Raw genomic sequence first — 211,299 nt, 5'->3', positions numbered from 1 at the left:
GGTAGAGCATCGCCTTGCCAAGGCGAGGGTCGCGGGTTCGATTCCCGTCTTCCGCTCCAATATTTGCGCCCTTAGCTCAGCTGGATAGAGCGTTTGACTACGAATCAAAAGGCCGGGAGTTCGAATCTCTCAGGGCGCGCCATTATTTTTTTAGTATCGGGATGTAGCTCAGCTTGGTAGAGCACCTGGTTTGGGACCAGGGGGTCGCATGTTCAAATCGTGTCATCCCGATTTTATGCTTATGCGGGTGTAGTTCAATGGTAGAACTTTAGCCTTCCAAGCTAATAGCGTGGGTTCGATTCCCATCACCCGCTTACATTATTTAATAAGAAACTCTCCGCACATGTGGGGAGTTTTTTATTTGTTTTTCTATGCGCGAAGTAGCAGTTATATTATGTAGCTTTACAGGATTAAAAAAGAGCCAAGACGACCCTCTGTATGCTAAATGAGGGGCTTGGCTCTTTTGTTTACTATTTGGGAAGAAGATGCTTTTAGAGGCATCAGTTAAAGTAATGTGATTTGGCCCAATTAGCGCTCGTTGTGATCGGTCACTCTTCTACGCATGCCCGCTAAACCAAGGAGTCCTAGCAGACCGAGCCAGCCCCAATCCATGCCATTATCCCGATCGGTTGTTGCGGCGTTAGCACGAACACTGTTGGTACGATAGTCACCGTTGTTGCGGTAGTTCCCATCCATGTTCATGTTGGTATTTGTACGATTCATGTAGTTGCTGTCCTGATAAGACTGGACACGTGAACCGTTAGTGTCCATTCCTTTAGTCATATGATTATCAGCAGCAGCAGGACCAGCTATAGAAGCGACGAGAAGCACAGAAGCAATAATCGTTGTAGCTTTTTTCATTAGATTTGAGTCCTCCTTTTTTTTAGAGCTATAAATTAATCTGCCCAAGAGGCTAAGAAAATTATGTAGGAATAGTCTGTAAAGTTATGCCTTGATTACATTATGTTAGGAATCATACATAAGAAACTTTTCTAAAAAGCAGACTGTAATGTGAAGAAAATTATATTTACATCTTTAATTTATTGCGTCACTGTGGTAAAGTATACAAAAGCTTGCTTTGCCGGTCATGTTTCTTTGTATGACATCTGGCTTCAAATAGTGAAATTATGCGGTTTTACCTAATAATCATGTACGGTTACTCATGTCTAAATTAACTGTATATTTATGAGTTTTTAAGTATAGGTATGAGACATTAGATTTATCAAAAGTATGTGAAAAAGGTATCATGCGACAGCATATGACCATTAATTGAAGCAGAACAAGAAAATGAATAAAAAAGCGTGTTTTTGTGCTGTAAATCGGGGATAATCCCCATTTTTTCTAGTAGAAAAATAAAGATTTTCGTACCATTTTATTGTATGATGTTATGAAGGTGTCAAATTTGCGTGTACGAATGGAACGATCAGATGGGAGGATAAGCATGACTGAAACTATGGTAACCGCCAGCAAAAGCCAATCCAACAACCTGCTTCGGCGAGACGTGCGGTTCCTGGGCAATATACTCGGAGAAGTTCTTGTCCATCAAGGCGGCACGGAGCTTCTAGATATCGTTGAGAAGATTCGGGAAACGAGCAAATCGTTGCGTGCAGAATTTCTGCCAGAACTCTATGCAGAGTTCAAAACGATGATCCAGGAATTAGACTCGGACAATCGTCATCAGGTTATTCGGGCATTCGCTATTTATTTTCAATTAGTTAATATTGCTGAACAAAACCATCGGATCCGGCGTAAACGGGATTATGAACGTTCTGCAGGGGACGCTGTGCAGCCAGGATCGATTGAGAAAGCAGTACAGGATCTTAAGGAACGTGGATTGTCTCATACAGAGGTGGAAGAGATTCTCGACGATTTGTCGCTTGAACTCGTTATGACAGCTCACCCAACCGAAGCCATGCGCCGGGTTATTCTGGACATCCACAAACGGATATCCGAAGATGTCATGTTACTTGATAATCCTACGCTGACGTTACGTGAACGTGAACAGTTGCGTGAGAAACTGCTGAATGAGGTTATTACTCTCTGGCAGACAGATGAACTTCGCGACCGCAAACCGACTGTACTCGATGAAGTGCGGAACGGGATGTACTACTTTCATGAAACGTTGTTCCACGTACTTCCGGATGTATATCAGGAGCTGGAACGCTGCCTGAACAAATTTTATCCTGACCATGACTGGCATGTACCGACGTATTTGCGGTTCGGTTCCTGGATCGGTGGAGACCGGGATGGAAATCCTTCGGTAACTTCAGATGTAACATGGCAGACGTTGTTGATGCAACGCAAGCTCGCTTTGCGTGAATACCAACGGATTATGATTGAACTTATGGGCCATCTCAGCTTCAGCACGAACATCATCCATGTATCGGATGAGCTGGTGCAGTCGATTGAGCAGGACCGCAATTCTGTTACATTGAAAAAAGTGGATATCTGGCGGAATGAAAAAGAGCCATATCGCATCAAATTGGCTTATATGATTGCCAAGCTGAACAATGTACTGGATGAGAATAAATTAGGTCAGGCTGACCGTTATCATAGCGCTCAGGATTTGATTGATGATCTGATGATTATTGATCGAAGTCTGCGCCATCATTTTGCCGATTACGTAGCGGATACAACTATTCGCAAAATGATTCGTCAAGTCGAGTTGTTTGGTTTCCATACCGCAGCATTGGATGTGCGTCAGCACAGTCAGGAACATGAAAATGCGATGTCGGAGATTTTGGCAAAAATGAATATTGTAGAAGATTATGCGCGTCTGACTGAAGACGGTAAAATCGATCTGCTTGCTCGTTTGCTGGATGATCCGCGTCCGCTTACTTCTCCTTATCACCAATACACGGAGGGAACCAAAGAGTGTCTGGATGTCTTCCGTACCATTAAGCGTGCCCAGAACGAATTTGGGACCGGCTGTATCACAAGTTACCTGATCAGTATGACGCAGGGCGCAAGTGACTTGCTGGAGGTTATGGTATTTGCCAAGGAAGTCGGTTTATTCACCAAAGGAAACAATGGTGAGGTTGTATCTACACTTCAAGCGGTACCGCTGTTTGAAACCATTGATGACCTTCATGCGGCTTCGGACATTATGCAGAAGCTATTTAACCTTCCTGTATACCGCGCAAGCGTAAAAGGACGGAACGAACTACATGAAATCATGCTAGGTTATTCCGACAGTAACAAGGATGGCGGAGTGGTTACAGCCAACTGGGAACTGCGTGTAGCAATGAATGCGATCACGGCTGTAGGTAATGAACACGGCGTTAAGCTGAAGTTCTTCCATGGACGTGGCGGAGCTCTTGGACGTGGCGGCATGCCACTCAATCGCAGTATTCTTGCTCAACCACCGCATACCATTGGTGGAGGCATCAAGATTACAGAGCAGGGAGAGGTTATTTCTTCTCGTTACTCCCTTCAGGGAATTGCATACCGTAGTCTGGAGCAGGCAACTTCTGCACTGATTACAGCAGCACTGAATGGTCTTGAGCCGCAAGAATCAGAATCCGAGCGTCATTGGGACAGCATCATCAAAGAGATTTCACAAGTTTCTTTGACGAAATATCAGGATTTGATTTTCCGTGATCCGGACTTCTTTACCTTCTTCAAGGAATCCACACCGCTTCCAGAGGTGGGTGAACTGAATATTGGTTCACGTCCGTCCAAGCGGAAAGGTAGCGACAAGTTCGAAGATCTGAGAGCAATTCCTTGGGTATTTGCATGGACGCAAAGTCGTTATCTGCTTCCGGCATGGTATGCGGCAGGAACAGGGCTGCAAAGTTTCTATCAGGATAAAGAGGAAAATCTAGTTGTCCTGAAAGGAATGTATGCAAGCTTCCCATTCTTCCGCACGCTGATTGATACGGTTCAGATGGCTGTAGCCAAGGCAGATCTGGTGATTGCCAAAGAGTACTCAGCCATGACTTCCAACAAGGAAGCACGGGATCGCATATACGGTCAAATTGAATCTGAATTCAAGCTTACAAAAGAGCTAATCCTGAAAATTACCGGAGAAGCTGAAATTCTGGATGATGTACCGGTTATTCAAGAATCTATCCGTCTTCGTAACCCTTATGTTGATCCGTTATCCTACATGCAGGTCCAGCTTCTGAGTGAGCTCAGAGATATGCGTGAACGTGGTGAGGACGATACGGAACTACTCAGAGAAGTGTTGCTGACCATCAATGGCATCGCTGCAGGGCTGCGTAATACGGGTTGATTATTGAACGGCTGCATCTGAATAACTGTATGTAACAAAGTACTCATTACTTTGTTGAATAAAAGCTCTATTCTCTGCTCTACGGAGTGAGAGATGAAACGGGACTCCTGCGGGAGTTCCCGTTTTTACTGTTTTTGGCGGATATTTGTCATACAGTCTTGATTTTTGACCAAAGTTGATTTACGATTTGATTGGTGAATTACAAGTGTGGACGGGTATCAGAAGACGGAAGACCCATCAGCATGTCTGGGGGAATAAGGGTGGACAATTTGGAGAATAGGCTTGTGAAACTGGTGCTCAAGGGCGACCAGAGAGCCTTCGCAGAAATCGTTGAACTATATAAGGACAAGCTATTTCATTTGGCATATCGGATGCTGAACAATCGTCATGAAGCTGAAGACGTTGTGCAGGAGACGTTTTTACGTGTGTTTCGTAATATGGAGAAGTATGATCCGAACCAGAAGTTTTCAACCTGGATTTACCGGATCGCGACCAATCTGTGTATTGACCGACTGCGCAGAAAGAAACCTTCATACTCTTTGGATGCTGAACTGAATGATCAGGAAGGATCTGATGGTTATGCGATGCTCCCGAGTGATGATCGTACACCGGAGAGTGAAGCACTCCTGTCAGAGACGCAGACGCTCATTCGTGAAGCCATTGACAGTTTGCCAGCCAAGTATAAGTCCGTTATGATTCTGAGATATTTACAAGACTTGTCGCTACAGGAAATCAGTGACGTGACAGGTATGCCCGTAACAACGATCAAGACACGCGTTCATCGGGGCCGTGATTTTCTACGTAAAAAATTGGAGTATAAGTTATAAATGTTAAAACGCCTTGAAATATGGGCGAAATTATTTGAAACATATCCGAAACGGATGCGTATGTAATGTATGCAAGTCTTATGCGTGCTTTTTAATGGCTCATGGACTAAGTGATTTAAGAAAGGATTGGCTCTCATATGGATTGCAACTCGGCCGTCTCTTTAATGCATGAATGTTTGGATGAGTCGTTGTCCCCGGCCCAGAAGGTTGAATTAAAAAGTCACCTTGTGATCTGTCCGGATTGTCGCATGCGCTTTAAAGAGTTGGAACAGACGGAAATGCTACTCTTTGCCATGAAACACTATTCACCGTCTGCCTCTGATGAGCTGACCAATCGAATTATGAATGCTCTGCCCCAGCCCAAGAGACAGCAAGTATGGCTCAAATGGGTCAAAGGACATCCCGCGCTGACGGCGGCAGCCTTCTTTTTGGTCGTGATGCTCTTTAGCGCCTTGAATTTCTGGAATCAGAATAACGAAATGGTCGTTAAAGGAAATAATCTGGACCAGATCGTGATTCAGGGTAACACGGTTATTGTTCCTGAAGGTAAGTCAATTGCTGGCGATCTTACGATAGAAAATGGAACCGCGCAAGTATATGGTGATGTGAACGGCAATCTGACGGTTATCGACGGACAACTGTTTCAGGCTTCAACAGCGCATATTTCAGGTCAAGTGAAAAGTATTGATCAGGCGCTGGATTGGTTCTGGTACAAAATAACCAATATGGTAAATGAAGTGGCTTATCGCTAGAACAGGGTAAATTCTTCAATGGTATATACCAAGCAGGGTACCTCCAGATTGCATGGGGTACTCTTTTTTTATACGTAAACTTTGTAATTCATGGTAAATGTAATGTTTATGTGGAGTTTGAGACTGCCGTAACTTGCAACCTGAACGTTAACGTTATAACCTAGATACTAAAGAGAACATACTACTACATATAGATACGCATTTTGCACAAATCGAATGATGCAAAAATGCGGAGACAAAGGATTATATAAAATCCTAATGGGTTAATATGAGATCAGGGTTTACTCATCAATGGGGATAGCGGGGGCTGGCTTATGAATTATTTTGCTGACTTAACGTGGACAGAGTCCATTAAGGACGTTATCGATATATTGATCGTTACCTATATTATGTACAAACTGATTTTGCTTGTGCGGGGTACACGTGCTGTTCAGCTCCTGAAAGGAATTCTGTTCCTTGTGCTGATCTGGGCATTAAGTACGTGGCTAAACCTGTATACGCTCAAATGGTTAATGAACCAGATGTTTACGTTTGGTGTCGTTGCGGTGTTCATTATCTTTCAGCCGGAACTGCGTCGTGGTCTGGAGCAATTGGGACGCGGTAAGCTGTTTGGACGTTCAGCGGCAGCGAGTGATGAAGAATTAACGGTGTTAATTGGTGAGATTATTAAGTCTGTTAATTACCTGTCACGGCGTAAAATCGGCGCATTGGTCGTATTTGAACGTGAAACGGGTCTGAACGATTACACAGAATCGGGCATTAAGATGCACTCTCTGGTCAGCTCGGAGCTGATGATTAACATCTTTATTCCAAATACACCGCTCCATGATGGAGCCGTCATTATACAAGGAAAACAGATTTCGGCGGCAGCTTGTTATTTGCCATTATCAGAAAATCCGTTTATCAGTAAGGAATTGGGAACACGTCATCGTGCAGCAATCGGGATTACCGAAGTTGCAGATGCGATCTGTTTGGTTGTCTCCGAGGAGACAGGACAAGTGTCACTTGCAATGAATGGACAGGTCGTTCGTGATATTAAGGAAGAATCGCTGATTGCCAAACTGTATGAGGAGTTGCGCCCTACATCCAATCTGAAAAAGAATGGTTGGACAACCTTCTGGAAACGGAAGGGAGGACGTAACAATGGATAAGTGGTTTAACAATAATAACTTTGCCAAAATACTTGCGCTTGCGGTAAGCCTACTGCTCTGGTTCATGATTCATCTGGATGAAGTACCAACCACCCCTACGATTACAACAGGGACAACCAATAAGGTTGTGGAACGTACAGTGCCTGTTCAACCTTATGGATTGGACAGCAACAGCTATGTGCTTACTTCATTAAGTACGGATGAGGTCCGGCTGGAGATCAAAGGGCAGCGCTCGATGCTAACATCGATTTTTACCAATGATGATTACAAGGTACTGGTCGATCTGAGTCAGGTGAAAGATGGGTCGAATACACTGCCGCTGGTGCCAGATTTGCCTTCTGGGGTAGAAGTGGTCAGTATGGAGCCCTCTATGGTTACCGTGAATGTAGAAAAATTGGGCACCAAATCCTTCAATGTGAATATTGTACCCGAAGGGGAACCATCCGCCGGATACAGCGCTGGAACGCCCGTAATGGAACCTTCGACGCCGGTTAAGGTAACTCTGCCCGAAGGGCAACTCGAAGCTGTAGCGAAGGTCCAGGGCAGTGTGAGCGTGAAAGATGCCAAGGAAGACGTCATACAGAAAAAAGTGAAACTTCAAGCATACGATGCTGAAGGTAAGGTCCTTGAAAACGCGATTATAACGCCTCAAACGGTTGAAGTCCGGGTTCCGGTCAATCAGCCCTATACATCTATACCCTTAAGAATCAAATATTCGGGACAGCTACCAGAAGGCCTGGTTCTCTCCACAGTAGAGCCTAGCGTGAAAGAAGTCTCGGTTTATGGATCTGAGGATGCGCTTGCGGGTATACAGTCCTACGACCAAGTAACCCTTGATCTTACACAGTTTGATCAGTCGGGTACATCGACAGTTAACGTGGACTTGACGGCGCCTTCCGGTTTTGAGAAAATCGAGCCTAGTTCGATTCAGATCAAGGTAACCATATCACCATTTGACGAGGCAGAGGAGACAACCAAAGTCTTTCCGAACGTCCCCATCACACTTACCGGTGCGGGGAATGGACTGGAAGGGACGCTTGTTACGCCTCGAAGCGGCGGTCTGAACCTTACACTCACAGGCTCACCAAGTATGCTTGAGGGTCTGAGTAGTGAGGATATCAAGTTGACAGGTGATCTTGCTGGACTTGCGGTTGGAACGCATGAAATCAAGCTTGAAGCCGACCTGCCCCGTTTTGCCAAGCTGGATGAATCATCCAATGCTCTGAGTGCAACGGTCAAAATTAGCGAAAAGGCCGAAGACACAACGACTACTCCTAGCGAAGATCCGACTGACGAGGGAACGGTAGCACCTGACCCTACACCAGCCGAGGTCGAAAATGGGGGAACTGAGCCTGTTCCAGATGAAGAAGAAACGGAATCGAATACGGATACTCAGGATCAGGGCCAACAGGGGAGCACAAGCAGTCGAGGTAATTTAAATAATAATAACAGCGGTACTGGCAGTAAAAGTGGCGCGAATCCGTAAACGTTCTAATTTTAAAATTCTCAAAAATAATAATAGTGCTCGTATATGATGCGAATAGAAGGAGTTAAATCATGGGGAAATATTTTGGTACAGACGGTGTAAGAGGGGTTGCCAATAAAGAGTTAACGGCAGAGCTGGCTTACAGCATTGGACGTTGTGGTGGTTACGTGCTTGCAGGTGGTGTGGAAAGACCAAAAGTGGTTATCGGCATGGATACTCGTATCTCGGGATTGATGTTGGAATCCGCACTGGTTGCAGGTCTGTTGTCCATTGGCGCTGATGTGATTCGTCTGGGCGTTGTATCCACTCCGGGAGTGGCGTATATTGCACGTTTGTTGAAAGCTGACGCGGGCGTGATGATCTCGGCTTCCCACAATCCGGTCGAGGATAACGGAATTAAGTTTTTTGGCGGAGATGGCTTCAAGCTGTCTGATGAGACAGAGAACCGGATTGAAGAGCTGATGGATGCGGAGACAGATCAATTGCCACGACCAGTTGGTGGCGGTCTAGGTACAGTAACGACGGATGAGGAATCTCGTTATCGTTACCTCGACTTCCTGAAAACGACTGTTAATGAGTCATTCTCTGGTCTTAAAATTGTTTTGGACTGTGCAAACGGAGCAGCTTATGAGCTGGCACCGAAATTGTTCAGTGAACTTGGTGCAGAAGTCATTGCCATTGGTGCTGAGCCTAATGGCCTGAATATTAATGAGCAATGTGGATCAACTCATCCAGAGAACCTGAAACAAGAAGTGCTCAAACATAAAGCGGATCTGGGTCTTGCATTTGACGGGGATGCGGATCGACTGATTGCTATTGATGAGACAGGCGCTGAGGTGGATGGAGACTTTATTCTGTGTATCTGTGGTGATGCCATGAATCGTGCAGGCAAGTTGAAGGACAGCACCGTTGTATCAACGGTTATGAGTAACATCGGATTCTACAAAGCAACAGAGAAACTTGCACTGAAAACAGCTAAAACTGCCGTAGGTGATCGTTATGTAATGGAGGAAATGCGTCGCGGCGGTTACAACCTAGGCGGAGAGCAATCTGGCCATGTTATTTTCCTAGATTACAATACAACGGGAGATGGCATGCTGACCGCGATTCAACTCGTGGATACGCTCAAGGCTTCCGGTAAAAAACTGAGTGAGCTCAAAGCGCTAATGACTCAGTACCCACAAGTATTGGTGAATGTGCGTGTTGAAGATAAGAGCAAATACGAGGGGAATTCTGCAATCGAGCAAGCTATTGCTACAGTAGAACAACAACTTGGCGATAATGGACGTGTACTCGTTCGTGCTTCTGGTACAGAATCCCTGATCCGTGTTATGGCGGAAGGACCAGATAAAGACGAACTTGAACAATTTGTGTCTCAAATCGCAGATGTGGTGCAAAAAGAACTGGTGTAGGACTGGAAAATGTAAGAAATACCTTCTGCATGCGGTTTTTTAAGGGAATTGTTGTGTAGAACGAGGCTTAATATAACATGATTTAGGACTTATGCATGGATATTCCTGCGTCCCGGCCTGATGAGACCATAGGTCCGTTTATCCGGTCGGGATTGTGGGTAAATATGCTGAAATTGTCACAGGTACTTTGCTCCATTGCAAAATGGACCTGACGTGCATATAATGAGTGGAGTCGTCATTCAGACACAGAAAGTGAGGAACGTAAGGTTACAGTTACACAAGCGCCAGAGCTTGGAGTTGCGCGGGAAGATGTTGAACTCAGGATTTCTTCGATGCTGAAGGAAGACTGATTAACATCAACGGCAATCAAGCTGACGAGGTGGAGGTGTTCGGATTGTTCGGCGGGGACCTCCCGGTGAAGCACCAGAGCCGTAAACCGGATTGCGGAAAATGGATAGGTGACTGTCCACACAACGCGCCGGTGCAGGTGCAAGAGTTAAACTAAAATTCAAATGAATGTGCGTGAAGAGCGTAAACAGTACGCGGACGGGAAAATGATGTACATTCATGATTGCATTCATAACAGCTTATGATGACTGCGGGGCGACAAGAGGTCGCTCTGATCATTGATAATTGAATAAGTAACAAGTATTCATGAAACGTTAGGCAATCACTCATTTTTCCGATATGCCGCCTCTGCCTGTTTCTCTTCGTGACACAGTATTCATATACAAACGGAGGAAATAAACTATGTGCGGTATTGTTGGATATATTGGTAATAAGAACACTCAATCGGTATTGGTCGAAGGATTGAAGAAACTCGAGTATCGTGGTTATGATTCTGCAGGTATCGCTGTATTCACACCGGAAGGTCTGCAAATCACGAAAGCTCTGGGTCGTCTTGCGAACCTTGAAGCCAAACTGGATGGTGCACCATTGGTAGGTAATGCCGGAATTGGACACACACGTTGGGCAACTCATGGTAAACCATCGGATGAGAACTCTCATCCACACACGGATGGAAGCCAGAAGTTCTCCGTTGTGCATAACGGTATTATTGAGAACTACCTGGATCTGAAAGACGAATTGATGGCTCAAGGTCACACATTCACTTCCGAGACAGATACTGAGGTTATCTCTCACCTGATCGCACGTGAATACAATGGTGATATCGTTAAAACAGTGCAAAAAGTGATCACGTTGTTGCGTGGTGCATTCGCACTGGGCGTATTGACAGAGCATGAGCCTGAGAAACTCGTAGCTGTGCGTCAAGCAAGCCCATTGATTATTGGTATTGGTGAAGGCGAGAACTTCATTGGTTCCGACATCCCGGCAATTCTGGAACATACACGTAACGTGTACATTCTGAATGATGGTGAGATGGCTGTATTGACACATGGTGCTGTCGAATTGATGACGATTGAAGGCAACTTTATTTCTCGGGAAATGATTCGTGTCGATTGGGATGCTGTAACTGCAGAAAAAGGCGGATTCGAGCACTTCATGCTGAAAGAAATTCATGAGCAACCAAAAGCATATCGTGATACAATGCTGGGTCGCATCGATAATGAAGGCAAAAAAGTTCAACTTCCTGAGTTGAAAATGACTGAAGAACAAATTAAAAATATCCGTAACGTTCAAATCATTGCATGTGGTACAGCGTACCATGCAGGTCTGGTTGGACGTACAGTGATTGAGCAATTGGTTCGTATTCCGGTTGAAACAGATGTGGCTTCCGAGTACCGTTACCGTTCCCCAATCGTGCACAAAGATACACTCGTAATCGTAGTGAGCCAATCTGGTGAAACTGCCGATACGCTTGCTGCATTGCGTGAAGCACAATCCAATGGCGCACATGTACTTGCAATCACAAACGTAGTGGGCAGCTCCATTGCACGTGATGCAGATGATGTTATCGCAACATTGGCAGGTCCTGAAATTGCTGTAGCTTCTACCAAAGCGTATACTTCACAGTTGATCGCGTTCAACCTGCTTGGTCTGTACCTTGCACAAGTTCGTGGTACACAATCTGCAGAAGAAATTGCACACACGCTGGCAGCGATGCAAGCATTGCCTGAGCAAGTGGAATCCATGTTGGAACAAGCGGATGCAATCAAAGGATATGCAGAGCAAATCTCCAAACATGAACATCTCTTCTTCATCGGCCGTGGTCTTGACTATGCAGTAGCTCAAGAAGGATCGTTGAAACTGAAAGAGATCTCTTACATTCACTCCGAAGCTTATGCTGCAGGTGAGTTGAAACACGGTACGCTTGCATTGATCGAAGACGGTATCCCTGTTATTGCCCTGGCAACGCAGGAGAACGTACTTGAGAAAACAGTGAGCAATATCAAAGAAGTGAAAGCACGTGGCGCGGATGTACTGGCGATTACGTACGAAGAGCACGTAGCACCATTGCTGAAATCCGTAGACCAAGCGTTTGCCATTCCTAAGACGCTGCCACTCTTGAGCCCGGCTCTGTCTGTAGTTGCGTTGCAATTGCTGGCATACTACGCTTCCCTGGCACTGGGTCACGATGTGGATAAACCACGTAACTTGGCGAAAAGCGTAACGGTTGAGTAAGGTTAAAGCCTTTCATTTTCAACGCTTCGATTCGATAAGAATCTGGATTTAATAATCTTTTAACAAGTAAATAGTTATTCGAAAAGATGATATGACCTAGTCATATCATCTTTTTTAGTTATCCAGTATACTGATCATAGGAATTTTCACATCAATAGATTCTAAGTTGAATGAACATATCGCAAACGAAGAGAGAGAGGTGAAAATGATGGAGACTTGTACGGATGTATTGATCGTGGTCGATCTACAAAATGGCGTTTGTTATGATGGAAATCATTTGTATGATTTGAATAATCTACTGAATAAAGTGAATAGAAGAATTGCTTTGTATAGAGAACTACATAAACCGATCATTTTTGTTCAACATTGTGATGAAGCATTAGTGCCAGGAGAAGAACCATGGGCGATACATGCAGACCTTGATGTTCAAGAGCAAGATTTTTTTGTGCGTAAAACACATGCGAATTCGTTTTACGAAACAAATCTGAAAAGTCTTTTGGACCAATTAGCTGTAAGTCGTATCGAGTTTTGTGGTGCGCAAACAGAATACTGTATGGATGCTACAATAAAATATGCTCACGGATTGGGATACGAGAACTATATGATACAGAATGGAACTTCCACTTTAGATAATCCATGGATGTCGGCAAAAGAGACGATTTCTTTTTATGAAAACATATGGAACCATAGATTCTTGAAATGGATAGATGGTGAATCGTAGAAAAACGGATCGTACAAACCCACCACATGAGAATTTTTAAATAAAACAAAACATCTGTATGGCATTAACATAAAATTGAAGGCATATAGAAAGGGTCCTAATGACATAAAATATTGTCATAGGACCTCTTTTTTTATTTAAATACAAGTACGCGTTTTCTATATTAACAGTGGTTTAGATAAGAAGGAATGTGTAAAGCTATTGGTTACGCCCAACTCGTAATCGTTTCAACCGGGAGGCGATAGGAAGGATAGCCATCTTTGGCTGCTTTACCTATGGAGATCAACATCACGGGCTGGAAACGCTCTTTATCCAGACCGAAGGCTTCAGCGATCTGGTCTTTATCATAGCCGGCCATAGGGTTGGTATCATAGCCATGAGCACGGGCAACGAGCATGAGCTGCATAGATATGAGGCCTGAGTCAATGAGGTTCATATCACGCAATTCGGATGGGGTTATGTTCGCATAATAAGGTTGTACCTGCTGCATCTGCATATCCATGATGTCCTGTGGCATATATCCAAGTTCCACCGATTTGCTGAAAATCTCCTCCATGTATTCAACATTGTTAGCGTCGTAAAATACGGCAATGACAGCGGAAGACGTTAGTGCCTGTGTTTGGTTAAAAGATGCCAGTGGTGCAAGCTTTTCTTTGCCTTCAGCACTGTCGATGACAAGAAAACGCCACGGCTGCATGTTAATCGCCGAAGGGGCACGTGAAGCTTTTGCCAGTATTTCGGTCATCTCCTCGCGGCTGATTTTCACTTCAGGGTCGTAGGCTTTAACGGAATGGCGCTCCAAGACGATAGTATCAAAATCATTGGTTTTGTTGAATTGGCCGGTAATTGTATTCATATGCATATCTCTCCTCATATCTAATATTAGTGAGATTGGGGTATGGGTTATACCTCCATCCGTCTCACTATGAGGATTGTAAACTATGAAGTATACTTTATAGCAAGAAGAAGAAACGGGGCGATTCAGATGAAGATTAGTGAAGTAGCGAACAGTGTAAACCTTCCAATATCCACGATTCGGTACTATGAAAAAATAGGTATTATCACGGATGAACATGTGCTGAGAGATCAAAATAACTATCGGATCTATGCGCAGAGCATTATTCAGCATCTGGAAGTGGTCAAACAATGTGTAGCTGTAGGCTTTACGATTCATGAGATCCAGTCTATGGTCTCTAAACAGGGATATTCAAGTAATGAACAAGCAAGCATTATCCAAGCGAAAATATTAGATATTGAAGAGGCGCAAAAAAAATTAGAGAATTCCAAACAAAATCTGTACGAAATTCTTAAAGCGGATATCACGTGTGAGGATGGTTTTGGTAAGTATTGAGTTGGACGTTCCTCTTGAGTTTTCAGTCAGCATGTTCTTACTTCAAATTGAAACAATAGAGTAGAGACCGTCCTGTAAATGTAGACTACCGGGCTTGCCAGTTTCCACCTTAACCTCCGCGGCAAATACACCAGGCATACGGCCATCAGGGAACCAAGGCATTTTTTTATCAATGACAATAAACATGCCTTCTGCGTCACCCGTAGGGGAGAATTGTTTTCCGTCTCCGGCAAAGGGTTCAAGTTGAAAATGCCCATTCAATGTGCTCATCGTCTCAGGAACATCATCCACAGGCAAGCCGATTTCACTAATACATAACAGATGCTTCGCTTCAAAAGCTTCATCTACTGCATTATCGAGTGAATGGTGAGCGATGAATTCCATCAAGTTGCCGCTTGAATCATAGAAATAGAAGGCTGTTGCATCCCAGTAGGGGAAATAAAATTCATCCTGTCCATCTTTGGAGAGCAATGGAATGTTACGGTCTTGGGCCCACCTTTTCGCATCAGCGAGTTTATTCGTTGGAATCGTAAACGCTACATGATAGTAGGGATTCTCTTGTTCTGGCGCCTTTTTGAAAGATAGGACCGAGTTCCCCGCAGTGAATGAAACGAATGTTGTATTATCCTCCGTAAGATCCAATTCCAGTAGTGTACCGTAAAACTCTCTCATGGCCTCGATCTGATGTGTCAACAAACCAACTTCTCTTATTATCATTACAATCTCTCCTTTTAAACTCACCTTTGATTGAAATACTCGATCGTCTTCTCAATAAATGCCTTGGCGGATTGCGTCAGGTAACGGTCGGAGCGATGGATGATCTCAAAGTGTCGGTATGGCGGATCGTCTGTAATTCGAATGCATCGTAACGAGGGTTCATTCATGGCTTGGATCAGAGGATAAGGCAGCAGTGTTCCTCCAACGTTGGCTTTGACCAGACTAATGATCGAGGTTGCCGAACTGGTCTCCATGATGGTATTGAGGGTGAATCCGTATTTACGGCAATAACCGTCAACCAATTCTCTACCCGTAAATCCTTCGGGGAACATCACCGTTTGAATATCACGCAGTTCCTGGATTCCAATCGTACCTCGTTCTGCCCAATCATGATTCTCGGAAACGACCAGTACATATTCTTCACTGCACAAAGGAATGCGTACAAGCCGATCATCAGGGGCAGATGTGATCTCAATGCCGATGTCGACTTCATTTTCCAACACTTGATTCACGACATAGATCGAAGAAATAACCTTCAATTGCACTTTGGGGAATCGGGCATGAAAATCAACGAGCAATGGAGTGATGCGGTAATCCAAATCGGATGGAAGAACACCAATGACTAACCGACCTCGCTGATCATTGCGGAATTCTGCTAGCGCATCTTGAGTATTCTTTAAATGCCGGATCATCTGTACACAGTGCTCCAGAAACAGAGTGCCTGCCTGGGTCATTACAATCTTTTTGCCGACACGGTCAAACAAAGGAACACCAAGTTCATCCTCCAACCCACGTATTTGTTGACTCAACGTAGGTTGAGATATGCCAAGTTTCTCAGCAGCCCGAGTAAAATGAAGCTCCTCACACACGGTAATAAAGTTTTCCATCTGACGAATCTCCATGAATTCACCTTCAATCATTGGTTTTAGTAATCATTTTAATAGAAATAATAGTATTGTTCAATCATTCTAATGAATCTATACTTAGTCATGTGCCAGCCAAGAGCCTTTCTCTGATTAATAAGATCTTGGTACATGCAACTACTATTACTACCATGAGGTGATTCATAATGAAACTTTTTATATTGTATTGGCGTTGATTCTGGCTTCACTAAACTTAAGACCACCCATTACCTCCATATCTCCTCTGATGAGCACCATACAGAATGATCTGGGGTTGAGTGGCATGATGGCCAGTTTGTTAACTACACTGCCGGTATTATGTATGGGCATATTCGCTCCGTTCTCCGTAAGATTAAGTCGAAGGTGGGGGAACGAAGGTGCCATTGTACTGGCTATAATCCTTATTGGGATAGGTACAGGATTACGATTGTTCGTGGGTACAACTCCGTTGATGATGTTTACTTCTTTTTTGTCAGGTGTAGGGATTGCTTTGGCAGGGCCTCTGTTATCCAGCTTCATTAAGCAGTATTTCCCTAACCGAGTGGCAGCCATGGTAGGCATCTACTCTACAGCGATGGTGATGGGGGCCAGCATTAGTGTGGGGTTATCGGTTCCACTCCAGCATACGCTGGGTGGGTCTTGGAAAGGGTCTTTGGCCACATGGGCATTACTCGCAGCCATTGCATTGCCGATCTGGTTAAAGTTAGCCTGGTCTGCGCGTACAGATCGACAATCCGGACAAACTTCGTCTGTCATTCATGCACCACTTCCGGTGAAGAACAGGCGTGCATGGGTGCTGACATTGTTCTTCGGACTGATGGCAGCGATCTTCTATTCATTAACCGCTTGGCTTGCACCAGCCATTCAAAGTCAGGGATATAGCCAAGAGACTGCTGGCAACATTCAAACGTTATTCACATTGATATCGCTGCCCTCAACGTTATTCATTCCCATGCTTGTACATCGGTACCAAAGACGTGTATTCTGGCTTGTTGGATGTGCGCTGTTGGAATTGATAGGTGTTCTGATGCTCAATCTCTCTGTCAGCCCATGGCTCGCGGCGATTCCGCTTGGTATTGGTGCAGGTGGACTATTCCCGATCGCACTGATGTTGCCGATTGATGAGACAAGCAATGCTCAGGAAGCCAGCAGCTGGTCAGCCATGACTCAATCTGGTGGCTATATTCTTGGAGCCCTTGGGCCGCTGGCGATAGGTTGGCTCCACGATCTGACAGACAGCTTTGTGCAAGCATTCTACGGTTTGGCTATCATCATCGTGTTCCAGATTATTGTTCAATTAGCTATTGGCAATAAAAAAAGTTCAAAAGTTGTTGTCCAGGAGCGGAGCTATTAGTCATGTAAAGTTAAATGGGTGTAGAAATATAATCTTTATACGTGATCTAACAAGTCCATATAATACTGTCGCAATGATTCCTTTAACGTGTCGGGTTCCATAATTCGAATGGATTTACCGAATCCTGCGAGGTACCGAACAATGAAATCAAGTTCATGAGTCTCATACGAACCCACAAGAAGCATGTGTGCCGATTCATTATCCGATTCTTTGACGTGTAAGATCTGCATGGATGGAAAATGTTCTTGCTGGAAAAGTTCAACCCCGGCTTCGTCAATCCGACATTGAAATGGAATAGCATCTGGTGATGGTTCCCATAACGAATGGGTATCCTGTGGATGAAGTTCAATAACGTGAGCCAAAGGTTCAATGTCGGACACTTCGGCTGAAATGATCCGGTCGCAACGGAATACTCGGTACGCTTGTTTATGCAGATCATAGGCCTGGCAATACCAGTAGCCTTTCCTCGCATAGAGTGCGATGGGTTGAATGGTGCGAAGAGATGGCCTTTGATCATGGGATCTACGTTGATGAGCATACGTAATCTGGATCACTATATTCTGCACAGCGGCCATCAACAGAAACTCCAAATGTGCACTATCTCGGATCTGCTCCGTATGTTGGAAGGAAACCCGGTGTTGGATGTTCTCAATATCCTGTCGCTGCTTGTCGGATAATGCGCTCATAAATTTCTCATGAATGGTACGGAAAGAGACTTCAAAGGGTAAGCTGGAGAAGCTGCGGAGGGCCTGCATCGCAAAATAAAGGGCATGAAGCTCACCCGTATTAAATGAAATGGGAGGCAGCTGCATCTGTTGCAGCAGTCTATATCCGCCGTAGCGTCCATATTCGACATAGATGGGTGCACCCATCTCTTCCAATGAAGCGATATCTCTTATCGCGGTTCGTTTGGAGATCTGGAACTCCTGCATAAGATCTTGCAGGGTGAACTGTTGTTTTTGATTAATAAAGCGCAGCATCTGATTTATACGTTCTGATTTTTTCATATCAAACCCTCTTAATGGTGCCATAGTCTGGCACCTTTTGTTGTTATAGTGATAAGTGTAATCCAATAGGAACAAGGAGGCAATAAAATGAATTTTGAAGTGATACCATTTTTGTCGATGAACGGGGATGCGGCAGCAGCCATTGCTTTTTATGAGGAGTTTCTGGGCGCTAAAGTCATATTCAAGAAAAGTTATAAAGAGATGAAGGAGATGAATCCGGGCTTCGAGTACCCTGCCGGTCAAGATGAGTATATTACACATTCGGTACTTGAGATTGGGGTTAACAAAGTCATGATTGCGGAAGAAGCAATGGACACAGAGAGAGCATGGCAGCTGGGGAACAGCACGTCACTATGTATTCAATCCAAGGATAAACATACCATCGATCAACTGTATCATTCTCTGATGCAACATGAGGGCGTGAAGGTACTGGTACCTTACGAGCAAAATGAATTTAGTCCAGGTTATGGCATTGTGCGGGACCCGTTTGGCATTGCGATTCAGCTATGTGTGACGGTGCATGATTTTTAAATTAAAAACATTAAAAAGAAGAGCCATGGATATCATGCGCTCTTCTTTGTTCGTTTCTATACAAGGTCGTTTGAGCAGCCAGAAGGTCCCGCAAGTCCAAACGTTACTTCATATCAAGTATCAGGCACTACCGTTCATTTATTTGCTGAGCGTTAACGCTTGAGCTAGTCATTTTTTCGCATCTGGAAATGTCGCCCTTGCTGGCGCATGTAGGGGAATGGGTAATGGTTGTAGCGACACTTTTCGTGTAAATCATATAGGTATGGATTTTGCAAAGTACAAGTAAGTTCAGTGGATAAAGGAAAGAAGGGATAACATGATTACGAGAGGTATCGACCATATTGGAATAACTGTACCGGACATGGAGCAGGCGACTCTATTTCTACAAGAGGCTTTTGGAGCTCAACTTGCCTATGACCATATAACGCCGGATGATCCGCCACAGGAAGGGCCTGAGGCAGAGCGTAAATTAGGACTGCGTTCAGGAGCAAAGGTTATTCATATTCGGATGTTATCGCTCGGAGAGAGCGCCAGTATGGAGTTATTTCAGTACGCGAATACAGCGCAATCAGAGCCAGTCAGGGCATCGGATTACGGATTGCAGCATATGGCGTTGTATGTGGACGATATGCAAGAAGCTGCACAACGCTTCAAGGAAGCAGGCGGGGTATTGCTGACAGAGCCTGGAGCACTGTCCGGTCATATTGAAGGCGGGGAAGGTAATCAGTTTGTGTATGGAAGGGCGCCGTGGGGGATGCTGATCGAGCTGATCTCCTACCCTGCGGGCATACAGTATCCGAATCACAGTGAAGCGAAGCGCTGGACACCACGAAAAAAGGAATAAAGATGAGAATGGATAAGAAACAGGTCGATGCGTGACGAATCGTCCTGTTTTTCTTGTATATAGGGGATAAACGGTTACTAAAAAACAGAAAAATTGTTAGAAATACAGAAGTGTATGCTTCTTTGCTTTATGTTACGATACGTAAAAGTAGATACAGAGACATTTTACGGATGGGATAAGCCATTGCCAGCGGATAAAGTGCAGCAGATTCTCTTTTAAAAATAAATGACAACAGGTGATCCAAAATGCTGCAAATTGGGTATCAATAATAGAGTCATTAGAACCTGATGGATACATATGTTGTTGTGATCGTTGTTTTGCTAGTTAAAAGGCTGTCTATTATGGAATGAACTGTGGGGGTTATCAAGTGCCTGTATTAGCTATGGAAAAGAAAGATGTTGTCACCGATGCACTGGTCATCAAGGCGATGGAGAAAAGTCTGGCTATTATTCGATTCGATCTGGATCGACGGGTAACTTATGTGAATGAAGTTTTTGCCCAGACCATGGGCTATACGGTAGAAGAGATGTATGGCATGAAGCATCAACAATTATGCCTTGGCAATTTTGCGAATACCCCTGAATATGATGATTTTTGGAATAGTATATTAAATGGTGTCAGCTTTCAAGATAAGGTTGAACGCAAGGATGCAAAGGGGAATTCCGTATGGCTTGAGGCGACGTATATGCCGGTGTACGATGAGATGAATCAGAAGATACTGGGTGTCTCCAAAATTGCCACCAACATCACCAACCGTCAGAACAACATTTCGGTCGTAGTGAATGAGCTGAAAACGATGTCACATGAGCTGAATGGGCAGGCAGATGTAGGCATTGAACGGAGCCAGGAATTAATGTCCAGTATCTCCTATATCTCAGAGGTGTCGGCTACTAATCGTGCAACACTGACTCATCTTCAGGAACAAGCGGGATCGATTCAGGGCGTGGTACGAACCATACGCGAGATTTCATCACAGACACAGTTGCTTGCATTAAATGCCGCCATTGAGGCTGCACATGCAGGGGAATACGGTCGAGGATTCGATATCGTGGCTAAGGAAGTCAAGAAATTATCCGCAATGGTGGAGAGTTCGATCAATGAGATTCGTGATAGCGTGACTGGAATAACCAAGGAAATTGGTAATATTACAGGTGGCACGCAAAAAGTAGAGGAATACGTCGAGCGGAGCCAGAAGCAGATTGAGATCGCATTGAATGACTTTATGGCAATTGCTGCATCGGCTCACTTGCTGGATGCCAAGGCGGAGCATGTAACCAGAATCGTATAAGAATATATAGTGATAGCGGTTCCTTACACAGGAACCGCTTTTTTTGTCGTTCAGCACACAAAAAAGCGGGAATTATTGTGATCAAACGGGGACACAATACTTGGGAATACCTGCAGCTTCACATGCAGAGAAATGTAGGGGTGGGAACATGTGGTCAACAATTCTATCCTACGTGCCAAAAGGGCCCATATGGATTCAGGCATTCTTGGTTTTCATTATTCCGATTGGGATTACCATGACTACGCGCTGGATCAATGCCGCCATTAAGCGTGGAAGCTTCTCTCGTTCGAAGCAACCTACTATATCCTCGAAGGATATCTCGCCAGCAGCCAAAGGACAGGGCCAAGGAACCGAGACAGGTCATTATGCCAATATTAAATTAACGGAGAACTATAATACAAATTTGATTAGCGTAAAAGAAAGCTTTGGCAAAAATGCAGATGTGCATATTCGGGAATTTACGATTAGGGGAACGAATACACGGGCTGCGGTCATCTACACCGAAGGCCTGGTAGATCAGGACTTAGTAGATGATCATTTAATTACACCGTTAATGTTAGAAGGTGTTCCCCTACTTAAGCAGGAGGGGTTCCTTCATCCAGACAACGCACACCTACTGTCGGCATATCTGAAGGATCAATTACTTCCTGTCAGCCTGGTTGAGGAGACTAAGTCTCTCCAAGAGCTCTCCGTTGGCGTGCTTTTCGGAAAAAATGCACTGTTGGTTGATGGTTTACCAGGTGCTTTATTAATTGGAGGCCACAAGATCAAATCACGAGGCGTGAATGAACCTGTGTCCGAAGGATTGATCCGTGGGCCTCGGATTGGTTTTACAGAGCAATTAAGCGATAATACAGGCATTTTACGTCGTTACGGAAGTGATCAGAGCCTGTTTATTCAGAAGTATGAAGTGGGTTCACGAATCAAAAAAGATTTGGCGATAGCCTATATTCAGGATATTGCAGATCCCAAACTCGTAACGGAGGTCTGCAAGCGAATCGAAGAGATGGATATGGATTCGATGCTGGAATCTGGTTATGTGGAGCAGCTCATTGAAGACAGTACCCTAAGTCCTTTTCAGCAGGTACTAAATACGGAAAGGCCTGACCGGGTAATCGGTGCTTTGCTGGAAGGTCGGGTGGCTATTCTGTTGGATGGGACGCCATTTGTGCTCGTTGTACCCGTGACCTTTAGCATGTTGCTCCAATCTCCCGAAGATTATTATGAACGCTGGATTCCAGGAACCTTTTTGCGCATGCTGCGTTTTGTAGCTGCGATGCTGGCATTGCTCGCTCCTGCACTCTATATTTCGTTTATTTCGTTCCACCCTGGTCTTATCCCGACCAAGCTGGTTCTGACGATTATTGAAACGCGGACAGGAGTACCGTTTCCTTCGATCATTGAAGTACTGATCATGGAAATTTCCATTGAAATTCTGAGAGAGGCAGGGATACGGCTGCCTAAACCGATTGCGCCTGCGATGGGTATCGTTGGAGGTCTGATTATTGGGCAAGCAGCAGTACAAGCAGGAATCATAAGCCAATTCCTGGTTATTGTCGTTGCGGTTACAGCGATCTCTTCCTTTACGATTCCTGTCTATAGTGCAGGGTTAACGCTGCGAATTCTACGATTTGCCGCGATGTTTAGTGCAGCTATTCTTGGTCTTTATGGTGTGGTTATGTTTTTTCTGCTTGTATGCACGCATCTGGCACGACTCTCCAGTTTCGGCGTACCTTATGTTGCACCAGCGGTTCCTTATCATATGAATGACTGGAAGGATTTCGTTATACGTGCTCCGTTAAACATGATGAGAATGCGTCCCGATATGAATAAACCAATCGACAAGGATCGAAAAGAATAATTTGAATTCTTATGGACAAGAGGTCTGGAGGTGAAATGAAGTGAATGGCTCCCCACAAAAGATAACCACGACACAGGCCGTTGTCATTATTGTCAATTACATGCTTGGTGCCGGGATCTTGACGTTACCTCGAACGACCAGTAAGGCTGTCGGAACACCGGATGTCTGGATATCCATTATTCTGTCGGGACTGATTATTGCAGGTGTCGGAATTGTACTGGTAACCTTATGTCGCAGATTTCCAGGGAAAACGGTATTCCAGTTCACCCGTGAAATTACGGGGAGCTGGATTGCTTACATATTGGGATTTGCCATGATTATGTACTTTATGGTGATTGCCGCATTCGAAATTAGAGTCATGGCTGAAGTAACAGGGATGTATCTGCTTGAACGCACCCCCACATGGGCGATTATTATGGTCTTCATGTGGATCGGTATATATATGATCTCAGGTGGGCTTGGTGTCATTGTACGTGTGTTCGAGATTATTCTGCCGATTACAATCATTATCTTTGTGATTGAAATTCTGCTGAGTAATCAGCTATTTGAGATTGGGAATCTAAGACCGGTGCTCGGGGAGGGGCTTATGCCCGTTTTCAAAGGACTGAAGCCTTCTCTATTGTCATATACGGGGTATGAGGTGATGCTAATCATGACTGCTTATATGAAAAATCCAAAGAAGAGCAATATGGCAATGAGTTGGGGGATATTCATAACGACCGCAATCTATTTGATTACTGTTGTTATGGTTGTAGGTAGCCTATCCCTTGATGGAATCAAAACACGGACTTGGCCAACGCTGGATTTGGTAAGAAGCTTCGAGATACAAGGTTTGATATTTGAACGGTTCGAATCCTTATTGTTGGTCATCTGGATTATGCAAATCTTTTCGACTACAGCGATTACACATTATTGCGCGTCGGTGGGCATTCGTGATTTGTTCCGTTCCAAAAAAATCAAGGGCATTATGTATGGTCTGCTTCCGTTCATTTATGTGACAGCAATGATGCCTAAAACGGTGGATGATACCTTTAAACTTGGGGATATGCTCGGCAATGTATCCGTGATTCTATTCGCCATTTTACCTCTGGTCCTACTGTTGTTAAGTCTGATTCGCAAAAAAGGAGGCAAGCATGCATGACACCATTTCGTATGCTCTTACGTGTAGCTTCTGCCTTGTGCATTCTGTTATTGATATCCGGATGCTGGAGCAGTCGGGAAATAGAGGATCTAAGTCTCTATGTCGGTCTTGGAATTGATGTCGGTAAAGAGACAGCATTTGAAAAAGACATCGCTGAACAGGGAGGAACATATCCTAAGAAGAACTATGTGACCGCTACGGTGCAGATTGCTCCAGGCATCACCAATAGTCAATCGAGCCAACAATCCGGTTCGCCTTCTTCCGGTAAAACATCCTACTCCAATGAACAGCTCAGTGGAGATTCCATGTTGCAAATCTTCCGTCAGTTTGCGTTAAGGCGGGATCGGCCCCTCATTGGACATCATCTGAAAGTTATCGTCGTCTCCAAGGATATTGCCAAAAAATATGGTTTGAATCAATTACTTGATTTTGTACTACGGGATAATGATATTCGACCGAACTGCCTGGTGCTGATCAGTCATCATCGTGCATTAGATGTGTTGACTTCACAGGACCCGTCTCGGATTCCGGCATTTTATCTCACAGGAATTACGAACAATTCGTATTTGTCCAACAAAATTTTGGATCCTGTATTACTGTCTAAATTAGACGCTCAAATGCAGTCCGGTACCAGCTTTCTGCTTCAGAATGTGTTGTATTCCCATGGAGAGGACAAGTTCTCTGGGGGCAGCATCTTTGATGGAAAAACAACCAAATTCATTGGAGAACTTAGTCAAACAGATCTAGAAGGTCTGTCATGGCTCAATTCCAAAAAAAAAGGAGGTGTCTTAAAAACACATAACAAGCAAGGATTCACCGTCGTATATGAAATCAAGAAGAAAAAAGTGAAAATTATTCCGAAGGTGGTTGGCAATGATATTTCATTTCATGTGAAGACTGAATCGGAAGGCTGGCTGATGGAGGATTGGCGCGCTCCCGAGGAAGAGGAGAAAGGTGAATATCTCAGAGAATTGGAAAAGGATTTTGCTGAGCTGGCCGAACAACAGATTCGTCAGGTATTGTCCAAACTTCAGCATACCTATAAAGTCGATGTAGGGGAATTTCGGGATAGCTTGCGTATTAAACATCCAAAAACATGGAAGAAAGTCAAAGATGATTGGGATAAAATTTTTAGCACCGTGCCGATCACGTATGAGGTTAAGACCACCATCACCAATCCAGGGTCTTCTACAGAATAGCGAGATGTGCCATTTATGATTTAAATGTTGACACATTCATGATAGATCGCTATATTTATAAAAAATCATTTTCTTATCCAGAGAGGTGGAGGGACTGGCCCTTAGAAACCTCAGCAACAGATCTGAAGGATACTGTGCTAATTCCAGCGGGTGAACAGCCTGATAGATAGGAGCGTTTGTTTTTATTTGTCAGTAACGGCGCACTCTTTAGGAAGAGTGGGTCTTTTTTGTTTTTTCTGGATGAAGAAGTAGGGAGCAGCAGGTATGGAGAACAACAACGACAAAGGGCATTTTCAGCGGAAAATGCAGGCACGGCATGTGGTCATGCTCTCTCTGGGTGGAGTCATTGGAACGGGATTATTCCTGAGCTCGGGTTACACGATTCAGCAGGCGGGACCACTGGGAACTATTCTTTCCTACCTGATTGGAGCCATCGTAGTATATTTGGTCATGCTCTGTCTTGGTGAACTGTCTGTTCATATGCCGGAGACGGGAGCATTTCATAGTTATGCAGCTAAATATATCGGACCAGCAACAGGTTACACGGTGGCTTGGTTGTACTGGTTAACCTGGACTGTTGCGCTTGGCTCCGAATTCACAGCCGCCGGTCTGTTGATGCAGCGCTGGTTCCCATCGGTAAACGTATGGATATGGAGCGCGCTTTTTGCACTGATGATCTTTTTGTTCAATGCTTTAACGGTAAAATTATTCGCAGAATCTGAGTTCTGGTTCTCATCTGTGAAAGTAGTTACCATCGTAGTCTTCATTATTATCGGTGGTGCAGCTATGTTTGGGTTCATCCCCATGGCGGATTCTGAACCGACTCCATTCCTTTCCAATATTACAGCATCCGGGTGGTTCCCTCATGGGGCTACAGCGATATTGATGACCATGCTTGCTGTTAACTTTGCATTCTCAGGCACCGAGTTAATCGGTATTGCCGCTGGAGAAACGGAGAATCCGGAAAAGACGATTCCCAAAGCTATTCATACCACGCTGTGGCGGTTGGTTATTTTTTTCATCGGAACGATTATTATCTTGTCGGCTTTGCTGCCCATGTCGGATGCCAGTGTACTGGAAAGTCCGTTTGTAGCGGTAATGGAGCGGGTGGGTGTACCCTATGCAGCAGACATTATGAACTTTGTTATTCTGACGGCGATTCTCTCTGCTGCGAATTCAGGTCTGTATGCTTCGTCACGAATGCTCTGGTCTCTGGCAGATAAAAAGACGATCTCCCCTTGGTTTGCCAAACTGACCAAGCGCGGGGTACCGCTGAATGCACTTCTGATCAGTATGGTGGGGGGTGCACTGGCTTTGCTGTCCAGCATCATTGCCCCAGGTACAGTATATATTACTCTGGTCTCCATCTCAGGTCTGGCTGTCGTTGCCGTATGGATGAGCATCAGTGCTTCCCAGTTCATGTTCCGCAGACAGTATATCCGGGAAGGACACGCGGTCAAAAATCTGGTCTACCGCACACCACTGTATCCGGTGGTACCGATTGTTTCATTTATATTATGCCTGGCTTCATGCATAGGTATTGCCTTCGACCCAACACAGCGAATTGCGCTGTATTGTGGGGTTCCGTTTATCGCAGTATGTTACGCAGCTTATTACCTGACAGAACGTGTGAATAAGAAAAGAGGACAAGTATATGACGCAAACACAACAGACTAACCCCATAGAACAGATCCTGCGTGAACATCCGGTCATGATTCTGGATGGAGCGCTGGCAACAGAACTCGAACAGCATGGATGTGATCTGGATGATCCATTATGGTCGGCTCGTGTGTTGCTTGAGAATCCGGATGTTATTGTTCAGGTCCATGCGGATTATTTCCGGGCAGGAGCCGACTGTGCGATTACATCCAGTTATCAAGCCACGGTGGATGGCTTCCGCAAGAGAGGAATCGGTGAGCAAGAAGCGTTGGACCTGATTCGCAAGACGGTGGAGCTGGCTGCACAGGCGAGAGATAACGTATGGGCAGAAGTGCAGGGAGGCGGAGTAGAAAACACGGAAGTCAAACTGGAGGGCAATCTGGTCATCGGAACGGCACAACAAACGTCTGATGTCCTAGAGACAGGGGGCTTGGCCCGGCCACGACCGATGGTTGCTGCATCCGTTGGACCCTACGGCGCTTATCTAGCTGATGGATCGGAATACATCGGTCACTACGGTGTGTCAGATGAGACATTGGCTGCATTCCATCGTCCGCGGATGGCCGCGTTGCTTGAAGCGGGTGCTGATATTCTGGCTTTTGAGACCATTCCATCCTTGCAGGAAGCACAGGTGCTGGTTGATTTGCTGAAGGAGTTTCCTCATGCGTATGCCTGGCTATCTTTCTCCTTGAAAGATGGGACGGCAATCAGTGAGGGCACGCCGATTGAGACATGTGCACAATTGTTTGGTTCCGAGCCGCAGATTGCTGCGATTGGCCTGAACTGTGCTCCCATGGAAGTGGTGACGGAAGCAGTGAGTATTTTGAATCGTACCAGCGATAAACCTGTTATTGTGTATCCGAACTCGGGAGAAGTATACGATGCAGCAACGAAGACGTGGAGTGGACAGGGTACATGTGGCAGTATGAGTGATGCTTCGGAACAGTGGGTTGCTGCGGGGGCAAAAATTATTGGCGGCTGTTGCCGAACTACGCCACATCAGATTGGCGAGCTTGCGAAGAAGTGGCGGAAATAAAAGACTTGATGTAGGGTTGTACCCCAAAAAGCTAGAGATACAACCAAATATAAAAAAGCCCTCACGATCCATTACTGGATTGGTGAGGGCTTTTTCAGTGTGATTTAGCTTATAACAACATGAGGACAATCCTCTTCTGATGCCCCTGATTATGCTATTTAATTAACCGAGTGCTAACTAAGGTACGACCTTCGTCGCTTAGGATGTACAGACCCGTTGTGTTATTTAAAAATAGACGATCCTCACTAAGATCAAATTCGCCATTTTTGTAAGTGTACAAAACGTTCAGGTTGCTTGTGTCCATAATAATTAGTTCGGTATTTCCATTCTTTTTAGCTGTAAACATAAAACTTGTACCATCAACTGCCATATGAAGAGGCATCCAATAGCTGTTATAGGTGGTTGGTATGGGCAGATATGCCTTCTCAGCGATTAACTTACCCGCAGATGAATATAACTTAATTCGTTTATTTTTAGCATCTACAAACAAAAAACGATCCTTCAATGCAACAATTTCAGTTGAGTAATCAATATAAGGAAGTTCTTTTGTCCATCTGATTTTCCCTGAACTGTTGTATGCTTTTAGCGTCATAATTTTTTTGTGAATACTATAATGCAACAATGTATCATCGGATAGACCCATAATCTGGTTATACCCTTTTCCGCCAGTAATCGTTTTAATTTTTTTTCCTGTGGTCAGGCTGCTTATGTAGAAATCGGGATGATCACTGAATTTTTTACTAATAATAATATTTCCTGTGATTTTTTCAATAAAATACGGAACCTTGAAATTTCGGCTTAAATTTCCGTTGATATCGTAATAGTAGAGTGTACTGCTTTTTAAATCACCAGAGTCCGCAACCACATACAAACTTCCATTCTCTCTTGGATAGGATGACTCAGGCCCGTAGTATCTCAAAAAATCTTCTGGCGGCCCGGGCAGAGGTGCTGTCCAATGGATTTCACCTGTGGCTATATGCTTGGCACTTACTTGATTATCGTGGAAAATAAACATATATCCATCATCGGATAGCGTGTACTCGTTGTCCGTTGGAATCGACCAAAGTAGCTCCCCTGTTTTGGCATCTACACTGTCGATATAATAATCATTATTCTTGCCTGCTTTAGTTACGAGCAGACTTTCATTCCCCATGGCGTCCGTAACACTCTTCATAGAATATGAGCTTGTTGCACTCTGTCCGCCGTTGGTAATATCATACCCCCATTGGAATTGCAGCAGATCTTTAGCCAGAGCTGGCTCAGATGGGATCGCAAGGAAGATGCACAGGCTGGCTATAAGCCAATAGTTGATTCGTTTTAAACTCATGATTGGTAGACTCCTTATGTAATGTTCTCTGGATTATGGAAGTAACTGATACTTTCTTATTGTCTGCCCGTCGGAAGGTATGAAAAATAGTTCATTTTGCTTGTTGAGGAACAGTTCATCTCGATTAAACCTTACATCGGTCCAATCGTTCTGCGACACCCGATAGAGCTCTCTCAGATTATTCGAATCTCTAATCACGAGTTCTATTCCCTGTTCCGTGTATTGGATGTACATAAAACTCTGTAAATCGATTGCCATTTTCAGAGGGCTATTTGGCTCACCTTGCATGTAAAACGGATTTTCATTTACTCCTGTAATGAATTTTCCATCGGAATTCATAAGCATGATATTGCCTGCGGTTTGTTCCAGATACAGCACACGATCATGGATGATAAATATCTCGGGAGGCCCTTTTTAAAAGAGAAATCATACTTCCATTTCAAAGCTCCCGTAGGCGAGTACGCTCTCAACTCAAGTTCACGGTTATTGATAAACTTCCGGGTTACTAGGGTTCCATCATCCGTAACTCTATTCCCGTAGGGCAAGGTTGTTTCATTGGTCAGCACCGTTAGCTTCTTCCCTGTAGAAAGATCAAAAACGTGAGTATACGGACTTTTGTTGCCCGGTTGACCTAAAATAAAATTGCCTTCTATTGTGTAGTGTTGCATATAGGGGAGAATAAGCTTTTTGCTTCGATGTCCCAGTTCATCATAATAATAAAGAGTTACATATTTGTTTTTGTGATAAGTGAAAGAATAAGCTGTTCCGTTTTTGGTGAAATCTGAGGACTGACCTTCACGAAAGTAAGGGTTTAATGAGGACCATATCGGTTTACCGGTTGTCAGATCCGAGACCGTAATAATATCATCAAATCTTCTTTCATAGTCATCAGTTTCAGCAGGTTTGAAAGTATACATGTAACCATCACTGGTTGAACCATAATCAGATTCTGGCTTGGACCATCGGATGTCCCCGGTTTCACCACTAATGTTCTCCACATATATGAGGTCCTCATTCACAACCTTTCTCACCAGAATGTTTAGGTTACCGGACGAATCCAGTCTGAAGTAATGCGGAGTGAATCCATCCCCCCATTTGCCAGAATCGATTTGTTTGGTCCATTCAAGCTGCGGCACAGCCTTAGCGGAGGCCAAAGGTATGCCAAGTGACAACACTCCTACACTCAGGATACTGATCAACAAACAAAATCGAATACAAAACCATTTCAAAATAAACAGCTCCTTAATAAAGATCGAGGTCAAACAGCTTAATCTGGACCTACCGTTTCATTTTTAATATCCTGCACCAACCTTATGATCTCCGCAACACCTAGTAACAATAGTCCTGCTACAATGCCGTTCATCAAAACTGGAAGAGCCAAAGACCATTGAAAGCCATTGAACTCATTTTGTCCAACGAGAATACCGGCAATAATGGATAGAATGATGCTAATCCAAGCTACCCACTTCAACAATTTACTCGTTTTATTTTTGTTGTACAAAGAAATTAACTCCTTTACCATAGTATACCATTAAGTCTATCATACCTATCGTTGCTAGGTATATAGGACTATTTATATGTCGGATTTAGATTTTTTTTTGAAATATATTGTCATGTATTTTAATAACTGTTTTCTACATGTTATTCGACGACAAGAATACGCGGCGATGCCTGACGAATCACCTTGGACGATACCCACGATCCTAGAGCTGCGGCAAGAATACTCAGACAAGCAAAGAGTATAATGCCTCCCCAGTTCAAAATAAGAGGAATCTGGACGATACCGTATCCCGATAGGACTTTTTCAAGTAACAGGGGGAGAAGGTATACGCCTACAATGACTCCAAGCATTGAACCAATCAGAGCTAATGCAACTACTCCGGTAGCAATGGAGAAACGGATTTTTCCAGATGTCATTCCAATCGACTTATATATGCCATACGTCTTGCTCTCTTTGCGAATGCTGATCCGGCAGGTACTGAAAATAATAATGAATGTAACCAAAATGAACAGCAGACCCATTAGAGCCATGGGGTACACAAGAATGCTTGCAGCTTCTGCATAAACAGAATCCAGCAGCGTTTTTTGCGTGACGATGGAAGCAGAGTCTTTGAACCGCTCATTCAATTGGTTAGCAATGGCTCCTGCCTGTGAAGGATCGTTGACATTAATAAACGCGACATCTACATCTCCGTAATTCGGATTCACGCTTCGAACCGCTTGAGCTGTGATTCTTCCGGATACCGACATGTCGGAGATGGCCTGATAGATGCCCGAAATCATGAACGTGCGCTTTTCTCCTTCAATGTAGAGATCAATGAGATCTCCCATATTCTTGTTTAACATCTTGGCAACACTAACCCCGATTGAAATTTCATTTTCGCGTTCCGGATTGTTTCCTCTCAACGTCTCAAACCCAAGATCTTGATAGCTTCCATCCAGTACTCTTAGATAAAGACTGGTAGACTGGCTGGCCACGTCGGTTGAATCATCTGGAAGGATAACTCCGGTGATGTTCCCTTGCCAGCCCACATTTTTGATGCGAGGGTCTTCTTCCAATACGTTCTGCAGCTCTGCTCTCGGAAACGTAGCTTTGTTTACAACGACTGCGGCAATGTTAGCATTGTCATAACCCCATTTGGCCGCCGTCTGATAGATTCCGGTAATGCTGGTCAGTACAACATAGCCGAGGACAAGGACGGAAGCAGCCATCGTTGTTAGCAATAACATCAGAACCGAGCTTTTGCTGTTTTTGATCAGATTGCGTATGCCGATGACAAAAGAGACAGGCAATCGTCCAAACAAGGCCCGGTTTGTGAGCGGTGAATTCATTCGTCGCGCCATGCGTACATTGTCGCTCTCCGACATACCGTACCGAATGGCCTGAACAGGCTCGATCGTGCGAGCTTTTCTGGCGTATAACACGACGAATGCAATAACCAAGACGAGTAACAGTAGCCCTACAACAATAGCAGCTCCAGTGCCCTCAATTGGAAGATCACCCTGGCCAGTCCGCAGGGATGATACGGAGATGTTGATGATGAATTTGGAGACGAATACGCTAAGTACCAGCCCGGGAAGAACGGCGATGATGGACAGCAGGGCATATTGAATGACGTAGGTACCAATGGTGCCCCGGGAAGTGAGTCCCAGCGATTTAAGGATACCTATCGTTTTGTAGTTGGCCAGAATGGCATCGGATATGGTGAAGCCAATCGTAATGAGGGCAATAATCATCATGACGCCCCCTAAGAATATCATAATGAACCCGACGATCTGATTGATGATCAGATAAAAGGATGAGATACTTTCAAATTCCATTTTGGTTTCCAGAAAGGGGGCACCCGTCTCGCTTGTATAACGATCCCAGTAGCTGGAGTTCGTACTGTAATCATCAAAATGGATGCCCATCATGTGAATATCTTTTCCTGCAAGCGTACTTAAATCATTTTGGTAATCCGTACTGTTCATCCAAATTCTTGCCGTATTGGTGAACGGTGCTCCATAAGGAACATCCACAACAATAGCTGAGACTGCGAGGTCAAGTGTGGTTGATCCGGTTTTGAATTGAATGGTATCACCGACAGCGATGTTATAACCATTCGCCATGGAGGTTGGGATCCATACACTTCCTTGTTCAGGAGCCGAATGCTGTGTACCACTTGCAAATACAAGTTCATCTACACTCCACGGAGGAGGCGGGGTATTCATCATGTATAGATAAAGGTTAGGGATGTCAGTGCCACCAAAAGTGATGCCCGACAAGGTGCGGTAAGTAAGCAAAGGTGAGACTTGAACACCGTTCTGGGCGGCCCACCAGTCATGCACAGTTTGGGGATCATTCAGTCCTTTGTCGAACGTCAAGATCTGATGGGACCCGTTGGTCCGACTATGCATCTCCTCGAACTGGTTACCCGTATTGGCCAGAATGATGACAGATGTGGACACCAGTAGTGTAGACAGCAAAATAAGCAGGGTGATGAACAGGTTTTGAATTTTATTTTTACTCAGATAAGAAAAACTCAGCTTTAGAATGGCGGCCATAGGTTACTCCTTCCCCGACACGAAGGCGAAGACCATGGATTCCCGATTCTGAATCTGGGTTTCGTCATATTTATCGAACTCGAGAATACCTCCGACTTTACCATCTCGGACAAAGATCAGGCGGTCGGCGCGGCAAGCGGCCTTGATGTCATGTGTCACCATGACCACCGATTGTCCTTTCCGGTTAATATCTGTGAGGATGTCCAGCACCGCTTTCCCGTGATCATAGTTCAAACTTCCGGTAGGTTCGTCGGCAAATATAATATCCGGTGAATTGATGAGTGCGCGTGCAATAGCTGCCCGCTGCTGCTGTCCCCCGGAAGTTTGGGAGGGCAGGCGATTGTTCTGACTGTCGATGTCCATGGCCTTCATAAGATGGGCCGCCCGAGCTTTTACTTCATTTTTTTTGTTCCCAGCAATATATCCTGGAAGAGCAATGTTATCCTGAATGGAAAGGTCCGGAACAAGGTTGATGCTTTGATAGATGTAGCCAATTCGGCGGGTGCGGAAATCAGACATTTCCCGCTCACCGTAGGCATCAATGCGTTGATCCTGAAAATAAACCTCTCCAGCTGTCACGTGATCGAGTCCGCTAAGCAAATATAAAAGTGTGGATTTGCCTGAACCGGAATTACCCATGATCACTGTGAAGTCTCCTTCATAGATATCAAGATCGACATTACGAATAGCGTGATACTGTTCACTTCCGGTATTGTATGTTTTGCATAAGTTTTGAGCACGAATGATAGATGTTCTGGTCAAGTGGATCACTCCCCGTTGCAGTATATCATTCATAATAAAGGGAGGATGTTGAGGAAGAATTATCAAATTATGAATAAAGTATTACACCATTCCGGATATATCCGAAAACAGGAAGGTGCCCATAAAATGACGTGAGAGAGTGCGACTTAACAGATGGGCAGGCTGAACTGAAAGATGGTGCCCTGACCTACCTTGCTGGAAAAACTGATCTGCCCTCCATGTGCTTCAATGATGCTTTTGCAGATGGAGAGGCCAAGCCCCGTTCCTTCATGTATACCGGAAGAAGTCAAGGATGAGCTTCCCCGGAAATATCGTTCAAACACAAAAGGCATATCCTGAGCACGCATGCCTTGACCGGAATCGGCGATCGTAAGCTTGAATTGTCCATTATCCAGTTCTGCACAAACTCGAATGTAATCCCCGGGAGCGGTGTGTTTGAGTGCGTTGGATACGAGATTGGAGACAACCTGTTCGATGCGAACAGGGTCCATTCGTATGAGCACATTTGGAATAGCTGCGGATTCCTCGTATATCAGTCCATTAACTCTTACGATATGCCCAATGGGTCTGAGCATGTTTTCAAATACGGCACGACTGTATACCTCTCGGGGCTCAACCGAAATCTGCCCAAGCTCCTGAAGCGCATGAACCAGCAAATCTTCAACGAGCCGTGCCGTTTTATCTGTATGAGTTCGCATAATTTCCATGTATTCCATCAGTGTTTCCTCATCCGCGCAAAGCCCTTCCGATATGGCTTCTATGTATGCTTTTACCGTTGTGATTGGCGTTTTGAGTTCATGAGATATGTTAGTGATGAGTTCTTTTTGGGCTTTCTCCTGCCGTATGCGCTGTTCACTCAAATGCATGATCTCCGTCCGCATCAAGTCAAGCATAGCGTAAAGTCCGCCCATCTCGTCGTTACGGTTATATTGAATCTGTTCCTCATATTGTCCTTTGAGTATCGATTCGGCATGCTGTTTCAATTGGTTAACAGGAGTAAGCATACGTTCTCTGACCCTGCGAGCCATGATGATCAGAAGAAGCATCAGCATGAGGGATATGATGATCAGGCTGCCCAGGATGAATAACGGAAAAGTGACAGGCTGCTGAGCAAAAACAAGTGATTTGGGTACGGTAAAAATGGCGTTTCCGATCTGGCTGCCCCCCGGGCCATCCATTATGGGAAATGCAATGCCCAGTGAATCATCTCCATCTGCGAGCTGCAATGCATCTTTCAGATTATAATGAAGGGCAGATCTAAGGTTCACTTGGGTGCCTTCGGACGAAGAAGCGGAGGACAGCAAAATCACCCCATCCAGTCCGACATAGGAAAATTGAATGTTCTTATCAATGGCTGCAGAACGCAGTTTGTTCTGAATCACCGGATCACGCAGTCTATGGCGGTTTTGTTCCAGTTCAAGCAGAAGCGGGTTAACCTTGAGACGAACCTGATTGATGGTTGGGTTGGATTCACCTGCAGTTCGGCCGGTAAGCAGATCGAGAAACAAAACAACGCTGCAGATCATGACCATCAACAGGAGCGTCAAGGATGTCTTCAGCCAACGTGTGGACCAGGTGTGAAGTGACATGAAGTAGTCTCCATTCTAGCTTTATTCATGATTGAATTTATATCCGACCCCCCAGACTGTTTTTAGTAACGTGGGATGTGAGGGGTCTTCCTCGATTTTTTCCCGCAGTCTGCGTATGTACACGGTTACGGTGTTTTCATCCCCATAGGTTGCATATCCCCAGATGGCGTCAAGCAACTGGACTTTGGAGAATACCTGATTTTTATGGCTTGCCAGATAATGAAGTAACTCGAATTCCTTGGCAGACAGAGACACTTCCAATCCATTCAATGTAACTTTGTAGGCTTTTTTATCGATCACAAGATTTCCAAGACGCAGTAGATCTGTTCTGTCCCGGTCTGATGTCATGCTGTCGTAACGTCTAAAGTGAGCATTAATCCGTGCTAACAGTTCACTCAGCGAGAAGGGCTTGGTCATATAGTCATCTGCTCCAAAGCCAAGTCCAAGTACCTTGTCGGTATCACTGCCTCTGGCACTTAGAATGAGGATGGGGATATTATTGCGCCTTCGGATCTCTCTACAGACCTCGATCCCGTCCATGTCCGGAAGCATAATATCCAGAATGATGTAGTCTGGTTGAATAAGCTCCATAATCTGAAGTCCATCTTGTCCAGTGACTGCCACGGCGGCTTCATATTGATTTTTGGTTAAATAATCTCGCAAAATACGTGAGATATCCGGTTCATCCTCGATAATGAGGACTTTGCGCGGGTGGGTTAGCATATGTATCGCTCCAGTATGATAGATGTGAAATGAATGGATATGTATAAATTTGTGAAATAAATGTCCTATATAATTGTACAGTCTTGTTCTGTAGGAGTCACATAAATATTGAAGTGAACATCATTCTTATTAATCAAGGCACTACAAGTAGCCGTCTACAAGTTTCGTCTTATCAAAATAACCCATGAACCTGCTTGAAGGTCATGGGTTTCTGATACTAATACGTCATATTCGTTCTAGATCGATAGGCTCGTGCTGTCTGGATTTGAGATACTCCGCCGGAGACACACCGAAGTGCGCCCGGAATACCCGGTGGAAATAGGAGTAGCTCGCAAAACCGCAGGATTCGGCAATATGCTCCAGGGTCATTTCGCTGTATTTCATGCGTTCCAGCGCCGCATTCAGACGGATCTCAATCGCGTATTGAATCATGGTCTGATTGTAGTGCTCCTTGAATAAACGGACTGCACGCGACAGGCTGAGTCCGGCATAACGTGCCGCTTCCTCAAGCTTGAACGTAACCGTGGCATGCTCCTCAATATAACGTTTTAACTTCAGCGCAGAGGAAACTGCCCGATCGGTCTGAATATTCTCTTTAATTGCCCGGTCAATATATAGACATAACCCGCGCAGTAACGCATCCTTTAGCTCCGCATTTTCCTCAAGAGGTCCCCGACGTTTCTCAAGCAACATATTTCTCCATAGGCTGATGAGCTTATCATCAAGTCCAATCCGGCTCACGGTAGATCGTTGCTGCCTTTTCCACCAGTTCTCGATCCAACTGCCCTCGCAGAACAGATAATAATCTCCGCTGGACAAGCGTCCTTCCTTATGTGGTTCATCCACCACGAGATGATAGTCGTCGCCAGGTTTGAGCAGCAGCAGATCCCCGCTAGTCATCCTGAATTCTTCATCCTGTACATACACTTTGCACGAACCTTCTGTCTGTAGACGGAACAGATAGGTTTGCAGCTCGCCCTTCATATTATGAGTGAACGCTTTATAGTGGTATGAGTAGTCACAGATCAGTACAGATGTCTCTAACGTATCCAAAGATAAAATCCCCCAATATGTACATCCTGCATGCAATCAAATGGGTACATTCAATAGATGCAAAATGATGGAAATAAAATTTGACCAGATAGTTCATGTTCTGACTATATTGTATATGTTCATTCTAGCCTGTTTTGCGTTAGGATGATACCAGATAGAGCAATGAAAGCAAATTTGAGAACAGAGGTGTATCCTACATGAAAAAACTTAATATTGGTTTGCAATTGTTTACACTCCGTGATGAAACTGCAGCAGATTTTCGTGGTACGTTGCGTAAGGTAGCGGCCCTTGGATATGAAGGTGTGGAGTTTGCCGGATATGGTGATATTCCAGCTGAGGAAATGAAAGCGCTACTAGATGAACTTGGACTGAAAGGATTCAGCAGTCACGTTTCACTACATGCGATGCGCGAGGACTTGCAAAAACAAATCGATTACCTGAAAACAATTGGTGCACAATATATCATTTGCCCTTACCTGATGCCAGAAGATCGTCCAGCGGACGCAGAGGGCTGGAACAAGCTGTTCGCCGAATTGCAACAATATGGAGCTGAAGCGGCGAAGCAAGGGTTGATCTTCGGATACCATAACCATGACTTTGAATTCCACGGCCAGGTTGGGGATGCCAATGCCTTTGATGCCATGTTCGCTCAAACATCGCCGGAAGCGGTAAAAGTGGAAATGGACGTATGTTGGGTGCAATTTGCGGGACAAAATCCGATCGAGTATATTAATAAATATGCGGGTCGCTTGCCGCTGCTTCATCTGAAGGACTTCAGCAAAGACGAACAGGGCCAGATGAAAACACTGGAACTGGGACAAGGTTCGGTTGACCTGCCAGCTGTTATTGAAGGCGCTACGAATGCAGGCGTGGAATGGCTGATCGTGGAACAAGACGTATGTCAGAACCCACCGCTTGAGAGCGTATCCAATAGCTACAACTGGCTGAAACAGAACTATTTGAACCAATTTTAATCTAAGCTTTTTGCATAATCTAAGAACGAATTGAATCGAATTATGAAAAATGCTGAATCTTATTTGTCAAAGGAGACTTATATACATGAGTAAAATTAAAGTTGCTGTATTCGGCTGTGGAGCCATTGCCCAGCGCAGACATATTCCGGAGTACGCTGCCAATGAGAACGTGGAACTTGTCGCTTTTGCTGATCCGATCGTGGAGCGGGCGGAAGAAATGGCCGAAACTTACGGAGGTAAAGCTTACTCCAGTTACGAAGAATTGCTAGCAAACGAAACGGTGGATGCCGTTAGTGTGTGTACACCAAACTATCTGCATGCGCCAATGGCGATTGCTGCTGCCAATGCAGGCAAGCATGTATTGGTTGAGAAACCAATGGCAGTATCCACCGAAGAAGGCGAGCAAATGATTGAAGCTGCCAAGAAAAATGGCGTGTATCTGATGGTTGGACACAACCAGCGTCTGATGCCTCCTCACGTAAAAGCAAAAGAAATTCTCGACTCCGGCAAACTCGGTAAAGTCCTGAATTTCCGTACATCGTTTGGTCACCCGGGTCCGGAAGGATGGAGTGTGGACGGTGCTGAAAGCTGGTTCTTCCGTAAAGAAGAAGCTATTATGGGCGCGATGGGTGACCTTGGCGTGCACAAATCAGACTTCATCCGTTACTTGCTGAATGATGAAGTGTCTGAAGTGGCTGGTTTCATCAGCACACTGCACAAGGAAGGAACTCAAGTTGACGATAACGCAACTTGTTTGCTGCGTATGAAGAGCGGAGCGATCGGAACGCTGGTAGCAAGCTGGACACAATACAGAGCTGGAGATAACAGTACAGTGTTGTGGTGCGAGAATGGCGTTATGAAGATCGGAACAGTGGAAGGCGATGAAGTTATCGTTGAGCTGACCAATGGTACAGTTGAGACGTACAAAGTTGGTGCCATGGCTACCAACGAGAAACAAGTGCCGAGTGGTGTAATTGACGCATTTGTAGAGTCAATTGTAACGCAAACACCTCCAGCGATTTCCGGGGAAGAGGGCTTACGTTCCCTGCAAGTGATCCTGGCAGCATTCGAATCCGAGAAAACAGGTCAGATCGTTAAACTGTAATCCATACGAATGACAGTGCAATTACTAACATTCTATGCGTCTTAATCCATGATATAAGGGACTTACCTTCAGAAATGTATTCTGGGGTAAGTCCTTCTATATTTCTCCCCAACCGAGTAGGGGAAAGAGAACAGTAACAGGAATACGGTAATTGTGCAGCAGGGTTTACATATTGGATCGCTTTTACACAACAGAAAAGGCTGATATTCCGCGCTATCGCGGAATATCAGCCCCTTATACTCATTAAAGCTAATGATAGAATGATTAATATTCTTTAGATGCCAGCAGGTACATCACTGCCCAGATCCAGCCATGCGATTTCAGCAGGAGTCAACGTGATGCGAGATCCTTCGTCACAGGAGAGCAGTTCCGCTTGATTCTGGGCACCGATCAGGGCACAGGTTGGGAACGCCTGATTCAATACATAAGCGAGTGCAATCTGAATGGGTGATGTTTTCTTCGAATTAGCCAATTGTTCAGCCCGGCGTAACCGTTCCCAGTTGCCATCACTGTAGAATACACGCACCAGATCTTCGTTATCCCGAACTTCAGGTGTGAATCTTCCCGTGAAGAAACCACGCGCTTGGGAGGACCAGGACAGCAATGGCAGCTTGGTTTGTTCATGCCATGCCAGCGTCTCTGCATCAGCTGACACACAGCCTTCCCAGAAAGGTTCGTTTGCTTTGGCGAGACTGAGGTTCGGACTGCTGAATGTGAAGCCCTTCAAGCCGTTTGCCGCAGCGTAAGCATTGGCTTCCTCGAGCCGCTGCCAGGTCCAGTTGGAGGCGCCAATTGCGCCTATTTTGCCGGATTCAATATGTTCGTTTAATGCTTCAAGAATAACACTGACAGGGATATTTGGATCATCCCGGTGCAAGGCATACATCTCTACATGATCTGTCTGAAGACGCTCCAGACTTTCCATCAAGTCACTGCGGATGGCATCAGCGTTCACGCGTGGCCCATTCTGGTCGTGATGCGCGCCTTTGGTGAGAATGACGATCTGGTCACGGTTACCGCGTTCCTTCATGTAACGACCAAGGACTTCTTCACTCTGTCCACCACAATAAATATGTGCTGTATCGACGGTGTTACCGCCAATCGATAGAAAAGCATCCATGTTCGTAGCTGCTTTATCGTAAGCATTATGCACGAAATAATCCGTTCCTTTAATCAATCTGGAGACGCGTTTACCTGCACCAGCAATTTCGATATATTCCATAAGTCAGTTCATCCTCTCAATTATAGTGTAATTCGTGTGCGTTCTTCCGCTGAACGAAGGCAAGCTTCCAGCACTTTCATATTAGCTACCGCATCGGAAGGGGCGAAGCGCAGATCCTTGCCCTGAAGTACGGCACGTGCCATGTCATCTCCCTGTAGAGAGTAGTGGTTCACTTGCGGAACTTCAATCTCTTTGCGTTCACCGCCAGCCGTTACATAGAAGTTGGAACTGCGATCCTGACGACCGATAAAGGCCGATGGTACCTCAATGATGCCATCAGAACCTAGAACTTCGAGCGTGTTTCGGAAGGCCGCCCACATGCTGCTGTCAAACGTCACACCAACGTGATTATCGAATTCCAGCAGTCCGGAAGCCATCATATCGACCTGATCATGCTGTGGGGAGAACATGCCAATAACGGTAACTGCACTCGGTTCCTGACCAAGTAGCAGACGTGCTACGCTGATGGAATAACATCCGATATCATACAGTGCACCTCCACCCCACTCCTTCCGAAAGCGGACATTGCCGGATGCATTGGAGTTATTAAATGAAAATGTGCTGTGAATACCACGGATCTCACCAATCTCACCACTGGCAATGATATCCCTGATCTGCTCATAACGTGGATGATGACGGTACATGAATGCTTCCGCGAGATGCACACCTGCATCTGCACAAGCTTGAACCATCTCCTGAGCTTCCTGCTCTGTCAGAGCCAGTGGTTTTTCGCACAAAATATGTTTGCCTGCTTCAGCAGCCCGGATCGTCCATTCCCGATGCAGATGATTCGGAAGCGGGATATATACGGCATCAATGGAATCATCGGCGAGCAAAGCTTCATAACTGCCATAAGCCTTGTCGATCCCAAGTTGTTCGGCCGTCTGTTTGGCTTTATCTTCGTCTCGACTGGCAATCGCGGTTACTTCGTTCAACTCGGATTGCTGCAAGCCAGGAATGACGGATTCCACAGCAATGCTAGCGCTACCAAGAATGCCCCAACGTAATTTTTGAACTGAATTCATGTGTTGTATCCTCCTGTGTATAAATGTATATTGTGATTATAATGAATAGACCAACGAATTAAAATGATAATATATTGAAGTTAGTTAACACAATATTGTTGATCAAGGAGGACCGGCTATGATGAGACAAACCGTATTGCTTACCCTGCAGGATATTCCATATTTTTGTTATCCCGAATCCGTTGGACATTATATGGATCACGTCCAGCATTCCGTGTTGCGGGAGGTAGGTGTACTGAACAACTTTAATATTCACTACGTCGCTTCGGGCAAGGGATATGTGGAAGTGGACGGGGTGGAGCATGAACTTCGTGCAGGTCAGGCGGTACTCTATTTCCCGCAGCAGCGACAGCATTATTATAGTAGTGAAGATGATCCATGGGATGTACGATGGGTTCATTTTTACGGTGAACGTCTGCATGATTATATGATTGAGCGGGGGTTACATCGTAACCTGTTATGGACACTGCGGCAACGCAGCTCTTGGGAAGAGGCTCATCTGGCCTTGCTGACTGAAGCGGAACAGAACACCATGCTGCGTCCGGCTCAGCTATCCACATTGACCTATGCCGTACTCGCCGAGTTCGTGCAGCATGCAGTACCTTTGAAGAACACACGTACCACAAGTAAGGCGGAGAGCCGGGTACTTGCACTTCTTCCACAGATGCAGCAAGAGGCCTGTCAACCTTTCCTGTTACAGGACTGGGCGGATCTTGCAGGTGTGAGTTCATATTACTTTTGCAAAATGTTCAAGAGTGCTGTAGAGATGACACCTATGGAGTTTATCACTCGTTCACGACTACAGATGGCGAAGCAATGGTTACTGGAGCGGCCTACGGCCAACATTGGACAGATTGCAGAGGAAGCGGGATATCCCAATGCCAGTTATTTTAACCGCCAGTTTATGGCTCATGAGGGGATGACACCTACGGATTATCGCGGATTGTATCACAATTAACCCGTATCCTGTCGATGTTGCCAGCGCTTGGAGTGTAGTGGTTTGACAGAGAGCTCAATCAAGTCTATTATGGATAAATTAAATCCGTGTATAATGAGGTGCCCTCATGAAATATTCAAAAGCAACAAATTATGCTTTGCATACCATGCTTCATCTTGTAAGTACTGCCCCCGAACAGCTGGTTAGTGTCCACCAACTTGCAGAATTGCAGAAGGTATCACCAACCTATCTATCCAAAATATTGACCAAATTGGTTAAGGCGGGCATGATCGAATCCACATCCGGTGCCAATGGTGGTTATCGGCTTAGTCGTAAAAATCCCGACCCTTCTTTCCTGGAGATCATTCATGCGATTGAAGGTCAGGCATCCTTGTTCGAATGTTCCCAGAATCATAACGCAGGCTGTTTGATCCAGCAGGTGATGGTTCAGGCGGAAGAAGAGATGGAGAGTTTCCTGAACAATAAGAAAATGTCAGAACTCGCTTCCCAGATGAAGAGTTGGAGTGCACAGCAGTAGCTTGGGGCTAGAAGTGAGGCTTGAATTGATGGGATTAACTCGTCTACCATAGGTATATCCAGATCTTTCCCCAACCTCGCGAGAGGTAAGGAAAGATTTTTTGTATCGTTGTGCCTAATAGAAGTGGAATGGTACAATAAGGAAGGTATAGGTGCATACATACTTGATCCAATCTTACATCACATTTTACATCTCTGGAGGGACAACACATGAGCCAATCAACGATCACAGGACTGGAACAATTGCTTGCGCTGGAAAACATTCGGAACACCAAGGCGCGTTATTGCCGTTATATTGATACGAAACAATGGGACACCTTGGGTGATGTGTTTGCTCCCGATGCAGTGGCTGATTTCAGCACAGAAGGCAATCCAATTCCGGTATTAACCGGTCGCGACACCATCGTACAAGTATTCCGTGATCTGGTGGATGTTGCCGTAACCGTACATCATGTTCATAGCGCCGAAGTTGAATTTGTATCCGAGAATGAAGCGAAGGTCATCTCTCCAATGGAAGATTGGGTAACGTTCCCGGAGGGCAATGAGAACAAATCTTTCCACGGATTTGGGCACTACCACGAAACTTTTGTCAAAATCGACGGTCAATGGTACATCAAACATACAAGTCTGAAACGTCTTCGTCTGGACCTGTTTGAATAGTATAATCAGTGTAGAAGAATAGAGAAGTCGATCAACCCAAAAACAGCCCCGAGTAGCGCAATGAATGCGCCCTTGGGGCTGTTTTTTTGGTTAGTGGAGTAGAGTAGCTGACTTTAGATCCGACTAGTTGATTCTGTGACTTTCCGTGACTGCATTCTCAGATACACCTGAGAGAAAATAACGGATGCCAGTGCGACCACGGTCATACCCCAGAAAATATTGGTGTACGCCGAGGAGAGTGGCAAGTTCTGCATCGCCGTTAATGCTACACCAGTAACAGCAACGCTGAAAGCACCGCTGAAGAACTGACTGAGTTGGAACAGTCCCATACCTGCGCCCACCTGATCCATGGTCAGGTTACCAGACAATTCATTGGACACGCTGGTGGTCAGCGATGAGAAACCGACGCTGAGCAGGACATACACAGCCATAATGGCGTAGATGTTATTGTCTGCAAATAAGGCGAACAATCCGGCAGCGGCCAGTAGCAACCATGGTGCAAACTTCAGCAGCAACGTATTGCCGTGTCGGTCAATCATTCGACCGATCCGGTTGGACAGCAGCATGGACACGACTGCACCCGGGAAGATGACAAGTCCAGATTGAGCAGGGGTCAGTCCATATAGATGCGCCAAAATTTGCGGCAGCAGGAACAGCGTTGAGAAGTTATTGATGTACGATACAATACCCAACGAGCTGAGCATCATATATTTTTTGTTTTTGAACAAAGCAGGTTGAACAAATGGATCTGCTGCGCGCCGAATTCGGAGCCAGAACAGAAGCAGTGCCGCTGCACCGATAACAAGCGTGAACCACTGACGGGAAGTCAGGAATAACAGCACACCGGTAGTACCAATGGCAAGAAGCACGGCACCCAGAAGGTCAAATGAACCTTTTTGCGGTGTTTCCCGAGGAAGCAGTTTAAAGAATACAGGAATCAAGAATAACGTTAGTCCCGTAACGATAAATAGATCATGCCATCCCAGAAATTGAGTAATACTTCCGCCGATGACGGGACCAAGTCCAAGCCCAAGTGAACTGGCGGACATGATGACAGCCATCGATTTACCTCGGCGATCATTTGGAATGTATCGTGTAATCAGCACAATGGCGAGCCCGGGAACAGAAGCAGCACCCGCAGCCTGAATCAGACGTGCAATAAGCAAAATGATGAAGTGGTTACTAAAGAACCCGAGAACGGAAGCGGCGCCAAGTAACGTAAGCCCGGTCGTGAATAATGTACGAATGGGTATGAAATCCGATAGACGTGAGAACGTAATCGAGGAAATGGCAAATACGATGGAATACCCGGTAACAATCCATGAGGAAGCAACGGATGTAAGCATGTATTCGGCTGCAATTTTGGGCAGCGCCAGATTAAACATCATTGTATTCATAACAACGAGTACAACGGTGAAGCCAAGTAAGCTTACAATTAATCCTTCTTGTATTCCGGTCCGTTCCCCTGAAGATGCAGTTGCGGTGTTGTTCATAAAAAACCTCCTAAAGTGATGTGTATTTCGCAACATTTCAGAAACGGTGTGTAACATTTGCAAAATGTAGTATGATGTCAATCCCGTGCCTAACAGCAGGGGTTTCATAACGAAATCATTAAAGTTCGATTGGTGTCGAACATTAGAAATATATCATGGATATGTGGTAGAATACAATGCATAGTCTGAAAAAAGGAGACTACCGCATGAAAATTTTACATCATCCACAGGTGTCAGATATTGAACTTTCCTCTGTACTGTATGCGCTGAGTGACCCGACCCGTCTTGGGATTGTTGCAGAAGCAGCAAGAAGTGGGGAGCAGCCGTGCAGTCATTTTCATGCACCTGTTGTGAAGTCAACGATGTCACACCACATTCGAACCCTGCGGGAAGCCGGAGTTATTCGGGTCAGAGTGCAAGGTACCCAGCATTTTCTCACCCTGCGGTCTGAAGATTTGGAAACGCGCTTTCCAGGACTCTTGCAACCATTATTGCAGGCCGCAGCTCAGTCGAGCACAGATCTTTCCTAAATGTTGTCCTTTCTTCAGGTCGAAGAGGGGACATTTTTTATTTTCTAATACGGCATGTTCAAAAAGTTAACGATTCAGCACCGAGAAGGTTGCGAGAACCTGAAGGAGGAGGAGCGGAGTGTAGGCAAACCTACATGAGCACCGGACTCCGAAGGTGAACGCAAGATTCGATGTCGAGTTCGCTTCTTGGGCTACTTCGTGATCATTGGGGACTTTTTGAACAACCTTTAAAACTGATGCGACATTCTGTGTCGTACCATGCCATATATAATAACGGTGAACACACAAACCATATCGAAAAGAGGTTCACTACCATTGGCAAAAACCAAAAGAGGACGCATTTTGTGGAGTCTTCCTTCCAGGGGCCGGGGAACATGCCCGGTATGCAACAGTACCCGAATTAAATTGTTGTATACGCGAACGAAAACAGACGGTACAAGTTTGAAGGTATGCAAGAAATGCTTCAAAGCTATGCAATCCAGAGTGGATATGGCACACGTCTGACATATCAGGCCTGTTCTTCGGAACAGGCCATGTCTTTTGATATAATAAGTGAATTAGGATCGGAAGAGATCGGGGGGCGGAAAGATGAGTAATATGCATCGGATTCACTGGTTTGACGAACAGATTCGGGGAGGACGTTTTCCTAACAGCAGTTGGCTTGCCCGTGAATTTGAGATTTCTCGTCGTCAGGCTCAGCGTGATATTGAATATATGGCAAACTCCCTGCGCGCCCCCCTGGTATATATGGCAAAATATCGGGGCTATTGTTACGAGGATCAGACCTTTCGATTGCCCCATTTATATATGACAGAAGAAGAGCAGCGTGTGCTGAAATATTTGGCACATCGTTACCGGCATTATGATTATGATCAATCGGACGCGGTGAAACGTGTAGCACATTTACTGGAGCGTTTTACGTTGGAGGAACAACAGATGGGAAGTGGTGAGCTTCCGGTGTTTTCGGCGCAACCGAAGCAGCTGCAATTCTTTGAATTGATATCCCATGCTATAAGCGACTTGCGTAGAGTACATATTCATTACAGGGATCACGAGGGGGAACGACAATTTTCCATGTGTCCATTAAAGATGATATCCCAGTTCAACGCCGATTACGTGGTGGGCTATGAAGCAGACCCTGTGCAGCAAGTGGCAATTCGATTGGAAGGCATTGTTCATGTATCAATATCGGATGAGAGATTTGAGTACAGATCAGATGCTCTCCTAGGTGGATGGGAAGAACCGCTGCCTGTGCGTAAACCGTTTGTAGCTGAGATTCGCTTTAAGGAATTGCAGCAAATGGACCTATGGCAAGGGTATCGTATTCGGGATAGGCAAAATCAGATTTATTCGATTGAATTTTATGACACGGACGCTTTCTTGCAGCATTTGTTTATTAGCGAATGGGAAGAACTTTTGTCTCCAGGATGGCTTAGACGCAAGCTTCAGCAAAGCGCAGAAGGGTTGATCCACAGGCTTGGAACATAGAGTGAGTCTGTAAACAGGCAACAAACGAGCAGATGCAGAGCAAACTGCTGTTTCTCGTAAATACATCAGGAAAACCACCATGGAGAGGAGCTTTTCCCTTGGCTGAAGTCGTGTTAAATAACCTCATCATGAAGCGGGAGTCCAAATCATACGTGGATAGTCTGCATGCGATACTAACCCATACGGGTCAGTTTCAAGGTTCCAAGGTTTTACTTGCCGGATATACGGGCATGGCTTTCAAGCTATCGGTGCATCGCCGACTACTTCCCATGTCAGTTACAGCGTATGGACAATGGGGGGAAGCACATCGTCCGGGAGTCGATAACCTGGGAATATTCACGATTTGGGATGGGGGACGTACACGTCATTCCACGTTTGGTTATTACCAGCAGGATGCAGTGAATTGGGTGAGACGTAGTATTGATGAAGGCACTGGTGTGATTTACTGGATTCCTGAGTTCGGTGTTATTCATGGATATGATGACCGTGACCGCATCTTTTATGTGCAAGACGGATGGAGCAAGGAACCGCAGATTTTGTTGTATGACAATTTCGGCTTAAACTCTACCGGATTTTGGTATTGTCAGGTATTTGGTGATCAGATCCGCATCCCTGAACAACAGATGCTGCTGGAATCCCTGCGACTGGCGATTGAGGATTGGGATATTCCCTATCGTCTGTTACCTGATCAGAATATTGCTTCAGGTAGAAAGGCATATGATGTGTGGGTAATGGCCCTGCGGAGTGGGGATTTTGATGAGTCGGGTGCGGGTTATATTTTGGAATCCTTCTGCCATTCGCGAACCGAAATAAGAATGTATTTGCAGGATGTTCGAGGGATATGGAACGAACTGGACCAGGCTTGTACATGTTATGAACAGCTTGGGACGTTAATTGACCAAATGAAAGGATATATGGTACAGCACGAGAATAGACGTGTCTTGAGACCAGATACCACAGAAGATCTAGCACAGGTACTAGTGAAGGCGAAAGCGTTAGAAGAGCAGGCTATTGATTATTTTCGATTGATATCCAGGAAGTATCCTGACCGTAAAAGGTCCACTATACCACGGTGGGGAGCACATTCAGCACGATAGGATGAGAGAGGAAGGGAGTGAAGGATGATGGCGACAAAAGTAGTATTGCAGGACTGGATTCGCTTCCCGCAAGCCCCAACCTCTGCTGATGCACACCTATCATGGAACGGTGTGGGTTCGTATACAGATGCGATGTACCGCATTTTATTGCACACACAGTGGATGGATTTCCCGCGCCACATGATTGCAGGTATGACGGCAAGTGCATTCCGATTAGTGGTGGATCGGCGTCTGACCGCAGAATCAATCTCGGCATACAACTGGATGGCAGAGAACTTTGTGGCGGCTGATTTTCTTGGCGTAACAACGGGACAACATGGTGGATTTTCATTTGAACCGACTTTTCCGCTCTATCAGAAGCAGGCCGTGCTGGACATCAAGGCGTCCATTGACCGAGGCATAGGTGCAATTCTCTGGCACGATCAATTTGTCATTGTTACTGGATATGATGATGTGGGACGGGTGCTATTCATCTGTGAAAGTAAGGGGAATGAAGTCATTCGTCTGCCCTATGATTCGTTGGGGAGAAACAGTACACCCTACTGGTACTATCAGGTGCTGGAAGCTTGTGCACCGATAGATCAATGGGAAGTCTGCAAGGAATCGTTAATCCAGGCCGTGTACAAATGGGAAACCCATGACTACATGCTGCCGTCCCAGGATTATGCCTGTGGAGCTGCTGCGTATGCCGCTATTGCTGTTGTTTTGCAGACAGAAACCTATGACGCAGAACAAGCGGCAGCTGTACTTCGCTATTATGCCAAATCAAGACTGGATATTGCCTCTTATGTTGCAGGACTTAAGCATCTGTCTATTCAAATGGATCAGGTTATATACGAGTATGAGCTACTCGCAAACCTGTATACAATGATCGTTGAGGTGATAGATGACTCCATCGCTTGGGATTCGAGAGAACCAGACTGTGTGCAAAACGTGATTAAGCTTATCCGAAAGGCAGGGGCGGCGGAACAACGTGCCATTGATGCCATTAAACGTGCCTTTCCAGAGACGATAGGCAATCGCTTTGACGACATAGGTTTAAGATGAGTGGAGCTGGCGGTTCCTCTGATATGACACCCCGGCCCGGAAGCAACGCTACTTTGCTTGAAACAAAGTTCGAGACCCTACCCTGAACATGGTGGACTAATCATCTTAATCGCACTTTCAAATTCCACCTGCCAGTCGCCCTGAATGATGCTGCCGATGTAACCATCGGGTCGAATCAGTATCAGCGTGTCGCTGTTAATGCCGTAGATCTCGGTCAGTTTTTGGGTGGTATCGTTGATAACATTCTGTTCGGCTTCATTGCCGAGACTAACGATGTATCTGTGTAATTTAGCACCGCTGTTTGGCCAGATCAGCTCTGGGAGAATATTAGAGGCATTGGCTCCAAAGGCAAGCAATGTGAATTGCGGTCCACGAAGGATCTCAAATAGTCGTCTTACACCGCCTGGGCCGATGCATGGAGCATCGGGAGCTCGATCTCCGACCTGAAGTGACTTGGTCGTTGATGCATTCTGAGAGCTAAGTGGTCCACCATGATACGATAGTGAGAGCTGTCGTTCTTCGTCACCACGTTTGAGACTGGCGAGACGTTTATTATCTAGCTTGGCGTACAACTCGCTGGATTTTCCAAGAACGCGTGCGGCTATGGGTTGACGTTCCGCTTCGTAACTGTCAAGCAGGCGATCAGGTGCGCCGGCAATAACCTGACCTATTTTCCAGCCGAGGTTGTAAGCGTCTTGTACACCGGTATTGAGTCCTTGTGCACCGGCTGGGGTATGGACGTGGGCCGCATCGCCTGCAAGGAAGACACGATCTGACCGATAGTGCTCAGCCAGTCGCACGTTGGGACGGAATACGGAACTCCAAGTAATGTCGTAGAGTCGTAAACCAGTAAGCTTGTGGAACTGAGCGGCCAGTACAGCCTCATTCAAGTCTGGATTCTCGTCTGCTCCCAACCTGATCATGACCTGGAACTGGTCGGAGTGTGGCAAAGGACATGCTCCTACAAATTTACCTTTTGTGCGGGGCCACATATGCCAACGACTGCGAGACAAGCCATCGATTGTACCGTCAATAATAAGCATACGATCCGATTCGTGGGTCTCTCCGACAAATTGAATCCCAACACCTTTACGAACGGTGCTGGAACCACCGTCTGCCCCCACCAGATATCTGCTGCGAATCTTCTCCCCTGAAGAGAGCGTTACTGTCACCCCATCGGCATCCTGTTCAAAAGAATCCACCGCGTTGTTAAATTCAATATTTAGCCCCTGACGTTTGAGCAGGCGGTGCAGGATGGCATCCGTGCGGTGTTGAGCCAGCAGAAGAATATTCGGATAGGGCACATCTTGTGTAGGTTTATTTCGCTGCTGCATGCGCCACGGCACAGTGATCGGACCTAGATGGATACCTGCAAGCGGATAAGAACTTCCCTCTGTATGAGCATCACTCAGCACGCCGAGATCTTCCAAGACCTCCTGGGTTCGCGGCTGTAATCCCTTGGCACGAGAACCCTTAAAGGCATGTGGAGCCTTGTCGATCAGCCGGACACGAAGGCCGCGGCGCAAAAGATCTGCTGCTAATGTAGATCCGGTCGGGCCAGCACCTGCAACCAATACGTCGATATCGTAATCTTCCCTTGATGGACTCACACCCGGTTGTTCCTTCTCTTGCGATGGCTTGAATCGTATATCTGTCATGTTTATGTTCCTCTCTTAATTGGGTCTAAAATAATTTTTGATTCTCATCACTAACGGACTATGACGCTCACAAACTTATTGTTTCTGAGAAACAATAAGTTTCCTTGCAACAATATTAGTTTAAATTCTGTTCTTTTGTCAACATTGTTTCCTTGGAAACTTTAATTGCGGACTTTTCCTTGATATACTGGGATGAAGTTCATTAGTGTTGGGGGAAAAAGAATGATCAAGCCATCAAACAATCACAATAAAGAGCACTTAATCAATGAAGTGCTGGAAGCTGTGAGAGACATACAGATTAAATTCCAAGCGGAAGATGACGAAGAGAAGGAATGGCTGCTTAAGAACAGCCCTAATTCGGAAGTTCAAGAGTTAGTACAAGAAATGACGGTTACCATGCTGCATGTGCTGGATGCGATCGGAACACTTGAACCTGTAAATGGCATAACCATCTCAAAGCAATTCGGTTTTTCCAAAGGCACAGTTTCAAAAATCACCAAAAGGCTGGTGCAGAAAAATATCATTCTGCCTGAATACCTACCAGATAATAAGAAAGAAGTATTATTTCGCATGACAGAACTGGGTCAAGACATCTATCGTTTGCATCAAGCCATGCATCAACAAATTGATCTTGGCGCGAATCGTTTTTTGCAGCGATATACCGAAGATGAATTGCAGTTCTTAGTGAACGCTCTCCGAGATACCGTGAAGGCCTCCTGGTTCCATTCGGAAAAAGACAGTCCATCCATGGTTACTAGTGAAGGGGGACCATATCCCGATGAAGCTTCAAACGATAATGATAATGAGAATGCGGAAGCAGTGACCATTAACGAGGAAATGAATGATATTATGGGGATGCTTCATACGCTGAATTCCCGTGATCTGAAGAAGGCCAAGGCCGTTCTTGAGGATGTTTTCTTTACGAAATATGAGGATTAGCGTAGGTAAGCTGCGAGCCTGCTCATATTCATCTTGGCATGTGAAGTTGTTCTGGAAAAAATAACATAAATAAAACCGGACAGGCGACAGCCGATCCGGTTTATTTGCATTGAACATATGTGTACATCAGTTCATATGATCCACGCTAATAATAAATTTACAAGAAAAAATAACCAAAATTTTAATTTTGGGGTAATCCAAACCCCCTATTGTTCCGAATATTATATTAGATGGTCTTTTTTGGATGATGATATTCAAGGATAACAGGGGGCGGGAGTATGGTACATAATCCGGAAACCATTCAGGAATGTATCGAACATGCACGGCAAAGGCTCTACCAGATTGCTGATCAATATGCGGAACTGTGGCATCCGGAGGTTATTCGCCAATCCATGGTGCTGGATGAATTAATTAATGAATATAACAACGCTATTCGCAGCAGAAAATCTCAAAACAACTGAAATCATGAGCTATAGAATGCACTTATAGAACGAAGAAGAATCCCATGACGGGATTCCATGTGTTTGCCTTACTCTTTTACCGCCCCGAGCACAATTCCCTTTACGAAGAAACGCTGCAAGAACGGATACACGAGCAGAATCGGCAGAGCGCCAATAAAGATCTGAGCCGCGTTCACCGTACGTTGAGACATGTTCTGGAGCTGCGTTGCATCCACGTTCATGTTGGAGAAATCCTGCTGCACGATTATGGTCTGCATTAACGTGGCGAGTGGGTATTTGGAAGCATCATTCATATAGATCAGCCCGTCGAACCAGGAATTCCACTGACCTACCATCGTGAATAAAGAGATCGTCGCAATCGCTGGCATGGATACAGGCAGATAAATTTTGAACAGGGTCGTGATATGATTGGCCCCATCAATGAATGCAGCTTCTTCCAGCTCTTTCGGTACGTTGCGGAAAAAGTTCATCATCAAAATCAGGTTCCAAACAGCGACCGCTCCTGGCAAAATCAGTGCCCACATCGTATTAATCAGTCCAAGCTTCTGAATCAAAATATAGGACGGAATCAATCCCCCGCTGAACAGCATCGTGAAGATGAAAAACCATGCATATAACGAGCGTCCCTTGAAGTGCAGACTTTCCTTGGATAACGGATAAGCCGTCAGGAAGACAAGTGTCATACTGAGCAGTGTGCCCAGAACCGTACGCTGGACTGAAATCCAGAGTGCACTGAGAAAGTTACTGTTACCAAATGTTTTGGTGTACGCGTCCACCGTAAAATCAATCGGCCAAAGTGTCACCAGATTGGCGGATGCTGCCGCCTTACCACTGAAGGAAACCGCCAGAATATGGACCAGCGGCAGGATGCACAGGATGGAGACGGCCGCGATGAATATCAGGTTGAAACCATTGAATATACGGTACCCGGTTGTTTTGTGATACACCTTGATTCCTCCTTAATGCATTATGCTAACCCTTTTAGAAAATACGATAATTGGCGATTTTGTACGCCATCCGGTACGCAGAGATGACCAGGAACATCGCGACAAATGATTTGAATAGTCCAACAGCGGTCGCAAAGCTCATTTTGCCATTCAGAATTCCCATCCGGTAGACAAAGGTATCGATGATATCGCCTTTCTCATATACCAGCGGATTGTACAGGTTAAAGATCTGGTCAAAGCCTGCATTCAGGATATTGCCCAGCGATAACGTACCTACCACGATAATCATCGGCACAAGTGCAGGCAGGGTAATATGTAATGTCTGTCTGAGCCGCGTTGCCCCGTCTACCTCAGAAGCCTCATACAATGCGGGGTTAATGCCCGCAAGTGCTGCCAGAAATACAATCGTGCCGAATCCAAATTCCTTCCATACATCACTGACAACCACCGTTACACGGAACCAGTCGCCATCCCCCAGAAAGAAGATCGGTTCAACACCGGCCGCCGCCAACACCTGGTTTACCAGTCCACCTTCCGGTGATAACATATCGAGCAGAATGCCGCCCAGGACAACCCAGGACAGGAAATGGGGCAGATACACCAAGGTCTGTGAGAAACGTTTGAACGTGGAGTTTCGAACCTCATTCAGTAAAATGGCAAATACAACAGGGGCGATAAGTCCGGCCACAATTTTCATTGAAGCGATCAGTACCGTGTTCCAGATGACCTGAACGCTGTCGGGATATTCGAACATGAACCGGAAGTTGTCCCAGCCCACCCATTTGGAGCCAGTGAACCCCAGCCACGGTTTGAAATCCTGAAAAGCAATAATAATGCCGCCCATGGGCACATAGGCGAACAGTAAAGTGAGCAGTACAGCAGGTAGCAGCATCAGATGCAGCGGCCACGTGCGTTTGAAATTCCAGCGGGTACGTTTGCGTGGATGGGGTGTCATTTTTCGCACCGGCGTATGGGTTGTTAACGGTTGTTCGATAGCCATCAGGGTCCCTCCTTTATCTCGTCCAACCCTGACAACATGAGGCGAGAAAGCCTCAGCACAGAGTGGAGCAACTGAATTATAGCAATGGAAAAGGGCGGACTATAGAACAACATTTCAATGCGGATGTTGAAATATTAACTTGTTGATGGAAAAGGGGATTACAAGTTGCAGGAAAGCGTGCGAATATAAAATCAACTAGAAATGTAAGGGTTTTCAATATAAAATAGGACTTCGGTATAGAACGACTTCAAATTCAGGGACAGGGTGAAACGATGAAATTCACAGTATTTGCGAAGACGGTCATTCTCTTAATCTGCCTGCTCGTACCCATTCTGCTGCTCTATACGTACGCGAACCAGGCAAATGTGGATATGGTCGTCGAAGAGAAACAGCAATCGAGTCTGAACCAGTTCAATTATTTCAGTTCTCAGGTGGATAAAAATATTGAGCAGCTTTCGCTGTATGGCCTGACGTTGCTGCGAGATCCGAGTATTCTGCATTACCGCTACATGACGGAATCAACCAGCCAATATGAGAAAAACAGCATCTATCTGGATATTCTCGACAAATTATCGTTGTACCAGTCCACCAGCCGTTGGAAGAACGATATTACCATTGTGCTGCCGCAAGCGGAACTTGTGTTGTCCACCATGTCCAGCCGGACGGTCTACGATGAGAAGATGTTGACGTTTCCGCAACCAGGCCAATGGCAGTTGGAGAAGGGGAGTTTCACCTACTTTTTCACGGATAACTACGAGTGGAATGAAAAACCGGTGAACACAGGCGTGCGAACGGTGATGGAGATTAATTTCGACCCGATGAACATCGTTGCCATGCTGGATGATTTTAAAGAAACGCAGGGCGGAGATCCTTTCTTGCTCGTACCAGGTAACGATCCGTTGCTGAACCGTACGGCGGACCCTGAACTGGTCGAAGCGATCATGCGAGATATCCCCTTTAACGGACCGGAGAGGGAAGGCAATCATCAGCTGGAAGTGGGCGACAAACAGTATCTGGTCAGTTACGTGCATTCCAAACAACTGCAAGCAGTATACGTGAACCCAGTGGTATTGGATGATCTGCTGAACCCGATGGATAAGAGCCGAAATATGTTTATTACCTCCATTCTGTTACTGCTCGTGCTGAGTATAGGGGCTGCACTGCTTTTGTATCGAAAAGTTCAGGTGCCCATCCATCGCTTGATGAGAGGGCTGCAACAGATTCGCAAAGGCCAGTTGTCCACGCGGATTCCAGTCGATCACTCCCGTGACGAATTCGCGTACCTGACCCAAAGCTTCAACCATATGGCGGAGCAGATTCAGGAATTAATCGAGAAGGTATACGAGGAACGTATCCGCTCACGGGAAGCAACACTGAAACATCTGCAATCACAGATCAATCCACATTTTCTGTACAACTGCCTGTTTTATATCAAAAATATGACCCAGCTCGGCAACCGTGAAGCGGTTATTGCCATGTCGCTAAGTCTGGGAGACTACTATCGCTACATTACGCGGGGCGAGAATGACATGACGACAGTGGAAGAAGAGATCCGGCTGCTGGACCATTATCTGTCCATTCAACAGATGCGGACCAACCGGCTGACCTACGAGATTGCTGTACCGCAGCAACTGATGCAACTCCATATTCCGCGACTGCTCATTCAGCCTATTGTAGAAAATGCGGTAATCCACGGCATTGAGCCGATGGAAGGCAGTGGGCATGTCGTCGTAACGGGGATGGCGGTACCCGAACATATTGAGGGGCGGAAATATACAAGATATAGCCTGTTTGTAGACAATGACGGTGTCACGCTGACAGCGGAAGAGATTGCGGAATTGGAACGGGAGATCAATGAACCGATGGGTGAGGAGATTGGAACAGGCACGTGGAATGTGCACCAGCGTCTCGTTACGCGTTATGGGCTGTCGTCTGGTCTTCATTTTGGAGCGATTCCCTACGGTGGACTTAGTGTAGAAATTCGATGGTTTGAGGAGGAACAACCGCATGATGAATCTGATGGTCGTGGATGATGAACATTCCGCAGTAGAGTCAATCGCTGTCTCCATACCGTGGAGAGAACACGGGATTGGTCAGGTATTCAAAGCTTATTCAGTCAAAGAGGCACTGGAACATATGGCAACACATCAGGTTCATATTATTATCACGGATATCCGCATGCCGGGTATGTCCGGTCTGGATCTGGTCAGTCACATTCGGCAAAAGTGGGAACAGACCAAATGTATTATTTTATCGGGGCATGCTTCCTTCGATTATGCGAAGCAGGCGCTCAAACATGGGACAGTCAGTTATCTGCTCAAACCGGTCCGGGATGAGGAACTGATCGAATCCGTGCAGCAGGCCGCCGTGCAGATTCGCCTGGAGGGTGAGAAACAAATGCTGCATCAGCGGGCCATGTATTCAGTGAGGGAACATCTGCCCGAGAAGCGGGCGGAGCTGATGAAGGATGTACTGTTAGGGCATAAATTTGCGAATGACGAACTTGTAGGCAAGCTGGAGCAACTGGAGATCGGGTTCCGTCCACAGGATAAAATGCAACTGCTGCTCATCCGGTATGATGACCATCAACCTACACATAAAGCGTTTCGACTGATGAAATACGCCATCTCCAATGTGGTGGAAGAGATCTACGGCAGTACCTATCATCTCTGCCATACGGATGACGCCTACGATGATCTGGTCTTTATGGCGAGTCCCAAACAAACCCAATCCGAACCGGAAATGTTAATGGGCCGACTTGGAGAGCGGTTGATCCACAGTGTAAGGCAGTATCTGAACGCGACCATTTCCCTGTCCGTTAGTCGTATGGGACGTTTTCCTGATCAGGTGCCCCAGCTCTATCATCAAGCCGTGAGTGCACTTCGCAAGCAGGCAGAGGCCGGCAAAGGCTTGCATCTGAATGCGGCGGCAGGAACCAGTGGGGCTACATTGAAGTCACTTGCGGCACTGTATGAACCTCCGGGTCTAACGACATTAATGGAAGCGGGGCGCATGGAGGATGCACACCGCAAGATTGATCAGATCTTTGCCGAACTGTCGAATAGTGTGTTCCCGGAGCATGTGTATGTGGCTTTTCATTATCTGGCGGCAGCATTCTCAACGATGGCTCATCGGGAAGGAAGACAGTTAACTGAAGTGCTTGGCGAGCAGTATCAGCAATTGCTCAAGGACGGCTATGGTATCTCGCTGCGCAGTCTGGAAACATGGACTCGGTCTGTGATGCAGCAGTGGGCCGAGAGCACCAGCGATGCGGGACAGGATGCCGGATCCACGCTGATCAGGCAGGTGCAGCAATGGATTGACCATCATCTAGGGGAGGATTTATCGTTGCAGGTCATTGCCGGAGAGGTGCACCTGCACCCGGTATATCTGTCCAAAATGTATAAACAATCCACAGGGGAAGGCATTAGTGATTATATTATCCGTTCCAGAATGGAACGTGCGGTTCATTTGCTCAAGCATACAGCGATGAAAATCTATGAAGTCGGTCAGGAAGTGGGGTACAACAACACCCCTTATTTCATTCAGGTGTTCCGCAAACATTATGGACTAACCCCGCAAGATTTTCGGAACGGTTAACAAATCGATATGAACATTGAAATTGTGATATATGTTTGCCTCCCCGGCTGCACTATCCTTTTCATGTAAGGTGCATTTGGCACATAAGGGTATCCAAGTTACCTGAGGAGGGGTTAGTTCATGTATAGAAAAATGATGACGGCATTACTCGCAATAACGATGGTTGCTGTAACGGCATGCAGTTCGGGGGCCAAGGAAGAACCGACCAAGGAAGCTGCTGCACCACTTGCTCTGCAAGATGGGAAGTATGAACCTGCGGTACAGATGAGTTATCTGCGAGCCTGGAATGATGATACGAAATTCAAGAATGGGGAAACGGCACAGAACAATGTGCATACCAAATGGGCCAAGGAACGACTCGGCATCGATCTGACCACACCGTGGGCTGTATCGGTAACGAATGATGCATTTTACACGAAATTGCGCCTGTCCCTGTCGGCTAACGAAGAACTGCCGGATATTGTATCCATTCGGGGGGACTACAATCTGGTGCGGGAATTAATTGAATCCGGCAAGTTTGCCAATGCAGGCGAGTTGTTTGACAAGTATGCTTCCGACACATGGAAACAGGCATCCGAATCGGCACCGGAAGAATGGTATCCGTACATGTATGAGGGCGAGCGTTACGGCATTCCAATCTTCGATTATGCCTACAATGGCGATTCGGTCATGTTTATTCGGGAAGACTGGCTGAAGAAGCTGGGACTGGAAGAACCGAAAACGATCGATGAGCTGGTTACGGTCATGGATGCTTTTACGAATCAGGACCCGGACGGGAACGGCAAGAAAGATACGTATGGTCTGACCGTCGGTATGAAGAATGCACTTAATACCTGGATGACGGAATCCGGCTGGATCTTCGGCATGTACAACACGATGCCTGGACAGTGGAATGATGCCGGAGACGGAACACTGCAATATGGTTCCATTCAGCCAGGTGTGAAGGAAGGCCTTGCGACGATGAAGGATTGGTTGTCCAAAGGTTACCTGCCCAAAGAAGCTGGCGTTTATGACGAGATCAAGGCAGCAGAACTGTTTACCGCAGGTAAAGCAGGCATTATCGTGGGACCACACTGGATGCCGAACTGGCCGATTGATGATGTGAAGAAAAATGTGGATGGTGCCACGTACAAAGCCATTGCATTACCTACAGGGCCAACAGGTGAGAGCCACCAACATGGATCTGGTGCAAGTAACGGCGTTGTGCTGATTAACAAAGACATGGCGAACCCGGAGATTTTCTTCACATATCAGAATTATCTGTTCGACAACTTTGCTAATCCTGAAGTCGGCAGCGAGTTTGAACATGGCTTCGCCCAAGGATACGACTATGACATCGTGGACGGCAAAGTGATTGGTGAAGCCGAAGTGAAGGACGGCGTATCACCACTCAAATATACGATTACGTATGATGGTGCCCGAATTCCGAATCTGATGATGGATACGCTGGCGGAACTTGCGAAGGGTAAAGAACCAGAGACGCCTTTTGAGAAAAATACGAAGATTGCCAACAAACCTGAAGTATTTGCGGCCGCTGAAGTGGTCGTTGCGAATAAAGATAATGCGATCAAGAACAAGTTCACGGGAGCTCCAACCGAAACGATGAAAATGAAGAAGGACGCGATCGACAAGCTGGAGAAGGATACGTTCAGCAAGATCATCTATGGTCAGGTGGGCATTGAGGAATTTGATGCGTTTGTGACGAAATGGAAATCCATGGGCGGGGATGATATTACCGCCGAAGTGAACGAGTGGTATAAGACAGTTAATTAATATTCAAAGCAGGTTAGAACTGATGAATTCATCAGTCTAACCTGCTTTTTTGTGTCTCAGATATATTATGACTCGCAGCGGACAAAGGTAACGTTTTTGCCTAGAATCACATTATCCACCTTCCATCCGGCATTTAACCAGGATAGCGCCTGTGTATGATTCATGGCATTATTGACCCACCATTGCTCGCGATTATACGCTGTAGGGGGTAACGTAAATCCGAGAATTTCCTCAAGCTCTGCATATGTAAGGGTGATTGCAACCTGATTCAAATAGTTTTCCAAAGGGAAGTATTTGCTGTAGCTCATTTCGTCTGACCTCCTGAAAAGGAATACAATGATTATACAACGTGGGGATGATGATAGCGAGGGCATACCGAGAGCCTACATAGATGTGAAAGGCATCTGTAGATCTCTTTGACTAGGGCGTGTCTTAAATACCACTTATGGGCATCTTTCACCACCTTTTCTCCCCCCTGCTGCCTTATTGTTCCCGGTGTACTTGAGAGAGTAAAATAATAGGTAGTATACGAACATCAATACGTATTTATAACAGAGATGCCCCGGATTGATCGGGGATTCATAGAGGTTCAAGTTTGGTTGATGAACATCATTAGATGCATGGGAAGGCAGGAGATCAGATGAGTACACTTTATGACCAGGCAATGGAAGAGATGATGACGACAATTCATGAATGGTTTGATGAACAGGAAAAGCGGGATGACTTGGAAAATGTTACGAAGCGAACTACGCTGCAAATAGGCATCTTCAATGATATTTTGCTGGATTATAGACCTGGACGGACTACAGTAGACAGTGTGGATCTGGGTTTGGATGATGGTCTGAAATCGAAGCAGGCAGGAGCCTTTACCGAGGAACAGGTTCGTAACGAGATTGGACCTAGGCTAGTAGAGGTTGTTCAGGAAAGACTGGACAAGCTGGCCGATTCCCCGTTGATTGACTATCGATTTACCTTCCGTGGTAAATTCCCTACAACAGAAGGAAAGCTGCAACTGACTTTGCTGGAATATGTCAATGAAGAGAAAAGGCAGCAGTTGCTTGAGCGTATTCATACATACATTGATCAGAAGCTGGAGAACGGTGCATATCCAACAAAGCCGTTGGAATCCTTCTTTTTAACGCGTCATCTGCTTGACCCTAAACTGTTTCCTGAACTGGATGTGGCATGGATTCTCAGGCAGTATGACCGGATTCAAGAGTTGAATCAGGGTCGCCCGGAGGCGCTTGCCGAACATCGTGGTGATATTACTCGTGCGTTGAAGGCATGGGCGGAGAGTCAGTTCTTGCCACAGTATTATGATGTGCAGTCTTCTGCATATCGTACCAATGAATATTCGCTTAAGCCAGGAGCGACGTTGGAATGGGATGTTGAATCACAGACAGACCAATCGTCGGATAAGAAGCAGAAGGCGCAAGTAGCCGGGACTCAACCGATAGATCTGCTGTTATACGCGGCGGTGATGATTCTACGATTTGAGCCGAATTATAGCAAAGCCGAAGGTCAGACTTTCCTGGAACTCGCGAAGCAACTCGGCAGCAGACGTGCGGCACTGATGATGACGGAAGGCAGCGGGACGTATGCGAAAGAGGATATTCATGTGAAAACGGAAGAAGTGGAATGCAAAGCAAATGATGTATTCGCTCTGATGACCATTCACATTCGGAAGGAAGCGCCCGGTGCCTATCAGCAGGCACTTACCTTTATCACTCATTTGTTGAAGCAGGGCTTTCCAAAAAGTTATAAGATCAAGCTCAAGTCCAGTGTAAAACAATATTTGCCGATCAAAGGACTCGCCAAGTCGGATACGCACCGATTCTTTGCCAATGCATTGGAGTACCCGGAGCTATATCCACTCCTGGAAGAGTATGCGCGTGAGGCTATCCAGGAGTTTGAGTTTTACGAGGATACCGAGGGAGAGAAAAATGGTATGCCAGGCAGTTATGCAACCTTTGGACTGGGTCTTGTGGATGAGCGGTATTTCCCGCTGATTGAATATTACATGGGCGAAGTGGATGATGAGCATCAGTTAATTCAGGATAAGTTCATTGCGGCATTTGTGGAACAACAGGGTGTAACGGCTCAGTCCATACCTGCGTTAGTCGCCAGCTTGCGTCGTTCAACGGATAGTCTGAAGCTGAAGATTCAGCCTGAGCTGGAGAATGATGAAATACTCGAACGGTTGGTTAGGCAGATTCAAGGACTTGAGCATTACGAAGTGGAACGTGTACTTTACCCAATCTTCGGCAAGGTGGAGAAGCTCACAACGCTCGCTCGCAAAGCGGAAGGAAGACGGAAGGAATTATTACTGAAACTGTTGCAGGCCGCAGGCAAATAAAAATGAAAAAAGGGCAAGGAAGATTGTACTGGGCCAGACAGTGGAGCATTTTAGCGAATTGAAAGTGCATTAGGAGAGGCGGGGGAAGTTGTGGAAGCTTTGAGTCGAGACATGTGGCTGGAGTTGAATGCCCAGGACAAAGAGGCTTGGATGCGTAAGCTTGTTCGTCAATTACCGGAAGGTATGGTATATGAGGGTCTCGAGACATTTGAACGATTCGGTCAGCGAATCGAGACAGGTGTGTTTACGCATGAGGAGGAGAGGTTTGTATTTGTACCTGGGGACCGCATAACTCTCGGTTGGGATCGTTGGCAGCATGGTATGAACGAAGAAACCTCAGCCGACCTGCATGAAACGGTCAGTGAGTATGGTGTAGAGGACGTGGATTCGTTTCTAGCGAGTCAGATGTCACCTGTGAGAGAAGTTACTATTGCGCCGATGCTTGTGGAATGTGAACTGATCTCGCTTGGCTGGATTGAAGTATCAGAGGAGGAAGCATTCGCACAGGAAGACCCAGATTTCCCTGCGGCACTGGAGCAGTTTAAGCAATCGGATATACGTGAATATGAATTGCATCAACAATTCCGTCTGATTCGCCAAAGTGAAGATGAAGTGCGAATCCTGTGGTTTAACGAAGGAATAGAGCTGGAAGACGTTGTGAGAGAGGAAGCAGCGGCGGGCTTTGGTTTGCTGACTGAAGATGAATGGGAGTATATCTATGGTGGCGGTTGTCGCACGTTATTTCCCTGGGGGGACAGCTTCGATTATACGATGAGATTGAAGCACTTTGGAATTCCGGAAGGCGTAGATGAGATTGTGGATGCTTCGCTAGAACCGGACTCTTCACGGGTTAAAGAAAAGGATGATCATTCTTATGATTTGGAAATGCCGAATTTCTTTGGCATAAATTTTGCTGGCGATCCCTACAAATATGAGCTTACGCTCGATTCGGATGGAGACGTGATGCCCAAAGGCGGAGACGGCGGGAGTCTGATATGTGGTGGTACAGGGCCGCTGGTTGGTTTCTTGCCTGCTGCTGCGGTGTATTATCGAGACGTTAATGCCAGTGAACTCGACTGGGAGGATTTGATGGATGCGATGTACTATCGCAGGGTTGTTCGTTTAACGGAAGTGGCATTGTAATTATGACGAAACCTATCTATCAAGGAAGAGCTATTATGGCGAACAATAAACGTTCAAAACCGTATGAAGGTTCACCTTATGTTATCTATGCAGTAGATGGTATTCGGCTGAGTGCAGGTATACTTGTCCTGTTTTTTCTTAACGTATTTCTGCTTATTCCCCTGTTCAGTGTCCCGTTCCAATCGCTGTATGCGTATATTCTCGTGCCACCGCTAGCCTTTATGAATATATGGGCGATTGCCCTGATTGTTGCCCCACGCAGACTCCAACTGAATTATGTACTGTTCCGAGGCGTATTTGGCATCGTTTGTTCTGTGGGATTTATGGTAACTATACAGAAGTATGCCTACGTGACACTTGGTCTGACAACACCTTGGTACGCTATTGGATCATTTGCGGTGTATGGTTTTGCCCTGTTCCAATACGTGAAGTTTCGTTTGCGTAAGCTGCAGCAGCCTCCTCAGCGTAAAAAAAGGGATAAAAGCACGGGTGTACCTGTTGCCACATTAACGATGATTACGGGCGGAGCATACCTTCTGGCCAATATTTCTTTGGCTTTTGTTACACAACAGACTGTGTCTGTTGTGCTGATGTGTGTATACACTATGATAGCCTTTGTCGTGTTTCACTTCATTATGGACTTGCATCGGTATTACTGGCTTCGCAAGGTCATGAATAAGGCAGAGGTCTTTGAAGCAGAGCTTGAGCATACGTAACACACACCAAATCAGCCCCAACTCATAGAGCGGGACCGAAATGATGTGTGTTTTTATTTTCTATTCCGATGATAAGAATCGTGCATCGATTATTTCACTTTTTGTACAGATACCGCCATTTGCTCCAGTTGAGTGTGAGTCAATTGGTTATTCGGTGAACTGATGGTTACATAACGATCATCCAGCTTGAACGTGAGCATATCCGTTTGGTCTGGTGTATACCATTTGGCGGATACGCCATTAGGCAGTTTTACCGTTTTGCCATCATAGCTGAACGAGTAGTCTTTAGGAGATACCGTTACATTCATACGATTAAAAACAAAGTTTACACCATCACCGCCTGCACCTACGCTTTTGAACGTATCTCCAGCAACCATATGTTGTGGGGCATAGGCTGTTGTGAACCCGTCAAACTTTGCAAATGCTTTGCGAATGTTATCCAATTGTTGCTTGCTGTAGTTCACATCTGCGAATGAAGTGATTCCTTGATCGTTGTTGCCAGTTGCCTTTTGAACAGAGACCGCGACTTGTTGCAATTGAGCTTGACTCAACTTATGATCCGGCGAGCTAAGGGTAACGTAGCGATCATCCAGTTGGAACGTGAGCATGCCCGTTTGATCGGGTGTGTACCATTTGGCGATAACGCCATTGGACAGTTTCACGTCTTTGCTCGTATAGCCGTCCGAATAATCTCTTGGAGATACATCCACTTTCATATGGTTGAAAACAAAGCTTACGCCGTCGCCACCCGCACCTACACTTTTGAAAGTATCACCTGCAATCATCTGCTGAGGAGCATAAGCTGTCTCGAACCCATCGAATTGTGCAAAAGCCTTTTGAATTGCCTCTTTTTGTGCTGCGCTATACGTTACATTCGTCAAGGCCGAAGGATTGCTCGTGGCTTGGCCGATAATGACCTGACCTTTTTTGCCATCATAGGATACAGGCACATGCAGCGCATCGGCAAGGGCACGTACAGGCAGATAAGTAGAGTTGTTATAGGTAATTGGAGCGAGTTTGTTGCCATTGCCATCGGTTGGTGAGTAAGCCGCTCCATCGACATTGAAGCTGATTCCATGGTTAAGGTATGCGGAGATTTTCTCTAGCTGCGTTCCGGCAAATACACCCGTCGCTCCTGTTAATGTCATGCCCAGTACCATCATCGTTGCTACGGATTTCTTCATGTTTTTTTTCATCATATATCTCTCCTTCAAGTTGGGGTTGGTTTAGTTTAATGGGCTCGCTGTCCCTTATGGCTTTATATTAAACCCCGAACATATCCAGAATAATTCTGAATTATCTCCAACTTGTAAACATGTGTATATAGACAGGAGGATGTAGAACGAAAACGGAAGCTGCTAGGCATGTTTGAACGTATTCTTTGCCGAATCGAAACATTTTAGTTGAAAAGATAGAGGATTAGTCCGCCAAAACCAAGTACAACCGCACCAACGTATACATAGGAAAGTTTACTGAGGTTTTGCTTTGTGCGTCGATCATATTCGGGGTTGCTGGTCTGATTGGCTTTGGAATTTCCGATAATTAGGGTAGCAATACCTCCAAATAAGGCGATACCCACAATTAAAACATAAGGCAACCAGGTCATAAATGAACCTCCTTCGCGAATAAGTTGATATGTCTTTATTGTACTTCAAGATAACTTTTGATGTAAGCTATAGTTGAGAAATAAAGGGAAATGAAGTAACTGTCTTACAGTATGTAGGTAGTCATTAATCAGACAGATCACTATAATATTATATTTTTTTAATTCAAAAAAACCTTGATACAACAGGCATTCGCAGCTTTCTTCACGGAAAGCTGCGAATTTTTTTTGCCCACAGAGTGATCCAGATTACTGAACCCTGCGTTACACCCTATGAAGACGACGACGAGGAAAGAAATTATACACAAAACATAATCGAGGAGTGAACATGTAATGAAAATGAAAATGAAGAAGTTTATCGCACCTGTACTTAGCTTGACACTGTTGATGCCGGGAATCGCTGGAGCAGCTTCCGCCCCACAGACACCGATGACAATGATGAAAGCATCCGTAAACACACCTGCGGCTGACTTGAGAGCAAACCTGGACCACCTGCTGTCCGAGCACTTTGCACTCGCAGTAACGGCAATGGCAAAAGCATATGACGGAGCAAAAGATGCAGATGCAGCCTACAAAGCACTCGACCAGAATGCACTGGATATGCAACCAGCGATTGCTTCCCTATATGGTGAGGCAGGTGCCAAAGAATTCGAACGCATCTTCCGCGCTCATAACAAATACACAGATGATCTGGTGAAAGCAACCAAAATGGGCAACCAGGCTGGGATCAAACAAGCACAGGCAAACATCAACGGTTTCGTGGATGAGTTCTCCACGTTCCTCAGCACAGCTACCGAAGGCAAATTGCCAAAAGCAGCAGCCAAACAGGCGCTGAAAGTACATGAAGATCTCGTGCAAAAAGTATTTGATGAGTATGTAGCTGGAGATTACGCTGATGCATACAAGGCTTACCGTGAAGGTTTCAAAGAAATGTTTGACGTAAGTAAGGCACTTTCCACAGCAATTACTACACAAATGCCTGAGAAATTCCAAAATACCAAAGCGGATACCAAAGCAGCTGATCTGAGATCTGCACTCAACCACTTGGCTTCCGAACACTTTGCGCTTTCGGCTCTGCAAATGCAAGAGGAATTTGATGGACGTACAGCCGCTTCCAACGCACTGATTACAGCTGAAGCTGGAAACACAGCTGACTTCAAAGCAGCGATTGCTTCCGTTTACGGTAACGATGGTGCCAATGCTTTCGAGAAAATTTGGGTAACCAATCACGTTAATGCGCAAAGCGACTATGTAAAAGCCGTGAAAAACAACGATGCTGCGGCTCGTGCAGCAGTAGAGAAACGTATTGACGGATTTACAACAGAATTCGCTACATTCCTGGATTCGGCAACAGCTGGCAATCTGCCAAAAGCAGCAGGACAACAAGCACTGACAACACATGAAAATCAAGTGCAAAACGTATTGAATCAATATGCAGCAGGCAACTATGATGCTTCTTACACAACCAATCGTGAAGGCTTCAAAGTGATGTTCGGTGTAGGTCAAGCCTTGGGTAACGCCATTGTGACTCAATTTAACGACAAATTCCAAGAGCCAGCAACACCTGCACCAGCGCCAGAAATGACAACGGTGTGGATGCAACTGAACAGCAAAATGCTGAAAATTAACGACAAAACAACCAACATGGACACCACACCAGTGCTCTGGAAAAACACAACTTACATTCCACTGCGTTTCTTGAGTGAAGGTATTGGCGCAACAGTGAAATGGGACAAAAAAGCACAACAAGTAACGGTAATGGCTGGCGATGATACGCTTGAATTCTGGGTGAACAACAACGTTATGGAAGTGAATGGCGTGAAGAAAAACGTGGGTGCTACGGTATTTGTAAACAAAGATGGACGTACGCAAGTGCCTCTGCGCTTCATTGCTGAACTTCTAAACTGGGACGTGAAATGGGCTCAAAAAGATGGCTCCATTACGCTGACTAAATCGATGTAATATAAAGTTTTCATATGAATCAAACAAAAGAGCTGCCCATACGGCAGCTTTTTGTATTCACCCAAAAGTTCAAATATTTGGTATAATCATCGAATAATGACCTACATAACAGCTTGAATAGCCGATGGAGTCTAGAATGAGGTATGATAATTTGGTATAAGCAAAATGAAGAGGGGGACAGAGGAATGAGTAGATCATCAAAATCGGAGCGCCCAGCGAGAAATGTGGATACCCGGTTATTTATTGCTTGGGCCGTTTCCGTTATTGCAACAGGAGGGAGTCTCTATTTCAGTGAGATCAAGGGCTTTCTGCCATGTGATCTATGCTGGTACCAGCGCATATTCATGTATCCACTAACGATTTTGCTGGGCATTGCCTACTTTAAGGATGACGTGGGCATCACGAAATACGTACTCCCACTTAGTTTTGTCGGTGGCGGCATTTCGTTATATCACGTAACGATCCAGCGTATTTTCTCGGCTACAGGCAACGCCGTTGCATGCGGCAAGGTTCCATGTTATACCGACTATCTGAACTGGTTTGGTTTCATCACCATTCCACTACTCGCACTGATTGCCTTTATTATCATCATCGTGATGCTGTGGGGCATCGGCAAAACACCAAAATCTTCTTAATAAGAAAGGATAGATGGTGATGAGCGGACAAGCTCGTTGGTTCATGCCCTTCCTGGTGCTAATCCTTTTGGTCGCTGGCTGCTCCTATGAGGAGCAATCTGCTTCTGGGGAGATGCCCGAGATGGTCCGGGTGAAACTTGACGTTCCGGAGAAGGCTACTCTTCATAAACCAACACGGTTGCAGGTGAAACTTACACAGGGAGATGCTCCGTTAAGTGATGCTGACCATGTGCAATTCCAGATCTGGAATGAGCTTGATGATCCGCCTTCTGTATCTCCGGAGCAAGGTATGATGACAGCTGAAGAACTGGAGAATCAGGGGGCTATTACTGCCAATGAGTCAGAGGAAGGGCTGTATGAAATCCAGCATACCTTTGAAGAACCAGGTACGTATGTGGTACAGGTCCATGTTACGCACGGAGCTATGCATAGCATGCCGAGAGCAAGAATTGTAGCGGAATGAAGCAGCAGGCGGGTACCAAGGGTTTGGTTCAAGTTTAGCAATAGGTTTATAATATTAACAGTATGAAGAATGTTGTAGGAAAAGAGGCTGTTATGGCAACTATTCATGATGTTGCACTCAGGGCAGGAGTTTCTGTAACTACCGTCTCGCGTGTATTAAACAACCGGGGATATATCAGTCAGAAGACTCGGGACAAAGTGTATCAAACCATGGACGAGCTGAACTATCGACCCAACGAAATTGCCCGTTCTCTTCTGCGTAAGCAATCCAATGTCATAGGCTTGATTATTCCCGATGTTTCCCATCCATTTTTTGGAGAACTGGCTAGCTATGTTGAGTATCATGCATACCAAAATGGATTTAAAATTATGTTATGCAATTCCCACATGGACCCTTCCAAAGAGCGTGAATATGTGGAAATGCTCAAGGGTAATCGTGTGGATGGCATTATTATGGGAAGCCATACATTGGAAGTCGATGAGTATATGAACCTGCATTCCCCAATCGTGACCTTTGATCGTAAAATCGGTGAAGACATCCCGTTTATCTCATCTGATAACTATCAGGGAGGGGTTATGGCTGCTGAATTGCTGCTATCGAAGAATAGACGGCATTTGGCACATATCTGCGGTAATTTGGAATTGCAAATGCTGTCCAATCGCCGGACGACAGGTTTTGTTGATACATTGCAGGCTCATGGAGTCAAACCGGTCATGATTCATGAAACCGACCTGAATGTGTTTGATCAGCATCAGTATACGGAATTGGTGGATAAGCTGCTTGCACAACACCCCGAGGTGGATGGGCTGTTTGTAACGAGTGATCTGATGGCAGTGCATGCGCTGAAGCAAATCGTGTTAGCTGGGCGCAAGGTACCTGATGAGATCGCTATTGTAGGTTATGATGACAGTCGTGCGGCAGGGTATACGATGCCTGGCATAACAACGATTAGGCAGCCGGTCGAGGACATGGCTAAGCTGGCGATTGATCTGATTCGGCGTCAGATCGCGGAAGAGAAGATCGGAATGGAGCATATTTTGCCAGTTACCATCGTGGAGAGAGAGACGACCTGATACAGGTCGTTTTCCCTGTTCGTGCTTTTCCAGGAAGAAATCAAGCCGAAATAATTTTTTTTGAATGGTATGTCAAACGATTGACATGTCAAACCTTTGACATTATAATTCGATTTGTAAGCGTTTCCTTTTAAACTATCGATCGGGGGCCATAAAAGATGAAAAGAGAACAGAGATGGATGATGAAATTATCGGTATTGTCTTTGATTATGATGCTTGTATTGTCGGCATGTGGAAGTAAAGCAGCGACGGAGTCCAACTCCTCCTCAGAGGGGAGCAGCAGTGAGAGTGTCAAAATCACCTTGCTCAATTCCAAGTCGGAAATTAACAGTCAGCTGGAGCAAGCGGCTAAAGACTTCCATGCCGAAAATCCAAATGTCACACTTGAAATTGTACCTGTAGGCAGTGGACAGTCTCCGTTTGAAAAAGCGTCTGCTTTGTATGCCTCTGGCAGCCCTACAACGATGATGATGCTGGATACAGGGGATGTCGAGAAATTCAAGGATCGTGTTCTGGATCTCACATCCGAGTCTTGGATGAAGGACGCTGTGGAGAATAGCACAGCGGCTACAACGTTTGATGGCAAAAATTATGCCTTCCCGTTCTCTATTGAAGGATATGGATTCATCTATAACCAGAATGTTTTGGATCAGGCGGTAGGTGGGACATTCGATCCAAAGTCTGTACAGACCACTGCACAGCTTGATGAGCTGTTCCAAAAGATCGCTGCTACTGGAAAATCACCTTTGATTGTATCTCCGATGGATTGGTCGCTTGGTGCGCATTATCTGGGGCTTGCATATGGTGGGCAGTCGCCGGACCGTGCGAAGGTGGATCAATTCATTACCGATCTGAAGGCAGGTCAAGTGGACCTTGCATCTAATGCCGTGTTTAATGGCTTGATGGATACATTTGATCTGATGAAAACCTACAATATTGACAAGGCTTCTCCTCTGTCCGGAACCTATGAGCGTGGACCGGAGGTGCTTGGCAAGGGTGAGGTTGGCATATGGTTCCAGGGCAACTGGGCATGGCCACAAATTTCAAGCTTTGATACAGCAGATGGAAAATATGGCTTCCTCCCGGTACCTGTGAGCAATAATGCGGATGATTTCGGTAATACGCAAATCTCTGCTGCCGTATCCAAACGAATATTGCTGGATAAGGAAAAGAGCACACCAGCGCAGCAGGAAGCGGCGAAGAAATTTTTGGAGTGGATTGTTTATAACGAAAAAGGTCAGGATTTCCTGGTGAATCAAGCCAGTATTATTCCGGCATTCAGCAACATCACACTGGAGCCAACGAATCCGCTTGGCAAGTCCATTAGTGAATACATCAAGGCAGGCAAAATCGAGGAATCAATGAGTACACTTCCTGCGGATCACTGGTCCAAACTGGGTGCATCCATGCAGAAATACTTGGCTGACGTCATTGACCGTGCCGGACTTGCCAGCGAAATTCAGGCATACTGGAGCAACGTGAAATAAAGGAATTAATCTTAGCCCTGAGCAGCACATAGAGAGAGACTTGCGGTACGCCGGAGATGATGAATGTACAGCTTCCACACGAAGTCTGTTCGGCTTGTTTCCGGCACAACCGTTAGGCTAATTATTTGGATAGAGTGGAGGTTGACAATGCTGACCGAAAAAGGATTATGGACACGTCTGCGAACCCGTCTGATCTTTACTGGCCCGACATTATTTGCGTTTGCTACAGTGATGATTATTCCATTTCTGTATGGTATTTATTTGACGTTTACGAACTGGGATGGCATTGCCATCGATCAAAACTTTGTTGGCTGGGATAATTATATTGGTGTGTTCAAGGACACCGTGTTCTGGAAATCATTCGGGATGACGCTGGAGTACGTATTTATTACCGTTGTGCTCACCAATGCAGTTGCTTTCCTGCTCGCTTACGCTGTAACCCGGGGAATGAAGGCGCAGGGCTGGTTTCGGGCCGGATTTTTCCTGCCGAATCTGGTGGGTGGAATCGTGCTTGGTTTCATCTGGCAGTTTATTTTTAATCAGGTACTCGTCTTTGCGGGACAAAAAATGAACCTCACTCTGTTTTCCACCTCCTGGCTGGCTGACCCGGACAAAGCGTTCTGGGCACTCATTGTGGTGACCGTTTGGCAGTATGCCGGCTATATGATGGTTATCTACATTGCAGGACTGATGAATGTGCCGAAGGATGTTATGGAAGCAGCCAGCATAGATGGGGCAAGTAATCGCAAAATGCTGGCGCGCATTGTATTGCCGCTGATGGTTCCTTCGTTTATTGTGTGCATCTTTTTGTCACTGCAACGGGGTTTCATGGTGTATGATCTGAACGTCTCCCTGACCAGTGGCGGGCCCTTCAAGAGCACCGAGATGGTATCCATGCATGTGTATGAGCAGGCCTTTCTTGCTCGTGACTACGGATTGGGGCAGGCAGAAGCCTTTGTGCTGTTTATCCTTGTAGCCGCCATCACACTGCTCCAGGTTTATTTCAGCAAAAAACTGGAGGTCGAGGCATGATGGCTGGACAATCGCGCATTCTCAACTGGATAAAGTTTAGTGCATTAATCGTTGTGATGATTTTGTTTGTATTTCCGTTTGTACTTCTCATCGTCAATTCGTTCAAGGCTAACCAGGCAATTACTTCCGATCCGCTAGGGTTACCAAGCTCCTTTCAATTCGATAATTATGTCAATGCGTTTGACAAAATGGGATATGTATCCGCCTTCAGCAATTCGTTGCTCATAACCATTGCAGGTGTATTACTGATTGCTCTTTTTGCGGCGATGACAGCCCATTACTTTGTTCGTCACAATAGCAAGGTGAATCAGTATCTCTTTTTCCTGATGGTAGCTGCGATGATTATTCCGTTTCAGGCTATTATGATTCCGCTGGTTAAAATATACGGCTCGCTCAGCCTGCTGGATAACAAGTGGTCGCTGATCTACATGTATATTGGCTTTGGCAGTCCACTCGCCGTATTTATCTATCATGGCTTTATCAAAAGTATTCCCCTGGAGCTTGAAGAAGCGGCTCTAATGGATGGCTGCGGCAGAGTGCAAACCTTTTTTCGAATCGTACTGCCTGTGTTACTGCCAACAACCGTAACGATTAGCGTGCTGAATGTATTGTGGATATGGAATGATTTTCTGCTACCTTCCCTGGTGCTGACTTCATCCGAGCAGCGTACGCTGCCACTGTCCACGTTTTATTTTTATGGGACATACACAGTCGATTACGGTCCATTGATGGCTGGTCTGGTCTTGACCCTGCTGCCCGTACTGATCGTGTATCTGTTTGCGCAGAAGTACATTATTCAGGGGGTCATGCAAGGGGCTATCAAGTAAGTTCAGTTGGGTGATATAGAGAGAGACAGGAGTGAAGGACATATGAACCAGGAACGATACGAGAAACAGGAAATAGACACAAGGCAAGAGACAGACCTTGGACTGACGAGTTCGTCGGCTCACACGAAGGAGAGTTATACACTCGCCCGGGCCAACGCATATATCAAGGAACATCGACATCAGGTTGATCCAACCTATCGAATGGCCTATCATTTGATGCCAGAGGTGGGCTGGATGAATGATCCCAACGGCTTCATATACTTCGGTGGGATGTATCATATGTTCTATCAGCATTATCCCTACGAACCGGTATGGGGGCCGATGCACTGGGGCCATGCGGTGAGCCGTGATTTGGTTACGTGGTCTTATCTGCCTGTTGCACTGGCACCCGATCAGAGCTACGACAGTGGAGGCTGTTTCTCTGGAAGTGCAATCGTGCAGGATGGCAAGTTGGTGCTGATGTACACGGGGCATGTGGTGACTGGACCCGACAAGGATAACGATTACTTGCAGACACAGAATATCGCTGTCTCGGACAATGGAATTGATTTTGTCAAAAGCGAGATGAATCCGGTCATTCGACTGGATCAAATCCCAGAGTATACCAGTCCCAAGGACTTCCGTGATCCGAAAGTGTTTGAACGAAACGGTGTGTACTATTGCGTCCTCGGATCGAATGATGCTGCGGGCAAAGGCGTCATTCTGTTGTATCGTTCAGCGGACTTGCTGGATTGGAGTTATGTTAACATTATGGCCCAGAGTGACGGGACGCTTGGCGACAATTGGGAATGTCCTGATCTGTTCACACTGGATGGCCGAGATGTGCTGATCATGTCTCCGCAGCGTATGCCTGCTCAGGGAGATAACTATCGCAATTTGCATTCGACCGTTTATATGATGGGAACGCTGGATGAAGACCAAGGTGTACTGCAGTACGAGCAGTACGTTCCGCTGGACTGTGGCTTCGACTTTTACGCACCTCAGACGATGGAGGATGCACAGGGACGACGAATCATGGTGGCCTGGATGGATACGTGGGAAACGGAAATTCCGACACAACAGTCTCATGCCTGGGCTGGAGCGATGACTTTGCCGAGACAACTAATTCGTAGGGGAGACCGATTGATATTCCAGCCGCTTCCCGAACTTATACAGTACAGGTCGGAAGGCAACGAACAGTATGGTATACATTTAAATGGTGATGAACATGATCTTGATCTTGGAATCAGCGGAGACCGTTACGAAATGTATGCTGTATTCGAAGCGGAACAGGCACGACAATTCGGGTTGAAGCTGCGCACGGGTGAGGACGAAGAAACAGTGATTTCCTATGATGTACAGCAGCGTCGTCTATGCTTAAATCGCGAGCGGGCCGGACAAGGGCCGGGGGGAGAACGTGCTGTGACAGTGGAACTGCTTGACGGGAAACTGGAACTTCATATTTTTATGGATGTCAGCTCCATTGAGGTGTTCATCCAGCAGGGAGAGCAGGTAATGACAGGGCGGATATATCCTGGGCCGAACTCAACAGGTATTAAGGCTTTCGCGTCCGGAACGTGTACATTGACCGAACTTCGCAAATGGGATATACGAATTCCTCAATAAATTGTTTCTGAAATTCAGCCTTGACCTTGAAGTATACTTCAAGGTTTATTCTGGTTTCATCAACAACGTTTGGAGGATGAATGATGAAACTAATGGAATGGATACTGGTACTTGTAACGATTGGCGCAGCGTTGTGTATACCTATGTACTCAAAGCGTCGGAAACTTGCGGCAGGGATGTCGGCTGCCTTGATATTAGCATTGCTGCTTCACGGCATATTAGATTCGTTTCGCGTGATGCTGCTGCCAACGTATCTTGTTGCAGGCATAATCTTCATCGTATTAATCATTAAGTTAGTGAAAGAGTATCGTAACAGAGTCACTGGGTATTTTGCAGAGAAGCAGAAACCGAAATGGCGTTCTTGGCTTCAACTCACGCTGGTTGCGATGCTGGCGCTGGTCTCTGGCGCTGGCTCAGGACTGCTCACTTGGTATTTTCCAGCATTTACGATACCTGATCCTACGGGGCAGTTTGCAATCGGTACATTTTCGCAACAATTGGTGGATAAAACCCGTGAAGAGACGTTTACACCGGAAAGCGGGGACAAACGGGAACTGATGATTAACGTGTGGTATCCAGTGAACACGGAGGATGCCAAGGGGATAACTCCTGAGTCTTACCCGTCTGAACTTGGAGAAGCCATTAGTCTGGTATTTGGTATCCCGCCCAAGGTGTTCAGCTACCTTGATACCATTCCGACACATGTGGTTAGAGGCGCAGCCATATCAGACGCAAGCCCTTCTTATCCGGTGGTGCTGTTCTCTCCCGGTGTTCGTTCTGCCCGTTTCCAGAGCATGACTGCTGTCGAGGAACTGGTTAGCCATGGCTATATTGTTGTAGGTATGGATCATCCGTATACCTCAGCTCGCGTTACCTTCCCCGATGGGCATAAAGTGTCTTATGAAGCCGGGCCTGAATTTGCAACGTCAGAAGAACTGTATCAATATAATGTGGAGGGGGTAGGCATTCGTGCAGCAGATGCACGTTTTGTACTCGACACGCTTGAACAGTGGAATCAGAATGATCCCAATCAGGTGCTGGAGGGCAGGCTTGACCTGAATCATACAGGCATTATGGGGCACTCTTATGGCGGGGCTACAACAGCCGAAGCACTCGCACAGGATGAACGTTTACATGCAGGACTCAGTTTGGAAGGCGGCTTCTGGGGCAGCGTCTCCAAGACGTCATTAAAACAACCTTTTATGTACATCATGTCTGGTGAAACGGCTAAAAGCTTCGATCCGAATGCTACATCCAAAGATAATGTGTTCTACCTTGAGTTTGAGCCGGATCTGGACCATGTGATGACGAGCAGTCTGAATGATACCTATTATCTGACGGTGGAGAATTTCTTCCATCAAAGCTTTACGGATATTTCATTAATTTCACCGAAACTATTTGCCAGAGGCATGACGCCAGAACATAATGTGGATATAACAAGATCCTATGCGCTCGCATTCTTTGACCGTTATCTCAAAGGGGAGGAGCAGCCGTTATTGCAAGGCCCTGCATCTCAATTTCCTGAGGTCACTTATGATGCCAAGTATACCAAGATACGCAACGAACAAGCACAATAAGTCTGCAGAAGGGTGGAGGGGTAGGCATGGAAACCATGACAAGAGGAATGTTGGCCAAGTGTACCGGTGTGAGTATGGCAACCCTCCGTTACTACGAGGATAGTGGAATTCTGCCTGCTCCCCGTCGTTCCTCCAATGGATATCGGGTGTATACCGAGGATTATCTGGTCAAAATTAAGTTCATTAAGGATGCCCAGTTGCTGGGTTATTCCTTAAAGGAGATACAAGAGACCCTGCAACTGCTCAGTCAGGAAGACATGGAAAAGGATACGTTAAAAACACTCGTCCGTGACCAAATCGCTGACATTCAGAAGCATATTGACCATCTGGAACAGATGCAGATTCATCTGGCACGACTGTTGCATACACCGGAGGACGATATCGACAATTATATTCAATCGTTCAGGGTGCAAAAGAAAGAGTTATAAACTGTAAAACCTCGAACAAAGAGCGCCTTAAGATGTACTTCGGGCGCTCTCTGTCCGAGGTTTCTTTTAGTTCTATTGTAATGTTCTTCATCACGACATGCCCGCCTCACGCAGAAAATGGTGAACAATCTCCGTCTGATACTTGATACGGGTCGCGCGCTTCAGACTCCAACAGGTCTCCACCGTGACGGAACGGGCTTGTAATAGTCTTGAAGCCGCTGTACGGGCAGATCCCGGCAATTCATGCTGCTTGAGGTTAAAATGACGATCACGAATGGCAATCGATCGATTCATCCGTTCGATAACTCTTCTGCAAGCTGGAATGGTGCGACTGCCGGAATTGGTGATCAACGTCTGTCCAAGCACTCGCGAACTCAGTTGAGACAGGCCGTTGGCTTCATGCAGATCGATCCACCAGTCGGCTTGATGTTCACGCGCCAAACGAAAAACTGCTGCAGCGAGCGGATGTTTGGCCTTGCCTGACATACGGCGTGGAAACGTTCGATTCAGATCTGGCTTGCCTCTGATTTTCTTAACGTAGGCTTGCTGGTTCACGCGTGGCACGATAATTAACAGCCCCCGCTGAATGGCGTGACGACCTGTCGCACAATCATCTGCGAGTTTTTGCGCAGCAGCCATGCTCGCCGTTTCGTTCCCGTGAACCCCGGACGTAATAAACATTACGGGGCCCGGCATCATGCCCCGTACGATGAAATAGGGAGTGGGGTGTACACTGGATGCTGCAAGGACATGTTTGGTCACAAGCATGACGTTTCACCTCCATTAGTACAGTACGCCATGTCCCTCTTTCATGTAACGGCGTAAGAACAGGTCTTCATCCTATTTCCTCACAAAATGGGCCAACTAATACACCCGATGGATGATATCTTCGAAGTCGGGTTCCTTCATCTCCACATCTTCAATCTCACCCCATTGTTCAAGCTGCTTCAGAATGTCCATCGTGCTCCATTCCTTCCGGTTAACTTCGACAGTGACAATCTGCCCTTCCACTCCTGTGATCTGAATGGCGGACGGTATGGTATCAGGCATAAGAAATGAACCCCGATACGTCACTCGGATAAGTGTCGGCAGACCGATAGTGTCGCGCAGAGAAGGGATCGAGCCGTCATATGTAAGTTGACCGTGATTGATCACCATCACCCGACTGCATAGCTGCTCAATGTCGTCCATGTCATGGGTGGTCAGCAAAATCGTTTTGCCAAACTCCTCATTTAATGTACGTAGAAATTGGCGTATGTTCCGTTTTGCATTCACATCCAGTCCGATCGTTGGTTCATCGAGAAAAAGCAGTTCGGGATCATGCAGCATGGAAGCTGCGAGATCCGCTCGCATGCGTTGTCCAAGCGAGAGCTTGCGGACAGGCGTGGCCCAGAACGATTCAAGGTCCAGCAGCTCGGCGAATTGGGACAGCCGTTTCTTTTTGTCCTCGGTACGGACGCCGTACATCTCGGCCAGAATATCATATGAATCTTTCACAGGCAGATCCCACCAGAGCTGGCTGCGCTGGCCAAACACGACGCCGAGTCGACCAACGGTTCTGCGCCTGTCCTGATGAGGGTTCATACCGTCAAGCCGTACCTCGCCCGAGGTGGGGTGCAGGATACCTGTCAGCATTTTGATCGTGGTAGATTTGCCAGCCCCGTTCGGACCGATGTAGCCCACAAACTCACCTGGGCCGATATCAAAACTGATATCGCGTACCGCTTCCTTGGACACAGTCTCACGTGAAAATAACGTACGTAACCCAGAGAAACGTCCTTCGCGAATAACCGGAGTTTTGAATTCCTTTTGCAGATGCCGTGCTGTGATCATGTTCATGATTCGTTTCGCCTCCTTAGCTACCTGTACTTTGATATTTGGTCAAGCCGAATTGCCAGAAACGCAGACTTGCAGCCAAGCTCAGTACGGCGACCGCCGCAACAGCAACAAGGACCCATGCTCCTCCTTCACCCCGCAGTAGATAGAGTGACGGAATATAGTTGACGAACCCTACGGGAATCACCGTTAGTAGAATGCCAGACATCCATTTGGGATATAACGTTAGCGGATATTGGGCAGCCGTTCGTGCTGCATCTTCAGTAATCGTCTGTAATTCCTCGATGCGTGTGGTCCAGAATCCGAGTGTGGCAGTTGCGAGTCCAATGGAAAAGAGAATGACTGCGCCCGTCAGAATAATGAGCAGGGAGAAGGGAATGGCGATCCAGCCGATCTGTCCGCTGTACATCATGCCTGCCAAAGACCAGCAGAGAATGAATCCGCCTTGCAGGACTTCTCCAGCCATGATGCGGAAGTTTTGCGGCAGCAGTGCCAGCAATACGGGCATGGGACGTGTTAACAGTTGATCAAGCTCACCATTAACCAGATATTTTTCCAGATGATGAACTTCATTGCCGAATGTGCGATACAGTGTTTTGGATAACGTCATGATGGCAAAGAGATAACCGATCTCATGGAGGGACCAGCCTTTAATTGCTCCGAATCTGTGCAGCACAAGAGCAACCATCAGGAACTCGGAGATCTGAATTAAAGCGGCCAGTACGGACGCCATGATGAAATTGAACTTGTATTGCATCCGGCTGCGGATGCTTGTTCGAATGAGCATTTTATATAAATGGAACCAGGAAGTTCGCTTCATCCGCCCTGCACCTCCACTTTACGACGTAACACTTGGGTGATCACGAGACAGATCAACGTCATAAAGACGCACCAAAGCAAGGTTCCCCATAACAAGGAGCCATCTTCGAAACCAAGATAGATTCGGGTAGGTACATAGAGCAGGAATGGGTAGGGTGATATCCAGGCAAGTTGTTCAAGCCAGTTCGGTAGCCATTCCAGCGGAATGAAAAAACCAGCCAGCAGATTCATCATCGCGTGATTGCCCCAGTGAAGCCAGGAGGACTCCGTGGTCCACATCGACGTGGCACCAATAATGTAGTTCATGCAGATGGACAAGTATGCGGCGCCGGCAAGACCAAGTGCGGCATAGAATAGTGTTGAAACGTCTGAGGGCCAATGTAGGGAAAAGACAATGGAGAAGAGCAGGTAGATCGGAATACTTTTGTACACGAACTGGTAGGCAATCTGCCCCCATTCGCGTGCCATTAGGTGGGTGAACAGATGAACAGGCCTCATCAGATCCAGTGCGATCTGCCCTGTCCTGACGGATAGGGGAATACCCAATCCATTCGTGAGAAAACCCGAGATCCAGAGAGAGGATTGCGTGAACGCAATGTAACTGATCATCCCCTGTGTCCCGTATTCCCCGAGCGTATGGTCGGCCCCGATGCCGATCCAGAGGCAGGCATACATGTAACCAAACATGGCGCTTGCCAAGTTATGTACCATGTGTGCCCCGCGGTATTGCAGATTCCGGGAGTAGGCTTTGGAAGCCAGAGTGAAATAAAGCATGTGACACCTCCGATAAGTGGATTGAACGGCGTTTCCGTTCACTTCAGTCAAGGCGAAAAAGAGAGAAGGACAACAGCATACCAATTTATTCCTTCACAGGCAAGACATTTTTTTAGCTAATAATGGTATTAATAGGGGTGTTCATGATTGCGCCACAAGACAACGGTCTGTCCATTCATTTATAATTGAGAGGTAGTATCGCAAACGTTTACAATGTGAAATATTCAAATTTTAAATAAACCGCCGGGCTTGTGCCTGACGATTGAGGATACAGAACGAACAATCCGGCAAGAGAGAAGGATGTCATGAAGAAAATTGCATGGGTCACCGATAGTACCAGTACACTGGATCCCGTTTTTGCGGAGCAAAATCATATCTATATCGTACCGCTGCGCATCGTATTTGGAGAGGAATGTTACCGGGAAACCGATGACATAACATCTGAAATGTTCTATGAGAAACTTGCGGAGGCTTCACGTGCGAGCAGTTCGCAGCCCCCCATTGGCGAGTTCATTGAACTGTATGAATCGCTCAAAGACAAGTACGATGAGATTATTACGATTCATTGCTCTACAGAGCTTAGCGGAACGCTGCATACGTCTATGCAGGCTGCAGAGATTGCAGGTGTGACGGTGACCGCAATTGATTCAAAGGCAGGTGCCTATCCTCTTCGTGAGATGGTTATGCAAGGACTGGAATGGCAGAAGCAGGGATGTTCGGCTTCCGAGATCAAAGTAAATATTGAACAGATGATTGATAACATGTCCTTTTACCTCATACCAGCGAGCCTTCAGAATCTTCATCGCAGTGGCAGGGTGTCCGGCACACAGCTGATCATCAGTCAACTGCTCAAGATCCATCTGCTGCTCCGATTTGAAGAGGGCAAAGTGGTTGTGAATGAGAAGATCCGCACGTTCAAGCGAACGAAAGATCGCATGTTGGATATGCTTAAGCTGGATATGGAGAAAGTAAAACATGTATGCATTATGCATGCGAACAATCAGGATGAAGCCGTCACGATCAAGAAGCAGATTGCCAATCTGCTCCCCAAACTAAAGACCGAAATCATGCCGTTCATCCCTGTGGTAAGCATACACGCAGGTGCAGGAACCATTGGATTATGCTGGATACACAGCGAGAACGGATATAGAAATTAGACGAACAAGCACTCATCTGTAAACGCTCATAGACCTGGCAGGAAACACACTTTATACCCAAGTGTACTTCCTGTCAGGTTTTTTCGTATGTCATTGCCAATTCAAACAAACTGTGAGGTAATAAAGGAAAAATGTTCATGCTGGAGGGGAAATCGTGTCAAGTTACCGCTTGTTGCTTGTTGAAGATGATCGTTCAATTAGTGAAATGGTCGGACCTTATCTGGAAAAAGAGGGCTACGACGTCACGTATGCATATGACGGCTTAGAGGCAGAACGTCAGTTCAGCCAGTCACAACCTGGGTATGATCTGGTTATTCTGGACCTGATGCTCCCTCGCAAGAGTGGGATGGATGTACTGCAAACCATTCGGGCAGTGAGTTTGGTGCCTGTGCTCATTCTGTCTGCGAAGGATGGGGAGGTGGATAAAGCGCTTGGTCTGGGCTTTGGCGCTGACGATTATTTGAGCAAACCGTTCTCGTTAATTGAATTGACTGCCCGGATTAAAGCTGCAATTCGCCGCGCCAATTATACTGCTCAGCCTGTGGCTGAAGTGGTTAAAGCTCAGCGTATTCACCTAAGAGGACTTGTGGTCGACATGGAGACGTACGAGGTGGAGCGTGAAGGTACACCCGTCAAGCTAACCTCCAAGGAGTTTGGCATTCTGAAGCTATTGGTTACCCATCCCGGCAAAGTATTCACCAAGGCCCAAATCTACGCTTCGGTCTGGAATGATCATTATTATGGGGACGAAAATATCATTAACGTGCATATGCGTCGTCTGCGTGAGAAACTGGAGGCTGATCCTTCAGATCCCCAGTATATCAAGACACTCTGGGGCATCGGATATAAGCTGGAGGCGGAGCAGGCATGACACTGATTTTTGCTATTACAACAGGTATTCTAGCCATTATGGTCATTGGATTGTGGATGAGATTGCGGAAACGGAGCCAACACCTGTCGTATATTCATGAGAAAATATCCGATATTTTGGATCAAGGCACCTTTGAGCGCTTGCTCGTATTCAACAGTGATGAGCAGGTTAGCCAGCTTCTGAAAGACATGAACCAGCTGCTGGACCATGCGCATCGCGCTAAGGCCGGTTATGCGAACCAGGAGAAGGAAATGCGCAATATGCTCTCCAACATTTCACATGATCTGAAAACGCCGCTCACAGTTGTGCTGGGTTATAGTGAGAGCTTGCTGCACAGTCCATCACTGACCGATCAGGAACGGAAGATTATGACAGAGAAAATCCAAGATAAGGCGCAGGAAGTTTTGCGTTTGATCCATTCCTTTTTTGACTTGGCGAAGCTGGAATCCGGAGACACCGAGCTGGTGCTTAGTCGAGTGAATATAAGCGAATTAAGCCGCGTGAAGATGCTCTCCTTTTATGAAATGTTGACGAATCTCGGGTTGCATGTTCAGTTGGAGATACCGGAGGGGGATATCTTTGTGCAAGCGAATGAAGAAGCTCTGGACCGAGTGTTGGATAATCTTATTACCAATGGGATGAAATATGGAGCAGAGGGTAAGGTGCTGGGGCTATCAATCGAACGTTCGACAGGTGGACATGTGACGCTACAAATCTGGGATCAAGGGAAGGGGATTCCGGAAAGTGAGCATAATCGTGTGTTCGAACGCATGTATACGCTGGAGGATTCCCGTAATCGACTCTATCAGGGCAGCGGTCTTGGTCTGACGATCACAAAGCGGCTAGTTGAGCGGATGGGTGGAAGCATTCATTTACATAGTGTGCCACATCAACGGACTGTATTTTCAGTTACCTTCAAGGCTTGGTAGAGCCGTTTTGGTGTTACCGAGCAAGCTTAAGGTTTTTGTAAGATTTGATTAATAAAAAAGCAGACTTTTCTCTTTACAATACAGATATAGGAACCCGGACAGGGGACGTAAAGGAGAACAAGACGATGAATTATATCGCACGAACGATAGATGTGACCAAAGTATATGAAGGGGCAGAGGTTGTATCCAACGTCAATATGAGCATTAAGCAAGGTGAGATCTATGGGTTTCTCGGTCCGAATGGTGCAGGCAAAACAACCATCATGAAGATGCTGACCAATCTCGTCAAACCAACAACAGGGGAGATTGAATTGTTTGGGGAGAAGCTTACGCCGACCTCCTATGAAGTGCTGAAACGAATGGGCAGTATTATTGAATATCCTTTTTTCTACGATAGACTGTCTGCTCGCGAGAATCTGGAGCTTCACTGTGAATACATGGGATTCTACAACAAAAAGATCATCGACAACACGATGGAGATGGTAGGGTTGAAGGATACGGGCAAGAAATCGGTCAAGGACTTCTCCCTGGGCATGAAGCAGAGGCTCGGACTGGCTCGTGCACTCATAACCACACCTGAACTGCTCATTCTGGATGAACCGATCAACGGTTTGGACCCTGTAGGGATTCGGGAAATGCGAGATTTGTTCAAACGCCTTTGCAACGAGTATCGCATCACCTTGTTGGTCTCAAGTCACATCCTAGGCGAGATAGAGCAGATTGCCGACACGGTTGGTGTCATTCGCGGTGGTCGCTTGGTCGAAGAAGTATCGATGGAGAGCATTCGGGGAAGTCAAAATGAGTACATTGAGCTACAGGCGGTAGACATCCGCAAAGCGACCTATGTCATTGAACATCAACTTGGTTTGAGTAATTATAAACTGGTCGATGACCACACGGTACGCATCTATGATCCGGGAATCATTCCTTCGGAACTAAACACCAAGCTGATCCAGTATGGCATTGAGATCGAATCCATATCCAAACGGGCTCATTCCCTTGAGGAACACTTCATGAAGCTTGTGAAAGGGGATGAAGACGTTGCTTAAACTGATCAGGCTTGAGATGCGGAAGCACCGCTTTTCGCGGAATTTTGCAGCTGCAGGTATTGCCAATGTGGGCATTCTCCTTTTTCTGATTATGATTGGATTTGTGGATATTGGAGCAGACGATTATGCCTATGCCGATTACCAGATGGCCTTTATGATTATCGATACGTTTGTGAGGGCAACCTTTATCGTATTCGCAGGAGTTTTATTATCCAAGCTGGTGATTAGTGAATATAGAAATAAAACGATGAACGTCATGTTCACCTATCCTATCCAGCGTCATAAAATCATTGCTGCCAAATTGATAATCGTGTTTGGTTTTACATTTGTGATGATTATGGTTACCGACCTGTTAATGGGTTCGCTGCTGTTGATTGTTAATCATTTCTACTCCTTTATTCCTGGCTCATTGACGAATCAGGATATATTGGGACTTCTGGTGAAGTACAGTATGAGTTCTTTATCGGCTGCGTGTATGGCACTCATTCCCCTATTCTTCGGTATGCGGAAGCTATCGGTTACAACTACAATGGTCTCGTCCATTTTGCTGGTTTTGATTGTCTGCTCCGGATTCAACGGGTCGGAAGTTTCCATTCATTCACTTATTATTATCCCTCTGGCCCTTGGAGCTATTGGGATATGGATTGCTTCCATGTCCATGATTCGTCTGGAGACCAAAGATGTGAATTGAATCATCGTGAAAACCATGCTCCGTATGGCTTCAGATGCCATTGACATCCGCTCGTACAAGGGATAGGATAATGTCAACTGAGACACGAAGGAGAATATAACTACCATGACGATTCCAAAAACATTAACAATAGCTGGTTCGGACACGAGCGGCGGTGCAGGGATTCAAGCTGATTTGAAAACTTTCCAGGAGCTGGGTGTGTATGGCATGACCGTACTGACTACAGTTGTGGCGATGGAGCCTGATACATGGGATCACCAGGTCTTTCCTGTGGAATTAAATGTGGTGGAGGCCCAGCTTCGCACTGTTCTGGACGGTATCGGTTTTGATGCCATGAAAACAGGCATGCTCGGTTCTGTAGATATTATTGAATTGGTGGCAAAACATATTCGCCGCAGTGGCCTGCCACAGATCGTTATCGATCCGGTGATGGTCTGCAAAGGTACAGATGAAGTGTTGCAACCGGAAAATACGGAAGCAATGATCGAGTTCCTGTTGCCAGGTGCGGATCTGGTTACACCTAATCTGTTCGAAGCATCTCAACTGGCGAAAAGTGGACCGATTCGTTCCAAGGAACAGATGGAAGCAGCGGCAGCAGCAATTCATGCCCATGGCTCGAAACATGTTCTGATCAAGGACAGAGGTGTAATTAACCCGGGTAAAGCAATGGATCTACTCTATGATGGAACCAACTACGAATGGTTTGAAGCCGATGTTGTCGGCTCCGGATATACGCATGGTGCGGGCTGCACAACGTCTGCGGCGATTACCGCAGGATTGGCTCGTGGTCTTTCAGTGAAAGAGGCTGTTCGTGAAGGTAAAGCCTTCGTGACCAAAGCGATTGCCGGCGGATTCCCGCTGAATCGTTTTGTTGGTCCTACGCTGCATGTGGCACACCGTCTGGAGCAGCAACGCTAAGTGTTACCTGTGAGCGCGCAGTAGCGCATCAATTCTGGATAACACAACTCGATTTCATTCAAGTAGCTGTCAATGAGCAGGAGGTTGCTCGTTGACGGCTTCTTTTTTGTGCGATTTTTGATAAAAATTAGTAACTTTTGGCTTATATTAATCGTATATATCATGGAGTTCATTCCAAAACATGTCTGGACACATGAACGACACATGGAATAGGTATGTTATGATCAGAAACTTAAAAGGAGAGTCGGCCATGATCAGAACAGTGCTTCTGGTGGAAGATGAAAGCCGCATTCGTGAGATTGTGGCCGATTATTTCATAAAAGAACAATGGAACGTTATAGAAGCAGAACATGGAATACAGGCATTGGAACTTCTGGCTCTGCATGAGGTGGATCTGGTCATTTTAGATGTTTTGATGCCTGAAATGGATGGATGGACGTTATGTGGGCATATTCGATCTCAATCCACCGTACCTATTATCATGCTGACTGCACGGTCCGAGGATGACGATAAAATTCATGGATTTCAGCTGGGCGTAGACGATTACGTCACCAAGCCGTTTAGTCCACGTGTGCTGGTTGCACGTGCAGAGACATTAATGAAGCGTGTTGAAGGCGCAGTTGGACGAGAGCAAGGTGCCATTCGCTTCGGACAGGTAACCCTTGATCCATGGGCTCGGCGTCTGGAGAAGGACGGAATTGAAGTGGAACTTGCGCCAAAGGAATATGAGCTGTTGCTTTATTTGGTACGAAATGCAGGTATTGTGATGTCCCGGGATGCCATTTTGAATCGGATCTGGGGATTTGATTTTGAAGGGGACTCACGTGTTGTGGATACTCACATCAAGAAACTGCGCAGCAAATTGGGTGATGAAGCCAAGTGTATCCGAACGGTGATTGGTACCGGATATCGTTTTGAGGCAGAAGCATGAGAAGAAATGGCGTAACGATGAAGCTTTTCCTGGTCATGGCAGGATGTCTGGTTCTTCTATATGGGACGACGGTTTTTGCCCAGTTGGTCTGGTTTCCCGACTTTTATCAGCATCAGAAGGTCAGCAGTATGAAGAAAAAGCTGTCCAAATTCGAACAGCAATACTCCAATGGACATTGGAGTGATTTGCAGCTAGCCAAGGAGACCGGTAAGTTCATGCGTCAGAATCAGTCACATCTGGTCATTCTGACGAATACCGGAAGATTGGTTAATGACCCGTTCCATATTACGTTGTTACAGCAAGATGGGAGTCACGTGAAGGTGTCCTTGTCCTTGTTCATCAATAGTGAGAATGCTGGCTGGATTACATCTCATCTGAAATATGGTCAAGAACTGACGGTGAAAGGCCCGGCCAGCGGGTCCATGGTCTATCCATTCAAAATCCAGGATGCCACTTCTGCTGCATGGGGAACAGAAAGCTTTCAGGAATCCATTGAACCGGTAAAGGAATGGTCAGGCGTACTGACCGAGGTAGTTCTTCCCAATCTGGCAACATGGAGTCAGAGGCAGGGGCTGCTGGTGCAAGCACTGGATAGTCGGTTCCCTTTGTCCACAGAAGACCAACTTGCGTTGGCGAATGGCAAAATGCTCAATGAAGAATGGATGGATAGCTGGAGTGGTGTTCGCAATGTCATCACTATTGCTCCAGTGCATCGTTCCGGACCTGAGCAGCAACTGATTTTCTCTCTCACCTCTCTACAGGAGATGAGGGAAGCGAATGAGGCAACGCGTTTGTTCTATGCATATTTTGGCATTGGGGCATTTATATTGATTCTGTTGCTGGCGTTGCTCCTGTCCCGAATTGTAACGAAGCCGCTCTTGGCCTTGAACCATGTCGCCAAGAAGATGTCTACGCTGGATTTCACGGTGAAATCACCCATCCGGCGTAATGATGAAATCGGCAGTCTGTCGAACAGCCTGAATGCCTTATCGGGAACCTTGGGTCAGACACTGGAAGAGCTGAGGCAGGCCAACACACAGATGCGTACGGATATGGAAATGAAGCAGCAGATTGAACAGCGTCAGCGCAAGTTTTTTGCCGATGCATCACATGAACTTAAGACACCCATCAGCATCATCAAGGGATATTCCGAAGGGTTGAAGGATGGCGTGAGTGAGAGCAAACGGGAGCGCTACATTGAGATTATTGCCGATGAGGCGATCAAAATGGAAACGATGGTTGAAGAGATGTTGGATCTGGTGCGACTGGAATCCTCAGCGATTCAATTGAATACCGATGCTGTGGCGCTGGCTGACATGATTGAAGATATCGCCGGCCGTCTGGGTCCGCAACTGAAGGACAAAGGATTGGATGTGGTGCTTGTATCCACAACAGAGCAGACGGTTGAGGGTGACCGCAGCAAGCTGGAGCAAGTTATTTTCAATATCATGATGAATGCTATACGTCACGCGATACCACATACCGATATAACTATTGAGATTAGCAGGCGTGAAGGTTTTGTCCATATTTCCATTGAGAACAAGGGCGAGCAGATCGCTGAAGCTGAGCGTCAGTATATATGGGAGAGGTTCTATCGGGTAGAGCGCTCACGTAATCGCAAAATGGGGGGAACCGGGCTCGGTCTGGCCATTGCGAAGCAGATTCTCGATCTGCACGGGTGCAATTATGGAGTGGAGAATACACCGGATGGAGTCCGTTTTTATATTATTTTTCCTAAAGCCTAGTACGAAAGGGAGTCAACTCTTATGAAGTCTTTACCATCGATTTTAACCTTGGGGAATCTGAGTTCAGGCATGCTGGCAGTCATTATGGCTATTCATGGTGAATTTGCCCTGGCTGTGATGATGATATGGGTAGCGATGTTCTTTGATCTGTTTGATGGTTATGCGGCCCGCAAATTGCATTGTGAGGGTGAGTTCGGTAAAGCCCTGGATTCGCTTGCAGATGTAGTTTCATTCGGAACAGCCCCTGTGCTGATTTTGTATCTGAACTCCATGAATGAAGTGAGTGTGCTGGGGATGGCACTGACCGCATTATTTCCGGTTTGCGGTGCATTGCGCCTGGCCCGTTATAACTGTCAGAAGACAACAAGCAGCGGTTTTGTTGGAATGCCGATTACGTTTGCCGGGGGTCTGATGTCCTTTTTCGCGCTCTGGAGTCCTTATTTCACACATGGTGTAGCTTATCTTGTCATTATTGTATTATCCGGTCTCATGGTGAGCCAAATCCGATTCCCGTCTCTAAAACAAGTGCTAGCCTCACATGAGAAGGATATTGTGGAACCGAAATAAGGAGCGAGTCAGTATGGAATTTGCAAAAGAAATTATTGGTCAATATGGTTATTTCGCAATATACGGACTACTGGCTCTTGGCGTTATTGGTATGCCGATTCCGGATGAGGTGATGATGACGTTTGTCGGTTATCTCGCCTCCATCTCGGTATTGAATTACTCCGTATCCATCGCCGTCAGTTTCGGTGGCGCATTTACCGGAGGGCTGCTCAGCTACATGATTGGCAAGAAGGCAGGCAGGCCGCTGTTTGATAAGTATGGCAAATGGATTGGCGTGAATGCCAAACGATTTAGCAGGGTGGAGTCGTGGTTTCTGAAATATGGATACTGGTCAATCATCCTCGGTTACTTCATTCCGGGCATTCGTCATCTGATGTGTTGTTTCTCAGGGATGAGCCGCATGGCAATTGGCAGATACGTAGTTGTATCGGGCATTGGTGCATTCGTCTGGTGTGTTGTCTTTATCTCGATTGGTTTTTATGTTGGTGTGTTAACTTAAAATGGGACAGCCTGTTGTAACAACGGGCAAAGATGGAAGACCTCTTGAGTGTAAGGTGGTCTTTTTTTGTTTTCTACGATATGCGAACTTGAATGAGTAACGAATACGTATGACTTGTAAAAATACGAAAAAAGCCGCTCTGACCATCTCTAACCTTCATGTTGAAGGGGAAGAATGGATCAAAGCGGCGTGAGCTTCACGACGGTATTGAACTTCTAAAGAAGATATAGCTAATATCTTCCAAACTAAAAATATTTCACAAAGCCATCAGGTAAGCTAAACGTAGATATTCTTTTACAGTTACCCGCTTAAATGTGATTCCTCAATTCCTCTTTCGACTCGTTTTTCACCCTTTTTGCGTGCAAAGGTAATTTTGAGCAGAGGTGGCGTAACCAATGTGGTTACGATGACCATGATTACGACGCTGGTAAAGTACTCCGAATCAAGCAATCCGGAAGCAAGTCCGGTTGACGCGATAATGAGAGCAACCTCACCTCTTGAAATCATTCCTGAGCCAATGGCCAATGAAGATGACATATTAAATCCAGTCAGTCGTGCACCAGCTCCGCCACCAATCAGCTTGGTTACAATAGCAATAAGGCTTATAACGACAATAAACCAAATTTGTGAACCCACACCATCAAAGGTGACGTTCAAACCAATACTGACAAAGAACACCGGAACAAAAATTCCGTAGGCGATCGGTTCCAGTTTGGTTTCAACTTCATGTTTGAAGTTGGTTTGGGAGATGGCGATCCCAGCGGCAAATGCACCAATGATTCCGGCAACACCCATCCACTCCGCAAAGTAGGAGAATCCAAAACAAATAATCAGCCCCGCAGTAATCACGGTTTCGGTTACTTTCAATGGTGCCATCCATTTCATGATGCGTGGTACAAGGAACCAGCTGGCAGCGATAATAATAACAAAGAATAACAGCTTCTTGCCAATTAACAGAGAGATTGAAGTGTCTCCTCCGCCTGTACCCAGCAAGCTCATCATAACAGCAAGAATGACCACGACCAGGACATCATCGACAACAGCTGCACCAAGGATTGTTGTACCCTCACGGGAGCTGAGTTGATCCATGTCTTTTAGTGTCTGAACGGAAATGCTGACGGACGTGGCACAGAATAAAAGTCCAAAGAACAATGCGTGTGTCTGTGACATACCGAACGCCATGGCCGAACCGTATCCTCCGATGAATGGTAAAATAATACCACCCACAGCAACGGCAAAGGCTGCTTTCCAGTTTTTCTTCAATTGTTCCAGATCGGTCTCCAGTCCAGCGATGAACATCAACAATAGTACCCCGATTTCAGCCATATAATGGACGAAATCACTTTGCTGAACCCAACCGAGAATTGCAGGCCCGAGGATGACACCCACAATCAGTTTCCCCAGTACCGACGGCTGACCCAATCTGACGGATAGATCACCAGCAAGTTTGGTAAAGATTAAAATAAGTGCAAGAACCAAAATAAATTCCATAGGTGTACTCCTCTCCAGCAGTAGCGTTTATAGGTTTACCTGCCCAAGGGGGGATCATTCCAAGCCTTTAGAACAAAAAAAGGCATAAAACAGCGCTTGTTAAGAGTGCCGCTTTTATGCCTAAAAAAGACAAAGAGGGGCCCTTGGTGACAGGCTCCTCCAGTTTCAACGCGTATGTGATTAATTGCATTAATTATACCACAAATAAAGACTTGGGTAAATGGGAGCTGGTGTGGATTTGATTGAAAATAGCCGCAAAGGGGCATTTTATAGGGGAGTGCAACGGTTTTTGTTCAGAGTGTTGTCACTTAACAGCCCGGAATTGCCGAGATATAATGATATAGAACATAGAAGTTAGGATATGAGGAGGATTTTGCATTGGGCAAAAATAACAAAGGGGAACCAAACATTCCATCCCCGACGAGCAATAAAAATTTCGCAGGCATCATTATTACGATTTCCATTCTCGCTAATGTCATTATTTTATTATTGTTCTTCGCACCGTCCATTGGTTACAAAGGTGATGTGACCTTTGATATTACGGTGTTGCCACGGTTTAATGCCGTGTTTAACAGCTTTACCTTCATCTTCCTGCTCGCAGCGCTTATTGCTATTATCAAGCGGAATGTGAAGTTGCACAAACGATTTATTCTTGCTGCATTCTCAACAACACTGTTATTCCTCGTGACCTATCTGACGTTTCATTACCTCTCACCAGAGACGTCCAAATATGGCGGCGAGGGCATCATTCGTTCCATCTATTTCTTCATTCTGATTACCCATAGTATACTGGCAGCCCTGATCGTTCCATTGGCGTTGTTCACACTTGTGTGGGGTTGGACGAATCAATTGAAGAAACACCGCAAAATTGCACGTTGGACCATGCCAATCTGGCTGTACGTCAGTTCCACAGGTGTCGTGGTATATCTGATGATGGCACCGTATTATTAATGTAATTAAGCATATCTTGCTCGACTCGCGGGTAATGTTTCCATGGAAGGAGGGTTCACGTTTATGTACAGAGTTGTTTTGATTCGCCATGGACAGAGCATGTGGAATGTAGAGAATCGTTTTACCGGTTGGACAGATGTGGATCTGACGACGGATGGTTACGCAGAAGCTCGTAAAGCTGGGAAGATCATGAAGGAACAGGGGTTTGATTTTGATTATGCCTATGCCTCCGTCCTGAAACGTTCCATCCGTACACTTGACATCGCGCTGGATGAGATGGACCTCATGTGGATTCCCATTACGAAGACCTGGAAGCTGAATGAACGCCATTATGGTGCGCTGCAAGGACTGAATAAACAGCAGACTGCGCTGAAGTATGGAGAGGACCAAGTCAAGGAATGGAGACGCTCCGTTAACGTATCTCCCCCTGCATTGGACGAAACCGATGAACGATATGTACAGGATCTGGACAAATACAAGCGGCTCGGATGCACCATCCCGGTAACGGAGAATCTGATGGATACATCTAAGCGTGTGCTGGAGTATTGGAATGCGGAGATTAAACCGATGGTGTCGGCGGGCAAAAGAGTGCTGATCTCTGCGCATGGTAACACGCTTCGTTCACTCGTCATGCATCTGGACCAACTGTCCGAAGCAGACGTGATGGCGCTCAATATCCCGACGGGCATTCCGCTTGTCTACGAATTGGATGAAGATCTGCATCCGATTGGTCACTTCTATCTGACCGCGGATGGTTCGACCTACAAACATGAAGAAATGACCCATGTGGCAACGCCATCTGATTAACGGGTGTGAGCGTGTATGCCTCAAAAGAGCAAGTGAAAGATGACCGCTGAATTTTAATTCGGGGGTCATCTTTTTTTGTGCGATCAAGCCTGCATTTCGTTTCGTTTTGCTCCCAAAGGGTAATTGTCAAACAAGACACGATGTACATTTATCCTGAAGGAGGAGAAGCACATGTCTAAAAGAAGAGGAATACTCATGACGGCTATCGGCGCAGGTGTGACTTATCTGATGAGGAACAAACAAGCAAGAGATAAGTTATTCAGCACAGTCTCGGGTATGATGAAAAGCTCCAATTCGTCCAATGGAACAAGTAAAGCCAGACCACGTGTAGAAGTAAAATAGATATCGATCGTTCGTTTTATCGATTGAATTAAATCGGTTGAATTAAAATGATCATGAGAAACCTGGAGATGAAGTCATTCCAGGTTTTTTTGTGCAATCTGAGAGCAATTCCTTGCTTTCATGTGTAATGCGATTTTTGCCAGCAAGAATGATACAATGGATACTTGCAGAACGTATGGAGGGAGATGCACATATGAAGAAAAATCGTCTGGGTACATCCGAACTGATGGTGTCTGAGATTGGGCTGGGATGTATGTCACTTGGAACCGAAATGGAACCTGCTATGGGCCTGATTCATGAGGCTCTGGATCATGGGGTCAATCTGCTGGATACAGCCGATCTGTACGATGCAGGGCGTAATGAAGAAATTGTAGGACAAGCTATTAAGGGGCGGCGAGACCAAGTCATTGTGGCGACCAAAGTAGGTAACCGTCGTATGCCCGGCAAAGAGGGCTGGTCATGGGACCCGTCCAAAGCCTACATTAAGCAGGCTGTACATGAAAGTTTGAAGCGGTTGCAGACCGATTACATTGATCTGTATCAGCTGCATGGCGGGACCTTGGACGACCCCATCGAAGAGACGATCGAAGCGTTTGAGGAACTGAAGAAGGAAGGACTTATCCGATATTACGGAATTTCCTCCATTCGTCCTAATGTGATTCGGGAGTATGTAAAGAGGGCATCCATCGTCAGTGTGATGAACCAGTACAGTGTTGCTGACCGCAGAGCGGAAGAAGAAGTGCTACCATTATTGGAACAAAAGGGGATAAGTGTAATTGCCCGTGGGCCCGTAGCCAGCGGTGTGCTCGCCGATTCCGGATCTGCCAAGGCAGAAAAAGGTTATCTGGACTATACGCCAGAGCAACTATATACCATTCGGCAAGGGTTAAGTCGTCTTGTTACGGACCAGCGCAGCATGGCTCAGACGGCTATTCGTTATGCGTTATCCCATTCTGCGGTTGCAGCCGTTGTCCCTGGTGCTAGCTCGAGAGACCAGTTGCTGCACAACATTGCCGCTTCGAATTCGCCTGCACTTACCACCGCAGAAATTCAGCAAATACGTGAGCTTAGTCCCGCTAATCTATACAAGCAGCATCGGTAACTCCATTAAGCCTATTTTCAATTGTAACTATACAAGGTACAATGAAGATCAACCATTAAAAGCAACATATAAGGGAGAGAAGACATATGGAAAGAATTCAAAGTGAACAGCAATATTTGGATACAATCAACTCTGATGGTTTTACCGTCATTAAATTTGATACAACCTGGTGTCCGGACTGCAAAAACCTGGATCGTTTTATCGGGGATGTTATCGACCAACATACGGACAAAACCTTCTATGCCTTGGATGCAGAAAAGTTCCAGCCGTTTGCTGATGAGAATGGTGTACGCGGTATTCCAAGCCTGCTCGTCTTCCAGAACGGCAAGAAAATCGCACATCTGCATAGCAAATGGGCTAAAACACCTGCTCAAATCTCCGAGTATCTGGAGACGCTTGAATCCAAAGTTTAAGCGTATGAAGGCAAAAGCAGCTTGTTAATTAACTTAACTACGGAGACCTCTTCTTGTCCAGCGACAGGAAGGGGTTTTTCTGCTTCATTCCAGCACGCAAGATGTGTATTCGAATAAGTGAAGTTGAGGACCAGCGCTTGTTTAGAATTTGTTCAGTGCCCCCATGTATACTGTGAGAACAAACTGAATATTTGGAGTGAACAAGATTCGTATGAAGAATGAAATTTTTGAGGAGATGCACCAATTAAGCCACAATGATGACCGAAGATACCGATTGTTGATGATCGGAGTCAAGCAATTGCTGCAGGAACAAAAGGAGAATAGATATAATCTGCGTGAAAGATTAAAATATCGGAAGAGACACCGGAGCATTCAAGTGAAAGAGTGGTCCTAGGCCAGACTGTTTTGAAGAAGTGAACATGAATCTGGATGTCCATGATACATAGTAAATCAAGTCGGCATTATCAATGATCTAACCCAACCAAAAAGGAAGTCATGAAGAGCAAGACTTCTTCTAATTACAGATATTCCCGTCTTTAAGCAGCCAAAAGAATCATAAACCAAAAGAATCATGAAGCTACGTAAGCATAGCAATGAACATAAAAAATGGCGGCCTCGTTCCAAATGGAACGTAAGGCCGCCATTGATTTTGCCTGTCTAATTACTTGATTGTAATGATTACATCAAAATAATAAAGAACACGGCTGCCAAGACGAAGCGATACACAGCAAAGACGGTCAGGCTCAATTTTTTCAAAATGGACAGGAACGTCTTGATCGCTAGCATGGCGACGATGAAAGCAGCAATGAATCCAATCGCAAAGATTGGGAAATCACTGCCGTTCAGGTGATCGATACTTTTGTACAGGTCATATCCCGTAGCACCAATCATAATTGGCACAGACACGAGGAATGTGAACTCTGCAGCGGCTACACGGCTTACCCCTGCAAAGAGACCGCCTGAGATCGTTGACCCGGAACGGGAGAAGCCTGGCCACAATGCCAAGATCTGAAATATACCCACCGCGAATGCCTGTTTGTAGGAAATATCATCGACATCATGGGTAGTAATTCGTTCACTCTTACGGCTCCAGCGTTCGGCCACGATCATCAATATACCACCTATAACGAGGCTGTACAGCACTGTCTCCGGACCAAACAAATGTGCTTTGATCCAGTCGCGGAATACAAGTCCGATGACTACGGCAGGAACCATCGCCAGGAAGATATGTCCCAGATTGAGGCGGCGGGAGTAGGGTCTGCTCCCTCCCGTGAAGCGGAACATATCAATGAATTTGTTCCAATACAGTACAACAACAGCAAGTACAGCTCCGAGTTGAACAACCACCTCAAACGTTTTGACTGACTCGTTGTCCTCCGATAAACCCAGCAAGTGGGCAGTCAGAATCATGTGTCCAGTGGACGACACGGGCAAAAACTCAGTCAAACCTTCGATGATGCCCATAATAATGGATGATATAATGTCCAATTCTCTTCCTCCTTGAATTGCAGGTGACAGCACAGGCTGTCCTGCTTGACCATGCCTGTTCATTTGAACTAGGCTATCACCTATTATGATCACAAATGCACTCAACTTCAACTTATGCTTGTAATCATTTGTTTAAAACTATATTGACAAAAACCTAGTTATCCCATAGGATATAACTTAACTGACTGACTGATCAATCGGGAGGGTTACAGGAATGACCAAAATCAACGGTTTGGAACCCGGTGAAGAACGCCGGGACCAAATAATACGCATAGCGATGGAGCGTTTTGCAACCCAAGGTTACCATCAGACGAAAATTTCTGATATCGTCCGTGAGGCTGGTGTGGCGCAAGGGACGTTTTACTGGCATTTCAAAAGCAAAGAAGCCATTGCTTCGGAAATTATATTAACGGGCAAGGAGGAATTGCTTGAGGCGATTGGGCAAGGATACCGCAAGGATGCCGGATCGGTAGAAGATATGGTGAAAGCATCGGAGAGGCTGTTTACAGATTTGTTCTCTTTCGCCGCACAGAATCGTTATTTTATGGAACTGTTGCTTAAAGGCATCGTGACGGAAGAATCCGTACAACGCTTGGTTGAGGAGACACGCAATGCTGTCGAAACTGCGTTCCGTCACAATATGGAACGTGCCATCGAACTTGGCATGTTGCCTGAGAGCATGGATGTACCGCTTCGAGCAGCGCTGTTGGTAAGCATGATTGAAGGCATGATATCGCGCTGGTTGTTCGGTTCCGATGAGTTGCACAGCAAGTTCTCAGCCATGACAGCTTCTTCGCTGGCAGCTGAGGCAGCAAGCTTTGAGTTTTACGGACTATTGGGCACATAAGCCATGTGCAGAGTTCGCAGCTTTATTTTTCAAACGAGTGACCAGAGATTCACATGATTAAACAAATAGCAGGGAATAATGGGTACAACTGCGGTTTAGTCACACCATAAAGTAACCAAATGTACATCCAGAACAATACATGATTGAGAGGAAGTTAACGTAATGAACAAAACATATGGATCGAAAACTCGTAAAGGCTGGTCTTTGACAGCTATTCTGCTGATGACCGTGCTGGTACTTAGTGCATGTGGAAGTAAGGCAACAGACAATGGAAGCACGAATGGTGCACAGGCAAGCAATGAACTGGAGCAGATCAAGTCTGCTGGCGTAATCAAAGTAGGCATGATGGGCACATATGCACCATACAACTTCCTGAACGATAAGAAAGAAATGGACGGCTACGATGCCGATATCGCACGTGAGGTTGCGAAGCGTCTTGGGGTTAAGGTTGAATTCGTATCCCAGGAGTTCTCCGGTCTGACACCAAGTCTGCAAGCGAAGAAGCTGGATGCCATTATCAGCCAGATGACCATTACCGATGATCGTAAGAAAGTTCTCGATTTCAGTGATCCGTATATTACGAACCAAGTCAAAATCATTGTGAAAAGTGACAATAACGATATTACCAAGCTGGAAGATTTCAAAGGAAAAACGATTGGCGTAGGTCTGGGTACAAACGATGAGACGTATCTGCGTAATGAAGTATTGCCGAAAGTGGGAGACTTCACCATTAAGACGTATGACGATGTCATCTCTTCACTTAAAGACCTGAATGCTGGACGAATTGATGCCACAATTAACAACATGTATGCACTGAAACCAATTGTGGATGCAAATGGATTAAGTATCAAAGCCGTAGGTGAACCGATTAAGAGTGACCAAGCAGGTATTGCTGTTCGCAAAGACAATCCGGAACTCGTAGCAGCACTGAATGATGCTCTCAAAGGCATGAAAGATGATGGCACGTACAACACCATCTTCAAAAAATGGTTTGGTGAAGAGCCTGTGCAATAATGAACTGGCAAGGCGAAGGGGAGATTTAACCCATGGAACTGGTATTTGAGAATATCCCCTTCTTTCTGAAGGGGGCTTACTATACGTTATACGTAACTGTGATCTCGATGTTTTTTGCATTCATCATCGGATTACTTGTTGCTATTGCTCGTCTAAAGGGGCCAATGTGGCTCAGGTTGATTGCAAGGTTTTATGTATCCATCATGCGGGGAACTCCGCTGCTGGTGCAATTATTCGTCATTTATTACGGATTGGTCGATTATGGAGTAACCTTGGGATCACTTACGGCTGCCTGTCTGGGACTTAGTCTGAATGCAGGTGCGTTTCTGTCAGAGACGTTCCGTGGAGCTATCCAAGCTGTACCGAAAGGGCAGATGGAAGCCGCATACGCAACTGGAATGACCCCGGCTCAAGCGATGAGACGCATTATCTTCCCGCAGGCCGTACGTATTGCCATCCCGCCGATGGGGAACACCTTCATTGGTATGCTGAAGGAAACATCACTTGTGGCGGCAATCGGTGTTACCGAGTTGTTGCGTTCAGCACAATTGTTGGTATCACAATATGCGGTGAATATGCCGTTCTACCTGGCGATTGGTGTGATCTACTGGATAATGAGTATCGGCTTCTCGGCCATTCTGGAACAAGTGGAGCGCCGGTTAGCCCGCGCTTACTGATGGGAGGGGAGAACCGATGATTACAACAACTGGACTTACCAAACGTTTTCAGCAAAATGAAGTGCTCACCAACATCGATCTGCATGTTGATGCCAAAGATATTGTTGTATTGCTTGGTCCAAGTGGTTCAGGCAAGAGTACTTTGCTGCGCTGCCTGAATGGACTGGAAGAGCTGTCCGGAGGACAGATCGAAGTGAACGGCATTGTGGTTAACAGTGCTGATCCGCTGCGGGTTCAGCGTGCCCGGGTCTTGGAGATCCGTCGCCAGACCGGTATGGTCTTCCAGCAGTTCAATCTGTATCCGCACAAGACGGTGCTGGGTAATGTGATGGAAGGTCTTGTGACGGTGAAAAAAATCAAGCGTGACGAAGCGGCCGAACGCGGCCGGATCCTACTGGATCGCGTGGGCCTGTCGGACAAGCAGGATGCATATCCATCCCGATTGTCCGGTGGACAACAGCAGCGGGTCGCCATTGCACGTGCACTTGCGATGGAGCCTGAAGTGATGCTGTTTGATGAACCGACTTCAGCTCTTGATCCCGAACTTGTCGGAGAGGTGCTTTCCGTCATGAAGGAGCTGGCAGAGGAAGGCATGACGATGCTGGTCGTGACGCATGAATTGAAGTTTGCCCGTAATGTGGCGAACAAAATAGTCTTTATGGCGGATGGATCGATCGTGGAAGAAGCAAGTCCACAAGCTTTTTTTGAACATCCTACGCAAGAACGCACCCGCCGGTTCTTGCAACAAATTACTGAATTCTAATGAAGATAACAGCGATCGGAAGGTTATTCTGTCATCGGAGTGGCAAGTGCAAACCTTTTTCGCTTGAACTTAACCTATTCTAAGAAAGAAGGATAACATTATGAATGTAACAACCGTATGGAAAGGCAAACGCGCGTTTACTTCCGAAGGACCCTCTGGCTACGCGGTTGGCATGGATGCCACTGCTGCTTATGGTGGTGACAGCAAGGGTGCAACCCCGATGGAATTGTTACTGGCTGGTCTCGGCGGCTGTATGGGAATCGATATTACAATGATTCTGGACGCATTCCTGGACAAAATTGAGTCGATTGAGATTGAAGCGCAGGGGACACGCAGCGAAGAGATGCCCAAAGGCTTCACATCCATTGATCTGATCTTCAAAGTCGATGGCGATATTCCGGATTATCGCATCTGGAAAGCGATCCAGATGGCAGAAGAGAAATATTGTGCAGTCTCCGCTTCGTTGAACGCCGATATTCATCCGAAGCTGATCCTGAACGGGGTAAGCACACCTCGTCCTTAACAGCACGCGCACAAATTTTATACTGAGCAGGCACTTCCAATCGTGGGAGTGCCTTTTTTTGCTTTTTTACCCCTCAACAGTTCGTAGGTAAAGTCAGGCTGAATGTTGAACAAGGTTCCAGATGCCCATGAATTCCGTGATAGCCTCATCGATCGTTGCAAAAGGTACGCCATCGCGGGCTTGTGTAGATATGCCTTGCATAAAGGTATCAAATACGGTGGTTAGCATGGCTACATTCGTGGAAGCAGGAATTTCACCGACATCCACAGCACGCTGGATGCAATCCTGCAGGCGGTTACGAGTCAGCTTTCTTTTCTCAGCTGCAATGTCACGGATATGATTGTTTTTGGAAGAACATGTGCTAGCTGACAGCACAATTAAACAGCCAGATGGATGTGTGCTGTCTGTTTGCATTTTTGCGGTACTTCTTAATGTTGTTTCAATCGCTTCTCTTGGTGACAGCGTGAGATCCGAGAAACTTTCCGTCACACGTCCAAACGTTCCCATATATCGTTCTACCACTTCTTTATACAGCGCTTCTTTGGATTCAAAGGCTGCATAAAAGCTGGCTGCTGAAATATCCCCCATGGCTGCTCGAAGCTGAAGTAATGAAGTGGCCTCGAAACCTTGCTCCCAAAAGAGCATCATCGCTTGTAATAGAGCTTCATCCCGATCAAAAATGCGTGGACGTCCCGTTCTTGCCATAAGAGATCCCCCCTTTTATCTTAATTATATACTAATCGATCCAAAAGTCATTGACAAGGTGAGACAGTCTGAATAATATAAGGAATGATCGATCCATAATTCGATTACTTGTTCTATACTACCTTAAAAGGAGCTGCACAGATGTCGGATATATCTTCTCATCGTTTTCCGTGGTTGGGGTTGCTGGCCCTGGCTATGGCGGGTTTCATAGCCATTATGACCGAAACACTTCCTGCGGGTTTGCTGCCGCAAATTAAAGAAGGGCTGCAGATCTCTGAGGCAGGGGCGGGGCAGCTTGTCACCTTTTATGCTGTTGGGTCGCTGGTTGCTGCCATACCTGTGGCGGTGCTGACAAAGGGCTGGCGTCGTCGTCCGCTTTTACTTCTGTCTATTATCGGTTTTCTTGTCTTCAACACTATTACTGCCCTCTCGTCAAACTATGTTTTGACACTTTTCGCTCGTTTCTTGGCCGGTGTTGCAGCTGGTGTCTCCTGGGGCCTAATTGGTGGTTATGCATTACGTATGGTACCTGAGCATCTCAAGGGAAGGGGAATGGCTGTGGCTATGATTGGAACACCGATTGCCTTATCATTTGGTGTTCCGGCAGGTACGCTGCTTGGTTCATTTATGGGGTGGCGCTCGGTGTTCTGGCTGATGTCATTGCTGGCGTTTATACTGATTTTCTGGGTGCTTTGGAAAGTACCCGACTATCCGGGGCAGTCAGCGGATAAACGTATCTCTGTCATGCAAGTCCTGTTCACCCCCGGTGTAATTCCCATTTTAACTGTCGTTTTAGCCTGGATGTTGGCTCATAATATTTTATACACGTATATTGCTCCTTTTCTCACTGATGTCGGTTTGGAATCCAAGGTTGGACTCATTTTACTTGTTTTTGGTCTGATGGCATTGGTGGGCATTTGGATTACAGGTATTTTCATTGATCGGTGGCTGCGTGTGCTGGTTCTCCTGAGCCTTGCGGGCTTTGCTTTGATTTCCCTTGTATTAGGTCTTTGGAGTGAGCATGTTGTTGTCATCTTCGGTTCTGTTGCGCTGTGGGGTCTGACATTTGGAGGTGCGGCTACCCTGTTGCAGACCGGACTTGCTCAAGCTACGGGCGAACAAGGTGTGGATCTTGTAATGCCGATTAATACAACCGTTTGGAATCTGGCTATTGCCCTTGGGGGAATGGCGGGAGGTGTTCTTCTGAATCAATGGGGAGCTTCGTCATTTAACTGGGCCATCGTGGTTTTAACATTGGTGGCTTTGATTGTTGCATGGCGTGCCAAAAGATATGGATTTCGCCCATCCAGAAGTCACTAAGCCTGTCAGCAGAAATAATTCGGTAAGTCCGGCCGCCATGTTAATGGCGGCTTTCTTTTTGTTAGAGGTTATGCTGGCTTGTTGCCCGGCAATAGATATACCTATCTCAATGACAATCCGAATTCTGGCGGTTATGTGGTATGATTAATTCAGAGGACAGAACATCCTGATCCTGCTCTTTATATGTAAGCGCTTATACAGATGACGGAAGGTGCAGACATGTTTAAAAGGCTAATACGAACCACCAATAATCTCAAATTAAAGCATAAATTGCTCATTTCCTATGTACTGGTTGTCATGATTCCGGTATTGATTGTTGGTCTTGCTGTGACCAGTTATTTTCGCCAGCAAGCTCTCGACAATGCGATAGGGCAGACGATCATCAATGTGGATAAGATCAAGAGCCAGACGGCGACTATGCTGCGTGTACCAACGGATATATCCAATCTTTTAATGTTTAATGCGGATCTCAAGGAGATCGTGAATAAACGGTACAAGAGCGTTGTGGAACTAACCTCGGCTTATCTTGCGTACAAAGACTTTCAGGAGTACAGGCGTTTGTACCGTGAGATAGCCGGCATTCGTTTTTACTCAACTAACCCAACATTGATCAACAACCTCGAATTCATCCCGGTAGACAAGCAGACGGAAGAGAGCTACTGGTACCAACAGGCATTGAAAACAACCAGCATCGGGTGGTTCTACATTCCGGACAAGGAAGATAATCCTGTACACAAGCTCAGCTTGGTGCGCAAAGTACCTTTTGCCGAATATCGGACCGAGGGCGTATTGATGATTGTGATCAATCAGGATGAGCTGAATGGATTGCTCCGTCAGGAACAGTTCGAGACGATGATTACGGACGAGCAGGGTTATGTGGTTGCAGCCAAGAATACCGAACTGGTAGGGAGAACGCTGGACGAGCTTGATTTTGGCGTTGATCTGCAGAATCAGGCCAAAGGAACCATTGAAGCTGATTTTCGGGGGGAGCCATCCAACATTGTTATTGATGAGTTGGGCCCTGGATCGAGTATGAACAGCCTGAAGGTTATTTCGGTTTTTGCCACCAAAAATATCGTCAAAGACGCCAACACCGTCAGCATGATTGGCATGATTTTCATTATACTTGTGCTCGTTATTGCCTTATTATTCGTATATATCATCTCGTTCCTCACTTCGAACCGATTGCTCCGGCTGAGTAAACACCTCAACAAGCTGGCATTAGGTGACCTGAACGTGACTTCGCGGATTGATGGAAACGATGAGATTGGACAATTGTCACGACAATTCAACTATATGGTGAAAAGTATCAATGAACTCATGACGCAGGTGGTAGAAGCGACAGAACAGAACAATCAATTGGAAATCGCCCAAAAAGAGATTAAACTGAAAATGATGGCGAGCCAGATCAATCCACATTTCTTGTTTAATGCACTGGAGTCCATTCGGATGAAAGCGCATATTAAGGGAGAAGCAGAGATTGCCAACATCGTTAGACTACTGGGCAAGCTGATGCGCAAGAGTCTGGAGATTGGCAGTGGAAAAACAACATTCCGGGCTGAACTAGAAATGGTACGTTCCTATTTGGAAATTCAGAAATTCCGTTACGGCGATCGCCTTGCATTCCAGATCGATATCGATCCCGAGGTGGAGAAGATGTACATTCCGCCTCTCATTATTCAACCTTTGGTTGAGAATGCGATTGTCCATGGTCTGGAGAACAAAGAGGGTACAGTCCGTGTTCGTATAAGTATTCGTTTAGTAGAGAACATTGTGCAGATCCGTGTGGATGACAATGGTGCAGGCATAACGGCAGAACGACTGGCTGAGGTGATGCAGTTTATCTGTGGACCGGAGGAACAGGAGAAGAGTCGGATCGGCATGCGTAATGTACATCAACGCTTAACATTGACGTACGGGGAGCCATATGGATTGCAGATTAAGAGTGTATATGGGGAAGGAACAGAGGTTTCTTTCACTTTGCCAGCAGGAGGGGACCAACATGTATAAAGTGTTTTTGGTGGATGACGAACCGAGCATACGTGAGGGACTGACAACCATTATCGAGTGGGAAAAATACGGATTCCAGGTCATCGCTACAGCTGCTAGCGGGCGTGAGGCCATCTCCCGGTTTGAGGAATTGGAGCCTGATCTGACGATTATTGATATTCGCATGCCCGGTATGACCGGGCTGGATGTGATTGAAGAAGTGCGCCGGAATCATCCGGATTCGCACTTTTTGATATTGAGCGGTTATGCCGATTTTGATTATGCCAAGAAAGCCATCAGTTTTGGTGTGGACGGTTATCTGCTCAAACCGGTGGATGAAGATGAGATGATTAGTGAACTGGAGCGGATTGCTACAATCCTGACCCGTGAACGGGAGACAATGGCACGTCAAGCTGGTGAAGATACTGTCTATCTGGAGCACCAGATTGAGGCTTTGCTCTATGACAGTTTGGAAGGTGCGGGCAGCATGGAAGAAGATAGCCTAGGGCTGCACTGGCCTCACTATCAGATTATTCTGCTTGAGATGCATGCGGCCCCCGACCTGCAACGGGGAAGTGTTATGAAGCGCAAACTGATTGAAGCATTTGACCAGAAAGACCGAGGCATCGTATTCTCGTTCCATTCCGGTCTGGGGTTGTTAAGCAAGGAAACAATCACATCTGAGTCATCTGCAAGAATTCTTTATGATGAGCTGGAAGAACTTCTGGGAGAATGGGAGATCCACATGTATGGTGCTGCAGGTGAACCCGTACATTCCACTTCTGAAATTGCGCGGTCATACACGCAGGCGAATCGTACACTCGGTGAACGCTTCTTATTCACGGAGAAACGCATCATGCTGTGGACTGAAGGTAGCGAAGGCAAAGGCGTTGTTAAGCCGGCAGTTGAAGCTGTGGACGGAACACATGAACCCGTTGAGGACGAACTCGCGGACAAGCTGTACTATGCGTTAGACATCCGTAGCAGTGAGTCAGTTATGCGGGTACTGGGTGAGATGGAAGAGCGATTGGTCCCATATCACCGAACAGAGCAAGCGATCAAAACGGCTTTCTCACAAGTGTTCTCCCTAGCGTTCAACAAGCTTGCAGCTACGAATCAACATATGCACTCCATTATGCAGGAACATTCGGTTTTGATTAATGAAGTCTATCATCAATTTACGATGTCAGATCTCAAAGTCATGGCAGCAGAACATTTTAATCGACTTATTCTACGTATGGGTGGGGGGAGCAAGGATACTGTATTGAAACAGATGATTGAATTTATCCAACGTAACCCTGGCGAAAATCTCAAGCTGGAGGTACTTGCTGAAGTGTTTAACTATAACAGCAGTTACTTGGGTAAGTTGTTCAAGAATCATACTGGAGAGTATTTCAATGCATTTCTGGACAAGGTTCGTATGGAAAAGGCCAAGGAATTGCTGGATGAAGGACTGAAGGTCCATCAGGTCGCGGCGAGAGTGGGGTATGCGAATGTGGACTACTTCCACGGTAAGTTCAAGAAATATGTAGGGGAATCCCCTTCCGCTTACAAACAGGCCAGAACCCAATCTTCGTCCAAAACGTCGGCTGCTGATCTAAACGAGGAATGAGTACGAAGTGATGGGCCTTGCCCATGCTTATAAAATAAAACGTTTTCGACAAACTGACATGTTCCAGCTTCATCATATTGTCCATGCACTTCCCATGATAAGCAATGGTCACGGAGTGTACCACATCATAGACTGGGTTTACAAGAACTCAGGTGAAGGGATGGTTATACGATATGAATCTGTCTGATATAGGTACGGCACGTCATACATTGAACTTAAATGGAACATGGCAGTTTCGATTGGATCTGGAGCCCGATGAACGGGTTGCACAAAAGATATTACCGCCTTCACAGTGTGAAAATACATCATGGGAGACCATTCAGATTCCCGGTTCATGGGAAGAGCAAGGATACGGAGATGAGCCTGAATACGAAAGGCTCGATACCTGGACCAAAATACGCGAGTATGAAGGCATGGCCTGGTATGCTCAGGATGTTCATGTTCCATCAGACGACCCTGGCAGCCAGTATGTATTTCGACTGGAAGGAGTTCGCTGGACAACGAATCTCTGGATTAATGGGCATTACGCCGGGCAGCAGGATAGTCTGGTGAATCAACAGAAGTGGAATGTCACCTCACTTGTGAAGCAGGGAGAAGTGAATCGGGTGGAGATCCGCGTGGATAATACGATGAAACTTCCGCTGGCCGGTAGCCATATTCATTCATTGCATACAGCTACAGCCTGGGGTGGAATCACCGGTGGGGTCTATCTGGACTGTCTGCCTCCATGCCGAGTAGAGACGTTACGCATTCAACCCGATGCTGAACATGGAACCATTCTAGTGGATTGCACTGTAAGCGCTCCCGTAAGTAGATCGGATAGAGCGGTTCAATTACATGTGGATATCCAGCATCCAGATGGCACATGGCTTGATCGATATAGTTGTCATGTGAAGCTGGAAGCTCGAACGCAAACTGATCTAGGCTCAGTAAGTTCAACTGAAAGCAATGCTGTAATTGATCATTGGCGGTTGGAAATTGGGGCGGAGAAGTCTGTTGCCAGATGGTCGGATGAATCTCCCAAAATGTACAGAGCCGTGGTCCGTCTGCTTGATGGTGAACGGGAACTGGATCTGGTAGAGCAAACATTTGGTGTACGTTCTTTGGTTGCCGATGGTAAGCAGCTTAAACTGAATGGAACCCCAGTCTATTTACGCGGGTATGTTGATTGCTGTATCTTTCCACTCACAGGTTATCCCGTCTGGGACAAGGCGCATTACATTCACCAGTTTCGAGTCGCCAGATCGTATGGCTTCAATCATGTCCGGCTGCATGGGTGGAGCGCGCCGGAGCCTTTCTGGGACGCGGCTGATGAAGAGGGCATGCTGGTGCAGGCAGAGCTGCCACATTGGTCTCGATTCTTTGAACATTCAGATCAGTCAGCGCCGGCTGAAGTGTTGACCTATCTGACACAGGAACTGGACGGGTTGCTCCTGTCACTTCACAGACATCCTTCATTTGTAATGTTCTCCATGGGGAATGAACTTATTGGTGCGAATGGCCATCCGGAACTTAATGCATGGGTCTCCAGGGCAAAAGAGATGGACCCAACCCGTTTATATACGGACAATACAGGTTTTGGACAGCTTCCAGCGCAAGGGCGGGAAGGTGATTATTATATTCAGTCGTTGAACTGGCATCCCCCACTGGAGTCTGCATATTCTGCTGTACCGGATACAACACTGGACTATCATGCCGTCACCAGACTTGCAGAGCATCCGGTAATTGGACATGAACATGCACAGTACACCATGTATGTGCGGCCTCAGGAAAGAGCCAAATATACGGGTATTCTGCGTCCCTCCTGGCTACAACCCATTGAAGAATCACTTACTCGCAAAGGAATGATGGCGGATTTGGCGCATTTTCAACAAGCCAGCGGTACACATCTGATACGTTCCTTAAAAGAAGCCATGGAGCGGATAAGACGAACACCGGATGCTGCGGGCGTGCAATTGCTGGATATCCGTGATTTTCCGGGCCAGGGACATGCTACGACGGGCATTCTGGATGTATTCTGGGACGACAAAGGCATTACAACACCTGAAGAATTCATGCAATTCAATTCCGATGTGGTCGTGTTGCTAAGCTGCAAGGAGCGTACATTTTACGCTGGAGAATCCATTGATGTGGATGTACGCATATCTCACTATGGTAAAGTTCCGCTTGAAAATGTATCCATACATTGGAAGTTGATTAGCGATGAAGTGGTACGTACCGAAGGGGAATGGAGAACCGGAGATATTCAATGCGGGTCCGTTATGTCAATGGGAAGCATCGTTGCTACAGCACCTCGTGAGGGGGCGGCGGCTTTTCGGATTGAAGCAGAGCTGCGGTCAGGAGATTCGGAAAGACATACAGTCAATGTATGGCATGGTTGGTCGTTTCCTTTGTATCAGTCCCATCCGGGTTCGAATCGGATCTGGAATACAGTTGTAGAGTTGCAGCCATTCCTTGGTGAAGCGCATAATGATCGCGTAGATCACATCGATGGATTCAAGTTGTTGAAAAATGGAAAGATCGACTTGGTTCTCGTTCAGTCATTAACACCCAATGTTGTTGATTATGTAGTCAACGGGGGAAGTGTTTGGCTACAGCCAATCGCAGAAGGGCTATATGATTCAGTGGAGACCAAATATCTGCCTGTATTCTGGAATTACCTCATGTTCGCTACACAGCCTGGTGCAACGATGGGCATGTATTTGAGAGATCAGGTACCACTGCTGGGCTCCTTCCCGCATGATGGAGCTTCCGACTGGCATTGGTATCATCTTGTAAATGGTACACCGGCGATATGTTTGGATACTCTGCCCGGGGTGGAGCCGCTGATTGAGGTGGTGGACCATTTCCATCGGGCCAAACGACTCGCTTATGCATTTGAGGCAAATGTAGGGAAGGGCAAGATTCTGGTGTCCTCACTTCCTTTTACTAACCTGTCGTTAATGAAGCGTCCGGAAGCCTCCTACTTATTTCAGGAAATACTTGCGTATCTGAATGGAGATCAATTTCAACCGGAAAGCTCCATAACGGTTGCACAATTGCTCGGGATCGCAAAACTGCAAACCATTCAATTTACATTGTAGACACGGGGACCTTCAAGGGTCCCTTTTGTATGTCTTTAATTTGAAGTAAACGATTACTATAAAACGTTTTCGAAAATTACATATAAAACTTAATATTACCTTTATATTGCTTTTAGTGCATTTAAAAGTAGAATTTATCACTGATTTTAACGAAATAATGTCTGATTATATATGTCTATATCTAATTTTTATATGATTTTCTCTAAAATCCAGATGGTATTTTGAAAACGCTCTATCGAGTATGATTATTTTATAAAACAGAGGAGGGGGAACGGAGATGGAAACGCTAACAAAAAAATCCGCTTCCGCGAACAGAAGCAGTGACCCCAAACCGCCTTTAAAGAATCGGCGGAACGGAATTTGGGACAGAATGAAACAGCAGAAATATCTCTATCTCATGTCATTGCCATTCGTAGCTTGGGTTTTCGTATTTAACTATCTGCCACTATGGGGATGGACGATGGCTTTCCAAAATTATAAACCTGCCAGATCGTTTGGTGATCAAGAGTGGGTTGGTTTTAAACACTTTGTAGAGCTGTTCAGTGATGATCGTTTCTATCTGGTACTTCGGAATACGCTTGCAATGAGCTTGATGGGACTGGTTGTCGGTTTCATCGTACCGATATTCTTCGCTATTCTCCTGAATGAAATGAGAGGCATGTTCTTCAAACGTGCTGTGCAAACAGTATCCTATCTGCCTCACTTTGTATCCTGGGTCGTTGTAGCAGGGATTATCACCAAGATGCTCTCCACCGATGGAGGGATTATCAATGATATCCTGGTAGGCCTGAACATTATTGACCAGCCGATCCAATTCATGGCCAAGGGGAACTTGTTCTGGTACATTGTAACCGCTTCAGATATGTGGAAAGAAACCGGTTGGAATGCCATCATCTATCTTGCAGCGATTACCGGTATTGACCAAGAGTTGTATGAAGCTTCCCGTGTAGATGGAGCCAACCGCTGGAGACAAATGTGGCACATCACGTTGCCTGGCATACGGACCACGATTTCCGTACTTTTCATCATGTCTATTGGACATCTTATCAGTATCGGTTTCGAGAAGCAGTTCTTGCTTGGCAACAGTCTGGTCACAGACTACTCGGAAGTACTTGATCTATACGCGCTCAATTATGGTTTGAATATGGGACGATTCTCATATGGTACAGCCATAGGTATATTCAACTCCGTTGTCAGTATCATCCTTCTGTTTACTGCGAACGGCTTGTTCAAAAAATTCACCAAAGAAAGCATCATGTAGGGAGGGGACGACATTATGGCGAACAAAGCATTCAATGCTAGTCGAGGCGATAAACTGTTCGATATATTCAACATCCTCGCGATGACCATGGTGCTGATCGTAACACTATATCCATTCCTTAACGTACTAGCCATCTCACTTAATAACTCAACGGATACAGTACGTGGCGGGATTTACTTGTGGCCTCGCGAATTCACATTACAGAACTACAAAACGATCTTCCAATATGATGGATTGCTACAAGGTTTGCAGATCTCCATTCTGCGTACAATTGTAGGTACTGTGCTCGGATTGATCAGTTCTTCTATGATCGCCTTTACACTGAGCAGACCTGACTTTGGACTTCGTAAATTTGTTTCCACAACGCTTGCGCTCACGATGTATTTCTCCGGTGGTTTGATTCCGGTATACATCCTGATGCGTGACCTGAACCTGATCGGTACATTCTGGGTATATGTATTGCCAGGCATGATCAGTGCATTTAACGTCTTCATTATCCGTTCATTCATTGATGGTCTGCCGTATGCATTGCAGGAATCCGCGAAGCTGGACGGAGCGAATGACTTTACGATCTATTACAGAATCATCCTGCCACTGTGTAAACCGGTTCTCGCAACCATCGCGTTGTTCCTGGCTGTAGGTCAATGGAATGCATGGTTCGATACGTACCTGTACAATGGTTCAAAGGCACATCTGACCACACTCCAATACGAGTTGATGAAAGTACTGCAAAGTACACAGCAAGGCTCAGGTGCTGGACGGAATGCCAATGATATGGCACAGCAAATGACACAGATTTCACCGGAATCGATCAAGATGGCGATTACGATCGTTGTAACGGTTCCAATCCTGATTGTATATCCGTTCCTACAGAAGTACTTTGTTGGCGGTATGACATTGGGCGCAGTAAAAGCATAAGCAAGCTTGTACAGGCTGCCACATAGAGCGGCCGTACATCTACAAATGAAGCATCAGGATACCCGAAGCGCAGCCATTTGGTCTGCGCTTCACCGTATAGGGCTGCGGTGTGGTATTCATGAAGCTATAGACAGGGACAAAAAAGTCCCGGACAAACAGACATATGAAACAGGGAGGATTACCATAATGGCAAGTTCCAAAATGAAGATTGCACTGGCACCAGTGCTTGCAATGTCTTTACTCGCAGGTTGCGGTGGAGGAAGCGGCGGTGATACGTCGTTCAAGGATACAAGCGCAGAGACAACTCCACTTACTTTTGATTTCTTTAGCGTTGACCCCAGTCCGAACTGGAATGGCATGAAGGATGAAGTGGGTAAAGTCCTTACAGAAAAAACAGGGATAACCCTTAACGGTGAATTTGCCGTTAGTGGTGGTCAAGATAAAATATCCTTAATGGCAGCGAGCGGAGACTATCCGGATATCGTGTCACCCAAAGGAGAACTTAGCAAACTGGTGGATGCCGGAGCAATGCTCGATCTGACAGATCTGATCGACCAATATGCTCCCAATCTGAAGAAGCTGTATGGTAATTACATGGACCGGTTGAAATACAGTAATGAGGATCAGGCTATTTATGTGCTGCCGACGTATTATGCGGTAGACCAGAAGTACTTTGATGCAGGTGGTGGATTTGGAATTCAGCACCGTGTACTGAAAGAACTCGGATACCCGGAAGTGCGTACACTTCAGGATTACGAGAATGTATTGAAGGCTTACAAAGAGAAACACCCTACGATTGATGGTCAGCCAACCATCCCGTTAACACTGGATGCGGATGATTGGAGAATCATGATTACCGTAACGAACCCGGCCTTCCAGGCAACGGGTGCGCCGGATGATGGTGAATATTACATCGATCCAGAGACGTATGAAGCAAGTCTGCATTACAAACGTCCAGAGGAAAAAGAGTACTTTCGCTGGTTGAACCATATGTATAACACTGGATTGCTGGATCAGGACAGCTTCATCCAAAAAACAGACCAATACAAATCCAAAATTGCTAGTGGACGTGTTCTGGGTGTCATTGACCAGGATTGGGGTTATTCCGATGCAGAAAATGCACTGAAATCTGCGGGCAAGACTGAAGCAACGTATTCACACTTCCCGGTAACCCTGTCCGAGGATATCAAGGATCATGCCTACCAAGACCCTGGTTTTGTATCCGGTTGGGGTGTAGGGATTACAACATCGAATCCTGACCCAGTTCGTACGATCAAATTCTTCGATTACCTGGCTTCTGAAGAAGGTCAAGTGCTGATGAACTGGGGAATTGAGGGCAAACAGTATGAAGTGAAGGACGGCAAACGTGTGATTCCTGCCGACATTCTGGATCAGAAAACCAATAATGCAGCCGTATTCCAGAAAGAAACGGGTATTGGACTGTACACCAATATGTCCGGTCACTATGGAGACGGTGTGAAGGATTCAACGGATAACTACTACACTACGAATTTCCCTGAACAGATCGTGGCAGCATATTCCGATGCAGAGAAAGAAACACTCAAAGCTTACGGTGCTACGACATGGAAAGATCTGTTCCCGAGTGAAGATGAGTTCCCAATCAAACCATGGGGAGCAGCATACAATCTGCCAACACCAGGTGACTCCAACTACAACGTCATCTTCAAGAAAACACAGGATATCATTCGGAAACGTATACCGGAAGCCATTTTGAGTACTCCTGAACAGTTCGATGCCATCTATGACGGCATGATTACAGAAGTGAATCAAGCAGGGGCAGAGGATATGGAAAAACAATATACAGAACTCGTTCAAAACCGTGTCCAGTTGTGGAGCGGTGAAGAGGCTAAATAAACAAGTAACAAGACAGATTTAAAAAGAGAAAGAACCCGTATTATACGGGTTCTTTTTTTATCTAAAACGTTTTCTAAAAAACGTTTTCAATTTTATAAATTCACTATTGACAAGGACTTTAAGAGCGATTATTATTCAAATATGAAAGCACTTACATTTGCTTGTACATCATGTGATATGCAGACTGATTGCAGGGTGGAAGTTCCGGAATGGGAAGGAAATAAAGTAGTGCAGGGCAGTTTTTCATTTTTAAGAAAACGCTTCTAATGTTATAAAAACAAGAAAATTACATTCGTTTCATCTGGTCACGGTATGTGCAGGTCAGCCTGTTATACAAATATACAGCTTCATTATATCCATAAGGGGGATTACACATGAAGGGCAAAACACCAAAAACATTCGCAATGCTTCTGTTAGCCAGTGCTCTTGCAATTACAGCAGGATGCAGCAGCAATGGAGGAGGAAGTAACGCTTCAGAAAAGCCGGTTGATTCCGGAGACACAACCAGTCCAGTAACCTTTACATTCTTTGGTGCAGACGCAAGTCCGAACTGGAATAACATGAAGGATGCTGTCGGTCAAGAGATTACCAAGGCAACGGGAGTTACAATTGAAGCTGAGTATGATGTGAATAATGGTGGCGACCAAAAGATTCCTTTGATGGCTGCCAGTGGTGATTACCCTGATATTATCTATCCTAAAGGCAACTTGTCGAAGCTTGTGGATGCAGGCGCGATGCTGGACCTGACCGATCTGATTGAGGAGCATGCTCCCAATTTGAAAAAAATCTATGGTGATCAGATGAACCGTCTGAAATATAGCTTGGAAGATCAAGCGATCTATACGATTCCGACCAACATGGGTGTAGATAACGTTGCATTTGATGCTACGGGCGGATTCGAAATCCAACAAAGAGTATTAAAAGAGCTCGGCTACCCTGAAGTAAAAACACTTGAGGATTACGAGAACGTACTGAGAACGTATTATGAAAAACATCCAACGATTGATGGTCAACCGACTATTCCGTTGACATTAAACGCAGATGACTGGAAGATCATGATCACGGTAACGAACCCTGCATTCCAAGCTACGGGTGGACCGGATGATGGTGAGTATTATATCAATCCTGAGACCTATGAAGCCGTTCTGCACTACAAACGTCCTGAGGAAAAGGAATATTTCCGTTGGTTGAACAAAATGTACAATGAAGGTCTGCTGGACAAAGACACATTTGTTCAAAAGGATGACCAATATAAATCCAAAATTGCCAGTGGCCGTGTACTTGGTCTGATCGACCAGGAGTGGAACTATGGTGAGGCGGAGAATGCTTTGAAATCGTCTAACGGTGGCGATAAAACATATGCCCACTTCTCCGTGTCTCTGAACAAGGACATTGTGGACCATACATTCCAGCCGACAGGTTTTGATGGTTACGGCATTGGGATTACAACTTCAGCCAAAGATCCGGTGCGCATTATCAAATTCATGGATTGGCTTGCATCTGATGAAGGTCAAGTCTTGAGAAACTGGGGTGTTGAAGGCAAGCACTACCAAGTAGAGAATGGCAAACGCGTTATCCCGGCAGATGTACAAGATCGCAAAACCAATGACAACTCTGCCTTTACGAAAGAATCTGGCGTGGGTATGTACAATATCTTCAGTGCAAGATACGGTGATGGAGTGAAAGATGCTACGGATAACTATTATACAACGAACTTCCCTGAGCAGATTCAGGCTGGATATACTGCAGCAGAGAAAGAGACATTGAAAGCTTATGGAATTACAACTTGGAAAGATTTCTACCCTTCCGAAGATGATCTGAAATTGAAAGATTGGGGCGCAGCATATAACATGCCTGTACCTTCTGACACGGATTACAACGTAACGTTCCAAAAAACACAGGATATCGTACGTAAACGTATTCCAGAGGCTATCCTTGCCAAACCAGAAAACTTCGACAGCGTATACGATGGTCTCCTGGCTGAACTTGATAAAGCAGGTGCAGTGGAGATGGAAAAACAATATACGGTATGGATTAAAAATCGGGTATCCCTCTGGACTGGTAAGGACGTGAAATAAGTTTGAAAACCAAGCATTAAAGTTTAGGATTTTCATAGTGAAAAAAGCCCTTGAGAAAGGGCTTTTTTTATTGTTGACGTAAGGTGTTGGATAGCCTATAATCTATCATGTAAGCACTTTCAGTAAGCGTTTTATAGTATGTTTCGAAAACGTTTTATGTGTGTTAGAAGAATGATGTTGTAAAATATGTGCTACTGACTATTGCTTTCAATAATCTGGCTTTTACAGCACATGTCGTAAGCGCATTCAAAAAAAGTGGTATCCTCAGGCATAAAGCCTGTTATACAGATAAAACCTTCATAAATAATAGGGGGAACTAGACAATGAGAGGCAAAATGAAAGGCAATACACCCAAGACGTTTGCAATGTTGATGCTCGCAAGTGCAATGTTGGTCACAGCTGGCTGTGGGAATTCGGGTACGAAAGAGACTACGGAATCCAGTGGAACCGAACCAATTACAGTGACGTTTTTTGGGGCGGATGCAAGTCCGACCTGGAACAAGATGCAAGATGCAGTTGGTAAAGAGATTACCAAGCAAACAGGCGTTACGATTGAAGCTGAGTATGATGTGAACAACGGTGGCGATCAGAAGGTTGCACTTATGGCTGCCAGCGGTGATTTCCCTGACGTCATTTTCCCAAAAGGTAACTTGTCTAAGCTTGTAGATGCAGGCGCGATGCTGGATCTGACGGATCTGATTGAAGAGCATGCTCCAAACTTGAAAAAAATCTACGGCGACCAGATGAACCGTCTGAAATACAGTACGGAAGATCAGGCGATATATACAATCCCGACGAACATGGGTGTAGATAATGTTGCGTTTGATGCAACAGGTGGATTTGAAATTCAACAAAGAGTACTGAAAGAGCTCGGATACCCTGAAGTGAAAACACTTGAGGATTACGAGAACGTCCTGAAAGCCTACTATGAAAAACATCCAACCATCGATGGTCAGCCAACCATTCCATTGACCTTGAATGCAGATGACTGGAAGATCATGATCACGGTAACGAACCCTGCATTCCAAGCAACGGGTGCACCGGATGATGGTGAATATTACATCAACCCCGAGACGTATGAAGCGATGCTTCACTATAAGCGTCCAGAGGAAAAAGAATACTTCCGCTGGTTGAACAAAATGTATAATGAAGGTCTGCTGGACAAAGATACATTTGTTCAAAAGGATGATCAATATAAGTCCAAAATTGCCAGTGGCCGTGTACTCGGTCTGATTGACCAAGAGTGGAATTATCAAGAAGCGGAGAATGCACTTAAATCTTCGGGCAAAGACGAGGCCACATATGCTCACTTCTCTGTGTCTTTGAACAAGGATATTGTGGATCATACGTTCCAACCAACGGGATTTGACGGTTATGGTATCGGAATCACAACTTCGGCCAAAGATCCGGTACGTATCATCAAATTCATGGATTGGCTTGCTTCCGATGAAGGACAAGTATTGAGAAACTGGGGTATTGAAGGCCAACACTATAATGTCGAAAATGGTCAACGTGTGATCCCTGATGAGATTCAGGATCGTAAAACCAATGACAACTCGAATTTCACTAAAGAAACAGGCATCGGATTGTATAACGTATTCAGTGCGAGATACGGTGATGGTGTGAAAGATTCCACAGATAACTACTATACAACGAACTTCCCTGAACAGATTCAAGCAGGTTACACTGCAGCTGAGAAGGAGACGTTGAAAGCATATGGTATCACAACATGGAAAGATTTCTATCCTTCCGAAGACGATCTGAAGCTGAAAGATTGGGGCGCAGCATACAACATGCCTGTACCTTCAGGTACAGATTATGAAGTAACGTTCCGAAAAACACAGGATATCGTTCGTAAACGTATTCCGGAGGCTGTTCTGACTTCACCAGCAAACTTTGACGCAACCTATGATGCTTTCCTGGATGAATTGGACAAAGCAGGTGCAGTGGAGATGGAGAAACAGTACACCGTTTGGGTGAAAGACCGTGTCTCCCTATGGACAGGAAAAGATGTAAAATAACATGGATTGTCCTCAATCCATGGTCAAACAAGAAAAGGCCCCTTTAAAGGGGCCTTTTTTTATGTGGATGATGTGTGATGATTTGCATTGACGCAATTTTGGAAATCACATATAATTTCCTTAATGTAAGCACTTACCGAAAACGTTTTATGTCATAAATATTTCGATAGCTAATTGAGGAAAAGGAGCTAATGATGTCCCCACACAATAACCAAACTAAAATCAACCGTTTATGGTATCGACAACCGGCAAAACGCTGGGAAGAAGCATTGCCCATCGGAAACGGACGTCTTGGAGGCATGGTGTATGGCGGCGCAGCGGAAGAACGAATTCAGCTCAATGAAGATACATTATGGTCAGGGTTTCCACGGGATACGATTCAATACAGCAGTCAGCGGTATCTGAAGCAGACGCGTGAGTTAATCATGTCTGGACAGTATGGTGAAGCTGAGGATTTGTTGAACCGAGAGATGCTCGGCCGTGATGTGGAGGCTTACCAACCGATGGGTCATTTTCTGTTGCACCACAAGGGTCTGGATGATCTTTCGTATGATGCTTTTGAGCGTGAGCTTGATCTGGAATCGGGTATTGCGACCACGACGTACTCATGGGAAGGAACTCGTTATGTACGTGAAGTGTATTCCAGTGCTTCGGATGACCTGATGGTCTGCACATTGAGTGCTGATCGGAAGGGCGCTGTGAGTGTAAGTGTTACTCTAGACAGTCCCCATCCTTATCGTATGGAGACTTCGGGAGATGCACTCACGATGTTTAGTCGTTGCCCGAGTCATGTGGAATCCAATTACTTCAGAGATCACCCGGAATCCGTTCTTTATGAAGAAGATCGGGGAACCGCATATGCTGTGCGTGTAGCGGTTTCGGCAACGGGCGAGCAGGCAAAGGTGTCCAAACTGGAAGGTAAGCTACATATTCAGGGTGCTGATCAGGTTGTTTTCTATCTGGCAGCGGCTACGTCCTTTGAAAGTTACGATGTGTTGCCTGTGAAGGATAACCTGGTGCTTGAAGAGCAATGTGTGGATATGATCTCCAAAGCGATCACACATGGCGCGGAAGTGCTTCGGGAACGACATGTACAAGATCATCGCGCGTTGTTTAACAGAGTCTCTATTGATTTAGGTGTATCCGTTAACGCAGAATTGCCCACGGATGAGCGGCTGCAGGCCTATCAGGCAGGTGAACAAGACCCTGGGTTGGAAGCACTTTATTTTCAATACGGAAGATATCTGTTAATGGCTAGCTCGCGTCCGGGCAGCCAGCCTGCTAATCTTCAGGGAATCTGGAACCATCAGGTAGAACCGCCATGGCATAGTGACTACACCATCAACATCAACACAGAGATGAATTACTGGCCGGCAGAAGTCTGCAATCTGAGTGAATGTCATGAGCCGTTATTTGATATGCTGGCCGATCTCAGTGATACAGGACGCAGAACGGCACGGATTCTGTATGGAGCCCGTGGATGGACTGCTCATCATAACGTGGATATCTGGAGAACCTCCACGCCGACAGGTGGGGATGCGAGTTGGGCATTCTGGCCGATGGGCGGCGTGTGGCTGACCTCGCATCTATGGGAGCATTATCAATTTACCGGGGATCAGCGTTTTCTTGAGGAACGTGCCTACCCCATCATGAGGGAGGCGGCCCTGTTCTGTCTCGACTGGCTGGTGGAAGGACCTGATGGTTACCTGGTTACAATTCCTTCCACTTCACCAGAGAATAAGTTCCTGACAGAAGCTGGAGAGGCGCGCAGTATTTCGATGGCTTCAACGATGGATATGACTTTGATTCGTGAATTGTTTAGCCGCTGTATTGAGGCCTCGAAGCAACTAAATATAGATGAGTCGTTGGCAAGCGAGTGGAGTGAGGCTCTGGACAAACTGTATCCATTCCGAATTGGAAGCGAAGGACAATTGCTGGAGTGGTTTAAGGATTTTGCCGAATCCGAGCCAGGGCATCGTCACGTCTCCCATCTGTATGGACTGTATCCCGGGGAGCAGATCAATCGAGTGCACACACCGGAACTGGTGGAAGCGGCACGAATATCGCTTGAACGTCGTATCTCACAAGGTGGCGGGCATACAGGATGGAGCTGTGCATGGTTGATCAATCTGTATGCACGATTGCTGGATAGCAGCCAAGCACATCAGTTTGTGCGCATGTTGCTAGCACGATCCACACATCCAAATCTGTTTGATGACCATCCACCATTCCAGATCGATGGTAACTTTGGAGGCACGGCCGGAATCGCCGAGATGTTATTACAGAGCCACTTGAACGAGTTACATTTACTGCCGGCACTGCCTGAACTATGGACTCAAGGTTGTGTTGAAGGGCTTCGTGCTAGAGGTGGTTATACGGTAGCTATAACGTGGACGGACAACAAGCTTGCCTCAGCGGTTATTGAGGCAGACCGGAGTGAATCACTTACTCTTCGCAGTGCTTATCCGCTGCGTGTGGAAGGAAATGAACAAGCCAAGGCAGAGCTTACGCCTCAGGGCGATTATGTAATTATTTTAACGATGACCGCAGGACAGACGATCCGCGTGTCATCATGAGACGGAGGAGCCAACCATGACCATTTTTCAATTTCCACAAGATTTTCGATGGGGTACAGCAACAGCTTCCTATCAAATAGAGGGAGCGGCACAGGAAGGTGGACGCGGAGTATCTATCTGGGATACCTTTGCGCGCACACCAGGAAAGGTATTTAACGGAGACAATGGGGATGTCGCATGTGACAGTTACCACCGTTATGAGGAAGACATCGAACTAATGAAGAAACTCGGGATTAATACATACCGGTTCTCCATTGCGTGGCCACGCGTTATTCCTGACGGAGATGGGGAGATCAATCGGGAAGGACTGGACTTCTACCATCGCTTCGTGGATGCATTGATAGAGGCGGGTATCGAACCGTTCCTTACCCTGTATCACTGGGATCTTCCACAAACGCTGGAGGATGACGGGGGCTGGGGTAACCGTAGAACTGTAGACGCTTTTGTGAAATATGCCGAAGTGATTTTCAAAGAATTTTCGGGTAAGATCAACTTTTGGCTAACATTTAATGAACCATGGTGTATCGCATTCCTGTCGAACCTTCTCGGGATTCATGCGCCAGGAAACAAAGACCTGCAAACGTCAATCAATGTTGCTCATGGATTGTTGGTTGCTCACGGTAAAGCGGTCCAATCCTTCCGTCGCTTGGGTATAACGGGACAGATCGGTATTGCTCCGAACGTCTGCTGGGCTGAGCCGTACAGCAAATCTCCTGAGGACCAGGCTGCGTGTGACCGATCGATCGCGCTCAATACCGACTGGTTCCTAGACCCGATCTACAAAGGCACGTATCCGCAGTTTATGGTGGATTGGTTTGCAGATGCGGGGGCTACTGTACCTATTCAAGAAGGTGACATGGAGATCATCTCGCAACCGATCGATCTGCTCGGCATTAACTATTACACGATGGGAATTAATCGCTTTAATCCGGAAGCTGGTGTTCTTCAATCGGAAGAAGTGGATATGGGCTTGACCAAAACGGATATCGGCTGGCCAGTGGAGTCACGCGGTTTATATGAATTCATGCATTACTTGCAAAAGTACGGTAATGTGGATGTATACATCACGGAGAACGGTGCTTGCATCAATGATGATCTGGATAATGGCAAAATTAATGATGATCGCCGAATTGCCTATTATGAACAGCATCTGGCTCAAATTCACCGCATCATTAATGACGGCATTAACCTGAAAGGGTACATGGCGTGGTCATTAATGGACAATTTTGAATGGGCAGAAGGCTACCGTATGCGCTTCGGTCTCGTTCATGTGGACTATCGTTCACTTGTGAGAACACCGAAGGAGAGCTATTACTGGTATCAGAATGTCATTAAGAATAATTGGCTGGAAACTCGGAACGAACATAATCCCCAATAGATGCATTCATGCTTTAAGGGGGAGAACAGGTCCTCATTTTATACGAATACCTTATTAATGAAGAGAAAGACGGTAACATTGGAGTATTCCAATGCACCGTCTTTTTTTTTGTTTTTTACAGTTGAAAATGAGTAGTTCATAAAGGTTTCATCAGGTCAAGTGTCTTTTCTGTTATGAAGAGACGGTTTTTGGGTTATAAGAAGTAAGGAAGAACTTAATAATGTTTTGTCAACGGGTAATTTGAAAATAAAGTGTCCAAATTGCGAAGGAAATTTGAACATTTGTTGACTAAAAATCATACTGATGTGGTATATTGGTATAAGGAAAGCACTTACAAAAAGGGAAAAGGAAGTGTTTACTATGGCATCGAAGACAGCAATGGTCAGCCAATTGGAGCGCAAAGACAAAAATATGCGGCGCGCCGTCTTGACGATGACAGTTCTGGCATGGGTCGCACTCATTACGGGAGTGGTCATGTGTCTGATCAATTTGAATGATTTTAATGATCGTAATCTTGGCTTGATGGTCGGTATTGGATTCCTTGTAGGTAGTGTGTTTATTTACGTTATTGCCAAAGCGATTGGCCTTGTTCATACACGCCGGGAAGACGAAGGCGCCGATTGATTATAATCCTGCGTTAATTCGTTCATAATAAGACTGGATAAGTACCCGGAATCCAGTCAATAAAGCCCTTTGCGGATTCGTTGACACTGTTCAACGGGACTGCAAAGGGTTTTATTTTGTGACTTGATGTGTAAAGATTACAATGTGCAAATATCAACCATGCAAGCGATTTGTGAGAAAAAATTCACACATTTAAGGTGTAAAATCGACAAATTTGTTAACAAGAACAAAAAAGTTGTTCATTTCTGATATCTTTAGTAGGAAGAGAGTAGTATACTGATTTTTCAGTATGAGCGAATTTAAGGAGAGGGGATCAAAATGAACAAGAAACCTAGGTCGCTAATCCGGATTATCATTCCGGTTGTCCTGACGTTGGTTACAATTGCATTGATTGTCTGGCCAATGCTGGCAGGCGGACAGTACGTTGTTCTGGATCCGAAGGGGCCAATTGGCGCTTCGCAGAGAGATTTGATTGTCATCTCGACAATTTTGTGTGCTGTCATCATTGTGCCAGTACTCATTTTGTCTGCCGTAATCGTATGGCGTTACCGCGACAAGCCGGATAACAAAGCTGCTTATGAGCCTAACTGGTCTCATAGTACGAAGGCGGAGGCAATCTGGTGGACGGTTCCAATTATTATTATTGGACTGCTTGCCATTGTTACTATTCGTTACACGTATGATCTGGAGCCTTCGAAGCCGTTGGCTCACGAGAAAGCACCAATTACCATCCAAGTGTCTTCACTGGACTGGAAATGGTTGTTTATGTATCCTGAGCAAGGGATTGCAACGGTCAACACGCTGAATATTCCGGCAGACCGGCCCGTGAAATTTGAACTCACTGCGGATTCACCGATGAACTCATTCTGGATTCCGCAACTTGGAGGACAGATTTATACGATGTCGGGTATGGCGATGACCTTGTATCTGCAAGCAGATCATGAAGGCAAGTACTGGGGTTCAGGCGCTAACTTCACAGGTGAGCATTTTGGAGAAATGCGTTTTGATGTGAATGCTACATCGGACGAAGATTTTGACAAATGGGTAACTGAAGTGAAACAAAGTTCCCAGGAATTGACTGCAGAAGGTTACAAGGCACTGGCTGAACCAGGAACAAGCAATGTTGCTTATTATTCTGCCTTCCCAGAAGGATTGTTCCAAAATATTGTGACCAAGTATGTTGTAGATGGTCAAAGTGCTCACAGTAAGCATGGAAGTTCAAGTGAAGCTTCTGGAGCCATTCAGAATTCAAACGATGTGTCCAAACAAGATGAGGACAAGAGTGCTAACTAAAGATTCGAAAGGAGGCCCCCAATGTTAGAGAGACTTAAAGAGTTTGCATCGGAGTTTTTCGTAACCGGCGACCCGCTGATCTATGGAGCAGACGTGGCCATCGGTATTACGATGATAACTATCGTAACGGTGCTGACTTATTTCAAAAAATGGGGCTGGCTCTGGCGTAACTGGTTAACTACCGTCGATCATAAAAAGATCGGTATTATGTATATCATTGCTTCCATTATCATGTTGTTCCGTGGTGGTGTGGATGCATTGATGATGCGTCTGCAGCTGGCTATGCCTAACATGGATTTCTTACATCCTGAACATTATAATCAGGTCTTTACAACTCACGGCACGATCATGATCCTGTTCATGGCGATGCCATTTATGTTTGGTTTATTTAACGTTATCGTGCCATTACAGATCGGAGCAAGGGACGTTGCCTTCCCGTTTCTGAATGCATTAAGCTTCTGGTTATTCTTCCTGGGAGCAATGCTGTTTAACCTGTCCTTCGTTATCGGTGGTTCACCGGATGCAGGATGGCTGAGTTATCCACCTTTATCGGAGCTGTCACACAGTCCGGGGGTCGGACAGAACTTCTATATATGGGGTATACAGATATCGGGTATCGGTTCCCTGGCTACCGGTATCAACTTCCTGGTTACCATCATTAAAATGCGTGCGCCAGGCATGAGATGGATGAAAATGCCGATGTTTACATGGTCGGTATTCTCCACTTGTATCATTATCTTGTTTGCTTTCCCGATCTTGACCGTGACACTTGCATTGCTATTCCTCGACAGGTTTGCCGGGGCGCATTTCTTCACACTTGATCTGGGCGGTAACCCAATGATGTATATCAACTTGATCTGGATGTGGGGTCACCCTGAGGTATACATTGTCGTCTTGCCGGCATTCGGTGTGTTCTCCGAGATTGTAAGTACCTTCTCTCGGAAAAAACTGTTTGGTTACAAGTCAATGGTATTTGCAATGTTAATCATTAGCTTCCTGTCCTTCTTCACATGGGCGCATCACTTCTTCACGATGGGTTCAGGAGCGGACGTGAATGCATTCTTCGCCGTAACTACGATGTTGATTGCTATTCCAACAGGGGTTAAGATATTTAACTGGCTGTTTACCATGTATCGAGGAAGGATTCGCATGGCGACTCCGATGATGTGGACACTTGCCTTTATCCCGTGCTTTATTGTCGGGGGTATGACAGGCGTTCTGTTATCCGTTGCTCCTGCTGACTTCCAGTTCCACAACAGTTACTTCCTGATTGCCCACTTCCACCAAGTATTGATCGGTGGCGTTGTCTTCGGATACTTCGCTGGTCTGTATTACTGGTGGCCTAAAATGTTCGGTTTCCAACTCGAAGAGAAACTGGGCAAATGGGCATTCTGGACTTGGAATATTGGTTTCTATGTCTGCTTCATGCCGCAGTACGCTGTCGGTCTGATGGGTATGACACGTCGTCTGAGCACATACGGCTGGGATACTGGCTGGTGGGAACTGAACTTCGTATCCACAATCGGGGCGTTCCTGATGGGTGTCGGATTCTTGTTCCAAGTTGCACAAATTGCAGACGGTATTCGCAAATACAAAACACTTAAAGCTTCCGGCGATCCATGGGATGGTCGTACGCTCGAGTGGTCGATTCCTTCACCAGCTCCAGAGTACAACTTCGCTGTTACACCGCGCGGAGATGATATTGATGAGTGGTGGGAAGAGAAAGAACGCCGTGCGAAAGGCATTCATCCGCCTGAGCCTGTATATGAGCCAATTCATATGCCGAAGAATTCTTCGATTCCGTTCATCATGTCTGTCTTCTGGTTTGTAGCCGGCTTTGGCTTCGTATTCGGTTGGCTGTGGATGGCAATTCTCGGACTTGCTGGCGTAGGCATCTGTATGATCGCCCGTTCATTCTCTTACGATACGGATTATTACATTCCGGTCGACGAAATCAAGCGTACCGAAGCGTCGTTAAGGGGGTCGGTATAGATGGCTCAAGCAGCAGCTAAGCACGGTGAGAATCATGCGCATGGTCATGACCATGGCCACCATGATCCACAGGAAATGAAAATTCTCGGTTTCTGGTTCTTCCTGATTTCCGACGTTATCTTGTTCTCCGTATTGTTCGCAACCTTCATTGTGTTGCGTGACAATTCGGCGGGCGGACCGATTTTGTCCGAACTGATCAAAATGCCTGGCGTTATCGCCGAGACATTTATCTTGCTCACGAGTTCATTTACGAGCGGACTTGCCGTTCTGGCAATGAACCAGGGTAAAGTGAAACAATTGATCAACTGGCTGATTGTTACAGCTGTTCTGGGTGCAAGCTTTATCGCCCTGGAGGTTTACGAGTTTATTGAGATGGTTCACGAAGGTTTCAGTTACACGACGAGTGCAGCTTCTGGTGCATTCTTCACCCTCGTGGGTACTCACGGACTTCACGTATCGCTTGGTCTGATCTGGATGATCGGACTCATGTTCCAACTGAAAAAACGTGGGATTACCGACGTTACTCGCGGTAAGATCAACGTTATCAGTTTGTACTGGCACTTCTTGGACGTCGTATGGATCTTCCTCCTGTCGATCGTCTATCTCATGGGGGTGATGTAGATGGCAGAGCACAACTCACATGATTCCCACGGCCATGAACAACATGGCTCACTGAAGTCTTATGTCATCGGCTTCATTCTGTCCGTCGTACTGACAATCATTCCACTTGTGGTGGTTTTGAACGACATGATGGGCAAAACAGGAACACTCATTGTGATTCTGGGTACAGCAGCACTTCAGTTTGTGGTTCAACTCTTCTTCTTCATGCATATTCGTGAAACAGAAAAACCACGCTGGAATGTGATGGCACTTATTTTCGGATTGCTGATTATGATGACCATCGTAATTGGTTCGATCTGGATCATGCTTAACAATGCTGTTGCACATTAATATGTGAATCAAAGAAAGATCTCCCGGTCTGTGATACAGACTGCGGAGATCTTTTTTTTGTTCTTGTTAAGAAATAAACATCGTTAGTGGTTAATGATATGAATTATTTTAAAAATAAAGGTACACAAAAGATACAAAATGAACTAAAATGAACTTATATGAACATATTCAAACTCAATCCCAACTAATCTAAATGACGAAAGGAATGGATTAATAATGGAAAATCGTTATGCTGCACACCCGAACGAAGTGAAAACGTATGATACTTCTCGCCTGCGTGAGGAATTTCTGATGGAGCAATTGTTTGCAACCGATGAATTGGTAACCGTTTACTCTCATGTGGATCGTTATATTGTGGGAACGGCTGTACCTGAGAGCAAAGACATCACCCTTGAAGTGAACCTGAAGGATATCGGAACGAACTTTTTCCTGGAGCGTCGTGAGATCGGTATCATTAATGTAGGTGGTCACGGAACAGTAACTGCGGATGGACAAGGTTATGAGATTGGAGCAAAGGAATGTCTCTATATTGGTAGAGGTGTGAAGGAAGTTGTGTTCACGAGCAGTGACAAGGCTCAACCTGCCCAATTCTATTTTGTATCCACACCGGCTCACCACACTTATCCAACAGTAAAAGCAACACAAGAACAAGCTCAGCCGAATCATCTGGGCAGCATCGAAACTTCCAATGAGCGTACGATCTATCGTTACATTCACCAAGGAGAAGGTGGAATTCAGAGTTGTCAGTTGGTAATGGGCATTACCGAACTCGACAAGGGGAACATGTGGAACACCATGCCTGCACATACCCATAACCGCCGTTCCGAAGTATACTTGTACTGGAATCTGCCTGAGGATGGCGTTGTATTCCATATGATGGGTGAGCCAAACGAAACGCGGCATTTGGTTGTACGCGACCGTCAGGCGATCATTTCCCCAAGCTGGTCCATTCACAGTGGTGTGGGTACAAGTAATTACACCTTCTGTTGGGCGATGGCTGGTGAGAACCAAACGTTCGAAGATATGGACGGCGTAGCGATGAAAGACCTGAAATAATAAATTACAGATGTCTGAGTTAATTGGCAGAGTAGACATTAGAACACTCATTCAATTAACTCAGATGGTATAGGAAGTTGATTGTGATGAATCCATTGAAAAGACATGAAAAAATTATGGAGGCTCTGCTGGAGCGCCAGGAAGTAACCGTCAGTGATCTGAGTGAGTTATTGCAGGTGACTGGAAAAACTGTGCGAGAGGATCTCGACAAGTTGGAGAGTATGGGACTGCTCGTGCGTGTTCATGGTGGTGCTATGCTGGCTCAGAATGACCAGTATGGCATCTTGAATAGCCGCGGAGTTACCGAGAAGCATCATCCGGAGAAAACGGAGATTGCTGAACGAGCCCTGGCTTACATTCGACCTGGCGATATCGTTGCTCTCGATGGTGGCAGCACCACGCTGGAGATGGCCAAACGTCTCGACAATCAGCCGCTGACCGTAGTGACCAATGACTTGTTCATTATCGCGGAGCTTACCAAGAAGGAGCAAGTGCGACTGGTTGTGCCTGGCGGGGCTCGTGTACGGAATATGCTGGTGGGGGATGATACGGCTGCATTTATCTCCAGTCTTAACATTCATAAAGCCTTTATATCCACGACAGCACTTCATCCGGAATTTGGATTATCCATTTACACGGGAGATCTGGTTCCCTTGAAAAAAGCAATGATATCTGCCTCCCAGCAGGTATACGGCGTTGTGGATCATTATAAATTCGGACAATTTGCACTGCGAACTTTCGCCCAGTGTTCGGAACTGGACTATATTATCAGTGATAGTCGTTTGGATGAAGAGACAGCTGCCTTATACGAGCAGAGCGGTGTCACAGTGGATTATCAAAGTTAACCTCATTCATTATTCATGGGATTAAAGAACGGACGGATCTATGGATTGCATATCAAAACCATGCGGAGGAATCATTCATGAACCCATTTGATTTAAGCGGACAAGTTGCACTGGTGACAGGTACCTCGGGAGGACTTGGACAAGGGATGGCCATTGGTTTGGCGGAAGCAGGTGCTGATGTGGTGCTGGTCTCTTATTCCAAACCTGCGGAAACGGCAAGTGCCATTGAAGCACTCGGACGCAAAGCCTATGTGATTGAAGCGGATTTAAGTCGTGAAGATGAGTTGGCGGCTGTGTTCGAACAGGCGCTTGCGTTCCAGGGCAGAATTGACATTCTCGTCAACAATGCGGGAATCATTCGTCGCACACCTGCGGCTGATCATGCAGGGAAGGACTGGCATGATGTCATTGGTCTGAACCTGAACACTGTATTTTTCCTAAGTCAATTGGCTGGCAGACATATGATTGAACGCGGAAGTGGCAAAATCATTAATATTGCATCCATGTTGTCCTATCAAGGTGGGATCAACGTGCCAGGGTATACAGCCAGTAAACATGGGGTTGCCGGTTTAACCAAAGCACTCGCCAATGAGTGGGCAGGTAAGGGAATCCAGATTAACGGTATCGCACCTGGTTATATGGAAACCGATAATACTACTCAGATCCGTGCGGACGAGAATCGTTACCGGGACATTACAGCCCGTATTCCTGCGGGGCGTTGGGGAACACCTGAAGATCTGAAAGGTCCGGTTGTCTTTCTGGCATCTGCCGCTTCGGATTATCTAAATGGTCATGTGCTGAATGTCGATGGCGGCTGGATGGCACGTTAATCGCTTGATCATCGGATTAGCATAAGGAGGCAGTGAGATGAAACTTGGTATTCTGGCACATACATTTGGCAAACAGCCTACAGCACAGCTTGCGCAGACGATTGCGGACAACGGATTTAATTCCGTGCAGCTGGCGCTTGCCAAAGCATTATCAGATGTGGACTCATCAAATGGCAAGCTGAGCCCCGGGCTGGCAAATGAGATTGGAGATCAATTTGCACAGCGCGGGGTGAAGATTGCGGTACTGGGCTGTTATATTAATCCGATCGACCCTGATCCGGTAAGCCGCCGTGCGGATATTGATCGATTCAAGGAGCATCTGCGTTATGCCCGGGATTTTGGTTGCAGTATGGTAGCAACGGAGACAGGGAGCTTGGACACCTATCAGGATACCCATCCGGATGGATATGAAGAGAAGGCGTGGAGTGTGCTGAAAGAAACGGTTGAGGAGCTGGCTGAGGAAGCGGAGAAATGGGGCGTGCATGCGGCGATTGAGCCTGTGTCAACGCATACCCTTCATACTCATGAACATATGACACGTTTGTTTGAAGAGATTCCTTCATCCAATCTGGGAATGCTGTTCGACCCGTGTAATCTGATCAAACAACCACATGCAGCAGATCAAGGGGCTTTCTTGCGCGAGGTGATGGAATCGCTGTATCAGCGCATGATTGTGATCCATGCCAAGGATGTAGCTTTCGATGCACAGGGAGAGAAGTTCAATCCGGTACCTGGGGCAGGCATACTGGATTACCCGTTATTTTTTGAATTGCTAAAAACGTATAAGCCACATATCGATATTTCACTTGAAGGTGTAACTGCGGAGGAAGCTGTGCCTGCGGCCAAACATTTGCGTGAAGTATGGGATGCAGTTCGAGTCTAAGAGACAGCCGGATTGAAAAGTTGTGCAGCGCATCCGCAGCAGCCGAAAAACCTTTGCGAGGGCAAAGGTTTTTTTGGTATAGGAATGATAATGTACATATTTAATATTTCTCATCGGAAAAATCGGAAATAAGTCTTTTCAAATGCGACATCTTGTGAGAGAATATGGAAAACATACGCCACCATGCCAAGGCATCATGAACTTATAGAACGTATATATCAAGGGAGGATTCAGATTTATGTCAAACGAACGTGAGCTTTCATTTGAAACATTGGCGATTCATGCAGGTCAGGAGATTGATCCAACTACCAACGCACGAGCAGTTCCCTTGTATCAGACAACATCCTATGGCTTCAAGGACACCGAGCATGCAGCTAATCTGTTTGGTTTGAAAGAGTTTGGCAACATCTATACCCGTCTGATGAATCCAACCACCGACGTGTTTGAGCAACGGATTGCTGCGTTGGAAGGCGGAGCTGGGGCGCTGGCTACAGCTTCTGGTCAAGCAGCCATTACGTTTTCACTTCTGAATATTGCTGGTGCAGGTGATGAGATCGTGTCTTCGGCGAGTTTGTATGGAGGTACATATAATCTGTTCTCGACGACTTTGCCAAAATTGGGTCTGGACGTGAAATTTGTGGATTCCAGTGATCCTGAGAATTTCCGGGCAGCGATTACGGAGAAAACGAAAGCATTGTATGCTGAAACGATCGGTAATCCGAAGGGAAATGTACTTGATATTGAAGCGGTGGCAGCTATTGCCCATGAACATGGAATTCCTTTGATCGTGGATAATACATTCCCAAGTCCGTACCTGCTTCGTCCAATCGAACATGGAGCAGATATTGTTGTTCACTCTGCAACGAAATTCATTGGGGGTCATGGTACATCCATTGGTGGCGTTATCGTGGATAGCGGAAAATTTGATTGGAAAGCAAGCGGCAAGTTCCCTGGTTTGACGGAGCCGGACTCCAGTTATAACGGTGTTGTATATACGGAAGCGGTTGGACCTATTGCTTATATTATCAAAGCTCGTGTACAACTTCTCCGTGACTTGGGTGCAACGATCTCTCCATTTAACTCCTGGTTGTTGCTGCAGGGACTGGAGACATTGCATCTGCGCGTAGAGCGTCATAGTAGCAACGCCCTTGCGGTTGCGGAATTCCTTGAGAAACATGAGGATGTGTCTTGGGTAAGTTATGCAGGTCTGCCGAGCCATGGTTCTTACGAGCTTGCACAGAAGTACCTGCCAAGAGGGCAGGGCGCCATTCTGACCTTTGGAATCAAAGGTGGTGCGGACGCCGGTCGTAAATTGATTGAAAATGTTAAACTGTTCTCTCACCTTGCGAACGTGGGCGATTCCAAGTCACTGATCATTCACCCGGCAAGTACGACTCACGCACAATTGACCGAAGATGAACAAACTGCCGCAGGGGTTAATCCGGAGTTGATTCGTCTGTCTATTGGCACAGAGAACATTCAAGACATTATCTATGATCTGGAGCAAGCGATCAAAGCAAGTCAGGGAGCAAGTGTAGGTGCGTAAAAATAAATAATTTGGTAGCCGCCATCCTTTAAGGAGTGGCGGTTTTTTTTATTTGTTTTGTGGAATATCGGGAAAATATCCATTTACAAATGAGGATCACAGGCATATACTGATTAAAAGTTGTATTGGGTAAAAATAATTGCATAAGTACAAAAATGATTATCATTCTCATTCGAGATGATTACAAAAACATTCACAAAACCATGCTGCTGCGGGATTCCCGCAGCAGCATGTGTCATTTTTAGGGCATTAACAATGGCTCTCATTCTCAATACAACTTCATTTCTGGGAGCGGAATGGGGCAGACTCTCATCCGCAAATCTAACATTCGAAAGGATCGTGATTCATATGCAAGCGATACATCAACCTCTACACAGACAGAAACAAGCAGAACAACGCTCGTCCCAAACACCTGGCCCCAATCGAGGCAAAAAGCCTGATTTTCGAGCCATGGTGCAGAATAAAGAGATGCAATCTGCATTGGCCAGTGGGCTGTTGATGCTGATTGCCTGGGGAACTGCACCGTATTTTGGTACATTATCCATCATGCTCTACATTGTGGCGTATGCCGTGGGTGGTTGGACCAAAGCAAAGGAAGGCATCGAGACACTGGTCAAGGACCGAGATTTGGATGTAAACCTGCTGATGATTGCCGCATCCCTTGGGGCAGCGGCCATCGGTTACTGGAATGAAGGCGCGATGCTGATCTTTATTTTTGCACTCAGTGGTGCGTTGGAAAGTTATGCGACAGAGCGCAGTCATAAGGATATCTCATCGTTGCTCGCGCTGAAGCCGGAGACTGCACTGCGTATTGAGGATGGACAGATGAACCTTGTGGCTATTGATGATCTTCAGCCGGGGGATCTGCTGTTGGTCAAACCAGGAGAACTCATCCCGGCTGATGGTGTCGTGTACCGGGGAAGTTCTTTTATCAATCAGTCTTCCATCACCGGAGAATCCCTGCCTGTGGACAAAGTTGCGGGGGATGAAGTCTATGCAGGTACTTTAAACGGGGAGGGCGCCCTATACGTAGAGGTCACCAAATCGGCTGAAGGATCACTATTCGGCAAAATCATTAAAATGGTGGAAGAAGCGCAGGCAGAAGTGCCGGATTCCCAGCGTTTTATGGAGCGATTTGAAGGGATATACGCACGCATAGTTGTAGGGGTGACTTTACTTGTGATTGCAGGAACTCCACTGCTGCTTGGCTGGACATGGAACGAGGCATTTTATAAAGCGATGGTATTTCTGGTTGTTGCTTCGCCTTGTGCACTGGTGTCTTCGATCATGCCTGTCATGCTGTCAGCGATGTCCAGCAGCGCCCGCCGTGGCATTCTCTTCAAGGGAGGTGCCCACATGGAGAATATGGCTCGCACACGGGTCGTAGCTTTTGACAAAACAGGTACATTGACCATGGGTACCCCGCAAGTTACAGATATTATTACAGCTGAAAATATAGATCGCGCCCAGCTGTTAGCTGCGGTAGCAGCGATTGAGAACATCTCCATGCACCCCTTGGCCCGTGCCATCGTAGATCAGGCGAACAAGGAGAACCTTACACTTCAGGAAGCGGAGCACGTACAGGCCCTGACGGGTTGGGGTATCGAAGGAACGGTAAACGATGTGGTCTGGCGCATTGGCAAAACAAATGTAATGGAATCGATGCAGTCAGAGAAGATGAAAGACGATAAAGATGATGGTTCAGATAAACAGGGTGTTAACCCTGTAAAGGTATCTTTGGAGTGGAACGATGTACGCTCCCGTCTTGAGGGGGAGGGGAAAACCGTATCCGTTGTTATGGCTGATGGTGAATTGGTCGGGCTGATCGCCATGCGGGATACGGTACGGCCTCAGGCAACAGCTGCAGTGAGAAGACTTGAGACGATGGGGATTAAAGTTGTGATGTTAACAGGCGATCGAGCCAAATCGGCCTCTGTAATTGCACGTGAAACAGGGGTAAGCATGGTCTATGCAGACTTGCTGCCAGAAGATAAAGTGAAGCAGGTCCAAACGCTCCGCAAACAGTATGGTCCTGTGCTAATGGTGGGAGATGGTGTCAATGATGCCCCGGCACTTGCAGCAGCCACTGTGGGTATGGGGATGGGATTATCGGGTAGCGGAACTGCACTGGAGGTAGCTGATGCGGTGTTGATGAACGACAATATCGAAGAGATCGCTTGGGTGATTGGGCAGGCTCGTCGAGCACAGCGTACGGTGAAGCAGAATATGTGTTTTGCCATCACCGTTATTTTGGCCTTAATTGCTGGTAACTTCCTCCAAGACGTCGCATTGCCTCTGGGTGTGGTAGGTCATGAAGGAAGTACAATTCTGGTTATTCTGAATGGACTTAGGCTGCTACGGTAATCAGATTTGGAGATGAAAATGATTGATTGGTTTTGCTGGTTGTATACGACTGGTTGAACGGCTCACGTTTGAACCCTGGGTCAGCGGGTAATGGTTCGAAGAGAAAGTTGCAATAATTCGAGGACAAAGGGAGCTGTGAAATATGGGACGTTATGTACAAGTGGAACCGAATGTAAAAGTATACGTTGAAGATATCGGTGAAGGCACTCCGGTTGTCTTTTTGCACGGCTGGCCTGTTAATTATAAAATGTTTGAATATCAATTGAACGTACTTCCGAACCATGGCATTCGTGCCATTGCGATAGATTTTAGAGGATATGGCTTATCGGATAAGCCTTCCACAGGATATGATTATGATCGGATGGCAGACGATGTTCGTGCCGTGATCGATGATCTGGAACTGAAAGACGCGGTACTCGCAGGGTTCTCCATGGGTGGAGCGATTGCAGTACATTATATGGCCAGACATAAGGGACATGGTGTCTCCAAGCTGGCCTTGTTATCTGCTGCAGCCCCTGTGTTCACACAGCGCGAAGGTTATCCGTATGGATTGACCCCAGAGCAGCTGAACGAGCAGATCATTGAGCCGATCTTTGCAGATCGTCCGAAGTTGCTGGAGACATTTGGTGGCATGTTCTTCGCGAAAGAACACAGCCAGCCATTCATGGATTGGTTCCACGCGCTTGGCATGGAGGCTTCATCCTATGGTACCATTCGCAGTGCAATCGCTCTGCGGGATGAGGACTTGCGAGGTGACCTGAGTTCGATTCAGGTGCCGACGGCCATTTTGCACGGGAAAAAGGATGAGATCTGTCCGTTCGAATTCGCGGAGCAGATGCATAAAGGCATCGCTTCGTCTCAATTGATTGCTTTTGAAGAGAGTGGTCATGGTGCATTCTATGATGAATTGGAAAAATTCAATTCGGAACTGATTCGATTTATTCAATCCTGATCAGGAGAGGGCATCATGCTCCGTACAGCCCATCCCATTAATTTCATGGAATCTTCATTTGTGGCTAAAAAAAGAACCCGGTCGACAGCTTTAGGCTGTCCGCTCGGGTTCTTTTTTCTGTACTGTAAGAGGTCTTAAACAAGATTTAACGTGCCCAGTAAGTATACATTCTTCAATTAAAACAGTTCGGTCAGACCGATCATCGTGATGAGTCCGAGTAAAAACGAGATGGTCGCCACTCGTGCATTACCGTCACCGTGACTTTCGGGAATGAGTTCTTTATAGACAATGAACATCATCGCACCGGCTGCAAATGCCAGACCATAAGGGACAAGGCCGGATACGAGACTGCTTAATGTGTAACCAATCATCGCTGTAATAATCTCTACTGCTCCGGTCAGGGTGGCAATGCCCAGTGCTTTGAAGCGGCCAATATTCTGGTTCACTAGAAAGAGGGCGACCAGGAATCCTTCCGGCGCATTCTGCAATCCGATGGAGAAGGCAATAAGATTGCCCAGGTTCGCATCCGAGCTTGCGTAGCTGACACCAACCGATAACCCCTCCGGCAGGTTATGCATGGTAATCGCTGCAATAATCATGAAGGCTTTGGCTTCAATTTTAAAAGGCATTTTCTCGGGATTCTCCAGATCGACGTGTGGAATCTTCATCTCCAGCACCAGTAGAACCAGGCTGCCAAGCATAATACCAAATGCAAGTACAAAGAGATTCGATTGGCCGAGCGCTTCCGGAATGAGATTATAAACCGAGGCTGAGGTCATAATACCTGCAGCGTATGCCAGCAAGATATCACGCAGACGGTGTGATATTTTGCGCATAAATAGAATCGGTACGGCCCCTAGGCCGGTAGACATGGCTGATATAATACTGCCAATGAGTGCATCGTTCATGCTTCCATTTTCCCTCCTGATGAAGACTTCTTCATAATCGCTGCCGAGCATTGACACCGTACATAAAAGAGATCATAATGAACAACAGATTAGAATGATTATAAATTAGAATTCCGTTTCTGCATAGGATTATTGTCATTACGCAGGCAGGTCTTGTGGACATGATCTAGGCTTTTCGTTCTAGTGTATGCAAAAGCAACAGCTTTTGATGCCGGAGGGACTAACCTTTTTGCAGAACCCGGGGGAGGAACTATACATGTATAAATCAATAATTATTGGAACAGGCCCTGCAGGGCTGACAGCAGCGATCTATCTGGCACGTGCGAACTTGAGCCCACTCGTTATTGAAGGTCCACAACCTGGTGGCCAACTGACAACAACGACTGAAGTGGAGAACTTCCCAGGTTTCCCTGATGGCATTATGGGTCCTGAACTGATGGATAACATGCGTAAACAAGCAGAACGTTTCGGTGCTGAATTCCGCACTGGCTGGGTGAACAACATCGACATGAGCGAGCGTCCATTCAAGATTCAAGTTGAAGGTATGGGGGAACTCGTATCCGAAACATTGATCCTGTCTACAGGTGCATCTGCTAAATACCTGGGTATCCCTGGTGAAGAAACAAATGTAGGGCGCGGTGTCAGCACATGTGCAACATGTGATGGATTCTTCTTCCGTAACAAAGAAATCATCGTTATCGGCGGTGGTGACTCTGCTCTTGAGGAAGCAAGCTTCCTGTCCCGTTTTGGTTCCAAAGTAACGCTGGTACACCGTCGTGAAGAACTGCGTGGCTCCAAAATTATGCAGGATCGTGCACGCAGCAACGAAAAAGTAGAAATGGCTTTGAATCGTACACCACTCGAAGTACTTGCTGGTGACAACGGCGTAACAGGTCTAAAAGTATTGAACAACGAAACAGGTCTAGAAGAAGTGATTCCGGCAAGTGGCGTATTCGTAGCTATTGGTCATACACCAAACACTGGATTCCTTGGCGGACAGATCACTACGGACGAACACGGTTATATCCTGACTACACCAGGTACATCCGAGACAAACATCCCAGGCGTATTCGCATGTGGTGACGTGCAGGATACACGTTACAAACAAGCAATCACAGCGGCAGGAAGCGGATGTATGGCTGCCATGGACACCGAGAAATACATTGAAAGCTTGGAGCACAGCGCAGTAGTTCTGTAATAGAATGAGCTGATTCCACTGATTCCAACCAACGATAGAATAATATAAACCATATGAGGTGAATTAAACATGGAAAACGTAATTGTATATACATCAACGAACTGCCCGAACTGCAAATCGGTAAAAACGTTCCTGGCTGACAAAGGTATCACGTATGAAGAGCGCAACATCGAAACTAGCGATGAATTTGCACAACAAGTATGGGACATGGGTGTACGTGCCGTGCCTTTGACTGTAATTGGTGAACACCGTATTCTGGGTATGAACAAAACCCAATTTGCCAAAGCGTTGGACGCTTAAATTACGCTGATCATCTGGAACATGATGTGTTGAAGAACGTTTCAATTCATATGAAATTCCGGTTTTCGCGAGCCGTTAGGATATAGAAAGAACCGTACCCGGAAGGGTACGGTTTTTTGTGCATAAGGCAGCATATAATTTAGAAAAAAATGCTCATGAATGTCTGAAACACAACATATACCAGCACTCCTGACAGCATGTACATGAAACCAGCCTTCTTTTTGCTCTGGAACAATCGGAGTATGCCAAGGCTGAACAGGGGCGCAAGCACAATCAGGAATAGGAGTACGGTGACAAACATTTGCGCCGAGATATCTGAAGTATCCACGTAGGTCACGCTTCTTTTCACTCCGTTTCGTTATCGGAATTAACACAGCTATATCCACACAGCCATGACAAAAATCACATAACCCCATTATACATCTGGATTTCTTTAACAAAAAGGGAGGAAATGGGGCGAAATGATGTCATTTTTCATCTGTTATTAGACGGAAACTCTTATTTTTCCTAAAAATTGGGATATTGCAGAGTAAGCGGCACCAACACGGGTGGAACGGCTGCCCAGAGCTGCCCATTCAATCTGCAAACTGCGGCGATGATAGGGTAACGTACGTTCTTCGACAACCTGTTTTAACGCTGTTTCAATCCAGGGACCTGCCTCAGAGAGCGGTCCACCAATAATAATACGTTCCGGGTTGAAACTGTTCACGATATTGGTAATGCCGATCCCCAGTTTGCGTCCAATCGTGTCGTATAATTCCTGAACAGTCTTGTGGCCTTGCTCGGCATAATGAATCAGCTCACGTGTGGTATGAGCAGGTAATTTCAGCTGATGATCCGGATGTTCGTAGGCTTTTTCCGATGCGTATAACTCCCAACAACCACGATTTCCGCAGGAGCAGGGCAGACCTTCCGCTTCAATGGACATGTGACCTGTTTCCCCAGCGTAGCCCCACGCGCCTTTGTATAATTCACCATCCACCATGATGCCTGAACCAATCCCCATGCCTGCACTGATATAGATCATGTGACGGACACCAATGCCCGCACCAAAGTTCAACTCTCCATGAGCGCCAGCATTGGCTTCATTATCGATGGTGACAGGCAGTGCGAATTCTTCTTCAAGCATGGATCGCAGAGCTACCTTCTCCCAGCCCAAGTTGGGTGCAAAGAGGACCATTCCTGCCTCATCGACCATGCCGGGCACCCCGATACCGATGCCAATAATACCATGCGGGGAAGCAGGAGCTGCCTCGATAAGTTGCTGTGCAGCCAATTTTAATTGCTCCAGTACAGAGGATACGTCATGATGTTCCAATGTCACTGCGTACTCTGTAATGATGTGTCCTTCCAGATCTGTAAGCACACCCTTCAAGTGGGTCACACTGAGTTCCAGTCCGACAGCATAGCCGGATGTCCCTCGAAACAGCAACATGAGTGGTTTGCGTCCGCCACTGGATTCTCCAGGGCCAATCTCCTGCACGAGATCATCGTTGATCAGATCTGCAACGAGGTTGGATACGGTCGCTTTGTTCAGTCCTGTAACCTCCGATACCCGCGCGCGAGAGAGGGGAGCGTGACGCCGGATCGTATCGAGCACGATCGACTTGTTTATTTTTTTGACCAGCATCTGGTCTCCGGTTATTTTCATATCGTTAAGGCACTCCTATTCTTCTGATAAAAGGGTTCTGACCCACATCCGAAACAAGTTATTCGACTATTATAGCGTAAACAAGCGTGTAAAAAACAATTTTATTTTACTTTGTTTAACCAATAGACAAAGTAAATTCGATGTGATAGGATAACGGTGTAAACGATTTCTTAAAACTATTGAGGAGGCATTTTACACATGGCCTATTTTGAATCCGTTAATAAAATTTCATTCGAAGGTAAAGATTCCAAGAATCCTTTTGCTTTTAAACATTATAATCCGGAAGAAGTGGTAGCCGGCAAATCGATGGAAGAACATTTCCGTTTCGGCATGGCTTACTGGCATACATTAACTGCAGGCGGCAGTGACCCGTTCGGTGCGGAGACTGCTGTTCGTTCGTGGGATAAATACTCGGGTCTGGACCTCGCGAAAGTACGCGTGGAAGCGGCATTTGAATTTTTGGAAAAAATGAATCTCCCGTTCTTCTGTTTCCACGATGTGGACATTGCACCAGAAGGCAACAACCTGCGTGAGTTCTACAGCAACATCGATACAATCGTTGATCTGATTGAAGATCATATGAAATCCAGCGGCAAAAAACTGCTCTGGAACACGGCGAACATGTTCTCGAACCCACGCTTCATGTTTGGTGCAGCTTCCACGTGTAACGCAGATGTGTATGCTCACGCTGCGGCACAGATCAAGAAAGGTCTGGAAGTGGGTAAACGTCTGGGCGCTGAAAACTATGTATTCTGGGGCGGACGTGAAGGTTACGACACATTGCTGAACACAGACATGCAACTGGAGCAAGACAACATTGCTCGCATGTTCCACATGGCTGTAGACTACGCGAAGGAAATTGGCTTTGACGCACAATTCCTGATCGAACCTAAACCGAAAGAGCCAACGAAACACCAATATGATTATGATGCAGCAACTTCCATTGCTTTCTTGCAAAAATACGGTTTGGACAAACACTTCAAACTCAACCTGGAAGCGAACCATGCTACACTGGCTGGTCATACATTCGATCACGAAATCCGCGTTGCTCGTACCAACGGTATGCTCGGTTCCCTTGATGCGAACCAAGGCGATATGTTGATTGGTTGGGATACAGATGAATTCCCTGTTGATATGTACGATGCGACTTTGACCATGTATGAAGTATTGAAAAACGGTGGTATCGGCCGTGGTGGTGTGAACTTTGACGCGAAAGTACGTCGTGGCTCCTTCGAAGCAGACGATCTGTTCCTGGCACACATCGCAGGTATGGATACGTATGCGAAAGGTCTGAAAGTAGCTGCAAAACTGATCGAAGATCGCGTATTCGATGACTTCATCGAAAAACGTTACAGCAGCTTCAGCGAAGGTATTGGTGCAGATGTGGTTGCAGGTAAAGCAACACTTGCTTCCCTTGCTGAGTATGCACTGAACAATGAAAGCCCACGCAAAAACCAATCCGGACGTCAGGAATTGCTGAGAGCACAACTGAACCAGTACATTCTGGCTGACTAATATTAGAATTCATCTGTGCAACGAATGGCATGTAACCATGCCTCCCTACACGAGCTTGTACCACGGGACGCCTGAACAAGCATGACATTCGGACCGTCCCCGACTTTCCCCTGGGAAGGCGGGGACGGTTTTTTGATACCTGAGCCAATCATGCACAAGTGAGCTACATGCATATCAAAGTTTCATTTATAACCAATGACGAATCAAGGTCATTGGATTTATCTTTCTGCTATAAGAACGAGTATGTTTTACTCGTTTCATATCCATGTGTGTCCAGGATCATGCATGCAAAACGGAGTGAGCAGAAAGGACCCGAGGAAGCGAAGCGTTCGCTAAGAGCTTTCTGAAAGAAAGCTGGCTTCGGAGGCATAGGCTTATCCCCGGATTTCACCCTTGCTAAAGGGTATAAAGGAAATCCGGGGGTAACGGCGATCCGAGGGTTTTCTGATCACGTAGTGACCACATGAGCATCAAGGGTTTCATTTATAACCAATGACGAATCAAGGTCATTGGATCATCTATTCGCTACAAAAACGAGTATGTTTTTACTGTTTTGATATAAATGTTCTTCTAAGATGGTGCATGCAAAACGGAGTGAACAGAAAGGACCCGAGGAAGCGAAGCGTGCGCATTTATCCCCGGATTTCTCCCTTGCCAAAGGGATTAAAGGAAATCCGGGGGTAACGGCGATCCAAGGGTTTTCTGATCACGGAGTGGCCACATGAGCATCAAGGTTTCATTTATACAATCTTGTCACAAACGAGAGGAGTTAACCTATGAGTTACGTAATTGGTGTCGATCTGGGAACCAGTGCGGTCAAAACCGTGTTGGTCAATCGTGAAGGAAAAGTGGCATTTGAAGCATCGGAGGCATACCCGTTGTATCAGCCCAAGGCTGGATACAGTGAACAAAATCCCGATGATTGGGTAGAGCAGACGATTGTTTCCCTACGCAAATTGCTCGAAGTATCTGGCGTGCAGCCTTCGGAAATTGAAGGTCTGAGCTTCTCTGGACAGATGCATGGACTGGTCTTGGTAGATGCCGAAGGTAAACCGCTGCGGAATGCAATCCTGTGGAACGATACACGCACAACGGCTCAGTGCCGCCGGATCGAAAAAGTGCTGGATGGCAAGCTGTTAAGCATTGCCCGGAACCGCGCTCTGGAAGGTTTTACCTTGCCAAAAATTCTGTGGGTTCAGGAGAACGAGCCTGAACTGCTGCAGCAAGCATCCTTATTCCTGTTACCAAAAGACTATGTTCGTTATCGCCTGACAGGGGATTACGCCATGGACTATTCCGATGCAGCGGGTACCTTGCTGCTGGACGTTGCAGGCAAGCAGTGGAGCAACGAGATTGCAGAAGCATTCGAGCTGCCGATCTCCCTATGTCCACGTCTCGTGGAATCGTTTGAGGAAGTGGGCACCTTGTTGCCTGAGATTGCGGATCAAACAGGTCTGGCAGCCGCGACAAAAGTATATGCAGGTGGCGCAGACAATGCATGCGGTGCCATTGGCGCAGGCATTCTGAGTGAAGGACAGACGATGTGCAGCATCGGAACGTCCGGTGTAGTGCTTTCCTATGAAGAGCGTAAAGATCTCGATTTTGAAGGCAAAGTACACTTTTTCAATCACGGCGAGAAAGATGCCTTCTATATTATGGGGGTAACACTTGCCGCAGGATATAGCCTGTCCTGGTTCAAGGATACGTTTGCAGCAGACAAATCCTTTGATGTGCTCTTGCAGGGCATTGATCAGATTCCGGCCGGCAGCAACGGATTGTTGTTCACCCCTTATATTGTTGGGGAGCGTACACCTCATCCAGATGCGAATATCCGGGGCAGCTTCATCGGTATGGATGCCGGGCACAAGCTGGAGCACTTTGGACGTGCGGTGATGGAGGGCATTACCTTCTCGCTGCGTGAATCGATTGATATTCTGCGCGGGGCAGGTAAAACCGTCAATGAAGTCATCTCCATTGGTGGTGGTGCCAAAAATGAAGCCTGGTTGCAGATGCAGGCGGATGTCTTTAACGCCACGATTGTGAAGTTAGAGAGCGAACAGGGTCCGGCGATGGGGGCAGCAATGCTGGCTGCCTATGGCTGTGGCTGGTTCCCGTCTTTGCAGGAGTGCGCAACAGCGTTCATTCGTCCGGCGAAGTCCTATGAGCCCAACCCGGAAACGGTTGCTGTCTATGATGGATTGTTCGCACTGTACCAGGAAGTCTATGGACAGACACGTAGTCTCAATGATCGTCTGGCATCATACCGTTAATTCATCGCATTAAATATTTATATCATACATGCAGAAGCATCCGCACAGGCGGGTGCTTTTTTGTCGTTCAACAAGATTAACCCCATGAAAGGTTTCCTTGTCCTGCATATCCGCATTCCGGCTCTGCATAGATTGAGAATAGAGGATTGTGATCCGTCCAGGCATCGTGTGTCCGACGTTTTTAATAGGAAGAAGCTTGAGAATGGGGGTGAAGCTTTGGATGAACATGAGGAACATGGAAGACCACATATTACCTTGTCGATGATCGTTCGTAATGAGGAGAATCGGTATCTCAGGCAGGCTTTGGAGACACATCGTCCCTGGATTGATCGCGCGGTAATCATTGATGACGGAAGCACGGATGGAACGGTTGCGATGTGCCGGGAACTTCTGGACGGTATTCCACTTGTATTGGTGGAGAACGCTGCTTCACGTTTTGCAGACGAGGTAAGCCTGAGAAAACAACAATGGGAAGAGACGGTGGCGACCAATCCGGAGTGGATTTTGAATCTGGATGCGGATGAGATTCTAACCAGTGACTTTGGGGCTGTACGCGATCTGTTGCTCAGTGGCAACGAGGATGCGATTTATTTCAGATTGTTTGATATGTGGAGTGATACGCATTACCGGGAAGATGAGTTCTGGCGGGCGCATGCCTACTATCGGCCATTTCTGATTCGTTATCACCCGGGGATGAGCTATGAATGGAAGGAAACTCCTCAGCATTGTGGGCGCTTTCCGTTAACGATCCAGCATTGGACTTATGGCTGTCATGCTCCCCGGGTGAAGCATTATGGGTGGGCACGGGAAGAAGATCGCATCCGCAAATATGAACGCTATCAAGCACTGGACCCTGAAGCAAGATACGGCTGGAAGGAACAGTACGAATCGATATTGGATCAAGAGCCACGACTGTTGGCATGGGTCGAATAAGGAGAGGGGGAGTGAGCACGTTGAAGAAAGACCCGTTACACCAATCCCAAGAAGAATCCAAACCTCCAATAGAGCCGAATTCCGAAGAAGATGAGAAACTGAAAGAGAAGCAACATCAAAACCAACATGAAAACCAGAAAGAGAGCCAGAGTAATCATCGACCGTCCAGACATTCTGCTATATCACAGGAAACCGGCCAATCGGAAAATCTTGAAACGCTTGCCCAGGAAAGAATACTGATCGCCAGCCCGGTTCGTCAGACAACTCCAGTGCTCCGTGAATTTCTGGATTCTCTGCATGCACTGGAAAGAACAACAGTGAAGACGGATTATCTGTTTGTCGACGATAACGAGGAAGAAGCTGCGTCGAATATATTACGTGAATTTGTGCTCCAGCATGAAGGGACGGTTATTCAGGCAGATGAACATAGCAGCGATAATCCTGACAACAAAGGGTTGTACACCAAGGATGAGGGAGGCCACTATTGGCAGGATGAACAGATTTGGCGTGTAGCTGGTCTGAAAAACCGCATTTTGAATTATGCACGCGACAACGAGTATGATGCTGTTTTCCTGATAGATTCTGACCTGGTGTTGCATCCGCGGACATTGGAACAACTTGTATCGAGCGGCAAAGATATCGTATCCAATATCTTTTGGACCCGATGGCAGCCGGGGGCCAGGGAAATGCCTCAAGTCTGGTTGCAAGATGAGTATGCTTTGTATCGTCGCGGTGGCAAATCATCAGCCGGGAATGAAGCGGAAGACGAGGGCGCGCAAACGACTGCTTTTCTGGATCAACTGCGGATACCAGGTTGTTACGAAGTTGGAGGGTTGGGGGCATGTACGCTCATTCGCAAAAATGTTCTGGCAGCCGGGGTTTCCTATGACCAGATTCCGAATGTATCCTTCTGGGGCGAAGATCGTCATTTCTGTATCCGTGCGCAGGCACTTGGTTTTCGCCTTTTCGTTGATACGCATCTCCCGGCGTACCACATCTATCGCTTATCCGAACTGCCGGGGGTAGCTGCCTTTAACCGCAGAGCCAGACGTGGCGAAGAGACGATCAGCATTACGCTCTGTATGATTGTGAAAAATGAAGAAGCTTCCCTCGCCAGATGTCTGGATTCGGTCAACGGCATTGCCGATGAGATTGTGATCGTTGATACCGGTTCAACGGATCGTACCCGTCAGATCGCTTCCAGATATACGGATCGTATCGTTGATTTTGAATGGGTGGATGACTTTGCAGCAGCACGCAACTTTGCCTTCGATCAGGCGAAGAGCGAATATATTCTATGGCTGGATGCCGACGATGTATTTGAAGCGGAAGATCGGGCGAAACTTATTGCCCTGAAACGTTCGCTGGACCCGGCTGTTGATAGTGTCACGATGGATTACAATCTGTCATTCACGGCAGAAGGCAAAGTATCCTACAGTCTGCGCCGGAATCGCCTGGTGCGTCGGGACCGACAATTTCGCTGGATAGGCGCGGTGCATGAATATCTGGCTGTAGCAGGCAATCTGCTGCATAGTGATATAGCGGTTACCCATAAGAAAGATAAGGAATATACGGATCGGAATCTGCGGATCTATCGTAAAAGGGAACAGGCCGGAGAGGAATTCTCACCGCGTGACTTGTACTATTTTGGCAATGAATTGAAGGACCATGGACAGCATGAGGATGCGGTGAAGTACTACGAAAAGTTTCTGGACACCGGGCTGGGTTGGGTGGAAGATCAGATTGCGGCTTGCCAGAAAATTGCGGATTGTGAGGCTGCACTTAAACGATCGGAACAGGAAGTAACAGCGTTGTTCCGATCGTTCGCCTATGATTTGCCAAGAGCCGAGATTTGTTGTCGATTGGGTGGTTATTTTGCCGACCGTGAAGATTATCGCAAAGCCCTGTTCTGGTACGAACAGGCGACACGTGCTGTACGTCCTGATGATCCTATGGTGGTGCTAAATGAAGCAGCCTGGACCTGGATGCCGCATCTGCAACTATGTGTATGTTATGACCGGATGGGTAACCGTGCCAAGGCACGGGAACATAATGATATTGCACTCGCCTATCATCCAACACATCCGAGCATGTTATATAACGATCGTTACTTTAAAGATCTGGAGAAGGATAACGTATTGGAAAATGCTTAGCATTACGGTCGCAATGATGCCTCTTTCGTGGAATTGAATGGGTGAATCATCCCCATTTCCATGGAGAGGTTTTTTTACGTTGCAATGCAATGACTTCATAGTATCCATCGAGGACGGATTCACTTTGGAAATGGATTAATGTATTTCATCCAGGGGAGGATATGCTTTACAATAATGACTAACGGAAAAGCGGTGAACATGATTACCTGTCTTCGGCTGCCGAATTGATGAAGCAAGGGGAACTGAATATGAATCTGACGGAAGTACTATTGGAGTCGAGGCTGGTCGCGATTGTGCGCGGTATTAGCCGTGAAGCGGCAGTAACAGCTGGACAAGGCATGACGAGTGGTGGAATTCGACTGATGGAAGTCACGCTGAACACACCTGGAGCACATGATATTATTGCAGACTGGCGTGAGCGGCATGAAGGAAAGGCTTATGTTGGAGCGGGTACGGTACTGAATGTGCAGATGGCGAAGGAAGCGGTCGCTGCAGGAGCACAGTTTCTGGTGTCCCCCAATGTCGATCTGTCTGTCATTGAATATGCTGTAGAACATGGTGTCGAGATCTGGCCTGGAGCCATGACACCTACGGAGATTGTCGCTGCCCATGAAGCGGGAGCACGTGTTGTGAAGCTGTTTCCGATGGCGAGCCTGGGCATACCGTATCTGCGGGAGATTAAAGCTCCGCTGAACCACATCCCGCTGTTGGCAACAGGCGGCGCCACACTGGAGAATATTGCTGACTACTATGCAGCAGGTGCTGCTGCGGTAGGTCTGGGAAGTGCACTTTTACCACGTGAAGCCCTTGTAGCAGGAGATCATGAGCAGATTGCAGCATGTGCACGGAGATTTGTGGAAGTAGCTGAAGCCTAGACTTCAGCGAAAGATGAGGGATATGTACATTTGGGTATATATTAAGGTAGCTTTAGATCAATTGTTGGATTATTCGTTATCATAAAAACCGATGTCGTTTAACGTGCCGTTCATTCTAGTGTCTTATGATGGATGTATGCCAGAATTCGGAGAGGAGAGATGCCCTGTGAAAGCTAAAACAATGATTGGCGGCATGCTGGCCGTTGCTGCAGTAACGGCAGGTGGATTATGGAAGGCGGCGGTAAAGAGCCAGACGCCCAAGAAGATTCCAATCACACTCACACCCCCAATGCCATTTGAGGATGTGACCTTTGACAGTGGGGGAGGTCGGGTGCATGGCTGGTTCATCCCGGCCAGAGCCGACATTCCGAAACCATGGCCGCTTGTGATTATTGCACATGGCTGGGGTTCCAATCGCTCCCGTGTTCTTCGTTATGCGAGGCCGATCTGGGAAGCAGGATATGCCCTGTTTATGTATGATGTCCGCAGTCATGGGGCCAGTGATCCGGTTCGTGCTGCATCTGCCTATCTGTTCCGGGATGATCTGCTGGCGGCATTGCAGTATACGACTGCACGACCAGAGATTGATGCGGATGCAATCGGAGTACTTGGACATTCGTTGGGTGGACTGGGTACGATTCTTGCAGTGACGGAAGGAATTCCGGTATCAGCAGTAATTACGGATTCCATGCCATCCCAATTTGAGGTTATCGTCAGTTCGGAGCTGAGACGCCGGCGTCTGCCTCTGTTTCCCCTGGCCCAGTTAATTCCGAGAATCTGGTTCTGGCGATTGGGTGAATCTCTGAAATCCTATCGTCAGCGTGATCCGGTGATGATGCTGAATGAACGGCGCAGGGGGATGCAACTCCCAATGCTCATGGTGCACTCCAAGGGAGATAATTTTATTCCTCCGAGTGAGCTTGAATATTTTATGTCCAAAGCCGATCCGCCTGTGGAACATCTATGGGTTAATAGTGGAGGACACAGTTGTTCCGAGGAAGATCCCGCCTTCTGGGATACCGTTATTCCATTTTTGAAAACCCATGTTCATGGTCAGGCGAAGTCGAATGATTCGTCTATAGCGAGCAGTTAACAGAGTAGAACCAGCCTACATAAGAGTGCAGGCTAACAGAGAAAACGCCAACATGATTGGCGTTTTTTTTGCTGTTATGAGCAATATGCAGAAATTCACAATTGTAAAATTGACGGGAAAAGACGATTAAAAAGGAAGCTTATGGTATCATAGAATAGACTGGCAATATTCATGCGAGGTTATTTGTTATGCTTCTTTGTATGAAATTGAAGGGAGAGGTCCAGATTTGAGTTTGAATTGGAAGTTCAATGTACGTATCAAAATGTTCGCAACCAAAGCAACAACCGCAGCGATGGCAACACTGCTGCTCGCTACGCAAACACCAGGTTTTGCAGGCAGCGCATCAGCCGCGCAAGCAGAGCAGGTGAACGAAGCGACAACGGGGGAAAATGAACAACTAGACGCAACCAGCAATGACGTGCCAGAGGGAGCGAAAATCTCATCCAGGCAAGCCAGTGAAAATATACTTAGATTATTTCCATTGTTAAAGAAAGCAACGATCTCATCTGCACGATTCGATTCACCGAATTCCTATCCACCGCCAGACTACAAGGCATGGGAGATTGGATTCCAGATTACACAAGGCAATCATACATCGGGATTCAGTGGGACTGTACATGCAGGCACAGGGGAAGTGTTAAGTGTACATCTACCATCGGATATTCTGGATAAACATGTCTCGGGATCGGATGTTAAGCTAACGAAAGCTGAAGCTGAAGAGAAGGCTGTTGCACTGTTGTATCAAGCGATACCAGGCTTGAAGGATACGGAGTATGCTCCGCTAGGAGATCTGTATTCTTCCATCGAACAAGAGTCTTTGTTTGGCAGAACAGAATATCGATATGCTTACCAGTTAAAACATGACGGATTGTTATCTGACGCAGAGACAGTCTACATCAATGTGGATGAAAGTGGTTTGGTGACAGGTTACTCACGAGGTACTACCGCTGCTAAATATCCTTCATCGAAACCGGCAGCTTCGGAAGAGAAGGCCAGACAGCAGTTTGAAGAACAGTTTGATGTAGAGCTGGCTTATATCTCCAAAGATCGGTCGTCTTCCAAACAGGGTCAGCAGTACTACCTTGGATATACACCGAAGAATATCAGTATTGTTCCGATTGAAGCCAATACGTTGGAACGGATTAATACATTAACAGGCAAAGCAGTGGACGAGGATTCTTTACAGCAGGATACGAAGTTGCAAGGGGACGTAACGTCTTTTGTTCCGACCAATGGTACAAGATTAAATGTACAGCAGGCCGCCAATCGGGTGGTAACGAACTTTGATATTCCCAAGGGTTACAAGCTGGAGCATAGCCAGTTAAGCAAAGGTTTTTTTGCAAGTCCGAACAATCAGGTATGGAGTCTGAGCTGGAGCGATCGAAGTGCCAATACGTCCTATATGTTCATGCGGGATATTTCAGCACAGGTAGATGCAGTGACTGGTCAGATCTACAGCTATACGATGATGCAACGCATTGGACCAGAGCAGGAAAAGCAGACTGAAGAGAAAACAGGCAAATTGATTACCCGGAAGCAGGCTGAGAAACTGGCGATGAACACGGTGATTGCGTTAGTTCCAGATGCAACGGAGCAATTTCGATTGGCTAACGTTATTGAGATAGACGATGCTCGTACGTTTATGTTCCAACGCTATCTGAACGGAATTCAGGTGAAAGATGATACGGCACAAGTGCAGGTGTTGAACGATGGAACCGTGAATGAGTTCTATACACGCATTGCCGCAACACCTGAACAATTGCCAGCAGATGATAAGCCAGCCATCAGTTATGAAGAGGCCAAGGCACTCTATCTGGAGGAGTTCAAGCTGATCCTCGCATATTCCCGTTATGGCGGATACGGTCTGAACAACGGTCAAGTTATTCCGGTGGGGGTTAACCTTGCTTATATGCCAACCCGTGATGAGAATTCCATCTATGGCACTTATGAAGTACTGGATGCTAACACGGGAGAGTGGAAGCTTCAATACGGGGAGACAGGTGCTGCAAGCAAGACAGAACCTACGGATATCTTGGGCCATGTGGCCGAAGCTGCGCTTCGCAATATGACACAGCATGGTGTGTTGCTTGCGGATGAGCAGGGACGTGTATTCCCAGATCGGGTGATCACCCGAGGAGACTGGTTTAACTATTTGGCAAGAGCGATTAACCCGAATATGGATCTCTACTATAGTGGGGACGGAGATGACAAGCTATACGCTGATGTGACACCTGACAGCCCTTATTATAAGGCAATCAAGGTTCTAATCGATCAACGCTGGCTTGCCGGAGCAGACCCGGAACAGAATCTGAACCCGCAAGAAGAGATGACCCGTGAAGAATTGGCGGTGCTGCTTGTACGTATACTGCGCTATGAGAAGCTGGCTGGATTCTACACTTTGTCATCCGATCTTCCCAACATTGCGGATGCTAGTGCCATTACAAGTAAAGGGGCGGTTTCCCTGAGCTTGAAACTGGGATTACTTCCTTCGATTGAAGGACGATTCATGCCTGCACGCAAAGTGACGGTAGCTGAAGCGTCTCAGGTATTGGAACGGCTGGCGAAGCTTCAAGGCAAGACAGATACGTTTATGAGTGGTAATCGTCTGTATTAGACGAGGAATTAATCATATTATGCCCGTGTGAATCATAGGCTGAAGATAACGGGTACTCGTGATTTAATGAATTGAAGATCAAAGGGACCTTCCACAGAAGGTCTCTTTTGATTTGCTTTGACAAAACTAGAATGACGACAGAGCCTTTTGTGATACAATAGGGCGTGAGAACTTTGCAAAGAAGGGTGGGTTCCTTTCATGGGTAAGAACGGGAAACGAATTATCACCATACTGCTGGCAGGCTGTCTGATTGCTGTAGCGTTACCACGTACGGTTGATCTGGATCAACTGTATGCTGCATCAGGGACATCGGATATATCCACGGCAACAGATTTGCGGCAGACCTTGCTTACCGCAATGTCACAGCGAACGGAGGAACTTGTTTTTACATACAAAGGCAATGTGAAAGGTCTCAAAAAACAATTACAAACCTCCATCGATGAGGCAATGAAGAGTGACCCCTATATCCAATATACCGTTAAAAGTTACGCATTTAATTATAAAGGCTCCAATGTATCCGCCGAAGTACATGTGACACTTTCCTACCGGGAGACCAAGGAACAGACCGATTATGTGAATCGTAAAGTCACGAATGTGTTGAAAGAAATCATCAAACCCGGCATGACGGATCATGAGAAGGTCAAGGTCATCCATGACTGGATTGTGCTTAACCTTTCCTACGATACTTCGCTCAAGAAATATACGGCCTACGACGGGCTTGTTACAGGCAGTACCGTCTGTCAGGGATACTCATTGCTGGCTTATCGGATGCTGGAGCGAGTAGGCATCGATAACCGGATTGTGGAAGGTACAGCAGGCGGGCAGCTTCATGCCTGGAATATCGTGAACCTGGACGGCAAGTGGTATCACATGGACACCACCTGGGATGATCCTACCCCTGACCGGAAAGGTAAGGTAAGCCACAGCTATTATTTGTTAAGCGATGATGAGATGGCACGTGACCATATCTGGACAGGCAAAAGCAAGTACCCCGCTGCGCCAGCCCCATATCGAGAAGCTTTATTGAAGCTGGTGAAGGCCGGAGATAGCAAAAAAGCCGCTTATCAGAAGCTGTACCATGCTCTGGACTATTCCCTGTATGATGAACAGGATGCCGTTAAAGGCCATGCTGCGTTGAAGACCAAGGTTCAAAGTACACTGAAGGAAGGCGGAACCTCGCTCACGTTCAGGTACAAGGGTACGGAGGCTGGACTGATTGAAGATTTGCAGGATTTGTACCAGCTTGGCATGAAATCGATATCTTATTATGTGTCCAAAATGGAAGGTACTACGGATCTGCGCGTCAAAATTAACTGGACACTATAACAACCATTTGAACAGGATGCTCCGCTTGAGGAGTATCCTTTTTTGCGTTCAATTTGTGTTCAACGACGAGGGTTTTAGTGTTGTCTATTTTTTGTATATGTCGCTTTGCTATTCTATTCTTCGGCGCATGCCAACACTACGTACGAGGAGGATATGCAAAAAATGAGGAAAAAAGTGAGCATAGTGATCATTGCTCTGTTGCTGGTCACACAAATGATGCAGGGTTGGATATTAACACCAACGATGCATGCTCAGGATGAATTAACTAATTTGCCAGCCAGTGCAATGAGCGATACAGCGGTAGAAGACGGTGCGGCAGGTTCGGGAGAAGTGAAAGAAGAACCTGTCATTCTGGAAGAAGATAAGGATGCCAGTACTCCAGAAGATCAGGAGGAAAATACGATGCATCTGCTTGATGCAGCTGCAGGTCCGGTAATTACAGATCAATTGATTACCAGTGTGCAGATGTACAATCAGGCACCGCAAGACAATGGAAATGGAACGATTGAAATCAAAGGCGATAAGATTGAGGATATTCGTCCACGTATTCAGGATGAGGTGGCTGTGGTCTTTACATGGGGGCTTGCAAATGACACCCACAACTACAGCGATGGTTCCACGTTCACCTTCAACTTGCCCGATAAATTCATCATTGGATCGCAGCTTAAAGGTAATCTGGATGGCGGTGTTGGGGAGTATGTGGTGAATCCAGATGGCACAATCATCTTTACCTTTAATGAACTGATCGAGCATGCGCAGCTGGAAGGCAACTTCTACGTGTGGCTTAAGTTCGATGAGAGCAAGATGGAAGATGGCTTGAAACAACAGATAGACTTTAGCTCCGTGGGGCAGCGCATCATCGATGTGCATTTTGCCAACACAGCCATAGATAAGTTGAAGAAATCGGGAAGCGCGAACAAAAACAACTTCAACTCGGATGAGATTAAATGGACCGTAGATTTTAACCAAGGCGAGAAGGCTATGAAAAATGCGGTTCTTTCAGATACATTGCCAACAAACCTTGAACTCAAGGGCAATATTGAAATTCGCGAATTAGAAGTGCAATTGAATGGATCTGTAAAAGAAGGTCCAGTCGTTCAAACAGAACCACAGTTTCCAATTCAATTGGGAGACACAGACAAGGCCTATCGTGTAACCTATACGACGAGTGTTAAAGCACCAACCACTGCTCCGTTCACCAATGTGGAGTATCAAAACCAGGTTGCGCTTACAACGGATCAGAGCGAGCATAACGAAACGGATATTGGCCGAGTTCGTGTGAGTTTTAATGAGCCCTTGAACAAATCAGGGCAAGATAGTGCGTATGATCCGGTGACACAGACAATCACATGGAAAGTGCAATATAACTACAATCAGCAAGAAATCATGCAAGCAAATGCATGGATTGAAGACCGTTTTGATACGGCCAAACAGCAACTGATCAACAATTCCGTCAACGTGTACCAAGTTGATATTAATGCGAGCGGAGCGGTTTCGAACAGAACGCTGGTGAATCGGAATGAATACACAATTGAAGCGGTGAATACAGGGTTCGATGACGGCTTCAGATTACATTTTAAGAACGACATTACCAAGGCCTATGAGATCGAATATGATACACAATCCATTCATCGTGTATATACCAACGATACCATTACGAACACAGTGAACATGTATGATGGCACTTCCAAAACAGGCCGGAAAGACATTCGGGAAGTCATTTTTGCCAAAAGCGTGAAAAGTGAAAACTTCAACACAAAAGAAATCGAATGGCAGATAGTTTTGAACCGTGATTTGCAGGACATGACGGATATCGTCATCACCGACAATTATGAAGGCAGACACATGAAGCTGATTCCGGGTAGTCTTCAAGTGAGTGGGCTTAACAAAGACGACTTCGAACTGACTCCAGACCCGGCTGATCCAACGTATGAAAAAGGATTCTCCGTTCGCCTGAAGGACGGCGTTACCATTAACACCGAACATGTCATAACCTATACGACAAGCTTTGATCCGACGGCAGGTATGCCAACGGATAATGAATATCGCAACTCGGCCAAGATCGATTGGGAAGAGTCTGATGTAGCACAGACTGCGATTACCAAATCGGCTATGGTCAAACCGCAAGAGTATACCATTCAAAATGGTAACAAAAAGGGCGAATACAGCGCCAAAGACAAAACGATCACGTGGACAATTGATGTAAACTACAACTTGTTCGATATTCACGAAGCCATCCTCAAGGATGCCTACACAGGTAACCAATCTTTTGTAGACGGTTCATTGAAGGTTCATGAGCTGGTGTTGCAGGGAGAAAATAATGTTACTGCAGTCGGCGGCGAGGTTGCGCTGACAGATGGACAATTCCAGCTGAACACGGACGGTAAAGGTTTCACATTGGATCTGGGGAACATCGGCAAAGCAGCTTATCGCATTCAGTACCAAACAAGTCTGGATGGACCTTATTCCGTCGAAGGCACGTATGCCAACCAGGCTGTCCTAACCGACGGTGAAGGCGGTGAAGTGCGCTTTAACAGATCAGCGAACGTTACGCCAGCTCACGGTGGTGTGTATGTACAAAAAACAGGTCAACAGATCGGTACAACGGATAAAGCATCATGGACGGTAAATATCAATCCAAGTCAATCTTATGTTCCAGCGGGTTCTCCATTAACAGATACCCTGTCGGAAAACCAAATCTTATTGGCTGATTCATTGAAATTATATGCAACGAACCTGCCTGCCAACAATTCAGGCAATATATCCAACAAAGCTGGACTGGTTGATCCGGCTGATTATGAATTGATCGTAGAAGGCAATACATTTACCTTCACCTTCAAGAAAGATATTCATACCGCATTTATTCTGGAATATCAGTCCTATATTAATGCCGATCATGGCGCTCGAATTGAGAATAAAGTTGAATTCGCAGGTCAGTCTTCTTCAGTGGTGGGCGAAGGCAATCAGGTGGGTATCAAAGTTTCATTGGCTGGAGCGGGTGGAGGAGCCTCCACAGGTCTGGGCAAAATCAGAATTCATAAAGTCAGTGATACAGGCGTTCCGCTGGAAGGAGCCATATTCGCAATCTATAATGCGTCTGGGACTACGCTTCTGGAAACATTGAAACCAACGGATGAGAATGGAGTAGTTGAAAGCTCCAGAAACTATCGTCTGAACAATCTGACGAATGGCGTGCCTTATAAATTAAAAGAATTATCTGCACCCGCAGGATACTTGGTTGATCCAGAGTATGGCTCTGCCTCAGGTAAAACGATTGAATTCAAGGATGCGGATATCGCCTTTGAAATTGAAAATAAAAAGATTCGTCAAGGCTTCGAATTAACTAAGGTAGATGCAATTGACTCATCCAAGAAGCTCCAGGGTGCAGCGTTTGAATTATACTTGAACAACGGTGCAACCCGAGAGAAAATAGACGAGTTAACGACAGGGGAAGATGGGAAAATCGCCAAAGGAGATCTCTTGCCTGGGGATTATGAATTGGTCGAAGTTGTGGCACCTGAGTTTTATCAGTTGGATGCTACCCCGATCCCCTTCACCATTGTAGAGAATCAGACTCAGATTATTACACTGACGAAGTCGAATGCAATGGGGACGGGTGGTAAACTTGTCGTTACCAAAGTAAATGCCAAGGATCACTCCGTATTAAGCGGGATTGAATTCGAGCTGCATGATTCTTCTAATATAGTCATCGATACAAAAGTAACGGACCTGAACGGGGTCATTGAATTTGACGGGTTGACCTATGGTTCGTATACATTGGTAGAAACCAAGGCAGAAGGATTTGTTATTGAACAACCTGAGACGGTTGTATCTATCACTAAACCGGAAACCCGATTGACCATTGAAAATAAAGAAAATGATCGTTCCGTGAAATTGATTAAAACCAATGCGGGTCGAACTCAGCATCTACAAGGTGCAGTATTTGAATTGTGGGCTCAGACGAACTTGATGGATGCGGACGGAAACTGGAAATTTGACGTCGTTACGGGAATTGACCAAGCGCTCCTGACAACGGATCTCCATGGTGAGCTTCAGTTGAGCGATCTGCAACCTAACACATATCGCTTGATTGAGGTTAAAGCACCGAACGGATATATCTTGGACACAACACCTGTACCATTTGAAATTACGAATATACAAACCGAAACCGTAGTTGTGGAAAAGACAAATCAGGCTATCCCGGTATCGGGCGGTGGATCGAGTGGACCTTATAATCCGGGAACACCTACTACGGGTGTAACACCGGATCCGGAGAAACCAGTAACACCAGGACCGGAAACACCAGGAACGTCTATCCCAGGCACAGTGGTTACTGGACCTACTGAACCTGAAGACGGAACCGAAATTCCAACAGATGAAGATAACGGAGTAACTCCTCCTTCGCCTGGCGTTTCCAACGGTGACGACACTGCACCTCCAGTTGGGGATACAGATACAACGGATGGGGATAGCGCACTGGCACCTTCTGCGGGAACGGATACAGATGGATCGCAGGGGACTGGGAATTCTGCATCACAGCAGACCGGAAACTCTGCATCACAGGGAATGTTGCCGAAGACAGGCGAAGAGAGCACATGGACTTTCACTGTGGCGGGCATGATGCTGATGGCACTAGGTAGTGTGGGATACATCTACTTCCGACGTAGACAACTGCTTCAGCGTTAGATCGCACGCAGCACGTAATGCAGGAACAGATCATATTCAGATAAAAACACCCTCTAGCTTCACAAGTGACCCAGAGTCACCGTGTGAATATACTAGAGGGTGTTTTATTTTGTTTCAACTGAATCATAAGGAAGATCAGAACCCAGCAACGTCTGGATTTACTTTAATAGCTCTTACAATTAGCCGATGTGTTGGATTGACGAGTGGATCACAGGTAATTAAGGTAAGGACCTGTCCAAGTCCGGGGTCTTCCAGCACAGATAAGTCATTTGGCTCCACAACGGATATCTGGTCTACCTTATATTTCATAACCGTTCGATCTGCCAGGGTGACTTCCATTGAATCGCCAATCTGGAGTTCTCCCAAGCGATTGAACAGTCGTCCTTTTCTGTGGGCGCGATGAGCGGCAATGGCGGCATTACCTTTGTTACCGATTCTAGTGGTCTCGACAAGATGGGTTGCAGCTACCTTCATGTTTTCTTCCGTTGCACCCTCCAGAATCGGTAAGCGGACATCAATCTTGTCAATCGATAGTACACCCAACGTATTCGACGATGCCTCTTGCAATGGATCTGTATTGTTAGTAGTCGGCTCGGCGGAAGCCGCATCCTGTATGCCTTGTTCGAAGGATCGATTAAGCTTGGACAAGCCGTTTTGCAATTGCTCCAGATCGTTCATAACACGGGTTTGCTGCCAGTCATAATACGTTCCCCTCAGGAAAGGAAAGCTGATGATCAGAATGCCCAGTAGAATGAGCAGGATAGAGAATTTTTTCATTATACGTCAACTCCCGTTGTCCAAGAAAAATAGTATACCTTTCTCTATTTTACTTACGGACCTATACAAAATATGGACAGCGACGAAAGGACGTACAGGAATGTTTGAAGAGGAGAGCTGACCCAAAATAAAACCTCCCGGTGTCGCTACAGTAGGAAACTGCAACGCCAAGGGGAGGTTTTATTATATAAAGTCAATTGTATCTGTAGATGATAGTACGTTGGAGCTACTATTTGTTACTTGATGCATCGGTAGGTGTGAAATCACATTCTTTCAGCGGCACCACTTTAGTTTTTTTGATCCATTTGTAACCGAGCCACAACACCAGGAACAGTGGTACGCTCAGGTAGGCAACGATGGCGCCACTCCAGTCGATCTCGTCACCCGTAAATGCCTGATAGTTCTGTCCAATAATCACGATAATACACAGGACAAAGGCAAAGATCGGCCCAAACGGGAACCAACGTGCCCGGTAAGGCAGATCGCTCAGGTCCCTGCCTTGTGCAACGTATGCACGACGGAAGCGATAATGACTGATAGCGATACCTAGCCAAGTAATAAAACCACACATACCGGATGCATTTAGCAACCAGGTATACACAATGCCATCGCCGAAGAGGGAGGCAAGAAATGCCAACATGCCAACGGCTGTGGTGAGCAGCAAGGCATTCATGGGAATGCCTTTTTTGTTCAGCTTACCAAGGAAACGAGGGGCTTTACCGTCTCGGGCAAGGGCATAGAGAACCCGGCTCGACGCATACATGCCTGAGTTTCCGGCAGAGAGTACAGAAGTCAGAATAACGGCATTCATGACGGAAGCCGCAATGGCGAGTCCAGCTTTCTCAAACACCAGTGTAAACGGGCTGACCCCGATATTTTCCAGATCTCCTTTGAGCAGATTCGGATGAGTATACGGGATGATCAGACTGATCACGGTAATCGCCAAAATGTAAAAAATCAGAATGCGCCAGAATACCTGACGAATCGCACGAGGTACATTTTCGCGCGGATTTTCACTTTCCCCGGCGGCTACCCCGATAAGCTCGGTACCCTGGAATGAGAATCCCGCAGCCATGAATACGCCTAACACGGCGAAGAATCCGCCATGAATGGGCGCATCACCGATGGTGAAGTTGCTGAAACCAACGGCTTCTCCGCCCATAATACCAAAGATCATAAGCACACCAACGGCCAGGAAGATGATAACGGTAGCTACTTTGATAATGGCGAACCAGTATTCGGACTCCCCGTAGCCTTTGACGGAAAGTACATTCAAGGCAAAGATCAGCACGAGGAACAGTAAGCTCCATAACATGGACGAACTGTCGGGGAACCAATATTTAATGAGCACTGTAGCGGCAGCAAGCTCTGCTGCAATGGTTACCGCCCAGTTGTACCAGAAGTTCCAGCCCATGGCGAACCCGAGGGCAGGATCGACAAAACGTGCGGCATACGTATTAAATGAACCGGAGTCCGGCATAAAGGTAGCAAGCTCACCAAGGCTGGTCATGAGGAAATAAACCATGATGCCAACGGCCGCGTAGGCAATTAATGCGCCACCAGGGCCTGCGGTTGAGATGGCAGTACCACTAGCGAGAAACAGCCCGGTGCCAATTGAGCCACCGAGGGCGATCATCGTCATATGGCGTGCGCGTAATCCTTTTTTCAGGGAAGGTCCAGTTGTTGTTGTTGGGTTACTGCGGTCTGGCATGGAAACACTCCTTCATTCGATATACTGATGTTTACGATAATTGCTTCCTAAACAAAAAGACCACAGGCATCAGCCTGCGGTCTTTAATATTTCAATGTCCGCACCATGTCCCAGATGATTAAGATAGCTCAACACAGAAGAATTCATACCTTTATACAAAGGAAATGTACTTCCGTGACAGTTCTGCGCCTTTCGACAGCAGCCCCAGCCCACCGGACCGTATAAGGAACGTCCAGTGAGCTTCGGCGGGTGCACCTTTCGGCTGATCTCATAAGCGGCTCCTTAGCGCCTCCTTCAGCGTACTGATCGCACCCGCGACCTCTACCTCACCATTCATGAATGAGGTGTATCTATTGTCTATGAAATTATGAACAACACAACTTAACACGGTATGTTCAGTTTAGTAAACAGACAATCAGTATAACGCGCATGCTTTTCCAGTGCAATAACAATTGTTGGATGTGAGGTTTGAGGGACGACTATTCCTCTTTTTTGTTACGGCCAGCCATCTGCTGCCATACCGTTCCGGCAGCCTGTTCGCCGGATTCGATTCGCTCCAGAGCCATCTTGGCCTGCAGGCTGACTTCGAATTCGGGATCATCGGCTGCAACTCGCAACGCTTGCTCTGCTTCTTCTGTACCGACCTCATATAGAAAACGTGCAGCACGCCAGCGGACAAGTTTACTTTTATCCGATAACGTTGCTGTCATGGCTGGAGTGGCAGCAGGATCGCCAATATCAGACAAGGTATCCCCGGCCGTACGGCGTACCGCAGGTGAACTGTCCTGGAGTGCTTGATATAATAGTTCCATTGCTTCCGGTGTACGAATGTCACCCAGGTATACCACGGCCAAGCGCCGGATCTGCATTTTGTCATCGTGCAGAGCTTGAGCCACAAGTGGCAATCTTTCTGCTGTAGGCTCCATGCCGTCCAAGGCAGCATAGCGAACATTCCAGTCTCCGTTACGCAAGGCCTCTTCGAGTTGGGCACCATCCAGTTCGCGCCGACGCTCAATAAATTCTTCGGAGTTGGTGCCATGTTCAATCGCCTGTTGGATGACCTGCTCCAGTCGTTCTGGCGGATAGGCCGCTTCCAGCTCCTGCTCAACTTCCCGTGCGATGTCCGGTAATTCGCCGTAACGAACGCCATAATCACTCAGTTTACGTTCTTTGATCATCGTTGCACTGGCAACTTCCGTAACAGCTTTGACAAAACGATCCGACAGCGAGATTCGTTCTTCTTTGGCTCCGGCTTTAACCCTGATTTGCATGGGTACGCCTCTGAAGAACTGAACGAATACCTGTGCTTCTCCGAAGTGTTCGCCAGATCCATCTTCGGACTCAATCCAGTCCAGATCGATGCCTTGCTGTCCGAGACGATTCTGGACTTCGCCCAAGATAACGGACCAGTCGGCATTCCCTTTACGATCAAGGGCCACAAAGTCTGTTGTGTGGAACACACTCTTTACGCCGGGAATATGGAGCATCTGGCGAATGAACGCCGGGGCGGATCGTTCGTTGTCCAGTGTATATGTTCTGCGAATTCCGTCCTCCAGACGTTCATCGAGATGCAGCATCATCGTATTTGGACTCGGTGTTGGTTCAATGGAAACAATATTCATCAGTGTAACCTCCTATAATACCAAATTCATCTTTAAACTCCCGTAAATTAAATCACACGGGTATTTCTCTATTTTACATCAATGTGTGGAATCTGCGAAATTATCGAGAAGCGATATGGGCATATCTGACACTTAATGTGAAGAAGTACGAAATTTGTTAACACTTCTTTCATGTTCACACACAAACATTTTTAAACGAAAATTGGCACAATAATAAGAAGAAACAACTGGAGGTTATACTTATGGAACCCATTACCGTGCTCTCGGATGGAAAACGTCGTATTGCATATGAGAATATTGTTCAATTGTTCAGGAACTGGATGGAGGACTCAACATCTGGTTTCGCGATAGAAACACATCGGGGAAGTTGGGAAAATGCCCGTTATTGTATTGTTGATTATCAGATTGCCGAAGAAGCGGTGTCAGCAGCGAATGCCATTCGGGCTTTTATGCCACAACTTCCGTTACTGGTTATTACTGATTTCAAATCCCTTATTCGGAAGCGCCACCTGCAACAGATTACAGGTACAGGTGAGATGAAGATGTTTCTCTGGAACGAGCAAGACCCGGATCATCTTATCAAAGAAATGGAGAGTTGGTTTCATTCGTCGTCTGTATACAAATCACAAATAGCCATACCGCCTATCTTATCCATGAGATAAAAGAGGGATATGGCCAAAGTTTTTAATTTGAATCGTTACGATCGTTATTAGATCACATATTTATAGCCTGTTCCCCAAACCGTCTTAATATAACGTGGGTTTTTGGGGTCAGGCTCAATTTTTTTACGCAGACTCGAGATATGAACATCAATGGTACGATCCAGATAGGCGCGTTCGGAGCCTTTGATTCGATCCATCAGTTCATTGCGGGTGAACACTTTACCCGGATTTCGATACAATTCCTTCATAATCTCGAACTCAATATGAGTGACCTCGATTTCAACGCCATCCACAAACAGGGTTCTTCTGTACTCATTCACATTCACATGCCCAGTAACCTCTGCCTGCTTGTCTTCCTTTACCGGTTTATCCTGATAGGAAATGATTGATCTTCGCAGCAGTGCTTTAATCCGGGCATCCAACTCTTTCAAACTAAATGGTTTGCATAGAAAGTCATCCGCACCATTATGCAATGCGCGAAGTCGATCATTCAGCATGGTGCTTGCCGAGATCATCAGAATGGGCACAGTGGAGTGCTGCCGAAAGGCTTCTACGAGATCATTTCCATCCATTTCAGGAAGCATGAGATCTGTTACAACAATATCCGGCTGGAATTGTGGAAACAGTTGAAGTGCCTCGCGGGCATGATGAACCCGTTCAGTGATGTATCCTTCCTCCTCAAGAAAGAAAGCAATCATGTCGGCCAGATTTTTCTCATCCTCTATAAGAAGTACTTTGATCGTCATAGGGTCACACTCCTGGTGAAAATAATATGTTAAGAAAATACTAAAAAAACAAGGTGAATTGCGAATAAATGCCGCAAATTATTTAATGTTTTTATTCCAAAATATAGGATGTATATGTAGAGAAGCAATAAGCTTTTTTTATTGAGCTTCAATATCTTAGCATGAATGCAGTTGGGTTGCCGATCACTCAGAATTTCCCAAATCTACACCAACTACTAATTACAGTATAATAGATCAGAACGAGTTAAGGGGAAAAAAAAGTAGATTGTATCCGCTTAAGCTTATAGGGGGAACCAACGTTGTTGTTGAAAACAGAAGAAAAATTGATCCATGAGGGCAACTGCTTATGGATCATATAAAGAAGATACAGATGCCGGATTGGGTGATTTCGAAGTTGCAGATCCCCTGGATTGGGACCTGCGTTTTAATTATGCTAGGCTCACTAAGCACTATTTTTCCACTGACGTTATTCTATGGTGTGCAAATTATGGTAGGCAGCGCAGCAGTTCTCATTGCTCTTCGTTTGCATGGGGCTATCTATGGATTGATCACCTTTACAGTCATCCATCTGTTGTATAACATCGTTGCCGGCTTCGAACCACGGAATTTAACCGTAATGATGGCGCATTTTATTGAATTGCTCTGGATGCTCGGTTGGCAGATTCGTTGGAAGAACGGAAGCCTAATCAAGGCGAATGCTGTCTTCTGGGTAGTGATGTTACTTCCGGTTATCTATTGCGGGCATTATGTATTGGGCTTGGATATAGAAGATTTGAAGTATGAGTATATGTATATTGCCGTGATTGGCATGGTGAATGCTCTGATTGCAGGTATTGTGGTGGATTTCTGGATCACTATGGGTGAGCAAAAATCAAAGCGCACGGGAACCATTCCGCTCACAAGGATTGCTTTTAAATACGTAGTCGCCTTCGTGGTATTTGTTTCTCTCGTATTGTTATCCGCCGATAGCCGAAGACAGTTGAGTCAGATGAATGATGCCATATTACGTGAGATGAAATATGCATCGAATGCGGTTGTTCAGGATCTTGATGAAGAGTATGTTACTGCCGAGAATATGGAACAAAATATGGCGCGTTATCATCATCTGCTGGGTGTGAATGTGATTCTGCTTAATCGGAATGATACAGTCGTCGCTTCTGGTTTGAATGCACTTCAGCCTGGCGAGTACCTGGACATGGACAGGTTCAGTCTTCTGAAGTCGAGGGATAACCTTATTCTGTTTAGTTCTGCAAATATCCATTACAGCGATGTATTGAATCATTGGAAACAAGCCTCTTTTATCTATGAAGCAGAAATGACAAATATAACACCTTATCGGGTATTTATTGTGACTGATTCGTCCAAGTATTACCCCCGAATTGAATCGATCTATCTGACCACACTGCAATCCCTGTTCATCATCATCGTGGCTTCTATGATTGTAGCGGCTCCTCTCAGCAGTAAGGTCGTTAGCCCGTTGTTAAGACTGACCAGGATGACAGGCTCTCTGCCGAGAATATTGTTTCGAAATGGGAAGCTGGAGTGGCCTACCAGCCATGTAACCGAAGTACAGATCCTGATTGGTAATTTGCGTAAAATGGCTGATGTGCTGCTGGAACAATTCGAACAGATTCGTCATGACAAGTTAACGCTGGAGGACAGGGTCATAGAACGCACCAAGGAACTCAAGAATAGTGAAGAGGTCAAACGTGCAATTATTGAATCCTCTATTGATGCCATTATCGCTGTGGACTCCAATGGGCAGATCATCGAGTTTAATCCGGAGGCTGAAAGAATGTTTGGATTGCGCCGGGAAGAAGTGATCCTGCATAAGGAAGCGCCGTCTCTTTTCCAAGGGGCAAGCTGCATCGAGATCAAGAAATTGTTGGAGCGATTCGAATATGTTGAAGGTAAGAGATATACGATTGTAGATGAAATTTCAGGGATTCGCCGGGATGGTTCCGTCTTTCCGATTGAGTACAAAATTGTAGAAATTCAGCTTGGCAAGAATGAGACGTTATATAATCTGTTTATTAAGGATATTACGGAGCGGACCAGAGCAGAAGAAGATCGTGTGCGTCATGCCCTTGCGCTGGAGAAGCTCAACTCGGAGTTGTTCAATGAAAAGATTGCTATTCAGGAACAGCGAGATATCAGTGAGCAATTTATTGAATCCGTACGGGAAGGGCTCGTGATGTCTGATCGATCAGGGACCATAACCATCGTCAACCGAAGGATCGAAGAGATGTTTGGTTTGGGTGATTTTCTGGGCAGATCTATTGAAGATTTGGCGCAGGCGATTGATACGATGGTACTAACGGACAACTTCAATCTGATGGAACAGACTAGAGCATTTCTGAATGGAGAAACAGCGTTTATCGAAACCGAATTTATATTCAATAATGTGGATAAAAGTGTGTTTTCCTTGTACATGAAACAGATGGATGTCCCGGGTAAAAACCATGGTTTTCTGCTGGTGTTCCGTGACCGGACAGGAGAAGAACGGCTGGATCGGATGAAGAATGAACTGATCAGTGTGGTATCTCATGAGCTGCGAACGCCTGTAGCCACCATTATGGGGTATGTGGAATTAATGATGATGTATGACCTTCCGGCAGCTCAGCAGCAGGAATTCATGCAGACTATCGCTTCCGAGGGCAAGCGGCTGAGCAGTCTGCTCGATGATGTGCTTGATATTCAGCGCCTCGATAACGAAGGCATGGCTTACCATATGACGTATGTACCGCTGGTTGAGTTGGTAGAAGGGGTTGCCGAACAGTGGAATATGAAGTCTACCCAACGTATCTACGTGCATACGTTTAATGGAGACTTTTTTGCTTATGCTGACCAGAACAGGATGGTTCAGGTTCTGCATAATCTGGTGGGCAATGCAGTCAAGTATTCTCCAGGAGCCGATCGCATTGATGTTACGTTGTGGGAAGAAGAAGAATGGTTATGTCTTGATGTGCGTGATTATGGAATAGGGATTGCGGAGCAAGAGAAGGACATGTTATTCAACAAATTCTATCGAGTGGATAATTCGGACCATCGGCAGATTGGTGGAACAGGAATCGGGTTGTACATTTCCCGTAAAATTGTAGAGGATCACAAGGGAACACTGACCTTTATATCTGCACCGGACAAAGGAAGTACATTCAAGGTACGACTGCCCAAGCAGGACGTATTGGTTTAAATGTAATGATGGATGAAGAGATGCATTTCTCTCTTTTATGATCAATATTTTATGTAGGATACCTACGAATAGAGTCTTTACCCTTCAGCGTGTAAGCGTGATAAGGAGAAAGGCTTTTTTTGTTTTTCAATTTTCCCGGATAAAAAAACAACTTCTTTTGCAAACTGTCTATAGAGCCATAATTTGCATCCCATGCAAAAGGAGGACGGCAGGTATATGTTCCGTAAACAAGAGAAAACACTCATCATCGTCTGTCTGGTTGCAGCTGTGGTTGTGCTGTATGCCGTTGTGAAAAGCATCATCCGAATCATGAGTTATTGAGATACACGTTCAAGCAGAGGAACTGCTGTTGTACATAACTATTATGTGAAAGAGGAGTGTAACCATGTCATCCCTGGACCCTGTTTTGCTCAGCCGGATACTAACCGGTCTTACCCTGTTTGTGCACATTATTTTTGCCTCTATCGGTGTAGGTGTCCCCCTCATGATTGCCTTGGCCGAGTGGCGAGGACTACGAACCAATGATATGCATTACACCTTGCTGGCACGGCGGTGGGCACGAGGGTTTGTCATCACCGTTGCCGTTGGCGTCGTTACAGGCACCTCGATCGGATTACAGCTAAGTCTGTTGTGGCCGATGTTTATGCGGGTAGCGGGTCAGGCAATCGCCCTGCCGCTGTTCATGGAGACGTTCGCCTTTTTTATCGAGGCGATCTTTCTTGGCATTTACCTCTATACGTGGGATCGTTTCAAAAAGAAATATACACATATGCTGCTGTTGATTCCGGTGGCTCTTGGTTCGTCTGCATCTGCGATTTTCATTACGACGGTGAACTCCTTTATGAACCAGCCTCAGGGATTTACCCTGATTAATGGCATCATGAAGGACATTCATCCGATTGCTGCCATGTTGAATCCGGCAACACCAACCAAGGTGTCCCATGTACTTGCTTCATCCTACACTCTGAGTGCGGGTATTCTGGCGGGGATAGCCGCCTTCAGTTTGCTTCGGGGACGGGATCATGTGTATTACAAAAAAGCACTGAAACTCACGACCGTATCTGCGCTTGTCTTTGCCATCAGTACCGTCATGATCGGCGACTCCTCAGGTAAATTCCTGGCGAAATATCAGCCGGAGAAGCTGGCTGCCGCAGAATGGCATTTCAAAACGATGAAAGAGGCACCGCTTGTCTATGGAGGCATTTTGGATGAGAACAATGAAGTGAAATACGCGATTGAGATTCCTTATGCACTTAGCATTTTGGCGGGGAATCGTCCCGATACGGAAGTGAAAGGTCTCGAAGAATTTCCAGCGGATCTGAGGCCACCACTGTCCATTCATTATATGTTCGATCTGAAGGTCACAACCGGAGTGATCATCCTGATGATTCCTGTGTTATATGTACTGCGTCGGTGGTTGCCAGGGCGCAAGCCATATCCCAAATGGCTGTTGCTCGGCATTGTCTTGCTAGGGCCTCTGGCCATGATTGCAATCGAGCTGGGGTGGATGTTCGCTGAAGTTGGCAGACAGCCTTGGATTTTACGCGGGTATATGAAGGTGTCGGAAGCAGCCACGACGTCAACTTCGGTAGGATGGATGCTGGTGTTGTTTATTTTGCTGTATCTGATTCTATGTTTCTCGTGCATTCGGGTGCTCAGCAAGCTGTTCCGCAACAAGGAAGCAGAGAAGGAACTGGAGTCTCTGGGGCTTGAAGGAGGGATCGTGCATTGAGTTTTGAAATTGCAGGCATTGCGATATTGTGGACGTTTTTGTTCGGTTACCTGATTGTCGCTTCGATCGATTTTGGGGCCGGGTTCTTCAGCTTTTACAGCATTTTGACTGGGCATGAGAACAAAATTCATAACATCATTCAGCGCTACCTGTCTCCCGTGTGGGAAGTGACGAATGTGTTTCTGATCTTTTTTGTGGTCGGATTGGTCGGGTTTTATCCGGACAGCGCCTTCTATTACGGGACTGCCTTGCTGGTTCCTGGTTCTTTGGCTATTGTACTGCTTGCCATCCGGGGTGTGTATTACGCCTACAATACCTATGGCAACCATGGGCAGAACAGCCGGATCTACATGGCATTGTACGGAGCGACGGGCTTGCTGATTCCGGCGGTATTCTCCACCATTTTGGCGATATCCGAGGGCGGAATCATTGAGCAGGTAGGCGAAGAGGTGTTTTTTCGCTGGCGTGAATTTTTGACGAATCCTTATACCTGGTCGGTTGTTTTGCTTGCACTAGTCAGTGTGCTGTACATCTCGGCGATGTTTCTTTCCTATTATGCCAAACGGGCAGGGGATGAGCCGGCATTTGAGGTGCTTCGAGAGTATGCATTGCTGTGGAGCTTGCCTACCATTTTTGCGAGTTTTCTGGCATTTCTGCAGATTAACAAACAGAATCCCGCACATTTTGAGCAGATGGTGAATATCTCATGGATGTTCATTTCTTCGTTTATCTGTTTTGTCATTGCGGTGTCGCTGGTGTGGAAACGCAAATATCTGGGCTGGTGTTTTATCGCTGTCATGCTTCAGTTTGCCTTTGCCTGGTATGGTTACGGGCGATCCCACCTTCCGTATATCCTGTATCCCTACATTAATATTTATGACAGCTTTACAAATCGTACGATGGGGATTGCGCTTATTACGGCGTTCAGCCTGGGGCTGCTTGTGCTCATTCCGTCGCTTGTGTTGATTATGAAGTTGTTCCTGTTTGATGCCAATTATGTACGCGGTAATTCTGGTAAAAAGAAAGGATGAGTCTGTTCATGCTGCTGAACATGTTCTTACTCATGATTCCCTTGCAGTATCCACTATCTACTGAGGGAGTCACGGGCATACCCGGTATAACCGGATTGAGCTTTTTTGAGACATTCACGATTATGTACGCCCCTCCACTTATCATTATGGCTGCGATTGTCTTTTTGTTCATCTATCTGGCCGTATGCAAAAATCCGAAGGATTGATTAACTGGTACGTGCATTCCCATTTGGGGTAATCTGTTGTTAAGAAATCAGGAAGGGAGGATGACCCTTTCATGCCTAAAATCCGTTATAACAACATTGATAATGTAAGTACGGACAAAACGCTGAAGGAATTCAAGCAATGGAGGGAGCAACGGCGCAATAAAGTGAAGGACTACTCCTACACCGTGCCCAAACACCCGCCAGAACTGGATTATCTGCATGCCAATCGGGATGACACGAGTATTACCTGGATTGGTCACTCCACGTTTTTCATTCAATATTATGGATTGAACATCGTGACTGACCCGGTGTGGGCCGAAAAAATGGGATTCCAACGAAGGCTCGGTGCCCCCGGCATTCCGATTCAGGATATTCCACCATTGGATGTCATTCTGATATCCCATTCCCACTACGATCATCTGCATCTGGCTTCCCTGCGTAAGCTGATTACCGCCAAGACATTGCTGATCGTACCCGATGGTCTGAAGCGCAAGATGATTCGCAAAGGATTCCATCGATGCCAGGAGATGAAGTGGTGGGATCATATGACACTTGGCGGAGTTAAAATCACTTTTGTTCCGGCACAGCACTGGACACGTCGAACGCTGTTCGATACCAATACGTCCCATTGGGGCGGTTATGTGCTGGAACAGCATCATCTAGCGACGACTTCTGCAGCGGAAAGTGCTGCAACAACGAGCGGTCAGGATCATTCATCCACGGCGGAATCGGGGAAGAACAAATCACCCAAAGATTCGGGTGGCCCGCCTGTGTTGTATTTTGTGGGTGATACAGGTTACTTCCAGGGATTCAAAACGATTGGAGAGCGCTTTGACATCGGTATTACTTTGATGCCCATCGGTGCCTACGATCCGGAATGGTTCATGACTTCTCAGCACGTGACTCCAGAAGAAGCACTGCAGGGGTTCGTTGAAACTGGCTCCCAGCTTATGGTGCCAATGCACTATGGCACATTCAAGCTGGCGGATGATACACCCAAGGAGGCACTGGATCGGCTTGAAGTCGAACGTGAACGACTGGGCATTGGTAAAGAGCGGATTCGGGTGCTTGGTCATGGCGAAACGCTTCGTATTCACCACGAGAAAAGCAAACAGGACTAACAAAAGTAATCCAAATATGTTAATGTAGGGATATACCCGCATGAACAGTATATTTACCAAATCTTTAATAAGTAAAAAGCGGCCAATTTTCGAATTTGCCGCTTTTTTGTGTTATAATATGGTGCCAGAATAGGCATCGGGATATTGAATCCATGATTTACGCAACTTGCTATTCATGCAGTATGCAGATTAACCAATAAAGGATGGTATGCTTAATGATCAGTACAAGCGGCATCACGCTCCGCTACGGAAAACGTGCACTTTTTGAAGATGTAAATATCAAATTCACACCAGGAAACTGTTACGGCCTCATCGGCGCCAATGGAGCCGGCAAATCAACATTTTTGAAAATTTTGTCCGGTGAAATTGAGTCAAACTCGGGAGAGGTGCACATCACCCCGGGCGAACGTATGGCCGTATTGAAGCAAAACCACTTTGAATATGATGAGTATCCGGTTCTCGAAACGGTAATTATGGGTCATAGTCGTCTCTATGCCATTATGAAAGAAAAAGATACACTGTATGCCAAAGCAGACTTCACAGAAGAAGACGGCCTGCGTGCAGGTGAGCTTGAAGGTGAATTTGCCGAGTTGAACGGCTGGGATGCTGAGCCGGATGCAGCGGCACTCCTGATCGGTCTGGGTATCGACCGTGACATGCACGAGAAGAAAATGAATGAATTAAGTGGTAACGAAAAAGTTCGTGTCCTGCTTGCACAAGCATTGTTTGGTCGTCCAAACAACCTGTTGCTCGATGAGCCTACCAACCACTTGGATCTCGAATCCATTCAATGGCTTGAGAACTTCTTGATGGACTATGAAGGTACTGTTATTGTGGTATCCCATGACCGTCACTTCCTGAACAAAGTATGTACGCACATTGCGGATATCGACTTTGGTAAAATCCAGCTGTACGTAGGTAACTATGACTTCTGGTATGAGTCCAGCCAATTGGCACTTGCTTTGCAACGTGATGCCAACAAGAAAAAAGAAGAGAAGATTAAAGAGCTTCAAGCCTTTATTCAACGTTTCTCCGCGAATGCTTCGAAATCGAAACAAGCAACTTCCCGGAAGAAACAACTCGACAAAATCACGCTGGATGACCTTCGTCCATCGAACCGTAAATATCCGTTTATCAACTTCAAACCTGAGCGTGAAGCCGGTAAACAATTGTTGACCGTAGACCGCATCAGCAAATCCATTGATGGTGTAAAAATGTTGAATGATATCAGCTTTGTAGTGAACAAAGGGGATAAAATTGCATTTGTTGGACCAAACGGGAATGCCAAGTCACTATTGTTTGATATTCTGATGGGTGAAACGGAATTGGATAGTGGCGAATACACATGGGGTGTAACAACAACCCAAGCTTATTTCCCGAAAGACAACTCCAAATATTTTGACGGTGTAGACATGACGCTCGTGGATTGGCTCCGTCAATATTCCAAAGATCAGGATGAAACGTATCTGCGTGGTTTCTTGGGACGTATGCTGTTCTCTGGTGAGGAATCCTTGAAAAAGGCAAGTGTGCTGTCCGGGGGCGAGAAAGTTCGCTGTATGCTGGCGAAAATGATGCAGACGGGTGCTAACGCATTGATTCTGGATGAGCCTACGAACCACTTGGATCTCGAATCCATCACAGCGCTGAACAATGGTATGATTGATTTTGACGGCACAATGTTGTTCACATCCCATGACCATCAGTTCATTCAAACCATTGCTAACCGGATTATCGAAATTACGCCGAATGGCATCATTGATCGCCAAATGAGCTATGACGAGTATCTGGAAAGTGATGAAATTAAAGAACTGCGCAATAAAATGTATCCGGTAGAAGCTTAAACGAAGCATCATGTACGGCGCATTATCATAGCAACACCAAAGAACCGCAAGCCTCTGTGAAGAGGGCTTGCGGTTCTTTTTGTAATCCAATGGGTTCTCTGCGGCTTTAAGACCTAAGATCCACCAGTACGGCGACGTTGGTTGTTAGGCTTCTTGTTGTTTTGACTCTTCATCGCTTTAGGTCCGCCTTCAAAGTAGGCGCTGGATTGGTTACCGGAATTTGCCTGTTCTTTCTTTTGCGCCAGCTTTTGGCGTATAGCATCCTGCAAACTGACCTTTTTCGGTTCGTTATTTTCGCTCATCGTTATTTCCCTCCCGGTCTTACAGTAAGCCGTCCAGATTGGACGGGATGTACCTATTTTATACGTTTTATAAAAGCCCCACAAGGGCAACCTGATAAAATGCTCAAAACCTTTGGTTTTACCCAGGCCAACATTTTTTCTCAATAACTACAGCCCTGCCGTCTGGCAACTTTGTTTCGGCTTGCCTACAGCAATGCAGCCTCGCAACACTGTTTCTGTAGACCCACACGCTCCGCATTTGGTAACATGGAAAAACCGTAATACGAAACGTTAAAGGAGTGTCGCCCGGTTTGAACGCTTATGAAGAAATTCGAAAAGGGGAGCGAGGGGCTTGGGTGAGTATTGTAGCCTATCTCGTCTTGTCCGCCTTTAAGCTGATCTGTGGATATGTATTTGCTTCCAGCGCCTTGTTGGCCGATGGTTTTAATAACCTTACGGATATTGTGGCATCTGTTGCTGTATTGATCGGGCTTCGGATCTCCCAGAAACCTCCTGATTCGGATCATGCCTATGGTCATTTTAGAGCGGAGACTGTTGCTGCCTTGGTGGCTTCATTTATTATGGCTATGGTTGGGTTGCAAGTATTGGTTGAAGCCATTCGCTCCTGGTATGAAGGAGCCTTTGTTGCTCCAAATCTCTGGGCGGCTGCAGTGGCTGTAGTCTGTGCTGTGGTGATGTTAGGCGTATATCGTTACAATCACCGTCTGGCTAAACAAATTAATAGTCAGGCGCTGATGGCTGCGGCGAAAGATAATCGTTCGGATGCCTGGGTCAGCATAGGCGCTGCCGTTGGAATTATTGGTGCGCAGTTCGGACTTCCATGGCTGGATAAAGTAGCTGCCATTGCTGTAGGTCTGTTGATCTGCAAGACGGCATGGGAGATTTTTCGGGATTCTACACATCGTCTTACCGATGGATTTGATCAGAAGGAGCTGACGGATCTCAGATCCTCCGTAGCTCGTGTTCCAGGTGTTGAAAAAATCAAGGATGTAAAGGCACGTGTGCATGGAAGTCATGTACTTGTGGATGTGGTCATTGAAGTGGACGGAGGCTTAAGCTTGATTGAAGGCCATCAGATCTGCGACAGAGTGGAAGAGCGTCTGAAGCGATCGCATAACATCATGCATGTACATGTACATGTTGAACCGAAGACGGAAGAAGTCACAGGGAACCTTTGAACAGGGAGTGAACATCCTGGAAAATCAAAAGAGGACAGCCGCGATTGTGCGTGCTGTCCTCTTTACTTATCGTTAGAACGATTATACGATGTTACTGAATGGCAACGTGGATCCACGCTTTGCCTTTCCAAGTGTACACTTGCACCCACTCGCCACCGTCGAATCCGTCAACCACTTCACCTGTTGTATCGATAACTTGGGAGCTCAATGCACCGATTGGTTTACCGTTAGGTGCATCATAGAACCAAGTGCGCTCCAGAAGGTTCAGCAACATTGTAGGTACCAGTACTTCATCGCCTGGTTTTACAAGTGGCTCTTCAAACATTTTATCATCTGTAGTCGTAGCTGGAGTTTCAGTTGTTGTTGAAGTACCTTCTGCACCTGTAGTGTCTGTTGTTGTACCGGTTACTGTCTCAGCAGTACCTTCTACTGTGTCTACAGCCGGTTTGTTCACTTCAACAGCCGGAGTTGTTGTCGTTGTTGTAGCTTCAGTTCCTTTTTCGGGAGTCACCGTTCCGGTAACCGCTTCCTCTGCACCAGCAGCGGCAGCCATCGAACCCATCAACGTTAAAGCAGCGGCAAAACTTACGATTTTTTTCATTTGTTTTTCCTCCTCGGTTAGGTATGTAATTTGTTGTCCTGTGTTTAAAGTAACCAAGCAAGCTCACCTATGAATCACAAATTATAACAATATTTTCTTGCATTCTCCAGTGTCAACTGGCGCATATGTGGGTATATAGCAAGCCTGTAAAAATCATACTTCGGTGGGATAAAACCGGGTTGGCTATCTCAAAAAGGTCCTGTTTTTTGAAATTCATGGGAGAGCAGCTTGGAATAAAGCAGGAGGGAGTGCAATACATAATATAGAAAAGTTGACCTATGCCTAAACGCACAAAAGCCAATCGGCTTGGTAGCACGATCGGCTTTTGTATGTATTCGTTAATATTACTCAGTCAGATCAGAGCTGAGGTTATCGCATTCGGCTACGTCCCGTAATCAGGGAGATGACGAACAGTACTACAAAGATGAAGAAGAGTACTTTCGCGATTGAAGCAGCTGCTTCAACAATACCGAAGAATCCAAAAATACCAGCTACCAGTGCAATAATTAGAAATAATACAGACCATTTCAACATAAGGTTTCATCCTTTCGTATACTTGATTGTTGGGTGAGTTATGTTCACCTCACCGCCTTGTGTAGTCTAACTTTAACCGGGGGCTATCCAGTTGAAACATTGGTTTTTTTTCCAAGCGGGAGCATATTTGAAGTAACATGTAATTTTGTTTCGTCCGGGAAATCGCCGGGTAACTATAGCAATAACAAACTGATGCACATATGGAAAGTGAGGTTCTTCTATGATCTATCAAATTAGCGTGGCCCTGATTGCAGTGGCATTTGCAGTCCTTGTTTTCTTCTTAATTCGTACCTTGAAATCCGCTCAGGGTTCCTTGGACAATGTCTCTCAGACATTGCAGGAGGTACAGAAGACCATTGATGAACTTAGTTATGAAGTCAAGCAAACGGTAAGACACGCCAATGATATTACGGTAGATGTACAGCACAAAATGAAAAAAATTGATCCTGTAATGGAATCTGTTGAAAATCTCGGAGAAGTGTTGAACGAAGTGACGGCGGCAGCCAAGCAAGTCTCCACGACGCTGATGGCCAGATTTCAGACGAAACGAAACCATGCCGCAGATACAAAGCACGCTGAACAGTCCCATGTAACAGCACCACCTGCTACATCAACGGATCGTACCCTGCAATCCTATGAAGCTACATATAATGGTGATGCTAAGGGCGGGAAGAACTGGATGAAGTATGTGGATGTTGCGGCGAATGTATGGCAACGAATGCGTAAATAACATGATCGCTTTGTAATCCATAAAGAAACCTTCAGAGCGGTGATGAACCTGATGAAAGGGTGAGAATCATGATGAAACTACTGCTTGTGATGTTTAGCGTAATTTCTCCCTTTTCCGTTCAACCGGCAGCGGTACCCGCTGCTCACGATATGCAATGGACGGCAATGGAAGAGAAGGCGTCAGAGGTGACTCTGGCTGTTGATCGATCCGAGACTTTCCAGCATTTTCGGACTCTGAATGGCATTTCTCTGGATGACACCATGGACGATTTGGTGGCCAAGAAGGGCCAACCGGTGAATAAACAGGAAGATCCTTATCTGGGATGTCCTGAATATCATTTTCGTGATGTGAAGGTTGGCTTGTGTGAAGATACGGATGTCATTCAATATGTGCATATCGATGCGTCTGAAGATCACATCGTGTTAAACGGAGAGAGAATTGAGATGAAGATTGAAGCGATCCATCATGCTCTCGGAAAACCTTATTATGTGGCCGAGGAGGGAGAAGTATTTCTCCGTGGAGATCAGGCGCTAAAGGTATATATGAAGTCAGGCTCTAGTCAGATTGATGGCATTGATCTTTTTGATGATACCGTATCCTGATATTGGTTATTACCAAATCGTTTCAACCCCATATAGTATGGTTAAATACTAAGTAGCTCGATACAGAAGATTAAATCAGAGGAGAGTGGAAACGATGAATTCAACCAATGAGCAAGCTTATGCAAAAGTGGTAGAAAACGGAGTCCAAGCGGTAGAAGCGGTGAAAGAATTGCAGATTACCGGATACCTTGCTGATCATATCTTTGTTCTCGCCCATGAGAAGGATCGTACAGATCGAATTGCCGATACAGCAGATGCCAAAGAAATTGGCATAAAGGAAGAAGGCGTATTTGATTCCTTGGCGAATCTGTTCCGCTCACGTGGTGATGAACTCCGGGCCAAAATTGTTTCGATGGGCTTTACCGAAGCCGAAGCTGATTTCTACGAGAGTGAGTTAGACAAAGGTAAAGTACTCGTAATTGCCAAAAAGAAAGATTGATCAATATAACGGTGCGGGTTGAAGTTTGCTGAACATGGACAAGCTTCTGAACCACTTAGGTAAAATACTTAATCAAAAACATAGATAAGGAATGGGGCTTTCCCCATTCCTTATCTATGTTTTTGCAAGTTTGGAAGCGGGATCAGAACGCTGCAAAAACAGGGCGAAAAGCGGTGAACATTACCCGTGATGGTGCCATTTACTGATAGAGTTTTTTTGTTTTTACGATTATAGTTATACTAGGAATTATTATGTCTACTGCCGTTTTGTATGCAAAATTTGTATAATCAACGTTCGTTTTTACCTAAAAAGAATCGACAAACCCGGACGCCACAGATAAGGAGATATCAATGAGAATACTTATTGTTGACGACAATCCGACGAATGTCATTATCATTCGAGAAATTCTGAAAAAAGAGAACTATCGTGACATTGTAACGGCGAGTTCCGCCATGGAAATGTTTGAAGTGTTGGGAATTGGGGAGGAAAGCAACGAACTTCGTCCAAGAACGTCGGATATTGACCTAATTTTGCTAGATATGATGATGCCCGAGATGGACGGTATCGAAGCCTGCAGTATTGTGCAGAAATTTGAAAATTTGAAGGATATACCGATTATTATGGTGACGGCCATCGGGGACTCCAAGAAACTTGCCGAAGCATTGGATGCAGGTGCATCTGACTATGTGACCAAACCGATTAACAAAGTCGAACTGATGGCCAGAATTCGACTTGCACTTCGTTTGAAACAGGAAAAGGATTGGCATAAAGAGCGTGATCAGCGTATTCAGGATGAGCTCAAGCTGGCAGCAATGGTTCAAAATGCCGTATTAAGTCCGGCAATTAGGGACCCGTTGTTCCAAGTGCATGCCATCTATAAACCATCCTTTGAGCTTGCGGGTGATCTGTATTCTTGGTACCCCCTTGGGGAAGGTCGTTACGGAGTACTGCTGCTCGACATGATGGGACACGGGATATCTTCATCCCTGTTTACGATGTTTATCGCTTCTGTCTTGAAAGATACGGTTACCACTTATGTGGATCCAGAGAAGGTCATTCAGGAGTTGAACCGTCGTTTTAACCAGCTCCATCTGGAGAAACAATTGGTACAGTATTATTTCACGGCAATTTATCTGGTCGTGGATACACGGATGAAGCGCATTGATTATGTTAACGCAGGGCACCCACCTGCTTTATTCTTCCGAAACGACGGCAGTGTCACCACATTTGACAGTGTCTGCTGTCCTGTTGGGCTATTTGACAAAATGGATATTGAACCACAAACCATCCATTACGAGGGTGACGGGCATATTGCACTCTATACGGATGGATTATTGGAAGCTGTTCAGGGTGGGCAGGAGGAACAACATGAATTTCTAATCGAAAAACTGACCGGCTCACATCAGTGGAATGAAGCTGCCATGCAGGCCATGTTTTTTGACGACGAAATTCCCCAGGAGCGGGATGATGATAAATGTCTGGTCTGGATTACTTTAGATAAAGGGGCGGGCGATGAATGAAGATCAGGAATAAGCTGCTGATTGGGTTTACCGCTCTGATGGCTATTTTGATCGTACTCACGTTTGTGAGTTATGAACGCCTGAACAGTAGCAATAAGCAGATTGATCAGATGTATCAAGAACGTTATCTCAAAGTAAGGTTCACCTCAGCTGCACGCGGAGAGGTTAATGACATTGCCAAAGTGCTGGCTAACTTGTTATTAAACCCAACCAACTCCATTGGGGCAGCAGATGGGGATTTGAAAGCGATGAAAGAGCGTGGTGATCGTAACCTCGAGGAAGTGAGAAAAAGGGCAGACAGTGCACCTGAACATCAGCTGGTGGATCGTGTCAACACGGCATGGGAGGCTTATAACAACTATGCTACCAGACAGATCAGCCTGATGTCCCAAAATCGGGTGGACGATGCGAATAACTACCGCAATGCAACAGGACTCGCGGTGCAAAAAGAAGCTGTGGATAGTTTGAATGCTCTTTCCCGGTATCAGGACCAAGAGATTGATGCCGAGATCAAGAATGCTAACGCAGCGTATACAAGAGCAGTGCAGATCACGATAAGTATTATGATTGCGGGGCTGTTACTTGCACTGGGCGTCATTATGTGGGTGCTGCCGAGCATTACGCGGGGTCTGAACACCGTATCCATGATGATCACCAGTTTTGGCAAAGGCCGTTACCGCACAATTAGACGCATACAGGTCAAATCCACAGACGAAATTGGTCAGATTGCCAGTGTGTTCAAAGATGTATCCAATGATCTGGAAGAAAAACTGGAGATCGAGAAGGCCTATGTACAGGCTCAACAAGATCAGAACTGGATGAACTCCAACATCGCAAGAGTTCCTGAGCTACTTCGGGGGATTGGATCCATTCGCCAAATCTCACAAATGTTTATCAGCGAGTTTACACCGGTCCTTGGTGCTCAGCTCGGTGTTGTCTATTTGATCGATGAGGAGAAACATCCGGACGAACTGAGACGTTACGGTGCATATGCATTCGAAGAGAATGAAGACGTTGGCAAGGAAATGTACCGGATCGGTGAAGGCCTGATTGGTCAAGCCGCGCTGGATATGACACCGATTATTCTGGAAAATACACCTGAAGATTATGTGCATATTGGTTCAGCTTCAGGCTCAACACGTGCTGCGGGTATCATGATCTATCCTGTCGTGTTTGAAGATGAACTGATTGGCGTAGTTGAGTTGGCTTCCTTTGAAGGGTTCAATGAACTTCACAAGCAGTTATTCACACAACTGATTATGAACCTGGGCGTAATTTTGAACAACGTTCGACGTCGTTTGCGTGTGGAGGAGTTGCTGCGTGAATCCCAGGCACTGACTGAGGAATTGCAGGTTCAATCGGAAGAATTGCAGACACAGCAAGAAGAACTTCGTCGTTCCAATGAGAATTTGGAGGAGCAGACAGAGGCGCTTAAACGTTCCGAGGAATTGCTGCAGCGTCAACAGGAAGAACTGGAGCATTTCAATACGGAGCTCATTGCCAAGACGCGGGCGCTTGAAGAGCAGGTGCGTGAAGTCGAAGAGAAAAATGACGAAATTGAGAAAACGAAGACACAGTTGGAACAGCAAGCTACACAGCTGTCGATGACAAGCAAGTACAAGTCCGAATTTTTAGCGAATATGTCACATGAACTCCGTACACCATTGAACAGTTTGCTCATTTTGTCTCAGTTATTGTCGGAGAACAAGGGTGGAAATCTGACTGACAAACAGCAGGAATATGCGCAAACCATCTACATGTCGGGTGCGGATCTACTGAAGATGATTGATGAGATTCTGGATCTGTCCAAAGTGGACGCCGGTAAGATGGATATCAATTATGAGACGGTTCGTATGGAAGAGCTGACCAGCTTTGTTCAGCAAAACTTTGGACCGATGGCGAATAAAAAAGAACTGAACTTGAACATCGAATTCGACAACGATTTACCGGAATGGGTGTACACAGACAGTCATCGCGTCAAACAGATTTTGCGGAACTTGTTGTCGAACGCATTTAAGTTTACCAATCGAGGATCGGTTAGTCTGATTGGACGACGGATGAAACCGGAAGAACTGCCGGGTTATATGAACACCAATCAGGAATATCTCGGATTCAGTGTGAAAGATACGGGCATTGGCATTCCTTCGGACAAGACTGATCTGATCTTTGAAGCATTCCAGCAAGTAGATGGGACCACAAGTCGGAAATACGGCGGCACTGGCCTGGGATTGTCCATTAGCAGAGAGTTGGCACGTTTGCTAGGTGGCGCAATACAGGTGGAATCATCCGAAGGCGAGGGTAGCTGCTTTACCTTGTACCTGCCGGATAATCATGAAGAGGAAGCACTGGCGGAGGAAGGGGCTTCAAGAGAAGCAGCTGTATCCTCAGAGGAACTTTATGAACAATCCATCGAAACACGGACCATGCTCTCAAGTCATCAGTCCATCCTATCTCCTGATCCGGAGCGGAATGTAGGTACGGATCTGTCTCCTACCAATACTCCAGATGTCACGCAGATCGAAGATGATCGTGAGAATCTCATGGAAGGTGACAAAATCCTTCTTATCATTGAGGATGATGTGAACTTTGCACATATTTTGATGGATATGGCGAGAGGAAGAGGGTTCAAAGCACTTGTTGCCCTTCAAGGTGACAAAGGTCTTGAAACGGCCCGTCAATATTTGCCGGATGCCATCATCCTTGATATTCAACTGCCTGTTATGGACGGTTGGACCATTCTGGGTGAACTGAAGAGCAGTTCGGCAACACGTCACATCCCGGTACATGTCATTTCTGTCATTGATGATATGAAGCAAGGTCTGATGATGGGCGCCATTGCTTATCTGAAAAAACCTTCCAGCAAGGATTCACTGGATAAAGCTTTCTCGCATATCAAATCATATACCGAGAATCAGTTGAAACGACTGTTGATTGTGGAAGATGATGAAATTCAGCGTAAAGCTATTATTGAATTGATTGGTCATGATGATGTTGCAATTACGGCAGTATCTACAGGTAGCGAGGCATTGAATGAATTACACAGCCAACGTTATGACTGTATGGTCCTGGATCTGATGTTAACGGATATGACCGGTTTTGAGTTGCTCGACCAGATTCGGGATGACGAATATCTGAACGATCTCCCGATTATAATTTATACAGGCAAAGAACTGGATTCCAAGGAAGAAATGAAGCTGCGCAAATATGCGGAATCCATCATTATCAAGGATGTGAAGTCGCCAGAACGTTTGCTGGATGAAACCACATTGTTCCTGCACCGGGTAGAAGCCAATTTACCGGAAGACAAGCGTCGCATCTTGCAGAAGTTGCACAACAAAGAAACGTTGTTTGAAGGCAAGAAGATATTGCTTGTTGATGACGATATCCGTAATGTATTTGCTCTTTCAAGTGTCCTTGAAGGCTATCGTATGGATGTAACGTTTGCAGAGAATGGCCGTGAGGCTCTGGAGATTTTGGAGAAAAATCCGGAATTTGATCTGGTGCTGATGGATATGATGATGCCAGAAATGGACGGTTATGAAGCGATGACACGAATCAGACAGATCCCTCAGTTTGAAAAATTGCCGATTATTGCACTCACGGCAAAAGCGATGAAAGAGGATCGCGGCAAATGTATTGAGGCCGGAGCATCTGATTATGTGAAAAAACCGATCCAGACAGATCAATTGTTATCCTTAATGCGCGTATGGCTGTATTCGTAAGTTCATTATTCGTATGTTCATTGTTTGGGTAATGAAAGACAATACGACGAATACGCAAGTAACAAATGAAGAAGTGGAGAGAATTTATGACACCGTGGGAACCTACCGAGACGGGGGCAGATTTGGTCCGTATGCCGCAAGATGAAGAACGCGAGCTGATCGAGATTGAGTTGCTGTTGGAAGGCATGCACCGTTTATATGGATATGATTTTAGAAACTATGCACTGCCATCCCTGAAACGAAGAATCTGGCATTATGCACATGCTGAAGGGGTTAAGAGCATATCCGGCTTGCAGGAGCGTGTTCTTCATGACCGTTCTGCGTTTGATCGTTTTGTACAGAACTTATCCATCCCTGTAACGGAAATGTTTCGAGATCCTTCGCTTTTCCGAATGTTTCGGGAAAAGATTATTCCTATCCTGAGAACCTACCCGTATATCCGAATATGGCATGCGGGTTGCTCTACGGGAGAGGAAGTCTATTCCATGGCGATCATGCTGCATGAGGAAGGACTGTATGACAAGGCAAGAATCTACGCGACGGATATGAATGATCGTTCTTTGCAACAGGCCAAAGAAGGCGTATACGGTATTGAGAAGATGAAACTATTTACTACAAATTATTTGGAGGCAGGGGGTACCAGAGCCTTCTCCGAGTACTATACAGCGAAATACAATTCGGTGATATTTCATCCTTTTCTAAGGAAGAACATCATTTTCGCCGAGCACAATCTGGCAACAGACCGGTCATTTAACGAGTTTAATGTTATCTTTTGCCGTAATGTCATGATTTATTTTAATGATGAACTGCGGAACCATGTGCATGGGCTGTTTCATGAGAGCTTGAGCCACTTTGGTATTCTGGTTCTGGGGTCGAAGGAATCGATACATTTTACAGAGTTCAGTGATACCTATGAGCCGTTAGACCGGACCGAAAAAATATACCGGAAGATCAAATAGGGGGTTAGGGTTAGCCATGGGGCTCAATGAACCAATCCACATATTGTTGGTAGATGACCGCCCTGAGAACTTGCTTGCTCTTGAAGCAGTTCTGGAATCGGAACAATATAAACTCGTTAAGGCAACTTCCGGAGAAGAGGCACTCCGCTGTCTGCTAAAAGACGAATTTGCGGTTATCGTTCTCGATGTGCAGATGCCTGGAATGGACGGAATTGAGACAGCAAAATTAATTAAGGCACGGGACAAGTCCAAGGATGTGCCGATTATATTCATCTCTGCGAATAGCAGAGAAGCAGAGCACTTGTTTGCGGGTTATTCAGCCGGGGCTATTGATTACATGGTTAAGCCATTTATTCCTCAGATTTTGAAATCCAAAATCGAGGGCTTTGTGGAGATGTTTATCACCAACAAACGACTGAAAACACAGACGATGTTGCTTCACCAGAAGACACAGGAACTGGAGAAGATGAACCAACAACTCATTCAGGCCAAGGAAGAAGCGGAAATTGCAGCTAATGCAAAGACCGAGTTTCTGGCGATGATGAGTCATGAGATTCGTACACCGATGAATGGAGTTATCGGCATGGTGGATCTGCTAATGGAGACAGAACTGAAGGAAGATCAGAAGGAATATGCAGACATCGTTCGTCGCAGCGCGGATGCACTTGTCACGGTCATCAACGACATTCTTGACTTCACCAAGATGGAATCAGGCAAAATGGAACTTGAAGAGCATCCTTTTGAAATTGTTTCCTGTATTCGGGAAGTGTTGGGATTGTTTGCTGCAGAAGCAGGCAAAAAGAGTTTGGAATTGGATTATTTCCTGGAAGATTCTGTCCCTGATTTAATTTATGGAGATATGGCAAGGTTACGTCAGGTTCTTTTGAATCTTATTGCAAATGCGATCAAATTTACCGATCAAGGTGGAGTATATCTGATCGTGTCAGTTAAGGAAGAACAGGACGGACAAATGGCATTAGAGTTTGCTGTTAAAGATACCGGGATAGGTATCGCTTCAGACAAAGTTGACCGCCTGTTTCAGCCGTTTTCCCAGCTGGATACATCAATGACACGTAAATACGGTGGAACTGGCTTAGGACTGGCAATATGCAAGACTCTGGTTGAAATGATGGGTGGACAGATCTACCTGGATACAACAGAGCAACGGGGAGCGACGTTTGTATTTACAATTCAGGCGAAACGTTATGTAGAAACTGAACTGGTCCAGATGAATGGGGAAGAGAAGCTGACGGATGTGAAGAATGAGAATAAACACCCAACGGTATTAATTGTGGATGATCATCCGATTAACCAGAAGTTGATGGCGATTATGCTTGGTAAACTTGGGTTGCTCTCAGATATTGCTGAGGATGGACAGAGTGCACTCGATATGGTAAATAATAGCCGCTATCCCTATGACTATGTGTTCATGGATCTGCAGATGCCTGTTATGGACGGTTTGGAATGTACACGGCGGATTCGGGAGAGCCTGTCTCAGTCCGATCAGCCGGTCATTATAGCTATGACTGCTAACGTGATGGAAGGTATTCAGCAACGCTGTACTGCTGCAGGCATGGATGATTATATTAGTAAACCGGTGAAAATGGGCAATGTAAAACAGAAAATAGCCCAGTTTCAAAAACAACGAAAAATGATAAACCCAGGCCCTTCTGCCATGAATCAGGCTAATTGAAACATTTTCCAAACTTCTTTTTGTTTCACTCGTGCTGAAGTTGGGTTATTAGGTAAGGAAACCATTGATCAGGAGAGAGATGTCTAATGAATACAAACAAAAACGAAAAATTCAATGCAAGAACTGAAACACAGGACGGCGTGTGCACGGTGTATCTGACTGGCGAACTGGATTTGTCGGTTGCTCCTGACTTCCGCTTGGTGATGGAGCCGCTGGTAGATAACAAGGAACAGGATCTTGTGATCAACATGAAAGAATTGAAGTATATCGATAGTACAGGGATTGGTATCCTGTTATCTGTTCTGAAGGCAAGACATGGAATGGAAGCTCGCTTTGAAGTACAGGAAGTTCCTGCGCAAATCCAGAAACTTTTTGACATGACGGGCATCGCCAAATTCTTTGTCACACAGAAGAATTCCCAATAGGAAAGGATCGAAAAAGGAATGAATGCAGAAGTTCAAAGAGTCACCCTTAATTTACCGGCGACAGCTGATTACGTTGATATTGTAAGACTTAATCTCTATGGAGTAGCATCCAAAATGGGATTTTCTTATGAAGACATTGAGGATATGAAAGTTGCTGTATCCGAGGCCTGTAACAACTCTGTACTGTATGCCTACTCACACGAAGGCGGCATGGTTGAAGTTGTATTCGAAGTGGATGGCGAAACATTGTCCATTACTGTCAAGGACGAAGGTGCCAGCTTCGAGAACATGAATCCTGCTGTGTCACGTGCTGGTCTTCACGACAAAGAACTGACAGAAGCACAGATTGGCGGGCTTGGGTTCTACCTGATGCAAGCCTTGATGGACGATGTCAGTGTGGAAAGTGAGACGGGCAAAGGTACGAAAGTAGTACTCGTAAAACGTCTTGCAAGAAGTGAGGAGAAAGTATGAGTGAAAAAGTGACTCCCCCAGAGTCCATGTCTGAAGCTATAGGTTTGATCTGGGAATACCAGCAGACCCAAGATAATGAAATTGCAACAGTTCTCATCCGTAAATATGAACCGATGGTTAAGATGGCAGCAGGTAAAATTGCTCGGAATCGCCCCGATCTATACGAAGACTTGTATCAGACCGGGCAGATGGCCTTGATTCGTTTGCTTAAGCAGTACGATATCAACCTGGGTATTCCGTTTGAACCTTATGCTATGAAGAGCATGATCGGTCATATGAAGAACTACTTGCGAGACAAATCCTGGTATATTCAGGTGCCCCGGAGGATTAAGGAAAAGGGAGCACTTGTGCAACATGCCATTGATGAGTTAACCGTGAAGCTGGAGCGCTCACCCGGTGTGAACGAAATTGCTGAATACCTTGATTTGACTGCAGAAGAAACGATTGAAGTTCTGGCTGGTCGGGAATGTTACCACTATGTGTCACTGGATTCTCCTTTATCTCAGGATGACAGTGCAGCAACATTGGGTGAACTGATCAGTGCAGATGTTAATGACTATGATTCAGTCGAAAAACGGATGGACTTGCAACAGGCATTGGGACAATTGAAGGAACAAGAGCAGCAGGTACTTATTCTAGCCTTTCAGGATGGCCAATCTCAACGGGCAATTGCCCAGAAGCTTGGTGTTTCACAAATGAGCGTATCTCGTATTCAAAAGCGAGCTACAGAGAAATTGAAACAGATCATGTCTAATGCTTCAATGTTATGAAAAATGGAACCCTAATGTTGTTGAGTACGGCATAAATAAGGACACGTCATTGCACTGAAATGCATACGTGTCCTTTTTGGGATCAAAAAAGATGAGTGTGCAATGAAAGAACATAAGTGCAGGAGTGGATAAAGTGATTGTGAACCAAATCAAGTTGGAAACTCGCCGTGACAAGTTATCTTGCTCCGATCATTGGCAATGGTGGGATTGGGTTGCACCCGACACCAATAGCATGAACGATGCTTTGGAGGAGCTGACAGAGGCATTTCCGGATATGCAGTATTGGCTTCATAAAATTCCAGAAGTCGAATCAAATTATCTGTCCGTCCGGTTCGTGAATGGTACAGAGCCAGTCATATTTGGTTGCTTGTTGTATGCGATCAAGAATGAGAGAGATGACCAACGCCAAGATAATCAGATGTTTTTCTATGTTGATCGCAATCACCTGGTTACTTTAAATATGGATGACAATACACGAGGAATTATGAAGACGGATGAACGTACCCATATGTTACAGCAATGTAGCGAGGCCAGGGACGGGATGTTTGTACTTTTTCGAGCTATACTGCATTACTACCATGTGGGAATGGATCATTTTGAGATGAACCTGCGTGATCTGGAACGGAAGATGGAATCCCGCAATGCTCGCACCTTGATGGACCAGATTCTCGCCGCTCGATTTGAATTATTGTATTGGAGTAATCTGTTCATCCCTTACTCAGAACTGATGGCCGCTTCACATGAGGCTTACCTTGATGAAATAAATGAAAATCGATACTTCCAACAGCTCCAACATCGAGTAGAGCGAATGGAACGATTGTTTAGTCATTATGAGAAAGAGATCGATACCTTAATCTCCATTGATAATGCGATCTCCGGTGTACGTGGCAATGAGATCATGAAAACACTGACTATTGTGACCGCTGTGTTCATACCCGCTACGGCAGCTGGCGCGATATGGGGGATGAACTTTGAGAACCTGCCCTTTATCGACAAATCATGGGGAGTTGTACTGGTCCTTGTTGTCATTATCTTAAGCATGATCAGCATGTATGTATGGCTGATGATGAAAGGATGGACAGGGGATCTGCTGAGAGTCAAATCCTCACAGCCTTCAGCTGAAGAGACTGAGAAAAAAGGAGAAACGAAAAAACGTAAGGGATAGCCTACGGTTGGTTAGTCCCCTTAGTTTTTGTAATCTTCAATATAGCCAAGCAAGTCAGCGATATATTGTCCGACAATCGGCATATTGACGAATTGACTGAGAATGAACGCGAGTAGACCCAGAACAACAAAGGTACCTACGGTCAGACCGAGTCCTCGTGCCATACCTGCTGTGAAGTTGGTAATAATCCGCTTTTTGGGACTGCTGTAGTTCTCAATAATATCTTTGATCTGTGCTCTCTCCAGACTGTCCGCAATCTGGTCCAGACGTGTGTTCAATCGCTTTACCTCGTGTCGCAATTCAAAAGGATGCTCGCTTGTATCATACTGCTGTGCCGGTGTTCCTCCCGTAATTGGAGTATTACCGTTAATTGTAACTTTACTCATGATTATTCCCCCTCAACTCGCATTGGATAAAAAATAGCCAGCTGGAGTGCAGCTGGCTATTGGTCACTCGATCTGTATCGCCTTACAGGCTAGTCGAGTTAAGTTCTTTACGTGCATCTTCCTTCGCTTCTACGGAAGCGGCAGCCACTTCTTCAGATGCACGGGAGGCTTCGTTAGCCACATCAGCGGATGCTTTTCTCACAGATTCCATGACATCATTGCGGCCTTGGTTCACTGTTTTTGCAATGTCGGAAGTTTTGGATGAGACCGTTTTAGCCAGTTCAGATGCTCTATCACCTACAACGGTTGCAACTTCTTTTGTGCGGTCAGTAACCATGCCTACTTTCTCGGAAAGGTCACCACGCAATTCACGTCCCGGTTTAGGCGCAAAGAGTAGTGCCGCAGCAGCTCCCAGCAAACCTCCGATGAAAATCCCTTTGGCGAAAGTCGAACCCGTCTGTACAGGATATTGCTCTTCTGCTTTATTCATGTCTAATCACTCCTTCTTCAAATTAAGAAACAAATACGAAACAACGAACACCTTGTTGCCCGAATCAGGCAGCCTGTCTTAGCAGTCTGGACACAAGCCCCAGCAAGAAAACAAAGAGCGCTGTACCAATGATGGCAGGGATGATGGCAAAGTTGCCGATAACGGGTCCCCAGTTACCAAGCAAAAGTGCTCCCAGCCAGGCTCCGGCAAATCCGGCAACCATTGCACCGATTATGCCTCCAGGCATGTTGTGACCGGCAAGTGCATCTCCGATCAATCCGATGATGACAGCCATCACAATGCTGATAATGATGCCCCACATAACAACCGCCTCCTTTAAACTTGATGTAGGATGTTGTCTGTTCGCGTTTGCTTACTTCGTATATAAACGCAGTGCAACCCTGTGAAACAATAAAGATGAGGATGAATGAACTGGAAATCAGAGGAATTCATTCTTTAGCGGCTTTGTTTAATGCCTTTAATCATGCAGAAGATCCACGCCAATCCAGCGGCAAATCCCGTAAATACATCCGTAGGATAATGAACGCCCAACATGATACGGCTGAGGCCAATCAAGAAAATAAAACTGATTCCACATAGAACAGGAAGCCACACTCCGGAAGAGTTATGTCGCTGTTGCTCAATGGCCCAGATTACAAAGAGCATGCCGTAGAAGCCCATGGAGATCATGGCATGTCCGCTGGGAAAGCTGTACCCGTGAACGACCAGCAGATGATCCAGTCCAGGTCTGCTTCGTCTGAAAAATTCTTTCAATAACGTGTTCAGAATCCACATCATGGCAAAACTTCCCGTGATCGCATATCCATATATAACAAACCTTGGGCTGCGTTGTATGAAGAAAAGAAGAGCAAAACCCCCTGCAGCTACAGCAGAGATTTTGAATGAGCCCAGCGCGGTTATGAATGCAGTGTAAGGCAATAGATAAAGACGTGAATCTGAATTCAGATAAAATAATTGCTGAATTTCATCATCCAGACGAATAATAGAATCATGGCCCAACCATGCACCCAGACCTGCCAGGATGAATACAACCGTAGCGCTGATAACCATACCAGCCAAACTCCAGTTGAAGAGGGGGCGTAACGACATGCCAGGGGGCGAACCTGATGAGGATGGTGTAGACATTTTACGTGGCATAGTGAGTTTCTCCTTCAGTATGGTAGTCATGAACATAGATGATAAAGCTATACCCGAAATGCCTGTCGAAAAAACTGTAAAAACGTCGCTTTTGTACTATACTATTTAAGATATCCCATGCGGCGTCGTGACGCAAAGCAGAGATGAAATCGGGAGCACAAAGGAGAGAACTCGCATGGAGAGTGCCTTGTTAATTAAAGAATACCGTGCAGGCGTCATGGAATGCGCCCATTACGGACACATAAGTATTACGGATGAGTATGGCCGAATTGTATACTCGGCTGGCGACCCTCATTTTAGAGCGTTCACTCGCTCATCTGCCAAACCTTTTCAAGCTATTCCAGGAATCCGGGCAGGGATTGCCGGTCACTATGGCCTATCCGCACAGGAGATTGCCATTATGTCCTCTTCGCATCGTTCGGAACCGGAACACATTCGGGTGCTGGAGCAGTTATCCGGTAAAATCGGATTGGGTGAAGAATGCCTGATCTGTGCACCAAGCTACCCGCTTAATGAAGAAAGCCGTAATCAATGGATACGTGGACAAGGGGAGAAACGTCGCATCTTGCATAACTGCTCCGGAAAACATCTGGGAATTCTGGGGTACAGTCAGATGAAGCAGGTTGATTTGGGCAGTTACGCTGAACCGGATCATCCGGTGCAACGTGAAATTCTCGAAACGTTTGCCGACCTGGCAGGTATTGAGGAAAAAGAGATTAAGCTTGGGACGGATGGCTGCGGCTTTCCGGTATTTTCTTTGCCGTTGTCGGCATTGTCGAACGCCTATCTGAAGCTCGCTTGTCCGGACCTTATCGCCGATGCTTCTACAAGAACAGCTGTAGAGACGATTACATCAGCTATGAATGAACATCCGTTAATGGTAGGTGGCACGGAGCGTGTAGATTCAGTGCTGCTGGAAGACGATAACATTGTAGCGAAAGGTGGATTCAAAGGGGTATTCGGTTTTGGTCTGAAAAAAGAACGATTGGGAATCACCTTCAAGGTACTTGATGGTTCCGAGGAAGAGTGGGCCTTCATTACCCAATCCATCCTGAAACAGATTGGTTATTCCAATGAGAGAACCCTTGCACGATTGGCTGAAGTGTTCCCTTCCGACATCCGAAATGATGAGGGTACCCTTGTAGGTCATGCAGATAGTGAGTTCATTCTCCACTCACTTGAAGATAGCGTATAACCTTAAGAAGGGGCGTGATTAGAGTTGCCGGACCCCGGGTAAAGATGACATACCAACTGGTATTTATCTAAACAATTCATATACACGCATGGACTGCCGCAGTAATGTGGCAGCTCTAAACCCTTGGAGGTGGATGAACATGATTAAAGTGGTGACATCGGAAGAAAGGCACACGTCGGATCGAGGTTGGATACACAGTGAATTCAGCTTTTCCTTTGCGGATTATGATGATCCGAGCAACGCCCATTTTGGCTGTCTGCTGGCTCATAATGAAAACACGTTGATGCCGCAAGAAGGCTTTAAGAAACATCCACATCATGATCTTGAACTTGTCAGTTATGTCATATCAGGTACACTCAAACATACGGATAGTATGGGAACAGAACAACTGCTTGAACCGGGTACGGTCCAGGTGATGAGTGCGGGAACGGGAGTGGAACATTCCGAGACTAATCCGTCAGCGGATGAACCGGTACGTTTCCTCCAGATGTGGTTTTTGCCATCGGAGCGTATGCTGAAACCATCCTATACGAATCGGAGAATAGAGCCGCAGGAGCATTTGAATCGTCTATGTCCGATTGTATCCGGGCAAGGGGGCGAGGGAACCGAAGGCGCATTGCCTATTTCTCAGGATGTAACCTGTTACCTCTCCCATTTGGAGTCTGGGAAGAAGTTGATGTACCCGCAACATGAAGATCGACGGACACATCTTTTCCTGATCAGTGGACATGTGGAGATTCATTGCTCGGATGGCAACTTCAACCTGAAGCCGGGGGATGCTGCACGAATTCGTAAAAGCTGCGATCTGCAAATTACGAGTACAGACAGTGAACCTGCCGAATTTGTTCTGGTTGACCTGCCTTAAGGATTAGAGGTATTCCGTAAAAGATCGTCTTGAAATATAAACATGTAAAAAGGACCTGTTGCCACGTTGATGTGGAAGACAGGTCCTTTTTTGCTTGCTTTTGAATAGGCAATCATTGAAGTCACATATGACCAATGCAATACTTGGACTAGGATTTACGAAGTTTACCCAGTTCTGAAGCGACAGCTTCCACTTCAGAGATACTGAGATGTTCCTTGCCCAAAATCATTTCATACAGGTCAAACAGATCTTCATATTTCTCAAGTGGGAATGACGAAGCTTGCATGGCGGCACCGCTTGCCATACGAAGTTTAGTTTTGATCGCTTCAATCATATATTCCATATTGGCTGCTGTTGCTTGTGTTAAATCCATCGTTAAGTTCATCCCTTCCGTATCGGAAACTCTTGTTATTGTATCATGATTGGAAGTGCCCAGGCCAATGCTTTTGCGGGGAAACCAAGCATCGGTTACAATGGTGGATACAACAACAGGTTTTCATGGAACCCTGAGTGTACTGGAGGGAATACAGCTTGGCAGCGTATAAGCGAGAAATGGTTCGCCATCAAGGAAGGGAAGTCCGCAAAGGCGTGCCTGCAGAGAATCTGGTCTTATTTTTCAAAAACATCGTTCAACTTCACGCTCCATATGAAATCACGTTTGTCTGCATCGGTACCGATCGTTCCACCGGGGATGCTCTGGGTCCACTGACCGGAAGTATACTGCAAGAGAATGGAATAGGTAACGTGATAGGCACGCTGCCTTCCCCTTGTGATGCAGACACGCTGGAGAAGAAATTGGCACTTATTCCTGTACACCATGCAATCATAGCGATTGATGCGTGTCTGGGTCCCAAGAATGCCGTAGGTACATACTATCTTTCGAATAACCCACTCATTCCAGCTCAATCGGTTGGAGGCAAGCTACCCCCTGTCGGACAATACAGTGTAGCAGCTGTGGTTAATGCCAATGGACCAAGGCCCTATTCCATTTTGCAGATGACCTCGCTCCACTTGGTCATGGAGATGTCCCGAACGATTGCAGACGCCGCAATTGAAGCATGGAAATGGAGACAAACGTTTCATTCATGAGATGTAGGCTTAATAATATACAACCTGAATTATTTAATTCGCGCAGAGAGAGGGATTCATATGGAAAAAGTGATGTGTGATGGAACGACGATTTGTTATGCCGAACAAGGTAAGGGAGAAGCACTCATTTTGCTCCACGGATACTGTGGCAGTTCATCGTATTGGGATGAGGTCGTACCTGAACTGGCACGCAGCTATCGCTGTATCGTACCTGATCTGCGTGGACACGGAAAAACAGATGCACCTGTAGGAAGTTATACCGTCGAACAGATGGGCAACGATGTATTACAGTTGATGGACGAGTTGAACGTGGAAAAGGCGGTCCTTCTGGGACACTCGATGGGGGGATATATTGCGCTCTCGATCGCACAACGTCACCCGGAGCGTTTGAATGCATTTGGTCTGATTCATTCCACAGCCTACCCGGACAGTGAAGAAGCCAAAGAGAAACGCCTTCGTGCCGTTTCCACCATTCAAACGGAAGGTATCGTGAATTTTGTAGATGGACTGGTTCCCGGGCTGTTTGCACCGGAACATGTGGAATCGTTATCTAAGCACGTAACACGTGTGAAGGAAATTGGTTACCAGACTGCCCCTCAAGGTGCTGTTGGTGCTGCACTTGCTATGCGTGAACGCCCGGATCGCCGCGATGTGTTGTCCGCCACACCTTTACCTGTATTGCTGGTAGCGGGAGAGAAGGATGCTGTTATCCCGCCAGAACGTACATTTACAAGTGACAAGCCACATATCGTGCAAGCCGTTATCGCGGGTGCGGGTCATATGAGCATGTATGAAGCTCCTGAAGAGTTAATTCAGGTCATTAAGCAATTTATGGCTGGATTATCGAAGTAATTTATAAAGTGATTTATGTTAATCTCATTAAAATATAGCTTGGTTACTGGATAATTCCACCTTCTTGTGGAGAATTACCAGTTCCCATGCCAGTCGAACCCCTGCAACGTCCTTTTGGGATAAGCAGGGGTTTTCGTTTATTCCATGGCCAGAGTAAAGACATGCGTCTTGTTTTTGGCTTTTTGTCATGGCATGAATTAAAATAACTACAATAGGACGATATGAGAACGATTGAATGGATATGGTCGAATGATGAGGGGGCATACAGCATGTTCAGAAAAGATTATCTGCTCCGCATGATGGAGGAAATGACTGAAGCAATTGGCAAAGTGTTCACGCTCAAACAGCAACGTAAGCATACCGAGGCATTGTCTGAACTGGATGAGCTGATGCGCAGGCAGTTTGGGCTGAACTTATCTCTATTGAACTCGTTGCCAGCAGAAGATGTTATTGAAATGTTCCGTTTTCGCGGAATGATTGAAGTGGACAATCTGCAGCATGCTGCCAGGCTGATTGAAGAAGAAGCCTATATTTATCAAGAAAAGGCCAAAGTGGAAGGCATAGAGGATCAGGAGAGAATGGACACAGAGGATGAGGCTGTCATTCGATTGATGAGATCACTTCATTTTTACCTGTATGCATTGAACCATGGCGCTAATCCCCAGTTATTGAATGCACCGGAACGGGTGGAGGGTGTATTGGGTCTTACCAAAGAATATGAACTTCCTGCCCGGACTGAAAGACAGCTTGCCGTCTATCGTGAGCAACAAGGACATTACGACCAGGCAGAGAACAGTTGGTACAGATTGCTCCAGCTTGGTGCTGAATTCCCGCTAAGCTACCGAGATGATGTACAGGCGTTCTATGAAAGGTTGAGCCAACTCACGGATGAACAATTGGAGCAAGGCGGTTTGCCACGCAACGAAGTTGAAGAGGGGTTAGCCGAACTAAGTCGTCAAGAAATGAACTCATAAATATGAATTGCATCAAGGCTTGTTACATGCCTTCACTTGGAGAGGGAACGGAAGTGTGGTATGGTAACGGTTGACCAAACCAAACCGAAAGTGAGATGTACCCCGTGGATTCATTGCGAAAGCTTATACAAGACATCTTTGAACAGAATTCGCTGATTACAGCGACCTGGAGCCAGCTGCGCAGACGGGACAATGTCTCGTATACCAAAGTGCAAGTCAAGCCGGTGACACTGAAGAATCAGCTGCATTATCAATTTGCATTTCATTATAACAACAAAGTGCTGCACGAGAATTTGACTCCGGCTGAAGCGACAGAGCGCATGACTTTGCTATGCGAAGAGACGTTTCGTCAAGGCCTGCTCTGTACTACCGAGGCAGACTATCAAATTTTGATCAGCAAAAAATATAAAGTATCCATTCTGACCAAATCTGCTTCCAAGACTGCAGTGGATCTTTCGCATAATCGCAAGAAGCAATATGTATTGGAAGAGGGAGTGCCCGTATCTTTCCTCGTTGAACTTGGCATTATGAACGAAGAAGGTCGTGTGCTGGCCCGCAAGTATGACAAGTTCAGACAGATTAACCGTTTCCTCGAAATGGTGCAGGATGTCATTCCACATCTGCCGGAGGGACGTCCACTTACCATTGTTGATTTTGGTTGTGGTAAGTCTTATCTGACTTTTGCGTTATATCATTATCTGTCTGTACAACAACGGCGTTCACTCAAAATTATTGGGTTGGACTTGAAGGCAGACGTAATTGAACACTGTAATGATCTGGCTAATCGATTACATTATGGCGATCTGAAGTTTCTGGTTGGAGACATCGCGGACTACGATGAATTGAACGAAGTGGATATGGTTGTAACACTGCATGCCTGTGATACAGCTACCGATGCTGCTTTGGAGAAAGCGGTTCGATGGGGGGCTTCTGTTATTCTGTCTGTTCCTTGCTGTCAGCATGAACTGTTTGACCAAGTAGAGGCTTCCGTAATGAATCCGTTGTTGTCCCATGGCATCCTGAAGGAACGTTTCTCCGCACTGGCTACGGATGGAATTCGTGCCAAGTTGCTTGATCTGATGGGATACAAGACACAATTACTTGAATTCATCGACATGGAGAATACGCCTAAAAACATATTGATACGTGCTGTTCGCGGTCAGGCTGGCGAAGTGTCGGAGATGTGGAATGAATATACGGCTTTCCGTGATTTCATTCATGCCGATCCATATTTGGAGCGGGCTTGTTCGGATTTGCTCCCTGATGATGGCAAGCAGGTTATCGGGAAATCAAAATCGAACAAAGAAACCGTTCAAGATTCCACGAATTGCGACATTTGCTGAGTGTGCCAATGCCAATTCAGGGACATACTGCAATTAGGGTCCCTGAATGTAAAGTTCAATATTATGCACATACGTTGTAGCAAGCAACATCATAACTGTCAGGTATGTATCAGACAGAAGGACCCGTTATCGGGATCTTCTGTCTTTTTGTTATACATATGGACATATGGAGCGGTGGAAGGAGGGGGGATAAAGATGAAGAATAGGGCAACAGATAAGGGAGTTGTAAAGTATAAACGAGGGTATGCGGCGAATGAGAAAATGATGGAACAGGTGCTTGAACAGTCTCACCGCGCAAATGATACAGAATATGTAGATAACAGGGACTTATGTAATGGGGACATTAGGGGCAGTAGAGACATTAGAGACAGTAGAGACATTAGAGACATTACATATAATAGGCAAGATACATACAACAATGATGATACGTATAAAAAAGATGAACCATATCAATTAAATGGAGTTATTCAAAACGAGGGGTCAGGTGGTTTTGATCGGTTCTTGAGATATGAACATGATTCAGGGTCGGGATGGACTGTTGGGCTGGGCATACTTTCCATTGTCTTGCTGCTCGCAGGATGTCTGGGTCGAGGACTGTACTATTCAGTGGATCTGTACCCTGTTATTCTGATCGCAGCAGGAAGCACCTTGATCCTGATCGTTCTATTTCTTACAGTCTTTCGGCCGCAGAAGGCGAGTGAACGAATACCCATGTCATTGGTACAGGGGCAGGGGAACATGGAACGAATGGTTGAGATCATATTTCGATTCCCGGGGATGTGGCGGGTATTGTTGCCGCTAGCGATGATGACATGTTTTGGGCTACACGCTTGGTCAGGCTCGGTGAGTAGACAGGGCAGTATGGATGAGATGCTGCGTTGGAGCTTGCTTGCGCTGTTTACGCTGCTCACCGCAATACTGGCTGCGCGCACGGATGGTGCGCGTTGGTTAGCCTGCGGTTGGCAGATGGCGGGCGGCTTGCTAGTGCTAAGCGGCATTCTTGCCGTGTGCGGAGTATTGCCGCTGCCCTTCGGGGTGATGCGGACTGCTGACCCCGAGATCAGCTCCGCCGGAGCACGGCTCGGCGGATTATTGCAGTACCCTAATGCGTACGGTGCCATTGTTGGCATGTACGCATTGGAGCGGCTGACAGCCGCCGCACGAGTCTTGGCCCGGCCTGTGCCGGCCGGGCGACTCATTGCGGCAGTGCTGCCGCTCATGCCCGCGCAAGCCGCGCTCCTGCTGAGCGAGTCGCGCGGCGCTTGGCTGGCGACCGGCTGCGCCGCGGTCGCCGCCTTTGCTTTGCAGCGGCGCGGTGCCCGCCTGCCGCTGCTGCTGGCCATGGCCGCGCCACTAGCGTGCGCGGCCTGGCTGTATTGCCAGCTGGCTGCTGCCCAGCTGGCGCCTGCACCCATGCCCGGCCTGCTGGCACTGGCCGGGGCATGGGCAGCTGCGCTGCTCGGCACGCTGCTGCTGTGCCGCCTATGGCACAGCGGCGCCGCCAAGGCATCTCGCGCCGCTGCCTTGACGGCCATCGTGCTGGCGGGAGCCACCGCCGCACTGATGGCCGTGGCCTCCACCGCCGATCGCCTAGCGGCAGGTGTCGGCACGGGGGTATCCCGCCTGCAGATGTGGCGGGATGCCCTCCAGTTGTGGACCGAGGCCGCATGGCTTGGCCACGGGGGAGACACATGGCGCAACATGTTTCGCGCCATTCAATCCTCGCCCTATGTCGGAGGCGAGGTCCACAACGGCTTGCTTGATCTCGCCCTGGACACGGGCATGATCGGCATCCTGCTTGTCGCAGGGTGGTTTCTCCTCACCCTGCGAAGCATCTTTTACTTTGCACCGCAGCTCATGCCACCCGTGCTTATTTTTGGCCTGCATGGGGCGATGGACTTTGACTGGAGCTTCACATTATTCTGGATGCTTTTTATCTGGTTTGATTCATGGGCATCCGCATTGAAAACGGAAGCAGTGGAAGGCAAGCAACTGGGTGGAAGAGAGGAATACAAACCTTTCAGATCCGAATCCAGATCCAAATTCAGATCCAGAGCCAGAACTGGTTTTTTCCGATCTTTATTAACTCAATTCAGCCGATCAACTATCCCGATGCGTACCTTCTTTCATATACTTCAGCGAGTGACTGCTCGGTTAATAAGGGCATCCGCAGTGATGATCATCCTTTTCTGGCTTGGTGGAACAATGTGGCTCACCTCCCGATTCGCCGTAGCAGAATTGCAGTACCGTCAGGCGCTGACTGAACCGGATGGCACTTCAGCACACAAGGTGTATCTTATGGCTGCTTTTCAATCAAATCCGAATCGAACCGACATCATAATATCGCTTGCACGATCTCTCCCTGGGCAAGAAGCAACATTACTTCTTCTGAACAGCTTGTCCCATTCTCCGATGCACCCTCAGAGTTACATCGAACTGGGACGATTGGCGGCCCAGTTCGGCGAAGGGCAGCAAGCTGGAACATATTTTGAACAAGCGATCGCATTGAATCGGTATGATGGCATTGGCCAATCCGTCGCTTTGTATTGGATGGAGCAGGCAGCGCGGCGGGAATGGAAGGCAGGATATAGAGATCGAGCCCGACAGACTGCCGCCGCTGGTGTACAGATGTATGAACGGTATCAACTGCTGGCTGAGGAAGTGGAAGCGAGAGATGTTCGCAATGACCGTCGTTTTGTACTGGAAGAACATGCTGCAGGCTATGGAGAGAGCCTGCGCAGGCTTGCTTCCGCTCCTTTTCCTCCATTTACTCCAGAGTTGACCAAGCGGAGCCCTTGAATCACTGTGAATAGTGACGCTGACCCGAGCGATATAACAATGGAGGTCAGCATCTGTAAAGTCTATAAAGTTTGGAAATCTAAACTGGCTGCCACGCGGGGATGGTATGCGTTTTTCTAAGGAACACAGGACGTCTTATTTGGCCTTTAGCTGCTCCTTTTAAATTGTAAGGAACTTCAGACACGTTATTTCCACAAATCCCCTGACAATAACGCTATAAAAGGACGAAAATTCCGATATAACGTGTCTCAGATTCTTTAGATTTCTAAGAGTGCTTCAAATCCTTGAATAAGATGCCTCAGATTCGTTACCGCTTGTGGGCTTGAGGTTGAGTATGAGCATGAGCAGGTAAAGATACTCCCAGCTTTGTTCACAGCATCGTTTATGTTCACACTCGCTGTTCATGTTCATGCACTAAGCGTTGTTCAAATTCCCAGCTTTGTTCAAACCCACTGTTTATGTTCGCAATCCCTGTTAGGGCTCATACTCTCAGCATTGTTCCGCTCCCTGTTAAGGCTCATATTCCAAGCATTGTTCACACTCCCTGTGGTGTTCATGCACCCTGTGGTGTTCATCACCCTGTAGTGGTCGGCTCCTCGCACTGCTCCAATCGCAAGCCAGAGGACGCCCCTTCTCCACCACCTATAGCGAAGCTTTTCATTCTGGCATATCTACAGACGGTATCCGCCAAATGCATGCTGAAACGCATCTTTTAATGGTTCAACCTCTACTTCCCACAGCGCGGCAATTTCTGCACTGACATCCGTGTTCCACCACTCACATAATTTCTTGCGGTTGTCGCGATTCTCCCCAATCCAAAGCAGATTCGTAATCACCTTACTGTAATAATATTCTTCCGCCTGCTTCATCCGTTCGGGAGAGACATATACCTTTAGCCTTTTGGCTGTCCGGTACAGTTCCTTACTGCATGCCCTGCGAATTCCCCTGGCGGAAGGAAGATTTTGACCGGATTGCGTATGTTTGACCGGCGGAGAACCGGGTATTGACTTGTGTGACATCTTCTCACGCTCCTCTCCCCATACCATATGCGTAGTGCTGCGAACGGGACACTATCCCAACCTCTTGAAGTAGCAACGTCCACAGCCCTGTGATAAAATAGGGACGAACATCCATGGTGCGGAGAGGCACCGCCAATTAGGATGGAGAGAGAGGGTTGAGATGGACTTTATTCATAACCTTGTCAGCCAGTTGTTCGACTGGATTCAAAGTCTAGGGTACTTTGGAATCATGCTTGGATTAATGTTAGAAGTTATCCCGAGCGAAATTGTGCTGGCGTATGGAGGGTTTCTCGTTTCACAAGGTAATATCAACTTCTTCGGTGCTATGATTTTTGGTACGGTGGGCGGTGTGATTGCCCAGTTATTTATTTACTGGATTGGCCGTTATGGCGGCAGACCTGTACTTGAACGCTTCGGTAAATACATACTCATCCAGAAAAAACACATCGACCATTCCGAGGAGTGGTTTCGCAAGTATGGTGCAGGTGTCATTTTCACGGCGCGTTTTGTTCCGGTGGTAAGGCATGCCATCTCCATCCCGGCTGGCATCACAAAAATGCACGTAGGTAAATTCATTTTGCTTACTACACTCGCTGTTATACCTTGGACTGCATTGTTTATATATTTAGGGATGATTCTTGGAGATCAATGGAAGCATATTGATGAGAAAGCGGCGCCATATGTTATGCCTATTTTGCTTGTCGCTCTCGCCCTTATGATTGTTTATGTACTTATTAAATGGATGAATGCTCGCAAAAAGAAAGGAAGTGTCTAGTCATGGGTAAACCCAACTTGTCTCACAAATTCGGTAAAGGTCTGCCACCGAAGGATTTTATCGAAAGTATGACCAAGAACCAAAGTGAATTCCAGGCCAACTATGATAGCTTTACTTGGTCGAACGAAGAGGATCGTGAGTTTTTTGAGAGCCTGAACCATCGCGACGATCTGCGTGTGTTAATCTTGGCTGCTGACTGGTGCGGGGATGTTGTACGTAATATTCCAGTTGTGTTCCAAGCGCTTGAAATCTCAGGAATCCCAACTGAAGTTCTGATTATGGAGAACCATCCCGAAGTGATGGATGAGTTCCTGACGATGGGTGGCCGTTCCGTGCCAGTTGTTATTTTCGCAGATACAGGTGGCCATGTGCTTGGTCAGTGGGGACCTCGTCCGCAGCATGTACAGGAAGTCATGATTGAATTCAAACGCCTTAATCCGGATCGTGAAGCAGCAGATTATCAAGAGAATTTGGCTGTAGCGCGTCAAGAGATTGGTAAACGTTATGGGGAAGGAACGGAGTCACATGCGGCCATTATCCGTGAGCTGCGTGAACTGATTTCGGGTTATTAAACAGATATGCTTAACATTCGCACGTTTACACTTGGCCCGCTTCAGACCAATGCGTATCTCTTGCAAGGAGATGATCCGGGGAAAGCTGTCATTATCGATCCGGGCATGAATCCAGGCCCGCTGCTTAAGGCGATTCAAGATTTGGAGATCGAGGCTATTCTCTTGACTCATGCTCACTTTGATCATATGGGCGGGGTAGATGAGATCCGTAAATTGAAGGGCTGTCCCGTTTATCTTCATGACTTGGAGAGTGACTGGCTCACCACCCCAAAATTAAATGGATCTTTGAATTGGCCGCAGGCGACACCGCCGCTTTCGACAGATCCTGCTGAATATGCCATGGACGAAGGGCAGAAGCTGAATCTGATTGGACATACGTTTAAAGTGTTCCATACACCTGGACATTCACCAGGTAGTGTAAGTTTGCTTTGTGATAACGATCTCTTTGCCGGTGATGTACTGTTCCGCATGGGTGTGGGCAGAACGGACCTCACGGGAGGACGTGAACGGGATCTGATTGATTCGATCCAGAACAAGCTGTATACCTGTGCTGATGAGGTTAAAGTATATCCAGGTCATGGACCCAAAACGACCATTGGTTATGAGAAACAGAACAATCCTTACGTGTCCGCAAGATAATCCGACATGATATGTGAAGAAAGTCTGGACAAGTGACAACTTTTTCATTAGAATAGCAATTAGTTGTTACAAGCGTTAAGGCATCATCTAACTGAAGCATTACCAAGAAACACCCAACCTTGCGAAGCACGCAGACTGCGGTTTATACCCGGTTTGCGTTCTTTTTTTGTTTTCAGCCCCTTTTTATCGCAGAATCGGCCCGTTTTACCCTACATAGAAATGCACGATGCACTTCATAACAAGCCAGTATTAGAACAATAGTAAGTTAGCAGCAAGTACAGATTGATTTAGAAATAACAAATTTAAGAAAACAGTAGATCATGAGAGAGTGGGGAATATCAAAGTGGAGAAAACAAGAGTTATTCCGTTGGGACAGCGTGTCGATTATCCGATTATGGATGAAAACCGTCGCATATTGGAAAGTGTGAAAAGAGAAACTAGTACCAAGCGAACTTTAATACATAACCCTAGCGTGACTGGTGAAGAGATGAAATCTCAGCAGAATATATGGACAAGCCGTGTGTTGAAAAACGGAGCCCACAACCAACCGTGGTTCGACAAGTTGCAAGATTACCGGAATCAAGTCTGATTGCCCGGGAAATTGTCGGGTTTGATTTTTTTTTTTTACTCCATTGAACGTTTCTGCAGAGCCTGTCGTATTAACTCCAGATTGAACGGGAAGCAGGTGATGACCATGATAAAGGCAGCTGAACTCGAAGAAGTACGCAAAGCGGTATCAGGAGATGATAGCGCACTCGCAGCTTTGTTACAACGTCACTACACGTTTGTGTATAAGTATCTTGTCAAAGTTACAATGGACGCTAATCTTGCGGAAGAGACCGTGCAGGATACAATGGTTCGTTGTATGGAAAATATCCATCGATATGACGGCACGTCTGCCTTTTCATCATGGATGATTACAATTGCGACCCGAATCTACATCGACAAGACAAGACGCAGGAAGAGAGAGCAGAGCTGGCTTAGTCTTATCCGTGATCAGGCTGTACGTCGATTCCGCTGGCAGCTCGAGAGTCGGAATGAAGAATGGACAGATGTCATGGATGCGATGACAAGGCTGACACCCGAACATCGTGTGGCAGTGCTGCTGAAGCATTATTATGGATATGGATATGACGAGATTGGTGAAATGTTGGGTATTCCCTCCGGAACGGTGAAGTCACGAACAGCCTACGGTCTCCGTCAGTTAAGAAAGGAGCTGGAATAAGGATGAGCAGATCAGATGATGAACAGGAACAAGAGGTTGTAGAGCGATTGCAGCAACATATGAAAGTACTCGATGATGTATTTGAGCCCACAAACATACCTTCATTAGGTTCACTTGAAGCTCAAGTCAGAGAACGAAGACAGATCAGACGCCGAACCAATTGGATCGAGATGATATGTTTCTGGTTGGTAGGTTTGCTTGCCATTGTGTTCGGGGTATTATTGTTCGTATCTGCTCCAGCTCTATATCTGAGTATCCAGGCTCTTGGTACAGTTGTTGCTGTGATTTTAGTTGTGATCTGGCGGCGTCAAAAGGAGGTTCGTTATGACTAAAATGCATTATTCATTGGATGAAATTTCTCCATTGTGGCTTATACTGCTTGGCATTTTCCTCTTGGTTCAAGGCACATGGATCTTTCAGGATGCACGCAGACGTGGACGTTTCCCTTGGTTATGGGGATTATGGGGGATCACCGGATTTCCCACGCCGCTCATTATATACTGGTTTGTCGTCATTCGATCACAGCGCAAGCCAAGTGAACCCCAAAAGTGAATATGATCATTTAATATAGAGAGAAAAAAAGATTTTGCACAAATATGTTGTTTAATTCTAGTATTCCTAGACATCGTTATTCTTTTCTAGTAGACTATACAAATAAATATTAAGATAGACTACCAGGAGGTTAGACGATGCTGCGATTAGGAGAGAAGGTTGTCATCGTCGCGGATGCGTTTGAGCAGAATCTTCCTGTGGGGGAATATGGTTTCATCATCGCTTATGACCGGAATCCGGACAATGCGTTCGATTACGTGCTTCGAGTGCCGCAGGTGAATCGGAACTTTTTTGTTCCATCCGGCGACGTCGATCTGGAAGAGGTTCTGCTGAAGCAGGAAGCTGAGCGGGTCGAGCGAGAAGCGTTGATAGATTACGCCCTTGCGACACACAATGAGAAGCTGTTTCATCATTTGATGAACGGAGATTTTCAAGCTGTGGAAGAGGAAGAGGAAACCGCGAACGATGTTATGTCTCAGGCGGATTTTATAAAGCAGGTTAATCTGCGTGCATGGATTTAGAATTTTGAGGAGTCGGCTGATGCCGGCTCCTTTTTATTTCCTAATACAATACAAGATGTTCAGAATCGGTTCAGAGACATTTGATACGATATCTTCCGTTGAAGAAGGGTAATCCCTATCAAACTTACATAAGTGAGAGAGGAAGATATGAATATGAGAAGGATTAATCAGAATGGTAAGAAATTCATTATGATGTTGTTGGCTTGTGTAGTCATATTGGGAGGGGTTCCAATCTTTCCGACATGGGTTGCAGATCAGGCCTATGCTTCTGTTGATGAAGAATGGACATCGCTCGGAAATGCTGGTTTTTCTGAAGGAGAAGCCTCTGCTCCCAAGTTGGCGGTTGATCAATCAGGTAATACATATGTTGCTTATACGGATTTAGGTGCCAGTTTCAAAGCTACGGTGATGAAGTATAGTGTCTCCGATGGCTGGCAGCTTGTTGGTGAGAGAGGTTTATCGAGCGGTTCAGCAATTGGAATTACACTCGTGCTGGACCAACAGGGTACTCCGTATATCGGTTATCAGGACAACGGTGCTGATGGTAAAGCAACAGTTATGAGATATAATGCAACCAATGATGGGTGGGAACCGGTAGGACAAGCTGGCTTTACGCCAGACAGGGCGAACTATCCTTCGCTTGCGCTGGATCAGGCGGGTAATCCGTATGTTGCTTTTAAGGATGGAGCCAGTGGTAAGGCAACAGTAATGGCATACAACGAAACAACAGGATGGGCTTTGGTAGGAATTAACGATGTTTCCCCGGAAGTTCAAAACGCGGTATCGTTGGTTCTTGATCAAGCAGGTATACCATATGTAGCTTTTCAGGACAGTTCCTCCAATACGACAGTGATGAGATATAGCGCTGATACTTGGGAAGTGGTAGGACAAGCAGGGATCTCGCCCGGATATACATCCTCTCCCGTGCTCGCACTAAGCCCCTCAGGTAAGCCATATATCGCATTTAGTGACGATACATCCAATTTGACAGTAATGACATTCAAGAGTGAGACAGAAAGCTGGGAAACCGTTGGTGACCGGGGGTTCTCTCCAGGTTCGATTTCTTCACCGTCAATTGTAGTAGATCAGATGGGCGTACCTTATGTTGTCTTTAAGGACGGTGCAAACGGTCATAAAGCAACAGTTATGAGTTATAGTTCGCATAATGGTTGGCAGTTTGTGGGTCAAGCGGGATTCTCCGCAGATGTGGTATCTACGCCTGCACTGGCACTAGATCCTCAATATGGAAAACCCTATGTGGTTTATCAGGATGCATCTGAGCAATCCAAAGCGACCGTAATGCGGTTTGGTACGAAGCTTTCGCACACAGTCACGTACGACGGGAATGGAGCTCAGGCAGGCAGTGCACCAATTGATAATCAGCAATACCCTGAACAAGCAGGTGTCACTGTTCAAGACAACACAGGGGCTTTGGAAAAAGCGGGATATCTATTTGCTGGCTGGAACACAGCAAGTGATGGAAGCGGAACGAGCTATGATGCTGGCGAAACGTTAATAATGGGTTCTTCTAACGTAACACTATATGCGGTTTGGACACCTTCTTCTTCTGGAGGTACAGACCCGGAACTAGATGAAGACAAATGGAATATTCTTGGTCAAGCAGGCTTCTCAGAGGGAATGGCTTTTGATCAGGATATTACAGTAGATGCGAATGGCACGCCATATGTTGTATTTACGGATAGTGCGAATAGCTCTAGAGCGACTGTAATGAAATATAGCAAAGATAGTGGATGGGTGCCTGTAGGACAACCTGGCTTTACACAGAGTCCTGCATCCAAAAATAAAATAGCAATAGACCAGAATGGAACAATATATGTTGCTTTTAGTGATGGAAATCGTATTGGCAGTGCCACTGTCATGAAGTACACGGAGCATGATGGCTGGAAGGTTGTGGGATCGCCAGGTTTCACTCAGAATAGTTTAAGGAGTCTTGATTTGAAACTCGATCTTAATGGTGTGCCATATGTTGCACCTAATACGGGTTATGAACTTAAAGTGATGAAGTATAACGACGAGTCAGATCAATGGGAGTACATCGGTAACACAGGTTACAATCTGGCAGGCGCGGCGGGCGGCGTACTGGCTATGAGTCCAAACGGTATTCTGTATGCTGCATACAGTGACACTAATGCAGGCTTCAAATTATCTGTTACTCGATATAACGAAGCAGATGATTCTTGGTCATTGGTTGGCGATCGTGCGTTCACTGAACAAAGTTTGGCTGAAATTGCGCTCGCTGTGGATCAGAACGAAACGGTGTATGCTACATATACGACGGGTGGCCACAATGGACTTAAGCCAACCGTAGTAAAATACACTGGCTCGGGAGCATGGACAACGGTTGGAGAGCCCAATTTCTCTGAAAACCAGACCGAATTTCTTTCCATGGTGGTTGACCAAAAAGGAAGTCCGTATGTGGCTTTTAAGGACTTTGCCAATGGTAATAAAGCAACCGTTATGAAATATGACGAGGTGAATGGCTGGGAACCATTAGGGGGAGCTGGAGTATCAGAAGGAATTGCAATGGATACCAGACTGGCGATTAACAAAGATGGGGCCCTTTACCTTTCTTTTAGAGATGGAATTAGTGCACCCAAATCTACAGTGATGTCCTATGTTCCATCTAAGAGTTATCAAATTCGATATGACAGTAACGGGGCTTCATCAGGAAATGTACCTTTAGATGACCAGATGTATAAGTCACAATCGCAGGTTACCATTCTCGGTAACACAGGTAATCTAGTGAAGACAGGACATGCTTTTGCAGGGTGGAATACGGCTGCAGATGGTAGTGGACATAGCTATGGTGCAGGGGATGTTCTGCTCGTAGGAAAATCTAATGTAACCTTGTATGCGAAGTGGACTGCTTCAAATAATGGTGGATCTGATGGGTCAGGAGGTTCCGGAGGTTCTGATGGATCTGGGGGTTCAGGTGGATCTGGAGGTTCTGGAGGTTCGGGAATCGGAGCGACAGGTGCATCACCCTCAGGCGGGGGAGCAGCATCTTCCGGTGTCACGATCTTGGTGAATGGAAAGCCGGAAACAGTTGGAACCTTGAGTAAAACTCAATTGAATGGGCAGAATGTGTTGACTCTAACCGTCGACGAGCAGGCTGTCATGCAAAAATTGCAGGTTGAAGGCAAGGGTGCCGTAGTGACCCTTCCTGTGCAAAGCGGCGATAAAGACCGGGTTAATGGTGAATTGACTGGAAGATTAGTGAAGTTCATGGCAGATCAAGAAGCTGTACTTGTGCTACAGACAGATGCTGCTACGTATTCCTTGCCTTCCCGCTTGGTGGATGTTAGTATGCTAGCCCAACAACTTGGCGCGAATAACCACCTTGAAGATATGATTTTTCATTTGCAAATTTCTCCTGCTTCTGCAGATCGCGTATCCGAAGTGGAGGAAGCAGGTCGTGTAAACGGCTTTAGCTTGATTGGTCTGCTGTTAGAATTCAATATCACAGCCACATATGAGGGTAACTTTGTGAGTGTAGACCGATTTAACGAGTATGTGGAACGAGCAATAATACTACCTAATGAGAGTGACTCCATGAAGGTGACGACAGGAGTAGTTGTTGAGAAGGATGGCAGCATGCGTCATGTACCGACCAAGATTTCGAATATTAACGGTGTGAACTATGCGAAGATCAACAGTTTGACCAATAGTGTATATGGTCTGGTCTGGAATCCACGAACTTTCACGGATGTTGCGGGACACTGGGCAGAAGTAGAAGTAAACGATATGGGCTCACGTATGGTTATTCGTGGAGTAACGGATACAATATTTAACCCAGATGAGCGTATTACACGTGCTGAATTCACGGCTGTTCTGGTAAGAGCGTTGGGGCTGCAAAGCAATACATCTAATAACCAGTTTAGCGATGTGAGTGCAAGTGATTGGTATGCAGGTGTAGTTAGCGCTGCGACTGATTATGGTCTCATCGATGGTTACACAGACGGTGCGTTCCGTCCTGCACAGGATATCACTCGTGAGGAAGCGATGATGATAATTCATCGGACGATGAAAATCACTGGCTTGGATCGTAAGCTGGATATAGATGCGAGCCAAGATCTTTCACGGTTTACCGATGTGAATCAAGTATCCGATTGGGCCAAAGAAGCGGTGAACATCAATCTACAAGCTGGAGTTGTATCTGGTCGAAGTAACGAGAACATTTCTCCGAAATTTATGATTACTCGGGCAGAGACGGCTGTGCTTGTTCGACGGCTGTTGCAGCTATCAGGTCTTATTTAATAAGGTAATTCCAAAAGTCCCCCCTTTTTTTGAACACGCACTAGTATTAATTCTAATCAGGTTGGTAACCAAGGGCAGTGCGTTTAGCGCTGCCTTTTTGGCAGTCATGAACAAGAACGAATATTGGATAGTATGGAGGACAGGTCATTTGCATTGAATTGTCGAACTATCTCACCTATAATGAAAAAAGTTATCTTGAGACTTTAGCCCGTTAAACGAGCGATTCGTTTCAGGTCGTTTCGGGAATCAGAACGAATGAAGGAGGCATCCGCTAATGAGTATTTCGAATAATGACGTTCAGCATGTGGCCAAGCTGGCCCGGCTCAACTTGACTGCTGAAGAAGAAGAGACCCTGACAGGTCAGCTGAACGCGATTTTAAAATATGCAGAAAAGCTGAATGAGCTGGATACGGAAGACATCGAACCCACCACTCACGTTCTGCACGTAAGCAATGTCATGCGTGAAGATGAGACCAAAGAAAGCCTGTCGATTGAACAGGTGATGCGCAATGCACCGGAAGAAGAAGACGGGCAGTTTAAAGTGCCTGCTGTAATGGAATAACGGATAACCGGAAGGAGGACAAAAACTGTGAGTTTATTTGAACAATCGTTGCCTGAGTTACATAACAAGCTGCATGCCAAAGAGCTGTCGGTCAGCGATCTGGTGGATCAGGCGTATCAGAATATTGGCGCGCATGACGATAAGGTTAAGGCGTATTTGGCACTGGATGAAGAACAAGCACGCGCTCGTGCACGTCAATTGGATGACCGTCTGGTGAGCGGTGAGGAGAAAGGTTTGCTTTTCGGCCTGCCTGTAGGGATTAAGGATAACATCGTTACGAACGGACTGCGTACGACGTGCGGTAGCCAATTTCTTCGTAATTTCGACCCGGTGTATGATGCAACAGTTGTCGAGAAATTGAAAGCTGCGGACACCGTGACTATTGGTAAACTCAACATGGACGAATTCGCCATGGGTGGCTCCAATGAGAACTCAAGTTTCTCCCCTGTACGTAATCCATGGGCACTTGATCGTGTTCCAGGAGGCTCCAGCGGTGGTTCTGCAGCAGCTGTGGCTGCGGGAGAAGCATACTTCACGCTCGGATCAGACACAGGTGGCTCCATCAGACAGCCTGCTTCGTATTGCGGTGTAGTTGGATTGAAGCCGACATATGGACTTGTTTCCCGCTTTGGTTTGGTTGCATTTGCCTCATCCTTGGATCAGATTGGACCTTTGACGAAAAATGTTGAAGATTCTGCTTATGTATTGCAAGCCATTGCCGGTTATGACGCGAAAGATTCGACATCTGCAAAAGTAGAGATTCCGGATTATTTGAGCGGACTGACAGGTGATGTCAAAGGACTTCGTATTGCTGTTCCGAAGGAATACATCGGTGAAGGCGTCGATCCACAAGTGAAAGAGACTGTTCTGTCTGCATTGAAAGTTCTCGAAGGACTTGGGGCAACATGGGAAGAAGTATCCCTTCCGCATACCGAATATGCGGTGGCTACGTATTACCTGCTCGCTTCTTCAGAGGCTTCTTCGAACCTGGCTCGATTTGATGGCGTACGTTATGGCGTGCGTGCAGACAATCCGGACAACTTGTTGGATCTGTATCATCAGTCTCGGAGCCAAGGCTTTGGTCCCGAAGTGAAACGACGTATCATGCTTGGAACGTATGCACTCAGTTCGGGTTATTATGATGCCTATTATCTGAAAGCACAGAAAGTACGTACATTGATCAAACAGGATTTCGACAATGTATTTGCTAAATATGATGTGATTATTGGACCAACTGCGCCAACTACGGCGTTCAAACTGGGTTCACAAGTGGATGATCCGCTTACGATGTATCTGAACGATATTTTGACGATTCCGGTCAATCTGGCTGGTGTACCTGCCGTTAGTATTCCATGTGGATTCTCGGATGGATTGCCTGTCGGCTTGCAAATTATCGGTAAAGCCTTTGATGAAACAACCGTATTGCGTGTAGCGCATGCGTTTGAACAAAATACAGAATTCCACAAGCAGCGTCCGCAGCTGTAGACTGCCCGGAACGGAGGAATATAGAAATGTCCGCATCTAAATATGAAACGGTCGTTGGACTTGAAGTCCACGTGGAGTTGCATACGAACTCCAAAATTTTCTGTGGCTGCTCCACAGCTTTTGGAGCTCCGCCGAACACCCATACCTGCCCGGTCTGTCTTGGACATCCGGGCGTACTGCCTGTACTGAATCGTCAGGCGGTAGACTACGCCATGAAGGCAGCGATGGCCCTCAATTGTACGATTGCTGATGTCAGCAAGTTTGACCGTAAAAACTACTTTTACCCCGACTCACCAAAAGCCTATCAGATCTCGCAATTTGATCAACCGATCGGTGAGAACGGCTGGATTGATATCGAAGTGAATGGTGAAACGAAACGAATCGGCATCACGCGTCTTCACTTGGAGGAGGATGCAGGGAAGCTTACACATATTGATGGCGGATACGCGTCTTTGGTGGACTTCAACCGTGTCGGTACTCCACTGGTGGAGATTGTATCCGAACCTGAAATTTCTTCTCCGGAAGAAGCACGTGCGTATCTTGAAAAATTACGCGCAATCATGCAGTACTGTGATGTATCGGACGTGAAGATGGAAGAAGGTTCACTGCGTTGTGACGCCAACATCAGTTTGCGCCCACATGGACAGGAGAAGCTGGGAACCAGAGCCGAGCTGAAAAACATGAATTCCTTCCGTGGTGTTCAACGTGGTCTCGAATATGAACAATATCGTCAGGCTGAAATTCTGGATGATGGCGGTGAAGTGGTTCAGGAGACGCGTCGCTGGGACGAAGCTCAAGGAAAAACACTGTCGATGCGTGGTAAGGAACAGGCGCATGACTACCGTTATTTCCCGGACCCGGATCTCGTGAAGCTGCATATCGATGCAGCCTGGAAAGAGCGCATCAAGGCTACCATACCTGAGCTTCCAGACGAACGTAAAGCTCGTTACACGGCTGATTACGGATTGCCTAGCTATGATGCAGAGGTTATTACTTCTTCCAAGGCTATCGCTGATCTTTTCGAAGATAGCTTGAAATTCACTCAGGATGCCAAATCCGTATCCAACTGGATTATGGGTGACTTGCTGGGTTACCTGAATACGAGCAATCTTGAGGTGACTCAGGTTCCACTGACAGGTCAAGGTTTGGGTGAAATGATCGGACTGCTGGAGAAGGGCACCATTAACAGCAAAATCGCCAAAACGGTATTCAAGGAAATGCTGGAGAGCGGCAAGCTTCCACAGCAGATCGTTGAAGAGAAGGGTCTTGTGCAGATTAGTGATGAAGGCGCCATTCTTGCCATCGTTGAGCAGGTTGTAGCGAATAATCCTCAATCGGTGGAAGACTATAAAGCTGGTAAACAAAAAGCCATTGGCTTCCTTGTTGGTCAGGTTATGAAAGAAAGTAAAGGCAAGGCGAATCCTGCTCTAGCCAATCAACTGCTTGCAGATGTACTGAACCGCTAATCCTTCCGGTGAGGCCGGACAGAAAGAGGCTCGTCCCTGTGACAGCCTCTTTTTGGTATTGATAGATACAAATGTATTTTGGACGGGGGAACGGATATGAACATTCAACCATTGTCACTGAGTGATCTGGAGACGTTGGGACAGTTATGGAGACTACAACATGTGGCCTATCGATTGGAAGCCGAAATCATCGGATTTCAGGAGATTCCTCCTTTGATGGATACGATGGAGACACTTCGGGATTGTGGAGAGAGTTTTTACGGCTGTATCCATGACGGAGAGCTTATCGGGGCTGTCGCTGTAGCGGAGGAAGAGGAGAATACACTGACCATTACACGAATGATGGTGCACCCGGATCACTTTCGCAAGGGAATTGCAGCATCTTTGATGACGTATGTGTTGGAGCAGCATGTCGATCTACCGCGTTATATCGTCTCCACAGGAACGCTGAATCAACCCGCTGTCAATCTGTACACCAAATTTGGCTTTCATCCCGTGGAAGTTACACAGATTGCACCTGGAGTGGAATTAACGACTTTTCACAAGAATAAACTTTAATAATATGAACAACTTGAGGAGGAATACCGACTTTGGGCGATCCCTGGTTCATTGATGAGTGGCACATTTTATTACGATTATTGCTGGCTATGCTGCTTGGAGGGCTCGTAGGCCTGGAGCGGGAACGGTCCAATCATGCTGCCGGTTTGCGTACCCATATCCTGGTATGTCTTGGTTCTGCATTAATTATGATGTTATCTGTTTATGGTTTTAAAGATTTTGCTAATGAATTAAATGTAAGGATCGATCCAGCACGTCTGGCTACTGCTGTAATTACGGGTGTCGGATTCCTGGGAGCAGGGACAATTCTCTTCACCGGTAAATCCATTACCGGACTGACTACAGCAGCTTCAATCTGGGTTGTTGCAGCCATTGGGCTCGCAGCAGGTGCGGGATTCTTTTTTGCCTCTATCGTATCAACCGTTCTGGTATTGCTTAATCTCTGGGTCTTTAACAAATTAGAGCTAAGGTATCTACGAGGGAACAAACTGCATGTTGTTACACTTCATACCTTGTCAGAACCCGGTTTTCTCGAACAACTGTCTTCATGTATGGAGCAGGAAAAGATCAAAATTCGTAAAATTACCGTGAATGAACAAGACTTGGCTTATGCAGAGATGGTCTCGGTTGAACGTAAAATTGAGATTGTGTTACATGTTCAGGTACCGCATGATTTCCAAACGGTAGGCTTGGTATCCAAGTTAAGACAATGGGAACACGTTACCAAGGTGTCGATCGAATAAATGAATTAAAACCCTCCCCTGGTCTTACCCCTGTCAAGCAGACAGATGAAAAAAGCTATGCTGCCAGTGCGCATCGATATTCAATCGGTGCGCGCTGTTTGAGTTTGGCTTGAAAACGTCGGTAATTGTAATTGTACATATAATCTTCCACAGCTTGTCGAATCTCTA

187 protein-coding genes, 3 tRNA genes, 1 pseudogene and 2 riboswitches are annotated in these 211,299 nt (G+C 46.2%); of the genes and pseudogenes, 145 read left to right on the top strand and 46 right to left on the bottom strand.

Going from position 1 to position 211,299, the window contains the following annotated elements; translation table 11 throughout:
- Window positions 1-65 precede the first annotated feature (65 nt).
- The 3 genes from AB4111_RS27455 (at window position 66) to AB4111_RS27445 (ending at window position 314) form a co-directional block, all read left to right on the top strand.
- Window positions 66-142, top strand: a tRNA-Arg gene (locus AB4111_RS27455).
- Window positions 143-157: 15 nt separating this feature from the next.
- A tRNA-Pro gene (locus AB4111_RS27450) sits at window positions 158-231 on the top strand.
- 12 nt (window positions 232-243) lie between these two features.
- Window positions 244-314 (top strand) — tRNA-Gly (locus AB4111_RS27445).
- A gap of 214 nt (window positions 315-528) precedes the next feature.
- On the opposite strand, the gene AB4111_RS27440 is transcribed toward AB4111_RS27445, so the two are convergent.
- Window positions 529-861: a WGxxGxxG family protein gene (locus tag AB4111_RS27440; protein ID WP_442034208.1), complete on the bottom strand. Its 333-nt coding sequence runs from the start codon at window positions 859-861 to the stop codon at window positions 529-531.
- 580 nt (window positions 862-1,441) lie between these two features.
- On the opposite strand from AB4111_RS27440, the gene ppc reads away from it, so the two are divergent.
- The 8 genes from ppc to AB4111_RS27400 all read left to right on the top strand — a co-directional run bounded on the left by ppc (window position 1,442) and on the right by AB4111_RS27400 (window position 13,166).
- Window positions 1,442-4,234: a phosphoenolpyruvate carboxylase gene (gene ppc, locus AB4111_RS27435; protein WP_442034206.1), complete on the top strand. Its 2,793-nt coding sequence runs from the start codon at window positions 1,442-1,444 to the stop codon at window positions 4,232-4,234.
- Between the two features lie 260 nt (window positions 4,235-4,494).
- A complete protein-coding gene (sigW, locus tag AB4111_RS27430; RefSeq protein ID WP_017692117.1) occupies window positions 4,495-5,061 on the top strand; it encodes an RNA polymerase sigma factor SigW in 567 nt (188 codons plus the stop codon).
- Window positions 5,062-5,198: 137 nt separating this feature from the next.
- The gene (locus AB4111_RS27425; RefSeq protein ID WP_017692118.1) at window positions 5,199-5,813 is read left to right on the top strand and encodes a zf-HC2 domain-containing protein; all 615 of its coding nucleotides are present in this window, start codon (window positions 5,199-5,201) and stop codon (window positions 5,811-5,813) included.
- Window positions 5,814-6,127: 314 nt separating this feature from the next.
- Complete coding sequence (gene cdaA / locus AB4111_RS27420; protein ID WP_017692119.1) at window positions 6,128-6,964, top strand: diadenylate cyclase CdaA; 837 nt, start codon at window positions 6,128-6,130, stop codon at window positions 6,962-6,964.
- A complete protein-coding gene (locus tag AB4111_RS27415; protein ID WP_442034203.1) occupies window positions 6,957-8,450 on the top strand; it encodes a CdaR family protein in 1,494 nt (497 codons plus the stop codon). Before cdaA ends, AB4111_RS27415 begins: the two co-directional genes overlap by 8 nt.
- Window positions 8,451-8,521: 71 nt before the next feature.
- Window positions 8,522-9,862 (top strand): phosphoglucosamine mutase, encoded by a 1,341-nt coding sequence (gene glmM, locus AB4111_RS27410; protein ID WP_145325919.1) that lies wholly within the window; start codon window positions 8,522-8,524, stop codon window positions 9,860-9,862.
- Between the two features lie 750 nt (window positions 9,863-10,612).
- On the top strand, window positions 10,613-12,445 hold the full coding sequence (gene glmS, locus AB4111_RS27405) for a glutamine--fructose-6-phosphate transaminase (isomerizing) (RefSeq protein ID WP_442034201.1): 1,833 nt from the start codon (window positions 10,613-10,615) through the stop codon (window positions 12,443-12,445).
- A gap of 208 nt (window positions 12,446-12,653) precedes the next feature.
- Window positions 12,654-13,166, top strand: coding sequence for a cysteine hydrolase family protein (locus tag AB4111_RS27400; protein WP_442034223.1), 513 nt, complete (start codon window positions 12,654-12,656; stop codon window positions 13,164-13,166).
- A gap of 205 nt (window positions 13,167-13,371) precedes the next feature.
- Here AB4111_RS27400 and AB4111_RS27395 read toward each other — a convergent pair whose 3' ends face one another.
- Window positions 13,372-14,022 (bottom strand): nitroreductase family protein, encoded by a 651-nt coding sequence (locus tag AB4111_RS27395; protein WP_442034199.1) that lies wholly within the window; start codon window positions 14,020-14,022, stop codon window positions 13,372-13,374.
- A gap of 129 nt (window positions 14,023-14,151) precedes the next feature.
- On the opposite strand from AB4111_RS27395, the gene AB4111_RS27390 reads away from it, so the two are divergent.
- Window positions 14,152-14,517, top strand: coding sequence for a MerR family transcriptional regulator (locus AB4111_RS27390; protein ID WP_442034197.1), 366 nt, complete (start codon window positions 14,152-14,154; stop codon window positions 14,515-14,517).
- A gap of 42 nt (window positions 14,518-14,559) precedes the next feature.
- On the opposite strand, the gene AB4111_RS27385 is transcribed toward AB4111_RS27390, so the two are convergent.
- Together AB4111_RS27385 and AB4111_RS27380 are read right to left on the bottom strand one after the other, a co-directional pair.
- Entirely contained in the window at window positions 14,560-15,234 is a 675-nt protein-coding gene (locus AB4111_RS27385; RefSeq protein ID WP_442034195.1) for a VOC family protein, read from the bottom strand.
- A 20-nt stretch (window positions 15,235-15,254) separates the two neighbouring features.
- Window positions 15,255-16,136 carry a LysR family transcriptional regulator gene (locus tag AB4111_RS27380; RefSeq protein ID WP_442034193.1) on the bottom strand — a complete coding sequence of 294 codons (882 nt, stop codon included), beginning with the start codon at window positions 16,134-16,136 and terminating at the stop codon, window positions 15,255-15,257.
- 157 nt (window positions 16,137-16,293) lie between these two features.
- Between AB4111_RS27380 and AB4111_RS27375 the strand changes: the two genes are divergently transcribed.
- A complete protein-coding gene (locus AB4111_RS27375; protein ID WP_442034191.1) occupies window positions 16,294-17,490 on the top strand; it encodes an MFS transporter in 1,197 nt (398 codons plus the stop codon).
- Between the two features lie 35 nt (window positions 17,491-17,525).
- Here AB4111_RS27375 and AB4111_RS27370 read toward each other — a convergent pair whose 3' ends face one another.
- Window positions 17,526-18,497, bottom strand: coding sequence for a helix-turn-helix transcriptional regulator (locus AB4111_RS27370; protein ID WP_442034189.1), 972 nt, complete (start codon window positions 18,495-18,497; stop codon window positions 17,526-17,528).
- Window positions 18,498-18,584: 87 nt separating this feature from the next.
- Between AB4111_RS27370 and AB4111_RS27365 the strand changes: the two genes are divergently transcribed.
- The 8 genes from AB4111_RS27365 to mmuM all read left to right on the top strand — a co-directional run bounded on the left by AB4111_RS27365 (window position 18,585) and on the right by mmuM (window position 28,056).
- Entirely contained in the window at window positions 18,585-19,028 is a 444-nt protein-coding gene (locus AB4111_RS27365) for a VOC family protein (protein ID WP_339305479.1), read from the top strand.
- 316 nt (window positions 19,029-19,344) lie between these two features.
- Window positions 19,345-19,872: a VOC family protein gene (locus AB4111_RS27360; RefSeq protein ID WP_442034186.1), complete on the top strand. Its 528-nt coding sequence runs from the start codon at window positions 19,345-19,347 to the stop codon at window positions 19,870-19,872.
- 367 nt (window positions 19,873-20,239) lie between these two features.
- Window positions 20,240-21,160 (top strand): methyl-accepting chemotaxis protein, encoded by a 921-nt coding sequence (locus tag AB4111_RS27355; protein ID WP_442034184.1) that lies wholly within the window; start codon window positions 20,240-20,242, stop codon window positions 21,158-21,160.
- A gap of 148 nt (window positions 21,161-21,308) precedes the next feature.
- Window positions 21,309-23,021, top strand: coding sequence for a spore germination protein (locus AB4111_RS27350; protein ID WP_442034182.1), 1,713 nt, complete (start codon window positions 21,309-21,311; stop codon window positions 23,019-23,021).
- Between the two features lie 40 nt (window positions 23,022-23,061).
- On the top strand, window positions 23,062-24,162 hold the full coding sequence (locus AB4111_RS27345; RefSeq protein ID WP_442034180.1) for a GerAB/ArcD/ProY family transporter: 1,101 nt from the start codon (window positions 23,062-23,064) through the stop codon (window positions 24,160-24,162).
- Window positions 24,159-25,361, top strand: a complete 1,203-nt coding sequence (locus AB4111_RS27340; protein WP_442034178.1) for a Ger(x)C family spore germination protein — start codon at window positions 24,159-24,161, stop codon at window positions 25,359-25,361. Before AB4111_RS27345 ends, AB4111_RS27340 begins: the two co-directional genes overlap by 4 nt.
- 70 nt (window positions 25,362-25,431) lie before the next feature.
- A riboswitch (SAM riboswitch) is annotated at window positions 25,432-25,534 on the top strand.
- 91 nt (window positions 25,535-25,625) lie between these two features.
- Window positions 25,626-27,038, top strand: a complete 1,413-nt coding sequence (gene mmuP / locus AB4111_RS27335) for an S-methylmethionine permease (RefSeq protein ID WP_442034176.1) — start codon at window positions 25,626-25,628, stop codon at window positions 27,036-27,038.
- Window positions 27,016-28,056: a homocysteine S-methyltransferase gene (gene mmuM / locus AB4111_RS27330; RefSeq protein WP_442034174.1), complete on the top strand. Its 1,041-nt coding sequence runs from the start codon at window positions 27,016-27,018 to the stop codon at window positions 28,054-28,056. The genes mmuP and mmuM overlap by 23 nt, the downstream gene beginning before the upstream one ends.
- Window positions 28,057-28,210: 154 nt before the next feature.
- Here mmuM and AB4111_RS27325 read toward each other — a convergent pair whose 3' ends face one another.
- From AB4111_RS27325 to AB4111_RS27290, 8 genes are all read right to left on the bottom strand, one after another.
- The gene (locus AB4111_RS27325) at window positions 28,211-29,383 is read right to left on the bottom strand and encodes a hypothetical protein (RefSeq protein ID WP_442034172.1); all 1,173 of its coding nucleotides are present in this window, start codon (window positions 29,381-29,383) and stop codon (window positions 28,211-28,213) included.
- A gap of 335 nt (window positions 29,384-29,718) precedes the next feature.
- Complete coding sequence (locus AB4111_RS27320) at window positions 29,719-30,612, bottom strand: hypothetical protein (RefSeq protein WP_442034170.1); 894 nt, start codon at window positions 30,610-30,612, stop codon at window positions 29,719-29,721.
- Between the two features lie 38 nt (window positions 30,613-30,650).
- The gene (locus AB4111_RS27315; protein ID WP_442034168.1) at window positions 30,651-30,884 is read right to left on the bottom strand and encodes a hypothetical protein; all 234 of its coding nucleotides are present in this window, start codon (window positions 30,882-30,884) and stop codon (window positions 30,651-30,653) included.
- A gap of 140 nt (window positions 30,885-31,024) precedes the next feature.
- Window positions 31,025-33,427 carry an ABC transporter permease gene (locus AB4111_RS27310; protein WP_442034166.1) on the bottom strand — a complete coding sequence of 801 codons (2,403 nt, stop codon included), beginning with the start codon at window positions 33,425-33,427 and terminating at the stop codon, window positions 31,025-31,027.
- A 3-nt stretch (window positions 33,428-33,430) separates the two neighbouring features.
- Window positions 33,431-34,189: an ABC transporter ATP-binding protein gene (locus AB4111_RS27305; protein ID WP_253441098.1), complete on the bottom strand. Its 759-nt coding sequence runs from the start codon at window positions 34,187-34,189 to the stop codon at window positions 33,431-33,433.
- A gap of 146 nt (window positions 34,190-34,335) precedes the next feature.
- Window positions 34,336-35,778 carry a sensor histidine kinase gene (locus AB4111_RS27300; RefSeq protein ID WP_442034163.1) on the bottom strand — a complete coding sequence of 481 codons (1,443 nt, stop codon included), beginning with the start codon at window positions 35,776-35,778 and terminating at the stop codon, window positions 34,336-34,338.
- Between the two features lie 21 nt (window positions 35,779-35,799).
- Window positions 35,800-36,501: a response regulator transcription factor gene (locus AB4111_RS27295; protein WP_442034161.1), complete on the bottom strand. Its 702-nt coding sequence runs from the start codon at window positions 36,499-36,501 to the stop codon at window positions 35,800-35,802.
- A gap of 225 nt (window positions 36,502-36,726) precedes the next feature.
- A complete protein-coding gene (locus AB4111_RS27290; protein WP_442034159.1) occupies window positions 36,727-37,554 on the bottom strand; it encodes an AraC family transcriptional regulator in 828 nt (275 codons plus the stop codon).
- Window positions 37,555-37,751: 197 nt separating this feature from the next.
- Between AB4111_RS27290 and AB4111_RS27285 the strand changes: the two genes are divergently transcribed.
- Complete coding sequence (locus AB4111_RS27285; protein WP_442034157.1) at window positions 37,752-38,528, top strand: sugar phosphate isomerase/epimerase family protein; 777 nt, start codon at window positions 37,752-37,754, stop codon at window positions 38,526-38,528.
- A gap of 85 nt (window positions 38,529-38,613) precedes the next feature.
- Complete coding sequence (locus AB4111_RS27280) at window positions 38,614-39,633, top strand: Gfo/Idh/MocA family protein (protein WP_442034155.1); 1,020 nt, start codon at window positions 38,614-38,616, stop codon at window positions 39,631-39,633.
- Window positions 39,634-39,907: 274 nt separating this feature from the next.
- On the opposite strand, the gene AB4111_RS27275 is transcribed toward AB4111_RS27280, so the two are convergent.
- Together AB4111_RS27275 and AB4111_RS27270 are read right to left on the bottom strand one after the other, a co-directional pair.
- Window positions 39,908-40,855, bottom strand: coding sequence for an aldo/keto reductase (locus AB4111_RS27275; RefSeq protein WP_442034153.1), 948 nt, complete (start codon window positions 40,853-40,855; stop codon window positions 39,908-39,910).
- 20 nt (window positions 40,856-40,875) lie between these two features.
- Window positions 40,876-41,880 (bottom strand): Gfo/Idh/MocA family protein, encoded by a 1,005-nt coding sequence (locus AB4111_RS27270; protein WP_091019157.1) that lies wholly within the window; start codon window positions 41,878-41,880, stop codon window positions 40,876-40,878.
- 118 nt (window positions 41,881-41,998) lie between these two features.
- On the opposite strand from AB4111_RS27270, the gene AB4111_RS27265 reads away from it, so the two are divergent.
- From AB4111_RS27265 to AB4111_RS27255, 3 genes are all read left to right on the top strand, one after another.
- A complete protein-coding gene (locus AB4111_RS27265; protein WP_442034150.1) occupies window positions 41,999-42,838 on the top strand; it encodes a helix-turn-helix domain-containing protein in 840 nt (279 codons plus the stop codon).
- A gap of 106 nt (window positions 42,839-42,944) precedes the next feature.
- Complete coding sequence (locus AB4111_RS27260) at window positions 42,945-43,355, top strand: RrF2 family transcriptional regulator (RefSeq protein WP_091019160.1); 411 nt, start codon at window positions 42,945-42,947, stop codon at window positions 43,353-43,355.
- 209 nt (window positions 43,356-43,564) lie between these two features.
- Window positions 43,565-44,014: a nuclear transport factor 2 family protein gene (locus AB4111_RS27255; RefSeq protein ID WP_074096526.1), complete on the top strand. Its 450-nt coding sequence runs from the start codon at window positions 43,565-43,567 to the stop codon at window positions 44,012-44,014.
- Window positions 44,015-44,127: 113 nt separating this feature from the next.
- Here AB4111_RS27255 and AB4111_RS27250 read toward each other — a convergent pair whose 3' ends face one another.
- Window positions 44,128-45,507, bottom strand: a complete 1,380-nt coding sequence (locus tag AB4111_RS27250) for an MFS transporter (RefSeq protein ID WP_442034148.1) — start codon at window positions 45,505-45,507, stop codon at window positions 44,128-44,130.
- 206 nt (window positions 45,508-45,713) lie between these two features.
- Here AB4111_RS27250 and AB4111_RS27245 point away from each other — a divergent pair, with 206 nt between their 5' ends.
- The 5 genes from AB4111_RS27245 (at window position 45,714) to AB4111_RS27225 (ending at window position 49,669) form a co-directional block, all read left to right on the top strand.
- Complete coding sequence (locus AB4111_RS27245) at window positions 45,714-46,037, top strand: ArsR/SmtB family transcription factor (protein ID WP_253441061.1); 324 nt, start codon at window positions 45,714-45,716, stop codon at window positions 46,035-46,037.
- 315 nt (window positions 46,038-46,352) lie between these two features.
- Complete coding sequence (locus AB4111_RS27240) at window positions 46,353-46,541, top strand: hypothetical protein (protein ID WP_442034146.1); 189 nt, start codon at window positions 46,353-46,355, stop codon at window positions 46,539-46,541.
- Window positions 46,542-46,625: 84 nt separating this feature from the next.
- Window positions 46,626-47,525, top strand: coding sequence for a helix-turn-helix transcriptional regulator (locus tag AB4111_RS27235; RefSeq protein WP_442034144.1), 900 nt, complete (start codon window positions 46,626-46,628; stop codon window positions 47,523-47,525).
- 98 nt (window positions 47,526-47,623) lie between these two features.
- On the top strand, window positions 47,624-48,622 hold the full coding sequence (locus AB4111_RS27230) for a hypothetical protein (RefSeq protein ID WP_442034143.1): 999 nt from the start codon (window positions 47,624-47,626) through the stop codon (window positions 48,620-48,622).
- A gap of 24 nt (window positions 48,623-48,646) precedes the next feature.
- Entirely contained in the window at window positions 48,647-49,669 is a 1,023-nt protein-coding gene (locus AB4111_RS27225) for a hypothetical protein (protein WP_442034142.1), read from the top strand.
- A gap of 77 nt (window positions 49,670-49,746) precedes the next feature.
- On the opposite strand, the gene AB4111_RS27220 is transcribed toward AB4111_RS27225, so the two are convergent.
- Window positions 49,747-51,327, bottom strand: a complete 1,581-nt coding sequence (locus AB4111_RS27220; protein ID WP_442034140.1) for an FAD-dependent monooxygenase — start codon at window positions 51,325-51,327, stop codon at window positions 49,747-49,749.
- 222 nt (window positions 51,328-51,549) lie between these two features.
- Between AB4111_RS27220 and AB4111_RS27215 the strand changes: the two genes are divergently transcribed.
- Together AB4111_RS27215 and AB4111_RS27210 are read left to right on the top strand one after the other, a co-directional pair.
- A complete protein-coding gene (locus AB4111_RS27215) occupies window positions 51,550-52,266 on the top strand; it encodes a MarR family transcriptional regulator (RefSeq protein WP_442034138.1) in 717 nt (238 codons plus the stop codon).
- Between the two features lie 278 nt (window positions 52,267-52,544).
- On the top strand, window positions 52,545-52,727 hold the full coding sequence (locus tag AB4111_RS27210; protein ID WP_442034136.1) for a Spo0E family sporulation regulatory protein-aspartic acid phosphatase: 183 nt from the start codon (window positions 52,545-52,547) through the stop codon (window positions 52,725-52,727).
- Window positions 52,728-52,795: 68 nt separating this feature from the next.
- Here AB4111_RS27210 and AB4111_RS27205 read toward each other — a convergent pair whose 3' ends face one another.
- Together AB4111_RS27205 and AB4111_RS27200 are read right to left on the bottom strand one after the other, a co-directional pair.
- Window positions 52,796-53,674 carry a carbohydrate ABC transporter permease gene (locus AB4111_RS27205; protein WP_017692164.1) on the bottom strand — a complete coding sequence of 293 codons (879 nt, stop codon included), beginning with the start codon at window positions 53,672-53,674 and terminating at the stop codon, window positions 52,796-52,798.
- A 34-nt stretch (window positions 53,675-53,708) separates the two neighbouring features.
- Window positions 53,709-54,629, bottom strand: coding sequence for an ABC transporter permease (locus AB4111_RS27200; protein WP_124118238.1), 921 nt, complete (start codon window positions 54,627-54,629; stop codon window positions 53,709-53,711).
- Between the two features lie 317 nt (window positions 54,630-54,946).
- On the opposite strand from AB4111_RS27200, the gene AB4111_RS27195 reads away from it, so the two are divergent.
- The 3 genes from AB4111_RS27195 (at window position 54,947) to AB4111_RS27185 (ending at window position 60,047) form a co-directional block, all read left to right on the top strand.
- Window positions 54,947-56,707, top strand: coding sequence for a sensor histidine kinase (locus AB4111_RS27195; protein WP_442034133.1), 1,761 nt, complete (start codon window positions 54,947-54,949; stop codon window positions 56,705-56,707).
- Entirely contained in the window at window positions 56,682-58,274 is a 1,593-nt protein-coding gene (locus AB4111_RS27190; RefSeq protein WP_442034131.1) for a response regulator transcription factor, read from the top strand. Before AB4111_RS27195 ends, AB4111_RS27190 begins: the two co-directional genes overlap by 26 nt.
- Before the next feature lie 120 nt (window positions 58,275-58,394).
- Entirely contained in the window at window positions 58,395-60,047 is a 1,653-nt protein-coding gene (locus AB4111_RS27185; protein WP_442034129.1) for an extracellular solute-binding protein, read from the top strand.
- Between the two features lie 65 nt (window positions 60,048-60,112).
- Here AB4111_RS27185 and AB4111_RS27180 read toward each other — a convergent pair whose 3' ends face one another.
- Window positions 60,113-60,355 (bottom strand): DUF7662 domain-containing protein, encoded by a 243-nt coding sequence (locus AB4111_RS27180; protein WP_442034127.1) that lies wholly within the window; start codon window positions 60,353-60,355, stop codon window positions 60,113-60,115.
- Window positions 60,356-60,687: 332 nt separating this feature from the next.
- Between AB4111_RS27180 and AB4111_RS27175 the strand changes: the two genes are divergently transcribed.
- The 3 genes from AB4111_RS27175 to AB4111_RS27165 all read left to right on the top strand — a co-directional run bounded on the left by AB4111_RS27175 (window position 60,688) and on the right by AB4111_RS27165 (window position 64,262).
- Window positions 60,688-62,403 carry a DUF6138 family protein gene (locus tag AB4111_RS27175; RefSeq protein ID WP_442034125.1) on the top strand — a complete coding sequence of 572 codons (1,716 nt, stop codon included), beginning with the start codon at window positions 60,688-60,690 and terminating at the stop codon, window positions 62,401-62,403.
- A gap of 90 nt (window positions 62,404-62,493) precedes the next feature.
- Window positions 62,494-63,546, top strand: coding sequence for a hypothetical protein (locus AB4111_RS27170; RefSeq protein WP_442034123.1), 1,053 nt, complete (start codon window positions 62,494-62,496; stop codon window positions 63,544-63,546).
- A 35-nt stretch (window positions 63,547-63,581) separates the two neighbouring features.
- Entirely contained in the window at window positions 63,582-64,262 is a 681-nt protein-coding gene (locus tag AB4111_RS27165) for a hypothetical protein (RefSeq protein WP_442034121.1), read from the top strand.
- A gap of 89 nt (window positions 64,263-64,351) precedes the next feature.
- On the opposite strand, the gene AB4111_RS27160 is transcribed toward AB4111_RS27165, so the two are convergent.
- Window positions 64,352-65,461 (bottom strand): stalk domain-containing protein, encoded by a 1,110-nt coding sequence (locus tag AB4111_RS27160; protein ID WP_442034119.1) that lies wholly within the window; start codon window positions 65,459-65,461, stop codon window positions 64,352-64,354.
- A gap of 200 nt (window positions 65,462-65,661) precedes the next feature.
- The gene (locus tag AB4111_RS27155; RefSeq protein WP_442034117.1) at window positions 65,662-65,868 is read right to left on the bottom strand and encodes a hypothetical protein; all 207 of its coding nucleotides are present in this window, start codon (window positions 65,866-65,868) and stop codon (window positions 65,662-65,664) included.
- A gap of 336 nt (window positions 65,869-66,204) precedes the next feature.
- Between AB4111_RS27155 and AB4111_RS27150 the strand changes: the two genes are divergently transcribed.
- The 10 genes from AB4111_RS27150 to AB4111_RS27105 all read left to right on the top strand — a co-directional run bounded on the left by AB4111_RS27150 (window position 66,205) and on the right by AB4111_RS27105 (window position 76,954).
- On the top strand, window positions 66,205-67,827 hold the full coding sequence (locus tag AB4111_RS27150) for a copper amine oxidase N-terminal domain-containing protein (RefSeq protein ID WP_442034220.1): 1,623 nt from the start codon (window positions 66,205-66,207) through the stop codon (window positions 67,825-67,827).
- 185 nt (window positions 67,828-68,012) lie between these two features.
- Window positions 68,013-68,462, top strand: a complete 450-nt coding sequence (locus AB4111_RS27145; RefSeq protein WP_442034115.1) for a disulfide oxidoreductase — start codon at window positions 68,013-68,015, stop codon at window positions 68,460-68,462.
- 19 nt (window positions 68,463-68,481) lie between these two features.
- Window positions 68,482-68,925 carry a FixH family protein gene (locus AB4111_RS27140; RefSeq protein ID WP_442034113.1) on the top strand — a complete coding sequence of 148 codons (444 nt, stop codon included), beginning with the start codon at window positions 68,482-68,484 and terminating at the stop codon, window positions 68,923-68,925.
- 92 nt (window positions 68,926-69,017) lie between these two features.
- Window positions 69,018-69,998 carry a LacI family DNA-binding transcriptional regulator gene (locus AB4111_RS27135; RefSeq protein ID WP_442034111.1) on the top strand — a complete coding sequence of 327 codons (981 nt, stop codon included), beginning with the start codon at window positions 69,018-69,020 and terminating at the stop codon, window positions 69,996-69,998.
- Between the two features lie 158 nt (window positions 69,999-70,156).
- A complete protein-coding gene (locus AB4111_RS27130; protein ID WP_442034109.1) occupies window positions 70,157-71,485 on the top strand; it encodes an ABC transporter substrate-binding protein in 1,329 nt (442 codons plus the stop codon).
- A 147-nt stretch (window positions 71,486-71,632) separates the two neighbouring features.
- Window positions 71,633-72,517 carry a carbohydrate ABC transporter permease gene (locus AB4111_RS27125; RefSeq protein WP_091019202.1) on the top strand — a complete coding sequence of 295 codons (885 nt, stop codon included), beginning with the start codon at window positions 71,633-71,635 and terminating at the stop codon, window positions 72,515-72,517.
- Window positions 72,514-73,344 (top strand): carbohydrate ABC transporter permease, encoded by an 831-nt coding sequence (locus tag AB4111_RS27120; protein WP_397384290.1) that lies wholly within the window; start codon window positions 72,514-72,516, stop codon window positions 73,342-73,344. Before AB4111_RS27125 ends, AB4111_RS27120 begins: the two co-directional genes overlap by 4 nt.
- Window positions 73,345-73,386: 42 nt before the next feature.
- Entirely contained in the window at window positions 73,387-74,949 is a 1,563-nt protein-coding gene (locus AB4111_RS27115) for a glycoside hydrolase family 32 protein (protein WP_442034106.1), read from the top strand.
- An 80-nt stretch (window positions 74,950-75,029) separates the two neighbouring features.
- Complete coding sequence (locus tag AB4111_RS27110; RefSeq protein ID WP_442034104.1) at window positions 75,030-76,526, top strand: alpha/beta hydrolase family protein; 1,497 nt, start codon at window positions 75,030-75,032, stop codon at window positions 76,524-76,526.
- A 26-nt stretch (window positions 76,527-76,552) separates the two neighbouring features.
- The gene (locus AB4111_RS27105; RefSeq protein ID WP_442034102.1) at window positions 76,553-76,954 is read left to right on the top strand and encodes a MerR family transcriptional regulator; all 402 of its coding nucleotides are present in this window, start codon (window positions 76,553-76,555) and stop codon (window positions 76,952-76,954) included.
- A gap of 90 nt (window positions 76,955-77,044) precedes the next feature.
- Here AB4111_RS27105 and AB4111_RS27100 read toward each other — a convergent pair whose 3' ends face one another.
- The 4 genes from AB4111_RS27100 to AB4111_RS27085 form a co-directional block, all read right to left on the bottom strand.
- Complete coding sequence (locus AB4111_RS27100; protein WP_442034100.1) at window positions 77,045-77,722, bottom strand: deacylase; 678 nt, start codon at window positions 77,720-77,722, stop codon at window positions 77,045-77,047.
- Between the two features lie 96 nt (window positions 77,723-77,818).
- Window positions 77,819-78,787: an ABC transporter ATP-binding protein gene (locus AB4111_RS27095; RefSeq protein ID WP_442034218.1), complete on the bottom strand. Its 969-nt coding sequence runs from the start codon at window positions 78,785-78,787 to the stop codon at window positions 77,819-77,821.
- A 22-nt stretch (window positions 78,788-78,809) separates the two neighbouring features.
- Window positions 78,810-79,610 carry an ABC transporter permease gene (locus AB4111_RS27090; RefSeq protein WP_442034098.1) on the bottom strand — a complete coding sequence of 267 codons (801 nt, stop codon included), beginning with the start codon at window positions 79,608-79,610 and terminating at the stop codon, window positions 78,810-78,812.
- Window positions 79,607-80,383, bottom strand: a complete 777-nt coding sequence (locus AB4111_RS27085; RefSeq protein WP_442034096.1) for an ABC transporter permease — start codon at window positions 80,381-80,383, stop codon at window positions 79,607-79,609. The genes AB4111_RS27090 and AB4111_RS27085 overlap by 4 nt, the downstream gene beginning before the upstream one ends.
- 305 nt (window positions 80,384-80,688) lie before the next feature.
- Between AB4111_RS27085 and AB4111_RS27080 the strand changes: the two genes are divergently transcribed.
- From AB4111_RS27080 to AB4111_RS27035, 10 genes are all read left to right on the top strand, one after another.
- Complete coding sequence (locus tag AB4111_RS27080; protein ID WP_442034094.1) at window positions 80,689-81,540, top strand: DegV family protein; 852 nt, start codon at window positions 80,689-80,691, stop codon at window positions 81,538-81,540.
- Window positions 81,541-81,745: 205 nt separating this feature from the next.
- On the top strand, window positions 81,746-82,411 hold the full coding sequence (locus AB4111_RS27075) for a response regulator transcription factor (protein WP_442034216.1): 666 nt from the start codon (window positions 81,746-81,748) through the stop codon (window positions 82,409-82,411).
- Complete coding sequence (locus AB4111_RS27070; protein ID WP_442034092.1) at window positions 82,408-83,340, top strand: sensor histidine kinase; 933 nt, start codon at window positions 82,408-82,410, stop codon at window positions 83,338-83,340. The genes AB4111_RS27075 and AB4111_RS27070 overlap by 4 nt, the downstream gene beginning before the upstream one ends.
- A 125-nt stretch (window positions 83,341-83,465) precedes the next feature.
- A complete protein-coding gene (locus tag AB4111_RS27065; protein WP_442034090.1) occupies window positions 83,466-84,389 on the top strand; it encodes an ABC transporter ATP-binding protein in 924 nt (307 codons plus the stop codon).
- Window positions 84,382-85,080: an ABC transporter permease gene (locus tag AB4111_RS27060; protein WP_442034088.1), complete on the top strand. Its 699-nt coding sequence runs from the start codon at window positions 84,382-84,384 to the stop codon at window positions 85,078-85,080. The genes AB4111_RS27065 and AB4111_RS27060 overlap by 8 nt, the downstream gene beginning before the upstream one ends.
- Window positions 85,081-85,185: 105 nt before the next feature.
- Window positions 85,186-85,998, top strand: coding sequence for a bifunctional hydroxymethylpyrimidine kinase/phosphomethylpyrimidine kinase (gene thiD, locus AB4111_RS27055; RefSeq protein ID WP_442034086.1), 813 nt, complete (start codon window positions 85,186-85,188; stop codon window positions 85,996-85,998).
- Window positions 85,999-86,248: 250 nt separating this feature from the next.
- Window positions 86,249-86,929, top strand: a complete 681-nt coding sequence (locus AB4111_RS27050) for a response regulator transcription factor (protein ID WP_442034084.1) — start codon at window positions 86,249-86,251, stop codon at window positions 86,927-86,929.
- Window positions 86,926-88,674 carry a sensor histidine kinase gene (locus AB4111_RS27045; protein WP_253441016.1) on the top strand — a complete coding sequence of 583 codons (1,749 nt, stop codon included), beginning with the start codon at window positions 86,926-86,928 and terminating at the stop codon, window positions 88,672-88,674. Before AB4111_RS27050 ends, AB4111_RS27045 begins: the two co-directional genes overlap by 4 nt.
- A gap of 21 nt (window positions 88,675-88,695) precedes the next feature.
- Window positions 88,696-89,241, top strand: coding sequence for a CDP-diacylglycerol--serine O-phosphatidyltransferase (gene pssA, locus AB4111_RS27040; protein WP_440391951.1), 546 nt, complete (start codon window positions 88,696-88,698; stop codon window positions 89,239-89,241).
- Window positions 89,242-89,254: 13 nt separating this feature from the next.
- A complete protein-coding gene (locus tag AB4111_RS27035) occupies window positions 89,255-89,740 on the top strand; it encodes a DedA family protein (protein ID WP_442034081.1) in 486 nt (161 codons plus the stop codon).
- Between the two features lie 300 nt (window positions 89,741-90,040).
- Here the strand turns inward: AB4111_RS27035 and AB4111_RS27030 are convergent, their stop codons facing one another.
- A complete protein-coding gene (locus tag AB4111_RS27030; RefSeq protein ID WP_442034079.1) occupies window positions 90,041-91,231 on the bottom strand; it encodes a cation:proton antiporter in 1,191 nt (396 codons plus the stop codon).
- Between the two features lie 378 nt (window positions 91,232-91,609).
- Here AB4111_RS27030 and AB4111_RS27025 point away from each other — a divergent pair, with 378 nt between their 5' ends.
- The 6 genes from AB4111_RS27025 (at window position 91,610) to AB4111_RS27000 (ending at window position 95,240) form a co-directional block, all read left to right on the top strand.
- Window positions 91,610-92,182: a DUF420 domain-containing protein gene (locus AB4111_RS27025; RefSeq protein ID WP_017692198.1), complete on the top strand. Its 573-nt coding sequence runs from the start codon at window positions 91,610-91,612 to the stop codon at window positions 92,180-92,182.
- A gap of 63 nt (window positions 92,183-92,245) precedes the next feature.
- Window positions 92,246-92,989 (top strand): 2,3-diphosphoglycerate-dependent phosphoglycerate mutase, encoded by a 744-nt coding sequence (gene gpmA / locus AB4111_RS27020; RefSeq protein WP_091019232.1) that lies wholly within the window; start codon window positions 92,246-92,248, stop codon window positions 92,987-92,989.
- A 171-nt stretch (window positions 92,990-93,160) separates the two neighbouring features.
- Window positions 93,161-93,331, top strand: a complete 171-nt coding sequence (locus AB4111_RS27015) for a hypothetical protein (RefSeq protein WP_190945097.1) — start codon at window positions 93,161-93,163, stop codon at window positions 93,329-93,331.
- Window positions 93,332-93,524: 193 nt separating this feature from the next.
- Window positions 93,525-94,433 (top strand): aldo/keto reductase, encoded by a 909-nt coding sequence (locus tag AB4111_RS27010; protein WP_442034076.1) that lies wholly within the window; start codon window positions 93,525-93,527, stop codon window positions 94,431-94,433.
- Window positions 94,434-94,519: 86 nt separating this feature from the next.
- On the top strand, window positions 94,520-94,846 hold the full coding sequence (locus tag AB4111_RS27005) for a thioredoxin family protein (protein ID WP_145325850.1): 327 nt from the start codon (window positions 94,520-94,522) through the stop codon (window positions 94,844-94,846).
- Between the two features lie 211 nt (window positions 94,847-95,057).
- On the top strand, window positions 95,058-95,240 hold the full coding sequence (locus AB4111_RS27000) for a hypothetical protein (RefSeq protein ID WP_442034074.1): 183 nt from the start codon (window positions 95,058-95,060) through the stop codon (window positions 95,238-95,240).
- Between the two features lie 284 nt (window positions 95,241-95,524).
- On the opposite strand, the gene AB4111_RS26995 is transcribed toward AB4111_RS27000, so the two are convergent.
- Complete coding sequence (locus AB4111_RS26995; protein ID WP_253442834.1) at window positions 95,525-96,310, bottom strand: undecaprenyl-diphosphate phosphatase; 786 nt, start codon at window positions 96,308-96,310, stop codon at window positions 95,525-95,527.
- A 238-nt stretch (window positions 96,311-96,548) separates the two neighbouring features.
- Here AB4111_RS26995 and AB4111_RS26990 point away from each other — a divergent pair, with 238 nt between their 5' ends.
- From AB4111_RS26990 to AB4111_RS26970, 5 genes are all read left to right on the top strand, one after another.
- Entirely contained in the window at window positions 96,549-97,181 is a 633-nt protein-coding gene (locus AB4111_RS26990) for a TetR/AcrR family transcriptional regulator (protein WP_442034072.1), read from the top strand.
- A 162-nt stretch (window positions 97,182-97,343) separates the two neighbouring features.
- Complete coding sequence (locus AB4111_RS26985; protein ID WP_442034070.1) at window positions 97,344-98,195, top strand: substrate-binding periplasmic protein; 852 nt, start codon at window positions 97,344-97,346, stop codon at window positions 98,193-98,195.
- A 32-nt stretch (window positions 98,196-98,227) separates the two neighbouring features.
- On the top strand, window positions 98,228-98,872 hold the full coding sequence (locus AB4111_RS26980) for an amino acid ABC transporter permease (RefSeq protein ID WP_253441002.1): 645 nt from the start codon (window positions 98,228-98,230) through the stop codon (window positions 98,870-98,872).
- Window positions 98,873-98,888: 16 nt separating this feature from the next.
- Entirely contained in the window at window positions 98,889-99,635 is a 747-nt protein-coding gene (locus AB4111_RS26975; RefSeq protein ID WP_340028334.1) for an amino acid ABC transporter ATP-binding protein, read from the top strand.
- Window positions 99,636-99,735: 100 nt separating this feature from the next.
- Window positions 99,736-100,158 carry an OsmC family protein gene (locus tag AB4111_RS26970; RefSeq protein ID WP_017692209.1) on the top strand — a complete coding sequence of 141 codons (423 nt, stop codon included), beginning with the start codon at window positions 99,736-99,738 and terminating at the stop codon, window positions 100,156-100,158.
- Between the two features lie 93 nt (window positions 100,159-100,251).
- Here AB4111_RS26970 and AB4111_RS26965 read toward each other — a convergent pair whose 3' ends face one another.
- Complete coding sequence (locus AB4111_RS26965) at window positions 100,252-100,863, bottom strand: TetR/AcrR family transcriptional regulator (RefSeq protein ID WP_442034067.1); 612 nt, start codon at window positions 100,861-100,863, stop codon at window positions 100,252-100,254.
- Between the two features lie 141 nt (window positions 100,864-101,004).
- Here AB4111_RS26965 and AB4111_RS26960 point away from each other — a divergent pair, with 141 nt between their 5' ends.
- From AB4111_RS26960 to AB4111_RS26850, 23 genes are all read left to right on the top strand, one after another.
- A complete protein-coding gene (locus tag AB4111_RS26960; protein WP_442034064.1) occupies window positions 101,005-102,183 on the top strand; it encodes an MFS transporter in 1,179 nt (392 codons plus the stop codon).
- A 219-nt stretch (window positions 102,184-102,402) separates the two neighbouring features.
- Complete coding sequence (locus AB4111_RS26955) at window positions 102,403-104,193, top strand: sensor histidine kinase (protein ID WP_442034062.1); 1,791 nt, start codon at window positions 102,403-102,405, stop codon at window positions 104,191-104,193.
- Window positions 104,186-105,784, top strand: a complete 1,599-nt coding sequence (locus AB4111_RS26950) for a response regulator transcription factor (RefSeq protein WP_442034060.1) — start codon at window positions 104,186-104,188, stop codon at window positions 105,782-105,784. Before AB4111_RS26955 ends, AB4111_RS26950 begins: the two co-directional genes overlap by 8 nt.
- Window positions 105,785-105,957: 173 nt before the next feature.
- Entirely contained in the window at window positions 105,958-108,867 is a 2,910-nt protein-coding gene (locus AB4111_RS26945) for a glycoside hydrolase family 2 protein (RefSeq protein ID WP_442034058.1), read from the top strand.
- Between the two features lie 277 nt (window positions 108,868-109,144).
- Window positions 109,145-110,128 carry an ABC transporter permease gene (locus tag AB4111_RS26940; RefSeq protein ID WP_253440993.1) on the top strand — a complete coding sequence of 328 codons (984 nt, stop codon included), beginning with the start codon at window positions 109,145-109,147 and terminating at the stop codon, window positions 110,126-110,128.
- 15 nt (window positions 110,129-110,143) lie between these two features.
- Window positions 110,144-111,046, top strand: a complete 903-nt coding sequence (locus tag AB4111_RS26935; protein WP_253440991.1) for a carbohydrate ABC transporter permease — start codon at window positions 110,144-110,146, stop codon at window positions 111,044-111,046.
- A 186-nt stretch (window positions 111,047-111,232) separates the two neighbouring features.
- Complete coding sequence (locus AB4111_RS26930; protein ID WP_442034055.1) at window positions 111,233-112,921, top strand: ABC transporter substrate-binding protein; 1,689 nt, start codon at window positions 111,233-111,235, stop codon at window positions 112,919-112,921.
- A gap of 374 nt (window positions 112,922-113,295) precedes the next feature.
- Window positions 113,296-114,999, top strand: coding sequence for an ABC transporter substrate-binding protein (locus AB4111_RS26925; protein WP_442034053.1), 1,704 nt, complete (start codon window positions 113,296-113,298; stop codon window positions 114,997-114,999).
- Window positions 115,000-115,322: 323 nt separating this feature from the next.
- Window positions 115,323-117,020, top strand: coding sequence for an ABC transporter substrate-binding protein (locus AB4111_RS26920; protein ID WP_442034051.1), 1,698 nt, complete (start codon window positions 115,323-115,325; stop codon window positions 117,018-117,020).
- Between the two features lie 194 nt (window positions 117,021-117,214).
- A complete protein-coding gene (locus AB4111_RS26915; protein ID WP_442034214.1) occupies window positions 117,215-119,596 on the top strand; it encodes a glycoside hydrolase family 95 protein in 2,382 nt (793 codons plus the stop codon).
- A gap of 16 nt (window positions 119,597-119,612) precedes the next feature.
- Window positions 119,613-120,974 carry a GH1 family beta-glucosidase gene (locus AB4111_RS26910; protein WP_442034049.1) on the top strand — a complete coding sequence of 454 codons (1,362 nt, stop codon included), beginning with the start codon at window positions 119,613-119,615 and terminating at the stop codon, window positions 120,972-120,974.
- A 360-nt stretch (window positions 120,975-121,334) separates the two neighbouring features.
- Complete coding sequence (locus AB4111_RS26905; RefSeq protein WP_091038518.1) at window positions 121,335-121,598, top strand: hypothetical protein; 264 nt, start codon at window positions 121,335-121,337, stop codon at window positions 121,596-121,598.
- A 318-nt stretch (window positions 121,599-121,916) separates the two neighbouring features.
- Entirely contained in the window at window positions 121,917-122,891 is a 975-nt protein-coding gene (gene cyoA, locus AB4111_RS26900; protein ID WP_253440981.1) for a ubiquinol oxidase subunit II, read from the top strand.
- A gap of 21 nt (window positions 122,892-122,912) precedes the next feature.
- A complete protein-coding gene (locus AB4111_RS26895; RefSeq protein WP_124118137.1) occupies window positions 122,913-124,883 on the top strand; it encodes a cbb3-type cytochrome c oxidase subunit I in 1,971 nt (656 codons plus the stop codon).
- Window positions 124,884-125,504, top strand: coding sequence for a cytochrome o ubiquinol oxidase subunit III (gene cyoC, locus AB4111_RS26890; RefSeq protein WP_253440979.1), 621 nt, complete (start codon window positions 124,884-124,886; stop codon window positions 125,502-125,504).
- Complete coding sequence (cyoD, locus tag AB4111_RS26885) at window positions 125,505-125,834, top strand: cytochrome o ubiquinol oxidase subunit IV (protein ID WP_091019256.1); 330 nt, start codon at window positions 125,505-125,507, stop codon at window positions 125,832-125,834. It begins immediately after the preceding gene.
- 216 nt (window positions 125,835-126,050) lie between these two features.
- Entirely contained in the window at window positions 126,051-126,890 is an 840-nt protein-coding gene (gene kduI / locus AB4111_RS26880) for a 5-dehydro-4-deoxy-D-glucuronate isomerase (protein ID WP_036606918.1), read from the top strand.
- An 86-nt stretch (window positions 126,891-126,976) separates the two neighbouring features.
- Window positions 126,977-127,735 carry a DeoR/GlpR family DNA-binding transcription regulator gene (locus tag AB4111_RS26875; RefSeq protein ID WP_181155596.1) on the top strand — a complete coding sequence of 253 codons (759 nt, stop codon included), beginning with the start codon at window positions 126,977-126,979 and terminating at the stop codon, window positions 127,733-127,735.
- Between the two features lie 77 nt (window positions 127,736-127,812).
- Window positions 127,813-128,565, top strand: a complete 753-nt coding sequence (gene kduD, locus AB4111_RS26870) for a 2-dehydro-3-deoxy-D-gluconate 5-dehydrogenase KduD (protein ID WP_253440973.1) — start codon at window positions 127,813-127,815, stop codon at window positions 128,563-128,565.
- A 37-nt stretch (window positions 128,566-128,602) separates the two neighbouring features.
- The gene (locus tag AB4111_RS26865; protein ID WP_442034044.1) at window positions 128,603-129,448 is read left to right on the top strand and encodes a sugar phosphate isomerase/epimerase family protein; all 846 of its coding nucleotides are present in this window, start codon (window positions 128,603-128,605) and stop codon (window positions 129,446-129,448) included.
- A gap of 238 nt (window positions 129,449-129,686) precedes the next feature.
- A complete protein-coding gene (locus AB4111_RS26860) occupies window positions 129,687-130,994 on the top strand; it encodes a homocysteine synthase (protein WP_253440969.1) in 1,308 nt (435 codons plus the stop codon).
- A gap of 348 nt (window positions 130,995-131,342) precedes the next feature.
- Window positions 131,343-133,358 carry a heavy metal translocating P-type ATPase gene (locus tag AB4111_RS26855; protein ID WP_442034042.1) on the top strand — a complete coding sequence of 672 codons (2,016 nt, stop codon included), beginning with the start codon at window positions 131,343-131,345 and terminating at the stop codon, window positions 133,356-133,358.
- A 142-nt stretch (window positions 133,359-133,500) separates the two neighbouring features.
- On the top strand, window positions 133,501-134,310 hold the full coding sequence (locus AB4111_RS26850) for an alpha/beta fold hydrolase (protein WP_342571077.1): 810 nt from the start codon (window positions 133,501-133,503) through the stop codon (window positions 134,308-134,310).
- 176 nt (window positions 134,311-134,486) lie between these two features.
- On the opposite strand, the gene AB4111_RS26845 is transcribed toward AB4111_RS26850, so the two are convergent.
- A complete protein-coding gene (locus tag AB4111_RS26845; protein WP_442034039.1) occupies window positions 134,487-135,218 on the bottom strand; it encodes a ZIP family metal transporter in 732 nt (243 codons plus the stop codon).
- Window positions 135,219-135,474: 256 nt separating this feature from the next.
- Here AB4111_RS26845 and trxB point away from each other — a divergent pair, with 256 nt between their 5' ends.
- Together trxB and AB4111_RS26835 are read left to right on the top strand one after the other, a co-directional pair.
- A complete protein-coding gene (gene trxB, locus AB4111_RS26840; RefSeq protein WP_253440963.1) occupies window positions 135,475-136,416 on the top strand; it encodes a thioredoxin-disulfide reductase in 942 nt (313 codons plus the stop codon).
- A gap of 69 nt (window positions 136,417-136,485) precedes the next feature.
- Complete coding sequence (locus AB4111_RS26835) at window positions 136,486-136,716, top strand: glutaredoxin family protein (protein WP_253440961.1); 231 nt, start codon at window positions 136,486-136,488, stop codon at window positions 136,714-136,716.
- Window positions 136,717-136,855: 139 nt separating this feature from the next.
- Here the strand turns inward: AB4111_RS26835 and AB4111_RS26830 are convergent, their stop codons facing one another.
- The gene (locus AB4111_RS26830) at window positions 136,856-137,053 is read right to left on the bottom strand and encodes a hypothetical protein (protein WP_053779005.1); all 198 of its coding nucleotides are present in this window, start codon (window positions 137,051-137,053) and stop codon (window positions 136,856-136,858) included.
- 147 nt (window positions 137,054-137,200) lie between these two features.
- Window positions 137,201-138,367: an ROK family protein gene (locus AB4111_RS26825; protein WP_442034036.1), complete on the bottom strand. Its 1,167-nt coding sequence runs from the start codon at window positions 138,365-138,367 to the stop codon at window positions 137,201-137,203.
- A gap of 198 nt (window positions 138,368-138,565) precedes the next feature.
- Between AB4111_RS26825 and xylA the strand changes: the two genes are divergently transcribed.
- From xylA to AB4111_RS26775, 10 genes and pseudogenes are all read left to right on the top strand, one after another.
- Window positions 138,566-139,882, top strand: coding sequence for a xylose isomerase (gene xylA / locus AB4111_RS26820; RefSeq protein WP_091019299.1), 1,317 nt, complete (start codon window positions 138,566-138,568; stop codon window positions 139,880-139,882).
- 776 nt (window positions 139,883-140,658) lie between these two features.
- On the top strand, window positions 140,659-142,152 hold the full coding sequence (gene xylB / locus AB4111_RS26815) for a xylulokinase (RefSeq protein ID WP_442034034.1): 1,494 nt from the start codon (window positions 140,659-140,661) through the stop codon (window positions 142,150-142,152).
- Between the two features lie 216 nt (window positions 142,153-142,368).
- Window positions 142,369-143,085 (top strand): glycosyltransferase family 2 protein, encoded by a 717-nt coding sequence (locus tag AB4111_RS26810; protein ID WP_442034032.1) that lies wholly within the window; start codon window positions 142,369-142,371, stop codon window positions 143,083-143,085.
- Window positions 143,073-143,738 (top strand): annotated as a pseudogene (locus tag AB4111_RS26805) (glycosyltransferase); the annotation flags it as partial. The gene AB4111_RS26810 and the pseudogene AB4111_RS26805, both read left to right, overlap by 13 nt.
- Window positions 143,739-144,167: 429 nt before the next feature.
- The gene (locus tag AB4111_RS26800) at window positions 144,168-145,238 is read left to right on the top strand and encodes a glycosyltransferase (RefSeq protein WP_442034212.1); all 1,071 of its coding nucleotides are present in this window, start codon (window positions 144,168-144,170) and stop codon (window positions 145,236-145,238) included.
- A 248-nt stretch (window positions 145,239-145,486) separates the two neighbouring features.
- Window positions 145,487-146,113, top strand: coding sequence for a bifunctional 4-hydroxy-2-oxoglutarate aldolase/2-dehydro-3-deoxy-phosphogluconate aldolase (locus tag AB4111_RS26795; protein WP_442034030.1), 627 nt, complete (start codon window positions 145,487-145,489; stop codon window positions 146,111-146,113).
- 166 nt (window positions 146,114-146,279) lie between these two features.
- The gene (locus tag AB4111_RS26790; RefSeq protein WP_340912790.1) at window positions 146,280-147,206 is read left to right on the top strand and encodes an alpha/beta hydrolase; all 927 of its coding nucleotides are present in this window, start codon (window positions 146,280-146,282) and stop codon (window positions 147,204-147,206) included.
- Window positions 147,207-147,432: 226 nt separating this feature from the next.
- The gene (locus tag AB4111_RS26785; protein WP_442034027.1) at window positions 147,433-149,820 is read left to right on the top strand and encodes an S-layer homology domain-containing protein; all 2,388 of its coding nucleotides are present in this window, start codon (window positions 147,433-147,435) and stop codon (window positions 149,818-149,820) included.
- A gap of 198 nt (window positions 149,821-150,018) precedes the next feature.
- Complete coding sequence (locus AB4111_RS26780; protein ID WP_062836448.1) at window positions 150,019-151,146, top strand: transglutaminase domain-containing protein; 1,128 nt, start codon at window positions 150,019-150,021, stop codon at window positions 151,144-151,146.
- A gap of 162 nt (window positions 151,147-151,308) precedes the next feature.
- Window positions 151,309-155,832: a collagen binding domain-containing protein gene (locus AB4111_RS26775; protein WP_442034025.1), complete on the top strand. Its 4,524-nt coding sequence runs from the start codon at window positions 151,309-151,311 to the stop codon at window positions 155,830-155,832.
- A gap of 135 nt (window positions 155,833-155,967) precedes the next feature.
- On the opposite strand, the gene AB4111_RS26770 is transcribed toward AB4111_RS26775, so the two are convergent.
- The 3 genes from AB4111_RS26770 to AB4111_RS26760 form a co-directional block, all read right to left on the bottom strand.
- Window positions 155,968-156,609, bottom strand: coding sequence for a class D sortase (locus AB4111_RS26770; RefSeq protein ID WP_442034023.1), 642 nt, complete (start codon window positions 156,607-156,609; stop codon window positions 155,968-155,970).
- Window positions 156,610-156,838: 229 nt separating this feature from the next.
- Window positions 156,839-158,320: an amino acid permease gene (locus AB4111_RS26765; RefSeq protein ID WP_442034021.1), complete on the bottom strand. Its 1,482-nt coding sequence runs from the start codon at window positions 158,318-158,320 to the stop codon at window positions 156,839-156,841.
- Window positions 158,321-158,436: 116 nt separating this feature from the next.
- A riboswitch (Lysine riboswitch) is annotated at window positions 158,437-158,652 on the bottom strand.
- 147 nt (window positions 158,653-158,799) lie between these two features.
- On the bottom strand, window positions 158,800-159,942 hold the full coding sequence (locus AB4111_RS26760; RefSeq protein ID WP_442034019.1) for a virulence factor: 1,143 nt from the start codon (window positions 159,940-159,942) through the stop codon (window positions 158,800-158,802).
- Between the two features lie 242 nt (window positions 159,943-160,184).
- Here AB4111_RS26760 and AB4111_RS26755 point away from each other — a divergent pair, with 242 nt between their 5' ends.
- The gene (locus tag AB4111_RS26755) at window positions 160,185-160,604 is read left to right on the top strand and encodes a hypothetical protein (protein WP_442034017.1); all 420 of its coding nucleotides are present in this window, start codon (window positions 160,185-160,187) and stop codon (window positions 160,602-160,604) included.
- Window positions 160,605-160,651: 47 nt separating this feature from the next.
- On the opposite strand, the gene AB4111_RS26750 is transcribed toward AB4111_RS26755, so the two are convergent.
- Window positions 160,652-161,350, bottom strand: coding sequence for a response regulator transcription factor (locus AB4111_RS26750; protein ID WP_017692253.1), 699 nt, complete (start codon window positions 161,348-161,350; stop codon window positions 160,652-160,654).
- A 346-nt stretch (window positions 161,351-161,696) separates the two neighbouring features.
- On the opposite strand from AB4111_RS26750, the gene AB4111_RS26745 reads away from it, so the two are divergent.
- The 6 genes from AB4111_RS26745 (at window position 161,697) to AB4111_RS26720 (ending at window position 170,474) form a co-directional block, all read left to right on the top strand.
- Complete coding sequence (locus AB4111_RS26745; protein ID WP_442034014.1) at window positions 161,697-164,543, top strand: PAS domain-containing sensor histidine kinase; 2,847 nt, start codon at window positions 161,697-161,699, stop codon at window positions 164,541-164,543.
- A 385-nt stretch (window positions 164,544-164,928) separates the two neighbouring features.
- Complete coding sequence (locus AB4111_RS26740; protein WP_253440938.1) at window positions 164,929-166,275, top strand: cytochrome ubiquinol oxidase subunit I; 1,347 nt, start codon at window positions 164,929-164,931, stop codon at window positions 166,273-166,275.
- Window positions 166,272-167,306: a cytochrome d ubiquinol oxidase subunit II gene (locus AB4111_RS26735; protein ID WP_442034012.1), complete on the top strand. Its 1,035-nt coding sequence runs from the start codon at window positions 166,272-166,274 to the stop codon at window positions 167,304-167,306. The genes AB4111_RS26740 and AB4111_RS26735 overlap by 4 nt, the downstream gene beginning before the upstream one ends.
- 8 nt (window positions 167,307-167,314) lie before the next feature.
- Window positions 167,315-167,512 carry a hypothetical protein gene (locus tag AB4111_RS26730; protein ID WP_442034010.1) on the top strand — a complete coding sequence of 66 codons (198 nt, stop codon included), beginning with the start codon at window positions 167,315-167,317 and terminating at the stop codon, window positions 167,510-167,512.
- Window positions 167,513-167,583: 71 nt separating this feature from the next.
- Window positions 167,584-168,633, top strand: coding sequence for an MBL fold metallo-hydrolase (locus AB4111_RS26725; protein ID WP_442034008.1), 1,050 nt, complete (start codon window positions 167,584-167,586; stop codon window positions 168,631-168,633).
- A gap of 215 nt (window positions 168,634-168,848) precedes the next feature.
- Complete coding sequence (locus AB4111_RS26720) at window positions 168,849-170,474, top strand: ABC-F family ATP-binding cassette domain-containing protein (RefSeq protein WP_253440930.1); 1,626 nt, start codon at window positions 168,849-168,851, stop codon at window positions 170,472-170,474.
- Window positions 170,475-170,587: 113 nt separating this feature from the next.
- Here AB4111_RS26720 and AB4111_RS26715 read toward each other — a convergent pair whose 3' ends face one another.
- The gene (locus AB4111_RS26715; protein ID WP_017692261.1) at window positions 170,588-170,776 is read right to left on the bottom strand and encodes a hypothetical protein; all 189 of its coding nucleotides are present in this window, start codon (window positions 170,774-170,776) and stop codon (window positions 170,588-170,590) included.
- 290 nt (window positions 170,777-171,066) lie between these two features.
- Between AB4111_RS26715 and AB4111_RS26710 the strand changes: the two genes are divergently transcribed.
- Window positions 171,067-171,954, top strand: a complete 888-nt coding sequence (locus AB4111_RS26710) for a cation diffusion facilitator family transporter (protein ID WP_442034005.1) — start codon at window positions 171,067-171,069, stop codon at window positions 171,952-171,954.
- A gap of 91 nt (window positions 171,955-172,045) precedes the next feature.
- On the opposite strand, the gene AB4111_RS26705 is transcribed toward AB4111_RS26710, so the two are convergent.
- Both AB4111_RS26705 and AB4111_RS26700 read right to left on the bottom strand, forming a co-directional pair.
- Window positions 172,046-172,555: a hypothetical protein gene (locus tag AB4111_RS26705; RefSeq protein ID WP_253440926.1), complete on the bottom strand. Its 510-nt coding sequence runs from the start codon at window positions 172,553-172,555 to the stop codon at window positions 172,046-172,048.
- 369 nt (window positions 172,556-172,924) lie between these two features.
- Window positions 172,925-173,089, bottom strand: a complete 165-nt coding sequence (locus AB4111_RS26700; RefSeq protein ID WP_017692264.1) for a DUF1328 domain-containing protein — start codon at window positions 173,087-173,089, stop codon at window positions 172,925-172,927.
- A 220-nt stretch (window positions 173,090-173,309) separates the two neighbouring features.
- Between AB4111_RS26700 and AB4111_RS26695 the strand changes: the two genes are divergently transcribed.
- The 11 genes from AB4111_RS26695 (at window position 173,310) to AB4111_RS26645 (ending at window position 185,585) form a co-directional block, all read left to right on the top strand.
- Window positions 173,310-173,819 carry a DUF948 domain-containing protein gene (locus AB4111_RS26695; RefSeq protein ID WP_442034003.1) on the top strand — a complete coding sequence of 170 codons (510 nt, stop codon included), beginning with the start codon at window positions 173,310-173,312 and terminating at the stop codon, window positions 173,817-173,819.
- Window positions 173,820-173,887: 68 nt separating this feature from the next.
- Window positions 173,888-174,421, top strand: a complete 534-nt coding sequence (locus tag AB4111_RS26690) for a hypothetical protein (RefSeq protein ID WP_442034001.1) — start codon at window positions 173,888-173,890, stop codon at window positions 174,419-174,421.
- 94 nt (window positions 174,422-174,515) lie between these two features.
- On the top strand, window positions 174,516-174,860 hold the full coding sequence (locus tag AB4111_RS26685) for a general stress protein (RefSeq protein ID WP_339305640.1): 345 nt from the start codon (window positions 174,516-174,518) through the stop codon (window positions 174,858-174,860).
- Window positions 174,861-175,210: 350 nt separating this feature from the next.
- Window positions 175,211-176,380 (top strand): PP2C family protein-serine/threonine phosphatase, encoded by a 1,170-nt coding sequence (locus AB4111_RS26680; protein ID WP_442033999.1) that lies wholly within the window; start codon window positions 175,211-175,213, stop codon window positions 176,378-176,380.
- Window positions 176,377-180,102: a response regulator gene (locus tag AB4111_RS26675; RefSeq protein ID WP_442033997.1), complete on the top strand. Its 3,726-nt coding sequence runs from the start codon at window positions 176,377-176,379 to the stop codon at window positions 180,100-180,102. The genes AB4111_RS26680 and AB4111_RS26675 overlap by 4 nt, the downstream gene beginning before the upstream one ends.
- 86 nt (window positions 180,103-180,188) lie before the next feature.
- The gene (locus tag AB4111_RS26670) at window positions 180,189-181,061 is read left to right on the top strand and encodes a CheR family methyltransferase (protein ID WP_442033995.1); all 873 of its coding nucleotides are present in this window, start codon (window positions 180,189-180,191) and stop codon (window positions 181,059-181,061) included.
- Between the two features lie 16 nt (window positions 181,062-181,077).
- Window positions 181,078-182,754, top strand: a complete 1,677-nt coding sequence (locus AB4111_RS26665; protein WP_442033993.1) for a response regulator — start codon at window positions 181,078-181,080, stop codon at window positions 182,752-182,754.
- An 86-nt stretch (window positions 182,755-182,840) separates the two neighbouring features.
- Window positions 182,841-183,179, top strand: a complete 339-nt coding sequence (locus tag AB4111_RS26660; RefSeq protein WP_036606989.1) for an STAS domain-containing protein — start codon at window positions 182,841-182,843, stop codon at window positions 183,177-183,179.
- Between the two features lie 18 nt (window positions 183,180-183,197).
- Window positions 183,198-183,650, top strand: coding sequence for an anti-sigma B factor RsbW (rsbW, locus tag AB4111_RS26655; RefSeq protein WP_062836469.1), 453 nt, complete (start codon window positions 183,198-183,200; stop codon window positions 183,648-183,650).
- Window positions 183,647-184,420, top strand: coding sequence for a sigma-70 family RNA polymerase sigma factor (locus AB4111_RS26650; RefSeq protein WP_253440916.1), 774 nt, complete (start codon window positions 183,647-183,649; stop codon window positions 184,418-184,420). The genes rsbW and AB4111_RS26650 overlap by 4 nt, the downstream gene beginning before the upstream one ends.
- 139 nt (window positions 184,421-184,559) lie before the next feature.
- Window positions 184,560-185,585 (top strand): magnesium transporter CorA family protein, encoded by a 1,026-nt coding sequence (locus tag AB4111_RS26645; protein WP_442034210.1) that lies wholly within the window; start codon window positions 184,560-184,562, stop codon window positions 185,583-185,585.
- A 20-nt stretch (window positions 185,586-185,605) separates the two neighbouring features.
- Here AB4111_RS26645 and AB4111_RS26640 read toward each other — a convergent pair whose 3' ends face one another.
- The 4 genes from AB4111_RS26640 to AB4111_RS26625 all read right to left on the bottom strand — a co-directional run bounded on the left by AB4111_RS26640 (window position 185,606) and on the right by AB4111_RS26625 (window position 187,619).
- The gene (locus tag AB4111_RS26640) at window positions 185,606-185,971 is read right to left on the bottom strand and encodes a DUF5665 domain-containing protein (protein WP_017692276.1); all 366 of its coding nucleotides are present in this window, start codon (window positions 185,969-185,971) and stop codon (window positions 185,606-185,608) included.
- Between the two features lie 82 nt (window positions 185,972-186,053).
- Window positions 186,054-186,461: a YtxH domain-containing protein gene (locus AB4111_RS26635; protein ID WP_074096444.1), complete on the bottom strand. Its 408-nt coding sequence runs from the start codon at window positions 186,459-186,461 to the stop codon at window positions 186,054-186,056.
- A 64-nt stretch (window positions 186,462-186,525) separates the two neighbouring features.
- Window positions 186,526-186,783, bottom strand: coding sequence for a GlsB/YeaQ/YmgE family stress response membrane protein (locus AB4111_RS26630; protein ID WP_442033989.1), 258 nt, complete (start codon window positions 186,781-186,783; stop codon window positions 186,526-186,528).
- Window positions 186,784-186,917: 134 nt separating this feature from the next.
- On the bottom strand, window positions 186,918-187,619 hold the full coding sequence (locus AB4111_RS26625) for a phosphatase PAP2 family protein (protein ID WP_442033987.1): 702 nt from the start codon (window positions 187,617-187,619) through the stop codon (window positions 186,918-186,920).
- A gap of 175 nt (window positions 187,620-187,794) precedes the next feature.
- Here AB4111_RS26625 and AB4111_RS26620 point away from each other — a divergent pair, with 175 nt between their 5' ends.
- Both AB4111_RS26620 and AB4111_RS26615 read left to right on the top strand, forming a co-directional pair.
- Window positions 187,795-188,814: an asparaginase gene (locus AB4111_RS26620; RefSeq protein WP_442033985.1), complete on the top strand. Its 1,020-nt coding sequence runs from the start codon at window positions 187,795-187,797 to the stop codon at window positions 188,812-188,814.
- A gap of 139 nt (window positions 188,815-188,953) precedes the next feature.
- A complete protein-coding gene (locus tag AB4111_RS26615) occupies window positions 188,954-189,679 on the top strand; it encodes a pirin family protein (protein ID WP_133387146.1) in 726 nt (241 codons plus the stop codon).
- Window positions 189,680-189,827: 148 nt separating this feature from the next.
- Here the strand turns inward: AB4111_RS26615 and AB4111_RS26610 are convergent, their stop codons facing one another.
- Window positions 189,828-190,052, bottom strand: a complete 225-nt coding sequence (locus tag AB4111_RS26610; protein WP_253440906.1) for a DUF1128 domain-containing protein — start codon at window positions 190,050-190,052, stop codon at window positions 189,828-189,830.
- Window positions 190,053-190,210: 158 nt separating this feature from the next.
- Between AB4111_RS26610 and yyaC the strand changes: the two genes are divergently transcribed.
- From yyaC to AB4111_RS26585, 5 genes are all read left to right on the top strand, one after another.
- Entirely contained in the window at window positions 190,211-190,768 is a 558-nt protein-coding gene (gene yyaC, locus AB4111_RS26605) for a spore protease YyaC (RefSeq protein ID WP_442033983.1), read from the top strand.
- A 60-nt stretch (window positions 190,769-190,828) separates the two neighbouring features.
- Window positions 190,829-191,620, top strand: coding sequence for an alpha/beta fold hydrolase (locus tag AB4111_RS26600; protein ID WP_442033981.1), 792 nt, complete (start codon window positions 190,829-190,831; stop codon window positions 191,618-191,620).
- A gap of 269 nt (window positions 191,621-191,889) precedes the next feature.
- Entirely contained in the window at window positions 191,890-192,594 is a 705-nt protein-coding gene (locus tag AB4111_RS26595; protein ID WP_442033979.1) for a DUF6483 family protein, read from the top strand.
- A gap of 95 nt (window positions 192,595-192,689) precedes the next feature.
- Window positions 192,690-193,937, top strand: coding sequence for a class I SAM-dependent methyltransferase (locus tag AB4111_RS26590; protein ID WP_253440900.1), 1,248 nt, complete (start codon window positions 192,690-192,692; stop codon window positions 193,935-193,937).
- A 195-nt stretch (window positions 193,938-194,132) separates the two neighbouring features.
- On the top strand, window positions 194,133-196,736 hold the full coding sequence (locus tag AB4111_RS26585) for an O-antigen ligase family protein (RefSeq protein WP_442033977.1): 2,604 nt from the start codon (window positions 194,133-194,135) through the stop codon (window positions 196,734-196,736).
- 671 nt (window positions 196,737-197,407) lie between these two features.
- On the opposite strand, the gene AB4111_RS26580 is transcribed toward AB4111_RS26585, so the two are convergent.
- Window positions 197,408-197,755: a dehydrogenase gene (locus AB4111_RS26580; RefSeq protein ID WP_253440896.1), complete on the bottom strand. Its 348-nt coding sequence runs from the start codon at window positions 197,753-197,755 to the stop codon at window positions 197,408-197,410.
- 160 nt (window positions 197,756-197,915) lie between these two features.
- Here AB4111_RS26580 and AB4111_RS26575 point away from each other — a divergent pair, with 160 nt between their 5' ends.
- The 14 genes from AB4111_RS26575 to AB4111_RS26510 all read left to right on the top strand — a co-directional run bounded on the left by AB4111_RS26575 (window position 197,916) and on the right by AB4111_RS26510 (window position 211,131).
- On the top strand, window positions 197,916-198,530 hold the full coding sequence (locus AB4111_RS26575) for a DedA family protein (protein ID WP_253440894.1): 615 nt from the start codon (window positions 197,916-197,918) through the stop codon (window positions 198,528-198,530).
- Window positions 198,531-198,532: 2 nt separating this feature from the next.
- A complete protein-coding gene (locus AB4111_RS26570; protein ID WP_017692292.1) occupies window positions 198,533-199,102 on the top strand; it encodes a thioredoxin family protein in 570 nt (189 codons plus the stop codon).
- Between the two features lie 6 nt (window positions 199,103-199,108).
- Window positions 199,109-199,741 (top strand): MBL fold metallo-hydrolase, encoded by a 633-nt coding sequence (locus tag AB4111_RS26565; RefSeq protein ID WP_442033974.1) that lies wholly within the window; start codon window positions 199,109-199,111, stop codon window positions 199,739-199,741.
- Window positions 199,742-200,084: 343 nt separating this feature from the next.
- Window positions 200,085-200,330, top strand: a complete 246-nt coding sequence (locus tag AB4111_RS26560; RefSeq protein ID WP_442033972.1) for a hypothetical protein — start codon at window positions 200,085-200,087, stop codon at window positions 200,328-200,330.
- Window positions 200,331-200,429: 99 nt separating this feature from the next.
- Window positions 200,430-200,966 (top strand): RNA polymerase sigma factor SigY, encoded by a 537-nt coding sequence (sigY, locus tag AB4111_RS26555; RefSeq protein ID WP_442033970.1) that lies wholly within the window; start codon window positions 200,430-200,432, stop codon window positions 200,964-200,966.
- A 2-nt stretch (window positions 200,967-200,968) separates the two neighbouring features.
- Window positions 200,969-201,298: a DUF5345 family protein gene (locus AB4111_RS26550; RefSeq protein WP_442033968.1), complete on the top strand. Its 330-nt coding sequence runs from the start codon at window positions 200,969-200,971 to the stop codon at window positions 201,296-201,298.
- Window positions 201,291-201,518: a sigmaY antisigma factor component gene (locus AB4111_RS26545; RefSeq protein ID WP_442033966.1), complete on the top strand. Its 228-nt coding sequence runs from the start codon at window positions 201,291-201,293 to the stop codon at window positions 201,516-201,518. Before AB4111_RS26550 ends, AB4111_RS26545 begins: the two co-directional genes overlap by 8 nt.
- A 137-nt stretch (window positions 201,519-201,655) precedes the next feature.
- Window positions 201,656-202,039, top strand: coding sequence for a hypothetical protein (locus AB4111_RS26540; RefSeq protein ID WP_024631336.1), 384 nt, complete (start codon window positions 201,656-201,658; stop codon window positions 202,037-202,039).
- Window positions 202,040-202,192: 153 nt separating this feature from the next.
- Window positions 202,193-206,317 carry an S-layer homology domain-containing protein gene (locus AB4111_RS26535; RefSeq protein WP_442033964.1) on the top strand — a complete coding sequence of 1,375 codons (4,125 nt, stop codon included), beginning with the start codon at window positions 202,193-202,195 and terminating at the stop codon, window positions 206,315-206,317.
- A 274-nt stretch (window positions 206,318-206,591) separates the two neighbouring features.
- Complete coding sequence (gatC, locus tag AB4111_RS26530; protein ID WP_442033962.1) at window positions 206,592-206,879, top strand: Asp-tRNA(Asn)/Glu-tRNA(Gln) amidotransferase subunit GatC; 288 nt, start codon at window positions 206,592-206,594, stop codon at window positions 206,877-206,879.
- Window positions 206,880-206,906: 27 nt separating this feature from the next.
- Window positions 206,907-208,364 (top strand): Asp-tRNA(Asn)/Glu-tRNA(Gln) amidotransferase subunit GatA, encoded by a 1,458-nt coding sequence (gene gatA / locus AB4111_RS26525; protein ID WP_036667997.1) that lies wholly within the window; start codon window positions 206,907-206,909, stop codon window positions 208,362-208,364.
- Window positions 208,365-208,390: 26 nt separating this feature from the next.
- Complete coding sequence (gene gatB / locus AB4111_RS26520) at window positions 208,391-209,830, top strand: Asp-tRNA(Asn)/Glu-tRNA(Gln) amidotransferase subunit GatB (protein WP_062836483.1); 1,440 nt, start codon at window positions 208,391-208,393, stop codon at window positions 209,828-209,830.
- A gap of 96 nt (window positions 209,831-209,926) precedes the next feature.
- Window positions 209,927-210,388 (top strand): GNAT family N-acetyltransferase, encoded by a 462-nt coding sequence (locus AB4111_RS26515; protein ID WP_442033959.1) that lies wholly within the window; start codon window positions 209,927-209,929, stop codon window positions 210,386-210,388.
- A 32-nt stretch (window positions 210,389-210,420) separates the two neighbouring features.
- Window positions 210,421-211,131 carry an MgtC/SapB family protein gene (locus AB4111_RS26510; protein ID WP_017692302.1) on the top strand — a complete coding sequence of 237 codons (711 nt, stop codon included), beginning with the start codon at window positions 210,421-210,423 and terminating at the stop codon, window positions 211,129-211,131.
- 55 nt (window positions 211,132-211,186) lie between these two features.
- On the opposite strand, the gene AB4111_RS26505 is transcribed toward AB4111_RS26510, so the two are convergent.
- Window positions 211,187-211,294 carry an IS3 family transposase gene (locus AB4111_RS26505; protein ID WP_442031539.1) on the bottom strand — a complete coding sequence of 36 codons (108 nt, stop codon included), beginning with the start codon at window positions 211,292-211,294 and terminating at the stop codon, window positions 211,187-211,189.
- Window positions 211,295-211,299: the final 5 nt, after the last annotated feature.

The sequence above is a fragment of the Paenibacillus sp. 2KB_22 genome (genome assembly GCF_052115745.1).
Classification (GTDB): domain Bacteria; phylum Bacillota; class Bacilli; order Paenibacillales; family Paenibacillaceae; genus Paenibacillus.
Note: the sequence above shows the minus strand (reverse complement) of the source record. Positions and strands in the feature narration are given on the sequence as shown.

What these genes read in the sequence shown, in the direction of transcription:
- AB4111_RS27440 (WP_442034208.1), bottom strand. Translation starts at nt 861, where the DNA reads ATGAAAAAAGCTACAACGATTATTGCTTCTGTGCTTCTCGTCGCTTCT.
- ppc (WP_442034206.1), top strand. Translation starts at nt 1,442, where the DNA reads ATGACTGAAACTATGGTAACCGCCAGCAAAAGCCAATCCAACAACCTG.
- AB4111_RS27425 (WP_017692118.1), top strand. Translation starts at nt 5,199, where the DNA reads ATGGATTGCAACTCGGCCGTCTCTTTAATGCATGAATGTTTGGATGAG.
- cdaA (WP_017692119.1), top strand. Translation starts at nt 6,128, where the DNA reads ATGAATTATTTTGCTGACTTAACGTGGACAGAGTCCATTAAGGACGTT.
- AB4111_RS27415 (WP_442034203.1), top strand. Translation starts at nt 6,957, where the DNA reads ATGGATAAGTGGTTTAACAATAATAACTTTGCCAAAATACTTGCGCTT.
- glmM (WP_145325919.1), top strand. Translation starts at nt 8,522, where the DNA reads ATGGGGAAATATTTTGGTACAGACGGTGTAAGAGGGGTTGCCAATAAA.
- glmS (WP_442034201.1), top strand. Translation starts at nt 10,613, where the DNA reads ATGTGCGGTATTGTTGGATATATTGGTAATAAGAACACTCAATCGGTA.
- AB4111_RS27400 (WP_442034223.1), top strand. Translation starts at nt 12,654, where the DNA reads ATGGAGACTTGTACGGATGTATTGATCGTGGTCGATCTACAAAATGGC.
- AB4111_RS27395 (WP_442034199.1), bottom strand. Translation starts at nt 14,022, where the DNA reads ATGAATACAATTACCGGCCAATTCAACAAAACCAATGATTTTGATACT.
- AB4111_RS27390 (WP_442034197.1), top strand. Translation starts at nt 14,152, where the DNA reads ATGAAGATTAGTGAAGTAGCGAACAGTGTAAACCTTCCAATATCCACG.
- AB4111_RS27385 (WP_442034195.1), bottom strand. Translation starts at nt 15,234, where the DNA reads ATGATAATAAGAGAAGTTGGTTTGTTGACACATCAGATCGAGGCCATG.
- AB4111_RS27380 (WP_442034193.1), bottom strand. Translation starts at nt 16,136, where the DNA reads ATGGAGATTCGTCAGATGGAAAACTTTATTACCGTGTGTGAGGAGCTT.
- AB4111_RS27370 (WP_442034189.1), bottom strand. Translation starts at nt 18,497, where the DNA reads ATGAAAAAATCAGAACGTATAAATCAGATGCTGCGCTTTATTAATCAA.
- AB4111_RS27365 (WP_339305479.1), top strand. Translation starts at nt 18,585, where the DNA reads ATGAATTTTGAAGTGATACCATTTTTGTCGATGAACGGGGATGCGGCA.
- AB4111_RS27360 (WP_442034186.1), top strand. Translation starts at nt 19,345, where the DNA reads ATGATTACGAGAGGTATCGACCATATTGGAATAACTGTACCGGACATG.
- AB4111_RS27350 (WP_442034182.1), top strand. Translation starts at nt 21,309, where the DNA reads ATGTGGTCAACAATTCTATCCTACGTGCCAAAAGGGCCCATATGGATT.
- AB4111_RS27340 (WP_442034178.1), top strand. Translation starts at nt 24,159, where the DNA reads ATGACACCATTTCGTATGCTCTTACGTGTAGCTTCTGCCTTGTGCATT.
- mmuP (WP_442034176.1), top strand. Translation starts at nt 25,626, where the DNA reads ATGGAGAACAACAACGACAAAGGGCATTTTCAGCGGAAAATGCAGGCA.
- mmuM (WP_442034174.1), top strand. Translation starts at nt 27,016, where the DNA reads ATGACGCAAACACAACAGACTAACCCCATAGAACAGATCCTGCGTGAA.
- AB4111_RS27325 (WP_442034172.1), bottom strand. Translation starts at nt 29,383, where the DNA reads ATGAGTTTAAAACGAATCAACTATTGGCTTATAGCCAGCCTGTGCATC.
- AB4111_RS27310 (WP_442034166.1), bottom strand. Translation starts at nt 33,427, where the DNA reads ATGGCCGCCATTCTAAAGCTGAGTTTTTCTTATCTGAGTAAAAATAAA.
- AB4111_RS27300 (WP_442034163.1), bottom strand. Translation starts at nt 35,778, where the DNA reads ATGTCACTTCACACCTGGTCCACACGTTGGCTGAAGACATCCTTGACG.
- AB4111_RS27295 (WP_442034161.1), bottom strand. Translation starts at nt 36,501, where the DNA reads ATGCTAACCCACCCGCGCAAAGTCCTCATTATCGAGGATGAACCGGAT.
- AB4111_RS27285 (WP_442034157.1), top strand. Translation starts at nt 37,752, where the DNA reads ATGAAAAAACTTAATATTGGTTTGCAATTGTTTACACTCCGTGATGAA.
- AB4111_RS27280 (WP_442034155.1), top strand. Translation starts at nt 38,614, where the DNA reads ATGAGTAAAATTAAAGTTGCTGTATTCGGCTGTGGAGCCATTGCCCAG.
- AB4111_RS27275 (WP_442034153.1), bottom strand. Translation starts at nt 40,855, where the DNA reads ATGGAATATATCGAAATTGCTGGTGCAGGTAAACGCGTCTCCAGATTG.
- AB4111_RS27270 (WP_091019157.1), bottom strand. Translation starts at nt 41,880, where the DNA reads ATGAATTCAGTTCAAAAATTACGTTGGGGCATTCTTGGTAGCGCTAGC.
- AB4111_RS27265 (WP_442034150.1), top strand. Translation starts at nt 41,999, where the DNA reads ATGATGAGACAAACCGTATTGCTTACCCTGCAGGATATTCCATATTTT.
- AB4111_RS27260 (WP_091019160.1), top strand. Translation starts at nt 42,945, where the DNA reads ATGAAATATTCAAAAGCAACAAATTATGCTTTGCATACCATGCTTCAT.
- AB4111_RS27255 (WP_074096526.1), top strand. Translation starts at nt 43,565, where the DNA reads ATGAGCCAATCAACGATCACAGGACTGGAACAATTGCTTGCGCTGGAA.
- AB4111_RS27250 (WP_442034148.1), bottom strand. Translation starts at nt 45,507, where the DNA reads ATGAACAACACCGCAACTGCATCTTCAGGGGAACGGACCGGAATACAA.
- AB4111_RS27245 (WP_253441061.1), top strand. Translation starts at nt 45,714, where the DNA reads ATGAAAATTTTACATCATCCACAGGTGTCAGATATTGAACTTTCCTCT.
- AB4111_RS27235 (WP_442034144.1), top strand. Translation starts at nt 46,626, where the DNA reads ATGAGTAATATGCATCGGATTCACTGGTTTGACGAACAGATTCGGGGA.
- AB4111_RS27225 (WP_442034142.1), top strand. Translation starts at nt 48,647, where the DNA reads ATGATGGCGACAAAAGTAGTATTGCAGGACTGGATTCGCTTCCCGCAA.
- AB4111_RS27220 (WP_442034140.1), bottom strand. Translation starts at nt 51,327, where the DNA reads ATGACAGATATACGATTCAAGCCATCGCAAGAGAAGGAACAACCGGGT.
- AB4111_RS27215 (WP_442034138.1), top strand. Translation starts at nt 51,550, where the DNA reads ATGATCAAGCCATCAAACAATCACAATAAAGAGCACTTAATCAATGAA.
- AB4111_RS27210 (WP_442034136.1), top strand. Translation starts at nt 52,545, where the DNA reads ATGGTACATAATCCGGAAACCATTCAGGAATGTATCGAACATGCACGG.
- AB4111_RS27200 (WP_124118238.1), bottom strand. Translation starts at nt 54,629, where the DNA reads ATGACACCCCATCCACGCAAACGTACCCGCTGGAATTTCAAACGCACG.
- AB4111_RS27195 (WP_442034133.1), top strand. Translation starts at nt 54,947, where the DNA reads ATGAAATTCACAGTATTTGCGAAGACGGTCATTCTCTTAATCTGCCTG.
- AB4111_RS27190 (WP_442034131.1), top strand. Translation starts at nt 56,682, where the DNA reads ATGATGAATCTGATGGTCGTGGATGATGAACATTCCGCAGTAGAGTCA.
- AB4111_RS27185 (WP_442034129.1), top strand. Translation starts at nt 58,395, where the DNA reads ATGTATAGAAAAATGATGACGGCATTACTCGCAATAACGATGGTTGCT.
- AB4111_RS27180 (WP_442034127.1), bottom strand. Translation starts at nt 60,355, where the DNA reads ATGAGCTACAGCAAATACTTCCCTTTGGAAAACTATTTGAATCAGGTT.
- AB4111_RS27175 (WP_442034125.1), top strand. Translation starts at nt 60,688, where the DNA reads ATGAGTACACTTTATGACCAGGCAATGGAAGAGATGATGACGACAATT.
- AB4111_RS27165 (WP_442034121.1), top strand. Translation starts at nt 63,582, where the DNA reads ATGGCGAACAATAAACGTTCAAAACCGTATGAAGGTTCACCTTATGTT.
- AB4111_RS27160 (WP_442034119.1), bottom strand. Translation starts at nt 65,461, where the DNA reads ATGATGAAAAAAAACATGAAGAAATCCGTAGCAACGATGATGGTACTG.
- AB4111_RS27155 (WP_442034117.1), bottom strand. Translation starts at nt 65,868, where the DNA reads ATGACCTGGTTGCCTTATGTTTTAATTGTGGGTATCGCCTTATTTGGA.
- AB4111_RS27150 (WP_442034220.1), top strand. Translation starts at nt 66,205, where the DNA reads ATGAAAATGAAGAAGTTTATCGCACCTGTACTTAGCTTGACACTGTTG.
- AB4111_RS27145 (WP_442034115.1), top strand. Translation starts at nt 68,013, where the DNA reads ATGAGTAGATCATCAAAATCGGAGCGCCCAGCGAGAAATGTGGATACC.
- AB4111_RS27140 (WP_442034113.1), top strand. Translation starts at nt 68,482, where the DNA reads ATGAGCGGACAAGCTCGTTGGTTCATGCCCTTCCTGGTGCTAATCCTT.
- AB4111_RS27135 (WP_442034111.1), top strand. Translation starts at nt 69,018, where the DNA reads ATGGCAACTATTCATGATGTTGCACTCAGGGCAGGAGTTTCTGTAACT.
- AB4111_RS27130 (WP_442034109.1), top strand. Translation starts at nt 70,157, where the DNA reads ATGAAAAGAGAACAGAGATGGATGATGAAATTATCGGTATTGTCTTTG.
- AB4111_RS27125 (WP_091019202.1), top strand. Translation starts at nt 71,633, where the DNA reads ATGCTGACCGAAAAAGGATTATGGACACGTCTGCGAACCCGTCTGATC.
- AB4111_RS27120 (WP_397384290.1), top strand. Translation starts at nt 72,514, where the DNA reads ATGATGGCTGGACAATCGCGCATTCTCAACTGGATAAAGTTTAGTGCA.
- AB4111_RS27115 (WP_442034106.1), top strand. Translation starts at nt 73,387, where the DNA reads ATGAACCAGGAACGATACGAGAAACAGGAAATAGACACAAGGCAAGAG.
- AB4111_RS27110 (WP_442034104.1), top strand. Translation starts at nt 75,030, where the DNA reads ATGATGAAACTAATGGAATGGATACTGGTACTTGTAACGATTGGCGCA.
- AB4111_RS27105 (WP_442034102.1), top strand. Translation starts at nt 76,553, where the DNA reads ATGGAAACCATGACAAGAGGAATGTTGGCCAAGTGTACCGGTGTGAGT.
- AB4111_RS27100 (WP_442034100.1), bottom strand. Translation starts at nt 77,722, where the DNA reads ATGCTTGTGACCAAACATGTCCTTGCAGCATCCAGTGTACACCCCACT.
- AB4111_RS27095 (WP_442034218.1), bottom strand. Translation starts at nt 78,787, where the DNA reads ATGATCACAGCACGGCATCTGCAAAAGGAATTCAAAACTCCGGTTATT.
- AB4111_RS27090 (WP_442034098.1), bottom strand. Translation starts at nt 79,610, where the DNA reads ATGAAGCGAACTTCCTGGTTCCATTTATATAAAATGCTCATTCGAACA.
- AB4111_RS27085 (WP_442034096.1), bottom strand. Translation starts at nt 80,383, where the DNA reads ATGCTTTATTTCACTCTGGCTTCCAAAGCCTACTCCCGGAATCTGCAA.
- AB4111_RS27080 (WP_442034094.1), top strand. Translation starts at nt 80,689, where the DNA reads ATGAAGAAAATTGCATGGGTCACCGATAGTACCAGTACACTGGATCCC.
- AB4111_RS27075 (WP_442034216.1), top strand. Translation starts at nt 81,746, where the DNA reads ATGGTCGGACCTTATCTGGAAAAAGAGGGCTACGACGTCACGTATGCA.
- AB4111_RS27070 (WP_442034092.1), top strand. Translation starts at nt 82,408, where the DNA reads ATGACACTGATTTTTGCTATTACAACAGGTATTCTAGCCATTATGGTC.
- AB4111_RS27065 (WP_442034090.1), top strand. Translation starts at nt 83,466, where the DNA reads ATGAATTATATCGCACGAACGATAGATGTGACCAAAGTATATGAAGGG.
- thiD (WP_442034086.1), top strand. Translation starts at nt 85,186, where the DNA reads ATGACGATTCCAAAAACATTAACAATAGCTGGTTCGGACACGAGCGGC.
- AB4111_RS27050 (WP_442034084.1), top strand. Translation starts at nt 86,249, where the DNA reads ATGATCAGAACAGTGCTTCTGGTGGAAGATGAAAGCCGCATTCGTGAG.
- AB4111_RS27045 (WP_253441016.1), top strand. Translation starts at nt 86,926, where the DNA reads ATGAGAAGAAATGGCGTAACGATGAAGCTTTTCCTGGTCATGGCAGGA.
- pssA (WP_440391951.1), top strand. Translation starts at nt 88,696, where the DNA reads ATGAAGTCTTTACCATCGATTTTAACCTTGGGGAATCTGAGTTCAGGC.
- AB4111_RS27035 (WP_442034081.1), top strand. Translation starts at nt 89,255, where the DNA reads ATGGAATTTGCAAAAGAAATTATTGGTCAATATGGTTATTTCGCAATA.
- AB4111_RS27030 (WP_442034079.1), bottom strand. Translation starts at nt 91,231, where the DNA reads ATGGAATTTATTTTGGTTCTTGCACTTATTTTAATCTTTACCAAACTT.
- gpmA (WP_091019232.1), top strand. Translation starts at nt 92,246, where the DNA reads ATGTACAGAGTTGTTTTGATTCGCCATGGACAGAGCATGTGGAATGTA.
- AB4111_RS27015 (WP_190945097.1), top strand. Translation starts at nt 93,161, where the DNA reads ATGTCTAAAAGAAGAGGAATACTCATGACGGCTATCGGCGCAGGTGTG.
- AB4111_RS27010 (WP_442034076.1), top strand. Translation starts at nt 93,525, where the DNA reads ATGAAGAAAAATCGTCTGGGTACATCCGAACTGATGGTGTCTGAGATT.
- AB4111_RS27005 (WP_145325850.1), top strand. Translation starts at nt 94,520, where the DNA reads ATGGAAAGAATTCAAAGTGAACAGCAATATTTGGATACAATCAACTCT.
- AB4111_RS27000 (WP_442034074.1), top strand. Translation starts at nt 95,058, where the DNA reads ATGAAGAATGAAATTTTTGAGGAGATGCACCAATTAAGCCACAATGAT.
- AB4111_RS26995 (WP_253442834.1), bottom strand. Translation starts at nt 96,310, where the DNA reads ATGGGCATCATCGAAGGTTTGACTGAGTTTTTGCCCGTGTCGTCCACT.
- AB4111_RS26990 (WP_442034072.1), top strand. Translation starts at nt 96,549, where the DNA reads ATGACCAAAATCAACGGTTTGGAACCCGGTGAAGAACGCCGGGACCAA.
- AB4111_RS26985 (WP_442034070.1), top strand. Translation starts at nt 97,344, where the DNA reads ATGAACAAAACATATGGATCGAAAACTCGTAAAGGCTGGTCTTTGACA.
- AB4111_RS26980 (WP_253441002.1), top strand. Translation starts at nt 98,228, where the DNA reads ATGGAACTGGTATTTGAGAATATCCCCTTCTTTCTGAAGGGGGCTTAC.
- AB4111_RS26975 (WP_340028334.1), top strand. Translation starts at nt 98,889, where the DNA reads ATGATTACAACAACTGGACTTACCAAACGTTTTCAGCAAAATGAAGTG.
- AB4111_RS26970 (WP_017692209.1), top strand. Translation starts at nt 99,736, where the DNA reads ATGAATGTAACAACCGTATGGAAAGGCAAACGCGCGTTTACTTCCGAA.
- AB4111_RS26965 (WP_442034067.1), bottom strand. Translation starts at nt 100,863, where the DNA reads ATGGCAAGAACGGGACGTCCACGCATTTTTGATCGGGATGAAGCTCTA.
- AB4111_RS26960 (WP_442034064.1), top strand. Translation starts at nt 101,005, where the DNA reads ATGTCGGATATATCTTCTCATCGTTTTCCGTGGTTGGGGTTGCTGGCC.
- AB4111_RS26955 (WP_442034062.1), top strand. Translation starts at nt 102,403, where the DNA reads ATGTTTAAAAGGCTAATACGAACCACCAATAATCTCAAATTAAAGCAT.
- AB4111_RS26950 (WP_442034060.1), top strand. Translation starts at nt 104,186, where the DNA reads ATGTATAAAGTGTTTTTGGTGGATGACGAACCGAGCATACGTGAGGGA.
- AB4111_RS26945 (WP_442034058.1), top strand. Translation starts at nt 105,958, where the DNA reads ATGAATCTGTCTGATATAGGTACGGCACGTCATACATTGAACTTAAAT.
- AB4111_RS26940 (WP_253440993.1), top strand. Translation starts at nt 109,145, where the DNA reads ATGGAAACGCTAACAAAAAAATCCGCTTCCGCGAACAGAAGCAGTGAC.
- AB4111_RS26935 (WP_253440991.1), top strand. Translation starts at nt 110,144, where the DNA reads ATGGCGAACAAAGCATTCAATGCTAGTCGAGGCGATAAACTGTTCGAT.
- AB4111_RS26930 (WP_442034055.1), top strand. Translation starts at nt 111,233, where the DNA reads ATGGCAAGTTCCAAAATGAAGATTGCACTGGCACCAGTGCTTGCAATG.
- AB4111_RS26925 (WP_442034053.1), top strand. Translation starts at nt 113,296, where the DNA reads ATGAAGGGCAAAACACCAAAAACATTCGCAATGCTTCTGTTAGCCAGT.
- AB4111_RS26920 (WP_442034051.1), top strand. Translation starts at nt 115,323, where the DNA reads ATGAGAGGCAAAATGAAAGGCAATACACCCAAGACGTTTGCAATGTTG.
- AB4111_RS26915 (WP_442034214.1), top strand. Translation starts at nt 117,215, where the DNA reads ATGTCCCCACACAATAACCAAACTAAAATCAACCGTTTATGGTATCGA.
- AB4111_RS26910 (WP_442034049.1), top strand. Translation starts at nt 119,613, where the DNA reads ATGACCATTTTTCAATTTCCACAAGATTTTCGATGGGGTACAGCAACA.
- AB4111_RS26905 (WP_091038518.1), top strand. Translation starts at nt 121,335, where the DNA reads ATGGCATCGAAGACAGCAATGGTCAGCCAATTGGAGCGCAAAGACAAA.
- cyoA (WP_253440981.1), top strand. Translation starts at nt 121,917, where the DNA reads ATGAACAAGAAACCTAGGTCGCTAATCCGGATTATCATTCCGGTTGTC.
- AB4111_RS26895 (WP_124118137.1), top strand. Translation starts at nt 122,913, where the DNA reads ATGTTAGAGAGACTTAAAGAGTTTGCATCGGAGTTTTTCGTAACCGGC.
- cyoC (WP_253440979.1), top strand. Translation starts at nt 124,884, where the DNA reads ATGGCTCAAGCAGCAGCTAAGCACGGTGAGAATCATGCGCATGGTCAT.
- cyoD (WP_091019256.1), top strand. Translation starts at nt 125,505, where the DNA reads ATGGCAGAGCACAACTCACATGATTCCCACGGCCATGAACAACATGGC.
- kduI (WP_036606918.1), top strand. Translation starts at nt 126,051, where the DNA reads ATGGAAAATCGTTATGCTGCACACCCGAACGAAGTGAAAACGTATGAT.
- AB4111_RS26875 (WP_181155596.1), top strand. Translation starts at nt 126,977, where the DNA reads ATGAATCCATTGAAAAGACATGAAAAAATTATGGAGGCTCTGCTGGAG.
- kduD (WP_253440973.1), top strand. Translation starts at nt 127,813, where the DNA reads ATGAACCCATTTGATTTAAGCGGACAAGTTGCACTGGTGACAGGTACC.
- AB4111_RS26865 (WP_442034044.1), top strand. Translation starts at nt 128,603, where the DNA reads ATGAAACTTGGTATTCTGGCACATACATTTGGCAAACAGCCTACAGCA.
- AB4111_RS26860 (WP_253440969.1), top strand. Translation starts at nt 129,687, where the DNA reads ATGTCAAACGAACGTGAGCTTTCATTTGAAACATTGGCGATTCATGCA.
- AB4111_RS26855 (WP_442034042.1), top strand. Translation starts at nt 131,343, where the DNA reads ATGCAAGCGATACATCAACCTCTACACAGACAGAAACAAGCAGAACAA.
- AB4111_RS26850 (WP_342571077.1), top strand. Translation starts at nt 133,501, where the DNA reads ATGGGACGTTATGTACAAGTGGAACCGAATGTAAAAGTATACGTTGAA.
- AB4111_RS26845 (WP_442034039.1), bottom strand. Translation starts at nt 135,218, where the DNA reads ATGAACGATGCACTCATTGGCAGTATTATATCAGCCATGTCTACCGGC.
- trxB (WP_253440963.1), top strand. Translation starts at nt 135,475, where the DNA reads ATGTATAAATCAATAATTATTGGAACAGGCCCTGCAGGGCTGACAGCA.
- AB4111_RS26835 (WP_253440961.1), top strand. Translation starts at nt 136,486, where the DNA reads ATGGAAAACGTAATTGTATATACATCAACGAACTGCCCGAACTGCAAA.
- AB4111_RS26825 (WP_442034036.1), bottom strand. Translation starts at nt 138,367, where the DNA reads ATGAAAATAACCGGAGACCAGATGCTGGTCAAAAAAATAAACAAGTCG.
- xylA (WP_091019299.1), top strand. Translation starts at nt 138,566, where the DNA reads ATGGCCTATTTTGAATCCGTTAATAAAATTTCATTCGAAGGTAAAGAT.
- xylB (WP_442034034.1), top strand. Translation starts at nt 140,659, where the DNA reads ATGAGTTACGTAATTGGTGTCGATCTGGGAACCAGTGCGGTCAAAACC.
- AB4111_RS26800 (WP_442034212.1), top strand. Translation starts at nt 144,168, where the DNA reads ATGATTGTGAAAAATGAAGAAGCTTCCCTCGCCAGATGTCTGGATTCG.
- AB4111_RS26795 (WP_442034030.1), top strand. Translation starts at nt 145,487, where the DNA reads ATGAATCTGACGGAAGTACTATTGGAGTCGAGGCTGGTCGCGATTGTG.
- AB4111_RS26780 (WP_062836448.1), top strand. Translation starts at nt 150,019, where the DNA reads ATGGGTAAGAACGGGAAACGAATTATCACCATACTGCTGGCAGGCTGT.
- AB4111_RS26775 (WP_442034025.1), top strand. Translation starts at nt 151,309, where the DNA reads ATGAGGAAAAAAGTGAGCATAGTGATCATTGCTCTGTTGCTGGTCACA.
- AB4111_RS26770 (WP_442034023.1), bottom strand. Translation starts at nt 156,609, where the DNA reads ATGAAAAAATTCTCTATCCTGCTCATTCTACTGGGCATTCTGATCATC.
- AB4111_RS26765 (WP_442034021.1), bottom strand. Translation starts at nt 158,320, where the DNA reads ATGCCAGACCGCAGTAACCCAACAACAACAACTGGACCTTCCCTGAAA.
- AB4111_RS26760 (WP_442034019.1), bottom strand. Translation starts at nt 159,942, where the DNA reads ATGAATATTGTTTCCATTGAACCAACACCGAGTCCAAATACGATGATG.
- AB4111_RS26755 (WP_442034017.1), top strand. Translation starts at nt 160,185, where the DNA reads ATGGAACCCATTACCGTGCTCTCGGATGGAAAACGTCGTATTGCATAT.
- AB4111_RS26750 (WP_017692253.1), bottom strand. Translation starts at nt 161,350, where the DNA reads ATGACGATCAAAGTACTTCTTATAGAGGATGAGAAAAATCTGGCCGAC.
- AB4111_RS26745 (WP_442034014.1), top strand. Translation starts at nt 161,697, where the DNA reads ATGGATCATATAAAGAAGATACAGATGCCGGATTGGGTGATTTCGAAG.
- AB4111_RS26740 (WP_253440938.1), top strand. Translation starts at nt 164,929, where the DNA reads ATGTCATCCCTGGACCCTGTTTTGCTCAGCCGGATACTAACCGGTCTT.
- AB4111_RS26730 (WP_442034010.1), top strand. Translation starts at nt 167,315, where the DNA reads ATGCTGCTGAACATGTTCTTACTCATGATTCCCTTGCAGTATCCACTA.
- AB4111_RS26725 (WP_442034008.1), top strand. Translation starts at nt 167,584, where the DNA reads ATGCCTAAAATCCGTTATAACAACATTGATAATGTAAGTACGGACAAA.
- AB4111_RS26720 (WP_253440930.1), top strand. Translation starts at nt 168,849, where the DNA reads ATGATCAGTACAAGCGGCATCACGCTCCGCTACGGAAAACGTGCACTT.
- AB4111_RS26715 (WP_017692261.1), bottom strand. Translation starts at nt 170,776, where the DNA reads ATGAGCGAAAATAACGAACCGAAAAAGGTCAGTTTGCAGGATGCTATA.
- AB4111_RS26705 (WP_253440926.1), bottom strand. Translation starts at nt 172,555, where the DNA reads ATGAAAAAAATCGTAAGTTTTGCCGCTGCTTTAACGTTGATGGGTTCG.
- AB4111_RS26700 (WP_017692264.1), bottom strand. Translation starts at nt 173,089, where the DNA reads ATGTTGAAATGGTCTGTATTATTTCTAATTATTGCACTGGTAGCTGGT.
- AB4111_RS26695 (WP_442034003.1), top strand. Translation starts at nt 173,310, where the DNA reads ATGATCTATCAAATTAGCGTGGCCCTGATTGCAGTGGCATTTGCAGTC.
- AB4111_RS26690 (WP_442034001.1), top strand. Translation starts at nt 173,888, where the DNA reads ATGATGAAACTACTGCTTGTGATGTTTAGCGTAATTTCTCCCTTTTCC.
- AB4111_RS26685 (WP_339305640.1), top strand. Translation starts at nt 174,516, where the DNA reads ATGAATTCAACCAATGAGCAAGCTTATGCAAAAGTGGTAGAAAACGGA.
- AB4111_RS26680 (WP_442033999.1), top strand. Translation starts at nt 175,211, where the DNA reads ATGAGAATACTTATTGTTGACGACAATCCGACGAATGTCATTATCATT.
- AB4111_RS26675 (WP_442033997.1), top strand. Translation starts at nt 176,377, where the DNA reads ATGAAGATCAGGAATAAGCTGCTGATTGGGTTTACCGCTCTGATGGCT.
- AB4111_RS26670 (WP_442033995.1), top strand. Translation starts at nt 180,189, where the DNA reads ATGACACCGTGGGAACCTACCGAGACGGGGGCAGATTTGGTCCGTATG.
- AB4111_RS26665 (WP_442033993.1), top strand. Translation starts at nt 181,078, where the DNA reads ATGGGGCTCAATGAACCAATCCACATATTGTTGGTAGATGACCGCCCT.
- AB4111_RS26660 (WP_036606989.1), top strand. Translation starts at nt 182,841, where the DNA reads ATGAATACAAACAAAAACGAAAAATTCAATGCAAGAACTGAAACACAG.
- rsbW (WP_062836469.1), top strand. Translation starts at nt 183,198, where the DNA reads ATGAATGCAGAAGTTCAAAGAGTCACCCTTAATTTACCGGCGACAGCT.
- AB4111_RS26650 (WP_253440916.1), top strand. Translation starts at nt 183,647, where the DNA reads ATGAGTGAAAAAGTGACTCCCCCAGAGTCCATGTCTGAAGCTATAGGT.
- AB4111_RS26640 (WP_017692276.1), bottom strand. Translation starts at nt 185,971, where the DNA reads ATGAGTAAAGTTACAATTAACGGTAATACTCCAATTACGGGAGGAACA.
- AB4111_RS26635 (WP_074096444.1), bottom strand. Translation starts at nt 186,461, where the DNA reads ATGAATAAAGCAGAAGAGCAATATCCTGTACAGACGGGTTCGACTTTC.
- AB4111_RS26630 (WP_442033989.1), bottom strand. Translation starts at nt 186,783, where the DNA reads ATGTGGGGCATCATTATCAGCATTGTGATGGCTGTCATCATCGGATTG.
- AB4111_RS26625 (WP_442033987.1), bottom strand. Translation starts at nt 187,619, where the DNA reads ATGCCACGTAAAATGTCTACACCATCCTCATCAGGTTCGCCCCCTGGC.
- AB4111_RS26620 (WP_442033985.1), top strand. Translation starts at nt 187,795, where the DNA reads ATGGAGAGTGCCTTGTTAATTAAAGAATACCGTGCAGGCGTCATGGAA.
- AB4111_RS26615 (WP_133387146.1), top strand. Translation starts at nt 188,954, where the DNA reads ATGATTAAAGTGGTGACATCGGAAGAAAGGCACACGTCGGATCGAGGT.
- AB4111_RS26610 (WP_253440906.1), bottom strand. Translation starts at nt 190,052, where the DNA reads ATGGATTTAACACAAGCAACAGCAGCCAATATGGAATATATGATTGAA.
- AB4111_RS26600 (WP_442033981.1), top strand. Translation starts at nt 190,829, where the DNA reads ATGGAAAAAGTGATGTGTGATGGAACGACGATTTGTTATGCCGAACAA.
- AB4111_RS26595 (WP_442033979.1), top strand. Translation starts at nt 191,890, where the DNA reads ATGTTCAGAAAAGATTATCTGCTCCGCATGATGGAGGAAATGACTGAA.
- AB4111_RS26590 (WP_253440900.1), top strand. Translation starts at nt 192,690, where the DNA reads ATGTACCCCGTGGATTCATTGCGAAAGCTTATACAAGACATCTTTGAA.
- AB4111_RS26585 (WP_442033977.1), top strand. Translation starts at nt 194,133, where the DNA reads ATGAAGAATAGGGCAACAGATAAGGGAGTTGTAAAGTATAAACGAGGG.
- AB4111_RS26580 (WP_253440896.1), bottom strand. Translation starts at nt 197,755, where the DNA reads ATGTCACACAAGTCAATACCCGGTTCTCCGCCGGTCAAACATACGCAA.
- AB4111_RS26575 (WP_253440894.1), top strand. Translation starts at nt 197,916, where the DNA reads ATGGACTTTATTCATAACCTTGTCAGCCAGTTGTTCGACTGGATTCAA.
- AB4111_RS26570 (WP_017692292.1), top strand. Translation starts at nt 198,533, where the DNA reads ATGGGTAAACCCAACTTGTCTCACAAATTCGGTAAAGGTCTGCCACCG.
- AB4111_RS26565 (WP_442033974.1), top strand. Translation starts at nt 199,109, where the DNA reads ATGCTTAACATTCGCACGTTTACACTTGGCCCGCTTCAGACCAATGCG.
- sigY (WP_442033970.1), top strand. Translation starts at nt 200,430, where the DNA reads ATGACCATGATAAAGGCAGCTGAACTCGAAGAAGTACGCAAAGCGGTA.
- AB4111_RS26550 (WP_442033968.1), top strand. Translation starts at nt 200,969, where the DNA reads ATGAGCAGATCAGATGATGAACAGGAACAAGAGGTTGTAGAGCGATTG.
- AB4111_RS26545 (WP_442033966.1), top strand. Translation starts at nt 201,291, where the DNA reads ATGACTAAAATGCATTATTCATTGGATGAAATTTCTCCATTGTGGCTT.
- AB4111_RS26540 (WP_024631336.1), top strand. Translation starts at nt 201,656, where the DNA reads ATGCTGCGATTAGGAGAGAAGGTTGTCATCGTCGCGGATGCGTTTGAG.
- AB4111_RS26535 (WP_442033964.1), top strand. Translation starts at nt 202,193, where the DNA reads ATGAGAAGGATTAATCAGAATGGTAAGAAATTCATTATGATGTTGTTG.
- gatC (WP_442033962.1), top strand. Translation starts at nt 206,592, where the DNA reads ATGAGTATTTCGAATAATGACGTTCAGCATGTGGCCAAGCTGGCCCGG.
- gatB (WP_062836483.1), top strand. Translation starts at nt 208,391, where the DNA reads ATGTCCGCATCTAAATATGAAACGGTCGTTGGACTTGAAGTCCACGTG.
- AB4111_RS26515 (WP_442033959.1), top strand. Translation starts at nt 209,927, where the DNA reads ATGAACATTCAACCATTGTCACTGAGTGATCTGGAGACGTTGGGACAG.